162 protein-coding genes, 7 tRNA genes, 1 pseudogene and 1 riboswitch are annotated in these 177,953 nt (G+C 53.0%); of the genes and pseudogenes, 74 read left to right on the top strand and 96 right to left on the bottom strand.

What is annotated here, in order from left to right; genetic code table 11:
• Positions 1–140 precede the first annotated feature (140 nt).
• Entirely contained in the window at positions 141–617 is a 477-nt protein-coding gene (locus CWS43_RS12405) for a GyrI-like domain-containing protein (protein ID WP_101077243.1), read from the top strand.
• Here the strand turns inward: CWS43_RS12405 and deoR are convergent.
• Both deoR and CWS43_RS12415 read right to left on the bottom strand, forming a co-directional pair.
• Positions 607–1,386, bottom strand: coding sequence for a DNA-binding transcriptional repressor DeoR (gene deoR, locus CWS43_RS12410; RefSeq protein WP_101077244.1), 780 nt, complete (start codon positions 1,384–1,386; stop codon positions 607–609). The two genes, CWS43_RS12405 and deoR, sit on opposite strands and share 11 nt — an antisense overlap.
• Positions 1,387–1,468: 82 nt before the next feature.
• The gene (locus CWS43_RS12415) at positions 1,469–2,128 is read right to left on the bottom strand and encodes a metallophosphoesterase (protein ID WP_101077245.1); all 660 of its coding nucleotides are present in this window, start codon (positions 2,126–2,128) and stop codon (positions 1,469–1,471) included.
• Positions 2,129–2,424: 296 nt separating this feature from the next.
• On the opposite strand from CWS43_RS12415, the gene CWS43_RS12420 reads away from it, so the two are divergent.
• Positions 2,425–2,619, top strand: a complete 195-nt coding sequence (locus CWS43_RS12420; RefSeq protein ID WP_232776912.1) for a hypothetical protein — start codon at positions 2,425–2,427, stop codon at positions 2,617–2,619.
• Positions 2,620–2,951: 332 nt separating this feature from the next.
• On the opposite strand, the gene CWS43_RS12425 is transcribed toward CWS43_RS12420, so the two are convergent.
• The 7 genes from CWS43_RS12425 to uvrY form a co-directional block, all read right to left on the bottom strand.
• Positions 2,952–3,941, bottom strand: coding sequence for a class I SAM-dependent methyltransferase (locus CWS43_RS12425; protein WP_101077247.1), 990 nt, complete (start codon positions 3,939–3,941; stop codon positions 2,952–2,954).
• Positions 3,942–4,347: 406 nt separating this feature from the next.
• Positions 4,348–4,433, bottom strand: a tRNA-Leu gene (locus CWS43_RS12430).
• Between the two features lie 11 nt (positions 4,434–4,444).
• Positions 4,445–4,518, bottom strand: a tRNA-Cys gene (locus CWS43_RS12435).
• Between the two features lie 58 nt (positions 4,519–4,576).
• A tRNA-Gly gene (locus CWS43_RS12440) sits at positions 4,577–4,652 on the bottom strand.
• A 148-nt stretch (positions 4,653–4,800) separates the two neighbouring features.
• The gene (gene pgsA, locus CWS43_RS12445) at positions 4,801–5,349 is read right to left on the bottom strand and encodes a CDP-diacylglycerol--glycerol-3-phosphate 3-phosphatidyltransferase (protein WP_101077248.1); all 549 of its coding nucleotides are present in this window, start codon (positions 5,347–5,349) and stop codon (positions 4,801–4,803) included.
• A 56-nt stretch (positions 5,350–5,405) separates the two neighbouring features.
• On the bottom strand, positions 5,406–7,241 hold the full coding sequence (uvrC, locus tag CWS43_RS12450) for an excinuclease ABC subunit UvrC (protein WP_255414159.1): 1,836 nt from the start codon (positions 7,239–7,241) through the stop codon (positions 5,406–5,408).
• A complete protein-coding gene (gene uvrY / locus CWS43_RS12455; protein WP_101077249.1) occupies positions 7,234–7,890 on the bottom strand; it encodes a UvrY/SirA/GacA family response regulator transcription factor in 657 nt (218 codons plus the stop codon). Before uvrY ends, uvrC begins: the two co-directional genes overlap by 8 nt.
• Before the next feature lie 771 nt (positions 7,891–8,661).
• Between uvrY and CWS43_RS12460 the strand changes: the two genes are divergently transcribed.
• The 3 genes from CWS43_RS12460 (at position 8,662) to CWS43_RS12465 (ending at position 9,927) form a co-directional block, all read left to right on the top strand.
• Positions 8,662–8,886 carry a DUF2594 family protein gene (locus CWS43_RS12460; protein WP_015697982.1) on the top strand — a complete coding sequence of 75 codons (225 nt, stop codon included), beginning with the start codon at positions 8,662–8,664 and terminating at the stop codon, positions 8,884–8,886.
• Between the two features lie 105 nt (positions 8,887–8,991).
• Complete coding sequence (locus tag CWS43_RS27395; protein WP_198555824.1) at positions 8,992–9,165, top strand: hypothetical protein; 174 nt, start codon at positions 8,992–8,994, stop codon at positions 9,163–9,165.
• A gap of 3 nt (positions 9,166–9,168) precedes the next feature.
• Positions 9,169–9,927: a helix-turn-helix transcriptional regulator gene (locus CWS43_RS12465; RefSeq protein ID WP_101077250.1), complete on the top strand. Its 759-nt coding sequence runs from the start codon at positions 9,169–9,171 to the stop codon at positions 9,925–9,927.
• On the opposite strand, the gene leuA is transcribed toward CWS43_RS12465, so the two are convergent.
• Positions 9,914–11,584: a 2-isopropylmalate synthase gene (gene leuA / locus CWS43_RS12470; protein WP_101077251.1), complete on the bottom strand. Its 1,671-nt coding sequence runs from the start codon at positions 11,582–11,584 to the stop codon at positions 9,914–9,916. The two genes, CWS43_RS12465 and leuA, sit on opposite strands and share 14 nt — an antisense overlap.
• Positions 11,585–11,777: 193 nt before the next feature.
• On the opposite strand from leuA, the gene CWS43_RS12475 reads away from it, so the two are divergent.
• Positions 11,778–13,544, top strand: a complete 1,767-nt coding sequence (locus CWS43_RS12475) for an EAL domain-containing protein (protein WP_101077252.1) — start codon at positions 11,778–11,780, stop codon at positions 13,542–13,544.
• A gap of 57 nt (positions 13,545–13,601) precedes the next feature.
• On the opposite strand, the gene CWS43_RS12480 is transcribed toward CWS43_RS12475, so the two are convergent.
• Positions 13,602–14,018 carry a hypothetical protein gene (locus CWS43_RS12480; protein WP_101077253.1) on the bottom strand — a complete coding sequence of 139 codons (417 nt, stop codon included), beginning with the start codon at positions 14,016–14,018 and terminating at the stop codon, positions 13,602–13,604.
• An 813-nt stretch (positions 14,019–14,831) separates the two neighbouring features.
• On the opposite strand from CWS43_RS12480, the gene CWS43_RS12485 reads away from it, so the two are divergent.
• From CWS43_RS12485 to CWS43_RS12495, 3 genes are read left to right on the top strand one after another with little or no spacing between them, the layout of a single operon-like run.
• Entirely contained in the window at positions 14,832–15,782 is a 951-nt protein-coding gene (locus tag CWS43_RS12485; protein ID WP_198555825.1) for a glycosyltransferase family 2 protein, read from the top strand.
• The gene (locus tag CWS43_RS12490; RefSeq protein WP_101077254.1) at positions 15,782–16,120 is read left to right on the top strand and encodes a 4-amino-4-deoxy-L-arabinose-phospho-UDP flippase; all 339 of its coding nucleotides are present in this window, start codon (positions 15,782–15,784) and stop codon (positions 16,118–16,120) included. Before CWS43_RS12485 ends, CWS43_RS12490 begins: the two co-directional genes overlap by 1 nt.
• 45 nt (positions 16,121–16,165) lie before the next feature.
• Entirely contained in the window at positions 16,166–18,259 is a 2,094-nt protein-coding gene (locus tag CWS43_RS12495; RefSeq protein WP_101077255.1) for a glycosyltransferase family 39 protein, read from the top strand.
• A gap of 216 nt (positions 18,260–18,475) precedes the next feature.
• On the opposite strand, the gene CWS43_RS12500 is transcribed toward CWS43_RS12495, so the two are convergent.
• Positions 18,476–18,551, bottom strand: a tRNA-Lys gene (locus CWS43_RS12500).
• A gap of 370 nt (positions 18,552–18,921) precedes the next feature.
• On the opposite strand from CWS43_RS12500, the gene cycA reads away from it, so the two are divergent.
• Complete coding sequence (gene cycA, locus CWS43_RS12505) at positions 18,922–20,322, top strand: D-serine/D-alanine/glycine transporter (RefSeq protein WP_101077256.1); 1,401 nt, start codon at positions 18,922–18,924, stop codon at positions 20,320–20,322.
• A gap of 53 nt (positions 20,323–20,375) precedes the next feature.
• On the opposite strand, the gene CWS43_RS12510 is transcribed toward cycA, so the two are convergent.
• Together CWS43_RS12510 and rutR are read right to left on the bottom strand one after the other, a co-directional pair.
• A complete protein-coding gene (locus tag CWS43_RS12510) occupies positions 20,376–21,365 on the bottom strand; it encodes a metal-dependent hydrolase (protein ID WP_101077257.1) in 990 nt (329 codons plus the stop codon).
• 10 nt (positions 21,366–21,375) lie between these two features.
• A complete protein-coding gene (gene rutR, locus CWS43_RS12515) occupies positions 21,376–22,056 on the bottom strand; it encodes an HTH-type transcriptional regulator RutR (protein ID WP_198555832.1) in 681 nt (226 codons plus the stop codon).
• 407 nt (positions 22,057–22,463) lie between these two features.
• Between rutR and rutA the strand changes: the two genes are divergently transcribed.
• From rutA to CWS43_RS12585, 14 genes are all read left to right on the top strand, one after another.
• On the top strand, positions 22,464–23,555 hold the full coding sequence (rutA, locus tag CWS43_RS12520; protein ID WP_101077259.1) for a pyrimidine utilization protein A: 1,092 nt from the start codon (positions 22,464–22,466) through the stop codon (positions 23,553–23,555).
• Positions 23,555–24,304 carry a pyrimidine utilization protein B gene (gene rutB / locus CWS43_RS12525; RefSeq protein WP_101077260.1) on the top strand — a complete coding sequence of 250 codons (750 nt, stop codon included), beginning with the start codon at positions 23,555–23,557 and terminating at the stop codon, positions 24,302–24,304. The genes rutA and rutB overlap by 1 nt, the downstream gene beginning before the upstream one ends.
• Positions 24,305–24,330: 26 nt before the next feature.
• Positions 24,331–24,717: a pyrimidine utilization protein C gene (gene rutC / locus CWS43_RS12530; protein ID WP_101077261.1), complete on the top strand. Its 387-nt coding sequence runs from the start codon at positions 24,331–24,333 to the stop codon at positions 24,715–24,717.
• Between the two features lie 41 nt (positions 24,718–24,758).
• Complete coding sequence (gene rutD, locus CWS43_RS12535) at positions 24,759–25,598, top strand: pyrimidine utilization protein D (protein ID WP_101077262.1); 840 nt, start codon at positions 24,759–24,761, stop codon at positions 25,596–25,598.
• Positions 25,583–26,128 (top strand): NADH-dependent FMN reductase RutF, encoded by a 546-nt coding sequence (rutF, locus tag CWS43_RS12540; protein WP_101077263.1) that lies wholly within the window; start codon positions 25,583–25,585, stop codon positions 26,126–26,128. The genes rutD and rutF overlap by 16 nt, the downstream gene beginning before the upstream one ends.
• Positions 26,129–26,153: 25 nt before the next feature.
• A complete protein-coding gene (gene rutG, locus CWS43_RS12545) occupies positions 26,154–27,509 on the top strand; it encodes a pyrimidine utilization transport protein G (RefSeq protein WP_101077264.1) in 1,356 nt (451 codons plus the stop codon).
• A 252-nt stretch (positions 27,510–27,761) separates the two neighbouring features.
• Complete coding sequence (locus CWS43_RS12550) at positions 27,762–29,402, top strand: TIGR04028 family ABC transporter substrate-binding protein (protein ID WP_101077265.1); 1,641 nt, start codon at positions 27,762–27,764, stop codon at positions 29,400–29,402.
• 16 nt (positions 29,403–29,418) lie between these two features.
• Positions 29,419–30,378, top strand: coding sequence for an ABC transporter permease (locus tag CWS43_RS12555; RefSeq protein WP_101077266.1), 960 nt, complete (start codon positions 29,419–29,421; stop codon positions 30,376–30,378).
• Complete coding sequence (locus CWS43_RS12560; protein WP_101077267.1) at positions 30,375–31,238, top strand: ABC transporter permease; 864 nt, start codon at positions 30,375–30,377, stop codon at positions 31,236–31,238. Before CWS43_RS12555 ends, CWS43_RS12560 begins: the two co-directional genes overlap by 4 nt.
• Positions 31,235–32,854 carry an ABC transporter ATP-binding protein gene (locus CWS43_RS12565; RefSeq protein ID WP_101077268.1) on the top strand — a complete coding sequence of 540 codons (1,620 nt, stop codon included), beginning with the start codon at positions 31,235–31,237 and terminating at the stop codon, positions 32,852–32,854. Before CWS43_RS12560 ends, CWS43_RS12565 begins: the two co-directional genes overlap by 4 nt.
• 31 nt (positions 32,855–32,885) lie before the next feature.
• A complete protein-coding gene (locus CWS43_RS12570; RefSeq protein WP_101077269.1) occupies positions 32,886–33,962 on the top strand; it encodes a putative FMN-dependent luciferase-like monooxygenase in 1,077 nt (358 codons plus the stop codon).
• A complete protein-coding gene (locus CWS43_RS12575) occupies positions 33,959–35,068 on the top strand; it encodes an alkylhydroperoxidase domain protein (protein WP_101077270.1) in 1,110 nt (369 codons plus the stop codon). Before CWS43_RS12570 ends, CWS43_RS12575 begins: the two co-directional genes overlap by 4 nt.
• A 207-nt stretch (positions 35,069–35,275) precedes the next feature.
• Complete coding sequence (locus CWS43_RS12580; RefSeq protein ID WP_101077271.1) at positions 35,276–36,757, top strand: sugar ABC transporter ATP-binding protein; 1,482 nt, start codon at positions 35,276–35,278, stop codon at positions 36,755–36,757.
• Entirely contained in the window at positions 36,754–37,764 is a 1,011-nt protein-coding gene (locus CWS43_RS12585; RefSeq protein ID WP_101077272.1) for an ABC transporter permease, read from the top strand. Before CWS43_RS12580 ends, CWS43_RS12585 begins: the two co-directional genes overlap by 4 nt.
• Before the next feature lie 585 nt (positions 37,765–38,349).
• Here the strand turns inward: CWS43_RS12585 and CWS43_RS12590 are convergent.
• Positions 38,350–38,901, bottom strand: coding sequence for a GNAT family N-acetyltransferase (locus CWS43_RS12590; protein ID WP_101077273.1), 552 nt, complete (start codon positions 38,899–38,901; stop codon positions 38,350–38,352).
• A gap of 25 nt (positions 38,902–38,926) precedes the next feature.
• The gene (locus tag CWS43_RS12595) at positions 38,927–39,496 is read right to left on the bottom strand and encodes a helix-turn-helix domain-containing protein (RefSeq protein ID WP_101077274.1); all 570 of its coding nucleotides are present in this window, start codon (positions 39,494–39,496) and stop codon (positions 38,927–38,929) included.
• 180 nt (positions 39,497–39,676) lie between these two features.
• Here CWS43_RS12595 and CWS43_RS12600 point away from each other — a divergent pair, with 180 nt between their 5' ends.
• Genes CWS43_RS12600 through CWS43_RS12640 form a run of 9 tightly spaced genes read left to right on the top strand, consistent with a single transcriptional unit; the run spans position 39,677 to position 46,569 of the window.
• Positions 39,677–40,531, top strand: coding sequence for a MerR family transcriptional regulator (locus tag CWS43_RS12600; protein ID WP_101077275.1), 855 nt, complete (start codon positions 39,677–39,679; stop codon positions 40,529–40,531).
• On the top strand, positions 40,531–40,983 hold the full coding sequence (locus CWS43_RS12605; protein WP_101077276.1) for a nuclear transport factor 2 family protein: 453 nt from the start codon (positions 40,531–40,533) through the stop codon (positions 40,981–40,983). The genes CWS43_RS12600 and CWS43_RS12605 overlap by 1 nt, the downstream gene beginning before the upstream one ends.
• On the top strand, positions 40,983–41,699 hold the full coding sequence (locus tag CWS43_RS12610; RefSeq protein WP_101077277.1) for an SDR family NAD(P)-dependent oxidoreductase: 717 nt from the start codon (positions 40,983–40,985) through the stop codon (positions 41,697–41,699). Before CWS43_RS12605 ends, CWS43_RS12610 begins: the two co-directional genes overlap by 1 nt.
• A 1-nt stretch (position 41,700) precedes the next feature.
• Positions 41,701–43,044, top strand: a complete 1,344-nt coding sequence (locus CWS43_RS12615) for an NAD(P)/FAD-dependent oxidoreductase (RefSeq protein ID WP_101077278.1) — start codon at positions 41,701–41,703, stop codon at positions 43,042–43,044.
• A complete protein-coding gene (locus tag CWS43_RS12620) occupies positions 43,041–43,757 on the top strand; it encodes a DUF1365 domain-containing protein (RefSeq protein ID WP_101077279.1) in 717 nt (238 codons plus the stop codon). The genes CWS43_RS12615 and CWS43_RS12620 overlap by 4 nt, the downstream gene beginning before the upstream one ends.
• A 2-nt stretch (positions 43,758–43,759) precedes the next feature.
• Positions 43,760–44,992: a cyclopropane-fatty-acyl-phospholipid synthase family protein gene (locus tag CWS43_RS12625; RefSeq protein ID WP_101077280.1), complete on the top strand. Its 1,233-nt coding sequence runs from the start codon at positions 43,760–43,762 to the stop codon at positions 44,990–44,992.
• Positions 44,989–45,483 carry a DUF2878 domain-containing protein gene (locus CWS43_RS12630; protein ID WP_101077281.1) on the top strand — a complete coding sequence of 165 codons (495 nt, stop codon included), beginning with the start codon at positions 44,989–44,991 and terminating at the stop codon, positions 45,481–45,483. The genes CWS43_RS12625 and CWS43_RS12630 overlap by 4 nt, the downstream gene beginning before the upstream one ends.
• Positions 45,483–46,010 (top strand): hypothetical protein, encoded by a 528-nt coding sequence (locus CWS43_RS12635; RefSeq protein ID WP_101077282.1) that lies wholly within the window; start codon positions 45,483–45,485, stop codon positions 46,008–46,010. The genes CWS43_RS12630 and CWS43_RS12635 overlap by 1 nt, the downstream gene beginning before the upstream one ends.
• A 22-nt stretch (positions 46,011–46,032) precedes the next feature.
• A complete protein-coding gene (locus CWS43_RS12640; RefSeq protein WP_101077283.1) occupies positions 46,033–46,569 on the top strand; it encodes a DUF3833 domain-containing protein in 537 nt (178 codons plus the stop codon).
• A 4-nt stretch (positions 46,570–46,573) separates the two neighbouring features.
• Here CWS43_RS12640 and yedA read toward each other — a convergent pair whose 3' ends face one another.
• A complete protein-coding gene (gene yedA / locus CWS43_RS12645; RefSeq protein ID WP_101077284.1) occupies positions 46,574–47,491 on the bottom strand; it encodes a drug/metabolite exporter YedA in 918 nt (305 codons plus the stop codon).
• A 224-nt stretch (positions 47,492–47,715) separates the two neighbouring features.
• On the opposite strand from yedA, the pseudogene CWS43_RS27785 reads away from it, so the two are divergent.
• Positions 47,716–47,817: pseudogene (locus tag CWS43_RS27785) on the top strand (hypothetical protein); the annotation flags it as partial.
• A gap of 63 nt (positions 47,818–47,880) precedes the next feature.
• On the opposite strand, the gene CWS43_RS12650 reads toward CWS43_RS27785, so the two are convergent.
• Genes CWS43_RS12650 through CWS43_RS12665 form a run of 4 tightly spaced genes read right to left on the bottom strand, consistent with a single transcriptional unit; the run spans position 47,881 to position 51,757 of the window.
• Positions 47,881–48,651, bottom strand: a complete 771-nt coding sequence (locus CWS43_RS12650; RefSeq protein WP_101077285.1) for an ABC transporter permease — start codon at positions 48,649–48,651, stop codon at positions 47,881–47,883.
• Positions 48,648–49,592 (bottom strand): ABC transporter ATP-binding protein, encoded by a 945-nt coding sequence (locus CWS43_RS12655; RefSeq protein WP_101077286.1) that lies wholly within the window; start codon positions 49,590–49,592, stop codon positions 48,648–48,650. The genes CWS43_RS12650 and CWS43_RS12655 overlap by 4 nt, the downstream gene beginning before the upstream one ends.
• Positions 49,589–50,758 carry an ABC transporter permease gene (locus CWS43_RS12660; RefSeq protein WP_101077287.1) on the bottom strand — a complete coding sequence of 390 codons (1,170 nt, stop codon included), beginning with the start codon at positions 50,756–50,758 and terminating at the stop codon, positions 49,589–49,591. Before CWS43_RS12660 ends, CWS43_RS12655 begins: the two co-directional genes overlap by 4 nt.
• 60 nt (positions 50,759–50,818) lie before the next feature.
• The gene (locus CWS43_RS12665) at positions 50,819–51,757 is read right to left on the bottom strand and encodes an ABC transporter substrate-binding protein (protein WP_101077288.1); all 939 of its coding nucleotides are present in this window, start codon (positions 51,755–51,757) and stop codon (positions 50,819–50,821) included.
• Positions 51,758–51,995: 238 nt separating this feature from the next.
• Here CWS43_RS12665 and CWS43_RS12670 point away from each other — a divergent pair, with 238 nt between their 5' ends.
• Both CWS43_RS12670 and CWS43_RS12675 read left to right on the top strand, forming a co-directional pair.
• Positions 51,996–53,060 carry an NAD(P)-dependent alcohol dehydrogenase gene (locus CWS43_RS12670; protein WP_101077289.1) on the top strand — a complete coding sequence of 355 codons (1,065 nt, stop codon included), beginning with the start codon at positions 51,996–51,998 and terminating at the stop codon, positions 53,058–53,060.
• Between the two features lie 115 nt (positions 53,061–53,175).
• A complete protein-coding gene (locus CWS43_RS12675; RefSeq protein WP_101077406.1) occupies positions 53,176–54,681 on the top strand; it encodes an MFS transporter in 1,506 nt (501 codons plus the stop codon).
• Between the two features lie 704 nt (positions 54,682–55,385).
• On the opposite strand, the gene CWS43_RS12680 is transcribed toward CWS43_RS12675, so the two are convergent.
• Both CWS43_RS12680 and CWS43_RS12685 read right to left on the bottom strand, forming a co-directional pair.
• Complete coding sequence (locus tag CWS43_RS12680; protein ID WP_101077290.1) at positions 55,386–56,492, bottom strand: suppressor of fused domain protein; 1,107 nt, start codon at positions 56,490–56,492, stop codon at positions 55,386–55,388.
• Between the two features lie 156 nt (positions 56,493–56,648).
• Entirely contained in the window at positions 56,649–57,545 is an 897-nt protein-coding gene (locus CWS43_RS12685) for a LysR family transcriptional regulator (RefSeq protein WP_101077291.1), read from the bottom strand.
• A 346-nt stretch (positions 57,546–57,891) separates the two neighbouring features.
• Here CWS43_RS12685 and CWS43_RS12690 point away from each other — a divergent pair, with 346 nt between their 5' ends.
• The 3 genes from CWS43_RS12690 (at position 57,892) to abgT (ending at position 62,278) form a co-directional block, all read left to right on the top strand.
• Entirely contained in the window at positions 57,892–59,208 is a 1,317-nt protein-coding gene (locus CWS43_RS12690; RefSeq protein ID WP_101077292.1) for a M20 family metallo-hydrolase, read from the top strand.
• Positions 59,208–60,662: a M20 family metallopeptidase gene (locus CWS43_RS12695; RefSeq protein WP_101077293.1), complete on the top strand. Its 1,455-nt coding sequence runs from the start codon at positions 59,208–59,210 to the stop codon at positions 60,660–60,662. Before CWS43_RS12690 ends, CWS43_RS12695 begins: the two co-directional genes overlap by 1 nt.
• Before the next feature lie 92 nt (positions 60,663–60,754).
• The gene (gene abgT, locus CWS43_RS12700; RefSeq protein ID WP_101077294.1) at positions 60,755–62,278 is read left to right on the top strand and encodes a p-aminobenzoyl-glutamate transporter; all 1,524 of its coding nucleotides are present in this window, start codon (positions 60,755–60,757) and stop codon (positions 62,276–62,278) included.
• 2 nt (positions 62,279–62,280) lie between these two features.
• Here abgT and CWS43_RS12705 read toward each other — a convergent pair whose 3' ends face one another.
• Together CWS43_RS12705 and CWS43_RS12710 are read right to left on the bottom strand one after the other, a co-directional pair.
• A complete protein-coding gene (locus tag CWS43_RS12705) occupies positions 62,281–63,168 on the bottom strand; it encodes an oxygenase MpaB family protein (RefSeq protein WP_101077295.1) in 888 nt (295 codons plus the stop codon).
• A 3-nt stretch (positions 63,169–63,171) separates the two neighbouring features.
• Positions 63,172–63,831: a TetR/AcrR family transcriptional regulator gene (locus tag CWS43_RS12710; protein ID WP_101077296.1), complete on the bottom strand. Its 660-nt coding sequence runs from the start codon at positions 63,829–63,831 to the stop codon at positions 63,172–63,174.
• A 201-nt stretch (positions 63,832–64,032) separates the two neighbouring features.
• Between CWS43_RS12710 and CWS43_RS12715 the strand changes: the two genes are divergently transcribed.
• The 6 genes from CWS43_RS12715 (at position 64,033) to CWS43_RS12740 (ending at position 67,787) form a co-directional block, all read left to right on the top strand.
• Positions 64,033–64,290, top strand: a complete 258-nt coding sequence (locus CWS43_RS12715; RefSeq protein WP_101077297.1) for a hypothetical protein — start codon at positions 64,033–64,035, stop codon at positions 64,288–64,290.
• Positions 64,291–64,707: 417 nt separating this feature from the next.
• The gene (locus CWS43_RS12720; RefSeq protein ID WP_101077298.1) at positions 64,708–64,965 is read left to right on the top strand and encodes a YdgH/BhsA/McbA-like domain containing protein; all 258 of its coding nucleotides are present in this window, start codon (positions 64,708–64,710) and stop codon (positions 64,963–64,965) included.
• A 168-nt stretch (positions 64,966–65,133) separates the two neighbouring features.
• Entirely contained in the window at positions 65,134–65,391 is a 258-nt protein-coding gene (locus CWS43_RS12725; protein ID WP_013576350.1) for a YdgH/BhsA/McbA-like domain containing protein, read from the top strand.
• Positions 65,392–65,543: 152 nt separating this feature from the next.
• Positions 65,544–65,801: a DUF1471 domain-containing protein gene (locus CWS43_RS12730; RefSeq protein WP_101077407.1), complete on the top strand. Its 258-nt coding sequence runs from the start codon at positions 65,544–65,546 to the stop codon at positions 65,799–65,801.
• 233 nt (positions 65,802–66,034) lie between these two features.
• On the top strand, positions 66,035–67,246 hold the full coding sequence (locus CWS43_RS12735) for an MFS transporter (protein ID WP_101077299.1): 1,212 nt from the start codon (positions 66,035–66,037) through the stop codon (positions 67,244–67,246).
• 202 nt (positions 67,247–67,448) lie between these two features.
• Positions 67,449–67,787 (top strand): helix-turn-helix domain-containing protein, encoded by a 339-nt coding sequence (locus tag CWS43_RS12740; RefSeq protein ID WP_101077300.1) that lies wholly within the window; start codon positions 67,449–67,451, stop codon positions 67,785–67,787.
• 61 nt (positions 67,788–67,848) lie between these two features.
• Here CWS43_RS12740 and ddlA read toward each other — a convergent pair whose 3' ends face one another.
• Both ddlA and CWS43_RS12750 read right to left on the bottom strand, forming a co-directional pair.
• Positions 67,849–68,946: a D-alanine--D-alanine ligase gene (gene ddlA, locus CWS43_RS12745; protein ID WP_101077301.1), complete on the bottom strand. Its 1,098-nt coding sequence runs from the start codon at positions 68,944–68,946 to the stop codon at positions 67,849–67,851.
• Positions 68,947–68,998: 52 nt separating this feature from the next.
• Positions 68,999–69,328 (bottom strand): DHCW motif cupin fold protein, encoded by a 330-nt coding sequence (locus CWS43_RS12750; RefSeq protein ID WP_101077302.1) that lies wholly within the window; start codon positions 69,326–69,328, stop codon positions 68,999–69,001.
• 360 nt (positions 69,329–69,688) lie between these two features.
• Between CWS43_RS12750 and CWS43_RS12755 the strand changes: the two genes are divergently transcribed.
• A complete protein-coding gene (locus tag CWS43_RS12755; RefSeq protein ID WP_101077303.1) occupies positions 69,689–71,068 on the top strand; it encodes an NAD-dependent succinate-semialdehyde dehydrogenase in 1,380 nt (459 codons plus the stop codon).
• A 157-nt stretch (positions 71,069–71,225) separates the two neighbouring features.
• Positions 71,226–72,347 carry a cupin domain-containing protein gene (locus CWS43_RS12760; RefSeq protein ID WP_101077304.1) on the top strand — a complete coding sequence of 374 codons (1,122 nt, stop codon included), beginning with the start codon at positions 71,226–71,228 and terminating at the stop codon, positions 72,345–72,347.
• A 75-nt stretch (positions 72,348–72,422) separates the two neighbouring features.
• Here the strand turns inward: CWS43_RS12760 and phnE (CWS43_RS12765) are convergent, their stop codons facing one another.
• The 4 genes from phnE (CWS43_RS12765) to phnC form a co-directional block, all read right to left on the bottom strand.
• Positions 72,423–73,346 (bottom strand): phosphonate ABC transporter, permease protein PhnE, encoded by a 924-nt coding sequence (phnE, locus tag CWS43_RS12765; RefSeq protein ID WP_101077305.1) that lies wholly within the window; start codon positions 73,344–73,346, stop codon positions 72,423–72,425.
• A complete protein-coding gene (gene phnE / locus CWS43_RS12770; protein WP_101077306.1) occupies positions 73,346–74,209 on the bottom strand; it encodes a phosphonate ABC transporter, permease protein PhnE in 864 nt (287 codons plus the stop codon). The genes phnE (CWS43_RS12765) and phnE (CWS43_RS12770) overlap by 1 nt, the downstream gene beginning before the upstream one ends.
• Positions 74,210–74,273: 64 nt before the next feature.
• Complete coding sequence (phnD, locus tag CWS43_RS12775; RefSeq protein WP_101077307.1) at positions 74,274–75,206, bottom strand: phosphonate ABC transporter substrate-binding protein; 933 nt, start codon at positions 75,204–75,206, stop codon at positions 74,274–74,276.
• A 103-nt stretch (positions 75,207–75,309) separates the two neighbouring features.
• Complete coding sequence (gene phnC, locus CWS43_RS12780) at positions 75,310–76,143, bottom strand: phosphonate ABC transporter ATP-binding protein (protein WP_101077308.1); 834 nt, start codon at positions 76,141–76,143, stop codon at positions 75,310–75,312.
• Positions 76,144–76,349: 206 nt separating this feature from the next.
• Here phnC and dld point away from each other — a divergent pair, with 206 nt between their 5' ends.
• The gene (dld, locus tag CWS43_RS12785; protein WP_101077309.1) at positions 76,350–78,041 is read left to right on the top strand and encodes a D-lactate dehydrogenase; all 1,692 of its coding nucleotides are present in this window, start codon (positions 76,350–76,352) and stop codon (positions 78,039–78,041) included.
• 58 nt (positions 78,042–78,099) lie between these two features.
• Here the strand turns inward: dld and CWS43_RS12790 are convergent, their stop codons facing one another.
• From CWS43_RS12790 to CWS43_RS12810, 5 genes are all read right to left on the bottom strand, one after another.
• Positions 78,100–78,690 (bottom strand): Yip1 family protein, encoded by a 591-nt coding sequence (locus CWS43_RS12790; RefSeq protein WP_101077310.1) that lies wholly within the window; start codon positions 78,688–78,690, stop codon positions 78,100–78,102.
• 200 nt (positions 78,691–78,890) lie between these two features.
• The gene (locus CWS43_RS12795) at positions 78,891–79,547 is read right to left on the bottom strand and encodes a hypothetical protein (RefSeq protein ID WP_101077311.1); all 657 of its coding nucleotides are present in this window, start codon (positions 79,545–79,547) and stop codon (positions 78,891–78,893) included.
• A 228-nt stretch (positions 79,548–79,775) separates the two neighbouring features.
• Positions 79,776–81,083: a cytochrome c gene (locus tag CWS43_RS12800; protein WP_101077312.1), complete on the bottom strand. Its 1,308-nt coding sequence runs from the start codon at positions 81,081–81,083 to the stop codon at positions 79,776–79,778.
• Between the two features lie 2 nt (positions 81,084–81,085).
• Positions 81,086–82,858, bottom strand: a complete 1,773-nt coding sequence (locus CWS43_RS12805; protein WP_101077313.1) for a GMC family oxidoreductase — start codon at positions 82,856–82,858, stop codon at positions 81,086–81,088.
• Positions 82,859–82,913: 55 nt separating this feature from the next.
• Positions 82,914–83,633, bottom strand: a complete 720-nt coding sequence (locus tag CWS43_RS12810; protein ID WP_101077314.1) for a gluconate 2-dehydrogenase subunit 3 family protein — start codon at positions 83,631–83,633, stop codon at positions 82,914–82,916.
• A 266-nt stretch (positions 83,634–83,899) separates the two neighbouring features.
• Between CWS43_RS12810 and CWS43_RS12815 the strand changes: the two genes are divergently transcribed.
• Positions 83,900–84,532: an aspartate/glutamate racemase family protein gene (locus tag CWS43_RS12815; protein ID WP_101077315.1), complete on the top strand. Its 633-nt coding sequence runs from the start codon at positions 83,900–83,902 to the stop codon at positions 84,530–84,532.
• 296 nt (positions 84,533–84,828) lie between these two features.
• Here CWS43_RS12815 and pbpG read toward each other — a convergent pair whose 3' ends face one another.
• From pbpG to CWS43_RS12835, 4 genes are all read right to left on the bottom strand, one after another.
• Positions 84,829–85,767, bottom strand: coding sequence for a D-alanyl-D-alanine endopeptidase (gene pbpG, locus CWS43_RS12820; RefSeq protein ID WP_198555826.1), 939 nt, complete (start codon positions 85,765–85,767; stop codon positions 84,829–84,831).
• Between the two features lie 227 nt (positions 85,768–85,994).
• Positions 85,995–86,894 carry an MBL fold metallo-hydrolase gene (locus tag CWS43_RS12825; RefSeq protein WP_101077316.1) on the bottom strand — a complete coding sequence of 300 codons (900 nt, stop codon included), beginning with the start codon at positions 86,892–86,894 and terminating at the stop codon, positions 85,995–85,997.
• A 158-nt stretch (positions 86,895–87,052) separates the two neighbouring features.
• Positions 87,053–87,982, bottom strand: coding sequence for a tRNA dihydrouridine(16) synthase DusC (gene dusC, locus CWS43_RS12830; RefSeq protein WP_101077317.1), 930 nt, complete (start codon positions 87,980–87,982; stop codon positions 87,053–87,055).
• 58 nt (positions 87,983–88,040) lie between these two features.
• The gene (locus CWS43_RS12835; RefSeq protein WP_101077318.1) at positions 88,041–89,486 is read right to left on the bottom strand and encodes an MFS transporter; all 1,446 of its coding nucleotides are present in this window, start codon (positions 89,484–89,486) and stop codon (positions 88,041–88,043) included.
• Positions 89,487–89,606: 120 nt separating this feature from the next.
• Here CWS43_RS12835 and CWS43_RS12840 point away from each other — a divergent pair, with 120 nt between their 5' ends.
• The gene (locus tag CWS43_RS12840; protein WP_101077319.1) at positions 89,607–90,254 is read left to right on the top strand and encodes a metalloregulator ArsR/SmtB family transcription factor; all 648 of its coding nucleotides are present in this window, start codon (positions 89,607–89,609) and stop codon (positions 90,252–90,254) included.
• A gap of 60 nt (positions 90,255–90,314) precedes the next feature.
• Here the strand turns inward: CWS43_RS12840 and rhlE are convergent, their stop codons facing one another.
• Positions 90,315–91,718, bottom strand: a complete 1,404-nt coding sequence (gene rhlE, locus CWS43_RS12845; protein WP_101077320.1) for an ATP-dependent RNA helicase RhlE — start codon at positions 91,716–91,718, stop codon at positions 90,315–90,317.
• A 377-nt stretch (positions 91,719–92,095) separates the two neighbouring features.
• Here rhlE and mdtG point away from each other — a divergent pair, with 377 nt between their 5' ends.
• Positions 92,096–93,301, top strand: a complete 1,206-nt coding sequence (gene mdtG / locus CWS43_RS12850; RefSeq protein ID WP_101077321.1) for a multidrug efflux MFS transporter MdtG — start codon at positions 92,096–92,098, stop codon at positions 93,299–93,301.
• Between the two features lie 516 nt (positions 93,302–93,817).
• Here mdtG and CWS43_RS12855 read toward each other — a convergent pair.
• From CWS43_RS12855 to moaA, 6 genes are all read right to left on the bottom strand, one after another.
• The gene (locus CWS43_RS12855) at positions 93,818–94,528 is read right to left on the bottom strand and encodes a Bax inhibitor-1/YccA family protein (protein ID WP_101077322.1); all 711 of its coding nucleotides are present in this window, start codon (positions 94,526–94,528) and stop codon (positions 93,818–93,820) included.
• Between the two features lie 118 nt (positions 94,529–94,646).
• Entirely contained in the window at positions 94,647–95,099 is a 453-nt protein-coding gene (gene moaE, locus CWS43_RS12860; protein ID WP_101077323.1) for a molybdopterin synthase catalytic subunit MoaE, read from the bottom strand.
• A 1-nt stretch (position 95,100) separates the two neighbouring features.
• Positions 95,101–95,346 carry a molybdopterin synthase sulfur carrier subunit gene (gene moaD, locus CWS43_RS12865; protein ID WP_101077324.1) on the bottom strand — a complete coding sequence of 82 codons (246 nt, stop codon included), beginning with the start codon at positions 95,344–95,346 and terminating at the stop codon, positions 95,101–95,103.
• Complete coding sequence (gene moaC / locus CWS43_RS12870; protein ID WP_101077325.1) at positions 95,343–95,846, bottom strand: cyclic pyranopterin monophosphate synthase MoaC; 504 nt, start codon at positions 95,844–95,846, stop codon at positions 95,343–95,345. The genes moaD and moaC overlap by 4 nt, the downstream gene beginning before the upstream one ends.
• A 2-nt stretch (positions 95,847–95,848) precedes the next feature.
• Positions 95,849–96,361, bottom strand: coding sequence for a molybdenum cofactor biosynthesis protein B (moaB, locus tag CWS43_RS12875; RefSeq protein WP_101077326.1), 513 nt, complete (start codon positions 96,359–96,361; stop codon positions 95,849–95,851).
• Between the two features lie 31 nt (positions 96,362–96,392).
• Complete coding sequence (gene moaA, locus CWS43_RS12880) at positions 96,393–97,379, bottom strand: GTP 3',8-cyclase MoaA (protein ID WP_101077327.1); 987 nt, start codon at positions 97,377–97,379, stop codon at positions 96,393–96,395.
• Positions 97,369–97,526: riboswitch (molybdenum cofactor riboswitch) on the bottom strand. It overlaps the preceding gene by 11 nt.
• Before the next feature lie 274 nt (positions 97,527–97,800).
• Between moaA and yvcK the strand changes: the two genes are divergently transcribed.
• Positions 97,801–98,709: a uridine diphosphate-N-acetylglucosamine-binding protein YvcK gene (gene yvcK, locus CWS43_RS12885; protein ID WP_101077328.1), complete on the top strand. Its 909-nt coding sequence runs from the start codon at positions 97,801–97,803 to the stop codon at positions 98,707–98,709.
• 89 nt (positions 98,710–98,798) lie between these two features.
• Here yvcK and CWS43_RS12890 read toward each other — a convergent pair whose 3' ends face one another.
• The 3 genes from CWS43_RS12890 to uvrB form a co-directional block, all read right to left on the bottom strand.
• Positions 98,799–99,323: an isochorismatase family protein gene (locus tag CWS43_RS12890; protein ID WP_101077329.1), complete on the bottom strand. Its 525-nt coding sequence runs from the start codon at positions 99,321–99,323 to the stop codon at positions 98,799–98,801.
• Between the two features lie 87 nt (positions 99,324–99,410).
• Positions 99,411–99,779, bottom strand: coding sequence for a VF530 family DNA-binding protein (locus tag CWS43_RS12895; protein WP_101077330.1), 369 nt, complete (start codon positions 99,777–99,779; stop codon positions 99,411–99,413).
• A 52-nt stretch (positions 99,780–99,831) separates the two neighbouring features.
• Positions 99,832–101,838 carry an excinuclease ABC subunit UvrB gene (gene uvrB, locus CWS43_RS12900; RefSeq protein ID WP_101077331.1) on the bottom strand — a complete coding sequence of 669 codons (2,007 nt, stop codon included), beginning with the start codon at positions 101,836–101,838 and terminating at the stop codon, positions 99,832–99,834.
• Between the two features lie 1,153 nt (positions 101,839–102,991).
• On the opposite strand from uvrB, the gene CWS43_RS12905 reads away from it, so the two are divergent.
• Entirely contained in the window at positions 102,992–103,702 is a 711-nt protein-coding gene (locus CWS43_RS12905) for an ABC transporter ATP-binding protein (protein ID WP_101077332.1), read from the top strand.
• Positions 103,703–103,711: 9 nt separating this feature from the next.
• Here the strand turns inward: CWS43_RS12905 and bioD are convergent, their stop codons facing one another.
• From bioD to bioB, 4 genes are all read right to left on the bottom strand, one after another.
• Positions 103,712–104,398, bottom strand: a complete 687-nt coding sequence (gene bioD / locus CWS43_RS12910) for a dethiobiotin synthase (protein WP_101077333.1) — start codon at positions 104,396–104,398, stop codon at positions 103,712–103,714.
• Between the two features lie 187 nt (positions 104,399–104,585).
• Complete coding sequence (gene bioC, locus CWS43_RS12915) at positions 104,586–105,377, bottom strand: malonyl-ACP O-methyltransferase BioC (RefSeq protein ID WP_101077334.1); 792 nt, start codon at positions 105,375–105,377, stop codon at positions 104,586–104,588.
• On the bottom strand, positions 105,361–106,512 hold the full coding sequence (gene bioF / locus CWS43_RS12920; RefSeq protein ID WP_101077335.1) for an 8-amino-7-oxononanoate synthase: 1,152 nt from the start codon (positions 106,510–106,512) through the stop codon (positions 105,361–105,363). Before bioF ends, bioC begins: the two co-directional genes overlap by 17 nt.
• A 2-nt stretch (positions 106,513–106,514) precedes the next feature.
• The gene (gene bioB, locus CWS43_RS12925) at positions 106,515–107,552 is read right to left on the bottom strand and encodes a biotin synthase BioB (protein WP_101077336.1); all 1,038 of its coding nucleotides are present in this window, start codon (positions 107,550–107,552) and stop codon (positions 106,515–106,517) included.
• Positions 107,553–107,688: 136 nt separating this feature from the next.
• Between bioB and bioA the strand changes: the two genes are divergently transcribed.
• A complete protein-coding gene (bioA, locus tag CWS43_RS12930; protein WP_101077337.1) occupies positions 107,689–108,966 on the top strand; it encodes an adenosylmethionine--8-amino-7-oxononanoate transaminase in 1,278 nt (425 codons plus the stop codon).
• 14 nt (positions 108,967–108,980) lie between these two features.
• On the opposite strand, the gene CWS43_RS12935 is transcribed toward bioA, so the two are convergent.
• Positions 108,981–109,943 carry a LysR substrate-binding domain-containing protein gene (locus CWS43_RS12935; RefSeq protein ID WP_101077338.1) on the bottom strand — a complete coding sequence of 321 codons (963 nt, stop codon included), beginning with the start codon at positions 109,941–109,943 and terminating at the stop codon, positions 108,981–108,983.
• A gap of 157 nt (positions 109,944–110,100) precedes the next feature.
• Between CWS43_RS12935 and CWS43_RS12940 the strand changes: the two genes are divergently transcribed.
• A complete protein-coding gene (locus tag CWS43_RS12940) occupies positions 110,101–111,255 on the top strand; it encodes a methionine aminotransferase (protein ID WP_101077339.1) in 1,155 nt (384 codons plus the stop codon).
• Between the two features lie 35 nt (positions 111,256–111,290).
• Positions 111,291–112,070 (top strand): ABC transporter substrate-binding protein, encoded by a 780-nt coding sequence (locus CWS43_RS12945; RefSeq protein WP_101077340.1) that lies wholly within the window; start codon positions 111,291–111,293, stop codon positions 112,068–112,070.
• A gap of 60 nt (positions 112,071–112,130) precedes the next feature.
• Here the strand turns inward: CWS43_RS12945 and aphA are convergent, their stop codons facing one another.
• On the bottom strand, positions 112,131–112,844 hold the full coding sequence (aphA, locus tag CWS43_RS12950; RefSeq protein WP_101077409.1) for an acid phosphatase AphA: 714 nt from the start codon (positions 112,842–112,844) through the stop codon (positions 112,131–112,133).
• A gap of 270 nt (positions 112,845–113,114) precedes the next feature.
• On the opposite strand from aphA, the gene CWS43_RS12955 reads away from it, so the two are divergent.
• From CWS43_RS12955 to CWS43_RS12965, 3 genes are all read left to right on the top strand, one after another.
• Positions 113,115–114,152 carry an NADP-dependent oxidoreductase gene (locus CWS43_RS12955; RefSeq protein ID WP_101077341.1) on the top strand — a complete coding sequence of 346 codons (1,038 nt, stop codon included), beginning with the start codon at positions 113,115–113,117 and terminating at the stop codon, positions 114,150–114,152.
• 27 nt (positions 114,153–114,179) lie between these two features.
• The gene (locus tag CWS43_RS12960) at positions 114,180–114,875 is read left to right on the top strand and encodes a type 1 glutamine amidotransferase domain-containing protein (RefSeq protein ID WP_101077342.1); all 696 of its coding nucleotides are present in this window, start codon (positions 114,180–114,182) and stop codon (positions 114,873–114,875) included.
• A gap of 170 nt (positions 114,876–115,045) precedes the next feature.
• Positions 115,046–116,353, top strand: coding sequence for a putative acyl-CoA thioester hydrolase (locus CWS43_RS12965; RefSeq protein ID WP_101077343.1), 1,308 nt, complete (start codon positions 115,046–115,048; stop codon positions 116,351–116,353).
• 81 nt (positions 116,354–116,434) lie between these two features.
• Here the strand turns inward: CWS43_RS12965 and CWS43_RS12970 are convergent, their stop codons facing one another.
• Positions 116,435–117,937, bottom strand: a complete 1,503-nt coding sequence (locus tag CWS43_RS12970; RefSeq protein ID WP_101077344.1) for a methyl-accepting chemotaxis protein — start codon at positions 117,935–117,937, stop codon at positions 116,435–116,437.
• Between the two features lie 254 nt (positions 117,938–118,191).
• On the bottom strand, positions 118,192–119,190 hold the full coding sequence (gene pgl / locus CWS43_RS12975) for a 6-phosphogluconolactonase (protein WP_101077345.1): 999 nt from the start codon (positions 119,188–119,190) through the stop codon (positions 118,192–118,194).
• A 161-nt stretch (positions 119,191–119,351) separates the two neighbouring features.
• Here pgl and CWS43_RS12980 point away from each other — a divergent pair, with 161 nt between their 5' ends.
• On the top strand, positions 119,352–120,173 hold the full coding sequence (locus tag CWS43_RS12980; RefSeq protein WP_101077346.1) for a pyridoxal phosphatase: 822 nt from the start codon (positions 119,352–119,354) through the stop codon (positions 120,171–120,173).
• A 68-nt stretch (positions 120,174–120,241) separates the two neighbouring features.
• Here CWS43_RS12980 and CWS43_RS12985 read toward each other — a convergent pair whose 3' ends face one another.
• Positions 120,242–120,508: a helix-turn-helix transcriptional regulator gene (locus tag CWS43_RS12985; RefSeq protein WP_232776916.1), complete on the bottom strand. Its 267-nt coding sequence runs from the start codon at positions 120,506–120,508 to the stop codon at positions 120,242–120,244.
• A 126-nt stretch (positions 120,509–120,634) separates the two neighbouring features.
• Between CWS43_RS12985 and CWS43_RS12990 the strand changes: the two genes are divergently transcribed.
• Complete coding sequence (locus CWS43_RS12990) at positions 120,635–120,898, top strand: helix-turn-helix transcriptional regulator (RefSeq protein WP_101077348.1); 264 nt, start codon at positions 120,635–120,637, stop codon at positions 120,896–120,898.
• On the opposite strand, the gene modC is transcribed toward CWS43_RS12990, so the two are convergent.
• The 4 genes from modC to CWS43_RS13010 all read right to left on the bottom strand — a co-directional run bounded on the left by modC (position 120,895) and on the right by CWS43_RS13010 (position 123,997).
• Entirely contained in the window at positions 120,895–121,956 is a 1,062-nt protein-coding gene (gene modC / locus CWS43_RS12995; RefSeq protein WP_101077349.1) for a molybdenum ABC transporter ATP-binding protein ModC, read from the bottom strand. The two genes, CWS43_RS12990 and modC, sit on opposite strands and share 4 nt — an antisense overlap.
• Before the next feature lies 1 nt (position 121,957).
• Positions 121,958–122,647, bottom strand: coding sequence for a molybdate ABC transporter permease subunit (modB, locus tag CWS43_RS13000; RefSeq protein WP_101077350.1), 690 nt, complete (start codon positions 122,645–122,647; stop codon positions 121,958–121,960).
• Between the two features lie 232 nt (positions 122,648–122,879).
• Positions 122,880–123,653, bottom strand: a complete 774-nt coding sequence (gene modA, locus CWS43_RS13005; RefSeq protein WP_101077351.1) for a molybdate ABC transporter substrate-binding protein — start codon at positions 123,651–123,653, stop codon at positions 122,880–122,882.
• 188 nt (positions 123,654–123,841) lie between these two features.
• Complete coding sequence (locus CWS43_RS13010) at positions 123,842–123,997, bottom strand: AcrZ family multidrug efflux pump-associated protein (protein ID WP_101077352.1); 156 nt, start codon at positions 123,995–123,997, stop codon at positions 123,842–123,844.
• 189 nt (positions 123,998–124,186) lie between these two features.
• On the opposite strand from CWS43_RS13010, the gene modE reads away from it, so the two are divergent.
• Both modE and modF read left to right on the top strand, forming a co-directional pair.
• Positions 124,187–124,969: a molybdenum-dependent transcriptional regulator gene (gene modE, locus CWS43_RS13015; RefSeq protein ID WP_101077353.1), complete on the top strand. Its 783-nt coding sequence runs from the start codon at positions 124,187–124,189 to the stop codon at positions 124,967–124,969.
• Between the two features lie 129 nt (positions 124,970–125,098).
• The gene (gene modF / locus CWS43_RS13020) at positions 125,099–126,565 is read left to right on the top strand and encodes a molybdate ABC transporter ATP-binding protein ModF (protein WP_101077354.1); all 1,467 of its coding nucleotides are present in this window, start codon (positions 125,099–125,101) and stop codon (positions 126,563–126,565) included.
• Positions 126,566–126,598: 33 nt separating this feature from the next.
• Here the strand turns inward: modF and CWS43_RS13025 are convergent, their stop codons facing one another.
• A complete protein-coding gene (locus CWS43_RS13025; RefSeq protein WP_101077355.1) occupies positions 126,599–127,363 on the bottom strand; it encodes a hypothetical protein in 765 nt (254 codons plus the stop codon).
• 137 nt (positions 127,364–127,500) lie between these two features.
• On the opposite strand from CWS43_RS13025, the gene CWS43_RS13030 reads away from it, so the two are divergent.
• From CWS43_RS13030 to CWS43_RS13065, 8 genes are all read left to right on the top strand, one after another.
• Complete coding sequence (locus CWS43_RS13030; protein WP_101077356.1) at positions 127,501–128,406, top strand: LysR substrate-binding domain-containing protein; 906 nt, start codon at positions 127,501–127,503, stop codon at positions 128,404–128,406.
• A gap of 243 nt (positions 128,407–128,649) precedes the next feature.
• The gene (gene galE, locus CWS43_RS13035; RefSeq protein ID WP_101077357.1) at positions 128,650–129,666 is read left to right on the top strand and encodes a UDP-glucose 4-epimerase GalE; all 1,017 of its coding nucleotides are present in this window, start codon (positions 128,650–128,652) and stop codon (positions 129,664–129,666) included.
• 20 nt (positions 129,667–129,686) lie between these two features.
• Positions 129,687–130,736, top strand: a complete 1,050-nt coding sequence (gene galT, locus CWS43_RS13040; protein ID WP_101077358.1) for a galactose-1-phosphate uridylyltransferase — start codon at positions 129,687–129,689, stop codon at positions 130,734–130,736.
• Positions 130,736–131,884 (top strand): galactokinase, encoded by a 1,149-nt coding sequence (gene galK / locus CWS43_RS13045; RefSeq protein ID WP_101077359.1) that lies wholly within the window; start codon positions 130,736–130,738, stop codon positions 131,882–131,884. Before galT ends, galK begins: the two co-directional genes overlap by 1 nt.
• Positions 131,878–132,924: a galactose-1-epimerase gene (galM, locus tag CWS43_RS13050; protein ID WP_101077360.1), complete on the top strand. Its 1,047-nt coding sequence runs from the start codon at positions 131,878–131,880 to the stop codon at positions 132,922–132,924. The genes galK and galM overlap by 7 nt, the downstream gene beginning before the upstream one ends.
• Before the next feature lie 163 nt (positions 132,925–133,087).
• The gene (locus tag CWS43_RS13055; RefSeq protein ID WP_101077361.1) at positions 133,088–133,420 is read left to right on the top strand and encodes a PsiF family protein; all 333 of its coding nucleotides are present in this window, start codon (positions 133,088–133,090) and stop codon (positions 133,418–133,420) included.
• Between the two features lie 206 nt (positions 133,421–133,626).
• Positions 133,627–134,379 (top strand): 2,3-diphosphoglycerate-dependent phosphoglycerate mutase, encoded by a 753-nt coding sequence (gene gpmA / locus CWS43_RS13060; protein ID WP_101077362.1) that lies wholly within the window; start codon positions 133,627–133,629, stop codon positions 134,377–134,379.
• An 84-nt stretch (positions 134,380–134,463) separates the two neighbouring features.
• On the top strand, positions 134,464–134,934 hold the full coding sequence (locus CWS43_RS13065; protein WP_101077363.1) for a GNAT family N-acetyltransferase: 471 nt from the start codon (positions 134,464–134,466) through the stop codon (positions 134,932–134,934).
• Between the two features lie 66 nt (positions 134,935–135,000).
• Here the strand turns inward: CWS43_RS13065 and aroG are convergent, their stop codons facing one another.
• Positions 135,001–136,053: a 3-deoxy-7-phosphoheptulonate synthase AroG gene (gene aroG / locus CWS43_RS13070; RefSeq protein ID WP_101077364.1), complete on the bottom strand. Its 1,053-nt coding sequence runs from the start codon at positions 136,051–136,053 to the stop codon at positions 135,001–135,003.
• A 200-nt stretch (positions 136,054–136,253) separates the two neighbouring features.
• Between aroG and CWS43_RS13075 the strand changes: the two genes are divergently transcribed.
• Positions 136,254–136,583, top strand: a complete 330-nt coding sequence (locus CWS43_RS13075) for a protein YbgS (RefSeq protein ID WP_101077365.1) — start codon at positions 136,254–136,256, stop codon at positions 136,581–136,583.
• Between the two features lie 115 nt (positions 136,584–136,698).
• A complete protein-coding gene (zitB, locus tag CWS43_RS13080) occupies positions 136,699–137,664 on the top strand; it encodes a CDF family zinc transporter ZitB (protein ID WP_101077366.1) in 966 nt (321 codons plus the stop codon).
• A gap of 65 nt (positions 137,665–137,729) precedes the next feature.
• Here zitB and pnuC read toward each other — a convergent pair whose 3' ends face one another.
• From pnuC to sdhC, 24 genes are all read right to left on the bottom strand, one after another.
• Positions 137,730–138,452 carry a nicotinamide riboside transporter PnuC gene (gene pnuC, locus CWS43_RS13085; RefSeq protein WP_101077410.1) on the bottom strand — a complete coding sequence of 241 codons (723 nt, stop codon included), beginning with the start codon at positions 138,450–138,452 and terminating at the stop codon, positions 137,730–137,732.
• 42 nt (positions 138,453–138,494) lie between these two features.
• Positions 138,495–139,559, bottom strand: coding sequence for a quinolinate synthase NadA (nadA, locus tag CWS43_RS13090; RefSeq protein WP_101077367.1), 1,065 nt, complete (start codon positions 139,557–139,559; stop codon positions 138,495–138,497).
• A 305-nt stretch (positions 139,560–139,864) separates the two neighbouring features.
• A tRNA-Lys gene (locus CWS43_RS13095) sits at positions 139,865–139,940 on the bottom strand.
• A 46-nt stretch (positions 139,941–139,986) separates the two neighbouring features.
• A tRNA-Lys gene (locus CWS43_RS13100) sits at positions 139,987–140,062 on the bottom strand.
• Between the two features lie 85 nt (positions 140,063–140,147).
• A tRNA-Lys gene (locus CWS43_RS13105) sits at positions 140,148–140,223 on the bottom strand.
• 197 nt (positions 140,224–140,420) lie between these two features.
• A complete protein-coding gene (cpoB, locus tag CWS43_RS13110; RefSeq protein WP_101077368.1) occupies positions 140,421–141,215 on the bottom strand; it encodes a cell division protein CpoB in 795 nt (264 codons plus the stop codon).
• A 9-nt stretch (positions 141,216–141,224) separates the two neighbouring features.
• Positions 141,225–141,731: a peptidoglycan-associated lipoprotein Pal gene (pal, locus tag CWS43_RS13115; RefSeq protein ID WP_101077369.1), complete on the bottom strand. Its 507-nt coding sequence runs from the start codon at positions 141,729–141,731 to the stop codon at positions 141,225–141,227.
• Between the two features lie 47 nt (positions 141,732–141,778).
• The gene (gene tolB, locus CWS43_RS13120) at positions 141,779–143,071 is read right to left on the bottom strand and encodes a Tol-Pal system beta propeller repeat protein TolB (protein ID WP_101077370.1); all 1,293 of its coding nucleotides are present in this window, start codon (positions 143,069–143,071) and stop codon (positions 141,779–141,781) included.
• 130 nt (positions 143,072–143,201) lie between these two features.
• On the bottom strand, positions 143,202–144,434 hold the full coding sequence (tolA, locus tag CWS43_RS13125; protein WP_101077371.1) for a cell envelope integrity protein TolA: 1,233 nt from the start codon (positions 144,432–144,434) through the stop codon (positions 143,202–143,204).
• A gap of 114 nt (positions 144,435–144,548) precedes the next feature.
• Complete coding sequence (gene tolR / locus CWS43_RS13130) at positions 144,549–144,980, bottom strand: colicin uptake protein TolR (protein WP_101077372.1); 432 nt, start codon at positions 144,978–144,980, stop codon at positions 144,549–144,551.
• A gap of 11 nt (positions 144,981–144,991) precedes the next feature.
• Positions 144,992–145,681, bottom strand: a complete 690-nt coding sequence (gene tolQ / locus CWS43_RS13135; protein ID WP_013576430.1) for a Tol-Pal system protein TolQ — start codon at positions 145,679–145,681, stop codon at positions 144,992–144,994.
• A complete protein-coding gene (gene ybgC / locus CWS43_RS13140) occupies positions 145,678–146,082 on the bottom strand; it encodes a tol-pal system-associated acyl-CoA thioesterase (RefSeq protein ID WP_101077373.1) in 405 nt (134 codons plus the stop codon). Before ybgC ends, tolQ begins: the two co-directional genes overlap by 4 nt.
• Positions 146,083–146,233: 151 nt before the next feature.
• Positions 146,234–146,527, bottom strand: coding sequence for a cyd operon protein YbgE (ybgE, locus tag CWS43_RS13145; protein WP_101077374.1), 294 nt, complete (start codon positions 146,525–146,527; stop codon positions 146,234–146,236).
• Between the two features lie 2 nt (positions 146,528–146,529).
• A complete protein-coding gene (gene cydX / locus CWS43_RS13150) occupies positions 146,530–146,643 on the bottom strand; it encodes a cytochrome bd-I oxidase subunit CydX (protein ID WP_101077375.1) in 114 nt (37 codons plus the stop codon).
• Positions 146,644–146,653: 10 nt separating this feature from the next.
• Positions 146,654–147,793, bottom strand: coding sequence for a cytochrome d ubiquinol oxidase subunit II (gene cydB / locus CWS43_RS13155; protein ID WP_101077376.1), 1,140 nt, complete (start codon positions 147,791–147,793; stop codon positions 146,654–146,656).
• Positions 147,794–147,808: 15 nt separating this feature from the next.
• Complete coding sequence (gene cydA / locus CWS43_RS13160) at positions 147,809–149,377, bottom strand: cytochrome ubiquinol oxidase subunit I (RefSeq protein WP_101077377.1); 1,569 nt, start codon at positions 149,375–149,377, stop codon at positions 147,809–147,811.
• 724 nt (positions 149,378–150,101) lie between these two features.
• A complete protein-coding gene (gene sucD / locus CWS43_RS13165; RefSeq protein WP_101077378.1) occupies positions 150,102–150,974 on the bottom strand; it encodes a succinate--CoA ligase subunit alpha in 873 nt (290 codons plus the stop codon).
• On the bottom strand, positions 150,974–152,140 hold the full coding sequence (gene sucC / locus CWS43_RS13170) for an ADP-forming succinate--CoA ligase subunit beta (protein ID WP_101077379.1): 1,167 nt from the start codon (positions 152,138–152,140) through the stop codon (positions 150,974–150,976). The genes sucD and sucC overlap by 1 nt, the downstream gene beginning before the upstream one ends.
• Before the next feature lie 96 nt (positions 152,141–152,236).
• Positions 152,237–153,466: a 2-oxoglutarate dehydrogenase complex dihydrolipoyllysine-residue succinyltransferase gene (gene odhB / locus CWS43_RS13175; RefSeq protein WP_101077380.1), complete on the bottom strand. Its 1,230-nt coding sequence runs from the start codon at positions 153,464–153,466 to the stop codon at positions 152,237–152,239.
• Positions 153,467–153,511: 45 nt separating this feature from the next.
• The gene (gene sucA, locus CWS43_RS13180; protein WP_101077381.1) at positions 153,512–156,319 is read right to left on the bottom strand and encodes a 2-oxoglutarate dehydrogenase E1 component; all 2,808 of its coding nucleotides are present in this window, start codon (positions 156,317–156,319) and stop codon (positions 153,512–153,514) included.
• A gap of 392 nt (positions 156,320–156,711) precedes the next feature.
• Positions 156,712–157,428, bottom strand: a complete 717-nt coding sequence (locus tag CWS43_RS13185; RefSeq protein ID WP_101077382.1) for a succinate dehydrogenase iron-sulfur subunit — start codon at positions 157,426–157,428, stop codon at positions 156,712–156,714.
• A 19-nt stretch (positions 157,429–157,447) separates the two neighbouring features.
• Positions 157,448–159,214, bottom strand: a complete 1,767-nt coding sequence (sdhA, locus tag CWS43_RS13190; protein ID WP_101077383.1) for a succinate dehydrogenase flavoprotein subunit — start codon at positions 159,212–159,214, stop codon at positions 157,448–157,450.
• 3 nt (positions 159,215–159,217) lie between these two features.
• On the bottom strand, positions 159,218–159,565 hold the full coding sequence (gene sdhD, locus CWS43_RS13195) for a succinate dehydrogenase membrane anchor subunit (RefSeq protein ID WP_095921202.1): 348 nt from the start codon (positions 159,563–159,565) through the stop codon (positions 159,218–159,220).
• Entirely contained in the window at positions 159,559–159,948 is a 390-nt protein-coding gene (gene sdhC / locus CWS43_RS13200) for a succinate dehydrogenase cytochrome b556 subunit (protein WP_101077384.1), read from the bottom strand. Before sdhC ends, sdhD begins: the two co-directional genes overlap by 7 nt.
• Positions 159,949–160,910: 962 nt before the next feature.
• Here sdhC and CWS43_RS13210 point away from each other — a divergent pair.
• Positions 160,911–162,194, top strand: coding sequence for a citrate synthase (locus CWS43_RS13210; protein WP_101077386.1), 1,284 nt, complete (start codon positions 160,911–160,913; stop codon positions 162,192–162,194).
• A 61-nt stretch (positions 162,195–162,255) separates the two neighbouring features.
• Here CWS43_RS13210 and nei read toward each other — a convergent pair whose 3' ends face one another.
• From nei to CWS43_RS13245, 7 genes are all read right to left on the bottom strand, one after another.
• Positions 162,256–163,050, bottom strand: a complete 795-nt coding sequence (nei, locus tag CWS43_RS13215) for an endonuclease VIII (protein WP_101077387.1) — start codon at positions 163,048–163,050, stop codon at positions 162,256–162,258.
• The gene (gene pcp, locus CWS43_RS13220) at positions 163,050–163,700 is read right to left on the bottom strand and encodes a pyroglutamyl-peptidase I (RefSeq protein WP_101077388.1); all 651 of its coding nucleotides are present in this window, start codon (positions 163,698–163,700) and stop codon (positions 163,050–163,052) included. The genes nei and pcp overlap by 1 nt, the downstream gene beginning before the upstream one ends.
• Positions 163,701–163,878: 178 nt before the next feature.
• Positions 163,879–164,247: a DUF4279 domain-containing protein gene (locus CWS43_RS13225; RefSeq protein ID WP_101077389.1), complete on the bottom strand. Its 369-nt coding sequence runs from the start codon at positions 164,245–164,247 to the stop codon at positions 163,879–163,881.
• Positions 164,248–164,361: 114 nt separating this feature from the next.
• Positions 164,362–164,799, bottom strand: a complete 438-nt coding sequence (locus CWS43_RS13230; RefSeq protein ID WP_232776919.1) for a hypothetical protein — start codon at positions 164,797–164,799, stop codon at positions 164,362–164,364.
• A 44-nt stretch (positions 164,800–164,843) separates the two neighbouring features.
• Positions 164,844–175,445 carry a hemagglutinin repeat-containing protein gene (locus CWS43_RS13235; protein WP_101077391.1) on the bottom strand — a complete coding sequence of 3,534 codons (10,602 nt, stop codon included), beginning with the start codon at positions 175,443–175,445 and terminating at the stop codon, positions 164,844–164,846.
• A gap of 22 nt (positions 175,446–175,467) precedes the next feature.
• Positions 175,468–175,980 carry a toxin-activating lysine-acyltransferase gene (locus CWS43_RS13240; protein WP_101077392.1) on the bottom strand — a complete coding sequence of 171 codons (513 nt, stop codon included), beginning with the start codon at positions 175,978–175,980 and terminating at the stop codon, positions 175,468–175,470.
• Positions 175,981–175,993: 13 nt separating this feature from the next.
• Entirely contained in the window at positions 175,994–177,718 is a 1,725-nt protein-coding gene (locus CWS43_RS13245) for a ShlB/FhaC/HecB family hemolysin secretion/activation protein (RefSeq protein ID WP_232776922.1), read from the bottom strand.
• Between the last annotated feature and the right edge of the window lie 235 nt (positions 177,719–177,953).

Raw genomic sequence — 177,953 nt, forward strand, 5'->3', positions numbered from 1 at the left:
ATTCCATAATTTTATCACGACAACTGTTATAGCGCGTAGAGCAGTTTCTGTGAGTAAAACAGTGAACTGTTATAGTTTGGCATTTGTGTTTTCCCCAACATGGACCCCACTCACTGTATGTCAGATAAAAGGAGATCATCATGGCATTATCAATCGTTGAACGACCGGCTAAAAAGCTCGTGAGTTATCGGGTTATTGGCCCTTATCAGGAATCGATCCACAGTGGTTTTCAGCACCTGACGAAATGGGTCGTGCGACACCAGCAGCCACATAACGAGTGGCTTACGTGGTTTCACGATAACCCGGACACGACGCCCGCAGAGGCTTTACGTGCCGACCCTTCAGTTTGTGTGGCGGATAATTTTATTCTGGATGATGCTGAGGGATTAGCGTTACAGACTTTGCCCGGTGGCACTTATGCTGCTTACCACACGACCATTACTGACGGGAATTTTGAGAAAGCATGGCGTGATTTCTACGGGCAACTGCTGGCCAGTAAGGATTATCGTCCTGATGGCAAAGCCTGCTTTGAGCACTACCTGAGCGACGGCTCAAAAAACGGAATTTGGGAAGTCGTGCTTTATCAGTCGGTCGAGAAAATTCCGGCTATCCGCTGAAAGTCTCAGCCAGCAGCGAAATATCGGACTGCTTGCAGAAATCGAGATAAGCCTGTGGTGGCTCAGCATCGCTGACCACCACATTAAAGCGTGCAAGAGGAGCAATAGCTGCGAGCCTCACCTGATCAAACTTGCTACTGTCGGCGACCAGAATACTTTGCGTTGACCGCTCCATTGCCTGATGTTTCATCAACAGCTCATCAAAATTAAAACAGGTCGCGCCGTGCTCAATACTTACACCGGCGGCCGAGATAAATGCTTTAGCAGGCCGGATAAAATCGAGTTCACTGCTGCGCCCGATTGGCATAAAAATGCTGTTACTGGCCTTAAATGCCCCCCCGCATAAAATCACTTCGCAGTGAGGTTTTTCCTGTAAAGCCAGAAAAGTGTTCAGCGAATAACAAATAGCCGTAAATACGCGTGTTTCCGGAATACTTTCAATCACGTATGGCATCGTTGTGCCGCAATCGAAAAATACCGTATCGTTATCCTGTACCAGACTGGCCGCAAGTGATGCAAGACGCCGCTTCTCGGTGACCTGGCGCATTTTCTGTTCGCTGACAAAATAATGTGTTGCCGGGTTATTGCCAGGGTCCATCACAATGTAGCCACCCAGCAAAACAACCGGGGCAGGTTCTGAGCTGAGATCACGCCGGATAGTCATTTCGGAAACGCTAAGCAATAAAGCCGCTTCCTTCAGGTGGATTTTATCGGATTTTTTCAGTGCCAGCAGCAGGCGCTGGATCCTATCCTCACGCTTGTTTTCCATAATGTTATCTTATTCTCCCCGGTTCACAGCCGCTCACTATACCGTTGCCCGTCAGCCACCGCAAACCCGCGCTACACCGGTTTTACTGCAACTGTCGCAAGGTCAGATATCCCCCAAATACGGCACCGGTATCAATATAAAATTGATTGGAAAACTGCATCGCTGGCTCAACGGGTGTGTGGCCGAAATAAAACGCGTCAGCACCGGAAATGAGTTGATGACGGCCCGCCAGCGAAAAATTTACACGATCCCGGTTCCAGATAATTTCATAACCATCCAGCGGTTTACCGAACGCATAGTCATTGCTGGTGTAGTCCGCGTGCGCGATGACGATGAGTTTTCCTTCACAGGTCGCAAGTTCGATAACATGTGGCAATGAATCAGCCTGCCGGATCAGCGTGCGGGCCTTCTTCTGCGCCCGCTCTTCCAGCGAGTAATACCAGTCGCCGCCATTACGTAGCCAGCGGGAAACATTTTCCCCATTCACTGCATCAATCGCCATTTGTTCATGGTTGCCTCTGACGCAAGCGAACCAGGGCTCATTCATCAGCTGCAAGCATCCGACGCTGTCCGGGCCACGATCGGCCAGATCGCCAACAGACAAAAGCAGATCACGCTCCGGATCGAAAGCCGCTTTTTCAAGCTGTTCTCCAAGCAAACTCAGGCACCCGTGCAAATCACCGGCGAGATAAATGTGTCTGTAAGCTGAACCGTTAATACGCTGATACAAGGCAGAAGTCATTCGGACAGGGATCCGTGAGCAGGATGAATTTTTTAAGTGTAATGCATGAATGTGAAGAGAGCGGACAGAGTAAAGCAGGTTTGCACATTTCCCAGACCATCAGTAAGTTGTATGCCCTCTACACTGAGTTGGCGTTGAAATCCACTGATAATTAAATTACCGCTAAGCGACTGACGCCTTTTTGTGCTAGACTACTGCCCGCTCTAAGTAAAACCGGAGGTTTTATGAGTTCCCCTGTTGTAAGCGCTCAAGACGAGTGTCCGTTGTGTCAAAGCACGAATAAGACGTCGGTTAATATGTCGGCGAAAATTGTTACTGTGACCTGCACATCTTGTGGTCGTTACAGTATCTTCCGCAAAACCATGGAAGAGATCTCAATCGACAGGAAGAAACGTGTTGCTTTGCAGGCATTTTTCACCAGTCAGCCTAACTACCACCTGCCTTTATCTATCAGGGCACTGAGCAACATTGATTCACCGGGTGAATTCTGACCCTAAAAACGCCCCTCGGGGCTGTTTTAATTCTCTTTCCTGTTGTTCTCTGTACCTCATCAACTGCAAGACAGACCTTATACTCAGACGCTAACTGATGTGAAAGTGACGAATTCTGTTGTAAAAATATTAAGGCCACTACCGCTCGTGGCTTTTTTATTATGTTTAAGTTTTCATGAATTTCAGGCATAAAAAAACCACCCGAAGGTGGCTATAACGACGTTACTACTTTATTGCTTTTGATTATTCTGTGAATTTTCCCATGGTACCCGGGAAGACTATTACCAAAACATGCCCAAAAAATGGGCATGTTATCTTTCATATTTTAAAAACTAAAGGCGTACTTTTTCCACTAATAAAGTATTAGATGTAGCAGATGGGTAATGGGGCCCCATTTTATCATCCTCGTACATTTCAAGTACTCTGCCACCCTCTTCATTGATGATCTTTAGCAGGTCGCACTGCCGAATTGCATGCATTTCGTAAGATTGACTTGGATGAAGGTGTCCATCCTGCGCCGGAGATGAAATATATTCACTCGCGATAAATTTATATCCAGGAATGTATGTTGGGACCTGAAACAGAGCAATACCATTCAAATTTAAAGACTTAATAGCCCCACGTACTGCCGTACTAATTACAGGAGGTGGCGAATGCTGTAAAACTATAAGGGAAAATAGCAAATCACACTTAGGCAGATATGAATAATCTTCGACTTTGTTGAGAAGCTTGAAAGATGCATTTGTGATATTATTCGCATCAAAGTGAGATCTTGCTGCATCGATCATACTTTTTGAGATATCAACGCCAATTACTTTCGAAAATTTACGAGACAAATGGGAAGTAACGCGCCCAACCCCACAACCTAATTCAACTACCGTCTGTCCTTCTGGCAGTGTAATACCATTACGGATCAAAGTTTTCTCAATCAGATCTACATCACCTGATCCCGTCAGGTAGAAGTCATCTAAAGCTTCCTTACGGTTAGCACTTCGGTATTTTTCAAGGGATAACACAGCCCAGAGAGGATCCTTCTCTCCAAGTTCAGTCCACACGTTTTGGACTTTATTAAAAACCTTATCAAGAATTTCGCTATCTATATCGGAGTCTATTTCTGAAGTCATAAGAGGCTCGAGACCGGACATTGACGGGGTACTGCCCAGTTGTTCTCTTTCTCTGTATTCAGCAGAACGCAGAAAGACGCCTCTCATTTCTGAAACTGAATCTTGATCAAGCCATGCGCTGATTGCTTGTTCGTTCTCAGGCTCTCTATTCAAGAAAATCCTGTATGCCGAAATGACATCGGATCGAGTAATTTTCATTCTTTACGTTTCCCATTGATTTGGCTTTTCACCATCATTCTATGTTTTTTTCATACTGCCACCAACTCAAAATAGCTAATTGACACAAGGGATCATAAAGTTCCCCTCGATGAAGAGTCGTCAACTTCTTGGGATTGGCACTAAAGTAAACAGAGCTGGATTTTCGATGCGAATTTTTGCATCTGGCGCAAGAAAAACGGGGGATTTACCCTCCTGAAACGAAGTATACGCGGCGGTCGGAATAATAAAATCTCAAGCTGGATAGACGGGTAGCTAGCCTGCTCGTGACTTAAAAATATCAAACAACCAGAAATTTTCATGAATTTCAGGCATAAAAAAACCACCCGAAGGTGGCTATAACGACATTACTACTTTATTGCTTTTGATTATTCTTTGAATTTTCCCATGGTACCCGGGACGAGACTTGAACTCGTACAGCCATAAGCCGAGGGATTTTAAATCCCTTGTGTCTACCGATTCCACCACCCGGGCTCCGGGAAAATTGGAGGCGCGTTCCGGAGTCGAACCGGACTAGGCGGATTTGCAATCCGCTACATAACCGCTTTGTTAACGCGCCTTAAATCTTACTACTTGTCTTGCACTTAAACCAATTCTTGAACCAGTTTAAGAAAATTTGGAGCGGGAAACGAGACTCGAACTCGCGACCCCGACCTTGGCAAGGTCGTGCTCTACCAACTGAGCTATTCCCGCTTTAATCAGAACGTACTGATTTTTTTAGCTAATCTTCTGGCATAAGACTGTCTGCCTTCCGATGCGTTGCATTCTACTGACCTGACGGATTGAGTCAATAAAATTATCAGCTTCATGCGATCGTTTGACGTTTTTTACGTCAGTTTGATCAGGGTTCCAGCAAATCGTGACGCGCGGCGTTCAAATACTGGAACATCGACCAGAAAGTCAGCACCGCGGCGATATACAACGCCACCACGCCCACGCCCACAACAATCGCATCAGGCCGCCATAGCAACGCAACCAGCGATAACATTTGCGCAGTGGTCTTCACTTTACCAATCCATGAAACTGCAACGCTGCTTCGTTTACCAATTTCAGCCATCCATTCACGCAGCGCGGAAATGATAATCTCGCGGGCAATCATGGTCGCGGCAGGCAGCGTAATCCACCAGGAGTGGAAATACTCAGCAACCAGGACTAAAGCAATCGCAACCATCACTTTATCAGCCACCGGATCCAGGAACGCGCCGAAACGGGTAGTTTGCTTCAAACGCCGGGCCAGATAGCCATCAAACCAGTCAGTCGCTGCCGCAAAAACGAAAATAAGTGCGCAAGCCAACGGTGCCCACGGATAAGGCAGGTAAAAAGCCAGCACGAAAAACGGTATCAAAACAACGCGGAACAGGGTAAGGCACGTAGGTATATTAAATTGCATAGCGAAGGTAACTGTTTGTCCGGTGTGGATATTATGAGTATGTTGCTACAACGCCCTTAGTGTTTCAACGCATTATGAATCTTTTCTGCCAATGCGGTTGAAATACCCGGCACCTGTGCAATTTCCTCTACGCTGGCATTCAGTAACGGTTGAATGCCTCCCATGTATTTAAGTAAAACCTGACGCCGCTTCGGCCCAACGCCCTCAATTTCTTCCAGCGCACTGGTTGTGCGTACTTTAGCGCGTCTCTGACGATGACCGGTAATAGCATGATTATGTGAATCATCACGAATATGCTGAATAACGTGCAAGGCCGGAGAATCCGACGGCAGCGCAATGCCCTCACCTTCCGGGACAAAGAACAATGTTTCCAGCCCGGCTTTACGGTCAGCGCCTTTGGCGATACCGATCAGCAACGGTTTCGATTTATCCCACTCAACATTCAGCGAATGAAACACATCAAGCGCCATGCCGAGCTGGCCTTTACCACCATCGATAAAAATGACATCCGGGATTTTGTTCTCATCCAGGGCTTTGCCATAGCGACGTTGCAGCACCTGCGCCATGGCAGCATAGTCATCACCGGGTGTAATCCCCGTAATATTGTAACGGCGATACTCTGAACGCACAGGGCCGTTACCATCAAATACCACACAGGAGGCCACCGTTTGCTCGCCCATAGTATGGCTGATATCGAAGCATTCCATGCGGTTAATTTCCGCCAGATGGAGTGTTTTTGCCAGTTCAGCCAGCCGCTGATGGATAGTAGACTGCTGGGCCAGCTTGGTCGTCAGTGCCGTCGAAGCATTCGTGCGGGCCAGTTTCAGGTAGCGGGCACGGTCGCCGCGCGGCTTACTTTGGATTTGCACTTTACGTCCGGCCATTTCGCTGAGCGAATCTGACAACAATTCTTTTTCCGGCAGGTTGAAATCGAGCAGAATTTCGCCCGGTAGCGTGCGCTGCTGGCTGCCCTGCAAATAAAACTGGCCAACAAAAGTTTGCACGACTTCGCCCAGATCGGTGCCACCCGGCACTTTCGGATAGTAACTCCGGCTACCGAGAACTTTCCCCTGGCGGATAAACAGCACATGCAGGCAGGCCATCCCCGATTCGAAAGCGACCCCGATGACATCCAGATCTTCACTGTTGCCCGAAACAAACTGACGCTCGGTTACGCGACGAACCGCCTGAATCTGATCCCTGATGCGCCCTGCATCTTCAAAACGCAGTGCCTTGCTGGCTTCTTCCATTCGGTTAACCAGCTGTGTCACCACTTGCTGATCTTTACCCGCCAGGAACAGACGGACGTATTCCACCTGATCGTTATAATCTTCGTCGCTGACTAACCCTTTAACGCATGGCCCCAGACAACGGCCAATCTGATATTGCAAACAGGGCCGCGAACGGTTGCTGTAAACACTGTTTTCGCACTGGCGGATAGGGAAAAGTTTTTGCAACAGCGCTAAGGTTTCACGGACGGCATAAGAGTTTGGAAAGGGCCCGAAATATTCGCCCTTTGCATGCTTAGCGCCACGGTGTACAGAAATTCTCGGATGATTATCTGCACTGAGGAAAATCAGCGGATACGATTTATCATCGCGTAACAAAACGTTATAGCGCGGCTGATACAGCTTAATGTAGTTATGTTCAAGGAGCAGCGCTTCTGTTTCCGTATGAGTCACGGTGACATCAATTTGCGCGATATTCTTGACGAGTGTTTCAGTCTTGCGACTGGAAACCTGGACGCGAAAATAGCTTGAAAGACGTTTTTTAAGGTCTTTGGCTTTACCAACGTAGATTACGGTACCGCTGGCGTCATACATCCTGTAGACGCCCGGCTGGCTGGTGACCGTTTTCAGAAAGGCCTTGGGGTCGAAACGCTCATCACTCACTGCCTGATAAAGTCTCCGTATTGAGCAAACCATGTCGAATAGCCAGATGGGTTAACTCAACATCGCCGCTGATATTTAATTTACTAAACATCCTATAACGATAACTGTTAACGGTCTTAGGGCTCAAGCTCAGTTGTTCAGAAATTTCATTCACTTTTTGGCCCTTGGTGATCATCAGCATGATCTGTAACTCGCGCTCTGATAAAGAGTCAAAAGGTGTTTCGGATTGGGGTTCTATCTGGCTAAGCGCCATTTGCTGGGCAATATCAGAGGCGATATAACGCTGACCTGAATCCACCAGGCGAATAGCATTCACCACTTCCTGTGGTGCAGCGCCTTTGCTCAGGTAGCCGGAGGCCCCCGCCTGCATCACTTTCGCGGGCAACGGGTTCTCAGTATAAATCGTTAACATGATGATCTTGATATCAGGTGAGAAACGGACGATTTTTTTTGTCGCTTCAAGTCCGCCAATCCCCGGCATGTTCATATCCATCAGAACAATATCAACATCATTGGTACGACACCATTTGACGGCATCTTCACCGCATTGCGCCTCACCAACAACTTTGATGCCTTTGATATCTTCAAGAATGCGTCGTATCCCTGCGCGCACCAGTTCGTGGTCATCAACAAGAAGAACGCTAATCAAAGAGAATTCTCCAAAAAATAAGGGCAACACACCGTCAGGATCTTCAGAACTGCCTTACACAGAACATTAATATTGTGTTCCCGGGCAGCTTATAAATGAAGAGAAGGTGGCAATAAGAGGCCAGCATCAACAAACTTGCCCCCACTACCGCTTACCGGCAGTGTTTTTAAATCAGAAAGACACAGTTATTTATTATAGCCCGCGTATTTTACTCTATTTCGCCTTTCTGACCAAGGAATGTCTTCAAAAAACAACTTTGCTGAATGTAAATGAGAAGTGCCATCACCTGTATTAATAATTTATAAAAAATGCTTTTCTAATCAACATACAAGCGACAAATCCTGGCGGGCGCTTTACTCAGTAAAAAAATAACCACACGCATTTCCACACCCCGAAACTCTCTTTTAGCCGGGCTGGCTATTTAAGCATCACCCCCTGCTCTCCATATATCTATGATATACCCGATTATTATTTGCAATGGCACGAATTGCTGATGGTTTATATGAATATCTCTGCATATAAAGATGAAAGGTTTTCAACCGGTAATTAAGTTTAGTATTCTTTACCGCCCTGTCGTTCAGGCTATAAGATTAATCCGCTTCAATCTTTTGCGGCTGATAGGGGGAGGTTGCACTAAAACGTGCCAACTATGCTAAAATGCTGCCACTTTCCACCCCGGCTTGCGGGTGAGTTCACTTTTTGCCCCACCTTGTTTTATACCATCCAGAATTTGGAGTGCTGCCCGGCAGCCTGCCTGAGGAGATATCAATAATGAGTAATTGCGATTTTACAACTGAAGCAAACGTTGAAACACTGGCAACAGAAGTTGCCTGCCTTAAAGCCACGTTGACCCTGATCCTTAAGGCTATCGGCCAGGCCGATGCAGGCAAAGTCATGCTAAACATGGAGCGTTTTGTCGCTCAGATGGAAGACGAACAGCAGGCAGAAGTTTTCAAAAACTCCCTGCAACAAATCAAGTTCGCCTACCGTCAGTAAAGCTTTTGCGGAGTCTGTCGCACGACGGACTCTGTTCCTCCCCCAGGTTATCCCCGCTATTTCTGCTATAATCATGCACGGACTTCACTCTATGAGGAGATAAGCATGAGCGACGAAAAGAATAAAGAAAACAAAAGCAAAGCCGATGAGGTTCATGTCAGCGACGGGCTGGGAGAACTGCTCGAAGTTGCAGAGCAACTCACGAAAGAAGAAATTGAAAAAGCGGCAGAAGACGCGAAACAGGCTGTTGAAGACGCCAAAAAACAAAAACATCATTAATCAATGCATCACAACTTCCTTGCCCCGCATCAGACAATTGCGCCTCTGGCTATCGATTATCAACATGGTGACAGCGAACCGGCTCACAGCCATAACTGCTCACAGCTGATTCATACGTTATCCGGCATTGTTGAAGTACGGACCTCACTCGGCACCTGGATGGTTCCTCCCGGGCGCGGCGTGTGGTTGCCCGCGCATGTCGAACACAGCCTGCGTTTTATTGGGGGCGTCAAAGCGCGCACCTTATTTGTCGAGCCGCTGGCCAGAGCCGATTTACCGGCACAATGTCAGGTTGTTCAGATTTCTCCGCTGCTGCGCGAGCTGATTCTGACGTCGCTGACTATTCCGGCAGATTACCTGCCCGGCGGACGTGACGAGCGAATTATGGAATTGCTGCTCGACGAGTTACGGCTTTTGCCGACATTGCCCCTCTATCTGCCGGAACCCAAAGAGCCGGAATTGCTGGCGCTCAGCCAACAAATCCGTGCTGATCTCTGCGCATCGTGGGAGCTGGAAGACGTCGCACAGCGGCTCGATATCAGCAGCCGCACGCTGTCCCGTCGTTTTCAGCGCGAAACAGGACTACGTTTCAGCGACTGGGTGCGGCAGGCAAAATTACTCGAAGCGCTAAATCAGCTGGCCGCGGGTGTTTCAGTGATCGATGTGGCGCTGGCACTCGGCTATGAGAGCCCGAGTGCCTTCAGTGCAATGTTCCGGCGGACGCTGGGCGTATCGCCAAGTGAATATTTTAGTCAGCCATAATAGCGCTGGCGGCATTAAACAACGCCTGCAGCGACGCGCCGGACACATCGCTGTCAATACCTACGCCGTAGCAAATTTCACCAGACCGTTTCTGACAACTCAGGTAAGCCACGGCGCGGCTGTGGCTCTGATGCCCCAGCGTATGTTCGTGATAATCACCGATTTCCAGTTGCACATCATAATGGCGGCGCAACGCATCTGCCGCCCCGGATAACAAACCATTGCCACTGCCTGCGATTTGCTGCTCTTCGTTGCGATAGCGAATACGCGCGCTGAAGTGACAAACGTTCTGTTCATCGCTGCGAATCTCGTAACCCAGCAATTTCACCTGCGGCTGATCCGTCAGTCCGTAACGCTGGCGGAACAGCCGCCAGATATCACTGGTACTCATTTCCTTACCGTGGGTATCGGTTTCCCGCTGAACCGCTTTGCTGAAATCGATCTGCAAACCACGCGGCAATTTTAATCCATGATTTTGTTCCAGCAGCCATGCAGCGCCGCTTTTTCCCGACTGGCTGTTAACACGAATTACGGCTTCGTAGCTGCAACCTACATCGGCGGGATCCAACGGCAAATAAGGCACACGCCAGATGCCGTTGTCTGTGGTTTTCTGCGCGGCGAACCCTTTCTTAATGGCATCCTGATGGGAACCTGAAAACGCCGTAAAGACCAGTTCACCCGCATACGGATGACGCGGATGCACAGGTAACTGGTTACATTCCTCCACAGCCTCAACGATCGCCTGCAAATTGCTGAAATCCAGTTCAGGTGAAACCCCCTGCGTATAGAGATTCAGTGCCAGCGTCACGATATCGACGTTACCCGTTCGCTCACCGTTGCCAAACAGGCAGCCTTCCACACGGTCTGCACCGGCCAGCATCGCCAGTTCAGCACATGCCACCCCCGTTCCGCGATCATTGTGTGGATGCACGCTGATCGAAACCTGCTGACGACGGCTGAAATGACGGCAGAACCATTCAATCTGATCGGCATAAATATTCGGAGTACTGACTTCCACCGTCGCCGGTAAGTTGATGATCATCGGCCGTTCTGCCCCGGGTTGCCAGATATTGGCAACCGCCTCACAAACCTCAAGAGAAAATTCCAGTTCGGTGAAGCAAAAGGTTTCCGGAGAATACTCAAACGTCCATTCGGTCTGAGAGTACTGTTCGCATAACTGCCGGATCTGCTGAGCACCACGGACAGCCAGCTCTCGCGTCGCCGCCTGATCCTGATTAAAGACCACCTCACGAAACACCGGTGCGGTAGCGTTATATAAGTGCACGATAGCGCGCGGCACATCCTCCAGCGCTTCAAAAGTGCGGGCAATCAGATCAGGTCGTGACGGCGTCAGAACCTGAATCACCACATCGTCGGGGATCAGCTTGTCTTCAATCAGCCCGCGCACAAAATCAAAATCGGTTTGTGAAGCCGAGGGGAACGCGACCTCAATCTGTTTAAAACCACACCGCACCAGCAAATCAAAAAACTGGCGTTTGCGGGCATTATCCATCGGCTCAGCGAGCGCCTGATTGCCGTCACGCAAATCGCTTGAGCACCATTGTGGCGCGGTATTGAGCACGTTGCCCGGCCACTGGCGATCGGGTAAGTTCACCTGCGGAAAGGGGCGATATTTTTGCGACGGGTCGTTTAACATTCAATTCTCCTTGCGTGTCAGAGGCAGCAGTCATGCTTAATTAAACTTATAGTACGCAAACGATAACTTCCTGCGCCCGTCTAACTGACAGCCACCCTCGCAAAACGGACAAAAAGAAAATGATAAATGAATCAGAGTCACGCTATAGTGCATAACTAAACGCGTCCAGTTCGGCGATCAGAGGTCGTACAGAATGAAAAGGGTTCTGAATCCAAACGAAAATAAACGGCTTGCGGCGCTGCAAAAACTCAAGATTGCGGACAGCAATCCGGACGAAGTGCTTGATCTGGTTACACGCCTCACGCAGCAAATTTTTGATATTCCTATTTGCATCATTACTCTGGTTGACCAGCACCGACAGTGGTTTAAATCTAAAACCAACACAGCACTGCGCTATACCGCCCGCGATATCGCTTTTTGCGATTACACTATCCGCTCATCCTCCGTCATGGTGGTTAACGACGCCACTCTGGATCCCCGCTTCAACGAGAATCCGCTGGTGACGGCAGAAGAAGGGATGCGTTTCTATGCTGGCGCACCGCTTATCACCCGTGATGGTTTCGCAATCGGCAGCCTGTGTCTGGCGGATAAATATCCGCGCGATTTCTCCGCTCAGGAAATCGAAATGTTGTCCGACCTTGCGGCAATTGTCATTGATATCATTGAATCACGTAGCAGCATGAGCTTTACAGATATTGTCACGCGGTTGCCTAACCGCCAGCGTCTGATGGAAGATATCGCGCATTTGATAAAAGCGCCGGGCAACACGGCTTATATTCTTATCCTGATTGATACACTCGACACCCTCTATGCCTATGACATTGGCCGGGCGATTGGTATTCCGAAAGTCGAAAACATTCTCAAGGATATCGGTTCATTCCTGCGTAGCGAACTGAACGAGAATGACAAAGTTTACAGCCTGATGCTTGGCCGGTTTGCGCTGATCAAGTGCCTTAATGAACAGGAAGAGATTTTCACTCAGTTAGAAAATGCGGCGACGAAAATCCAGCAAAGCATCACCAGCGATATCCCGATCAATGTGCGGTTGCATGCCGGTTACACCGTGTTCTCTTCTACATCGGCTTGCGCAGAAAACATTATGCGCCAGGGGATGTCTTCGCTGCATGAAGCCATCAGCAACAACCGCCTTATCATGCCGTACCAGCAGGAATCTGATGTGATACAAGTGCGGGCTTTCAACCTGCTCAACGACCTCATGGCGACGGTTGCCTCGTGTGAAGATTTCCATCTGGTCTATCAGCCTAAAATTCGTCTGGCAGATAAAAAGTTCCAGGGTGTGGAAGCGTTGATCCGCTGGCAGCACCCGACGCTCGGCGTCATTTCACCGTCTGAATTTATCCCTCTGGCCGAAAAAACGCCGTTGATCACTCCGCTGACCAACTGGGTGATCACGCAGGCCGTCATGCAAATAGCGGAATGGCAAAAGCGCGGCGCACAGATCCAGGTGTCTATCAACCTGACCGCCAATAACCTGGTGGAACAAGATCTGGTTCATCGTATCCATACTGCGCTTATCCTGCACCAGGTGTCGCCATCGATGCTGGAAATAGAATGCCTCGAGACGCAGACGCTGGCCAATAATCCGCACGCCGTGGCTTCGCTGGATGCTTTACGCCAGATGGGGATCAGCATTGCGCTGGATGATTTTGGCTCGGGCTACAGCAACCTGAATTATTTGCAAAAAATACCGGCAGATACACTAAAACTGGATCAGTCTCTTATTCAGGGGATTAGCAACGACAGCAAGAGCAAAGTGATCGTGAAATCGATGATAGAAATGGCGCACGCGCTGAGTTACCAGGTCGTCGCCGAAGGCGTCGAGGACAATGACACTTTAATGTGCCTTGAAGAACTGCAGTGTGATTCCGTACAGGGGTTTTACTTCTCACGCCCGCTACATCACGATCAGATTCTGGAATGGTCAAAACCCTATACCTGATAACAGCGTTTTTTCTGGTGGCATAAAAAACCCGCATCTTTGCGGGTTTTTTGTTTGTTATTTGCTGCTGCCTTCCGGCCGGATGTTATACGTTCCGAAGAAGCTGCGGTCCGTAACCAGGCTGATATTCTTGCCGTTAGCATCCACCGTGATCGACCCCGTCGTTTTCGTCAGTGCACAGGCAATACGGACTTCAATCGTACGCATACCGTTTGGTACATTCAGATCGACATACTGGTTAAAATGCAGAGAAGCTACCGTCTGTCCGTCTAAAAACACCATCAGCGGGCAGGTTTTTTCAAACGGCACGATCGATGACTGTTCTAAGCGATGCACCCGGATATGCGTCTGCCCCGCTGGCGCAACGGCACTTGCGTTAGCAAAAGAGGATTTAACCTGGAGCGTCGGTTCATAAGGATTACTCGCACACCCGGCTAAAAGTAAAGCAGCCAAGGCCACCAGTGTTTTTTTCATCGTTATCTCCCTGAGTTTATGCACGAATGATAGCAGCGTGTGCGCCGTGGGCAACAAAAAAACCGGCGGAAGTAATGTTCTTCTGGAGCTGAACGGATAAAAATGGCCATGTGCAGCATAAGATCGAGTATTTCAGTACAACCTGGCTCTGATTGCAGAAAAAATATTCATTTGTGGGAAACTTTTAGTGCCATAACTAATTCTTTTGTTAATTCTTCAAAACTTTCGTTCGTTAGCTGCATGGTCGGGTCCTCTGCAGCAATTTTCACGAGGTGATTCGTATATGAGTGCGCTATCAAAGCTTTCCTTGTGTTTTCATCGTCCCAAATCTATATTTCTCAGTCAGCCTGAATCAGTTTATATACGCTACTTTGATGTTCTTATAAACAAGAGGCCAAAGATAACAAAATGCTGAACAACCGCAAAAGGCAGCGTGATTCAACATATTGATTTTTAGTCAAAAAAATTAAATTTAAGTATTGAGTGAGTAAAAATTTGAGTTTGTAAATCGTTAACTTACTTAGGGCAATGTGAGTTTTGCAAAACGATTTCACATAAATTTAAAGTTACTTGCGACAAGCATCTCACATCCGTATTGGAGATTTACGCAACTGGTTATAGGAATAGAGCAGAAAATGAACGATATCCCGACTATATGATTTGATATTAGCCCTTAACTGGTTAAGCAAAATCATTTATCATTACTACTGATTAGAACACTATCTCGAATCAAATTTTGGCTTGCTTGGCAGTATAATCTTCTACCATCGGCTGTAATTTATGGGTGCGTTGGATAATATGGAACATAATGCAATGAACATAGCTGTTGTTATACCTTCATACAAAGTCAAAAAGCACATATTAAATGTTATAGGAAAAATAGGCCCTGAGGTTAACAGAATCTATGTGATCGATGACTGCTGCCCTGATGGAAGCGGCGATTTTGTTAAAGAGAACTGCAGCGATGAGCGAGTGATCGTTATCAAACACGATATTAATCAGGGAGTTGGTGGGGCGGTAATGACTGGGTATTCCGCTGCCCTAGAAGATGGAGTCGATATCATTGTCAAAATTGATGGTGACGATCAAATGGACCCATCTTTAATCAAGACATTTGTGGCACCAATTCTTGCTGGCGATGCTGATTACACTAAGGGCAATCGATTTTTTAACCTTGATAATATCAACGTAATGCCTAAAATTAGGTTGTTTGGGAATGCTGTTCTCTCCTTTATGACTAAATTATCATCTGGGTATTGGGATCTTTTCGATCCGACAAATGGCTACACTGCTATTCACGCTGATGTAATCCGACATTTACCTATGAAGAAAATTTCTAAAAGATATTTTTTTGAATCCGATATTCTTTTTAGACTTAACACACTTAAAGCTGTAGTCGTCGACATTCCAATGGATGCAAAATATGATGATGAAGAAAGTAATTTGAAAATAAAATCAATTATTGGCGATTTTATTTTTAAACACTCTCGAAACTTATTCAAACGCATATTTTATAATTACTATCTTCGTGACATGTCACTAGCTTCTTTCGAGTTACCCATTGGCATTTTATTTTTAATATTTGGTTTTGTAACTGGAGCACTAAACTGGGCAAATGCTGTTCATTCAGGCACGCCAGCAACGCCTGGTACTGTAATGCTTTCAGGGTTACCCATTATTCTCGGATTGCAACTAATCTTAGCCTTCATAGGTCATGACATTAGCAACGTCCCAAGAAGAACATTTCATAATAGGTATAAATAATGTTTTATATTGTTGCATTTATATGTGTCCTTGGTATAGCTGTCGGGCAAATATTATTTAAACTAAGCGCTATAGAGTTGCATAAGACTGGTAGTGTCTTCGCGCAAACTACACTAATTATGATGGCCAGTGCTTTTGCACTTTATGGTTTTACGACACTGGCTTGGATATGGGTTCTTCAAAAAATAGATCTTGGGAAAGCATACCCATTAATGGCTTTTGCATTTGTTTTAGTTCCAATAGGAAGCTACTTTATCCTTGGTGAGAAATTTAATCAGCAATATTTCATAGGTGTTGCTCTTATTATTACAGGTATTATATTAGCAGTCAGATCATAGGGAAGCTTTGTAATTAGCTGACTAAATTTACACAAAGGTTTAATAATGAAATACATTTCATCTAAAATAAATACAAACAATTTTTTTATTTTAATAATATTATTGTCAGTTATTTTTTTAATTGCAAAAAATATGGGGTTATATCCAACTGTTTTTGCTGACGAATATACTTATAGTAAGTATTCAAGACTTCTTCCTTTAGGGGATTCTACACTCCCAAACTATCTCTTTTTGTCTATATATAGTGTCACAGATCTTTGTGGGGCTGGATTTTTGGAGTGTGCTCGATTACTAAACGTGCTTTTTTTTGTGTTAGCCTCACCGTTCATCTACCTTATTGGAAGAAAGTTCACGGGGCATAAGACATCATGTCTAATAGCCTTTCTATCTATGTTATCCCCAATAAATACATATACAGCATATTTCATGCCGGAGTCATTGTACTATTTATCCTTTTGGGTATTAACCTACTTAATATTAAATATAGAAAAAGAAAGCAGCTTGTCACACTGGCTTTTTATAGGGTTCGTTTTTGGTCTCAGCGCATTAATTAAACCTCACGCATTACTCTTGGCTCCAGCACTCGTTGTTTATTTTTTGATAATTCACATTCAAGATAAATGGCAGGGCAAGGAAACATCAAGTTATATTAATTACCTAGGGTTATTAACAGCTATCATAGCAACAAAAATAATAATTGGCTATATCTTAGCGGGTAAATCTGGCATAACCGTTTTTGGTTCTACATATACATCAATGGCTTCAGGAGCGGTTGATTCGGGTCATTACATTAAACTCATACAAGTAGCTTTGAGTAACCTGCAAGGTCACTTACTTTCATTATTACTTTTATTCTCAGTCCCAATATGTCATTTGATTTTTATTTCCCAACATTTTTTTAGACATGATGAAAATCAACGAAATGAAATAAAAATTTCGCTTTACACCTCTTTGGTTATAGCCTCTCTTTTGGTTGTAGTGACTCTTTTTACCGCATCTGTCTCTGGTTCAGGCCCGTATGAAACAATATCCAGACTACACATGCGCTATTACAATTTTGCTTTCCCGCTTTTTATTCTAGTAGTTGCTTCACAATTAAATTCACATGTGAACCTTACCTCTAAAAAATGGCGAGCTATAATCGGGCTTCCCATTCTTGTAGCGTTACTTTATGGTTTTTTTACAAAACTAGCCCCCTACGCCCCAAACTTCATTGATAGCCCAGAGATTAGAGGATTTGTTTTTAGCACGAATGCTTTTTATGTACTAAGTTTTATCTCTATGATTTCCCTTATGTTATGGATATATTCCATTAATATAGGCGCGAGATTTTTCCTGTATTTATTTTTGCCTCTTTCAATATTGGTTTCAACTTTTTTTGTAAATTACGATGTCAGAGGTCGTATTAACCCAACTGTATATGACAATGCGGGACTATTTGCAAAGCAATACTTCAAGAATATGGGTATGTCTGATGAAGATATTGTTTCTAAAGTTGCTATAATCGGCCAGGATTCTGCAGGCCTCTTTCGTGTATTGTTCCATATTGATAACTCAAAAATATCGATGGATGATTCAAAATCGACGATGATAGCAACGTCGGATGTTCCTAATTATGATCTATCGAAGCTACCTGCGAAGAAAGAATGGGCTTTGGTGATTGGAGATTATCCAAAATTCGAAGAATCGAGTACCCAAATATCAATGAATGGTTTCACATTGGTTAAGGCTGTACCTCCAATAGATTTTTCGAAAAATACTTGGCCGGGCGTAATCTCCAAGGCTTATGGCTTATCTTCAACGGAGGGATGGGGTACGTGGTCCGTGGGAAATGTTGTGAGATTTGAGTTTTCCACCCCCCTTCCACTTAAATTTAAACTTCGTCTTACTGCACATGCTTTCGGACCTAATATAGGGAAGGAATTCATTGCGATTGTTGGTGGAACGTCGGAAGAATTTAAACTAGGTGAAAATGATGAGGAAAAAATAATAGCATTCGATAATGAAACAAGAACTAATTCATTGCAGATCATTGTTCCTTTACCTTCCTCACCTAAAATATTTACTAAAGGTCTGAACGGAGATGAGAGGAATTTAGGTATTGGTTTAGTCCAGATGAAGATAGTACCTATGCAATAGCCATTAGCTTTCCCCAGGAGAATTAGGGTACAAAATTATTTTTTATTCCTTAGAGAAGTCCCAAATGCGGGGCTTCTTGCTATCTGTTTATAGAAATAAACAGATCTTTCGTGAGTTAATTACTCATAAACTCGTTGGTTTGGTCGCGTTACAGGGAGAAGGTCAGAATAATTCAAGGAAATAAAGAGAACTATAAGGCGTACTGATTTGTTTTGTTGGTGGGTCGTGGCGGGTTCGAACCGCCGACCAATTGATTAAGAGTCAACTGCTCTACCGACTGAGCTAACGACCCAACGGCACGGATTATTCTCTTCTCTCAGGATGATGTCAAACGCTTATCCATAATTTTTTTGCAGTCTTTCTCATAAATAATTGTGAAGCTCATCACAACGAAAAACGGTATTATTCCCCTCCTCTCTGAAGATATTTGGCTAATTAACACTCAGTTATCCATGATGTAAAAAATACGATACATTTTTCTCTTTGGCATTTTTCATGCCAGTTATAATAAATGCGTACTTAACATTACTATTACACCGTTCGCACCAATTGCCGTTCCAGTTGTGGCGATAAAAGAGCCACAGAGAGCTCAAATTATTGAAGTAAATGAATGCGATATGGCGGAGTTCATACGCAAAAGCAAAAACAGGAATCAATACAACATGCAAGAAGAGTCAAAAATCCTCACTCAGTCAGAGGAAGAGAACGCAGAAGGCTTGCGGCGAAACCTCTCTAACCGCCATATTCAGCTGATTGCTATCGGCGGCGCCATCGGTACCGGCCTGTTTATGGGCTCCGGAAAAACCATCAGTCTCGCCGGTCCTTCAATCATCTTCGTATATATGATCATCGGCTTTATGCTGTTTTTCGTGATGCGTGCGATGGGCGAACTGCTCCTTTCCAATCTTGAATACAAATCCTTCAGCGATTTCGCCGCCGACCTGCTCGGTCCGTGGGCCGGATATTTCACCGGCTGGACCTACTGGTTCTGCTGGGTCGTTACCGGCATTGCAGACGTCGTGGCCATCACCGCCTACGCACAGTTCTGGTTCCCCGGTCTTTCACAATGGATCGCCTCGCTGCTCTGCGTTCTGGTCCTCCTCAGCCTGAACCTTGCGACCGTCAAAATGTTCGGTGAGATGGAATTCTGGTTCGCGATGATCAAAATCGTCGCCATTGTCGGGCTGATTATTGCCGGGCTGGTGATGGTTCTGACGCATTTCCAGACCCCCACCGGTACCGTCGCTTCTTTCAGTAACCTGTGGAACGATGGCGGGTTCTTCCCGAAAGGCGTCAGCGGCTTCTTCGCCGGTTTCCAGATTGCGGTTTTCGCATTTGTCGGGATTGAGCTGGTGGGCACAACCGCTGCCGAAACTAAAGATCCGCAAAAATCGCTGCCACGCGCCATCAATGCAATCCCGCTGCGCATCATCATGTTCTACGTTTTCTCGCTGATCATGATTATGTCGGTCACACCGTGGAGCCACGTTGTTGCGGATAAAAGCCCGTTTGTTGAATTGTTCGTTCTGGCCGGTTTGCCGGCTGCGGCGAGCATCATCAACTTTGTCGTGCTGACCTCTGCCGCTTCTTCCGCCAACAGCGGCGTGTTCTCCACCAGCCGTATGCTGTTTGGTCTGGCTCAGGAAGGCAATGCGCCGAAAGCGTTCGGCAAACTCTCTTCCCGCGCCGTGCCGTCTAACGGGCTGACCTTCTCCTGCATCTGCCTGCTTGGCGGTGTGGTGCTGATTTACCTGATCCCGAACGTGGTGACGGTCTTCACGCTGGTCACCACCGTTTCTGCGATTCTGTTTATGTTCGTCTGGACCATCATCCTCTGCTCTTATCTGGTCTACCGTCGTAAACGCCCGCAACTGCACGAAGCGTCCATCTACAAAATGCCGCTCGGCAAAATCATGTGCTGGGTATGCATGGCGTTCTTCGCCTTCGTGCTGGTGCTGCTCACTTTGCAGGACGACACCCGTCAGGCGCTGATGGTGACGCCGCTCTGGTTCGTGATCCTCGGCATTGGCTACTGGCTGCGAAGCAGAAGCCGCCGCGCTTAACCGAGCCGGTAACAGCAGAAAGGAGCCTTTACGGCTCCTTTTTCTTGGGTGATTTACTCCACATCCAGCGCCTGTCTGAACTGTCGCCACATCTTCAGCGCAGACGGTCTGGCCGAGGCCACTTTGACCGGCAGCTCCGGGGGTTCTCCGGCTTTCATCTCACCGAGATCAAACACAAAGGTATAATCCGGTTCCTGGCCCATACGTAAATCGCTGACCAGAATGTGCCCGCCCTGCTCTTTCACACTGAAAAATCCGTGGCTGAACCACGCGACGCGGGCGAGAAACGCATTGTCTTTATGCGCTTCGTAGAGCGCTTCTCCGCGCGGATAAAAGCGGAAACGTATCGGGGAATCCGGGTGCAGCAGCGATGTAAAACCCTCGCCGTAGCTGTCTTTATTCATCACCACCACGCGCCACACCAGTGAGTTGAGTGGCGTCGGCGTTACCAGAACCTGCGTGCTTTCGATGTTCTGCCGCTGCAATTCTTCGCTGACGTGCACCGTCACCTGATGCTGCTCGATAACCGTGCAGACCAGATACAAACAGCTCACGCCGAGCAGCACGTTATTCCACACAATCCCGCGCTGTTGCTCACGGTACAGCGCCAGCCCGACGCCGATGATCAGCGGCAAGGTATACAACGGATCGACGATAAAAATGCTGCCGACTGCAAACGGATAGTGCGTAAAAGGGATGCCCAGCTGTGTGCCGTAAACCGTCATTAAGTCCAGCAGCGGATGCGTGATCAGCGCCAGCCAGACCGTGCCGCACCAGCGTCTGAAGTGTTGCCTGGCGCTGAAAATTTTCGCCATTATCCAGGCGAGCAGCGGCGAAACCAGCGTGAGATACAACAACGCGTGAGTCTCCGTGCGGTGCTGCGTCATATTGCTGATAGCGTCGCCGTGATCGTAAAAAACATCCAGATCCGGCAACGTTCCGCAGACCGCGCCCGCCAGCGCAGATTTCCACACTGGCGTCCGCTTGCCCATCACCGCGATACCGACGGCAGCGCCCAAGACTAATTGTGAAACCGAATCCATCCTGACCTCTTCAAGCCCGAAGCTGTATGCCTTCAGTAATAATGCGCTGCACGTTGCTCACGGTCAGTTCGAAAAACTCAGGATCGTTGAGCGTTTTGCCGGTGATGGCTTCCACCTGCACACCAAAATCGGCGTAATGCTGCGTCGTTGCCCACAGCATAAAAATCAGCTGCATCGGGTCAACCGGCGCAATCAGTTCATCTTTGATCCAGCCGCGGATCACATCCGATTTATCTTCCACCAGCGTTTTCAGGCTGCCGCCGAGTTCCTGTTTCAGCAGCGGCGCGCCCTGCACCATCTCCAGACAAAACAGTCGGGACGCCTGCGGGTGATCGCGGGAAACACAGAGTTTCAGGCGGATATATTCGCGTATCGCTTCCAGCGGATGCTGATCCCGTTGCAGCGCTTTCAGCGGTGCCAGCCAGATATCCAGCAGGCCTTTCAGCACGGCGATATACAGATCTTCTTTCGACGGGAAGTAATACAGCAGATTGGTTTTTGAGACATCGGCACGCTCAGCGACCTGATCCAGGCTGGTGCCGTGAATGCCGTACAGCGAGAAAAACTCCAGCGCAGCGGCCATGATATTGCCACGTTTGGCGGCGACCGCCCGCGAGCGGCGCGTCGGTGCTTTCACCCCGGTTTTGCGGGACTGACTGTCCCCGGCAGCGGGCTGAGGAGGTTCGACCAATGGCTTCACAAGGATTTCCTGAGACAAACAGCGAGGAGGAAATCATAGCAAATAGGGATAAACGCGACTATCGCTATAAGCCTGGCTAATTAGACAACAAACCAATAACCACAATGATTGTGTTATTTAACAAAAATGCACCATTTACGGACATTCCTGCCTGATTTATGTGCAGTTTGTTTTGACCAAATGGTCTGAAACAGACCGTTTGCTCCACCAAAAATCAAAACACATTTTTAACCTGTTGATAACCATCATGTTTAAAAAAGTGGCACTGCCCTTGCAATACTCACCCCGTTAGGAAATTTCAGCACGGTGCAATTCGGAACCCGCAGGACGCACTCAAGCCGCGCAGAGATTTTCGCAAGCCCTTGTATTGAAAAATGAATCTTCAACTGAGGTGAGCTATGAAAATCGGTGTCTTTATTCCTATCGGCAACAACGGCTGGTTAATTTCTGAAACCGCGCCACAGTACAAACCGACCTTTGAACTGAACAAAACCATCGTGCAGAAGGCGGAACACTATAATTTCGACTTCGCGCTCTCGATGATCAAACTGCGCGGCTTCGGCGGTAAAACCGAATTCTGGGAACACAACATGGAGTCGTTCACGCTGATGGCGGGCCTCGCCGCCGTGACCTCCCGCATCCAGCTCTACGCCACCGCCGCCACGCTGGTGATGCCGCCGGCGATTGTGGCGCGCATGGCCGCCACCATTGATTCCATCTCCAACGGACGTTTCGGCGTGAACGTCGTCACCGGCTGGCAGAAACCGGAATACGAACAAATGGGCATGTGGCCGGGCGATGACTATTTCAGCCGCCGTTATGACTATCTGACCGAATATGTCAGCGTCCTGCGCGACCTGTGGGGCACCGGCCACTGCACGCTCGACGGCGAATTCTTCAAGATGGACGACTGCCGCGTCAGCCCGCGCCCGCAGTCTGAAATGAAAGTGATCTGCGCCGGACAAAGCGACGCAGGCATGGCGTTCTCTGCTAAACACGCCGATTTCAACTTCTGCTTTGGCAAAGGCGTTAACACGCCGACCGCGTTTGCGCCGACCGCCGCGCGCATGAAAACGGCGGCGGAAGCCGAAGGCCGCGACGTCTCCTCTTACGTGCTCTTTATGGTTATTGCGGATGAAACCGACGCCGCCGCCCGCGCCAAATGGGAACTGTATAAAGAAGGCGCGGATGCTGACGCACTGGCGTGGCTCACCGACCAGAGCAGCAAAGATACCAAATCCGGTGCCGACACCAATGTCCGCCAGATGGCCGACCCCACGTCAGCGGTCAATATCAACATGGGCACGCTGGTCGGCTCCTACGCCAGCGTCGCCAGAATGCTTGATGAAATCGACAGCGTGCCCGGCGCAGGCGGCGTGCTGCTGACCTTCGACGATTTTGTGGAAGGCATCGAAAACTTTGGCCGTTTCATCCAGCCATTAATGAAAACCCGCCAGCACATCGCAACGCAGCAGAAAGAGGTGGCGTAATGAACATTGTTGAAAATCAGACCGTTGTCCGCCGTGAACCTGAGAACAGCGGTGAGGAAACCATTCTCACGGCCCGCCCGGAAGCCATTGCGTTTACGCCACAGCAGACGGCGCTGATTGTGGTGGATATGCAGAATGCGTACGCCTCGCAGGGTGGTTATCTGGATTTAGCCGGTTTTGACGTCTCCGCCACTGCGCCAGTGATCGCCAACATCAAAGTGGCGATTGCCGCCGCGCGCGCCGCAGGCATCAAAGTGATCTTCTTCCAGAATGGCTGGGACAATCAGTACGTTGAGGCCGGTGGCGCTGGCTCACCAAACTTCCACAAATCCAACGCGCTGAAAACCATGCGTAAACGCCCGGAGCTGATGGGTAAATTACTGGCAAAAGGCGACTGGGATTACGACCTGGTGGATGAACTCCGGCCACAGCCGGGCGACATCGTGCTGCCAAAATCGCGCTACAGCGGATTCTTCAACACCCAGCTCGACAGCCTGCTGCGCAGCTATGGCATTCACCATCTGGTGTTCACCGGCATCGCCACCAACGTGTGCGTGGAATCCACGCTGCGTGACGGTTTCTTCCTCGAATATTTCGGCGTGGTGCTTGAAGATGCCACCCATCAGGCTGGCCCGGAATTCGCGCAAAAAGCGGCGATTTATAACATCGAAACGTTCTTTGGCTGGGTCTCCAGCGTGCGCAATTTCTGCGACGCCGTGGGTTATGACGCTAAACAAAACGCCGCATAACGGCTTTGCTAAAAGGAAATTGAAATATGCCTAAAAGTGCCATTATTCCGGCTGGCAGCGGCGTTCCGCTGGCACCGTTTGTTCCGGGAACGCTGGCCGACGGCGTGGTCTACGTCTCCGGCACCCTCCCTTTTGATAAAGACAACAACGTCGTGCATCTGGGCGATGCCGCCGCGCAAACCCGCCATGTGCTGGAAACCATCAAAAGCGTGATTGAAACCGCGGGCGGCACAATGGATGACGTCACCATGAACTCGATTTTCATTACCGACTGGGCAAATTACGCCGCCGTGAATCAGGTTTACGCTGAGTATTTCCCCGGCGAAAAACCGGCGCGGTTCTGTATTCAGTGCGGGCTGGTCAAACCGGGCGCGCTGATTGAAATCGCCACCATCGCGCACATCGGCAAGTAAAGCGTCGGAACACATTGTCCTGAAAACCTTGAGGAAACATCATGTATTACAAGGTATTGGGTAAGAATAATGCAGACGCCGAAACCGTGGTGCTTTCCTCCGGCCTCGGCGGTTCAGGCAGTTTCTGGCAACCCCAGATGGCGATGCTGAGCGGGCATTTTCGCGTCATCATTTATGACCAGCACGGAACCGGCGTCAGTAAAGGCACGGTGCCCGCCGGTTACCGGATGGAAGATATGGCGGATGAGCTGGCCGGACTGCTCAACGGGCTGGATATCACCCGCTGCCATCTGGTGGGTCACGCGCTCGGCGGCATTATTGGCCTGCATCTGGCACTGCGTTATCCCGCGCTGCTGCAAAGCCTGGTGGTGATCAACGGCTGGGCGAAGCTCGACAACCAGACGCGCCGCTGTTTTGAAGTCCGCCAGAATTTACTGCTCAACAGCGGCCTCGATGCCTACGTGCAGGCGCAACCGCTGTTTCTGTATCCGGGCGACTGGCTGTCGGCCAACGACGCATTACTCCGGGAAGAGCGCCAGCATCAGGTGGCGCATTTTCAGGGAATGGAAAATCTGCTTCACCGTTTACAGGCGCTGATGAATTCCGACCTGACCCAAACGCTCGGACAGGTGATCGCACCCACGCTGGCGTTCAGCTGCAAAGATGATTTGCTGGTGCCGTGGATGCGCTCTGCCGATCTCGCCGGACGCCTGCCGAACGGCGAACACACACAAATGCTGTACGGCGGCCATGCCATGAGCGTGACCGACCCGGAAACGTTTAACCCGATTTTACTGGAATGGCTGCAACGGCATTCATCGCAAAAACCTGCCGCGCCTTCCCATCGCCTGCCCACGGAGACAACATGGCCGAAACATTAACCGCCACGCCGGCTTTACCGGCCATTGAAAAACAACCCGCCGTTGAAAAACAGGCGTTCCGCGATGCAATGGCTCATCTCGGTTCCGCCGTTAACATCATCACCACCGACGGTCCCGGCGGTCGCGCGGGTTTTACCGCATCCGCCGTGTGCAGTGTCACCGACTCGCCGCCAACCCTGCTCGTTTGCCTGAACCGCTCGGCGTCGGTGTATCCGGCCTTTACCGAAAATCAGGTGCTGTGCGTCAACACGCTCGCCGACTGCCATGAATCGCTGTCCAATTTATTCGGCGGAAAAACGCCGATGGAACAACGCTTTGAAGCCGCCGAATGGTCATCCCTTTCCACCGGTTCTCCCATTCTCAGCGATGCGCTGGTCTCGTTTGATTGCAAAATCACGCAAGTCACCCGCGTCGGCACCCACGATATTTTGTTTTGCGAAGCCGTTGCGATCACCCGCAACGACGAACGCCACGGACTGGTGTATTTCGACCGCCGCTATCACCCGCTGATGCGGCAGTCAGCCTGTTAACTCAACCTGATTAGGGAATTGCAGCATGGCAAATACCAATACCTCCTGGTTTCCAAAGTGGCGTAAAAGAGAAGGCAATCTGGATGGCGCCGTTATTGCGCCGGACGAGCGGCTGCCGTTAGGGCCGACGGTGATTATGGGTCTGCAACATACCGTCGCCATGTTCGGCGCGACGGTATTAATGCCGCTGCTGATGGGGTTTGACGCCAACATGGCGATCCTGATGTCCGGCATCGGCACCCTGCTGTTTTTCCTGGTGGTCGGCGGACGCGTGCCGAGTTATCTCGGGTCGAGCGCGGCATTTGTCGGGCTGGTAATTGCGGTGACCGGCTACAGCGGCCACGGCGCGAACCCGAATATCGGCGTCGCGCTCGGCGGGATTATTGCCTGCGGGGTCATTTATACGCTGATTGGTTTTGTGGTGATGGCCGTGGGTACGCGCTGGATTGAACGCCTGATGCCGCCGGTCGTAACCGGTGCGGTGGTGATGGCGATTGGTCTGAACCTCGCGCCGATTGCCATTAACAGCGTCTCGGCGTCGTCGTTTGACAGCTGGATGGCGGTGGTCACCGTGCTGTGTATTGGCTCGGTGGCCGTTTTCACCCGCGGGCTGGTGCAGCGTTTACTTCTGCTGCTCGGGCTGGTGGCGGCGTATCTGATTTATATGCTGGTCACAAACGTCATGGGGCTGGGCGCACCGGTGGATTTCACCGCCGTCGCGCAGGCGCCGTGGTTTGGTCTGCCGACCATCACCACGCCGGTGTTCAGCACCCATGCGATGCTGATGATTGCGCCGGTGGCCGTGATTCTGGTGGCGGAAAACCTCGGGCACATTAAAGCGGTCGCGGGTATGACCGGTAAAAACCTCGATCCGTACATGGGCCGCGCGTTTGTCGGCGACGGGCTGGCGACGTTGCTCTCGGCCTCTGCGGGCGGAACCGGTGTGACAACCTACGCGGAAAACATCGGCGTCATGGCGGTCACAAAAATTTATTCCACGCTGATTTTCGTCGCTGCTGCAATTGTTGCCATTGTGTTGGGCTTTTCGCCCAAATTTGGTGCACTGATCCACACCATTCCCGGTCCGGTATTGGGCGGTGCGTCGATTGTAGTGTTCGGATTGATTGCCGTAGCCGGTGCGCGCATCTGGGTACAAAACCAGGTGGATCTGGGTCTTAACGGAAATCTCATCATGGTTGCGGTCACGCTGGTACTGGGCGCAGGCAACTTTACCCTGAGCCTGGGCGGCTTCAGCATGGGCGGCATCGGCACGGCGACGTTTGGCGCAATTTTGCTGAACGCCTTCCTCAGCCGCAACAAACAGCTAAAAACGCAGCCGGAAATAAAAACTGGCACAGAAGCTGCATTAAAAGATCACTGACGACCTCAGTTTCTCCTTAGCTCATCATTTTTGATGATCGCCAGCGGTTATCCGGTCCACCCGTCCGGATTAGCCGCTGGTTTTTTTCTTTCTGCGCCTCACACATTCCCACATTGCAGCTAAGTAATGCGAAATTCCTTCGTTCACCTCCCCTTTAAATTGGTTTGTTATGGGTCCAGCACTTTCGTTCTAAAGCACGCCGGAAGTGATTCATCTGCCTGAATTAACCAAAAAAGAAGAAAGGGTCGCATTATGAAAAACATTCGCCGGATAAACGCGGTCACCCGCGCACTGGCTTTAGGGGCACTTCTCACCAGCACACTCAACGCCTTTGCCGCTGACGGCACGCCGGTTCAGGGTGGCACGCTGATTTATCTCGAACAACAGGCGCATACCAATTTATATCCTCCGGCGGGTGGCTTTTACCCGAACGGCGGCATCCTGAACCAGATCACCGACAAACTGACCTATCAGAACCCGCAGACGCTGGAAGTCGAGCCGTGGATTGCCGAGTCCTGGAGCTTTAACGCCGACAAAACCGAATACACTTTCAAACTGCGTCCGGGCGTGACCTTCTCCGACGGCACGCCGCTTGATGCCAACGCCGTGGCGAAGAACTTCGACACCTACGGGCTGGGCAATAAAGAACGCCATCTGCCAGTTTCCGAAGTGATTAATAACTACGACCACAGCGAAGTGGTTGACCCGCTGACCGTCAAATTCTACTTCAAAAAATCCTCGCCGGGCTTCCTGCAGGGCACGGCGACCATCGGCTCCGGGCTGGTGTCACTGAGCACGCTGGATCGCAATTTTGATGCGCTGGGCGATGCGACGCACATCATCGGTTCCGGCCCGTTCGTGGTCAGTAAAGAAACGCTCGGTCGTGAAGTCGATCTGACGGCGCGCAAAGATTACAACTGGGGGCCGAAAAACCTCAAACAGCAGGGCCGCGCCAATCTCGACGGCATCAAAGTGATCGTCACCGGTGAAGACAGCGTGCGTATCGGCGCGCTGCTGGCCGGTCAGGCCGATTTCATCCGTCAGGTTCAGGCGTATGACGAGAAACAGGCCAAAGACCAGAACTTCCCGATTTATGCCGCGCCGACCAAAGGCGTGAACGACAGCATTTCGTTCCGTCCGGACAACGCGCTGGTGTCTGATCTCAAAGTCCGTCAGGCGTTGCTGCACGCCACCAACAGCAAACAGGTGGTCGATACGCTGTTCTCGCCAAACTATCCGCAGGCCACCTCCGTCATTGCCAAAACTGCCGCCGGTTACGTGGATCTGAGCAACAAACTGACGTATGACCCGACACTGTCGAAAAAGCTGCTGGACGAAGCGGGCTGGAAACCGGGCCCGAACGGTCTGCGCCAGAAAGACGGCAAAACGCTGTCGCTGACCATTTATGAATCCCTGCCGCAGCCGCAGAACAAAGAAGTGTTGCAGCTGGTTTCGCAGCAGTGGAATCAGGTCGGCGCGAAGCTGAACATTCTGGCCGGTGACGCGGGCAGCCGCGTGGCGGACAACCTGGATCCGGAAAAAACGCCGGCGAACGTGGTTGAAGTCGGCCGCGCCGATCCGGACGTCATCAAAAGCTCCTTCTATCCGACCAACCGCGATGCGTTGCTGCAAAAAGGTGGCCTGAGCAGCAAGGTGAAAAGCTTCCGTGATGACAAACTGAATGACCTGCTGGTGGCGATTTCAGCCGAAGTGGATCCGAAAAAACGTCTGGCGCTGGCCGGTGACGTGCAGAACTACCTGCTCGATCAGGCTTACGTGATTCCGATTTTCGAAGAGCCACAGGTCTTTGCCGGTGCGCCTTATTTCAAAGGCGTGAGCTTTGAAGCTGTTGGCCGCCCGAGCTTCTACGGCGCATGGCTTGAAAAGCACTAACAGGCAGGAGTGAATCATGAACCGATACGTTAGCGGTCGTTTTGGGCAGGCTTTGCTGGTGTTGTGGGCGGCGTTTACCGTCTCCTTTATTCTCCTGCAAGTGCTGCCGGGCGATGCCATTCTGATTAAATTCCAGAACCCGGACATGGGGCTGAGCCCGGCGCAAATCGCCGATATGCGCGCGGCCTACGGCGCGGATGTGCCGCTGGTGCAGCAATATCTGCATACGCTGGGGAATTTCCTGCGCGGGGATCTGGGCTATTCGATTCAGGCTGGCGTACCGGTCACTGAATTACTCAGCAGCAACTTTCCGCCGACCTTGCGGCTGGCGCTGATGGGCTTCGCACTGGCCGCGGTGGTGGCTTTTGCGCTGGCGTTTATCTCCAGCCTGCTGCATTTCGGCTGGCTGAAAAACCTGTTGCAGTCGGTGCCGTCGCTGTTTATTTCGATTCCGACTTTCTGGCTCGGTATCGCGCTGATTCAGTTTTTCTCTTTCCATCTGCGCTGGATCCCGGTGATTAATCCGGGTGAATGGGTCGGGCTGATTTTGCCGGTGGTGACGCTGGCCGTGCCGATTTCCGCACCGCTGGCGCAGATCCTGATCCGCAGCATTGATCAGGTGCAGACCCAGCCGTTCGTCGCCGTCGCCCGCGCCAAAGGGGCCAGCCGCAGCGGCGTGCTATGGCGTCATGTGGCGCGTAATGCCCTGCTTCCGGTACTCACTATCGCCGGTTTGCTCTTTGGTGAACTGATTGCCGGGGCGCTGATCACCGAAACGGTGTTTGGCCTGAATGGCCTCGGGCAACTGACGCAGCAGGCGGTGAACAATCAGGACGTCGCGGTTTTACAGGCGATTGTGGTGATTTCCGCCGCCGCCTTCGTCGGCATCAACTTACTGGTCGATTTGCTTTATCCGCTGCTCGACCCGCGTCTTAAAGCTAACGCCTCGAAAAACTCAAAGGGAGCCACCGCATGAGCAGCTTACCGCTGGGTAAAAGCATTCTCTCTATACCCGCCACACAGCGTCGCCGCTGGAAAACACCCCGTCTGCAACCGGGATTAATTCTCGCGTGGCTGGTGATGGCAACCGTCATTTTGTGGGCCATTGCGCCAGGCATATTTACGGATTACAGCGGTACCGAAGGCATCGCGGGCGCACAACGTCTGGCCCCGCAGGCCGGTCACTGGCTGGGCACCGATCAGCTAGGCCGTGATGTTTACGCCCGTATCGTTTACGGCGCATCACACTCGCTGTCTGGTGCGCTGGTCGCCGTAGCGCTCGGGCTGGTGTTCGGCACCGCATTAGGGCTGGCCGCCGGTGCCAGCGGCGGCATTGTTGACGCGATTGTTATGCGCATCAACGACGTATTGCTGTCGATCCCCGGCCTGCTGTTGTCCCTGAGCGTCATCATTTTACTTGGCTTCGGCACGGTTCACGCGGCGATTGCCGTCGGTGTGACCTCTGTCGCCAACTTCGCCCGCCTCGCCCGCGCCGAAGTGGTGCTGGTACGCCACAGCGATTACGTCGAAGCCGCGTACGGCAGCGGAGGCACCTTCTTCTCGATCCTCTGGCGGCACATTCTGCCGAACTCGCTGACCTCGGTCATCGCCTTCTCGGCGTTGCAATTTGGCAGTGCGATTCTGGCGATTTCCACCCTGAGTTTCCTCGGTTACGGCACTCCGCCGCCGACGCCGGAATGGGGTTTGCTGATCGCCGAAGGCCGTAACTACATTTCAACCGCCTGGTGGCTGACCACCTTCCCCGGCGTCGTCGTGGTGCTGGTGGTGCTTTCCGCCAACCGCATCAGCCAGTCATTACGCAGGAGAACGCGATGAGCACACAGGCGACTTTGAATAACCACACCGCACCCGTTCTTGAGCTGGATAACCTGACGATTGCCTACGACGGTAAACCGGTGGTTCACAACGTCTCGTTTTCCATTAACGCCGGCGAAGTGCTGGCGCTGGTGGGCGAATCCGGTTCCGGTAAAACCACGACCGCGCAGTCGATCATCGGCCTGCTGGCGGAAAACGGTCATATTGAACAGGGCGAAATCCGCCTGAACGGCACCGACATCAGCCAGTGGTCGCAGCGCCGCCTTGATGCCCTGCGCGGCGCACGCATCAGCCTGATCCCGCAGGACCCGACCAGTTCGCTGGATCCGGTGAAAACTATCGGTTCACAGGTTGCCGAAATTCTGGATATCCACCAGCGCCTGCCGCGTGTTCAGCGCGACGCACGCGTGGTGGAACTGCTGACCCGCGTCGGCCTCACGCACCCGGAACAGCGCGCGAAACAGTATCCGCACGAACTTTCCGGCGGCATGAAACAGCGCGTGCTGATTGCCATTGCCATTGCGCTGCAACCGGCGCTGATCATCGCCGACGAACCGACCAGCGCGCTCGACGTCACGGTGCAAAAACGCATTCTGGATTTGATTGACGATTTGCGCCGCGAATCCGGCACCGCCGTTTTGCTGGTCACACACGATCTGGCGATTGCCGCCGAACGCGCCGACCGCCTGCTGGTGTTCCGCAACGGCAAAGTGCAGGAACAGGGCGTGACGGCGGAAGTCCTGAACGCGCCGAAAAGCGATTACACCCGCCAGCTGTTTGCCGACGTCCCGGCCCTTTCAGGCAATCACCGCACGCAAATTGCCGCCGTCGCCGAACCGGTGCTGGTGGTCGAAAATGTCACCCATGATTTCTCACTTGGCGGTAAACATCAGGCGGCATTCCGCGCCGTCGATAACGTCTCGTTCAGCATTCCGCGCGGCACCACACATTCTCTGGTCGGTGAATCCGGCTCGGGAAAAACCACGCTGGCGCGCATTCTGCTCGGTTTTCAGAAACCGGACAGCGGCCGCGTATTGATCGACGGCGAAGATATCACGCGCCTCAAAGGCGAAGCGCTGCGTCAGGTGCGCCGTAAAATTCAGCTGGTGTACCAGAACCCGTTCGCCTCGCTGGATCCGTCACAAACCTTGTTCAGCGTGATTGAAGAACCGCTGCTGAACTTCGAAAAAATTCCGTCAGCATTGCGCCGGGATCGGGTTCTGGATATCGCCCGCCGCGTGGCGCTGCCCGAAGAACTGCTGGGCCGCAAACCGCGTGAGCTTTCCGGCGGCCAGCGTCAGCGCGTGGCGATTGCCCGCGCGCTGATCCTCGAACCGAAAGTGCTGGTGCTCGACGAAGCAACTTCGGCGCTCGACGTCACCGTACAGGCGCAAATTCTGACCCTGCTCCGGCAGCTCCAGGATTCGCTCGGCCTGACCTATTTGTTTATCTCGCATGACCTGGCAACCGTCCGGCAAATCTCCCACAGCGTCTCGGTACTGAACCGCGGGCAACAGGTGGATTCCGGTAACGTGGAAGACGTGTTTTCACTGCCTTCCAGCGATTACACCCGCCAGCTGATTGATGCAATCCCCGGCCGCCACCGCGCCGCCTGATTCAACACATGAAAAAGAAAAGAGGGACATTATGAGCAATAAACGTCTTGGATTTTTTACCCGCCTTCTGGACAACACCAGCGCACAGGAACGTTACCGGCTGGCGACTGAGCAAATTATTCACGCCGAGCAACTGGGTTTTGACTCCGCATGGGTCGCGCAGCACCATTTCCACGAAGCGGAAGGCGGTTTGCCCGCACCGCTGGTTTTCCTTGCACAGGTCGCGGCGCACACCCGCTTTATCCGTCTCGGCACCGGCGTGATTACGCTGCCGATGGAAAATGCGCTGCGCGTGGCAGAAGACACCGCCGTGCTGGATTTGCTCTCCGGCGGACGTCTTGAAGTCGGGCTGGGCTCCGGCGGCACGCCTTCGTCATTCCTGCCGTTCGGCTTTGAAAGCAGTGAGCGCGGCGCGGTGTTTAGCCATAATCTGCAAACCCTGCTGACTGCCTGGCGCGGCGAACCGCTGGCGGGTACCGATAACCGGTTATATCCGGCGGCACCGCATCTGGAAAAACGCGTCTGGCAGGCCACATTCTCGGTTGACGGCGGCGCGCGTGCCGGGAAATCCGGCGACGGACTGATGCTTTCGCGCACCCAGCCACGCCCGGCTGATGCACCGGATTTGCGCCTCGACGAACTGCAAAACCCGATTATCGATGCCTATTTCGACGCGCTGCCGGAAGGCGTTGCGCCACGCATCATGGGCTCGCGCACGGCATTTGTGACGGAAAACGGCGACGAAGCCCGCGAACTGGCGCAAAAAGGTTTACGCCGTCAGGCCGAAAATTACCGCGCCAGCGGGCAAACGGTCAGAGGTGATACGCTCGATGATTATATTCGTACTTTCGACGTTCATCTTGGTACGGCGGCGCAGGTCACCGCCACGTTGCAGGCCGACACCGCGCTGGCCCGCGTCACCGATCTGGCGTTTCAGGTGCATTCCATTGACCCGCCGCATCCGTACATTTTGCGTTCCATTGAACTGATTGCGCGTCACGTTGCGCCCGCCCTCGGCTGGGTTCGCCGCACGCCGCAGCGCCATGTTTCCACTTCTTCCGCCGACCCTACGTTCTCAAAGGCTGCATCTACACAGGACAACTTATGACCACTTATTCGACTGACCTGCTGGAAAAACTGGCTGAAATTGCGCCGTCTTCTGAGCTGAAACAGGCTCGCGACACCCGCGATGCCGCGACCCGCCACGCGCAAGGCAGCTACGATGCGCTGTTTACCGAGCAGGACGGCGTGGATTTCACGCTGGCCGAGCGTCTGCGTTTGGCGCAAAACGTCGCGCGCTGGCACGGCGATTCGCAGCTCACCAATCACTATTCTGAGCGTTTGCAGGATTTGCCGGACATCGACGAAACCGCCCGCCTCGACGCCGCGCTGACCCACGGCGAACGCCTGAGCTTCAAACCCGCCAGCGCCACACCTGCACATTTGCAGGCACTGAAAAAAGCCGGCTGGTCGGCGGATGCCATCGTCACGATTTCGCAGCTGATTGCTTTCGTCAGTTTCCAGAGCCGCGCGCTGCGCAGCTACCGCCTGATTGGCGGCAAACCGGTGGAAAACGCCAGCAATAAACCGGTCGGCGCCGCGTTCTGGCGCACTGAACCGAATACCCACAGCGGCCGCGACGCGCCGCAGGCTTTCACGCAGGAAGAGCTTGGCTGGGAACCGTGGATCCCGTCCAAAAAGCTGGAGGAATTTGATGAAGCCCAGCAGGCGATTCTGGCGAAATTCGGCCATACCGATTCTGACTATTTCCGCCTGTTAGGCCGCAACCTGCCGGTGCTTGAGCAACGCACGCTGACCGACAAAGGCATTTTCTACACGTCCGGCGGCCTGCCGCGCAAAGAGCGCGAACTGGCGGCCACCGTGGCGAGCAAAATCAACGGCTGTATTTACTGTGCGTCGGTGCATTCGCGCAAAGCCAGCCAGCTTTCCAAACAAACTGAAGACGTCCAGCGGCTGATCGACACCCCGCCGGGCGGCATTCTCAGCAAGGAACAATCCCCGCGCTGGCAGGCTGAAATTGATTTCGCCGCCGCGCTCTCCGCTACGCCGCCGGTCGCCTCGCCGGAGCACATTAAGGCGTTGCGCGATCAGGGTTTAAACGAACTGGAAATCGTCGATCTGGCGCAGTCTGCGGCATTCTTCGCCTGGGCAAACCGCCTGATGTTAACGCTGGGAGAACCGTTCACTGACTGAAGCACTGATTAAGGTGAAGATAGCGGGCAGCGCGCCCACGGTCTTCACCTTAGATCTTTCCGTTCTCTCTTATAAATTTAATTTTGTTGCTTAAATCCCACGATATGTTAAAACTCTGCTACTGCAAGTAATGGACGGCTAAACGTCTAAATACCCATCCGTCTATTTAATAAGGCCGAACGCTCAGTGACCACCTCCCTCCTTGAGATGCGTAATATCTCGATTTCATTTGCCGGTTTCCCTGCCCTGCGCCAGGTGGATTTCACGCTGGAAGGCGGATCCGTCCATGCCTTAGTCGGGGCGAATGGCGCAGGGAAATCGACACTGATGGCCGTGCTTTCCGGCACGCATGACCACTACACCGGGCAAGTTATCCTCGACGGTGAAGCGGTAAATATCCGTCTGCCACACCACGCCCGCGACCACGGTATTCATCTGGTCCAGCAGGAAGTGGATGTCGCGCTGGTGCCCACGCTGAACGTTGCGGAAAACATCATGCTCGACCGGCTTTCCGAACCCGGTCATCTGCATAACTGGCCGCGTTTATACCGGCAGGCGCAGCTGCTGGTCGAACAGCTGGGCCTGAACATCAGCCTGAAAGCCCGTATCGAAAACTGCACGCTGGCCGAGAAACAGCTGATTTTGCTGGCGCGCGCGTTATCGCATAAATGCCGTTTCCTGATCCTTGATGAACCGACCGCCCCGCTCGATCAGGCTGAAAGCGCCCGTCTGTTTGCGCTGGTGCGCAAGCTGAAAGACGCGGGAATGGCGGTAGTTTTTATCTCTCACCGCATTCATGAACTGCGCGAAATCTGCGACCGCATGACGGTGCTGCGCGACGGCCGTCTGGTCAGCGATGACAGCATGGACGGCCTGAGCAACGAGCAGATTATCGAGAAAATGATCGGCCATCAGCTTGATGATATTTATCCGCCACGCCGTCCGCCGCACAGCGGAGAAACGTTGCTGCACATTCACGGCATGCACGACAAAGACAAACTGCGCGATATCTCGCTGCGTCTGCACCGGGGTGAAATCCTCGGGATTGCCGGGCTGGCGGGTGCCGGGAAAACCGAGCTGTGCAAAGCGTTGTTTGGTGCGACGCCAAGCCAGGTCGAAAGCGGTGAGCTGAACGGCAAACCGTGGAAGCCGAAAGAACCGCATCTTTCCGTGGAACAGGGTCTGGCGTTAGTGCCGGAAGAACGGCGCAAGGAAGGGATTTTCATTGATGAAAATATCCCGATGAACCTCAGCGTCACTGCCGACGATTCGTTTTCGCGCTGGAGTATTTTCAGCAAACGTCAGTCGCTGTCGTGGGCGAAGGACATTATCAGCCGCTTAGGTATTCGCGCTTCCGGGCCGATGCAGAAGCTGGCGAGGCTTTCCGGTGGTAACCAGCAAAAAGTGGCTATCGGAAAATGGCTGCGCAGTGAGAGTCAGGTGTTGATTTTCGACGAACCGACCAAAGGCGTAGACATCAAGGCCAAAACGGACGTGTTCAGGCTGATTGACGGCCTGGCGCAACAGGGAAAAGGCATTATTTATGCTTCCGGTGAGTTCGCCGAACTGGTCGGTTTATGCGACCGCATTCTGGTGTTGTGGGATGGCCGCATCGTGGCCGAACTGGACGCCGCAGACGTCGACGAAGAAACCTTATTAGTCTATTCAACCGGAGGAACCCCCGCGTGAGCAAAGCCGTGGTGAGTAAAGAAAACGTACCCGCAGCCAGCCAGCCCTGGCGTCATCAGTTGTTCGAATTTTTGTATAAATGGGGCATGTTGCTGACCGTTGTTTTGCTGATCGCCGGTTTTGGCGTGGCCTCGGACAACTTCCTCGAACCGTCGAACATCATTAATATTCTGCGTTCCATCGCCATCGTGACGGTGATTGCCATCGGCGTATCGATTTCACTTTCGGTCGGCGGTTTTGATTTATCGGTCGGCTCAACGGCGTCGCTCGCCAATGCGCTGGTGATTTCGATGTTCGTCTGGCACGGTTTCGGCACCACCGAAGCGATTCTGATCACGCTTGCGCTGTGTACGCTGGTTGGCCTGTTTAACGCCTTCCTGATTGTTATCCTGAAAATTCCCGACATGCTCGCCACCCTCGCCAGCCTGTTCGTCATTCAGGGCGCGGCGATGACTTACAGCTACGGCGGTTCGATCACGGAAAACATGTTACTGCCGAGCGGCGACATGGCCGAAGGCACCGTTCCGGCAGTGTTCAGCCTGCTGGGCCAGGTGCCGGTGATTGTTATCGTGATGGCGGTCGTCACCGTTGCGGTACAGCTGTTTATGTCCCTGACCAAGCATGGCCGCCGTATGTACGCCATCGGCGGCAACCCGCTGGCCGCACGCCTGGCGGGGATCCGCACCGCGCGTTACCGCGTGATTGCTTACGTGATTTCATCAGTTCTGGCAGGCGCAGGCGGCATTTTGCTGGCGTCGCGTATCGGGTCTTCGCAGGTGAACGCCGGTGGCGGTTATCTGATGGACGCCGTTGCCGCCGCCTATATCGGTTTTTCCCTCGCCGGTTCCGGCAAACCGAATGCGTTAGGGACGCTGCTCGGTGCAGTCATTCTGGGCGTTCTGTCGAACGGGCTGGTGATGTTGTCAGTACCGTATTATGCGATGGATATTATCAAGGGGTTGGTATTAGCGGTGGCGCTGGCGCTCACGTATATACAGAAGCGGTAGGACGCCTGAACGGGCTTTGCGTTTTTAAAAGAAAAGGATCGAGGAAGTTTCGGTTTTTCAATAGCAGTGATCACATGGCTTTTCACGCCGAAACCGACCAAGAGAGGGAAGTGCGTTCCCTCTCTTGGATCTCTCCTCGCTTTTTCAACAAGCGCTACCGCTGGATCGATGGACGTGTTCTGTTGCCTCGGCGAGTGGCGCGAAATCTTGCCGCTGCGCGGTTCCTTCTCTACGGGCTTCGAGCCTTGCGGTCTCGAACCCTCGGTCAGCAACATTTCTGAGCGCGCCAGCTTACCTTTCTTAAAGATAAAACCAGACCGTTTTTGAATTGAAAAAGCCATTGGCCGCTTTCAAAACGACGTCGAATGAACGGTGAGAAACAGCGAGAGTCTTTTCCGAGCAGGTTCGAACCTGAAATGAGAGTACCGCGCAGCGGCGGAGTTTGCGGCAATAACAAAAAGCCCCTGAAACATAGCCAGCCAGCGATAGCGCGCAGTGAAAGAGCCGGAGATTCTTAAGAGGCGCGGCGATAGGCGCCTCTTAAGGCCCGTTTGGGCGGCGAGCCCAAGGTTTTGACTTTGATTTTTAAAAAACCTCACTCCCCGCCAGCACCTTAAACATCACGCTCGTCGACTCCAGCACGCCTCCCGTCGACATCGCATACTGCGGAATAACCCCGCTCAGCGTAAACCCCTGATGCTCATATAAGGTCTGCGCCGGGCTGCCGGACACCGTATCGAGCACCAGCAGCGTTTTGCCCTCCTGGCGCGCCAGCACTTCCACCGCGTCCATCAGCTTTTTCGCCACGCCTTTACGGCGCCCTTGCGGATGCACCATCAGTTTCACCACGTCGCCGCGATGGATACCGTTGGCGGGCTGATCGACCACCAGCTGGACGGTGCCGATGATTTTCCCGGCTTCATGCGCCACCAGAAGACGTCTCTCGCCCCGCTCAAAAGCCGGTAAAAGCTTTTGCCAGAACGCCTGCGCCTGCACAAATCCGAACGGCAGGATAAAGCCGATGCTCGCGCCCAGCGCCACCGACTGCATCAGGGTATCGGCCAGCGCGTCCAGATCCGCCTCCGGCAATACTCCACCCTGCACTTCACTTATCACGACTTCACTGCTGTTTTGCATAAAGAAGAACCCTGTTCTGTCAGATTTAAGGACGTGAAATCACAATGACATAGCGGGCATCCGCCGGGCCGGGAACGTGGAATGACGAGGTGCCGTGAAGATGAAAACGCAGGCAATCTCCGGCCTCAAGCCGGTAAGTCCGCGAATCGAGCGTGAACTCCAGCACGCCTTCCAGCATCCAGATATGCTGCTCGAGGCCGTCAACCGGCGGGGAATCATACGAAATCGTGACACCGGCTTTTAACGTGCCGGAGATCAGTTCGGCGCGAAAACCCGGCGCGGGGGGTGAAACAGAACGACGCTCAAAACCGGTTTCGCGGTCATGCCATACGGGCTGCTGCCCGGCGCGGATAAGCTCCGGCGGGTTGTCTTCCAGCGCCATCAGCAGACGTGAGGTGGTCAGCCCATATGCCGCACTCAGTTTGCCCAGCAATGACGCCGTCGGGCTGGTTTCTGCCCGTTCCACCCTTGAAAGCGTAGCGCGGCTGATACCGGTAAGTTGCGCCAGCTGTTCCAGCGACCAGCCCTGGCCGACACGTAGTTCAGCCAGACGCTCTGCCAGGCGCAAATCGTGGCTCTCCTGCCCTTCTTCCATCTCTTAACCCTCACCCAAAAATCTCAATACAGGGAAAATATCTCTTATATGAGAATTGCGCAAGTTAAAATGATGTAATCAAAAAGCATTAGTTAAGTTGTACAAAAATAATAAAGTTGTACAGCTTTAAAATCAGGCGCTAGAGTTATCTTAAGCGGTATGAATATGATGGAATTCACTATGTCTCTTTACAGCATCGGCGAAGTCGCCCGTATTTGTGGTATCAACCCGGTCACCCTGCGCGCATGGCAGCGGCGATACGGCCTGCTGAAACCTCAGCGCACGGAAGGCGGCCATCGTCTGTTCAATGATGATGATCTCGATACCATCCGCACTATTCTGGGGTGGATCAATCGCGGTATTCCGGTCGGCCAGGTGAAATCCCTGCTCGAAGGTCAGGTGGAGGCGCTGCCGGGTGGCTGGTCGCAGTCAGAACACCGCCTGCTGATAGCGCTTCAGGATGGCCGCAGCCAGAAAGTGCGGCAGCTGATTATGGAGCTTGGCCGCGAATATCCGGCGGCTTCATTTGTTAATAACATGCTGCGCCCCTTGCGCGCACGCCTGAATGTCGGTGATACGCGGCTGATGATGCTGCGCAGCCAGCTCGATGGTCTGATTATCGAACACGCCGTGATGTGCATGAATGCCTCGCGCAAACACCCCGGTGCGCCAGCCACGCTGGTTGGCTGGGGGCATGTGGATACTACCGAACTTTGGCTGGAGGCCATCGTGCGCTGTGAAGAAGGGATGCAGGTTGAGATACTGCCGGTTCAGCTCGACGACCCTTATCTGGAAAATTTTCGCGATTCACAAATATTGCTGTGGGCGGAAGGCAGACTGACTCAAATTCAGCGCCAGCGCCTGCTCGGTTGGGTTGAACAAGGTATGTCGATTATTTTGCTGGGCAGCGCAGGAATTCTTCTCAATGCCACAGAAAATGACCTGAACGAAAACGACAATATTGAACCTGCCCGTGGTGAAGGTTCTCATGCTGTTATCAAAGCGGTCCCCGCGCGCAATGAAAGGAAAAAATAATGATTAAACATTTTCCTGAGCCTGCAATACCCGCTGATGCTCTGACGCGGGTTTGCGAATTTTACAGCCAGCTTGATATGGGGCGGTTAACACAGCTTTCCCGTATTTATCATCCCCATGTGGTCTTTATCGATCCCGTTTCTCACTACGATGGCGTTGATGCCCTTGAACGCTATTTCGAACAGTTACTCAGAAAGGTGAATTACTGCCGCTTCGAAATCCAGCCTCCGCTGGCGCAGGGTGATGAGGCATCGCTGTTCTGGCAGATGGAGTTTTCACATCCGGCGCTGAAAAAGGGTCAGGCCATGTTCCTTTCCGGTGCCAGCCATCTGCGCCTGACGGAAAATCGTATTATTTATCAGCGCGATTATTATGATCTGGGTGCCATGCTGTATGAACATGTGCCGCTGCTCGGTGGCGCTGTCCGCGCAGTGAAAGCCAGGCTGAAATAATGCGCCGCGTCCTGATTACCGGTGCCAGCTCAGGTATCGGAAAACAACTGGCTCAGGATTATGCCGCAGAAGGCTGGGAAGTCACCGCCTGCGCCCGCGATGGCGTAAAACTCGATGCGGTCGCGGCGACCAGCCCGCTGATCAGCCCGCTACTTTTTGATATCACGCATTTGCAGGAAACCCGCAGAGCCTTGCAGGGCAGGCAGGCCGATCTGGTGATCCTCTGCGCCGGTACCTGTGAGTATCTCGACGATGGTGTGGTCGAGGCCGAAAAAGTGGCACGGGTCATGAACACCAATTTTATCGGCCCGGTCAATTGCCTTGATGCTCTCCTGCCCGGTTTAGCGCCGGGCAGCCGCGTGGCGCTGGTCGGCTCCACCGCCTGTTTACTGCCGTTTTCCCGCAGTGAAGCCTACGGGGCGTCAAAAGCGGCGCTGGCGTTTTTCGCGCGTTCGCTGGCCGTTGACCTGACCCAACGTCAGATTTCCGTTTCGCTGATTCAGCCGGGTTTTGTCGATACTCCCCTGACATCCCGTAATGATTTTCCGATGCCCATGATGATTACCGTCGCACAGGCTTCGCAGTACATCCGTAAAAAACTGGCGAAGGGCACCAGTGAAATTGCGTTTCCACCTCTTTTTGCTTTTGTGCTTAAAGCAGCCTCGTTGCTGCCGGTGAGCCTGCAAAAATGGTTATGCCGAAAAATGGTGAGATAAGATGACAACAAAAGTGGCGATCGTGGGAAGTGGCATTTCAGGGCTGAGTTGTGCGTGGATGCTGGCGAAAAGCCAGGCGGACTGCGAGATAACGGTTTTTGAATCTGCAGCAACCTTAGGGGGGCATACCGCCACGCAGGATGTGATTTCAGACGGGAAAGAGTATGCCATCGATACCGGCTTTATTGTTTATAACTCGCGGACTTACCCGCATTTTATTGCCCTGCTGAAAGAGCTGGGTATTGAAGGACAGCCGACGGAAATGAGCTTTTCTGTGCGCAATCCGGCAAGCAAACTCGAATATAACGGGCATTCGCTTAACAGCCTGTTTGCCCAGCGAAGGAATCTGTTCCGGCCACGCTTCTGGCGCTTCATTCTTGAAATCCTGCGCTTTAACAAATTGTGTAAAGCGCGGCTGCAAAGCCCGCACAATGACGCAGATACGCTGGCCGATTTACTCGATCAAAACGGATTTACCCCTTTCTTTGCCCTGCACTATGTGCTGCCAATGGGGGCTGCGATATGGTCCTCATCGCTTGGCGATATGGCGAACTTTCCGCTGTCGATGTTTTTGCGCTTTTTTGATAACCACGGGTTGCTGGATATCGCCCACCGTCCGCAGTGGATGGTGGTTCCCGGCGGTTCGCGGGAATACATCCGCCGGATGCAGGAAAAACTCCCCGATCGCGTGAAACTGCTCACCAGCACGCCGGTCAGCCAGGTCACCCGCACGCCCTGCCACGTCACACTGCATTCACTGCGCGGCGAAGAACATTTTGATCAGGTCATATTTGCCTGCCATTCCGACCAGGCGCTGAGAATTTTGGGGGAAGATGCGACCCGCGATGAACGAAATATTCTGGGTGCGCTGCCTTATCAGGAAAATGACGTCATCCTGCATACCGACGTCCATCTGCTGCCACGGGAAAAACGCGCCTGGGCGAGCTGGAATTATCAGTTGCCGAACGCGCTCAGCCCGTCCGTGCGCGCCGATATGCGTGATAACAATCCGGCACACAACCGTCGCGCCAGCGTGACCTATAACATGAATATTTTACAGGGGCTGAAAGCCCCGCAGACATTCTGCGTGTCGCTTAATCCGCTGACGCCTGTTGATACCGGCAAAATCTTGTTCCGCACCACCTACATGCATCCGGTGCTGAATCAGGCCAGCCATCAGGCACAGCAGAAACGCTACCAGATTAACGGCCAGCGCAGCACCTGGTTTTGCGGCGCGTACTGGTATAACGGCTTTCATGAAGATGGCGTCAACAGCGCCCGAGACGTCGTGCAACAACTCGCGCCTCAGCTCGTCAGCGGGCAGGAAAAACAGGAGGCGTCATGAACAGCCAGCTGTATGTCGGCACGGTGAAACACCGCCGGTTTACGCCGGTTGAACACCGTTTTGATTACGATATTTTCATGCCACTGATTGATCTCGATGAGCTGGAACAACTGCCCGTTTTGGGCATTAAACTCGAAAAATTCTCTTCCGCCAGTTTCCGCCGCAAAGATTATCTTGGCGGCGGCGATATCAAAACCAAGGCACAGGACAGAATTGCCGAACTCACCGGTGAGCGCCCTGACGGGCGGGTGATGTTGCTGTGCCAGCTGTGTTATTTCGGCTGCTATTTCAATCCGGTCAACTTCTACTATCTTTATGATCAGACCGGAATTTTGCGCTGGATGCTGGCCGAGGTGCGTAACACGCCCTGGAACGAACGCCACACCTATGCCGTGCTTCCTGACGGCTCCCGGCCGGTCCCGAAAGCCTTTCATGTGTCGCCCTTTAATCCAATGGACATGGTTTACCACTGGCGGCTGACACCCCCGGGAAAACAGTTACACATCACTATCGAAAATCACCGCAAAGAACGGGAATTCGATGCTGCCCTTTCACTGACCGCCCGCCCGCTGACCCGCGAGGCGCTGCGTCAGCAATTGTGGCGGCTGCCCCTGATGACCGCAAAAACCGCGCTGACGATTTACTGGCAGGCGCTGAAACTGTGGTTGAAACGGGCCCCTGTTTATTCTCATCCTCCTGTTGATAAGGATTGATCATGAGCCAACCCGAAGTGCAGCTTGCCCGCGAAGAGGCGAATAACCGGCGCAGCAAGGCTGCGCGCGCACTGATTCTCGGCGTTTTAAAACAACTCTCTGGCGCAGGCCTGACCCTGCGGGAGCCGGGCGAAGACGCGGTCTTTTTTGGTGATACGACCGCGCCTTTGCAGGGTGAAATCGAAGTTCATCATTTGCGGGCATACCGGCGCGTATTGCTGGGGGGCAGTATCGCTGCGGGTGAGAGCTTTATTGACGGCGACTGGACAACGCCGAACCTGACCACGGTTTTGCAACTGCTGGCGGAGAACATGAAACTGGTGGATAAACTGGAAGCGCGTCTCAGCTGGCTCAGCACGCCGGCCAATAATCTGATCCACTTTTTCCGCCGTAACAGCCCGTCGCAGGCACGTAAAAATATCTCGGCACACTATGATCTCGGTAACGATTTTTATCAGGGTTTTCTCGATGAGAAGATGCTTTACTCCTCGGCCTGGTATCGCGACCCTCAGATGACGCTCGAACAGGCGCAGGAAGCCAAAATGCGCCGCCTGTGCGAACAATTGCAGCTCAATGCGGGCGATCATCTTCTGGAGATCGGCACCGGCTGGGGCGCGATGGCTGAGTTCGCTGCCCGCGAATATGGCTGTCAGGTGACCACCACCACGATTTCCCGCGAGCAATACCAGTTTGCCTGCCAGCGCATCGAAAAAGCCGGGCTGACCGATCGCGTAACGGTATTGTTCGAAGATTACCGGGCATTGCGGGGTCAGTTCGACAAAGTGGTGTCGATTGAAATGATCGAAGCGGTCGGCAAACGCTATCTCTCAACCTTTTTTAAACGCTGTAATGCCCTGCTGAAACCGCAGGGACGCCTGGCGATCCAGGCGATCACCATCGCCGACCAGCGTTATGCATCCTATAGCCGTAAAGTCGATTTCATTCAGCGTTACGTTTTCCCCGGTGGCTTTCTGCCCTCCATCACGGCCATGAATAACACCATGACCCGCTGCACCAATCTGGTGGTCCGCGACCTGTTTGATATTGGCACCGATTACGCACGCACGCTCCATGAATGGCGCGAGCGGGTATTGCGCTACTGGAATACCCAGACGGAAGGCCCGCAGGACGAGCATTTCCGACGTCTGTGGTTATTTTATCTGTGCTACTGCGAGGCCGGATTCCGCGCACGCACCATCAGCACCGTGCAGCTCATCGCCGAGCGACGCGGATGAAATCCTGGCGTTTCTGGCTGCTGACGCTGGGCTTTGATGCCTGGTGGACGCTGGCAGTCTGGGGACGTGACCGTTTTATCGTTTTTCTGCTGATCAGCAGTTTTCTGATGCTGGCGTTCACGCCTTCGCCCCGCCGTTTATGGGTGGCGGTCGCCTGCACGCTGGGCATCATGCTTGATTCGCTGTGGTGCATTTTCGGCCTGTTTGAATTTACGGGTTCGCAGGCCGTTCCGCCGTGGATGATGGCGCTCTGGCTGGGGTTCAGCGCGTGGTGGCTGTGGCTGCTTGGCGTAATACGCATCGCGTGGTACTGGCTGATCCCGCTCGGCGCGGTCAGCGGGCCGCTGGCGTATTTCTTCGGTATGCAGCTCGGCGCGATGCAACTGCTCGCTGCGCCGGTTTACGTCTGGCTGGCACTCGCCGCCGGATGGGCGGTTTTCCTGCCACTGGTGAGCCTGCCGGTATTGTTGCGTAACGCGCGGAGAACCTGATGAAACGTTTTTTACTGCTGGCAATACCGCTGATGCTTTCATTCCCTGCTATCGCCGCCACGCCGTGGGATCACTGGCGGCAGGTCGGACATGCCACGCTGAGCTGGGGGCCGTTTGACGTTTATGACTCACAACTGCTGACGCCGGAAGGTCACTACCAGGCGCAGAAATGGCCGCAGGCACTAGTGATCGACTATTTGCGCAGCATTGATCGCGAGGAGCTGACCAAAGCCACGGAAGAGCAATGGCAGGCACTCGGACTGCTGGAACAGGCACAGAAAAATGACTGGCTGAACAGCGTTGAAAAAACCTGGCCGGACGTCAGTAACGGCAGCGAAATCGTTTTTCTGGCCACTGAAAACGGCGGTCAGTTTTACAGCCGCGCGCCCAACAGCGTGCTGACCCAACCCATCGGCGAACCGTTCAGCACGGCGTTCCGTGACGCATTTCTGGACATCTGGCTTTCCCCCGCGACGCAATACCCTGATTTACGCAACAAGCTCATCGGCGTAATTGCGCCCGACTAACGTTTATCCGACCGGAGGTTTTATGACTGCCCTGCGCAAATTACTTTTACCCCTGCTGGCGGCCTGTGCGCTGATACTCACCAGTTGTAGTGCCGGTATCAAAGATTATGCGCAAGCGCAGCCAAAGCTGGATATTTTCACCTATTTTACCGGTGACAGCGTGGCTTACGGCATGGTGCAGGATTACAGCCATAAACAAACCCGGCGCTTTACCGCGAAAATTCATGGTGATGTGATCGCGGATACGCTGACGCTGCATGAGGATTTTGTCTATGACGACGGCGAGAAACAAACCCGCGTCTGGCGCATCCGCAAACTGGCTGACGGGGCTTATACCGGCACGGCGGGCGATATTATCGGCACCGCCACCGGACAATCAGCGGGGAATGCATTCAACTGGAAATACGTGATGGACGTGAAATCAGGCGGCAGCACGTACCGCCTGACCTTCGACGACTGGATCTACCAGCAGGACGAACAGCATCTGTTTAACGTCACGTCGCTGAGAAAATTCGGCATCGAAGTGGCGCGTGTGACGCTGTTCTTTGAGAAGAAGTGAGGGGTTAAATCTTCACTTCTTTAATCACCGTTTTACGGCGGCCAAAGACGAATTTACCCAACGTCACCAGCAGAACGGCGCAGAGGATCACGCCCAGCGCCACCCATTCGACCGGCGAAAGGGATTCGCCCGCGAAGCCGATGCCCAGCAAAACCGCGACAATCGGGTTCACATACGCATAGCTGGTCGCCACGGCCGGACGCACGGTTTTCAGCAGGAACATGTACGCGCTGATGGCGATCATCGAACCAAAAACCACCAGATAACCGAGTGCCATGAAGCCGCTCAGCGTCGGTGCCGCAGCCAGATGCTCACCGCTGATACGGCTGGCGACCAGCAATACCACACCCGCGATAATCATTTCCGCCGCCCCCGCCATCAGGCCGGTGGGCAGCGTCAGACGCGAGCTCCACACCGAACCGAACGCCCAGCTTAATGAGGCCAGTAAAATCAGCGCCGCGCCCCACGGATTACCTTCCAGATTGCTGCCGGTATTGAGCAGCACAATCCCGAATAAACCAATCGCCACGCCCGTCCACTCCAGACGGCTATTCGGCATCCCCCACAGGCGGCTGAAGCACAGCGTAAATAGCGGAACCGTCGCCACCATCACCGCCGCAATGCCCGACGGCACCTGCATATGTTCGGCAACCGTCACCAGACCGTTACCCACAGAGAGCAGCAAAATGCCCACCGCACCGGCCGCCATCCACTGTTTCAGCGTCGGCACTTTATGCCCGCGCAGCAGCAAAAACGTGAACATAATGCATCCGGCAACAAAGAAACGCAGCCCGGCCATCATCAGCGGCGGCCAGCTTTCCACGCCCACGCGGATCACGAAATAGGTAGAACCCCAGATAAAATACAGCGCAAACAGTGCTGCGATTAACGGCAGCAGGGAACGGGTCACAGAGGCAGTCATAGGAATAACTTATTAGCGTGATAATAAAGGCAAACAGTTAACGCTATTGGCCCGATTAACGGCAAGGGAATCTGTGCGATCGCGTCAAAATGTTGCTAAAAAGTTTCTGCATATGACAAAAAATGAGAGGCGCTGACGGTTAACGTAATTAGCGCATGAATAGTGTGTTGCAGGAGGAGGTAAACAATTTATAATTCGTCGTTCAAATTTCCGAGGTACTGCACATGAATTCGCTTGGCAAAAAATTATTTATCGCACTGTTCGGCCTGATGGCGATTGGCGCAATTGGTGGCGTGATGGTCGCGGGTTATGCGGTGGTGATTCAGGACGACGCCAAACCGGTCAGCGATAACGACGCCCCTTCCGTGGTTCCGGCGCCGTCTTCGACGTCAGCGCACTGATTTACTGCCAGACCGCTGCTGCCACCGTTGCAGCCAGCGGCTCCAGCGTTCAAACAGCATATCCACGCAAATCGCCAGCAGCGCGACAATCACCGCGCCCTGCAAAACATACGCCGTATTAAAACCGCTCAGGCCGATGATAATCGGCGACCCCAGGCTTGATGTCCCGACCGTTGACGCAATCGCCGCCGTCCCGATATTGATGATCACCGACGTGCGTATACCGGCAATGATCACCGGCGCGGCCAGCGGGATTTCGACTTTTCTCAGCATCTGCCAGCGGCTCATCCCGACGCCCTGCGCAATTTCCCGTGCCGACGCTGGCACCGATTCAATCCCGGCAATCGTTCCCTGCAAAATGGGCAGCAAACCGTAAAGCACCAGCGCGATAATCGCCGGTTTCTCGCTGAAGCCCATCACCGGTACCGCCACCGCCAGCACGGCGACCGGCGGAAAAGTCTGCCCCATCGCCACCAGCGTTTCGACCAGCGAGCGGAATTCCTTCCCCGCCGGGCGTGTCACCCCAACACCTGCCGCCACGCCAATCACCACCGCAATCAGGCTGGAAAAGCCGACCAGCAGCAAATGCGCTTCCACCAGCGAGGCGAAACTTTCCTGCTGATACACCGGCCTGCTGAGCGCGGGAAACATCCAGTGGAACAGGCCGCCGAGTGACGTCATCCCGAAAATCAGCGCCAGCAACAGCGCCAGAACCCAGATGAAAGGATCGGTGAGAATCCGCCGTAAGCCGTGTTTCATACGCCGTTCCCTGTGGTCGTCAGATCCGCAAAATGCAGCACGCCGACCGGCTGCCCCTGCTCATCCACCACCGGCAGTTGCTGAACCTGTTGCGCGACAAACTTTGACAGCGCCTGGCTCAGGCTCATCGACGCCACCAGCGGTTTTTCGTTACCGGCGTAATATTCACCCTGCCGCGTTCGCGAACCGACTTCCAGCAAGGACAGCAAACGGATGCCCATATCGCTGCCGCCAAAGAAATCACGCACGAACGGCGTCGCCGGTTTGGTCAGTAATTCCAGCGGTGTGCCCTGCTGCACCACCTGCCCGTCGTTGAGCAGCACGATGCGGTCGGCCAGCGCCAGCGCTTCGTCAATGTCGTGCGTCACCAGTACAATGGTGCGGTGCGAAAGTTTATGAATACGCGCCACTTCTTCCTGCAACGTCGCGCGCGTCACCGGATCGAGCGCGCCAAACGGTTCGTCCATCAGCAACACTTCCGGGTCAGACGCCAGCGCACGCGCCACGCCGACGCGTTGCTGTTGCCCGCCTGAAAGCTGGTGCGGATAACGCGTGCGGAACTGTTTCGGCTCCAGGCTCAGCAGCTCGAGCAATTCGGTCACGCGGTCGCGGATTTTGGCCTTCGGCCATTTCAGCAACTGCGGCACGGTGGCAATGTTCTCTTCAACCGTCCAGTGCGGGAAAAGCCCAATCGACTGAATGGCATACCCCATCCGGCGGCGTAAATCCTGTGCGCGGAATTTTTCAATCGGTTCACCGGCAAAGAGAATTTCGCCGCGATCGTGCTCTTCCAGACGGTTGATCATCTTCAGCGTGGTGGATTTCCCCGAGCCGGACGTGCCGATCAGCACGGTGAACTCGCCTTTGGCCATTTCCAGCGTCAGGTCACGCACGACCGCCTTGCCAGCAAAGTGTTTACTTACCTGCCTGAAATGAATCATCTGCGTGAAGTTTCCAATATTGAGACTGCGAATTTAAAGAGGCTGTCGACCACTACGGCCATCAGAACCGCCGGGATCACCCCGAGCAGCACCAGATCCAGCGCGCTGCTTAACAGGCCCTGGAACATAATCGCCCCCAGCCCGCCTGCGCCAATCAGTGCCGCGACCATCGCCATTCCGACGGTTTGCACCGCCACAATGCGGACGCCGGTGAGGATAACCGGCAGCGCGATCGGCATCTGAACGCGGAAAAAGACCTGCCCGCGGTTCATGCCCATGCCACGCGCAGACTCAATCACCGCCTCCGGTACGGAATCGAGCCCGGCAATCACGCCGCGCACCAGTGGCAACAGGGAATAAAGCACCAGCGCGATAATCGCCGGAGCCAGCCCGATACCGCTGATCCCATGTTCGGCCAGCCACGGCAGCGCTTTTGCCAGCCCGGCCAGCGGCGCAAGCAGCAGGCCAAACAGCGCAATCGACGGCACGGTCTGAATAATATTGAGCACCGACAGCACCGGCCCGCGCCAGCGCGCATTGCGGTGGCAGAGCAAACCGACCGGCAGGCCGATCAGCACCGCAGGCACCAGCGTGCCAAACAAAATCCCCAGATGCTGCCAGAGTGCGTCGTTAAAAACGTCCGAACGGTTGTCGTACTCTTTGAGCAGCGACAATTCGGAAAGCTGGCCGTAAAACAGCAGCAAAACCACCGGGATCAGCATCTGGATATTGAGCAAAATGCGCAGGGTGTGATTGCGGGTAAACCGGGAAATGGCGTCGGAGGCAATCAGCAGACACAGCGCCGCTGCCGCCCAGAAACCGCCGCCGAGCGAGGTGCGCGCAATGCTGTCTTCGTTGCCGCCGGTCAGTTGCACCGCGGTGTGTCCGGCCAGCCAGACCAGCGCCGCCAGCAGAATCTCTGCCAGCAACATCACCAGCAAATGGCTGCGGCCAAACAACGTAAGAAAAGCGCTCACCACCAGCAATATCACCGGCAGAAGCACTAAAAAGGTATAGCCGTGGAGCAGAGAGGCCAGCGAAATGCCCTGCCCCGACACCAGCCGGTTAGGCGCATGGCTGAGAAAGGCCAGACCGGAACCGGCCAGCAATAACAGGAAAACCAGCGTCAGCAATACGCGGTTTTTAACGGGTGAATGATGAGCCAAAACGTTACCTGATTTCAGTGAACACGGCCCGCAGGCCGCGTTCAGGGCGTCACTGCCCGATTATTTTTTAACGAAACCTTTGTCCTGCAAATACTTCGCCGCGACCTTCTTCGCATCCTGACCATCGACCGCAATTTTCGCGTTCAGCGTTTGCAGCGTTTTGGTATCGAGGGAAGCAAAGACCGGTTTCAGCAGTTCAGGAATGTTCGGATGCGCTTTCAGCGCGGCTTCGCGGATGATCGGCGCAGGCGCATAAATGGGCTGCACGCCTTTCGGATCTTCCAGCGTTTGCAGGCCGAGCGCGGCCACCGGGCCGTCGGTGCCATACGCCATCGCCGCGTTCACGCCGGACGTTTTTTCCGCCGCCGCTTTGATCGTCACCGCCGTATCACCGCCCGCCAGCGACAACAGTTGTTGCTGATTCAGCTTGAAGCCGTAGGCATTTTCAAACGCCGGTAACGCATCCGGACGCTCGATAAATTCTGCCGACGCCGCCAGTTTGAAATCCCCGCCGCTGCTGATAAATTTGCCCAAATCAGCCAGCGATTTCAGGTCATGCGCACTCGCCACATCCTGACGCACCGCAATAGTCCAGGTGTTATTCGCCGGAGACGGATCAAGCCAGACAATCTTGTTCTGGTCGTAATCGAGTTTTTTCACTTTATCGAAACCGGCCTGCGCATTTTTCCACGCCGGATCTTTTTCATCAGAGAAGAAGAACGCGCCATTACCGGTGTATTCCGGGTAAATATCGATTTCCCCGGCGGTGATCGCGCCCCGCACCACTTTGGTCGTACCCAGCTGCAATTTATTGGTGGTGTGAATGCCGTTGGCTTCCAGCACCTGAATAATGATGTTACCCAGCAAAGAACCTTCGGTATCGATTTTCGAGCCAACACGCACCGTATCGTCTGCCGCGTGCGCGGTGAAACTGAGCGCCGACAGCAGCGCCAGTGACGCTGCCGTGAATCCCCGTACTCGCCCTGTTTTTGCAGTCATGTTCTATCCTCTTATCGGGTTATGTCGATTTTTGGTCGCCCGGCGACTGTCCTTTCATTCCGCTTTCACCTGTGAAAACAGCGTGCTAACAAGAATAGTCCAATTTAGCGCAGGGGGATGGATGGTGAGCTATAAAAACAGGCAGCGGTACGGCTGTAAAATGCGTAAATGTTCGAAGCTTACCCGGTAAAACGCTGAGCCTGAACCTTCTGTTTTCCCTTTGATTAAGGAGAGCCAGATGTCCGTCCATATCCACAAACGGACCACACCGCGCATGATTAAAGCCGCCGTGGTCAGTGATAACCATCAGCTCAAATTTGAAAAGTTGCGCCTGAGCGCGCCGCGCCGTAATGAGGTGGGTGTCCGCATCGTTGCCTGCGGAATTTGCCACACCGATATCAGTTTTCTGTCGCCTGGCGCTGTTTTAGGCCACGAAGGCGCGGGGATTGTCGATCAGGTTGGCAGCGCGGTGACGGCGGTAAAACCGGGCGATCACGTTGTGCTGTCTTTTCAATCCTGCGGCCATTGCGACGCCTGTTCCGCGCATCGCCCGGCGGACTGCGAACATTTTTCTACGCTGAACTTTGGCTTTTCCCGTCTTGATGGCAGCAGCGCTTACCCTACGGGTATCAGCGGGCATTTTTTCGGGCAATCCTCATTTGCCAGTTACGCGCTGGTCACGGAACAAAATCTGGTGAAAGTCAGTAAATCGCTGCCACTGGCCACGCTGGCTCCGCTCGGCTGCGGCCTGCAAACCGGTGCGGGTACGGTAATGAATACGCTGAAAGTGAAAAAAGGCGATCGTCTGCTGGTCATTGGCACAGGTGCGGTAGGCATGGCGGCGGTGATGGCGGCGAAAATTGCCGGGGCAAAAGAGATTATCGCCCTCGATCAGCATCAGCACCGGCGGGATCTGGCGCTGGAACTGGGCGCGACAGAAACCATGAAAACCGGAAAGGAGCGTAGTCTGCGAGAAACGCTGGATTACGTTATCGATACGGCGGGCGTTTCCGCGCTGGATAAACTCGGGCAGGACGCGCTGAAAGACGGCGGCACAATGGTACGGCTGACCGGTGCGGGCGGGGCAACGCTTTCGCGCGGGAGGAAAATACTCAGCGTGATCCAGGGCGACTCCGTGGCACAGGCGTTCATCCCAAAGATGATTACACTCTGGCAGGCCGGGCAATTTCCTTTCGACCGTCTGCTGCATTTTTACGACTTTCAGGATATCCGTCAGGCCATTGACGACGCCGCCTGCGGCAAGGTGATGAAGGCCGTCTTGCGCTGGTCAGCAGCGGCTTAGATCACTTTGTTTTAACTTATAGCCATTTATTTTCACCTAACGTTGAATCAGGACTTGTGACCGGCATCACCTCGCCTCTATGCTGGTTTTTTTGTCAAAAAGCGTAAACACAATAATGTCTGATTCAATTGCGGCCTCTCCCGCCGCCTCTTCAGGGGATTACAGCGCAGATTCTGCGTCTGACAAGCCGGTGGTGATTCGTTCCGCTGCCGATATTACTCAGTTAGTGAACCGTGGCGCTGCGAAAATCAGCGACGCGCGCATCGTGATTGCTATCGCACTGGGCGGCGTTTTCCTCGACGCTTACGACCTCGGCGCGCTGGCCTTCGGGATGAAAGATATCACCCGCCAGTTCGGTCTGACGCCTTCCGGCGCGGGCTTTGTGGCTTCTGCGATCACCTTCGGGGCGATTGTCGGCGCGCTTTTTGGCGGCTATCTGACCGACAAAATTGGCCGTTACCGCGTCTTTATGGCCGACATGTTCTTCTTCGTCATTGCCGCACTGGCCTGTGCTTTTGCGCCAAACGAATGGGTGCTCGGTGGTTCGCGCTTTGTGATGGGCCTCGGCGTCGGGATCGATTTACCGGTCGCGATGGCATTTCTGGCGGAATTCTCCAGGCTTCAGGGGCGCGGCAATAAGGCCTCGCGCGTGGCGATGTGGTGCCCGACGTGGTACGCCGCCATCAGCGTTTCCTACCTGCTGGTTCTGCTGCTTTACGCGGTATTGCCCGCAACGCACACCGACTGGCTGTGGCGTTTAATCCTCGGTTTTGGCGCGGTTCCGGCCATTCTGATTATTGCCATCCGTCACCGTTATATGAATGAATCACCGGTCTGGGCAGCGAATCAGGGCGACCTGCAAAGTGCAGCGGCTATCCTGCGTAAATCCTACAATATCAATGCGGTGGTCGCGGATGACGCAGACAAAACACCGCAGGTGAAGGTGCGTAAAGCCGCCTGGCGCAACTACGGCACGCTGTTGCAGGGCGTTTACCTGCGCCGCACCGTGCTGGCTACGGTGACCGCCGTTGCATCATCATTTGCCTACAACGCTGTGGCGTTCGGTCTGCCGGTCATTCTTTCGAGCTTCCTGCAACAATCGATGATCAGTACCATTTTGTTCTCGCTCGGCCTGAACCTGTGCTTCGCGTTTGTCGGCGGCCTGATTGCCGTGCGCTATGTGTCTAAATTTGGCGCATGGAAAATGACTTATGCCGGTTACGCCTGTCAGCTCGTTGCGATGATCGGCCTTGCGCTGGTTGGCCGTCCGGCTGACGGTGGTGAAGCGGCGATTTCCATCGCGATGCTGGCATTGTTCCTGTTCGGTCAGGGCTTCGGCCCGGGTTCGCACACCATGACATTTGCCTCGCTGAGCTACCCGACGTCGCTGCGCGGCATGGGTGTCGGTTTCAACCAGACGCTGATGCGCGGAAGCTCAACGGTTTCCCTGTTCCTGTTCCCAGTGCTTTCCGCCGCGTTAGGTACAGGCGTGTTTTGGGTGATCGCGTTAGCGCCGCTGGCAGGGCTTATCGTGCTGACGGCGGTACGGTGGGAGCCATCGGGGTATGACGTGGACGCTGAGGATTTTCAGCAGGAAATTAAACCGGAGGCAGCGGTTTAATCGCTGCTCATTGCGCCGGGTTTCGCCCGGAGACGTCTAAAGAATAGACCGAGAAAATTTCGGTTTTTCATGAGTAGTGCCCACTCAGCGGCTGACGCCTAAACCGCCAAAGAGGGAGGAAAGCGCCTCCCTCTTTGATCTCCCACGCTTTTTCCAACACGCGCTGTCGCTGGGTCGATGGACATATTCTGTCACTCCGGCGTGTGGCGCGAAATCTTGCCGCTGCGCGGTTCCTTCATTTCGGTCTTCGAGCCATAGGTCTCGAAACTCTCATTCAGCAAAATTTCTGAGCGCGCCAGATTACGTTTTTAAAAGATAAACGACGCTCTGTTTTTGAATTTAGATAAGCTATTGGCCGCTTTCAAAAATCACGCCGGAGGGAGAGGTGGAAAACCGCGTATCTTTTCGCGCGGTTTGTAACCCGAGTGAAGGGAACCGCGCAGCGGCGGGATTTTGCGGCACTAGCCGGAGTTGCTGAAACATAGCCAGCGAGCGGTAGCGCTGGTTGTAAAAGCGGGGAGAGATCCAAGAGAGGGAACGCACTTCCCTCTCTTGGTCGGTTTCGACGCCAGCCGCTGAGCGATCACTGCAAGTGAGAAACCGAAATATTCTCGATCCCTTTAAGCCAGTTTGGGCGGCGAGCCCAAGTTTTTGACCTAAGCCCAGGCTGCAAACGAAAAACCACCCCGAAGCCTGGTCTGGCTTCAGATCACCGCGCTTCTCGGCGCAAACACAAACCCGATTCCATTCTCGATCATCGCCCCGACCAGCTCAAATCCGCCATTCGGTTTCCCTTTTGCGTATTCCAGTTCACTGGTAAATATCGGGCTGACCCAGAACTGATTCACCGGATCGCCGTAAATCTCTGGCAGGTCCATTTTATCAGCCGGGCCGCACAGGGCGGAGGAAATGACGTGGCCTTCGAAGCCCAACGGTGCCATCGGGGACATCAGCGTGTGGCCTTCGCCGAGCCAGCTGAGCGTGGTCCACGGGATTTGCGCATAACCGGACAGCGCGCTCGCCATTTGCACGGCGTTTTCTTCGGTGACGTATTCTTTCCCGACGGAAAATGCCAGTTCAATGCGGCGGTGCTTTTCGGCTTCATCGTTGAAAATGATGTCGATTTGCGGCATCGGGCGGATGCTCATACCGACGGTGAAGAAGTAATAATTCTCTTCGTCTTCATGCTGGGAAATCGCCATCGGAGGCCAGCTGCCCTGGTTAATCAGGTAATATTTCAGCGAAGGGCCAAAACGATCTTCGTAGGATTCGAGCAGTTTGCGCTGGATTTTCGGCCACGGATTGCTGAATTCATTTTGCCAGTCACGCCAGAATAAACGGGTCTTTTCCGCCAGCTCGCACTGCGTATTCGTCGAGGCGGAACCGAGCGGGAAAGTCAGCGGGTTCTGCGCGATGCATCCGGCGGAATAACACACCGAGTGATCGATATACAAACTCCAGCCGGGTATCACCGCCAGCAGCAACCCCTGATACCACAACGCCGCGCCGTCATCGCTTTCGTTCCACAGGATCTGAATCTGCGACGGATCCAGCGGCGCTTCGCCTTCCAGGTTGCGGCAATAAGGCGCAGCCAGCAGTGGCGCGATGCCCTGTTCGGTGGCGGCGGTGTCATCGTGTAAAGGCGCTGGCACCAGATTACGCACCCAGCAGGCACGCATTTTCGGAAAGCGGTCACGCAGATCTTCGCGGGCGAAAATGTAGAAATACACCACGCGGTTGTCCTGTTCGACCAGCGCGGTCAGGGTTTGTTTGTCGTTACTGACTTCAGCAACAATGTCGGACTGGCGCATATGACCTCGGCAATATTAGGAAGCTTATTATTCCCTGTGATGGTCAGTGTAGAACGGATAAGCCAGCCCGATAACGGGCAATATTCCCAAAAATCCCCGATAAATCATCAAAACACGCGCTTTTTACGCGAATGCGGTTTGTTACCGCTGTTCTTATTACCGGCAATAAAGCCGGAACAGTTGCGCCAGATGAGCCGCCATCGGCGTCAGCGTGGTATCACGTCGCTGAATGAGATAGAACGTCGCGGTCGGCAGCGGCAGATCCAGATCGAGCGCCACCAGGCTCTGGCCGATTACCGGATCGTTAATCACATCTACGGATAACACGCTGAGGAAATCGGTTTTGGCAATCAGGCTGGTGCAGGACATAAACGTCTCGCAAATCACGCTGATATTCGGCTCGGCGTCCATCTCGCTGAACACTTCGCTGAGCAGTTTGTAATAGCTTCCGCGCGGCGTCGGCATGGTCCAGTCGCAGTGAAGCAAGTCTTTCATCGAACGCGCGTTTTGCATCGGATGTCCGCGTCTGGCAACTACGCGGTACTCTTTATCCATCAGCTTTTCATATAACAGTTCGTTATCAAAGGGACCCTGATAATAGGTGTTTACGGTGAAATCCAGCTCGCCCTGGCGCAGTTCGGGGATCATCGACACCAGCTGGCCTTCAGCGATACGCACTTTCACATTAGGGAATTCCCGGTGAAAACGGTCGATCACTTCCGGCATGATGGTGCGCGCAATGCTGGCACCGACGCCGATATTCACCCTGCCGCTGGTGCCGCCGAGGCGCTGAGCGATGTCTTCCTGCGCCACGCGCAGCTCTTCCAGAATCAGGCTCGCGCGTTTAAAAAACGCATCACCACAATCGGTTAGCGTTACACCCTGACGGCGGCGGACAAATAATCTCGCGCCCAGCCCTTCTTCCAGCTCTTTAATCGATTTGGTCAGCGCAGGCTGGGAAAGATTGAGCAAACGGCTGGCGGCGCGAATACTGCCCTGCCGCGCCACGGACACAAACGCCCGCAACTGATGCATTTTTATTTGTGATGGCATGAAATTCTTTGATAACCCCTGATTATCACTAAGAAGATTTTGGCATCTTATATGCCCTGATCGCTTTGTGTACATTGAAAAACACATAAGGCAGACGTTCGTCATAAAACGCTGACCGATACGACGGCAAAAATGCCGCGATGCAGTCTCTTCCGCCGGGCCTTTCCCTGCGGATTTTTCCTCCAAACGGCAACAAATTACGGGTTACTGGTTTGCGCTTCGCGCCCGCCGGTCTGGGTTTGTTGTGCCAGTTTTCGTGCTCCGGCGCGCACTCCCCCCAAACAAGAATTCCTCCTTTCTGCTTTTGGCAGAAAGCCTGCATGTCTGTAAAAAAAGAGAGTCCGTGATGGTTAATGAGATTTCTGAACACGTTGAACAGCTGTTCCCTGCCCTGCAAACACAACGTCGTGACCTGCACAAATACGCCGAATCCGGCTGGCTGGAATTCCGCACGTCCACGCTGGTGGCCGACCGGCTGGAGAAACTCGGGTACGCACTGAAACTGGGCAAAGACGTCATCGACGCGGATTCGCGCATGGGTTTGCCTTCTGCCGCCGTACTGGCCGAGCACGAGCAACGCGCGCTGGAACAGGGCGCAATTGCCCGCTGGATGCCACATTTTTCCGGCGGTTTCACCGGCATTGTTGCCACGCTGGAAACCGGACGCCCCGGTCCTGTGATGGGGTTTCGCGTCGACATGGATGCGCTGGATCTCAATGAAGTGCTCGACGAGGCGCACCGCCCGTTCCGCGAAGGGTTTGCTTCCGCTAATAACGGCATGATGCACGCCTGCGGCCACGACGGGCACACCACGATCGGTTTAGGGCTGGCGGAAGTGCTGATGCAGGCGCGCGATAAGCTTTGCGGCACGATAAAACTGATTTTCCAGCCCGCGGAAGAAGGCACGCGCGGCGCGAAATCCATGGTCGCGGCGGGCGTGGTCGATGACGTCGATTACTTCACCGCCGTCCATATCGGCACCGGCGTTCCGGCCAATCATATTGTCTGCGGCAACGACACGTTCATGGCAACTACCAAGCTCGACGTGCGCTTCACCGGCGTGGCATCGCATGCCGGTGGCAAACCGGAAGAAGGCCGCAACGCGCTGCTGGCGGCGGCGCAGGCCACGCTCGGTTTACACGCCATTCCCCGCCACAGCGGCGGCAGTTCACGGGTCAACGTCGGCGTATTGCAGGCAGGCACCGGCCGCAACGTAGTCGCCTCTTCCGCCATGATGAAAGTTGAAACGCGCGGTTCTACCAATGAGGTCAACGAATTCATTTATCAGCAGGCGCTGAAAGTGATTTCCGGCGCGGCCGAAATGCATCAGGTGAAATTCGACATCAAACTGATGGGCGCGGCGCAAAGCAGCAAACCGACGGCTGCGTGGGTCAATTACATCCATCAGCAGGCAGAAAAACTGGGTGAATTTGAAGAGATTATTGACCGTCAGGAAGGCGCGGCGGGTTCTGAAGACGCCACGTACATGATGGAACGTGTGAAAGCGCGCGGCGGCGAAGCCTCTTACGTGATTTTCGGCACTGACCTGAGCGCAGGGCATCACAACGAGCTGTTTGATTTCGATGAAAAAGTGATGATGCAGGGCATCAAAACGCTGGCCGCACTGGCGCTGAATATCGCTGAATTCAAAGGGGAAAACTGATGGCTGCGCAGCAAAGCATTGTCAATTTCATCAATGATTTTATCGATAACCAGCAACCGGCGCTGGCGGAAATCAGCGACGCCATCTGGGATCATCCGGAAACCCGCTTCACCGAAGCGTTCTCTTCAGCATTGCTGGCCGACAAGCTGGAAGCCAGCGGATTTTCGGTTGAGCGCGGCGTCGGTGGCATGGAAACGGCGTTCATCGCCAGCTTCGGCAGTGGCAAACCGGTGATCGCCCTGCTCGGCGAATTCGACGCACTGGCCGGGCTGAGCCAGAAAGCCGGATACGACACCGCGCAACCGCTGATCGAAAACGGTAACGGCCACGGCTGCGGGCATAATTTGCTCGGGACAGCGGCGCTCGGTGGCGCGCTGGCAGTAAAAGCCTGGATGGAGCGCGAAAATATTCAGGGCACGGTGCGGTTTTACGGCTGTCCGGGCGAAGAAGGCGGTTCAGGCAAAACATTTATGGCCCGCGAAGGCCTGTTTGATGATGTCGATGCCGCGCTGACGTGGCATCCGGAAACCTACAGCGGCATGTTCAGCAACCAGACGCTGGCCAATATTCAGGCGTCGTTCAGCTTTAAAGGCGTGTCCTCACACGCCGCCGCTGCGCCACATCTGGGCCGCAGCGCGCTGGACGCCGTGACGCTGATGAACACCGGTTCCAACTTCCTGCGCGAGCACATTATTCAGGAAGCACGCCTGCATTACGCCATCACTAACGCGGGCGGGATCTCGCCGAACGTGGTGCAGGCCGATGCGGAAGTGTTGTATCTGGTGCGCGCGCCGCAGATGGATCAGGCGAAGGGGATTTTCGACCGCGTGGTAGATATCGCCAAAGGCGCTGCGCTGATGACCGGCACCACGATGTCGATGCGTTTTGACAAAGCCTGTTCCAATTACGTGCCGAACCGCACGCTGGAAAACGCGATGTATCAGTACGTTAAGGCGTTTGGTGCGCCGCAGTACACGGCCGAAGAACAGGCGTTTGCGGCGTCAATTCACGCCACGCTGACAGAACAGGATATCGATAACAATCTGCTGAATATCTCCCGCACCAGCGGCGAGGAAGGGATGGCATTCGCCGAAACGCTGCGCACATCCCCCCTGACCGACGCCGTTGCGCCTTATGCACCCAACAACAATATTCTCTACGGCTCAACCGACGTCGGTGATGTCAGCTGGCTGGTGCCGACCGCGCAGTGCTTCAGCCCGTGCTTTGCGGTTGGTTCGCCGTTGCACACCTGGCAAATCGTGTCGCAGGGGCGCACATCCATTGCGCACAAAGGCATGTGCCTGGCGGCAAAAGTGATGTCCTCCACGGCCATCGAACTGTTCACGCAACCTGATTTGCTCGCGGCGTGCCAGAAAGAACGTGACGCCCTGCGCGAACGTCGTCCGTATCACTGCCCTATTCCGGCGGGCGTAAAACCTTCGCCACTGAAATAAATCACGACGAGTACACCGCCCGCTCATGCCCCGTTCCGGCAGAGACGGGCGGCATAAATATAAAAAAATCAAACACGACAGAGGGTTAAGAGATGAGTATTGAAGCACAAGACTCCGGCCAGAGCCCGGGAGGTTTTCTCCAGTGGGTAGAACGTGTAGGTAATAAAATTCCCAATCCGTTTTTGCTATTTGTTTATCTGATTGCCATTCTGATGGTCGCCAGCGCAGTGATTTCCTGGCTGAATATTACGGCGGTAAATCCGAGTAACGGCGAAGTTATTCACGTTAAAAATTTGCTGAGCGTGGAAGGCATCCAGTGGATTTTGCCGAACGTGATTAAGAATTTCAGCGGATTCACCCCGCTCGGCTCCATTCTGGCGCTGGTGATCGGCGCGGGTCTGGCGGAGCGAGTCGGGCTGTTGCAAAGCCTGATGTATAAAATGGCGTCGAAAGTGAACGCCCGTTACGCCAGCTATATGGTGATTTTTATTGCCTTCTTCAGCCATATTTCGTCCGACGCCGCGCTGGTGGTGATGCCGCCTCTGGGCGCGCTGATTTTCCTGGCGGTCGGGCGTCATCCGGTAGCCGGTTTGCTGGCGGCGATTGCCGGTGTAGGCTGCGGCTTTACGGCAAATCTGCTGATTGTGACCACGGACGTGCTGCTTTCCGGGCTGAGTACCGAGGCGGCAAAAGCGATTAATCCTGCGGTTCAGGTCAGCGTTATCGATAACTGGTATTTCATGGCCGCGTCAGTGATTTTACTGACGATTGTCGGGGCCATTCTGACCGACAAATTTGTCGAACCGCGTCTGCCGGTTTATCGCGGCGAACGTAACGAAGAGATGAAGAAGCTGACGCCGGAACAGAACCGCGGCCTGATGGCGAGCGGGATTGCGGCGCTGGTGTTCATCGGGCTGGTCGCGCTGCTGGTGGTCCCGGAAGCCGCGCCGCTGCGTAATCCGAAAACCGGCGGCATCATCCCTTCTCCGTTTATTCAGGGCATCGTGCCACTGATCATTTTGTTCTTCTTCGTGATTTCGGTGCCTTACGGCATGGTGACGAAGCAAATCCGCAGCGCCAGCGATGTGCCGGATCTGCTGGTTGATCCGATGAAGTCTATGGCCGGTTTTATCGTGATGGTGTTCCCGCTCTCCCAGTTTGTGGCGTTTTTCAACTGGAGCAATATGGGGAAATTTATGGCGATCGGGCTGACGGACGTGCTGGAAAATCTCGGCATGACCGGTATTCCGGCGTTCCTCGGGCTGATTTTTCTGTCGGCGTTGCTGTGTATGTTTATCGCCAGCGGCTCGGCAATCTGGTCGATTCTGGCACCGATTTTCGTACCGATGTTTATGCTGCTGGGGTTCCATCCGGCATTTGCGCAGATCGTGTTCCGCGTTGCTGATTCCTCAGTGATCCCGCTGGCACCGATGTCGCCGTTTGTACCGCTGTTCCTCGGATTCCTCCAGCGGTACAACAAAGAGGCGAAACTTGGCACCTATTATTCGCTGGTGCTGCCGTACCCGATTGTGTTTTTCGTGGTGTGGCTGCTGATGCTGGTCGGCTGGTATCTGCTGGGTTTACCGATCGGACCGGGCGTTTATCCGCATTTATAAGTTCAGGAAGGTAAGCGGCCCATGCGGCGCATCGCGCGATGCCATGAGCCGTTTCTTACCGCCCAGCGCAGAATACCGGCGATGCGGCGGGTGCCAAAACGAATCGTTTTGCGCTTAACCGGGGAAAGGGAAATCCCCAGTTGTTCCGCCGCCCAGCCGGGCAAAAGCTCGATACCGGCCTGAATCATCAGGCTGCCGACCGGTTTAGCCAGACGGCTTGGCGCTGGCGCATTACGCAACAACCGCACAACTTCCCGCGTTCTTTCATCGCAGCGCAACTGAGGCCGCATGACCTGCAAATAGGCTTCTACTGCCGCAACGCTGTCAGGCACGTTCACCGCCCCGAGGCTTTCTGCCACGCGGGCAAATTCCTGATAATAGCGGTCCTGTTCGGCTGAAGTGAGTGAGGGATTACGGTAACGCAGATGAGATTGCAGGAAGCTGTACGCTTCCGCGACGTGTACCCAGACCAGTAAATCCGGGTCGCTGGCGGCGTAAGGCGTACCGTACGCATCAGTACCCGTGACGCGCAGATGAATGGATTTTACTTTTTCGATTAACGCCGTGGCATCACGGGTCGGGGCAAATGTCGTCCCGGAAATAAACTGACTGGTGCGGCGCAGGCGGCCGAGCATGTCTTCGCGAAATGAGGAGTGATCCCAGACACCGGCGAGCGCCAGCGGATGAAGCATTTGCAGCAGCAAGGCACTGACACCGCCGCAAAGCATCGAAGAAAAGTCTCCGTGAATTCGCCAGGTTACGCTTTCAGGGCCAAACAGCCCCGGATCGCCCGCGGGATTTTCGAAGTCTATACCGCCTAACGCCAGGCCCGAAATACTCAGCACCTGGCGTTCTATTCTCTTTCTTAACAACTGACAAAAACCTGACATCCGTTAGTGCGCAGCAGTGATTTGCACGGTGTTTTTTGTCAGTTCCGGCCACAGATTCATGACCACGTCGATGAGACGATTAAGCTCAGCCGCCGTTGCGCCATCGCGCGCCTGGACAGAAAAACCCTGAATGGTACAGGCGAGGTATTTCGCCAGCAGGGCACTGTCAGTAACAACAGGCAGGCTGTCACTTTGTTTCTGTTTCTCGAAATATTCAAACAATGTCCGTTCCTGCGACAGATGGTGCTCACGCAGCATTTCGGCAATATCCGCAGAAGATGAAGACATCCCGGACGATGCGCTGATCATGAAGCAACCACTCGGCGTATCGCAGTCAGTAAACAGGTTAGCGATGGCACGCAAATACTGGTCAATCGCCTGCTCAACGGACAAATCAGGTCTGCTCAGCAGACAGCGTCCTTTTTCGTAGAAATTTTTAACGTAGTGTTCAACGGCTGCGCGGAAAAGCCCTTCTTTATTACCAAATTCGGCATATAAAGTTGGCGCTTTTGCACCGGTTGCTTCGACCAAATCGGCTAATGAAGTGGCCTCGTAACCATGGCGCCAGAATAAATTCAGGGCCTTGCTCAGAGCAGTTCCACGATCGAACTGTTTTGGGCGACCGCGACTTTTCCGGACCAAAGCCGTCTGTTCAGTGCTCATACACCCTCCTTCCATCACCATTGTGATTATGGTTATAAAATTGTTTTTAGAAATAACTTAACGATCATTATTAAAAATAGTTGCGCATAAGTCCAGCGGAGTTTATCATTTAATTATCGAGCGATAAGTAAATCACTCACACCCGCAAAGCTGCACAGCTATAAGCGCTTTTTAAAAGCAAAATACCCAGGACGAAACATCATGAGTAACTTCAAAATCCTTCTTGCAGTTCTGGCATTAACCGCTGTACCGGTTGCCAATGTTGCCGCACAGCAGGTTATCATGATGCCAGTACAGAGTCAGGAAGTCGCGATGGTCAATGTGACCGGTGACAGTAACTTCTGTAACCCGGGCACCTGTACGAACAAAAAAATCGTGCAGGGCCGTATCTCTACTTCTCCGACTCAGCCACCTGCACCGATGACTTCAGGTCATAAACCGGCTTCTATTTACTATTAAGGAAACCGGTCACTGACGACAAGACGTCAGGTCAGGAATAACGATAAGGCGGCATTTGCTGCCTTATCTTTTTCTCAGCCGACCCTAGTTTTAACATCCTCTCCCGCCGGAACCAACCATTAACTTAGCGATCATTAAAGATTCATTCAGCACAATATTGGATAAGCCCGAACTCTATCCGTCAGGCGAATCATTCTAAAAACATAAATTTAACAAAACAAAAACAACAATGCGTTTTGATGTGATGCTCGTCACAGCACAATAAGTTAACGCTCATTAAAAAAAACATCTTGCACAAACTCTCAACACCCTTTACCATTTACTTATCGAACGTTAAGTAATAAACAACGTTGACCGAATAACGGGGCTGTCGAAAACGCCACCCCAGACAAAAATTAACGAACAGGACTACAAATCATGAAAACTATCGCAATGACTATCGCTGCTCTGACACTGGCTACCGCTTCTTTCTCTACCCTGGCCGCGACTGAAGTTCAGTCTGCTCCAGCGGGTGAACAAACTATCGGTACTATCAGCGCTTCTTCAAATGGTGACCTGAGCACCCTTCAGTCAAAACTGAATGCGAAAGCCACTGAAGCCGGTGCAACGTCATACCGCATCATCGGGGCTTCTGGTGAAAACCACATGTACGGTACAGCTGAGCTTTACAAATAAGCACAGAAACGTTCGTTAGCAGATTGTTCCGCACAATAAGTTAACGATTAATAAATAAATAAGTTGCACAGAATGTGATCAAGGTCTAAGATTTAATTATCGACTGTTAAGAAATAACGTCGGACCTAAAAATCACCTGCTGATAAACAGACAATAAGGAAGACCATCATGAAAAACATCACTATGACATTAGCTGCAATCGCGCTCGCTACCGCTTCATTCTCAACTCTGGCAGCCACCGAAGTTCAGTCCGCGCCAGAAGGTCAACAGGCAATCGGCGTTGTAAGTGCTTCTTCAAGCAATGATTTATCGAGCCTGCAGAATAAACTGAACGCAAAAGCGAACGAAGCTGGCGCAAGCTCATACCGCATCATCGGGGCTTCTGGTGAAAACCACCTGTACGGTACGGCTGAGCTGTATAAATAAGCACGAAGTACGTTTTGATTACGGGTAAAACAGCATTTAGTTAACGATTAATAAGCTAGATGTTGTATCGGACAGATGACAGCTTTGCACATTAAATGAACGTTGATGACAACGCCTGGCAAAGCTCAAATAAACGAATTGAGGAAAATATCATGAAAAATATCACTATGACTCTCGCTGCCATCGCACTGGCAACCGCTTCTTTCTCTACTCTGGCTGCGACTGAAGTTCAGTCTGCACCAGCGGGTCAGCAAGCCATCGGTGTTGTCAGCGCATCTTCTGCCGGCGACCTGTCAGGTCTGCAATCAGAACTGAGTGCAAAAGCAGCTCAGGCAGGTGCATCGTCTTACCGTATCATCGGTGCCTCTGGTGACAACCATCTGTACGGCACAGCTGAAATTTACAAATAAGAGTCCTCAGCAGTAAGCAGAAGAGGCGGCGTTTGCCGCCTTTTTCGTGTCTGCGATTTATGAATTTTTGAATTGACCATGCAACCCCTTCTCTTTGTGCTACATTTTTATTCTCTTTCCGAAAAAGTGCGCATTCCCAATGTAATGAACGTCCATCACTGACAGTTTTTCCTTCTCTGCATTACCTTCAGGTAATACGGAGATTTCTGTTATTTCTGATGAGAATACCGTTCATGAATTCCTTATTAATGGCGCTGATACGCGCACTCCGTAACCATCGCTGGCTGCGGCTTTTAGGCTGCGCCTTCATTTTATCTTCTCTGGGAAACGGCCTGACGCAAGTGGTCGTTTTTGGCCAACTCCTGCGCTGGCACGCCTCCCCGGCGACACTTACGCTGGCCTATATTCTTGCAATGCTTCCGGGATTTTTGGGCAGTTTCTGGGGCGAACGCCTTTGCAGAAAAATTCCACCCGTCAGGGTGCTGATTCTTTCTGAAATACTCGGATTTCTGGCGCTGATTTTCCCGCTCTACGGTTTACTCTCACACAACATTCCGGCGTTACTGGCAGTGCAGTCAGCCGAAGCACTGTTTACGGGAATGAGCTATCCGGCGCTGACACTTTTATTTAAGCGCGGGCTGGGCAACGAAGAACTGCCCGCCGCAACGGCGATGGAAACATTGATCTTTGCATCTCAGGTTTTGCTCGGCACGGGTGTCGGTATTTTGTTGTTCGATGTTTTTTCGCCCTCCTCACTTCTGGCTTTGGACGGACTAAGTTTTGCCGCTTCAGCCGGTTTGCTGCTGAGAACTCAGGCACTGTTTCACAACCTGCATCAACATGAATCTGCGCCGTCAGCGGCGGAACTTCCGGCGAAATGGCGGAACTTTTCTCCGTTACAAAAGCGCAGCGTATTACTGCTGCCTGCTCTTGCTGCAGTAGGTTCCCCAGCGATGGCATTACTGCCTGCACTGGCACAGCAAATCAGGCCGGATAAAACCACCGGGCTGGCGCTACCGCTTTTATTTGCCCGGAGTCTCGGGCAACTTTGCGGCCCTTTGCTTCTCAGCGTCGAAAAATTGCAAAGTTATTCATCAGGCAACCGCCGCTTGCTGTTCTGCCTGATGCTTTTTCTCACGGGGTATTTTCTTTTACCCCACTTTTCCGCATGGACAGCGGGTGCGCTCCTGTTAATTTTCGGTGCGCACCTGTCTTCAAACATTGTCTTTGCTTTGGGGACTTACGGCATACTGCGGCATTTTCCCGGTGAACACGTTGCGGGTGCCAGTGCGATGGCGTGGCGGAGGCAAATTATCGTCGCAACTATCGTGACCGGTATCGCGGGTTTGCTCGCCCAAAATATGGGGGCAGTGCATGCGCTTTATACCGTTTCACTCTTCACTCTGGCTGGCGTCGCCATTTTATTCTGGCGTTATCAGGTGTAATTAAAAGCCAAAAGCAGGGATTTCTCCCTGCTTTTCCTCCCACAATCCAGTCAAAACACTTTTATTCCGGCGCGCCTCGCAAACATTTCAACGAACTGATTTTTTAAATATGGCTTCCCGTATAAAAGCGTTGGTATGAGGAACGATTAGGTATAAAATTTTATACAAACAGAAATCATCACAGGGCGTCACCGGAGAGAAAATGAAAGAATACATTGATGTAGCCTCACGGCATATCACCCCGGCCGGAGGGAATGTTTTTGCCGACCTGGGGTTTAATGAAGATGAAGCACAGGCTTTACATACCGAATCACAGCAAAAAATTGCACAGACGATTGCGCTTAAAGAACAGCTAATGGCGGAGATAGCAAGCTGGATCGCCCTTCAGAATCTGCGTCAGAGCGATGCTGCAAAAGTTTTGCAAGTCTCACGCCCGCGGGTTTCCGACGTCGTAAACAAGAAAACGGATAAATTCACGCTGGATGCGCTGGTGATGATGCTCGGCCTGACCGGCAAGCAGGTTAAACTGGTTGTCGAATAAGTTTTTAAATGCAAAAAGCAGGGATTTCTCCCTGCTTCTCTTTTACAGCACATCTTACAAATCAGTTCGCTGAGCTTTTGAGCTGGTTATCCTGCTCGTGTTGCTCCAGCGCCAGTTCGATCAGACGCGTGATCAGATCACTGTAATTTAAACCGCTGGCCGCCCACAGTTTGGGGTACATGCTGATGTTGGTAAAGCCAGGCAGCGTGTTGATTTCATTGATAACGACGTCGCCCTGATCGGTCAGGAAGACATCAACGCGCGCCATGCCCCGGCATTCCAGCACCTGAAATGCCTGCAATGCGATGGCACGGATGCGGTCATGGGTTTCCTGCGGCAAATCGGCGGGAACGGCAACCGATGCGCCGGCTTCATTAATGTACTTGGTATCGTAGGAATAAAACTCGTCGTGCAGGATCACTTCGCCGCATACGCTGGCCTGCGGGTAATCGTTGCCAAGTACCGCGCATTCGATTTCTCGGCCTTTAATCGCGGACTCCACCAGCACTTTGTGGTCAAAGCTGAACGCTGTTTCCAGCGCATTCAGGAAACCGGCTTCGTCACTCACTTTGCTGACACCGACAGAAGAACCCTGATTGGCAGGCTTAATAAACAGCGGTAATCCGAGCTGCTCAGAGACTTTGGTAAATGTATATTTCTGGCGATTTGCACGGGTCAGGGTGACAAATGGCGCGACGGACAAACCGGCATCCCGCAACAGACGCTTGGTGACATCTTTATCCATGCTGACAGCCGATCCCAATACGCCGGAACCGGCGAACGCAATGTTTGCCATGCGCAGCAAACCCTGCAATGAGCCATCTTCGCCCAGCGTTCCATGAACAATCGGGAATACCACGTCAACCTGCGACAATGCGCTGGCACTGTGCATTTCAATCAGCTGGTTTTCAGTTTGCCCCGGAATGAGCGCGACCTGATTATTCGAGCGGTTCAGGGCAATCAGTGACGGATTTTCAGCATTGATCAGGTAATTGCTGGCATCGTTAATATGCCACTCGCCTTTCTTATCGATGCCCAGCAACGTCACGTCAAAACGTTCTTTATCAATGGCATCCACAATATTTTTTGCCGATTGTAATGACACTTCGTGCTCAGCCGATTTGCCGCCAAAAATGATGCCTACCCGTAATTTACTCACCTGCTGCTCCTTGTCGCCAGCCTCACGCTGGCGGCGATTTCTCTGTGTACGACTAATCAACGACAAACAATTTAGCCCCGACCGGGGTTGAGGAACGGTGCGCTTCCGCGTTATCCGCCACCTGATAACTCATGCCCGGCGAGAGGGTAAAGGTGCGGCCATCTTCCAGGCGTGTATGCAATTCCCCTTCCAGGCAAAACAGCACATGCCCTTTACTGCACCAGTGATCGGCTTCGTATCCTGCGGAATATTCAACGACCCGCACGCGGATATCGCCAAACTTCTGTGTGCGCCACAGCGCCATCCCGACATCGCCGGGGTGTTGGGTTGGCGTCACGTCGTTCCAGTCGGTCGTGCAAAAAGGGATCGCATCAAGCTTCATGAGTTTCTCAATGTCGGAAATGGAAGGAAAGCCAGCATAAAAGTGGGCGGTAAATTTATCAATCGCTTGCTGAAAACAATTCGAAAGTCCTTTCGCCGCAAAGTTAGGTAAAGCCGATAGTTCTTAAAGACAGGCCGCAGCCCGCGGATGGCAGGGCCTGTGCGCAAGCCGCTAAAAAGCCCGAACCGCATGTGTTGCATGAGATGTCTGTGAGACAGGGTTCACGTTTTATCGACTATGCTTAGTGGCAGTGTCACGGAACAAGCGTTAAGAAGCAGACCCGAGGCAGTAAATCGAACGCACCTCAATTCCAACGCGCTGATGACATTATCCGGCGCGCCACAAAACAAGGAGCAACAGATGCCCTATCAGACGATCAATCCTTTCAATAACAAGCTCATCAAAGAATACCCGACGCACAACGACAAGCAGGTTGAAGAGGCGCTGTCTACCGCGCATGCCCTGTATAAATCCGACTGGGCGCAGGGGGATATCAAACAGCGGGTCAAAGTGCTGCATAAATTGTCCGAGCTGATGGCTTCGCGGGTCGATGAACTGGCAGAAGTGGTCAGCGTGGAGATGGGGAAACTGATTGGCCAGAGCCGTGGCGAAGTACAAATTTGCGCGGATATTGCGAAATTCTACGCGGAAAACGCAGAGGAATTTCTCAAACCTGTGCCGTATAAATCTGACCTCGGCGAAGCCTGGGTCGAGCATCACCCGATTGGCGTGATCATGGCGGTCGAGCCGTGGAACTTCCCGTTCTATCAGCTGATGCGCGTGCTTGCGCCGAATCTCGCGTCCGGTAACAGCGTGCTGGTAAAACACGCCAGCATCGTGCCGCACTGCGCAGAAACTTTTGAGAAACTGGTTTCTGAAGCAGGTGCGCCAAAAGGTGCCTATACCAATCTGTTTATTTCGCAGGATCAGGTCGCATCAATCATTGATGACGATCGCGTGCAAGGCGTCGCACTGACCGGTTCGGAAAAAGCCGGGGCGATTGTGGCGGCGCGTGCAGCCGGTAAACTGAAAAAATCCACGCTCGAACTGGGCGGGAATGATGTTTTCGCGGTGCTGGATGATGCCGATATTGATCACGCCGCCAAAGCCGGTGCTCAGGCGCGTGTTTCCAACGCCGGGCAGGTTTGTACCGCCGCCAAGCGCTTTATCATTCATGAAAAAGTGGCCGATGAATTCCTGAAAAAATTCACTGAACACTTTAAGGCACTGAAAATCGGCGACCCGCTGGATAAATCCACCACGCTGGGGCCGTTGTCTTCAGCCGACGCGGTGAAAACGCTGAGCAAGCAGGTAGACGATGCCGTGAAGCACGGCGCGAAACTGCATTTCGGTGGCAAGAAAGTGACGGGGAATCCGGGCAACTTCTTCGAGCCAACGATCCTCACGCACATCACGCGTGATAATCCGGCTTACTTCGAAGAGTTTTTCGGCCCGGTCGCGCAGGTTTATATCGTCAAAAACGACGAGGAACTGGTGAAACTGGCCAACGACTCGCACTACGGTCTGGGCGGTTCGGTATTCACGACCGATCTCAACCGTGCCCGTAAGCTGGCGAGCCAGATTGAAACCGGGATGGTATACGTAAACTCACCGACGGATACCGCCGCCGAGCTGCCTTTCGGGGGGGTAAAACGCTCCGGTTTTGGCCGCGAGCTGTCTGATCTGGGAATTAAAGAGTTTGTGAACCAAAAACTGGTGGTGCTTGCCGCCAAGTCTTAATACCTGTTTGCACTTCCCCGTAACACTTCCCTCTCCGCCCGGAGAGGGAAATTCCCTCCCTCCGCCGGTCTTTTGTGATCCCTTGATTAATGACAAAGCGGCATACCCGCCAGCCTCTCTATAATCAGGCCCGTTTGTCTTCCCACTGGTAAATCACATGGCGTATGAACTCAATCTGGACTGGCCGGAATTTTTAGAAAAATACTGGCAAAAACAACCTGTTGTATTAAAAAAAGCGTTTACAAACTTTGTCGATCCGATCACGCCCGATGAATTAGCTGGCCTTGCGATGGAACCTGAAGTGGACAGCCGTCTGGTGAGCCATAAAAATGGGGAATGGCAGGCAAGCAACGGGCCGTTTGAGCATTTTGACGGGCTGGGTGAAACCGGCTGGTCACTGCTGGCGCAGGCAGTGAACCACTGGCATCTGCCTGCGGCGGAACTGGTTCGTCCGTTCCGCGTGCTGCCAGACTGGCGTCTGGATGACCTGATGATCTCCTATTCTGTGCCCGGCGGCGGCGTTGGCCCGCATATCGATCAGTACGACGTGTTTATCATTCAGGGAATGGGCAGCCGTCGCTGGCGCGTGGGCGATGCCTTGCCGATGCGCCAGTTCTGCCCGCATCCGGCGTTGCTGCATGTCGATCCGTTTACGCCGATCATCGATGAAGATCTCGAGCCGGGCGATATTCTGTATATTCCGCCGGGCTTCCCGCACGACGGCTTTACCCATGAAACGGCCCTCAACTATTCCGTCGGTTTCCGTGGCCCGAATACCCGCGACTTTATCAGCAGCTTTGCCGATTACGCGCTGGAAAATGATTTAGGCGGCGACCACTACAGCGACCCGGATTTAACGCTGCGCGATCATGTCGGAAAAGTAGAAGAATACGAGCTGGATCGCGTGCGCAATATGATGCATGACCTGATCAATCAGCCGGAAGCGTTCAGACAGTGGTTCGGACGTTTTGCGACAACGCCACGCCATGAGCTGGATATCTCCCCCGCCGAACCGCCGTATGAAACCCACGAAATCGTCGATGCGCTGATGCAGGGCGACAGCCTGACCCGGCTGAGCGGTCTGCGCGTGCTCAACGTCGGCGAGCGTTTCTTCGTCAACAGCGAAGCGCTGGAAACCGATCAACATCAGGCGGCGGATGCGCTTTGCCGTTTCATGCTGATCGGTAAAAAAGAGCTGGGCGATGCGCTGCAGGATCCGGCGTTCATGGCCGTGTTCACCGATCTGGTGAATCAGGGTTACTGGTACTTCGACGAGTAATATTTCTGTTGCCCGTTTATGACAAAAGGCGGCATCCGGTGGATGCCGCCTTTTTAGTTTTAAGACCGGTTCGGATCAGGGTTTATACAATTCGACCGGCGGCTTCATTTTCCGCTCTTCCGGCACAAACAGATCAATCTCTTCACCCAGAATGTATTTGGCACGCAGCATCGCTGAAATCTTATCCATAATCATGACGATAGCGACCAGGATCAGCGTAATAAACATCACGACATCCCAGTTCCACAACCGCATGTTTTCCGCATAAACCAGACCGATACCACCCGCGCCCACAAAACCGAGAACGGCGGCTGAACGGGTGTTGGACTCAATCTGATACAGCGACAGCGCCAGGAATGTCGGGAAGGATTGCGTGAAAATGCCAAAGCGGTGCGTCTGTAGCGGAGATGCACCCAGCGCCCGCAGGCCGCGGCTGGGTGAGCGTTCCACGGCTTCGTGGCCTTCGGCATAAAGCTTGCCGAGTAAGCCTAAATCCTGCATCACAATTGCCAGCACGCCGGCCAGCGGCCCCATGCCGACAGCACGGACAAAAATCAGCCCCCAGATCGCCATATCCAGGCCGCGAAGCACGTCCAGAATGCGGCGGACCACCAGTGAAACCGGCCGGAGAACCGGCGTAGACATCACATTTCGTGCCGCAAGGAAAGACAGCGGCAGTGCGAGGAAAGAGGCGGTGACCGTCCCGGCGAACACAATCGCCAGCGTGATCGCAATCTGCGAGAAGTAGTACATAAACGGCCATTCGGAAACGTTGTGCCACACGAACATACGCAGGAAATAACGCCCGACTTCGCGGGTACCGCGCACCACTTCACTCCACGGAATACCGAAATAGCTGAAGAAATAGACGTAATACAACACAATCACGACCGCCAAAATTGCCAGATAACGCAGGTAACGGCGTTGTGCGGAAAACAGGTGAGCGTGCTGCTGTTTCAGGTCAGCAATAACATGAGGTTCAAGCGCGTCAGTTAACATCAGAAAGTGCCCTCCACCACGCGTTTGCGTAATTTACCTGAAATAAAATCCATTACTGATACCACCAGAATAATCAGCAGCAGCGTCATGCTGACCTGGTCATAGCGGTCGAGCTTGATGGACGTCATCAGCTCCTGACCAATCCCGCCCGCGCCCACCAGGCCGAGGATGGTTGACTGGCGAAAATTAATTTCCAGACGCATAAAACTGTAGGATAAAAAGATAGGTTTAACCTGTGGCCACATGGCGAAACGCATGCGCTGCAAGCGCCCCGCTCCGCAGGCTCTCAGGCCGCGCACCGGTTTGTCCGACGCGGTTTCAATAGATTCGTAGAACAATTTTGTCAGGCTGCCGACGGTGTGTAAGGTCAGCGCGATAAAGCCCGGAATAGCCCCGACGCCAAAGGCCATTACGCACATCACGGCCCAGGCCAGTTCAGGCATGGTTCGCAGGAAGGCCACAAACGTGCGGATACTGAATTTCACCCATTTTGGGGAATCCGTATTGCTGGCGGCGAGAAATGCCAGAACAACGGCCAGCGCGGTAGACAAAATCGTTGAAGACAATGCCAGCTGAATAGTTTCCCAAATCAGCGGTAACTGAATATTAAGACGGTATCCCCAGTAAGCCAGAGAACCTTCGGTATGTCCGTCTGCGAATAATAATGACCAGTGCAAAACCGGCACCGTCTGACCGATATAATCAAAGAAGCTGGGGGCGGAAACAATAATAGTTTTCAGATTAAGTTCGGAAACATTGCCAGACCATAAATATAACAGCAGCATCAGCCCTGACCAGACCAGCGCCTCGCGCTTTTGCTTACCACGTATATTCTGGTAATAACGATTGAAGTCTTTATTCAAAATAATATTTCCGGTTTACATAGAGTTTTTATTCCTCCCCGCCAAGGGGGAGGAAATCAGGATATTAACGAGTACCCTTTGTCAGTTCACGCTTCATATCAATAATCTGCTGATATTCCGCCAGAGACGTTTCGCCGATATGTTGTTTGCCGCCAACGGCTTTCACGAAGCAGGCATGATCATCTTTATCCAGTTTCTTAATGGCTGAAACCAGTTTCGCTTTAAATGCCGGTGGCAAATCGCTGCGAACCAAAATCGGGCCGTTAGGAATTAACGGAGATTCCCAGATAATGCGGATTTTCTTCATCAGATCCGGATGGTCCATGCGGATCATGCGGTTGAACGCGCCGGAGGTATAGCCGGTTTCGCGATCGCCAATCATGGAAGCCCAGGTCACCGCGCCTTCAAACTGGCCATTCAGCACGCCGAGGATATCCTGCTCGTGGCCGCCGGAGAAGGTGACGCTGGAGAAGAAGTTGTTGTATTTGTTATCCGTCGTACCGCCAAACTCTTTCTTGAAAGTCTGGTTCGGGATCAGGTAACCGGAAGTGGAATCCGGATCAGCAAAGCCAAATGATTTGCCTTTCAGGTCAGACAGTTTCTGGTACGGGCTGTCAGCTTTTACCACAACAACGGAGTGATAACCGCGGGATTTGTCAGTGTCATCAATAACGATGCCCACCAGATCCACCGCTTTCGGGTTATTAATATAAACAGACGCGAAAGATGAAGGTGACATGCTTAATACCATGTCGACTTTCTTACCTAATAACCCCTGAATAACACCTGAGTAATCGGATGAATTACGCAGTTTGGTATCCACATTTAATTCTTTATCGAAGAAATCTTTTACACATTGATTATCGCCGATTTGCTGAGTAGCATTCTGTCCACCCAAAATACCTAAATTCAATTCTTTCGGAGCATCTTCTGCCATGCTGTGCATCGCGGTAAGGGAACCTGCAACGAAGACTGCCAGACGTAATAACTTCTTCATTTAGTAATAACCTTGTGTAGATTGAGGGAAAGTAGAAAAAGCACTGCCAAAGGTTTTAATCGCTGTTAACAACAACTGTTATTTATTACTGCATTAAATATCGTTACTCATTTGCCTCGTGATCTTCGCCATATAACTGCTGCAAGATCCCGTCGGTTAACTGGTCCGGATGTCCGTCAAAGATAATCTGCCCTTTCGCAATACCAATTACGCGGGTGCAGTAATCTTTCACCAGCTCAACGGAGTGCAGGTTGACCATCACCGCGATGTTCTCTTCGCTGACCTTTTTCAGGGCATTCATGATGCGCAGGGTATTTTTAGGATCCAGTGAGGCAACCGGTTCATCGGCCAGCAAAATTTTCGGGTTCTGCATCAGTGCACGACAAATCGCCACGCGCTGCATCTGACCACCGGAAAGGTTTTCAGCGCGTTGCAACGCATGCGGCAACATGTGCAGCCATTCGAGCAACGAAATCGCCCGTGCGCGGTCTTCATCGTCGAACTGATTGAAGAAGGATTTAAACGTTGAAGTATGGCTGAGACGGCCAAGTAATACGTTAGTCAGCACATCCAGACGCGGTACCAGGCAGAAATCCTGGAAAATCATGCCGCAACCCGAACGCCAGCGACGCAGCGCTTTACCCGTCAACCCGGCCAGTTGCTGCTGCTCACCATTTTCGTAATGACACACAACGCTGCCGTCGGTTAACGGGATCGTGCCGTTAAGCACGTGCAACAGCGTTGACTTCCCCGCACCGGAGCGGCCAATGACCGCTACAAATTCACCGGCATGGAGATCAAAATTAATATCGTTCAGGACCCGCTGACCTGATTTATACGATTTTACCAGGCCTTTAACGTCCAGAACTTTGTTCAAATGCTGTGGCCCGGTCTGAGGATATTCAGCCTGTGCCAGCTTAAGTTGAGCCTGCGCCATGATGCTGTCTCTCGGTTGCTTTCGTTATCTGGCGTTCATTAAGCGCGAGTTTTATGACACATCAATGACGATTTAATGGACAGCGCATGACAAAAATGCAACAGATTAAGTTAAATTACCTAACGTATATCCCGTGTGATGTTCATCTTTTGAAGTATCATTTAAGTCTATGATTGAAAGGCATCACTTCATAAAAGGAAGATGAAATGGATAATCAGTCACTCATCACCACGCTGAAAGAAATCGCCGGAAGCCGCCACGTCCTCACCGGCGACAGCAATACCGAGCGCTACCGAAAGGGGTTTCGCTCCGGTGGCGGAAAAGCGCTGGCGGTGGTATTCCCGCAGACATTGCTTCAACAATGGCAATTGCTTAAAGCCTGCATCGAGGCCGACAAAATTGTCATCATGCAGGCCGCCAATACGGGGCTGACAGAAGGTTCAACGCCGAGCGGTGACGATTACGACCGCGACATCGTCATTTTCAGCACGCTGAAACTCGACCAGATCCAGCTGCTCGACGGCGGCCATCAGGTGATCGGCTTTCCCGGCAGCACACTCTACAAGCTGGAAAAAATTCTCAAGCCGTATAACCGCGAACCACATTCCGTTATCGGGTCATCCTGCATTGGTGCCTCCGTGGTCGGCGGAGTTTGCAACAACTCCGGCGGTTCACTGGTGAAACGCGGACCGGCTTATACGGAAATGGCGCTGTATGCGCAGATTGATGCGCAGGGAGAACTCCGGCTGATAAACCATCTGGGGATCAATCTGGGTGAGACGCCGGAAGAGATCCTGACACGGCTGGAAAAAGGCGATTATCTCGAAGCCGATATCCTGCATGACCAGCGGCTGGCTTCCGACCATGATTACGCAACGCGCGTCCGCGAAGTGGATGCCGATACGCCATCGCGCTTTAACGCCGATGAACGTCGCTTATTTGAAGCCTCTGGCTGTGCCGGGAAGCTGGCCGTTTTCGCCGTCCGCCTCGATACTTTTCCGGCAGAAACTCAGCAGCAGGTTTTCTATATCGGTACGAACGACACGGCGGTGCTGACGGAATTACGCCGCCAGATCCTGCGTGATTTCACCAATCTGCCGGTGGCGGGTGAATATATGCACCGTGATATTTTCGATATCACTGAAGTGTACGGCAAAGATACGTTCCTGATGATCGACAAACTCGGCACGGACAAAATGCCGGATATGTTTACCGCCAAAGGAAAGTTTGACGCGCACGCCAGCAAGGTGCCTTTTCTGCCGAAGCACTTCAGCGACCGCGTGATGCAGTGCCTGAGTAAAGCGCTGCCGGGCCATTTACCGCCGCGCATGAAGCAGTATCGCGACCGGTTTGAGCATCACTTATTGCTGAAAATGTCAGGCCAGGGAATAGAGGAAGCCAGAACGTTTCTGACCCGTTTCTTCAGCGATAATCAGGGCGATTTCTTTATCTGTTCAGCAGATGAAGGCAAAAAAGCCTTTCTGCACCGCTTCGCTGCGGCGGGCGCGGCCATTCGTTATCACGCTGTGCATGAGAAAGAAGTGGAAGATATTCTGGCACTGGATATTGCCTTGCGCCGCAACGATCGTGACTGGTTTGAAACGCTGCCTGCGGATATTGATAGTCAGCTGATAGCAAAACTCTATTACGGCCACTTTATGTGCCACGTTTTCCATCAGGATTACATTGTCAAAAAAGGTGTGAACAGCAAAGCGCTAAAACATCGCATGCTTGAACTTCTGGATGCCAAAGGTGCTGAATATCCGGCTGAGCACAACGTCGGGCATCTGTATATTGCAAAACCGCATATGAAGGAATTTTACCGGCAGGCAGACCCGACCAACAGTTTCAACCCGGGGATCGGTAAAACCACCAAGCTGAAACACTGGCAGGAATAACGCTGTGAAGAGTTTCAAACGCCCTCCCCTTTTCAGGGGAGGGTGCACTAATCAATGATTAAAAAAGCTGCGTTCCATAGCCCCACATGATAACCGTCAACGCCAAAAGAAGCTCAAGGACCAGAACTCCCATCGCCAGCGTCGAGCTGGAGAACAGGAAGCCCTCGCGATGGTCAATGTTGAGGAAGTTTGGAATACCGAGATACAACAGATATCCGCTGTAGCAAAGGCCAATCAGCCCGACAAACAGGCATAACCAGACCATCGGGTAGAGCGCAACAATCCCGCTGAGGAACATCGGCGTGGCAACGTAACCGGCAAACACAATACAACTGTTGAGTGTCGGGCGGCTGTCATAACGACGCGCCATCCAGTAGATAATCCGCCCCATCAGGGCAACAGCGGCGAGCATCAGAACATAGAAGATGACAGCGATATAGGACGCGGTGAACATGGAAACCATCAGCTTCTGGCCGTCACCGAAATTCCAGCCCAGCTGCGTTGTGCCGATAAAGGAACAGACAACCGGGATCAGCGCCATCAGAAAAACATGGTGGGAATACACATGTGAAACGGTTTCCCGTTCACGCTGGATTTGCTGCAATTCGGGACCTGGATGCGATAACAGTCCCCAGACATGATTACCCATGAAACACCCCCTTGTGCGCCGAAAGCCGCCAGCGGCGTACGATGATAAACCTTCGGGAATGCCCGTTTGATAAAGGTTACAAGGGCAAGGAGAAGGTGGCAGCCTGTTTATATTATAGCCGTTATTAAGCGGTTTGCTGGCAGTACAACATCTCCTTTTATGGGAGATGTTGATGCCGGAGAACGGGATTCACGAAAGGGTCAGTGGATATAGCGGGCAGCGGTAAACACCACACCAGCCAGTGCTACCATCATGCCCATGATCCAATGGGTCTGTTTTGTAATATAGATGTGGAACATATCTTTGGTCATGTAATTCGACTGAATAACGGCCAGCTGCGACTCCACGGAATTAAATCGAGCATCCATTTTATCGAAACGCAGATCCATCTTGTCAAAGCGCAGATCCATCTTGTCAAAGCGCTCATCTACCAGTTCAAATTTCTTATCAATAAGCACAAGGCGATCGTCAATTCGCACCAGATGCTCGTCGATCCTGACCAGATGCTTATCGATGCGAACAATACTTTCCTCCGTTTTCCCCACGCGAACGCCGATATCCGTCACCGCATCGGTGAGCGTGACCATCTGGTGTTCGAGTTTTCCGACACGAAGATTGGTGTCCGTAACCACCTCTGTAAGCTGAACAACTTGCTGTTCAACCTTTCCCACCCGTAAACTCAGGCCCGCGATTTCCTCACCGTTTTTGATTCCCTGCTTTTCGATACTGTTAATCTGGCTTTGCATTAACGCTTCCATAATCCATTCTCCCTTAAAGTCTTCCGGCACCGTCAGGGCACCGGGAAGATAGAGCATCGGGTTGACTGGCCAGCAATCTGGCATCCTGAGCTGAAACATGATGTGTTGTCCCTCACGTAAGCTAATCCTTGTTCAGATATCCTTAATCTGCGGGCAGTCTGCACTGTATAAATAAACACCTCAAATCAATTTCTTTCTCGTTCAAAGCGTGATTATTTATGTATCTATGACTCATGAAATTGCATTGATAAATTGAATAAATACCAAATAAAAGAGCCGCTTACGCGGCTCCGTTACTGTAGCTAGTGAAAGACGTTATCTGTTTTATCAGGGTGCCGGATTATGCAATGCAGCAGCTCCGTCCTGCGTTTTTCTGGCTTTCGCCACGTCGTCTTTACTGACCGCTGGCGCCTGATTTCCCCACGCATTACGGATGTAAGTACTGACATCGGCCATTTGCTGATCCGTCATTTTCCAGCCAAACTCCGGCATATCCGCGCTGGTCGGATTGCTGAGCGTCGCCGCACCCTGCGCACCGTTCATCAGCACATGCAGAATATTCGTCGGCTGGCTGGCCTGAACGCCGTTGTTGCCTTTCAGCGCGGGCACCATATTGCGCACGCCTTCACCGGAATTCTGATGACAAGCCGCACAGTTATCGGCATACAGCGCTTTGCCATTTGCCATGGCTGAATTTGCTGCCAGCGGTGCAGACTCATCTTTGCTGCCCGGTAAGCTTTTCAGGTAAACCGCAATGGCATGAAGATCGGCATCCGACAGGTGTTGCAGCGAGTTCGTTACGGCTTCTGCCATCGGGCCGGAGGCCACGGTACGGGCGTTTGCGCCGGTTTTCAGGTACTGAACAATTTCATCGTTGCTCCAGTCACCCAGCCCCTGACGGACATTCCCGGTGATTTCCGGCGCAAACCAGCCCTGAAGTTCTCCGCCCTGCAAATGCACACCAAAGTTATCGCCGCCCAGCGGATTTTTCGCCGTATGGCACGACGTGCAGTGCCCCAGCCCTTCCACCAGATACGCGCCGCGGTTCCATTCCGCTGACTTTGCCGGATCGGCCTTAAACGGGGCGGTATCAAGGAACAACAGGTTCCAGCCAAACATCATCAGGCGGATGTTATACGGGAACGGCAAATCGGTTTTCGGCCCGTCGTAATGCACCGCAGGCACGGTATTCAGGTACGCTTTGATGTCTTTCAGATCCTGATCGCTGACCTTCGCATAAACGTTATAAGGCATCGCCGGATAGAGATTCTCCCCGTTGATCCCCTTGCCGTTTCGCACCGCATTAATGAACTGCTGATCGGTCCAGCCGCCAATACCGGTCTCTTTATCCGGCGTGATATTGGTAGCGTAAATCGTGCCAAACGGCGTGTTCAGGCCATAGCCTCCGGCAAACGGTTTTCCGCCCCCCGGCGCGGTATGACAGGCCACGCAGTCCCCCGCCAGCGCCAGATATTTACCGCGTTCAATGGCCGTTTTGCCGGCCATTGCCGCCGCTGCGGGTGCCTGGAATTCACCGGACTGGCTGGCGTTATGCCAGGTTTTAAAACCGACGAATCCCAGACCACCAATGACAACCACGCCTGCAATAATCACTAATGTCTTTTTCACGCTCATGCTTAAACCCTCACCAGCGGACCAGGGGATTTCAGATACTGGGTTTTAATCGCTTCTGCCGCCCATAAGGTCAGCGCGCCCACCGTGCCGGTCGGGTTATAACCGCCGTTATTGGCAAACGCCGATGCGCCACAAACAAAGACGTTATGCACATCCCAGCTTTGCAGATAGCGGTTCACCGCGCTGGTTTTCGGGTTGTCGCCCATGCAGGCGCCGCCCGTGGTGTGGGAGGAGAGGTTGTCCATTGGCGAGAACGGTTTAGCCGTCGGTTCCTGACGCACGACAGTTTTTGCCCCCATCGCATGCGCGATTTCAACCGAGCGGTCAGCCATGAATTTCGCCGAGCGTTTGTCGTTTTCGATCCAGTCAAATGTCACGCGCAGCAGCGGCTGGCCGTGGCGGTCTTTGTATTCCGGATCAAGATCGAGGAACACGTCGCGGTGCGGATAGCTGTTGCCCATACAATAGATATTGTTGTAGTTCTGGTAGCTGTGTTTGACTGCTTTTTTCCAGTCAGCGCCCCAGCGCGGTGTGCCCGGCGGTACATTGTTGGAATAACCGATCGGACGTCCGTTAGTGGAATGCACCAGCGCCACGCCGCCGCCGATAAAGTCATGACCGGTGTGATCAAAGTTATCGCCGTTGAAATCATCAATGGCCTGTGACAGCGCACCTGCGCCGATGAACGGGTTCATCATTTCGTCTTCGAAGAAGAAACCTGCGCCGGAAATGGTCTGGTACGCATAGTTACGCCCGACCACGCCTTTACCGGTTTTATGGTCGTAAGGCTGGCCGATGCCGGAAAGCAGCATCAGGCGGACGTTATCCATCTGGTACGCAGAAATCACCACGATATCCGCCGGTTGCTCCCACACCACGCCGTCGCTGCCAATGAACGTCACGCCGGTGGCGGTTTTGCCGTCAGGCGCTTTGTTGACGCGGAGCACTTCAGATTCGGTGATCACCGTAAAATTAGGGCGCTGCATCACCGCAGGTAAAATGCAGGCATTCGGGCTGCTCTTCGACCAGTTGCCGCAGCCGAAAAACTCGCAGTAACCGCAGTATGTGCACGGCGCCATGTTGACGCCCAGCGGGTTGGTATATGCACCGGAGGTGTTGCCGGCAGGCACGGCAAACGGGTGATAGCCCATCTCGCGCGTGGCTTTGTCGAAAATCATCGACAGCTGGGTACGTTTAAGCGGCGGCAGCGGATAATCCCGGCTGCGCGGGCCTTCGAAGACGTTACCGCCTTCAATTTTTTCGCCTTTGATGTTACCGGCTTTCCCGGACGTCCCGGCGTAACGTTCAAATTTATCGTAGAACGGTTCAACGTCGTCAAACGTCACACCCCAGTCCTGAACCTGCATTCCTTCGAGGAATTTGTTTTTACCGTAGCGCTCAACCGTCTGGCTGTAGCTCTGGAAATCATATGGCAGGAAGCGCCAGGTCATGCCGTTCCAGTGCGTGCCCGCCCCGCCAACGTTCATTCCGAACTGATAAGTATTAAACTCGCGCAGTGGCAGCGCCTGCTGGATCGGGTTATTACGGAAGGTCAGGGTTTCTACCGCCGTGGGCTGCATAATCGCGCGACGGCTGACGAAGCGCAGTTCGTCGGTATCAATGGTGGTCGGGAAATCATTGCTGGTATCGCGCCATGAACCGCGTTCAATGGCCACGACATTCAGCCCGGCCAGGGTCAGTTCATTGGCCATCAGCGAACCGGCCCATCCGAGGCCGACGATGACGGCATCGACCTTCTCTCTTTTGTTGCTCATACGACATGTACTCCTGAAAATACCAAATAAATCAATGCAGTCCGTTAAACGGTTTTTATGATTTTTCGTATTGGGTCAGCATGCTGACGGGTTCGATATGTAAATCTTCGCCGCGTCTGTCGATGACATCACGGAAGTCATAACGCGCGCCGGGGAAACCCACCATTTTCCAGCCCGCCATATCCTTATTACCGCCGTAAAGCGGGTCGGAAAAGAAGCCTTCGCGCATGTTCTGCACCAGCATATTGAAGAACAGCTGGCCGTTGACCCCATCAAGCGGGATCTCGCCCGACTCCACGCGGCGCAGCAAATCGTCCTGCTGCTCACCGGTAAGTTCGGTAAAACCCTTGCCCGCATTGCGCGCTTTTGACACGCTGTTCAGCGCAGCCAGCCCTAACCGGTAGCGTTCGGCTGGCGTATCTTTATATTGCGGCCCGGCCTGCGGTAAGCCGTCCTGGATCACCGGCCCCAGGCGGTAAGTCGTGACAGCTTTGCCGTAATCACCACTCAGCTGGCGGTCCAGGAATACGGCACAACCGGCCTCTTTCCCACCGATGCTCAGCTCGTCGGCCGGTATGATCCGGTCGGCCAGTGTTTCTATCAGGCTGACTTCTTCAGAGGAGAAGAATGCCCACTCACCGGCAACCACGGGTTTCGGCGGACGAACCGAATGGATAATCCACGGCATACCGCCGGAGAAAATTTTGGCTTTAACCTTTAAGGCGGTACTGAATAACAGCACCGCCATCGAGGTCAGAAAGTGTCTGCGTTTCACGATATCTCTCCTGTTTACGCACATTGGAAGATGACTTACCCACATCAGACATGGGTTTATATTTGTGACGGAGATTATACGAAGATGTTAGATGAAAGTAAGATATTTCGAACCAATAGGTTCATATTTTAACTAATTAAAATCAACAGCTTAATTATTCTGCATTGAGTTAGTACACTAATTAACAAATTCTTACAGGCAAAAAAGCCTCCACGGGAAGGCCAAAAATCGTTAACGTAGAGCTATCACACTTTCCGGAGACGTCCATGCGCATCACCTGTTTACACACGGCAGACAGCAACATCGCGGTTTTTGAAAATGCAGCACAGGAGCTGGGGCTGAGTCACCATGTGTTTCGCCATATTTCCCGCCCCGATTTACTGGCCGCCGCAGAACACGCTGGCGGGCTGACGCCTGAAATCCTTGAAGAAACAGCGCAGATATTATTGGCGCTGAGTCAGGACAGCGATCGCGTTTTACTTACCTGTTCAACGCTGGGCGCAGCCGCTGCGGCCGCCGCTGAAAATACGCAGGTGCCGGTTTTGCGCGTTGATCAGGCGCTGGCCGAAGCCGCGATGAAAACAGCCGGAAAAGTGGTGGTGTTATGTGCGGTGGAAACCACGCTCGGCCCGACCGGGCAACTGTTCCGACAGGCGGAAAAGCACCCCGACGCTACGCTGGAAATGCGTCTGGTAGCGGGAGCCTGGGGCAAGTTTAAGCAGGGAGATCTAGCAGGATATTTGCAGACGGTCGCCGCAGCGGCAGACGCGGCATACATTGAAGGCGCAGGTGCGGTGGTGCTGGCTCAGGCATCGATGACCGGCGCGGCACAACTGACGCAAATGGGCAAACCCCTGACCAGCCCGGAATGTGGTCTGAGAGCGATCGTCGCCGTTTAAGCCTGGCAAAAATACGCAAATGGCAGGATTGGCTATACTGAAAGTGGAATAATCATTGGCTTAGCCAACTTAGCTGATGACGACAAAAGGGTGTGATAAGGAGAAAACATGAAAATTATTCTGTGGATCATCGCCATCATCTTTATCGTCGGCTTACTGACCCTGACCGGGGTGTTTAAACTGATATTCTGAAAACGTCAGTCTCTGCATAAAACAAAAGTCCGGCACCAGCGCCGGACTTTTTAGTTTTAACAACTTGAATACTCTAAATAATTCGTGTTGCAGGATGGCGATATTTAATCATCGGCTTCTTCTACCGATGGCTGTGTTTTCTGCTGCTCTTTCTGCTTGCGGTAGTTCTTCGCTATCTGCGGAACAGGCACGGTTTTACCGGTTTCCATCCAGGTGCGCAGACGGTTCGCATCCGCAAAGGCGGTAAATTTCCCGAACGCATCCATCACCACCAGCGTCACCGGTTTGCCGTTAATGGTGGTGCGCATCGCCAGACAATGACCGGCAACGTCGGTATAACCGGTTTTGGTCAGCTGAATGCTCCACGACGGATTCATGATCAGATGGTTAGTATTGCGGAACGGCAGTGCGTAGGCCGGATGGCTGAACACCGCCGTTTTCTCAGCTGTTGTACTGAGCTGGTCGATCAGCGGATAACGCTGGGAAGCCAGCAACAGCCGTGTTAAATCACGCGCGGTGGAAACGTTACGCGGCGAAAGCCCGGTCGGTTCAACGTAATGGGTATGCGTCATGCCGAGAGATTTCGCTTTGGCATTCATCGCATTGATAAACGCCGCATAACCGCCGGGATAATGCGCTGCCAGACTGGCCGCTGCGCGGTTCTCTGAGGACATCAGCGCCAGTTGGATCATCTGACGGCGGGTAATCTCACTGTTAAGTTTCACGCGGGAGAAAACACCGCGCATTTCAGGTGTGTTGCTGATATCAACGTTGATCACTTCATCCAGCGGCAGATTCGCATCCAGCGTCACCATCGCGGTCATCAGTTTGGTCAGGGAGGCAATCGGCCTCACCTCATCCGGATTTCGGGAATAAATCACTTCGTGGCTTTTCAGATCCACGACCATCGCGCTGCCGGAAGCAATTTGAACAATGGGGGCGACAGCCTGCTCGTGCTTTGCAGCGAAGGCGGCAGGTGCAGACAACATGCCTGTATTTAAGGCTAATAAGCTCAGAACCAGAAGACGGATTTTCACATGCATTGCTCTGTATTTAAGAAAGTTGTCATAAAGTTATGTCGGAACAGCGGGCGGAATTATAAGTGAGGTGAATAGTCTTAGCACCCGCAATTTTCAAATCTATTTGTCACAAAGTCTGTCACAAGCACCCGCAAACCGTGGAGTGGCGAGTAAGTGAACACTTGCGTAAGATTGCCCCGAAATTCAGCAGTTCCCCTGCACAGAGCTTTACAATACCCGCGGCGACATGATCAGGAAACAGCGATCCAACGGTATCCTTCACCTGACCGCACGACCCGCCCGATCCCCGGAAAAGCGATATGTGCCGCACCCACCAGATAGCCTTCCCGCGCTGTCTCGGCAAGCACCGTTTCCCGTGTCCGGATAGCCTGATTTTGGTCAATATCAAATTGGATGGCCACATGAGGCTCCTGCATCTGCACCGGTTCGGCGTGAATAATATCGCCCCAGAACAGCACTTTATCCGCACCGCTTTCCAGCAAATACACCACGCTGCCCGGCGTATGGCCCGGAGCAGGCAATGCCCGGATAAGCGGATGAACCTGTGCCGGGAGATCAAATGTCTGCAACTGTCCGGCAGCCCGAACCCGTTCCATAACCTGCTGAGCATTGTGAAATGAACGGTGGCGGCTTTCCGGTATATCATCAAAATTGTCACGGTCTAGCCAGTATCTGGCATCTTCCTGAGACACTTTCACCTGTGCATTGGGGAAGACCGGCGTACCGTTCAGCGTAAGGCCGCCAAAATGGTCGCTGTGAATATGCGTCAGCAGAACCAGGTCAATACTTTCCGGCGGGTATCCTGCGGCGCGCAGGTTGTCCTGTAAATGACCGCCCGTGTACCCGGGCAACTGCCCTGCACCGGTATCAATCAATATTCGCTGTTCCCCGGTATCCACAACAAAGGCATTCACTGACACATCCGTTTCAGGGGTCATCGCGGCCAGTGCCATGCGCTGCGCGACTTTTTCCGGGGAGATATTTGTCAGCAATTTATCCAGCGGCATTTTTAACGCGCCGTCAGAAATGGCCGTTATCGTGGCATCTCCTGCGGTTAACCGGTAATAACCGGGTGCCTGCAAGCCTGAGATCTGCGGCACTGAACCCGTCACGTCAGAAGGATGATTCATTTTTATGCTCCGGAAGGTGATGATTTGTCAGACGATTGCCATGAGTAATACTGCAAGTCAGCACATCATTCAAATCAATTGGCATGCTGCGGGCAATAAAAAAGGACGCTTAAAAGCGTCCCTCATCTTTCACATAGCGCATTCGTCACGAAATGACCTCACCGGTTAATGCGTCCGGCGATTTCCTTCGACGTCTTCAGCACGCGCACTTCAGTAAATAACTCTGTCGCCTCTTCGTACTCTTTGCGCAAATAACTCAGCCACTGTTTGATACGCGCCACGTGATACAAACCGGTATCGCCCTGCTTTTCCAGACGGGTGTATTTCTGCAACAGCGTCATCACATCCGCCCACGGCATGCGCGGTTCGTTGTATTTCACCACGCGGCTCAGATTAGGGATATTCAGCGCGCCGCGTCCGATCATGACCGCATCGCAACCGGTGGTTTCCATGCAGGCCTGACCGCTGGCGTAATCCCAGATTTCACCGTTGGCAATCACCGGAATGCTCAGCCGCTGGCGGATTTCGCCAATCGCCTGCCAGTTAATCCGCTCAGGTTTGTAACCGTCTTCTTTGGTGCGCCCGTGTACGGTGAGTTCTGTCGCGCCCGCCTGCTGTACGGCGTCTGCGATTTCAAAACTGCGCTCCAGAGAATCCCAGCCCAGGCGTACTTTTACCGTCACCGGTAAATGCGCAGGCACCGCGGCTCGCATAGCTTTAGCGCCCTGATAAATCAGCTCAGGGTCTTTGAGCAGCGTGGCGCCCCCGCCGCTGCCGTTAACCATTTTCGACGGACAGCCGCAGTTGAGATCGACGCCATAAGAGCCCAGCTCAGTGGCGCGGGCGGCGTTTTCGGCCAGCCATTCGGGATACTGACCGAGAAGCTGTACACGAACCCGCGTGCCGGAAGGCGTGCGGCTGTCGTGTTCTAATTCCGGGCACAGGCGGTGGAAGACTTTGACGGGAAGCAGCTGATCCACCACACGCACAAACTCAGTGATGCACAAATCGTAGTCGTTCACTTCGGTGAGAAGTTCACGAACCAGGGGATCAAGCACACCTTCCATCGGAGCCAGTAATACGCGCATCGCAGTTCAACCCTTAAAAATGACGCGCAAGATTACCGCAAGGCCCGCCTGCGGGCAATTATCCCTGTGACAAATCGGTGCTTAACGTTTCATTCACGCCCGCATTTCTTTGCCGCGCCCTCACGGAACGCAGGGCAATCCACACCGCCAGAAACGCCGGGACAGCAAACAACATGAACATCCAGAACGCGGCATTGGCAGCGCCCGCATCGCCCTGATTCACGCCGGAGAAGTTAGCCACCGTTCCGGCCAGTGCCGCCCCCAGCGCAGCAGCGAAAGACTGCACGACGGTGATCGACGCACCGGCTTTTTCGCGATCTTCCTCCGGTGCCTGTTGCAGCACGCGGGTCAGCAGATGCGGCCAGCCCAGCCCGATGCCAAAACCGGCCAGCGTCAGCCCGAGCACCACGCCGCTGATATTCAGCCACGGCATTCCGAAAGCCACTGGCACGGTGAACAGCAATAATAGCAAGCCGACAGCCAGAATCAGCGGGCCGGAAACAATCGCATTATCTGCACGGCGCCCCGTCCAGCCTGAGCTGGCGACTTCACTTAACGTCCAGCCCGCAGCCGCGGCAGCAGTAATATATCCGGCCGCCAGCGGCGTCTGTCCGTGCAAATGTTGCAGCAGATAAGGCACAAACAGCTCGCAGCCCAGGCCGATAATTAGCAACGACATCACCAAATACAGGCCATAAAGCGGCGATGAACGGCGCAGCGCGTTACGCGGCAGGAGCCTGACGTCGGCGGTAAATTCCCGATGACGCAGAATAAGCATCATCACCACTGCAATCACAAATCCCAGCAGGTTCACCAGGCCGTGGGAAGACAAACTTCCAGCTGAAACCACCAGCACCGCGCCGGTCAGCAGCGCCAGTTGCATCAGCGGCAACGGTTCTTCCGGCTGTTTCTCCCGCTGAGATTTAGGCAGGATCCGCCAGACCCACAAGCCAAATAATGACGTGACCGGCAGAAGCAGACCGAACGCCCAGCGCCAAGCGTGCAGCTCTGCAAAAATGCCGCCGACCGCCGGGCCGACCAGCGTCGCAATCCCCCACATCGCGGAGATCAGCGCCATCGCGCGGGGCCAGAGAGATTCTTTAAACAAAAGATTTATCATCGCGTAAGACAGCGCGAACAGGAAACCGCCGCCCAGCCCCTGCAATCCCCGCCCGACCAGCAGCACCGGCATACTCGGCGCAACGGTACAAAGCGCAGCACCGGCGATGAAAATCCCGGTCGCCATAAGATAACTGCCGCGCGGTCCGGCAGTTCGCATCAGCCGGGCAGAAAGCGCCGAGCCAAGAATCGAGCAGACGACGTAAAGCGTGGTGTTCCACGCGTACCACGCCAGCCCGCCGATATCCTGCACAACGGATGGCAAAATCGTAATCACGATGTAGCTGTTGGTGGCGTATAGCGCGACCCCGGCACTCAGGGTAATGGCGCTGCCCCGGTTTTCCGCACTGAATAAATCCTTCCAGCCGCTCTGACTTTCCGACATTTCTCTTCGTCCCTTTGGTTTATGTTTTCCGCACATTGAAGCACGTTGTGATTATGGTATGATTAAAACAAGAAATCACTTGGAATATGTTTTACATAATCTAGAACCCGGCGAGGCGATATGTCAAGCAACGACTTGGAAAATAAAAATGACGTCCGGCAAAGCGTCGCTGAGCGCTTAATGACGCTGCTGAAAACCCGCGGGGAAATGCAGGCCAGCGATGCGGGTCATCTGCTGGGCACAACCGGCGAAGCGGCGCGGCAGCAATTTGTGAAGCTGGCAAAAGACGGTCTGGTGGAAGCGAAAGCCGTGTCACAGGGCGTCGGGCGTCCGGCGCAATACTGGCAACTGACCGCCAAAGGGCATGCGCACTTCCCCGACGCGCACGCCGATCTGACCGTACAACTTCTTCAGCTTATCCGCACGTCGCTGGGCGAATCCGCGCTGGATCAGCTGATTACATCGCGTGAAAGCCAGACGCTGGATAATTACCGGCAGGCGATGAAAGGCGCGAATTCGCTGGAAGAAAGGCTGCAACGGCTGACGGCAATCCGCACCCGCGAAGGGTATATGGCGGACTGGACATTGCAGGAAGACGGCAGTTATCTGTTTGTCGAAAATCATTGCCCGATTTGCGCCGCCGCAACGACCTGTCAGGGTTTTTGCCGCGCCGAGCGCGATGTCTTCCGTGATGTGCTGGAGGCGAACGTTGAACGCACTGAGCATATTTTGCAGGGTGCGCGCCGCTGTGCGTATGTGATCCGTTAGCCGGATTTAGGCGAAAAAAAACCGCCGGTTAAGGCGGTTTGATTGCAAAGTAAGCGAAACTTATTTGTTGCCGCTACCCGCATTACCGGTGCGACGCTGGCCTGCATGTGCAGGACGCGAACGTGCCGGACGGTTTTCGCCGGAACCACGGTTTTCAGACGTGCCGCCGTTGCCGGAACGCTGACCGTTACCGCCCTGACGCGGAGCACCTGAACGTGGAGCACCAGAGCGCGGTGCACCCGGACGCTGGCCCTGACGTGGCGCGCCACGACCGCCGCCGCCATTGCCCTGACGACCATTGATGATCGGCTCAGCTTTGATGCTCGGGTCTGGCTCGTAACCTTCCAGCGCGATACGCGGGATTTCACGTTTCAGCAGACGCTCGATGTCACGCAGCAGTTTGTGTTCATCCACGCACACCAGAGAAATCGCTTCACCGGTGGCTTCTGCACGACCGGTACGGCCGATACGGTGAACGTAATCTTCCGGTACGTTTGGCAGTTCATAGTTCACAACGTGTGGCAGCTGATCGATATCCAGACCGCGCGCGGCGATGTCGGTGGCGACCAGAACACGGATTGAACCGGCTTTGAAATCGGCCAGTGCGCGGGTACGCGCGCCCTGACTTTTGTTGCCGTGAATTGCTGCAGCAGTAATGCCGTCTTTGTTCAGCTGTTCAGCAAGATGGTTCGCACCATGCTTGGTACGGTTGAAGACCAGCACCTGTTTCCAGTCGCCTTCACCGATCATCTGAGACAGCAATTCTCTTTTACGTTTCTTATCAACAAAGTGAACGCTTTGTTCAATTTGTGCAGAAGCGGTGTTGCGACGGGCCACTTCAACAGAAGCAGGATTGGTCAGCAACTTGCTCGCCAGACCTTTGATCTCATCAGAGAACGTCGCGGAGAACAGCAGGTTCTGACGCTTGGCAGGCAGTTTCGCCAGCACGCGACGGATATCATGGATGAAGCCCATATCCAGCATGCGGTCAGCTTCATCAAGCACCAGAATTTCAACCTGAGATAAATCAACAGCACGCTGATGTTCCAGATCCAGCAAACGACCCGGCGTTGCGATCAGAACATCCACGCCACCGCGCAGTTTCATCATCTGCGGGTTAATGCTCACACCACCAAATACGACCAGCGAACGCAGGGTCAGGTATTTGCTGTAAGCCTGCACGTTTTCGCCAATCTGCGCCGCCAGCTCACGGGTTGGGGTCAGGATCAGCGCACGAACCGGGCGACGTCCTTTGAATTGCGCGTTGGTATGGCTGAGCATATTGAGCAGCGGCAGGGTAAAACCAGCGGTTTTACCGGTACCGGTCTGCGCACTCGCCATCAGGTCACGACCTTCCAGCACGACAGGAATAGCCTGACGCTGAATAGGCGTAGGTTCGCGATAGCCCTGTTCTTCAACAGCACGCAAAATTTCGGCACTTAAGCCGAGGGAATCAAATGACATATAAGGAAAAGCTCCAGTCCACTCTAACCCGAACGGGGTTCGGTGCAGTTTCAAGAATGGATGATCAGACGAGGCAAATGAGGCATTACCACGAGGATTCGGCACAAACTGCAGTGCGCCAGTTGTGCCGATACTAGCACAGAACGCCGTGACGCGCGAAGTTATCTGCTTACGTCCTGTAACCGGGCATGACAAATGCAAACTTCAGTGACGATTTTTGGCGGCATAATCTGCGGCGATAATCCGAAACTTTGACACAGGATAATCAATTATAAACCGGATGAACGGCTTCCCACTTTTTGCGTCCCAATCCCTGAATTAGCTTGCTATGCTTCTTCCACTTCACTCTTTTGTCCATAAGGCTACACCGCTGCAACATGGAAACCTGGAAAATAAATTTAATCTCCGTCTGGCTTGGGTGCTTTTTCACCGGCATGGCGATGAGTCAGATCCTGCCTTTTTTACCGCTTTACATCGAACAGCTGGGTGTTACGTCTCATGAATCCCTGAGTTTGTGGTCAGGGCTGGTGTTCAGCGGGACTTTCCTGGTTTCCGCCATTGTCGCGCCGTTGTGGGGCAGCCTGGCTGACCGTAAGGGACGCAAACTCATGCTGTTGCGCGCCGCACTGGGCATGGCGATTGTCATGATGTTGCAGGGTTTTGCGACCAACGTCTGGCAGCTTTTCATTCTGCGCACGCTGATGGGTTTAACGTCCGGCTACATTCCGAACGCGATGGCGCTGGTGGCCTCGCAGGTGCCGCGCGATAAAAGCGGCTGGGCGCTGGGGACGCTGTCCACCGGTCAGGTTTCAGGTGTCATCATCGGCCCGCTGTTAGGCGGTTTTATGGCTGACCATCTCGGCCTGCGCACCGTGTTTTTCGTCACCAGCGGCATGTTGTTTATCAGTTTCCTGATCACCCTTTTCCTGATCAAAGAGCGCGTGGTGCCGGTCACTAAAGCCAACCGCCTGAGCGGTAAAGCGGTGTTTACCACGCTGCCTTATCCGTGGCTGATTGTCAGTTTGTTTGTCACAACCATGATGATTCAGCTGGCGAACGGTTCTATCAGCCCGATCCTGACGCTGTTTATCCGTGAGCTTTCGTCCGATACCAGCAATATCGCGTTTATCAGTGGCGTGATTGCCGCCGTGCCCGGCGTGTCGGCATTACTGGCGGCACCCAAACTGGGTAAACTCGGCGACCGCATCGGCGCGCACCGGATACTCATCGCCGCGCTGGTCTTTTGCTTCCTGCTGTTCTGCCTGATGTCGCTGATTAATACACCGACCCAGCTGGGTATTCTTCGATTCATGCTTGGCTTTGGGGATGGCGCACTGATGCCTGCAGTACAGGCGTTATTGGTTAAATACAGCAGTGATCAGGTGACTGGCCGGATATTTGGTTATAACCAGTCGTTTATGTACCTCGGGAATGTCGTCGGGCCGCTGATAGGTTCCAGCGCTTCCGCGCTGTTCGGATTCCGTTGGGTATTTATCGTGACCGCGATTCTGGTGCTGTTTAACACCGTGCAGGTGTGGTGGAGTTTCCGGCAGGTGCCGACGGGGAGAGTGAGGATTCCGTGATCGCGGAGCCGGCGCGGGTTGGAGCCATTTGAAGCTTCGTTCAGCAGAATGTTTGATCCGCGCCAGATTACATTCTTAAAAGATAAACGCCGCTCTGTTTTTGAATTTAGATAAGCTATTGGCCGCTTTCAAAAATCGCGCCGTATGGAGAGGTGGAAAACCGCGTATCTTTTCGCGCGGTTTGTAACCCGACGGGAGGGAACCGCGCAGCGGCGGGGTTTTGCGGCACTAGCAGGAATTGCTGAAACATAGCCAGCGAGCGGTAGCGCGCAGTTAAAAAGACGCGAGAGATCCAAGAGAGGCCCGTCCTGGCCTCTTTTGGTCGGTTTCGGCGCTGCGAGTCAAGCGATCACCGCCATTGAAAAACCGAAATTTACTCGGTCTTCGTTAAGCCAAGGCGCAGCCTGAAAAACCGAAACTTCCTCAAGCTGCTTTAAGAAGCCGTCTATGCCCGGCACTGGCATAAAAAAAGGGCGCTTTTCAGCGCCCTCTCAAAAAGTTTGAAATCAAAAACAATTACCGGCGGTTACCGAAAATCCGTAACAACATCAGGAACAGGTTGATGAAATCAAGATACAGCGTCAGCGCGCCGACAATAGAGTATTTGCGGAAGTTATCACGATCATTCTCAGACAACTGCGCACCCATGTTTTTCAGCTTCTGGGTATCGTAGGCAGTCAGGCCGACGAAGATCAGTACGCCTGCATAGGAAATGATGTTCGCAAGACCCGAGCTTTTCAGCCACATGTTAACCAGCGATGCCAGAACCAGACCAATCAGCGCCATGAACAACATGCTGCCGATGCCGGTTAAATCACGCTTAGTCACGTAACCGTAAACGCTCATCGCACCAAACATGCCCGCGGCCACGATGAATGTCCCGAAAATGGAATCACCGGTGTAGACGAGGAAAATACTGGAAAGCGTCAGCCCCGTCAGGGCGGAATACAGCATGAACAGGCCGGTGGCGACCGTCCCGCTCAGGCGGTTGACCATGCCGGAAATCACAAAAACCAGCGCCAGCTGGGCGATGATCAAACCAAAGAAAGTAATCTGGCTGGAAAAAACAAAACTCATGATTTTTTCCGAGCCGGAAGCATACCAGGCAACAAATGCCGTCAGCAGCAAGCCACAGAACATCCAGCCATACACTTGCGCCATGTACGCCTGAATGCCCGTATTTGCGCGTTCAACAATTGAACCGTTACTACGTGGATATCGATCCATGATGATTACCCTTTTGCATGGAGGACAATAATGAGGCCAAAATGGCCTCCCGATTTTTTAAAGCGTATCACAGTTGGCGAGAAAAGCATGGAGGGAGTCAGTGCGGTTGAGCCACTATTTACCAGCGAGCCGCCGCGACTTTATCGCTGTCACGGGCATCAACCCAGCGGTCGCCCTCTTGTGTCGCCTCGCGCTTCCAGAACGGTGCGCGCGTTTTCAGCTGATCCATAATAAATTCATTGGCTTCGAACGCCATTCCACGGTGAGCGCTGGTGACGCCGACAAACACAATTTCATCGCCCGGATACATCGGCCCGACGCGGTGATAAACAGAAACACTTTGCAAAGGCCAGCGTGCGCGCGCCTGTTCAACAATCTCCGCCAACGCTTTTTCGGTCATGCCCGGATAGTGCTCCAGCGTCAGCGCCGTGACGTGGCTGCCCAGATTGTGATTGCGCACTTTGCCGGTGAAGGTCACCACCGCGCCGTCTGCGTCCGATTGCGCCAGCCAGTCGTACTCTTCACCCACGCTGAACGGGGCGGCATCGACAATGATTTTTGTCCTGTCCATCTCAGCCCCCGGTCACTGGCGGAAAGAAGGCCACTTCATCACCCGCAGCCAGCGGATGTGCCATCGTGGTCAGCGTCTGATTGACCGCCACCAGCAATTTGCCGGATTCCAGCGCCAGCGCCCAGCGGTCGCCGCGTCCTGTCAGGGAATTACGCAAATCTTCCACAGTGGAAAAATCAGCCGGCAATTGCAGGCTGGACGTCCCGGTTAACTCGCGAACCTGGGCGAAGAATAAAATGTCGATCATATTTCCACCTTACCTTCAGCCTGGCTTTCCGCCTTAAAGTCGCCGGATTTACCGCCGCTTTTTTCCAGCAAGCGGATCGGGCCGATCACCATATCTTTCTGAACGGCTTTACACATGTCGTAGATGGTCAGCGCGGCGACGGAAGCCGCAGTCAGCGCTTCCATTTCCACGCCGGTTTTGCCGCTCAGCCGGCAACGGGATTCAATACGAACGCGGTTATGTTCCGGCTGTGCTTCCAGATTAACTTCCACTTTGGTCAGCAACAGCGGATGACACAGCGGGATCAGATCCCAGGTTTTCTTGGCAGCCTGGATACCGGCGATGCGTGCGGTAGCAAACACATCCCCTTTGTGATGATTGCCGTTGATGATCATCGCCAGCGTTTCTACCGCCATCTCAACAAAGGCTTCGGCGCGGGCTTCACGAACCGTTTCGGCTTTGCCGGAAACGTCCACCATGTGGGCATCACCGGACGCATTAATGTGGGTTAATTCAGACATGCTTATTTCTTCAAATGTGGGGTGAAATTGCACGGCCCCTGACGGGCGTCGAGCTGCGCTTCAATGATATTCTCCCAGGCGGTCTGGCAGGCGCGGGTTGATCCCGGCATGGCAAAAATCACCGTCTGATTGGCAATACCGCCGATGGCGCGTGACTGAATGGTCGAGGTGCCGATATCTTCGAAAGACACCATGCGGAACAGCTCGCCGAAACCTTCAATTTCACGGTCAAATAACGGCTTCAGGGCTTCCGGCGTGTTATTCCCGGCATTAAAACCGGTACCGCCGTTGATCAAAATGGCCTGAATTTTTTCATCTGCAATCCACGCAGAAACCACGGCGCGAATGCTGTAAATGCTCTCTTTAACAATTTGCTGTGCCACGACGTGGTGGCCGCCTTCGGTTACGGCTTCTTTCAGGTAATGGCCGGAGGTGTCTTCCGCGTCGGTGCGGCGGTCAGAAACCGTCATGATCGCGACAGATAAAGGCAAAAATTCTTTGCTGGCTTTGCTCATCAGTTTGCTCCTTAAACGATTAATGCCGGACTCAGCCGCCGATAAACGACAGGTTCTGGGTAATTCCGGTATTGCCTTCATGCAGGAAGTGCGTTTGTTTTTTACGGCTGAGACCACCCTGGATCCTGTCCATCAAATCGTCCTGCTGAAGGTCGTCGGCCAGTAAATCGCGCAGAGGAATGCCCTGCTCGCCGAACAGACACAAATGCAGATTGCCGATCGCAGACACGCGCAGGCGGTTGCAGCTGACACAAAAGTCTTTTTCATACGGCATGATCAGGCCGATCTCGCCCAGATAATCCGGGTGGCTGAACACCTGCGCCGGGCCATCGCTGCGTGAGCGGATCTGCAACTGCCAGCCCTGACGGACAAGCTGCTCGCGCAGGACTTCGCCGGAAACATGATGTTTGCGGAACAGATCGCCGCCGTCGCCGGTTTCCATCAGTTCGATGAAACGCAGCTGAACCGGACGGGTCTTAATCCAGTCGAGGAAGGTGTTGAGGCTGGCATGATTCACATCGCGCATCAGCACGGTATTGACTTTGACCTTGCTGAAACCGGCGTCAAACGCAGCGTCAATTCCGGCCATCACCTCGCGGAATTTATCCTGCCCGGTGATGGCGTGAAACTGGCGGGCATCAAGGCTGTCGACGCTGACGTTAATGTTTGTCAGCCCGGCATCGCGCCATTTGCTGATATCACGCGCCATGCGGTAACCGTTGGTGGTCACGGCCAGCGTTTTAATCGAGGGGTTTTCGCGTACCGCCGCAATGATTTCGCAGAAATCGCGGCGCAACGACGGTTCACCACCGGTCAGACGCACCTTTTCCGTTCCCAAATTGGCGAACGCGCGACTGACCCGACGGATTTCATCGAGCGAAAGAAAGCTTTTATTGCTGTGGCCATGCGGCTTGTAACCGTCCGGCAGACAATAGGTGCAACGAAAATTGCACACATCAGTGATCGACAGCCGCAAGTAATAAAACTTGCGGGCAAAAGCATCAGTAAGTTGAAGCACCTAAACACCTTTCCAAATACGGGAGATGCGGGCATTTCTGCCATGCACCCTGGTGACTGATTGTCACGGCCAGAGCTCCATATTGTTTCTGTGGGAACAACGTCAGAAAGGCAACTTAGGAACAAAGGCTAGGAGTTGATTCAACACGTTCAGTGCAGAACGATGAAGAATTCGGGTAACGGAGGATATTCTAACGCCGCAAAGTCTGGAACGCCAAGGTGGTTTTTCGTTATGCATTTTGATATATAACGATTTTTCGCGACAAAAGAGAGCATTTTCAAGGATAAAAGCGCTTGGTTTTGAATACTCTGAGAGTCACTCCGCAGTACTGCGAAGTGATAACATCCTGTTGCAAAATTAGGTAAAATCCCCCGCAAGAAATCTCATCATTCCACTTTTCACCCGCCTTAAAGGGGCCGATATGCGTAACAGAACATTAGCTGACCTTGACCGGGTGGTAGCACTGGGCGGAGGGCACGGGCTTGGCCGCGTGATGTCTTCCCTTTCTTCGCTGGGCCCGCGGCTGACCGGCATCGTAACCACAACGGATAACGGTGGTTCGACTGGCCGCATCCGCCGTTCGGTGGGCGGCATCGCCTGGGGCGATATGCGCAACTGCCTCAACCAGCTGATTACCGAGCCAAGCCTGGCTTCTGCCATGTTCGAATACCGCTTCAGCGGCCAGGGCGAACTGGATGGCCACAATCTGGGTAACCTGATGCTGCGCGCGCTGGATCACCTGACCGTTCGCCCTCTGGAAGCGATTAACCTGGTGCGCAGCCTGCTGAAAGTGGATGCCGAACTGATCCCGATGTCCGAACAACCTGTGGATTTGGCGGCCATTGACGCCAATGGCGAAAAGGTTCATGGCGAGGTGAATGTCGACAAGCTGACGCAAATCCCCCGTGAATTGTTGCTGGAACCAAAGGTTCCGGCCACACGCGAAGCGTTGCACGCCATTGCCGAAGCGAATCTTATCCTGATTGGCCCCGGCAGTTTCTTTACCAGCCTGATGCCGCTGTTGCTGATGGAAGATCTCACCACCGCCCTGCGCCGCAGCCGTGCGCATATCGTGTATATCGGGAATCTGGGGAAAGAGCTGAGCGTTGCCGCAGCATCCCTGACGCTTGACGACAAACTGGGCATGATCGAAAAACGCATTGGTCGTCGCGCTGACGCCGCGATTGTCGGGCCGAAAGCCACACTGGGCGAGAGCGCCAAAGCGCATTTGATTATTCAAAGCCCGCTGGAAGCCAGCGATATTCCGTATCGCCATGACCGAGATATGTTGAGGATGGCGGTGGAAGAAGCACTGCAAAAGATGCACTGAGTGCTGAGAAAATGATTCTGAAAATATAAAGACAAAGGCCGCGCAATGCGGCCTTTGTCATTCACACCGTTTCACAAAGCTGCCTGGAATTATGCCCAGCCGGCCAGGATTTCAGCGGTGGTTTTCACCGTCACCGGATTTCCCGGCACGGATAATTCGCGCCAGACTTCGTTGTGCTGGCCGATTAACTGCTGAGCCGTGGCGTAGGTTCTGTCGCCGGTAGTGTGCGCGTCGGAGGCCACGGTCACTACATAACCTTTGCTGGCGGCGATTTTAATGGTGGTATCCACGCAGTAATCCGTGGCGCATCCGCACACCGTAAAGCCGGTCGCATTGAGATCTTTCAGCACTTCATCAAGACGCGTGCGGTAGAAAGAATCACAGGCGGTTTTGGTGACGGAAACAGAACCCGCCGGCTGATGAAGCTCCGGCAAAACCTGCCAGAGTTCGCTGCCTTCGGTCATTTCACCTTCGGCGTGCTGGATAAATATGATGTGCCCAGCCCGGTCAATCAGCTGGTTAATTAACGCGGTGCGCCCGCTGCGGTCATAACGTGGCGATGCGAACACTCCGTTTTGCATATCCACCACAATAAGTACATTTTGCCCTGTCACATTTTTCTCCGCGCAATAAAAAAGCCCCGCTTCACTTTACAGATCGTGGGGCTTTTTCACAGTTCAAAAAACCGGTGGAAACGGCTGTTATTTTTTGGTCAGCGGGTGATTGTTCCACGGGCTGTCAGCGGCAGGTTTCGCGGTGCTGACTTTGGGTTTCTGCGGTTTTTCAGCGGATAACGGCGTGCGGCGTTTGCTGCGCGTCATATCAGGGCGCAAATGGCCTTCAATAAAATCCAGATACAGCGTTTCCACTTCCTTGCGCGCCCAGGGCGTGCGGCGCAGGAATTTCAGGCTGGATTTGATGCTCGGGTCACTTTTAAAGCAGTTAATATTGACCTGCGAGGCCAGTGCGGGCCAGCCAAAATTATCCACCAGCGTTGTCAGCAGTTTTTCCAGCGTGACGCCGTGCAGCGGATCTTTCGCCGCACCGGGATTTTGTGGTGTATCAGTCATTGGCTCGCTTTTCCTTATCAATTTTCAGGCCGCGCACTTTAGCATTTTTCCCTTACGAAAGAGCAATAAACTGCTCGCGCAGGGCGTGGAGTTCGTCGCGGGTATTGGCCGCTTCTTCGAATTCCAGGTTCTGGGCATGCGCATACATCTTGCTTTCCAGCTCCTTAATGCGCTGTTCCAGCGCTTTAGGCGTAAGCGATTTGTAGGTTTGCGCCGCTTCGGCATCGCGCCTGTCTTTGTTCTTTTTGGTCTTCGGCTGGCCCAGTTGCAGGATGTCGGAAATCTTCTTGTTCAGCCCCATCGGCGTAATGCCGTTTTCCAGGTTGTAAGCTTCCTGTTTCGCCCGGCGACGCTCCGTTTCCCCGATCGCTTTAGCCATCGAATTCGTGATTCTGTCGCCGTAAAGAATGGCTTTACCGTTGAGGTTACGCGCCGCACGGCCAATGGTCTGGATGAGCGAACGCTCAGAACGCAGGAAGCCCTCTTTGTCGGCATCCAGGATCGCCACCAGAGAAACCTCCGGCATATCCAGCCCTTCCCTGAGCAAGTTGATGCCCACCAGCACGTCGAATTCACCGAGACGCAAATCGCGGATGATTTCCACACGCTCGACGGTATCGATATCAGAGTGCAGGTAACGCACCTTCTCGCCGTGTTCTTCCAGATACTCGGTCAAATCCTCGGCCATGCGTTTGGTCAGCGTGGTGACCAGCACACGCTCATTGATGGCCACACGTTTGCGGATTTCCGACAGCAGATCGTCGACCTGCGTGGTCACCGGACGCACTTCAATAATCGGATCCAGCAAGCCGGTCGGACGCACCACCTGATCCACCACGTCGCCGCCGGATTTATCCAGCTCGTAAGCTCCGGGCGTGGCGGAAACATAAATCGTCTGCGGCGCCAGCGCTTCAAATTCCTCAAAGCGCATCGGGCGGTTATCCAGCGCCGATGGCAGGCGGAAACCGTATTCCACCAGCGTTTCTTTACGCGAGCGGTCGCCTTTGTACATCCCGCCGATTTGCGGAATGGTGACGTGGGATTCATCGACAATCAGCAAACCGTCGGCAGGCAGATAGTCAAACAGCGTCGGCGGCGGCTCGCCCGGACCGCGTCCGGAGAGATACCGCGAATAGTTTTCGATGCCCGAGCAATAACCCAGCTCATTCATCATTTCGAGATCAAACTGCGTGCGCTGGCTGAGGCGCTGTTCTTCGAGCAGTTTGTTATTGTCCAGCAGCACTTTACGGCGCTCGGCCAGATCGACTTTGATCTCTTCCATCGCCTGCAAAATACGTTCTCGTGGGGTGACATAGTGCGTTTTCGGGTAAATCGTGAAACGCGGGATTTCGTGCTGCACCTGACCGGTCAGCGGATCAAACAGGGAAAGCCGTTCGACTTCCTGATCGAAAAGCTCAATGCGCAGCGCAAGGTCATCCGATTCCGCCGGAAAGACGTCGATCACTTCGCCGCGCACGCGGAAAGTACTGCGCTGGAAAACCTGATCGTTGCGGGCATATTGCAGCTCGGCCAGACGACGCACGATCGCGCGCTGATCGATAATCATCCCTTTGGTCAGATGCAGCATCATTTTCAGATACAGATCCGGGTCGCCCAGACCGTAGATCGCCGAGACGGATGCCACCACGATGACGTCGCGGCGCTCAAGCAGCGCTTTGGTCGCGGAAAGGCGCATCTGTTCGATGTGTTCGTTCACCGAGGAGTCTTTTTCGATAAACGTGTCTGAACTCGGGACGTACGCTTCGGGCTGATAATAATCGTAGTAAGAAACAAAATATTCGACAGCGTTCTCAGGGAAGAACTCTTTCATTTCGCCGTATAGCTGTGCCGCGAGAGTTTTGTTCGGCGCAAGCACCATCGTCGGGCGGTTCAGATCAGCAATCACATTCGCGACGGTAAAGGTCTTACCGGAACCGGTCACACCGAGCAACGTCTGGTGCGCCAGCCCGTTCTCCAGCCCTTCTTCCAGACGGCGTATTGCCTCAGGCTGATCGCCTGACGGCTTAAATTCGGAATGCAGTTTGAACTCTTTACTCATGACGGGCTACCTGGCTGAAATGGAAACGCATAAGACCGTGCGCTGAACCTGCGAACAGTTTGCGGAAAAATAGTATGAAAGACTTCGCAAATTTTGCCAGCCTTGATTTTCCCCTGCTCATAGTACTGTATATAAAAACAGCTTCCAACCGATAAAAACCCCCGCTGATTTAAGAGGTTGCTACAACTGCACTTTTTTAGGTTATTGCGAATGATAATTCTCACCATCAGAAGACATTTATCCCCCGATTTTCTCCACCTGTCATTTTCTGACCACAGCTTGACGAAGACTGACACAACTATGACGAACGAATTACGGTGATATTGCTTTTAACTAACTCATTGATTAAAAACAATATCATTAAAAAGCTGCGAATACGGGCAAACCGAGCGGAACCCGCGCCCTGACTCGTCTGTAGCAACTTTTCTTACTCTCATACACAAGGTTATCCACAGGAATAGTGGATAAGTCCCAGCACGCCACGTGCTACGGGAGTTGGTAAAAAACCACATTTTGCCTCTTCAGCGTCTGAAAGGTCTTTTTTAGTTATTTTTTATCTTTTTTATCTCCTTATTTATACCTATTTTGCCTAGATTTCCGCGCGGATGTTCCTTGCAAAAACCAAAAGTGCATCTCATCAGGATTTTTTAGCTTCTGATCGCCACTTTACCTGCACCAAAATCAGAGAGCGCAGCACTGGCAAAGTGCAGATCTCCTCTTCCCGCGTCCGGCAGGCTGTCACAAAACCTCAACAACTCTAATGAATAATCCTAAATCGCCATGCGCCCCGCTGTTAACACCTCCGTAACTTCTCTTTTCCTGTGCAATTTTTCAAACTTGGCCTGAGAGTTGCAGTGTCACTGTAGGAAGTGCTTCCTGTAGCCGGAACCGCTTTTTAAACTTAAACGCGAAATCTGATGATTACGCTGTTTTCGGGTATGCAGATCCATTTTTAGTGCAAAGAAAAAGCCGTTAACCCCATTTATCACTGGTTAATGACTCTTTATCTGTAATTGATGCTGTCAGGTTGACCATCAACATTTGGAATTAAATCCTGTGTTGTGGCATTTACAGCGGAACATAAATGTCAGAAAGATGACAGTGGCCGTCAAAGTGAAGTTCAGCGGAAAACTCCGTGTGGGAGGGAGGTCTGATGTTAAGTGTAAAATCAGTTAATCAGTATTATGGGCAAAAACATATTCTGTGGGATATCAATCTCGAACTGTACCGCGGTCAATGTACCTGCCTGATCGGGCGTAACGGCGTGGGGAAAACCACGCTGGTGAACTGCATTATGGGCCATCTTCCGGTGAAAAGTGGTGCCATTTCCTGGCAATCTCGTGATGAAGAACCCCAAAGTCTGTTAAATCTGCCGGTAGAAAGCCGTGCGCAAATTGGTATCGGCTATGTCCCGCAGGGGCGGCAGATTTTTTCGCAGATGAGTGTCGATGAAAACCTGCAAATCGCTATGATGGCCAGCCGGAATAAGACCCGCCGGGTGCCTGAGCAGGTGTACGACCTGTTTCCGACATTAAAGGAGATGGGGGCGCGTAAAGCGGGTGAACTGGATGAGAGCCAGCAGCAGCAACTGGCCATCAGCCGTGCGCTGGTTCAGGAGCCAGAACTGCTGATCCTCGACGAGCCGACCGAACACACCAGCGCGTCGATGGCAGCCAATATGGGCAATATCATTCATCGCCTGAACCGCGATCTTGGTCTGACGCTGCTTCTGGTTGGGCATAAATTGCCGTTTATCCGCAGCGTCGCTGACCGGTTTTGTCTGGTAGACGGTGGTCGCAACGTGGCACAGGGAACACTGGCGCAGCTCGACGAGACACTGGTCAAAAACTATCTGACGGTCTGACGCCGTGCTTCATTCAGCGCAAGGAAGCAGGCGTTCGAGATCCAGATATTGCCCCAGATTCACATCCAGACCGACGCTCAGGTACGGGATCTCGCCCAGTAACGGCGCAGGCAGCATACGCGTGAGCGTCGCCATGTATGCCTGATGATGCTTCCCCGTTTCCTGCACGTCATTGGCAATCCAGCCCGCCAGATGCAAACCGCTTTGCGCGATGGCCTGCGCCGTCAGCACGGCGTGATTGATGCAGCCCAGCCGCATTCCCACCACTAACACCACGGGTAGTTGCTCGGCAATCACCCAGTCCGCAAACGTATAATCTGCGGTCAGCGGCGTATACCACCCCCCCGCCCCTTCCACCACTACCCAGTCGGCCAGCGGTTCGAGATGACGCAATCCGGCGGATAATACCTGCGGATCTATCGGGCGATTTTCCAGCTCGCTGACGATATGCGGCGATGTCGGTTCAATAAACGTACACGGATTCACTTCGTCATAACGCAGCCCGACGGTGCTGTAAGCCTGAAGCGCCAGCGCGTCACTGTTGCGCGGCCCTTCTGCCGTCATTTCACTGCCTGAAGCGACGGGTTTGTACCCTGCGGTTTTGTGCCCGGCGCGTGCTGCCGCCTGCAAAAATGCGGTGGTCGCGACGGTTTTGCCGACTTCGGTATCGGTGCCGGTAATAAAGTATTTTTTCATTTGAAGCCTGGTTTTGGTTTAGATAACCACACCCGTGCTGAGATTTGGCCTGCTCCTCCCCCTGCGAAGGGGGAGGCCGGGAGGGGGTTTTACAAACGACTACGTGCCTGCCATTAATACCCCACCCCAACCCTCCCCTTCGCAGGGGGAGAGCTGATCGTGCCTGCTTCAACCGGGGAGGAGTAAATCAGCGGGGAATGAGTTCTTCCACCTGCAAAATGCCGTAGACCAGCCGGTAGTTCAGCGGCAGAACGCCGTCGCGGCGGATGTAATGTTTTTCCAGCAATTGCAGACGCTCACGCCCGCCCAGCCCGCCGAGGCGGCCATTTTTGATGTGCGTTGCGCCGATGCCTTTGAGCGAGCGCATCAGCGACATCACGTCAGGGAATTCGGCGACGTGATCGCTGAAGGTCACTTCATGACGGTACGGCGCGCAGGCTTCGGCAATTTTGTCGGGCGTCAGGAACTGATTAACGTGGCGACGGCCATCGACTTTCATCCACGCGGCGGCCAGCTCATTGAGCGAACCTTCGGCCAGCGTGGAGAACATCACCAGCCCGCCGTTGCGGGTGACGCGGTGCATTTCTTCCAGCGCACGCGGCAGCGCGTTACACCACTGCACCGCAAGATTGCTGAAACAGATATCAACCGAATTATCGGCAAACGGTAAACGCTCGATATCCCCCGGCACATATTGATCGGCGGAATCCAGCTCGCGGGCACGGCTCAGCATGCCTTCGGAGAGATCCAGCGCAATCACGTTTTTACCCTGAGCACGCCAGTGACGGCTGAAATAGCCGGTTCCGCATCCCGCATCAAGGACGGTCTGGCCTGCGTCTTTCAGATACGGAGCCGCCAGTGCGAGCAACTCTTCACCCACATCCCGCTGCAATTGTGCGGCGTTTTCATAACTGACGGCGGCGCGGCTGAACGCGTCGGCCACCGCTTGTTTGTTCACTAATTCAGTAACTGCACCCATGAAGGGACTCCAGCAAAAAATCGATATCTTCCGGCCTGTGTGCCGCTGTCAGCGTAAGACGCAGCCGCGCGCTGCCCGGCGGCACTGTCGGCGGACGGATGGCGCTGACCCACAACCCGCGTTCGCGCAATGCCGACGCCAGATCCAAAGCAGACTGATTTTCGCCCACAATCACCGGCTGGATAGCCGTTTGTGAGCCGGTCAGCCGGTAAGGCAATCCGGTGGCACCAGCGCGGAAACGGGCAATATTGGCCGCCAGTTTATCACGCAGATCGTCACCTTGCTGAATCCGTACCAGCGCAGCCTGTAACGCGCAAACCTGCGCCGCAGGCATCGCCGTGCTGTAAATCAGATGACGCGCGAACTGTAACAGGTAATCCGCGGTGGCATCATCACACAGCACCGCCGCACCACTGCACCCGAAAGCTTTACCGAATGTGACCACCAGAAGCTCAGGCCGCACACCCTGCTGCCAGCAACTGCCGCGCCCTTCTTCACCCAGGACACCCACGCCGTGCGCGTCGTCCACCATCAGCCAGCTTTCGTGCGATTGCGCCAAACGATGCAGTTGCGCCAGCGGTGCAGCGTCGCCGTCCATACTGAACACGCCTTCGGTCACCACCAGCGTTTCACCGTCCACCGGTTTTTCCAGCAAGCGTTGCAGGGAATCGGGCTGATTGTGATGAAAGCGCCGCAGCTGCGAAGGCGCATGGGCAGCGGCTTCCAGCAAAGAAGCGTGGCTGAGTTTATCCGCCAGCACGCGATCGTCGCCCTGCATCAGCGCGGCAAGAATGGCCTGATTGGCCGCAAAGCCGGAGATAAACAGCAGCGCGCGCGGATAGCCCTGCCACTGCGCCAGCTGCTGTTCAAATTCGGCGTGCACCACGCTGTAGCCGGTGACGTGACCGGAACCGCCGCTGCCGACGCCGTATTTTTCTGCACCCTTCTGCCACGCGGCAATGACTCCGGCGTCCTGGCTCAGGCCGAGATAATCGTTACCGGAAAAATTCAGATACCGTTTGTCACCCTGTGTCAGAAAACGCGCGCTGCCGCCGTTGTTCGGCTGACGCACACGAAAAGCCGCCGCTTCTTTGCGGGCGGCAACGGAATCGTTAATCCGCGTTTGCCAGCTCATGATCAGACGGCGGCGTTGTAGAACTGTGCGGTATCGGCATGAACCAGCTGTTCGGCCAGCGCGGCCTGTTGCTGGTTATCGCCCATTTCTGTTTCGAATACCTGCGGGTTCAGCCCCAGTTTGCCGAACAGAATGAGATCTTTATCTTCCGCCGGGTTCGGCGTGGTCAGCAGCTTACAGCCGTAGAAAATGGAGTTGGCACCGGCCATAAAGCACATCGCCTGCGTCTGTTCGCTCATCTGTTCGCGACCGGCAGAAAGGCGGACATACGACTCCGGCATCATAATGCGCGCCACGGCAATAGTGCGGATGAAATCAAACGGATCGACGTCGTCGTTATCGGCCAGCGGCGTGCCTTTGACTTTCACCAGCATGTTGATCGGCACGCTTTCCGGCGGCACCGGCAGGTTCGCCAGCTGCATCAGCAGCCCGGCACGGTCTTTGACGGTTTCACCCAAACCGACAATCCCGCCGGAGCAGACTTTAATGCCCGCGCCGCGCACTTCCGACAACGTATCCAGACGTTCCTGATAGCTGCGGGTGGTGATGATGCTGCCGTAAAATTCCGGCGAGGTATCCAGATTGTGGTTGTAGAAATCCAGACCGGCATGCGCCAGACGCTGCGCCTGGGTGGTGTTCAGCGTGCCGAGCGTCATGCAGGTTTCCATCCCCAGTTCTTTCACGCCCTGCACCATTTGCTCGAGGTACGGCATGTCACGGTCGTGCGGGTTTTTCCACGCGGCGCCCATGCAGAAACGGGTCGAACCGGCGGCTTTCGCCTGACGGGCGGATTCAAGTACCTGCTCGACTTCCATCAGACGCTCAGATTCCAGCCCGGTTTTGTAACGGGAACTCTGCGGGCAGTATTTACAGTCTTCCGGGCAGGCACCGGTTTTGATCGACAACAGCGTACTGACCTGAACCTGACGCGGATCGAAGTGCTGACGGTGAACCTGCTGGGCTTCAAACATCAGCTCAAGGAAAGGTTTGGAAAACAGTGCCTGAGTTTTTTCAAGCGTCCATTGGGTGCGGGTAGTCATGCGACAACTCCAAAATAAATGTTTCGTGAACGTTTTTATGGTCGGTATACTGTCAACCATTCTCGATTCGTTTTAGTTTACGGTCAATGAGAATTACATTTTTTAGTTTACAACTTACCGCCCGCAGGAATCCTTTATGAGCCCCGCCGATATCGAATTCGACCAGCGCCACATCTGGCATCCGTACACATCCATGACCAAACCGCTGCCCGCGTATCCGGTGGAATCGGCATCCGGCGTGCTTTTACATCTGGCCGACGGACGTGAGCTGGTGGACGGCATGTCGTCCTGGTGGGCGGCGATCCACGGCTATAACCACCCGCAGCTGAATCAGGCCACGGTTGAGCAAATTGGCAAAATGTCACACGTCATGTTTGGCGGCATCACGCATCCTTCAGCCATCGCGCTGTCGCGCCGTCTGGTGGAAATGACGCCCGCCGGGCTGGAATGCGTGTTTCTGGCGGATTCAGGTTCGGTCGCGGTGGAAGTGGCGCTGAAAATGGCGATGCAATACTGGCAGGCGCGCGGCGAGAAACGTCAGACGCTGCTGACGCTGCGCAACGGCTATCACGGCGATACCTTCGGTGCGATGTCGGTCTGCGATCCGCAAAATTCGATGCACAGTTTGTATCAGGGATATCTGCCGCAGCATCTGTTTGCCGACGCGCCGCAGAGCCGTTTTGACGGCGAATGGGACGAAGCGGATATTGCGCCTTTCGCCAAAATGCTCGATGAAAACCACAGCAAAATTGCCGCGGTGATTTTAGAGCCGGTGGTTCAGGGCGCGGGCGGAATGCGGATTTACCATCCGTTGTATCTAAAACGGGTGCGTAAATTATGCGATCAATACGGCGTGCTGCTGATTGCCGATGAGATTGCCACCGGTTTTGGCCGTACCGGCAAGCTGTTTGCCTGTGACCATGCGAAAATTTCGCCAGATATTCTCTGCCTCGGCAAAGCGCTGACCGGCGGCTATATGACGCTTTCCGCCACGCTGACCACGCGACATGTCGCGGAAGTGATCAGCAACGGCGAAGCGGGTTGTTTCATGCACGGCCCGACGTTTATGGGCAATCCGCTGGCCTGCGCGGTCGCCAATGCCAGCCTGCGCTTATTGTCGGAAAACCGCTGGCAGGCGCAGGTGCTGAATATCGAGAAGCAGCTGAAAAATGAATTACTGCCGCTGGCTGAACATCCGGCAGTGGCCGATGTGCGGGTGCTCGGCGCGATTGGCGTGGTGGAAATGCACCAGCCGGTCAACATGGCGCAACTGCAAAAACATTTCGTGGAACAGGGCGTGTGGATCCGTCCGTTCGGCAAGCTGATTTACCTGATGCCGCCGTACATCATCACGCCGCAAGAACTCCGTAAACTGACCGGTGCCATTGCCAGCGCCCTCGGCGCACTCTATTGATCATACGGTATTGATCAAACGGCGCTGACCAGCCGGTGCGATGTTGATAACAGCGCGCTCAGCTTTTCCCGGCTGAGACGCGCCTGTTCATTGAGAAAATCAATCGCCACTTTCAGCGCGGGCGTCGGGTTTTCCGGATACAACAACGTATAAGACGCACCGCTTGCCACGCAAAGCGGGAACGGCGCAATCACCCTGCCCGCCTGCAAATCATCTTCGATTAACGTCAGATCGCCGATCGCCACGCCATAACCCTGAAGTGCAGAGTTAATCGCCAGATCCAGCGTGTCGAAATGCTGTGATTTCTCCGACGGCAGCCCCTGCACGCCCTCTTCCCGCAGCCACAAAAGCCAGTCGCGACGGTCGCGGGTCGGGTGCAGCAGCGTTTTATCCGCCAGGTCGGCAACCGCAGTTTTCCCTTTATGGCGGGGCAAAAAATCCGGCGTACAGACCGGCGTCAGCACTTCGTCAAACAGATGATGCGCCCGGCGCTGCGATTCCGGTGGCCGCCCGAAAATCACGGCGGCATCAAAATGCTCATTGCTGAAATCCACGCCGTGCGCAATCGAGGCCGTCAGTTCGATGCGCATATCAGGCCGGTCGTTTTGCAGCTGGATCACGCGTGGTAATAACCAGCGCATCGAACAGGTCGGGCATTTGATCCGCAGCGTGTCCGGGTGTGAACCGACGCGTTTCAGCGCATCCCCCATCAGCGACAGCGCCTGCTGCACGGGCGGTAATAGCTGCGCACCGCGCGGGGTCAGCGTCAGACCGCGGGCCTGACGTAAAAACAACGGATACCCCAGCGATGTTTCCAGCCCGGTTATCTGGCGGCTGACCGCGCCCTGCGTAATGTGCAGTAACGTGGCGGCATGCGTCAGATTCAGGGTTTGTGCGACGACAGCAAAGGTTTTGAGCACGTTGAGCGACGGTAAATTCAGTGCATTCAGATACGACAGTTCAGGCGAAAGAGCCACGGTGCCCCCGGTAAATTCAGCATTTAGCCATGACGGCTGATCATAGCGAGTATGACAAATTTTCCATTGTCGGCACAGGCGAACTGCTGCTTAATCGTTAAACACCCGTTTTAACCTTCTCATGGCCGCCCGGCCTGTTTCCTTTGGGGAAAATGCTATGAAAAGCGCAATGTCGCCGCAGTCTAAATTACCGGACGTCGGCACCACTATTTTCACCGTGATCGGCCAGCTCAGCGCCGAGCACAATGCCCTGAACTTATCGCAGGGCGCACCGAATTTCTCCTGCCAGCCTGCGCTTATCGACAGCGTCGCCAAAGCCATGCGCGACGGTCATAACCAGTACGCACCGATGAGCGGCGTGGCCGCGCTGCGCCATGCGCTTTCCGCCAAAGTCGAAGCACTTTACGGCTGCCATTATGACGCTGACAGCGAAGTTACCGTGATTGCCAGCGCCAGCGAAGGCTTGTATTCCGCCATCAGCGCGCTGGTGCATCCGGGCGATGAAGTCATTTATTTCGAACCGTCGTTTGACAGCTACGCGCCGATTGTCCGCTTACAGGGCGCTAAACCGGTGGCGATCGGCCTGTCGATGGAAGATTTCAGCATCGACTGGGATCAGGTTGCGAGCGCCATCAACAGCCGCACGCGCATGATCATCATCAACAGCCCGCACAACCCGACCGGCGCGATTTTCACTGATTTCGACATCGAACGTCTGACGGCGCTGACCAAAGACACTGACATCGTGATTTTGTCGGACGAAGTTTACGAGCACGTAGTTTTCGACGGCGAGCGCCACGAAAGCATGGCCTGCCATCCGCAGCTGGCCGAGCGCAGCGTCATTGTGTCATCGTTCGGCAAGACCTATCACGTCACCGGCTGGCGCGTGGGCTACTGCCTGGCACCGGCGGAACTGATGGACGAAATCCGCAAAGTGCATCAGTTTATGGTGTTCTCCGCCGACACGCCGATGCAGGTTGCCTTTGCCGAAGCGCTGGCCGATCCGCAAAGCTATCTCGGTCTGGCGGATTTTTATCAGAAAAAACGCGATTTGCTGGCGGAAGCGCTGAGCGAATCCCGCTTTGAATTACTCCCAAGCCGTGGCAGTTTCTTTATGCTGGCGAGTTTTAGTCATTTCAGCCCGCTGACCGACGATGAATTTGTGCTGAGCCTGATTCGGGATCACCAGATTGCCACCATCCCGCTGTCGGCCTTTTACAGTAATAACAAACCCACCGGGCTTATCCGCCTGAGCTTTGCCAAAGATAACGACACGCTGTACGAAGGCGCACGCCGTCTGTGCCGCGTCTGAGCCTACTTTCTGATACCGCAGGGGAATTGTGAATAATGAAAAAATTGAAAATCGCATTGCTGTTAGGTTGCGCCGTGGCGTCTTTTTCTGCGCTGGCGGACGGTTCCACGCTGAAATTCGGTCTGGAAGCGCAGTATCCGCCGTTTGAATCCAAAAGCGCCACCGGCGAATTGCAGGGCTTTGATATTGATTTGGGTAATGCCGTTTGCGCCGCGGCCAGCGTGAAATGCGAATGGTACGACACCTCTTTCGATGGCCTGATTGCCGCCCTTCAGGCGCGTAAATTTGATGCGATTAACTCCGCCATGAACGTGACGGAAAAACGTCGTCAGGCGATTGATTTCACGAATGTGATTTACCGCGTACCGACGAAGCTGATTGCCAAAAAAGATTCCGGCCTGCTGCCGACCGTTGATGCGCTGAAAGGTAAACATATCGGTGTGTTGCAGGGCTCGATTCAGGAAAGTTACGCGCAGGCGCACTGGGCACCGAAAGGCGTGGATATCGTTTCTTACCAGGATCAGAACCAGGTGTATCTGGACCTGTCCTCAGGGCGTCTGGACGGCACGTTAGTGCTGGCTCCGGCAGGCCAGAGCGGATTCCTGTCACGTCCTGATGGCAAGGATTACGGCTTTGTCGGCGACGCCGTACGCGACGATAAAATCCTCGGCAGCGGCATTGCATTCGGCCTGCGCAAAGGTGATACCGCGCTGAAAGAAAAACTTGATACCGCGATCGCCAAAGTGCAGAACGACGGCGTAGTGAAGACACTGTCGAAGAAATACTTCGGCGATATTGATGTGAGTGTGAAGTAATTTTTTTCTGCGCCTCACCTGTATTCTGGTGAGGCGCAAATCCTGCCACTGCTTTTCTTATCAGTACTCAGAATTCACAATCACTTCTTCGCCAAAGATGCCGGCCTGCGGTAACGGTTTATAGCTGGAGTTTGACGCACGTAATACGCGGATACCGCGCGCACCGGCGGCCTGTGCGGCGGTGATGTCGTTGTCCGAATCCCCGTAGAAAATCTTCATCTGCTTATCTTTCAGCCACTGCGTTTTGGTGTTCTGCCCGGCTTTGTCACCGGCAAAAATCACCGGATTGACTTTGTCTTGCGGGATCTGGAAATCGTTCTGCAAGGTTTTGGTGACGGTTTCGGTTTTGGTTTCACTGCGCCCGGTAACGAAATAAATGCTGTCGCCGCGTTTGAGGTGCATGGCAATCAGGCTTTTCGCCACGTCTTTCGGCATGCTGAACTCGTCCCAGCCGTTATTCATTTTTTCCCAGAATTTCGGGTTTTTCAGATAGTCCTGTTTGCCCGGAGAAAATTCCAGCTGGCCACGGTAAAAGCCCGGCGAGGAAAACAACACCGTGTCATCAATATCAAACCCCACCGCCAGCGGCGGACGGCCTTGCAGACTGTTTTCAATTTGCGCGACAGAAACCCAGTGAACCGGCGACTGTTGGGCGAGTTGTGCAACGTTAACGCCCGGATACAGCGGCGCGGGCGCAGCGTCTTTTGCCGTCGCCGTTTGGCCAAGGCTGAGCAGCAGGAAAACGGCACTGAGTGCCAGAGGTGTTTTACGCATCGGGATACCTTTTTTATGCTTATTAATCTGAAAGATAAAACGGAGCAAGTGGTCAAAAACCTTACCGAACATACCTGCGCACTTCACAGACTTAAAGGGATTTCTCGGACAAAGTCATAGGAAAAGATGATGGTCACAGTTTGGGGATAAAACGCATGACTCATAAGAACATGGCATAAACCGCTTCATGCGAAAACAACTTCGCGTCCTATACTTATTCCCAATTACGTCGACTTTTAACTCTCTTATATGAAACGGGAAGGTATTGGTATGTCTCAATCTCAGTCTGAAAACCGCCGCATCGTGCTGGCATCCCGCCCTCATGGTAAACCTGTTGATGAAAATTTCCGTCTGGAAAAGGCACCATTACCTCAGGCGAAAGACGGGCAGCTATTGTTGCGTACTGTCTGGCTGTCGCTCGACCCTTATATGCGTGGCCGCATGAGCGACGCACCTTCTTATGCAGCACCGGTACAAATCGGGGAAGTGATGACCGGCGGCGCCGTTTCCCGCGTGGTGGAGTCCCACAGCCCGGAGTTCAGCGCGGGTGATTTAGTGGTGGGCAGCACCGGCTGGCAGGATTACGCCGTCGCCGATGCCAAAGCCGTCAAAAAACTCGAAGGCGCAGCGTTGAAAAAACCTTCTCTGGCGCTCGGTGTTTTAGGCATGCCGGGCTTCACTGCTTTTATGGGATTACTGGATATCGGAGAACCGAAGCCTGGTGAAACGCTGGTCGTGGCCGCCGCTACCGGGCCGGTGGGTTCGCTGGTCGGGCAGATCGGTAAAATCAAAGGTTGCCGCGTTATCGGCATTGCCGGTGGCGAAGAGAAATGCCGTTATGCCGTTGAACATTTCGGCTTCGATGAATGTCTTGATCACCGGGCACCGGACCTGGATCAACGCCTCAAAGCCGCCTGCCCTGAGGGCATTGATATTTATTTCGAAAACGTCGGCGGCGCAGTGTTTGACGCGGTTCTGCCGCTGCTCAATACCAAAGCACGTATTCCGGTGTGTGGTTTGGTTTCTCAATACAACGCCACGGGCCTGAAAGAAGGTCAGGATCGCCTGTCATTACTGACCAGCACCATTTTGAGAAAGCGCATGCGCGTGCAGGGCTTTATTATTTTTGATGATTACGGCCATCGCTACCCTGAATTTTCGAAACAGATGGGCGAATGGTTTGAAGCCGGAAAAGTGAAGTTCCGTGAAGATATCGTTGAAGGGCTGGAGCATGCACCGCAGGCGTTCTTTGGTCTGCTTGAGGGGAAAAACTTTGGCAAACTGGTCGTTCGTGTCGGGCAGGATTAACACCTGACTGCGTCCACAGGAGGTAACATGAAATTACTGATTGTATTGACATCACACGATAAGCTCGGCAACACCGGCAAGAAAACCGGTTTCTGGCTGGAAGAGTTCACCGCGCCCTACTATGAATTTCTGGATGCCGGCGTTGAAATAACGCTGGCTTCGCCACAAGGCGGGCAGCCGCCGCTGGATCCGAAAAGTGATGAGCCGGATGCACAGACTGAAACCACGGAGCGTTTTCGCGGCGATAAGGTGGCGCAGAAAGCACTGGCGAATACGGTGAAACTTGCCGAAGTGAATGCCAGCGACTTCGACGCTATTTTCTATCCCGGCGGCCATGGCCCGCTGTGGGATCTGGCAGAAGATGCGCATTCGGTCGCGCTGATCCAGGCATTCTGGGCTGCGGGCAAACCGGTTTCTGCGGTCTGCCATGCGCCAGGTGTTCTGCGTCACGTGCTGGTGGAAGACGGCACGCCGCTGGTGAAAGATAAGCGCGTGACCGGTTTTAGTAACAGTGAGGAAGATGCCGTTGGCCTGACCGACATCGTGCCTTTCCTGGTAGAAGATGAACTGAAGAAAAACGGCGGCGATTACAGTAAGGCGGCAGACTGGCGTCCGTACGTTGTCACCGATGGCAAACTGATTACAGGCCAGAACCCGGCATCGTCCAAAGCCGTCGCGCAGGCATTGCTGAAATTGTCCGGCGGCGCAGATATCAGCAAGTGATCTGACTACGCTTGCGGCAAAGCATCACTGGCAGTGATATACAGCTGATTCCTGTGGTATAACAGGCGCAGAATAGGTGGTCAGTTTTGCTGGCCACCGTTTTTTTATTGCGGCATTTGCCGCAACATTGAAAAAAAAGAATAACCTTCTTCATCAAGGAGTCTGTCACAGTGAAAATTTCCACCCTGTCGCGCGCGTGCGCTATGTTGTCTGCCAGCCTGATCCTGGCGGCATGTAGCAGCAGCCACGAAGGCTTATCCAGCCAGGTTGCCCCAGGCACCGCGTCACTGCCCGTATTATCTGCGGACGAAGCGGCCAACTTTACAGCGAAAAACTATCTGGCCTTTGGCGGCCCTTCTTTGCAGGTTCAGCAGCAGGGCTGGTTCCCTAAACTGGCAAGCACTGATGCCGCAAAATCCAGCTTCGTGGTTGGCCCGCAGTCAGGTACTGATGGCGCGGCTTACGCTAACGTACAGCAGGCAGTGAATGCCGCGCTGGCCGTCCGTAACCACGGCGAACGTATCTTCATTAAAATCCTGCCGGGCACTTACAACGGCGCGGTATACATCCCGGCTGGCGCACCACCGATCACACTGTTCGGCGCAGGCAACAGCGCGTCTGATGTCACCCTGACGCAAACCCTGGAAGCCTCTGCTACGCCAGCAGCTTACCGTTCAACCGTCAGCCCTAACGGCCAGTTCCTGCCGGGCGATCGTGCATATTATATGTTCCAGAACTGCGCGACCCAGACGACTGAAACGATCGGCACGGGCTGCACGGCAACCGTCTGGTCACAAAGTAATGGCCTGCAGTTGCAGAACCTGACGATCGGCAATTCTCTGCTCGATACCGTGGATGCGGGTGAGCACCCGGCGGTCGCATTACGCACCGACGGTGATAACGTCATTCTGGATAACGTGCGCCTGATTGGCCGCCAGAATACCTTCATGGTGAACACCGCCAATATCCACAACCAGACAGATAACACCCGTTACAGTCGTGCTTATGTGCATAACAGCCTGATTGTCGGCGACGTGGATTACGTATTTGGCCGCGCGAATGCGGTATTCGACCACGTCGAATTCCACACAGTCAGCAGCCGTGGTGTGAAACAGGCGTCAATCTTCGCACCGAACACACCGGCGAATGCACCTTACGGCTTCCTGGTTATCGACAGTAACCTGACCGGTGACCGTGGTTTCGAACAAGCTGCAAAAGCGAAAATGGGCCGTTCATGGGATGAAGGCGCGGAAAACGGCTACGTTGCTGGCACAACGCCAAACAGCCAGCTCGTTATTCGTGACAGCCATTTCGACAATAGCTATGACCAGATGAATCCGTGGGGCGCTTCCGTCTTCTCAGGCCAGCCTTTCGCAGGTAATGTGCCGAAAGACCAGAAACAGTCGCGCAACCTTAACGATCTGAATTTCAATCGTCTGTGGCAGTACAACAACGTGCTGACTCAGCCAGCGAAATAATATCGTCCCAAGAAAGCAGAAAGCCGCCGGAAGCAACTCCGGCGGCTTTTTTTTAGCGCAATTTCAGGCAACTTATCTTCTTTAGTGGGTGAGACGGAACACTGACACCGTCCGTTCCAGATTCACTGCCTGCTCGTCGAGTGAAGCCGCAGCGCTGGCTGACTGCTGCACCAGTGCCGAGTTTTGCTGCGTGACAGTATCCATTTCTGCAACTGCCAGCGCTATCTGGCTGATCCCCCGGCTTTGCTCATCAGATGCAGAAGCAATTTCATGAATGATCTGCGTCACATGGCGAACAGAACCGACGATCTCTTCCATCGTGTCACCCGCTCTGGCAACCAGCTGCGAGCCGTTATTGACGTTAATCACCGATTTATCGATAAGCCCTTCAATTTCTTTTGCAGCCTGCCCGCTGCGCTGCGCCAGACTCCGCACTTCGCTGGCAACCACGGCAAAACCACGGCCCTGCTCACCGGCCCGTGCCGCTTCAACAGCGGCATTTAACGCCAGAATATTCGTCTGGAAAGCGATGCTGTTAATGACTGTCGTGATTTCCGAGATTTGTTTCGAGCTGACGGCAATTTCTTTCATGACCCCCACGACATCGGTGACCAGCTTACCGCCCCTTGCCGCAGTAGTCGCAGCATCAGACGCCAGCTGGCTGGCCTGAGTCGCATTGTCGGCGTTTTGTTTCACTGTCGATGTCAGTTGTTCCATGCTCGCGGCGGTTTGCCCCAACGCGGCAGCCTGTTCTTCAGTTCTCGCTGACAAATCAATATTGCCTGCGGCAATCTCACTGGACGCACGCGTCACTTGCGTCACGCCTTCACGAATATCACCAATAATGCCATGCAGGTTCTGGTTCATGGTTTCAATCGCGCGGCTCAGTTGACCGACTTCATCAAAACTGTGGCTGGCAGCGTGAATGGAAAGATCACCGGCCGCAATGCGTTCTGCGGTTTGCAATGTGCGGCGTAACGGTAAGGTCAGCTGGCGGGTAATTCGCCATGAAATCAAAATACTGACGATGACGGTAGCGACAATAATCGCAATCATCTGCCGGATAGTCTGACTGACTTCTTCATGCAAGTTCGTCATTTCATGATCCAGCAATGTGTTCGACGCCGAGGTCAGCGCCAGGCCTGCTTCTGCCAGCTGTGCTGTAATTTGTGCCGGATCACTGCCTGCAGGAGGATTGAGCGTTTGTTGCCAGCTTTCCCGGTAACGACGGATATTCTCCGGCATGGTTTCCACCAGACGCTGATCTTCAGTGTCCCACGAATAGGCTGCGACCTCGGCCTGCCGGGCTTCCAGTTTATCCAGCGCCTGACGGTTTTCTTCAACAAATTTGGGGTCTTTGGTCGCCATGTAGGAAAGTCGGGAAAATTTGGCACCACTCAGCAGGTCATTTACTGTTTTGAGCAACGTAGCTTTTTCTGCCCGCTGATTGATGCTGGTCAGATGATAAATACCGGACACAGCGATAAAGGATCCCAGCAGCAACACCAGTGCAAAGCTTGCACCGAGTTTGTTGGCGATTGTGGCGTGACGAACCCGGCCACCGATCCCTGAAAGTACATTCATTTTCTTCTCCCTGATGACTAAAAGGACTTATTCCGCAGCGGCATAACCACCGAAGAATGAGTGAATAACGGGAGAGTTATCGACCAGCACGAGTCAACATTTAGAGGGAAGTTAAAATATTTCTTAACAATGGCACAAAAGAGAGAGGGAACAAAAAAGCCCCTGATTACAGGGGCTTGATCATTATTTCAATGCGGTATTATTGATCAATTCAAAATAAAACATTAGCGAAAATAATCAATAAACCTGCGTAATTAATGAATATCCAGAATGCTTACCCACATCGGGCCTTTGCCCACGGTGTAGGTTTTCAGCGTGGTCAGATGGCCGTTCTGCTGATCAATTTTCGCTACTTCAATAGCATCCGATTTTTGGCCGGCGGTGATCACATACTGGCCGGAGTGATCGATATTGAAACCACGAGGCTGAGCCTGAGTAGCATGATGCCCGACCAGCTCCAGCACGCTGCCGTCTGCAGATACGCGCAGCACAGAAATCAGGCTGGCAGTGCGGTCAGAGGCGTAGAGGAATTTCCCATCCGGCGTAATGTGTAAATCTGCCGCCCAGCAGGTACCCGCGAAATCAGCAGGCAGAATACCCAGCGTCTGCACCTGACGGTATTCGCCGGTACTGACGTCTTTCTGGTACACATCCACACTGCTGTTAAGCTCATTTACACAGTAGGCAAAATGATGATTCGGGTGGAATGCCATATGACGCGGGCCTGCGCCGGCAGCTGTTTTCAGCTCTGACCCGGCATGCGGCGTCGCTTCCCCCTTCGCACTGAAATCAAACTGGCGGATACGGTCTTCTTTCAGCGCCGGGATCATCAGCAGCTGGTTGGTCGGGTCGATATTGGCAGAATGCGGTGCCTGTATGTTTTCCAGGACCTGCACAGGTGCCAGCGCGTGACCTTTTTCATCCAGCGGATGGATACTGACGTTGTTAAAACTGTAAGACGCTGAGAAAACAAAACGCCCCTGAAGGTCAATGCCCAGATGTGTCGGGCTGCCCGGCAAAGGAGCCATCGCCGCTTCTTCCAGCTTCCCTTCACTATCAATGCGGTAAGTCAGCACGCCAAACTCCGGACGCACACCGACATACAGGCGATGACCGTCCGGATGGATGACCATCGGCTGGACCTGTCCGGGGACTTCCACTGTTTGCAGCAGGCTCAGGTCACCCGTGTCCGCCAGACGAAAAACGTGAATTTGCTGGCTCTCAGGGCTGGCAACGTAGACAACTTGCTTCATGACATCTCCTTATTAAAACTGAATGAGTCGTTATGTTTTTAAAAGCGTAGCTCAGATTAACATGATAACCCAGCGGGCTAGCAGTACCGGATACAGAGTTTAATTAGCAGGCTTAACACGGTAACATGGCGATAATTTCTTCACTTTACGATGGACTGCCCATGACTTATCGCATTATTGCGCTCGATCTCGACGGTACTCTGCTCGACCGTCAAAAACGTATCCTCCCTGAATCTCTCGCCGCGTTAGCCGATGCCCGCGCTCAGGGAATCAAAATAGTGGTCGTCACAGGCCGTCATCATGTGGCCATCCACCCGTTTTATCAGGCATTACAGCTCGATACACCGGCTATCTGCTGCAATGGCACTTATTTGTATGATTATCAGGCACGTAAGGTGATGACCTCTGACCCGCTCGACAGCGTGAAAGCGAAGAAAGTGATCGATTTGCTGGATTATCACGGTATTCACGGCCTGCTGTATGTCGATGATGCCATGCTGTATCAGCAGCCCAGCGGTCACGTCACCCGTTCTATTGCCTGGGGTCAGAGCCTGCCGGAACATCAGCGCCCAAATATCGTCCAGGTGAACAGCCTGCGTGAAGCCGCTGACGAGGCGCAATCCATCTGGAAATTCGCCACCTCACATCAGGATCTCGACGCCCTGCACACCTTCGCTGCACAGGTTGAAAACGATCTCGGTCTGGCCTGCGAATGGTCATGGCATGACCAGGTTGACGTTGCCAAAGGGGGGAATAGCAAAGGGCGTCGTCTGCAGGAATGGGTGGAATCCCAGGGTATGAGCATGCAGGATGTTGTGGCTTTCGGGGATAACTATAATGACCTGAGTATGCTGGAAAACGTCGGGCTGGGCGTGGCGATGGGCAATGCGGCCGACGCTATCAAAGAACGTGCGGCGCTGGTCATTGGCGACAATGAAACACCGGGAATTGCAGACGTTATTCGCAGCAAAGTTCTGAACTGACCTTCCGCGGCATACGCCTTCCTTTATCAGGATGGAAGGCGTTATACATCAATCGCCTCAGCGAGTTTTCATTCTGTTTTTTTCTTTTTCTGTCTTATGGTCCGTAAAATCAACTGACGATTTTCGTCAAAATATCGGCTGGGCCAGATCGCCGAAGGATGCAAACCCAGTGCACTGGCAATGATCATTTCGCCTTTAGCCCACGGGCGTGCCAGCGCATTTGCCAGCGTTGACGACCCCAGACCTGCTTCACGGGATACGGCTGCCAGCGTCGTCTTTCTCTTGCGCAGCCCGGCAATGATATCCGCCGGATGCCAGTCAGTTTCCTTTTTCATTATCCTTCCTTTGGTGTGCATAAAGTTGAACTACACTTTCCTTTTACGATGTCCAGTAACTCTAAACAACAATTATGTTAAGTGATGCTAAACATAACGTCAATACTGTTTTCATGGTTATTGAAGATGATCCCATATCGACTGAAATATGCACGAACCAAAGCTAAACTGACACAGGAAAAACTGGGAGTTCTGGCTGGAATTGACGAGAGCACCGCGCGTTCACGCGTCTCGCAATATGAAAGCGGCACATACAGCCCGAACTTCGACACCATGTGCCATTTCGCCCGCGTACTGAATGTGCCGGAATGCTATTTCTACATCATTGATGACGAGTTTGCAGAACAGGTACTGGCACTTTACGAAGCCTTCAAAACGCCTAAAGATTAGCGGTTTACAGAGACACTTTTGATCTGCGCATACAACCATTGCCCGGCGCGAACCATCAGTTCATCGCGTGCCCAGGGCGTGATACGCGCCCAGATAATGTGATCCGCCATCGCCAGCTTCACCTCTACCTGATTACCGACATCCAGACATTCCAGCACTTTGGCGGGTAAAATGTTGCGAATGCTGCTGTTATTGGCGGTCGGTTGCAGAACCAGCGAAACGTCGGTGGAATTCACGCGGATGCGCAGCGCTGTGCCGGGTGCTTCATCCACTTTACTGATCCACAAACGTTGATCGCCAATGGCCAGCGCGGTCATTTCATAACGTGGATGGTGTTCCAGTACGCTGACATTCAGCACGCTGCTTTGTTCTTCTTTAGGCAGCCACGGACGCATGACGTTGCTCGCCCACACTTCCTCCAGCGCGCCCATCGCCAGCACTTTCCCCGCATCCAGCACCAGCACTTTTTCCGCCAGACGCAGAATCTCATCCAGGCTGTGCGTCACATACAAAATCGGAATGCTGACTTCCTGCGCCAGACGCTCCAGATACGGCATTAACTCGCGTTTACGCGGAATATCCAGCGCGGCCAGCGGTTCATCCATCAGTAAAATTTCAGGCGCAGTCAGCAGCGCACGGCCAATCGCCACGCGCTGTTTTTCGCCACCCGATAACGTGAGCGGGAAACGATCAAGCAAAGGCCCGATCCCCAGCAGACGAACAATAGCGTCGAACTGACCACGCATCGCCGGGGCCATGCCATATTGCAAATTACCTTTTACCCGATAATGCGGAAACAGGCGGGCATCCTGAAACACATAGCCGACACGGCGCTTTTCCGGTGGCAGAAATATATTATTTTGGGTGTCTGATAAGATACGTCCATTTAGCGTAATGCGGCCAGAGTCCGGTTTCGTCAGCCCACCAATCGCGTTAATCAGTGACGTTTTTCCTGCACCAGACAGACCAAAGATTGCCGTGATCCCCTGCGCAGGTAATGTCTGCGCCACCTCTAAATCGAGAGTCCCCAGTTTTTGACTGAAATCGAGTTCAAGCATTTCAGCCTCCCAGCCGGATACGGCTGCGTTTCGCCAGCCAGTCAGAAATCAATAACGCTGCCAGAGACAGCAAAATAGCCAGCACGCAAAGCCGTGCTGCGGCACCTTCTGCGCCCGGAGTTTCAATCAGGGTATACATCGCCAGCGGGATGGTGCGGGTTTCGCCCGGAATGTTCGACACAAAAGTAATCGTTGCGCCAAACTCGCCCAGAGAGCGGGCAAACGACAGCACGATACCGACAATCACACCCGGAACCGACAGCGGTAAGGTGATCGTAAAAAAGACCCGCCACGGCGAAGCGCCCAGCGTACGGGCAGCGAGTTCAAGTTTGGGATCAACGGTCTCCAGCGACTGGCGTATCGCCCTCACCATCAGCGGGAATGCCACAACGGCAGACGCCAGCACGGCACCGTGCCAGCTAAAACTGAAACTGAAGCCGAACCAGTTATAGAGCCACTGCCCGACAACGCCGCGTCGCCCCATGACCACCAGCAGCAAATAGCCTATCACCACTGGCGGCAGCACCAGAGGTAAATGGATAATGCTGTCAAGCAGGGATTTGCCGGGAAAACGGCAGCGGACCAGGATCCACGCCATCAGAATACCAAGCGGCAGACTGCAAACTACGGCCAGGCTCGATACTTTCAGACTAAGAAATACCGCCTGCCACTCATATTCACTCAACATCATGTCGGCTCGTTAATCCTGAAGTAAATGTGCAGCTAAAGATAAAATATCGGCAAAAAAGGTAAAGCCTTTAATCAGCAGCGAGGAGCGCCCCGAGATTGGGTATTCAGAGCATTTTGCATGTGGCACCAGCGATATCACGAAAGTGATCAGCGCTTTAGTATGACATCACAACGTGGGGCAAATATGAAGCCATCCCCGGAGGGATGGCTTTGAGATTTCGGCGATAAACGGATTAACCGCGCGGTGTGAAACCGTATTTCTTGAAGATTTCAGCAGCCGCAGGCGTTTTCAGATAATCATAAAAACCACTCACGGTCGCATTTTCATGGCCTTTAACAATCGCCATCGGATACTCAACCGGTTTGTGGCTCGATGCAGGGAAAATACCCACCACTTTCACTTTTTTGCTGGCAACTGCGTCAGAGCCATAAACGATCCCAATCGGGGATTCTTCACGTTCGACCAGAGCCATCGCCGCGCGAACGTCACTTGCACGCGCCAGTTTAGGCTCCAGCGTGGTCCAGGCTCCGAGTTTTTGCAGGGCCTCTTTGGCATAAATACCCGCCGGGACATGATCCGGATCGCCCACCGCCAGACGGCTGTCGCCGATAAGCTGAGTCCACTGCGTTTTTTCAGAGATATCCACTTTGTCGATTTTACTGCTGGTCGCCGCAATCAGTACCAGTTCATTACCCAGCAAAGTGTAACGCGTATTATCTACCATCTGCTGTTTGCTGATGGCGTAATCCATCCACTGCTGATCGGCAGAAATGAACATATCGGCAGGCGCGCCCTGCTCAATCTGGCGAGCCAGCGTGGATGAGGAAGCGAAAGACGAGACAACCTGAACGCCTTTTTCTTTCTGATAGTCAGATGCGATTTCCTGTAATGCGTTAGTGAGTGACGCCGCGGCAAAAACCGTGATTTTTTCTGCTGCCTGCGCCTGAGTACCCACACCTGCAATCAAAACAGTTGCTGTCAGTACTTTGCCCCATGAGTAATTCATTGGTTCTCCTCGCCAGTTAGGTATTGTGTTCGTTATGTATAAAACAATACAGCGTAAGGAAAAGCCTTGTCACCAGATTTATTTAGCAGGCGTTTGAAGAACTTGAGTTTATTGATCTGTCGCCAGAAAATCGGCTGAAAAAAGAAAACCCGGCACGGGGCCGGGTTCTGAAAGCAGGCATCTCATTTTCAGTAATGAGGTGTATTACGGGACTCTTTAGAATGACCCACTTTGGAAATAACGTTGAACACTTCGCCCAGCCCCCAGATCAGGCCCAGGATCACAGCGATGAAGATCGGTACCATGATGGCAGCGAAAATCAAACTTTCTAATAGCTCTAACATGATAGCCTCACTTGACTGGCTTAACCGCTCTAAAGCGATGTTGGACTTCACACCTGAAGTCAAAACGTAAAATCAAACTGTTGTGGATAATAACAGCACGGGACTGTAATTACTTTAGCATTTAGCCAACTTGCCTGCCTGCAGGTTTAACGGCGACAATGAAGGAATGATTCTAATAAGGAAGCTGCAATGCAAGCCGAAATTCTCTTAACCCTGAAGCTCCAGCAACGTTTGTTCGCCGACCCGCGCCGTATCGAATTACTGCGACAAGTGCGCCACACCGGCTCCATCAGCCAGGGGGCGAAGCTCGCTAATATCAGCTATAAAAGCGCCTGGGATGCGATTAATGAAATGAACCAGCTTGCCGACCAGACGCTGGTAGAGCGCAGTACCGGGGGCAAAGGCGGCGGTGGCGCTGTGCTGACGCCGTATGGCGAGCGCCTGATCCAGCTTTATGAATTGCTGGCTCAAATTCAGCAAAAAGCCTTTGATGTACTGAAGGAAGACTCCCTGCCACTTGATAGTTTGCTGGCGGCTATTTCACGCTTTTCACTGCAAACCAGCGCCCGTAATCAGTTTTTTGGAAATGTGGTTGAACGGGGTCAGAGCAGCGTTCAGCAGCATATCGACATCATGCTGGCCGACGGTAAAACGCAAATCCGTGCCGCGATTACGGAGCAAAGTGCCGATCGTCTGGCACTGGCACCGGGGAAAGAGGTGCTGGTATTGATCAAGGCACCGTGGATAACCCTGGGTTTCAGCGCCGAAAACACGCACAACGCCCTGCAAGGTGAAGTCACCAGTATCCAGCGTGGTAAAAGTAACAGTGAAGTGCTGATGAGATTGCTGAGCAGCGAAACGCTGTGCGCGACGGTTCCCAACAGCGACATCGACAACCTGGCGCTGAAAATGGGCCAGATGGTCTTTGCACAGTTTGATGATGACAAAGTCATCATCGCCACCTTATGTTAAAAAAATATTCTTAATCAATATCTTGCAGAATAAGCGTTTTCATTTTGCAGAATTGTCAATTGACTTGAGAGAGTGCAACGCTTATCCCTTAATTTATCAATCAAAAGATAAATTCAAAGGGATAGCAGAATGTCGTTGCATATCTCGCAAGGCGTTTTTCGCCTCAGCGATACCCGAACCCTCGCACTTTCCGATCTCAGTATTCATCCGTCCGACAGCTGGGCATTCGTCGGTTCGAATGGCAGCGGTAAATCCGCACTGGCACGAGCTCTGGCAGGTGATCTAACGCTGCTAAAAGGCACGCGCGAAAACAGTTTTCCGCACATCGTTCGCCTTTCATTCGAGCAACTCCAGAAGCTGGTCGCGGATGAATGGCAGCGCAATAACACCGATTTACTGAGTGAAGGGGAAGACGATACCGGCCGGACGACGGCAGAAATCATTCAGGATGCAGTACGCGATCCCGCCCGTTGCGCCGCCCTTGCCGCACAGTTTGGGCTCGAAAAATTACTCGATCGCCGGTTTAAATATTTATCCACCGGCGAAACCCGCAAAACGCTGTTATGTCAGGCGCTGATGCAAAAACCTGATTTACTGGTGCTTGACGAACCCTTCGACGGGCTCGACGTCAATGCCCGCGCGCAGCTGGCGCAGTTGCTGGAAAGCCTTTCCGGCGAAGGCCAGACGATGGTCCTCGTGCTTAACCGCTTCGATGATATTCCGTCATTTGTGCAAAACGTCGGCGTTCTGGCAGATTGTACGCTGGCCTCCGTTGGCCCGCGTGAGCAGGTGATGGCCGATGCGCTGGTCGCACAGCTGGCGCACAGCGAAAGCCTGAACGGTATGGCCGTGCCGGAAGCAGAAGATCCAACGATGCGCGTTACGCCGCCACAGGATTCCCCGCTGATCGTCCTGCGCGATGGCGTGGTGCAATACAACGATAAACCGATCCTGCACAATTTAAGCTGGCAGGTCGATCACGGTCAGCACTGGCAGATCACCGGGCAGAATGGCGCGGGGAAATCGACGCTGCTCAGCCTGATCACCGGCGACCACGCGCAGGGCTACAGTAACGATCTGACGCTGTTTGGCCGCCGGCGCGGCAGCGGCGAAACCATCTGGGACATCAAGCGTCATATCGGTTATGTCAGCAGCAGCCTGCATCTGGATTACCGCGTCAGTACCAGCGTCCGCAACGTGATCACCTCCGGATTCTTCGATTCGATTGGCATTTATCAGGCGGTTTCTGACCGTCAGAGATTTCTCACTAACCAGTGGCTGGAATTGCTCGGCCTCGGCGGCAATGCCGGTGATACACCGTTCCACAGCCTGTCGTGGGGACAACAGCGTCTGGCACTGATTGCCCGTGCGCTGGTGAAACATCCGGCGCTGCTGATCCTCGACGAGCCGTTGCAGGGGTTGGATCCGATTAACCGCCAGCTGGTGCGCCGTTTCGTCGATATTCTGATTGGTGAAGGCGACACACAATTGCTGTTTGTTTCGCATCACGCGGAAGATGCGCCGGAGTGCATTACGCACCGTCTGGGTTTTGTCCCTGAAGGCGATATCTACCGTTATCAGATTGACGCACTCTGATTCTTGCCCCGCTTCCGGTCGGCTGATGGCGGTTTACGCTTCCGCCATCAGCGCCACCACCATGCCTGCCAGGGCAAAAATCCCCAGCAGCGTGAACCCGTTTTCCAGCCCCAGGTAACCGGAGTAAATCGTCACTATCATTGTCAGCAGCGCCAGTGAAACCACGGTGCTGGCGATGAGCGCCACGCCGTTGAGCCACCTTCCCTGCGCTGCAATCACCTGTAACCTGACCTTTCTGGCGTGATTCACCATCCCGAGCCCGAGGCCGCTGATGACCATCGCGGGCACCGGCGCCAGCCAGAATGCACAGCCTTCCTGCATGGCTGCAATAATACCGGTTCCGGCAGCGGCCAGCGTAAAGCCCAAAAGCAGACGTTTATCATGGGTGAGTGCAACCTGAAGCTTTTCACCCAGCGCATGGCCCGCCCGGACCATCAGCAAAATCAGGGCAAAGCTCAGGAGGATTTGCAGCAAACCGAACCCGTAACTGTTTTTCAGCAGCAACGCCAGCAGGAAGAAAGCCGGTACGCAAAGGGCGGCAAAGAAAACGCTGGTCCAGAGACTGATCTGTAATTCGGTGCAAACCCGCAGGGGCTGCGGTAAAAGCGGGTGCGGGTTGTAGCGTTCGCTGATCATAAACAACATGAAGAAAATAGCCGCCGCGCCCGCTAAGCCGTGCGTGAGCGGCGTCTCCAGCCCCTGATGCGCCACCCCCAACAGCGTGAGGCTCAGTGACAGTATAAATAAAACGCCGAGTGAAAATGCCAGCGCAGGCACCCGGAAATTAATGGCAGACATACAGAACTCCTTGATCGAAACCTTGTGATATCAGGATGAACATTATTCATCCTTATCATGTTGATAAAGGAGCTTACACCGCTTATTTTAGGAGACTCAAAGTCATAGATTTCAGCCACGAATGAAAATAACTCATCATGAAAAAAATCCGCTTGCCACCTCTGGGTTCACTGAGAGCGTTCGACGCGGTGGCGCAACAGGCCAGCTTTAAACGCGCTGCCGAAGAAATCGGCGTGACGGCCACGGCCATCAGCCACCAGATCCGTGTTCTGGAAGAGGCGCTGGGCACCGCCGTTTTTGAACGCAACGCCCGTGAGGTAAAACTGACCGCCGCCGGGCATATTTTGCAGCAGGCGACGCGTCAGGCTTTTGCCGGTTTGCAGGCTGCCGTGGAGGAAATTCATCACGCCGGATTACCGCCTGCGCTGACGCTGACCACCACCTCGAATTTTCTGACGCACTGGCTGGTTCCGCGTCTGGCGGATTTAAAGCAGGCGGCACCATCGATGGATTTACGGCTGCACACCGGCATTGAGCTGGTGGATTTAACGCGTAATACCGTGGATGTGGCGATCCGTTACAGCGAGGCCGCCGATGAATCGCTGGATCCCACATTGCTGTATCGCGACACGTTTATCCTGGTCGCCAGCCCGGCGCTGGCGTTGAAAACTCTGGCAGACCTGACGGGCGTGACGCTGTTTCATGTTGAAAATCGTCACATCCCCCTCCCTTCGCCGGACTGGGAAAACTGGCGGGCGCACTTCGGCCCGAGTGACCTCAACACCGACAACGGGTTGCGTTTTACCGACGAAACTCACGCAATTCAGGCTGCCATTGCCGGGCAAGGCGTGGCGATTGTCAGCAGTTTGCTGGCCCGGGATTTCATTGAAAAAGGCATCCTCACCGTTCCTTTCCCGCATCATCTTCCCGGTGCAAATTATTATCTGGTGACCACCAAAGAGAAAAGCGGGCGTGACGATATTGTGATTCTGCGTCACTGGTTGCTGGATAAAATGTCGGCGTTTCCTTCGGCTGTAGTCTGAAAAATACGGCGAAAACCTGCTGCGGATAAATCACACCATAAAATGTAAGCGATTACACTAAGCGATATTTCTGGGTTCCGGCGGACTGAAGCAGATTTTCCGCACCGCCTGGGGCACCTGTCTGGCCGTATTAAAAGGTGATAAACTGTTTGTGTAAGCGATTCCATTTTATTGGGGATGGATCACCTTTTTCAGCCTTGCAGCGTGTTATCGTTGCATCATGATAATCATCGAGGAGCGATTATGTACGTCTTAGTCACAGGTGGTAGCGGTTACATTGGTAGCCATACATGCGTGCAACTGATTGATGCGGGCTATACGCCAATCATTCTGGATAACCTTCACAATAGTAAAGTCAGCGTTCTGGAGCGTATCAATACGCTGACCGGCAAAACACCGCTGTTCTATGAAGGTGATATCCGCGACCGCGCACTCCTCGATAAGATCTTCAGCGAACACCCCATTCACTCCGTCATTCATTTCGCGGGCTGGAAAGCCGTTGGGGAATCTGTCGCCAAACCGCTGGCGTATTACGACAACAATGTCTCCGGCACGCTGGTGCTGATTGAAGCAATGCGCGCCGCGGGCGTTAAAGACCTGATTTTCAGTTCGTCTGCCACGGTGTATGGCGATCAGCCAAAAACGCCGTATGTCGAAGATTTCCCGACCGGTAACCCTTCCAGCCCTTATGGCCGCAGCAAACTGATGGTCGAGCAAATTCTCGAAGACGTGCAACGTGCAGAACCGGAGTGGAGCATTACCCTGCTGCGCTATTTCAACCCGGTTGGTGCGCATCCGTCGGGTCTGATGGGTGAGGATCCGCAGGGCGTGCCCAATAACCTGATGCCGTTTATTGCTCAGGTGGCCGTGGGTCGCCGCGAATCTGTGGCGGTATTCGGTAACGATTATCCGACGCCTGACGGCACCGGCGTTCGCGATTACATCCACGTAGTCGATCTGGCCGACGGCCATATCGCCGCAATGAAAACCCTGCACAACAAAGCGGGCGTACACATTTACAACCTCGGCGCAGGGTTCGGCCAGAGCGTTCTGGAAGTGATTGAAGCCTTCAGCAAAGCCTGTGGCAAACCGGTGAACTATAAGTTTGCCCCACGACGTGAAGGCGACCTGCCTGCGTACTGGGCTGACCCGTCAAAAGCGGCCAAAGAGCTCAACTGGAAAGTGACACGCACGCTGGAAGACATGGCTAATGACACCTGGCTGTGGCAATCGAAAAACCCGCAAGGCTACCCGGATTAAGGGAGGATTAAGGAAAGTTTATGACGACGTTTAACCCGATTGATCACCCACATCGCCGCTACAATCCGCTGACCGATCAGTGGATTTTAGTGAGCCCGCACCGGGCCAAGCGGCCGTGGCAGGGCCAGCAGGAAGCCGTTTCGCAGGAGGTTTTGCCTTCGCACGATCCGGATTGTTTCCTCTGCCCGGGCAATACCCGCGTAACCGGCGATGTGAACCCGAAATACACCGGCACTTTCGTGTTCACCAACGATTACGCGGCGCTGATGCCGGACACGCCGTTTGCGCCGGAAAACGATGACCCGCTGATGCGGGTTCAGAGCGCACGCGGCACCAGCCGGGTTATCTGTTTCTCGCCGGATCACAGCAAAACGCTGCCGCAGCTTTCCGTAGAAGCCCTGACGGAAATCGTCAAAACCTGGCAGGAGCAAAGCGCGGATTTAGGGAAAACCTATCCGTGGGTGCAGGTTTTTGAGAATAAAGGCGCGGCAATGGGATGCTCTAACCCGCATCCGCATGGCCAGATTTGGGCGAACAGTTTCCTGCCTAATGAAGCCGAGCGCGAAGACCGTCTGCAACGCACTTATCTCGACGAGCAGGGTTCGCCAATGCTGGTGGATTACGTGCAGCGCGAGCTGGCCGACGGCAGCCGAACGGTGGTTGAAACTGAACACTGGCTGGCGGTAGTGCCTTACTGGGCGGCGTGGCCGTTCGAAACGCTGCTGCTGCCAAAAGTTCACGTTAAGCGCATTACCGGGCTGACCGATGCTCAGCGCAGTGATTTAGCGCTGGCGCTGAAAAAGCTGACCAGCCGCTATGACAATCTGTTCCAGTGCTCTTTCCCGTATTCCATGGGCTGGCACGGCGCGCCGTTTACCGAAGGCGACCACGAGCACTGGCAGTTGCATGCGCATTTCTACCCGCCGTTGCTGCGTTCGGCCACGGTTCGCAAATTTATGGTCGGCTACGAAATGCTGGCTGAGACCCAACGCGACCTGACGGCGGAACAAGCTGCCGAGCGGCTGCGGGCGGTGAGTGATATCCACTATCGTGAAGCCGGAGAACAATAATGAAATTGAAAACCAAAACCCTGGAAATCTTTGCCGATAAATTCGGCTACCCAGCCACGATCACCATCAAAGCGCCGGGTCGCGTTAACCTGATTGGTGAACATACTGATTACAACGACGGTTTCGTATTGCCCTGCGCCATCGATTATGAAACGGTGATCGCCTGCGCACAGCGCAATGACCGTGTGATCCGCGTGATCGCCGCCGATTACGATAATGACGAAGATACCTTCTCTCTCGACGAGCCGATTCTGCACAGCGATGCGCATCCGTGGGCTAACTACGTGCGTGGCGTGGTGAAACATCTGATGCTGCGTAACAAAGATTTCTCCGGCGCAGATATGGTCATCAGCGGCAATGTGCCTCAGGGCGCAGGGCTGAGCTCCTCTGCATCTCTGGAAGTGGCCGTCGGTCAGGCGCTGAAATCTCTTTATGATTTACCGCTGGACGGCGTAGCGCTGGCGCTGAACGGCCAGGAAGCAGAAAACCAGTTCGTCGGTTGTAACTGCGGGATTATGGATCAGCTGATTTCTGCCCTCGGTAAAGAAAACCACTCACTTTTGATCGACTGCCGTTCGCTGGAAACCCGCGCGGTGTCGATGCCGGAAAACGCGGCGGTGGTCATCATCAATTCCAACGTGAAACGCGGTCTGGTTGACAGTGAATACAACGCGCGTCGCGAACAGTGTGAAGTAGCCGCGCGCTTCTTCGGCGTGAAAGCGTTGCGCGACGTAGACCCTGCCCTGTTCTTCTCCATTCAGGACGAGCTGGACCCGGTGGTTGCACGCCGTGCGCGTCACGTAATCACTGAAAACGATCGTACTCTGGCAGCGGCTGACGCTCTGGCCAGTGGCGACCTGAAACGCATGGGCGAACTGATGGCGGAATCTCACGCTTCCATGCGCGATGATTTTGAAATCACCGTTCCGCAAATCGACAAACTGGTCGAAATCGTCAAAGAAGTGATTGGCGATAAAGGTGGCGTGCGCATGACCGGCGGCGGCTTCGGCGGCTGTATCGTGGCACTCGTACCAACAGAAATAGTGGAAAAAGTCCGTCACGCCGTTGAGCAGCAATACCACGCCTACAGCGGCCTGAAAGAAACCTTCTACGTTTGCACCGCTTCTCAGGGGGCTGGCATATGTTAAAACCTGAAAACACACAGCTGGCGCCCGATGGCCAGCCGTTTGAACAGGTGACGCTACAGAATGCGGCGGGCGCAACCGCCACATTCATGGACTGGGGCGCGACCTGGTTATCCTTCACCCTGCCGCTGGCAGACGGCCCGAGCCGCGAACTGCTGCTCGGCTGTCAGACACCGCATGACTATATGAATCAAAGCGCCTATCTGGGCGCGACCGTCGGGCGCTACGCCAACCGCATTGCCCGCTCGCAGTTTGAGATTGAGGGTAAATTGCATAGAGTCGTCGCCAATCAGGGCGTACATCAGTTGCACGGCGGGCCGGAAGGCTTCCATGCGCGCCGCTGGAAAACTCTTGAACAGGCCGCGCAAAAGGTGACGTTCGGGCTGTTTTCTGCCGACGGCGATCAGGGCTATCCGGGCAATATGACGGCGAAAGTGCATTATCAGCTGACCGACGATAACCGTCTGGAGATTCGCTACGAAGCGACGGTGGATAAGCTGTGCCCCGTCAATCTGACCAATCACGCTTATTTCAATCTCGACGGCGAAGGCACTGATGCGCGCCAACATAAACTGCAACTGTTTGCTGACCGTTTCCTGCCGGTCGACAGCGACGGGATCCCGTGCGCCGATCCGACACCCGTTGAAAACACCGGCATGAACTTCAATGCGCCAAAAACGCTGGCTAAGGATTTCCTCAGCGATCGCGATCAGCAGCGAGTGAAAGGATATGACCACGCGTATCTGCTGAACCGCACCTGCAATGCCGGCACTAATCCAGCCGCACATTTGTGGTCAGCCGATGGCAAAGTGAAAATGACGATGTTCACATCAGCACCGGCTGTGCAGCTTTATAGTGGCAACTTCCTCGGTGGTACGCCAAACCGCAGCGGCGGCGAATATGCCAGTTACAGCGGCGTTGCGCTGGAAAGCGAATTCCTGCCGGACAGCCCGAACCACGCAACCTGGCCGCAGCCGAGCTGCTGGATAAAACCGGGCCAGACATACAAATCCGTCACGACGTACCAGTTCTTCGCACTGTAATTCCCCGGACAGGGTCGCCCGATCCTGTCCCTCTTTCTTTCTGACTTCTGCAAATTTGTGACTTACTGCGCATCTGTATCTGCACTTTTTCAGCTAAAGACTTCACCCGCATCTACGCTTAGAAGGTGTCCTGCATAAAAGGACGTTCAATAAGGAGTTTGTTATGCGTTTACCCGTTGTGTTATCCCTGCTGGCAACTTTGTGTGCGGCGGGTTCTGCACTGGCCGCTGACCCCGTAAAAGTCCCTTCTGCCGCCCAAACCGCGCAACGTCAAAAAATGACCGACTGTAATCAGCAGGCCACCACACAATCGCTTAAAGGCGATGAGCGCAAAAAATTCATGAGCAATTGCCTGAAAGCCGAGGCCAAAACTGACGATAAAATGAATCCTCAGCAGAGGAAGATGAAAGCCTGTAATGCGGACGCCGCGAAACAAGAACTCAAAGGTGATGCCCGTAAGACCTTCATGAGCACCTGCCTGAAGAAAACCAGCTAGAAACGCTTTTCTTTTGCACAAAACGCGCGGTTCAGACGCCCGTCTGCGCGTTTTGTTTTACATCCCCGCAGCAAATTCGTTATGTTTACTCTCAAACGGTATTACAAGACGGTTTTCAGCGTACATACAGATTGCTGTCAGTGATACCAAGCCCCTATAATGATAATTGTTATCATTGAAAATTCAGTTAACTGAGGAGTTTAGCTATGGCTGTAACCAAACTGGTGCTGGTACGTCACGGTGAAAGTGAGTGGAACAAAGAAAACCGTTTTACCGGCTGGCATGATGTTGAACTGTCCGATAAGGGCCGTACTGAAGCAAAAGCTGCGGGTCAACTGCTGAAAGACGAAGGCTTCCAATTTGACTTCGCTTACACCTCCGTGCTGAAACGTGCCATCCATACCCTGTGGAGCGTTTTGGACGAACTGAACCAGCCGTGGCTGCCGGTTGAGAAATCCTGGAAACTGAACGAACGTCATTACGGCGCGTTGCAGGGCCTGGATAAAGCAGAAACCGCACAGAAATACGGTGATGAGCAAGTTAAACAATGGCGTCGTGGCTTCGCCGTGACTCCACCAGAATTAGATCGTGCAGACGAACGCTTCCCGGGCCATGATCCGCGTTATGCAAAATTGACCGCAGCGGAACTGCCAACAACCGAAAGCCTGGCGCTGACCATCGAACGCGTTATCCCTTACTGGACTGACGTTATCAAACCACGCATCGCAAGCGGCGAACGCGTGATCATCGCAGCACACGGCAACTCATTGCGTGCACTGGTTAAATATCTGGATAACCTGAGCGAAGACGAAATTCTGGAATTGAATATCCCAACGGGTGTTCCACTGGTTTACGAATTCGACGAAAACTACAACCCAATCAAACGTTACTACCTGGGTAACGCCGACGAAATCGCAGCGAAAGCAGCGGCCGTGGCAAACCAGGGTAAAGCGAAGTAATTGGCGTTTTCTGAGTAAACTCAGAAAATGTGAGAAGGCATGCGTAAGCATGCCTTTTTTGCAGGTTTCAGTAAGGAGAGTTCGATGTCCGTCAGACGCGCATCACCGCATGAAGCCGAGCAGCTGTGGGAAATAAGGAACCTGGCTATCCGCCACGGATGCAAACAGACTTACGCAGAATCAATCCTGACGGCATGGACACCCGATCAGATGCCCGCAGGATTTCCGAACGCGATTACCCATAATCCTTTTTTTGTTGCCGATGCGCATGATGGTTTTCCGGTCGCCACAGGATTTCTTGATGTTGAGAATGGAAGCGTTGAAGCCATTTTCACGCGTCCCGGATTCGAAGGGAAAGGGCTCGCCACGCAAATTCTCAATGCGATAAAAGCGGAAGCAAAAAAACTGGGTTTTTCTGCCCTGACGCTGTCGTCCACGCCCAATGCTTTTGAATTTTACAAACGAAACGGATTCAGTCTGATAAAGGAAAGTATTTATCGCTCGGAAATGGCGAATGCCAGCCTGCGTTGCATGGATATGCGTTGTGAATTGTGAACTACATATTCTGGCTAAAAAAAAGCCCCGCATAAACGGGGCTCAGTTCAGCTTTGCTGTGACAGATTAGCCGCGACGTGCTTTAACTGCGTTTGCAAGATTGCGCAGCAGCACTTCGGTATCTTCCCAGCCGATGCACGCATCGGTCACGCTCTGGCCGTAAACCAGCGGCTCACCGCTGTCGAGGCTCTGGTTACCTTCAACCAGATGGCTTTCAACCATCACGCCCATAATCGCCTGTTCGCCACCGGCAACCTGACCGCAAACGTCTTCACAGACTTCCATCTGCTTTTTGAATTGCTTGCTGCTGTTAGCATGGCTGAAGTCGATCATGATACGGGCTGGCAAGCCGCCTTTTTTTAGGCCTTCTTTCACTTCCGATACATCCTGAGCGCTATAGTTTGGCTTTTTACCGCCGCGCAGGATGATATGACAGTCGTTGTTTCCGCTGGTGTTAACGATAGCGGAATGACCCCATTTGGTGACAGACAGGAAGCAGTGCGGCGCACCGGCTGCGTTAATCGCGTCGATCGCCACTTTGATGGTGCCGTCTGTGCCGTTTTTGAAACCCACCGGGCAGGATAAACCGGAGGAAAGCTCACGGTGAACCTGAGATTCTGTAGTACGTGCGCCAATCGCGCCCCAGCTCATTAAATCCGCCAGATATTGTGGCGTGATCATGTCCAGGAATTCACCTGCCGCAGGCAGGCCAGTATCATTAATATCAAGTAACAATTTGCGCGCGATGCGCAGACCGTCGTTAATTTGGTAGCTGTTGTTCATATGCGGGTCGTTGATCAGCCCTTTCCAGCCGACCGTCGTACGCGGTTTTTCGAAGTAAACGCGCATGACCACTTCCAGCTCGCCCTGCAACTCTTCACGCATTTTCAGCAGACGTGCTGCGTATTCTTTCGCGGCTTTAGGATCGTTGATCGAGCAAGGTCCGATGACAACCAGAAGGCGATCGTCGTTGCCTTTCAGGATCTTATGAATGGCATTGCGTGCATGAGACACCGTCTTTGCCGCTTTGTCAGTGGCGGGAAACTTTTCCAGCAGCGCTACAGGTGGCAAAAGTTCCTTAATTTCTTTGATGCGTAAATCGTCGTTTTGATAATTCATAACTGTTCCATTCGGATGTTCATAAGTGACAAAGCGAAACGCTGACCGCGTTCAATCTAGCGGTATTGGGTTCTGGTGTAAATCTACTTTTACACTTCCGAATAGTCTCATTTTGATTTAAGACATGAATTGATTAGCTAGGCTTTTACATGACACACGAAAAACAACCACGGACCTCACTGAACAATGGAGATGACATTATGAAAAAGCTCGCAATCATGTTACTGAGCGCATCGATGGCGTTGACGACCGGCGCGGCCTACGCTGCCGGTGAATCCACGGCCAGTGATAACAATGGCCAGGCGAATCAGTCCAACTCCCCGGGTTCGATTCAAAAAATCGCCCCTAAAAGCGTGAGCAACGATCAGATTAACAATACCGACAAGCCGGTTAATGAAGTGAATACCAAAACCGATTCCACGAAACACCATATGAGCAAAACCAAAGAGCACAAGAAAACCATGTGCAAAGATGGTCGATGCCCGAATCAGACGCCGGGGACAACCCAGTCCAAAGATACCGCTAACTAGCCTCTCTGAACGGCATACCCGGAGGGACCTCCGTTCCTCCAAACTCCCTTTCTTGCAACAGGTTATGATTAGGTTATTGTATTGATCTCTGTTCATCCCTTTTGTGAATAATTATATGTCTTCCTCTTTATTACCTCAGGATAAGAATGGCCGGCGGCTGTTACTGGCGTTTCTGGTTACCGTGATTTTCATGGTTGCGGAAGTGATTGGCGGCCTCATCTCCGGTTCGCTGGCCTTGCTCGCCGACGCCGGACACATGCTGACCGACGCAGCAGCCTTGCTGGTCGCCCTGCTTGCCGTACGCTTCGCGAAACGCAAACCTAACGCCCGGCACACTTTTGGTTATTTACGCCTGACCACGATGGCCGCTTTTGTGAATGCGGCTGCACTGCTAGTGATCGTTGTACTGATTGTGTGGGAGGCCATCGCCCGTTTCTTCAGCCCTCAGCCTGTCATGGGCACAACTATGCTGGTGATTGCGATTGCGGGGCTCTTCGCCAATATTCTTGCGTTCTGGTTGCTGCATCAGGGTGAAGAGAAAGCCAATATCAATGTGCGTGCTGCGGCGCTTCATGTCTTAGGTGATTTGCTGGGTTCTATCGGTGCCGTGGCTGCGGCACTGATCATCATGTACACCGGCTGGACGCCTATCGACCCGATTCTGTCGGTGCTGGTTTCCTGCTTAGTACTCAACAATGCGTGGCGGCTGATGCGTGAGAGCTTCCATGAATTGCTTGAAGGGACGCCGCAGGAAATTGATATTGATAAACTGCGCAAAGATTTGTCGATGAGCATTCCCGAAGTACGTAACGTCCATCACGTTCACGTCTGGCAGATTGGTGAACAGCGTCTGATGACGCTGCATGTACAGGTCGTTCCGCCCCATGATCATGACGCCCTGCTTGACCGTATCCAGCGTCATTTACTCGACAAGTGCCGTATCGGCCATGCCACCATTCAGATGGAGTACGGACGCTGTGAAACCCCGGACTGTGAGATCAACGAAGCTCCGGCTGCTGTGACTGGCCACGATCATCATGGGCACGATCACCACGGACATAGCCACGCTCATCATCACTGATCTTGTCGTTCAGAGCCTCAATGCAAAACGCCTCTGAAATAGAGGCGTTTTTTATGGGGAGCAGATCAGGCTTTCTGCAACGGCCGCGAACCGTTTTGCCGGGCACTTTTGATCCACAGCCAGGAGCCATTGAGGGCAATCAGCGTCAACAGCACATATTCCAGCGCCATCGCATAAACGCCCTGATAAGCAAAAATGGCCACACTGATGACATCAATCACCACCCACAGCAGCCAGTTTTCAACGTATTTGCGCGTCATCAGCAGCATCGCGATAATCGACAGCACCATCATGGATGAATCCCAGAACGGGAACGCATCAGGCTGTAGCTCCGGCATGTTGACGTTCAGCCCCAGCGCCTGCATCACATTCACCGCCACCAGCGTGAGCGCGGCAAATACGCGGTCAATATTGAAAGTCATCAGCGCAATACCTGCCACGCAGATAACGCCCCACAGCAGCGCTTTGCCGCGCGGCAACCAGCGGATCTGCAATTCTGCCTGCTGATCTGCTGTCTGGCGGCTCCAGGCATACCAGCCATAAATATTGGCGGCGAAGAAAAACACCTGAAGCAGCAAGCTGGCATACAGCTGGATCTGGAAGAAGATAATCGCAAACAACGTCACGTTGACCAGGCCGAACGGATAGTTGATCAGTTTTTCTTTGCTGGCATACCAGATGCAAAGCAAACCAAAAACAGTCCCGACGGCTTCTATCCACGACAGATCATATCCTCCTTTCCCAAGAGGAATATGAACCAGAATATTGCTGGTACTGAAAAAATCCATCATCACATCCTTTCCTTTTTGTGGCGGGTACGGGGTTCAGTGTTACAGCGCTTTAGTCTGGGCTTTCAGTTTAAGTTGTGCCGCGAAATCCAGCATACGATTCAGCGGGATCAGTGATTTCACACGCAGCGCTTCGTCCACTTCAATTGCATGTTCTGCTCCGCCATGTTCCAGCCCCTCTGCAATCGCCTTCAGGCCGTTCATCGCCATCCACGGGCAGTGTGCGCAGGTGCGACAACTGGCGCCTTCGCCTGCTGTCGGCGCTTCGAACAATTCTTTATCCGGGCACGCCTGTTGCATTTTGTAAAAAATACCGCGATCCGTAGCCACAATAAGCTGTTTTTGCGGCAGGGTTTTCGCGGCCTGAATCAGCTGGCTGGTTGAACCGACGGCATCAGCCATATCCACGATCGCCTGAGGGGACTCAGGATGCACCAGTATGGCCGCATCAGGGTACAAACCTTTCATCCGGGTCAGCGCCTGGGTTTTAAACTCGTCATGGACGATACAGGCACCCTGCCAGCAGAGTACATCCGCCCCCGTCTGCTTACGCACGTAATTTCCCAAATGACGATCCGGAGCCCAGATGATTTTTTCACCCAAACTGTCAAGATGTTCAATCAATTCTACCGCAATGCTTGAAGTGACGACCCAGTCAGCGCGCGCTTTTACCGCCGCCGAGGTATTAGCGTAGACCACCACGGTGCGATCGGGGTGGCTGTCGCAGAAATCCGAGAATTCCTGTTCCGGGCAACCTAAGTCCAGAGAGCACTCCGCGTTGAGTGTCGGCATCAGAACCGTTTTTTCAGGGCTGAGGATTTTGGCCGTTTCCCCCATAAACCGGACACCCGCCACCAGCAGCGTTGACGCCGGATGCTGGCTGCCGAAACGGGCCATCTCCAGTGAATCCGCAACGATACCGCCGGTCTCTTCTGCCAGCGCCTGGATTTCAGGATCAGTGTAATAATGCGCGACCATCACGGCATCGCGCTCTTTCAGCAGTTTCTTAATCTTCTCTTTATAGAAGGTCTTTTCGTCTGCATTCAGAACTGCGGGTTTAGGCGGGAAAGGATATACCGTCGCATTCAGATCTAATGTTTCGCTCATACTCTTCATCTCATTCAGTCAGGCACTGCGCCGGAAGCCACAGCCGGTTTAACAGATTAAACCACTGGTTTTGTATGCTAAACAAAATACCGTAAAAAACGAGGTAAGTCGTCCAAATTTTGTTCTTAAGGCTTTAAATGTTTACTGGACTTAAAATAGAGGCGTTTTGGGATTCTGCGGATAGGGAAGATTAAGATGACGTGAGAAATACAGAGGCGTGAATGCGAAAAAAGCGCCTAAAGGCGCTTTTTTTCTGAATTTGATGAAGTAGACATCTTTGCAATTTAGATGGCTCACTTTAAAAGTGGTGGGCCGTGCTGGATTCGAACCAGCGACCAATTGATTAAAAGTCAACTGCTCTACCAACTGAGCTAACGGCCCATCTAAATGCTTTGTACTACTTATTCAGGACTTACCACTTAAAGAGTGGTGGGCCGTGCTGGATTCGAACCAGCGACCAATTGATTAAAAGTCAACTGCTCTACCAACTGAGCTAACGGCCCTTCCTGAATACTTCTGACTGCCTTTGTGTCTTGCAGTTGGTGTGCAAGCCACTTGCCTGTTTGTTTAGATGATCCACTGTAAAAGTGGTGGGCCGTGCTGGATTCGAACCAGCGACCAATTGATTAAAAGTCAACTGCTCTACCAACTGAGCTAACGGCCCTTCTAAACCTACTGCAAATTGCCTAAATCTCTGACAGCGTTAGCCGTTTGGAGTTGTCTGGGCAACGGCGGCATATATTACTTATTTAACTTTTCTGTGCAACTTTAATTTTCACAAAGATGCTCAACTGCTGGTCTTTCACACACCCAAGCCCAGAAAATGCACGATATGTACATTTTCCGGTCCTGAATGAAGAACTACTTTGCAGATAAACGTTTTTGAGCTTGTTTTGCCGCATCGGTATTTGGGTATTGTTTCACGACCTGCGCGAAGACGGCTTTGGCTTTATCAGCCTGGCCTTTCTCTTGCATGATCACCCCAACCTTGTACATAGCGTCAGAACTTTTTGGGGACTTAGGATAGTTTTTGACCACAACTGCAAAATAATACGCAGCGTCGTCTTTATTACCCTTGTTGTAATACAACTGTCCTAACCAGTAGTTCGCGTTAGGCTGATAAGTTGAATCAGGGTATTTTTTGACGAAACTTTGAAAGGCAGCGATCGCCTCATCATATTGTTTCTTTTCCAGCGCCAGCGAAACAGCAGCGTTATAGTCGCTGTTCACATCGCCTGTGCTTGCAGGAGCTTGTGCAGCACCTGCGTCAGGCGTTGCGGCCGCAGCATTACCAGACACGTCACCTGTGGCTGCTGCCGCCCCCGTACTGGCGGCTCCGGCATTGCCCTGGCTTAAGCTGTCTAATTGATTAAAAATCTGCTTCTGGCGATCAGCAAGCTGGCTCAACTGATATTGGTTCTCCTGGATTTGGCCACGGAGAGTATCCATATCACGCTGGGTATCAGAAAGCTGTTGCTGGAGTTGAGTTAATAGCTGGCTATGAGCGTTAGAAATACGCTCCAGAGAGGTGACCCGATCTTCAATCGAGCCTGAGCCGACATCACTGATTGGCGCTTGGGCAGTAGCGGCCCATGGGACCGCTACGCCAACCAGTAACGACAGACTCAACAGGTGAGTTCTGAAGTTACTGCTCATGCGACTCTCTTAGTATACCAGTACGGCACGACGGTTTTTAGCGTAAGCCGCTTCGTCATGGCCCAGTACAGCTGGTTTTTCTTTACCGTAAGAAACGATAGAGATTTGGTCAGCAGAAACGCCTTTACCTTGCAGGTACATTTTAACAGCAGTAGCACGACGTTCGCCCAGGGCGATGTTGTACTCTGGAGTACCACGTTCGTCAGCATGACCTTCAACAGTCACTTTGTAAGACGGGTTGCTACGCAGGAAAGCTGCGTGCGCGTCTAACATCTGAGCGAACTCGGAAGACACATCGTATTTGTCCAGGCCAAAGTAAACGATGTTGTTTTTCTGCAGCTCTTGCATCTGCAGACGCGCTTGCGCATCTGAAGACATGTTAGCGTTTTCAGTGCCAGCGCCAGAATTCAGACCCATACCAGATTGGTCATTTGCGTTTTTGTGAGAACTACAAGCAGCGACTGCCAGTACAGGCAATGCCAGCATCAGCCCTTTCAGCACTTTATTCAGTTGCATCTATTCGATCCTTTTATAATTTTTTGCCATACATAGTTGTATATGCATCACAGATACGGCGACCAGGCAGGAAATTTGACCTGTCCATCAGTTGCCGGAAGACGCGCTTTGAAACGCCCATCAGTCGATACCAGCTGCAATACGGAACCCAGCCCTTGAGAGGAACTGTAAATTACCATAGTGCCGTTAGGTGCGAGGCTAGGCGTTTCATCCAGGAACGTGTCCGTCAATGTTTGAACGGCTCCCGTTGCCAGATCTTGTTTAGCGATGTGCTGTGTACCGCTGGCGCTGCTCACCATGACCAGGAACTTACCATCTGCACTTACGTCAGAGTCCTGATTCTGCGAGCCTTCCCAGGTCAGACGCTGAGGCGCACCGCCATTAATGCTTACTTTATAAACCTGTGGACGACCGCCCTGATCCGACGTGAAGGCCAGATTCTGGCTGTCCGGGAACCAGGTTGGTTCAGTATTATTACTGCGTCCATCAGTCACCTGACTGATTTGACCTGATCCCAGGTTCATCACGTACAGGTTCAGGCTACCGCCTTTAGAAAGGGCGAATGCCAGTTTGGAACCATCCGGAGAGAAAGCCGGCGCACCGTTGTGACGAGGGAATGATGCGATCTGTTTGATTGCACCATTGGCCAGTGTCTGAACAACCAATGCTGAACGACCGCTTTCAAAAGTAACATACGCCAGCTTGCTACCATCCGGAGACCAGGCCGGAGACATCAAAGGCTCTGGTGAGCGGTGAACAACGAACTGGTTGTAACCATCGTAATCCGCTACGCGCAGTTCATACGGGAATTTACCACCGTTAGTTTGCACGATATAAGCGATACGGGTACGGAATGCGCCTTTAACACCGGTCAGTTTTTCGAAAACTTCATCACTCGCAGTATGGGCAGAATAACGTAACCACTGTTTGGTCACTTTATACTGGTTTTGTGCCAGCACGGTGCCCGGAGCACCAGAGGTATCAACCAACTGGTACGACACCACATAGCTGCCATCGCCTGCAGGCTGAACCTGACCGATCACAACAGCATCGATACCCAGAGCGGTCCAGGCAGCAGGTGTGACTTCTGCGGCAGAGGTTGGCTGCTGTGGCATGCGTGATGCATCGATCGGATTAAATTTGCCGCTGTTACGTAAGTCAGCCGCAACAATACCGCCCACATCTTCAGGTGGGGTACCCGGACCCGCCCATTTGAATGGCACAACGCCAATCGGGCGAGCAGAATCTACCCCTTGGGTAATTTCAATGCGAACTTCTGCATGTACTACAGATGCCCACATCATCAAAAGGCCGAACGCTACTCGAAATGCCTGCTTCATTGTATCTCCCTTATCTGGACGTATCTGCCCGCGATAATTTAGCAGAATTTTAACAAACCAACGCATACAAAACTAGAATTACACCCTGCAAACTATCGTAAAATTCTGAAAAGAAGTTATTTTCATCTTTCTACGGTTTAAAATCTAACGGAGCATTTTTAAACACTTCATAAACTGCATCAGAAGGCGGTTTCGGGAACTTAGCCTGTCGGGCCGCAGCAAGCGCTGCCTGACAAAGAGCCGGATCGCCTCCCTCGGCCGTTACACTATTCAAAGAACCATCTGGTGCCATTTTAACGCGCAACGTACAGGTTTTACCGGCATAGGATGAGGCATCATAGAACCGGCTCTCAATGGCGGCCTTAATCTGGCTACCATAGTTAGCAATATCAGCACCGGATGCACCCGCCTTTTTCTGAGTTCCTTTGCCAGCCGGAGCAGAAGCTCCACCACCCGTTGAACCTTTCGGCGCATTTTTAGAATCGGCCAACCCGTCAAATAAATTATTTGCGTCAGCCGCTTCCTTGGCAGCCGCAGCCGCAGCCGCTTTTTTATCTGCAGCCGCTTTCTTCGCAGCAGCGGCAGCTTCAGCTTTCTTCTCAGCAGCAGCGGCGGCTTTAGCATCGGCTGCTGCTTTTGCATCCGCGTCAGCCTGCGCCTTCGCATCAGCAGCCGCCTGAGCTTTAGCCTCTGCGGCTGCTTGTTTTTTGGCTTCTGCAGCGGCTTCTTTCTTCGCGTCAGCTTCAGCTTGTTTTTTCGCAGCCGCAGCTGCCGCCGCGGCTTCAGCGTCAGCCTGTTTTTTGGCATCAGCCGCCGCTTTCTTCTGCGCATCGGCCTGTGCTTTAGCGGCTTCTTTTGCTGCATCAGCTTTCGCCTGAGCGGCAGCTTTAGCCGCTTCGGCCTTCGCTTGTGCAGCAGCAGCTTCTGCCTGTTTCTGTTGTTCTTTCGCCTGCTCTGCGGCCTGTTCTGCCTGTTTCTGCTGCTGAGCCTGTTCCTGAGCTTGCTGCTTCGCAGCATCCTGCGCCTGCAGACGCTCTTTTTCGAGCTCTTTCAGGCGCTGTTGTTCTGCGGCCTGTTTCTGCTGAAGTTCTTCAGCCTGTTGCTCTGATTTTTTCTGACGCGCTTGTGCAGCACGTTGGGAATCAGCCTGTTGCTGCTGCTGACGGTTGTATTGATCGACTACAGCACTTGGATCAACCATTACGGCAGAGATATCACTGCCACCACCGCCGCCGCTCATGCTGGTATCTTCGTCCAGCGATCCCCAAATCAACAGGGCTATAATGATGATATGCAGAACGACCGAAACAATAACGGCGCGTTTGAGCTTATCGTTTTGTTCAGTTGCAGTTGCCTTTACCAAAATAGATTTCCCAAGACAGGATTACTAAAAACCCGGTTCCTGCAGCGCCTGTCGTACTCTTTTAACAAGCCAGGGAGTGCCGGGTTTCAAATAAGTGTTACAAATTACCTATCCTCAGATAGGTTGTGTCATCAATCCGACAGACTTCACGCCAGCCTGATGCAGCATATTCAGCGCCTTAATGATTTCATCATAAGGTACGTCTTTAGCGCCACCGATCAGGAATACTGTCTTCGGATTGGCCTGAATGCGGCTGGTCGCTTCTGCGACAACCTGCTGTTCCGGCAACTGTTCCATGCGCTGATGGTCAACCACAATCGTGTACTGACCTACGCCAGAAACTTCCACAATCACTGGCGGGTTATCATCGCTGGACACCGTTTTTGAATCCGTCGCATCAGGCAAATCGACTTCTACACTCTGAGTAATGATGGGCGCGGTTGCCATGAAAATCAGCAACAGAACCAGCAATACGTCCAGAAGTGGAACGATGTTGATTTCCGACTTACCTTCGCGGCGGTTACGACGACCTCGTGAACGAGCCATACTCTCCCCCTTTAATTACTGCTGGTTTCGCGAGAGAAAGCCTGACGGTGCAGGATAGCCGTGAATTCTTCCATGAAGTTATCGTAGTTTTGCTCGAGCTTATTCACGCGCTGGTTCAGGCGGTTGTACGCCATAACAGCAGGAATAGCGGCGAACAGACCAATCGCGGTCGCGATCAGTGCTTCTGCGATACCTGGCGCAACCATTTGCAAGGTAGCCTGTTTCACAGAACCCAAACCGATAAAGGCATGCATAATCCCCCAGACCGTACCGAACAGGCCGATATATGGACTGATGGAACCCACGGTGCCGAGAAAAGGAATGTGTGTTTCAAGCGATTCGAGTTCACGATTAAAGGAAATGCGCATCGCACGGGATGAGCCTTCAATCACGGCTTCCGGCGCGTGGCTGTTGGCACGATGGAGGCGTGCGAATTCTTTAAAACCAGAATGGAAGATTTGCTCTGCCCCGCTCAGGGTTTCGCGACGGCCCTGGCTTTCCTGATACAAACGGGAAAGCTCAATACCGGACCAGAATTTATCTTCGAACGCTTCTGCCTCGCGGGTAGCGGCATTCAGCACCTTCGTGCGTTGAATGATGATCGCCCAGGACGCGATAGAGAAACACACCAGGACAAGCATAATCAGCTTGACCAGAATGCTGGCCTTCAAAAATAAATCAAGAATGTTCATGTCAGTCACTGCTTAAACTCCGCGACAATAGACTTAGGAAGCGCTCGGGGCTTCATTTGGTGTGGATCAATGCATGCAATTAACACTTCTGCAGAACTCAGAAGGTTTCCATGCGAATCAAGAATTCGTTGTGCAAAAGTAAGAGAAGCTCCGCGAATGGACGTAATCTCACTCTGAACATCCAGCAAATCATCTAAGCGAGCTGGTGCAAAGTATTCGACCGTCATGCGGCGGACAGCAAAAGCGACGTGTTCTCCCAGCAACTGTTGCTGGTGAAAATTGCGTTGGCGCAACATCTCTGTGCGAGCCCTTTCATAAAAGGCGACGTATCGGGCATGGTAGACCACGCCTCCCGCGTCTGTGTCTTCGTAATAGACACGAACCGGCCATCGGAACAACGAATTACTCACTCTACATCCCGTAATGCAATTTGACGGCACTACTATACGCAAGTGAATTGGGGTTGGGAATGGGTAGAAATGCTGGAATGAAAATAATTATGGGCCAGAACGGCCCATAGGAAAATTACTGTAAATTTGTGTGTTTTTAAGGCGATAAAAGTCAGCTAAAAAAGTAAAACAGCCCGGCGGCCAGCGCAATCATCGCCAGTAACGGTGAAAAAAATGATTTCCACACCGAATTTTTCGGACGGAAGCCCAGACCATGAATAACACCGCTACACACAGCCCATATCAGAATGAGCCCATGCCACACTTCCAGCTGGCTGGTCGACGAGGCAAACATCCCCGGCTTCCAGAAAACACACCCGGCCAGCACCAGCGACATCACAAGGGAAAGGGCCCGCAAGGGGCCCTTGTCTGTGACGGCGTAAACTTTATCCGCAATCACACTCATCGTTACTTCTCTTCTTTAGCCGCTTTGTTGGCTTCGCTGTGCTCAAGCGCCAGCGCGGTCATGATACCAAATGAGCAAGCCAGCAAGGTGCCGAGGATCCAGGCAAAATACCACATGGTGTTCTCCTTAATACAGCGAATGCTTGTTGTTCTCGATGTACGTTTTATCGAGGCGACCGAACATCTTGTAATACGCCCATGAGGTGTAAATCAGGATGATTGGTACAAAGATGCACGCCACAACGGTCATCACTCTCAACGTCAGTAAGGTAGACGTTGCATCCCACATGGTCAGGCTGACGTTTGGATCAGTGATTGACGGCATGACGAACGGGAACATAGTGATACCGGCAGTCAGGATCACACAGGCGATAGTCAGTGAGTTACTGACGAAAGCCAGCGCCGCTTTATTCATACTAGAGAACAGGATTGTCAGCAGCGGCAAGATCACACCCAGCGCAGGGATCGCCCACAAAGCAGGGATCTTATTGAAGTTAGCCAGCCATGCGCCCGCTTCATGAGAAACCGTTTTATGTAGCGGATTTGACGGGCCTGCGTGCTCCAGTACGGAAGTCACGGTGAAACCATCAATGCCTTTAACAACCCAGATACCCGCCAGCAGGAAGCAGACCATCATGATCAGCGCAGAAATCTGCGATGCCTTGCGGGTACGCAGGTGCAGTTCACCGACTGTACGCATTTGCAGGTAGGTTGCGCCCTGGGTAATCAGCATAGTCAGGCTGACCAGACCCGCCAGAATACCAAACGGGTTCAGCAACTGAATCAGGTTACCGGTGTAGAACAGGCGCAGGTCGGTATCAATGTGGAACGGCACGCCCTGTAACAGGTTACCGAAGGCCACACCAAAGACCAGAGATGGCACGAAGCTACCAATGAAGATGCCCCAGTCCCACATTCCACGCCAGCGCGCATTGTCCAGTTTTGAACGGTAGTCAAAGCCCAGCGGACGGAAGAATAATGCGCATAGCACCAGAACCATTGCCGCATAAAAACCTGAGAATGCCGCGGCATAAACCATCGGCCAGGCAGCAAATAACGCGCCGCCTGCGGTGATCAGCCAGACCTGGTTACCGTCCCAGTGCGGGGCGATCGCATTGATCATGATCCGGCGGTCGGTATCGGTTTTACCGATGATCCGCACCAGAATCCCCACACCCATATCAAATCCATCAGTGACTGCGAAGCCGATAAACAGCACGCCAATCAGCGCCCACCAGATGAACCGTAAACTTTCATAATCGAACATAGTCGGACTCCCTAATTACTGAGCTTGCTGAAGCGGAGCTGAAGGTTGTTCAAAATGATAGCGACCTGTTTTCAGGCTACTTGGCCCCAGGCGCACATATTTGAACATCAGGAACATCTCAGCGACCAGGAACAGGGTATACAAGCCGCAGATCAGGATCATTGACGACAGCACATCACCGACGGTCAATGAAGAGTGCGCAATGGCCGTAGGTAAGATTTCACCAATCGCCCAAGGCTGACGACCATACTCTGCAACAAACCAGCCAGATTCAACCGCAATCCACGGCAATGGCAAACCAAACAGCACGGCGCGATGCAGCCAGCGTTTTTCGCCAATTTTACCGCGAACAACCGCGAAGAATGACAGACCAATCAGAAGCAGCATCAGGATGCCGCAGGCAACCATGATACGGAACGCGAAGTACAGAGGCAGAACGCGCGGAATAGAATCTTTCGTCGCCTTCTGGATTTGTGCGTCAGTCGCATCGGTCACTTTGTCGGTATAGCGTTTCAGCAATAACCCGTATCCCAGGTCTTGCTTGGTTTTTTCAAAGTCACTGCGCACGGTCGGGTCGGTGTTACCTGAACGTAATTCTTGCAGCAGGTTGTACGCTTTCATCCCGTTACGGATACGCACTTCATGTTGCGTCATCAGGTCTTTCAGACCGGTTACCGGCGTATCCACAGAACGCGTAGCAATCAGGCCGAGCAGGTAAGGAATTTGAATGGAGTATTCATTTTCCATTTTGTCCTGATTTGGCAAGCCGAACAGCGTGAAGCTGGCCGGTGCAGGTTGGGTATCCCACTCTGCTTCAATTGCCGCCAGTTTAGTTTTCTGTACGTCACCCATTTCGTAACCGGATTCATCACCCAGCACGATAACAGACAGTACAGCCGCCAGACCAAAGCTTGCCGCGATAGCAAAAGAGCGCTTCGCAAAGCCCACATCGCGGCCTTTGAGCAGGTAGTATGAGCTGATAGCCAGAACGAACATCGCACCTGTCACATAGCCGGATGCAACGGTGTGTACGAATTTAACCTGCGCAACCGGGTTCAGAACCAGCTCGGAGAAGCTGATCATTTCCATACGCATGGTTTCGTAGTTGAAGGTAGAAGCAATCGGGTTTTGCATCCATCCGTTCGCCACCAGGATCCACAAGGCAGACAAGTTTGAGCCGAGGGCAACAAACCAGGTTACCGCCATGTGCTGAACTTTAGACAGGCGATCCCAACCGAAGAAGAAGAGGCCGACTAATGTTGATTCCAGGAAGAACGCCATCAAACCTTCAATCGCCAGAGGCGCACCGAAGATATCACCGACGTAATGTGAGAAATATGACCAGTTAGTCCCGAACTGGAATTCCATGGTTAACCCGGTAGCAACACCAATGGCAAAGTTAATTGCAAAAAGTTTGCCCCAGAATTTGGTCATATCTTTATAGATTTGTTTGCCGGAAAGCACATACACCGTTTCCATAATTGCCAGTAAAAACGCCATACCCAGCGTTAATGGGACAAATAGGAAATGGTACGTGGCTGTTAAGGCAAACTGTAAACGCGACAGTTCAACGATATCAAACATCTTGACCCCTTGCTCCTCGGAGGAAGACCCCAAATTGCGATCTTTGACGAACCGGTTGCCGGAACGCCTCATGACTACCAGTATTCAAATGTGTGTAGAACAGAAATGTCCGTGTTCAGTCAGAGTGAGACAGATCGCAAACATCCTGATGCCCGAAGAAGACACAGCCAGTGAGCCTTATTAAGGGCAGCGCGGGCGGGCGAAATCACGGGAAAAGTAAACATGCAAAAAACTGATGTTACAGAACCATTATGTTACGCCACTAATTCCACACAATAAATAGGTTTTTTAGTGACACAAAGCGGATTTCTGTATGCAGGTCAATTTCATGGCAAAACAGCCAAAATTACCGTAATTGATCTGACGCAATTTAAGCCTATCTCCTTGTTTATTTCTATAATATCCACGTCAATTTCTAAAAAAATATTCCAGAATGTTAACCTATGGTTTCATTGAGATTTAATGATGACAATATTGTTAATTATTTGTATTTTTATGGTTGGCATTAATAGCCGCAATGCTACCTTTCAAACCCTAAGTATTAACGTTTTATTTTCAATGAACCAATCGTGCTTTGTTAATAAATATAGCTCAAATAATAGATTGTTAAATATTTTGGATAAAATAAAAAAGGCCACCCTAAGGTGACCAACATGTCGAATCTTTTTCTTATATAAACCGGCTTAAATCGCACCGGAAATTGTTCCGGCGCGACCCGTCATATTTATTGCGGCAGAACCGATTTCACTGCTTCACCGATATCGGCCAGGCTGCGAACGGTCTTGACGCCGGCCGCTTCCAGCGCAGCAAACTTCTCGTCCGCCGTGCCTTTACCACCGGCAATGATGGCACCCGCGTGGCCCATACGTTTGCCTTTTGGCGCTGTCACACCGGCGATATAGCCAACAACTGGTTTGGTCACGTGTGCTTTGATGTAAGCCGCTGCTTCCTCTTCCGCGTTACCACCGATTTCACCGATCATCACGATCACTTCGGTCTGCGGATCTTCCTGGAACAGCTTAAGGATATCGATGAAGTTAGAGCCCGGGATCGGGTCACCGCCGATACCGACACAGGTAGACTGGCCGTAGCCGTAATCTGTGGTCTGTTTAACCGCTTCATACGTCAGCGTACCCGAGCGGGAAACGATGCCCACTTTACCCGGCAGGTGAATGTGGCCCGGCATGATACCGATTTTGCATTCACCCGGGGTGATCACGCCCGGGCAGTTTGGCCCGATCATAACCGCATCGCTCTGATCCAGTTTCACTTTAACCACCAGCATATCCAGCGTCGGGATGCCTTCAGTGATACAGATGATCAGTTTGATACCCGCATCCAGCGCTTCCAGAATGGAATCTTTACAGAATGGCGCGGGAACATAAATGACAGACGCAGTCGCGCCGGTAGTCTCAACCGCTTCGCGAACGGTATTGAACACTGGCAGACCGAGATGTTCGGTGCCGCCTTTGCCTGGCGTTACGCCGCCAACCATTTTTGTGCCGTAGGCGATGGCTTGTTCGGAGTGGAAAGTCCCCTGGCTACCGGTGAAGCCCTGGCAGATAACTTTGGTGTTCTTGTTGATTAAAATCGACATTATTTCCCCTCCACTGCCGCGACAACTTGTTGAGCCGCATTCGTCAGGCTGGTCGCTGCAATGATGTTCAAACCGCTGTCTGCCAGTTTTTTGGCACCCAGCTCGGCATTGTTACCCTCAAGACGCACCACAACCGGCACGCTGACGCCCACTTCTTCCACCGCACCGATGATACCGTCGGCGATCAGATCGCAACGAACGATACCGCCGAAGATGTTTACGAAGACGGCTTTCACTTTCTCATCGGACAGGATGATTTTGAAGGCTTCTGTTACGCGTTCTTTGGTCGCACCGCCGCCAACATCCAGGAAGTTAGCCGGTTCGCCACCGTGCAGTTTCACGATGTCCATGGTACCCATGGCCAGACCGGCACCGTTCACCATGCAACCGATGTTGCCGTCGAGCGCAACGTAGTTCAGTTCCCACTGCGCTGCCTGAGATTCACGGGCATCTTCCTGGCTGTAATCGCGCATTTCACGCAATTCTGGCTGACGGAATAATGCGTTGCCGTCTGCGCCCAGTTTGCCGTCGAGGCAGATCAGGTCGCCTGCGGTAGTCACCACCAGCGGGTTAATTTCGATCAGCGCCAGATCGCGCTCAAGGAAGATGTTGGCCAGACCCATGAAGATCTTGGTGAACTGCTGAACCTGCTTACCGGTCAGACCCAATTTGAATGCCAGCTCGCGGCCCTGATAAGGCTGCGGGCCCGCCAGCGGATCCAGTGCAACTTTGTGGATCAGGTGTGGCGTTTCTTCAGCCACTTTCTCGATTTCCACGCCGCCTTCAGTAGACGCCATGAACACCACGCGGCGTGAGCTGCGGTCTACCACAGCGCCGAGGTACAATTCTTTGTCGATGTCTGTCGCGGATTCAACCAGGATCTGGTTAACCGGCTGACCCAGTGCGTCAGTCTGGTAAGTCACCAGACGTTTACCCAGCCAGTGTTCAGCGAAAGCACGAATTTCTTCTTTGCTTTTCACGACTTTCACGCCGCCCGCTTTACCGCGGCCACCGGCATGAACCTGACATTTTACCACCCACGGACCGGCACCGATTTTCGATGCAGCCTCTTCCGCTTCACGCGGCGTGGAACAGGCGAAGCCCGTTGGTGCTGGCAGGCCGTAGCGCAGGAACAGCTGTTTCGCCTGATACTCGTGTAAATTCATGATGTTCTATCCATTCTTTAGTAGGAAGGCTTATCAGGGCACAGCAGGCTGTGCCACAGATTTTTACGATCTCTATTTCTTTCGTTCCGCCGGGGACTAAACGTCCAGCAGCAGACGAGCCGGATCTTCCAGCATTTCTTTAATGGTCACCAGGAAGCCGACAGATTCGCGGCCATCAACCAGACGGTGATCGTAGGACAGTGCCAGATACATCATTGGCAAGATCACAACCTGACCGTTTACCGCCATCGGACGATCTTTAATGGCATGCATGCCCAGAATCGCACTCTGTGGTGGGTTGATAATCGGGGTCGACATCAGTGAACCGAAGACGCCGCCGTTGGTCACAGTAAAGTTACCGCCGGTCAGTTCTTCCACTTTCAGTTTGCCGTCACGGCCTTTGATCGCCAGCTCTTTGATTTGCTTTTCGATGTCAGCCATGCCCAGCGTATCCACATCGCGCAGAACCGGCGTTACCAGGCCACGAGGCGTAGAAACGGCGATGCTCACGTCGAAGTAGTTGTGGTAAACCACATCTTCGCCATCAATAGAAGCGTTCACTTCCGGGTAACGTTTCAGCGCTTCAACCACGGCTTTCAGATAGAAAGACATGAAGCCCAGGCGTACACCGTGACGTTTTTCGAAACCATCACCGTACTGCTTACGCAGATCCATGATTGGCTTCATGTTGATTTCGTTGAAGGTTGTCAGCATTGCGGTGCTGTTTTTCGCTTCAAGCAGACGCTCAGCAACACGCTTACGCAGACGGGTCATCGGCACGCGTTTTTCGCTGCGTGAACCCAGAGCCGGTGCAGCGCTGGTAGCGGCAGGAGCCGCTGCGGGTGCAGCCGCAGGTTTCGCGTCTTTGGCTTTCGCCAGGTGTTGCTCGACATCTTCACGGGTCAGACGACCACCGACACCGCTGCCTTTGATCGCGTTAGCATCCAGAGAATGCTCGGCAATCAGACGGCGGATTGCCGGGCTGAGTGCATCGTTGCTTTCTTCTTCCAGAGCGGCGGTATGGCGTGCAGCAGGAGTCGCTTCTTTATCGGAGCTTTTCTCAGTGCTTGGCTTGCCGGAGCTGTTACCCGGACGAATGCGCGCCAGAATCTGACGGGAAATGACCGTTGCGCCTTCATCTTCGATAATGCTGTCCAGAATACCGGCTTCACTTGCCGGCACTTCCAGAACCACTTTATCGGTTTCAATTTCTACCAGTACATCGTCACGCTCAACGCTGTCGCCCGGTTTTTTATGCCAGGTTGCAACCGTCGCATCTGCCACGGATTCAGGAAGGTCAGGGACCAGAATATCTACGCTACTCATTATAAATCCTTCTTATGTTCCATAGTGTTAACTCACGCCAACGCGTTATTTAACGTTCAGCGCATCGTTAACCAGATCTTGCTGTTGCTTCTGGTGAACGGACATGTAACCCACTGCCGGAGAAGCAGAGGCCGGACGTCCTGCGTAACGTAAAGAAGCCCCGAAAGGAATCACTTCACGGAAGTTGTGCTGGCTGCAATACCACGCGCCCTGGTTCAGCGGCTCTTCCTGACACCAGACGAAATCATGAACGTGTGAGAATTTCTCAAGCACTTCCTGAATCGCTTTGTGCGGGAACGGATACAGCTGTTCGATACGAACGATAGCCACGTCGGTTTGCTCGTTTTTGCGACGTTGTTCCAGCAGGTCGTAATACACCTTGCCTGAGCACATCACCACGCGCTTAACCTGTTTTGGATCCAGTTCGTCTACTTCACCAATCGCTGGCAGGAAGCTGCCGTTAGCCAGTTCATCGAGCGTAGAAACCGCCAGAGGATGACGCAACAGAGACTTCGGTGACATCACGATCAGCGGGCGACGCATACCACGCAGCGCCTGACGACGGATCATGTGGTAAACCTGTGCCGGGGTCGACGGGATACAAACCTGCATGTTTTGCTCAGCGCAAAGTTGCAGATAACGTTCCAGACGCGCGGAGGAGTGCTCCGGCCCCTGCCCTTCGTAACCGTGCGGCAGCAACATCACCAGACCACACATGCGGCCCCATTTCTGTTCGCCGGAGCTGATGAACTGGTCGATAACCACCTGCGCACCGTTGGCGAAATCGCCGAACTGTGCTTCCCAGATAGTCAGCGTACGCGGCTCAGCCGTGGCATAACCGTATTCAAACGCCAGCACCGCTTCTTCGGAAAGCACGGAATCCCAGACGTTGAATTCGCCCTGGCTGTTGTGAATATTCGCCAGCGGCACATACACGGAACCGTTTTTCTGGTTGTGGATCACAGCGTGGCGATGGAAGAACGTGCCGCGACCGGTGTCTTCACCGGAAAGACGGATCGGAATACCTTCGTCTACCAGCGTAGCGTACGCCAGATTTTCTGCGCCGCCCCAGTCGAATTTCTTATTACCTTCGGCCATTTCGTTACGGTCGCCGTAAATCTTGGCAACGCGTGACTGCATTTCGATAGCATCAGGCACATGGCTGACGCGGCGCGCCAGTTCCTGCAAGCGTTTCAGCTCAACCTTGTTCGGATAAGCTTCATCCCACTCGTGGTTCAGGTACGGTGACCAGGTAAAAGTGTGCATGTCATTCTGACGCCACTCTTCCACCACACACTCGCCCGCATCCAGCGCATCACGATACAAATTGACCATTTCCGTGGCATCTTCGAGACTGGCCACGTTTTGCTCGGTCAGAATGTCAGCATAGATTTTACGCGGCGTCGGGTGTTTCTTGATCTTGTGGTACATCAGTGGCTGGGTTGCGCTCGGTTCGTCGGCCTCGTTATGGCCGTGGCGACGGTAGCAAACCAGATCGATCATGACGTCACGTTTAAAGGTGTTACGGAAATCCAATGCCAGGCGGGTCACGAACGCGACCGCTTCAGGGTCATCGGCATTGACGTGGAAAATCGGTGCCTGCACCATTTTCGCAATATCGGTACAGTAATCGGTAGAACGCGCATCTTTCGGATTCGAGGTGGTGAAGCCCACCTGGTTATTGATGACGATACGCACGGTACCGCCCACTTCATAACCGCGTGCCAGCGACATGTTCAGGGTTTCCTGAACCACACCCTGACCGGTAATTGCCGCATCACCATGAATGGTGATTGGCAGAACCATGTTGCTGCGTGCTTCGTCCAGACGGTCACGACGGGCACGAACAGAACCGATAACCACCGGGCTGACGATTTCCAGGTGCGACGGGTTAAACGCCAGCGCCAGGTGAACCATACCGCCTTCGGTTTCCACATCAGACGAATAGCCCATGTGGTATTTCACGTCACCGGTACCCAGGTGTTCTTTATGTTTGCCGGAGAACTCATCGAACAGGTCCTGAGGTTTTTTCCCCAGCACGTTGATCAGCACGTTCAGACGGCCACGGTGCGCCATACCCAGCACCACTTCGCGCGTTCCATTTTTGCCTGCATGACGGATCATGTCTTTCAGCATCGGAACCAGCGCATCGCCACCTTCGAGGGAGAAGCGTTTTGCGCCCGGGAATTTCGCGCCCAGATAACGTTCCAGACCTTCTGCGGCGGTCAGTTCTTTCAGGAACGTTTTCTTCTCGTCATTGCTGAATTTCGCACGACCGGCTACCGATTCAATACGCTGTTGGATCCAGCGTTTTTCTTCGGTGTTGGTGATGTGCATATATTCCGCCCCAATGGAGCCGCAATAGGTTTGCTTCAGGGCTTTATACAGCTCGCCGAGCTGCATGGTTTCCCTGCCAATGGCAAAAGAACCGACGTTGAAGGTTTCCTGGAAATCAGCCTGCGTCAGATGATGGAATGCAGGGTCCAGATCAGGCACATCGTCCAGTTTCCACAGGCCGAGGGGATCAAGGTTTGCATTCTGGTGACCACGGAAGCGGAAGGCGTTGATTAACTGCAGCACCTTAACTTGCTTGGCATCCGTATCAGGATCGCTGATGGAGGAATTGTAACGTGACGCATCTTTCGCCAGACGGCGGAAGTAGTCGCGAGTTTGTGAATGGAGTTGCTCTGGTTTGACACCCACTGTTGGTAGCTGTTTAAAAATCGAACGCCAGCTATCGTCAACGGAACCAGGATCGGTTAAGTAGTCTTCATAGAGTTGCTCTATGTAAGACTGGTTTGCACCCGCCAGATAGGAGGAATCCAGCCAGGCCTTCATTGCGCCGTTCTGCATCGTGATCCCTTAAGCTTTGAAGCTTTAGTTTTCGCCGTGGTTAATAATATTGACCGTGATACACCGCGGTAAAACGGTTTTCCATACTAAAACAGTTCGTTGGTTGAGCGTTTGGCTCTTCAAGGAACCTTCAGAAATCCGCCTGGTGCGTGACTGATTTTTGAAGTTGCCCTGCTTTTTTCCCCTTTTTTCCATGCCCCTTATTTTTACCCGGCTATCTTACTCCTGTCAGGCGCAACTTTGTTGCACTTGTTGCTACTTTGTTATTAAAAAATTACTTATTTGCTATCAACGCCTCAGTTACGGCATTTGTAACTAAAGAAAGCAAAGCCTGCGGGTGAGTAAATAACAGCGGGAACCTGAGTTCCCGCTGATGGCATGACCTTCTGAACTCAGGCGCCCCGCTGTAGCAGCATCGATTTGATGTGCCCGATAGCTTTCGTCGGGTTCAAACCTTTAGGACACACACTCACACAGTTCATGATGCTGTGGCAGCGGAATACGCTGAAAGCATCGTTCAGATCGTCGAGTCGCGATTGGGTTTCGGTATCGCGGCTGTCGATAAGGAAACGGTAAGCGGCCAGAAGACCTGCCGGACCGACAAATTTGTCCGGGTTCCACCAGAAAGACGGGCAGGACGTCGAACAACAGGCGCAGAGAATACATTCGTACAATCCGTCCAGTTTTTCACGCTCATCCGGCATCTGTAAATGTTCCCGCGCCGGAGGATTTTTCCCATCATTCAACAGGTAAGGCTTAATCTTCTCATACTGCTTATAGAATTGCCCCATGTCCACAACAAGGTCACGCACAACGGGTAATCCCGGCAACGGGCGGATAACAATTTTCTTGCTGCCGTGACGTAACGTTGAAACCGGGGTGATGCACGCCAGACCGTTTTTACCATTCATGTTAACGCCGTCGGAACCACACACACCTTCACGGCATGAGCGGCGGAACGCCAGCGTAGGATCCTGTTCTTTCAGCAAAATCAGCGCGTCGAGCAACATCATGTCGCGCCCTTCTTTGGCTTCCAGCACGTAATCCTTCATGTACGGTACGTCGTCAACGTCCGGGTTGTAGCGATAAATCGAAAATTCGAGTTTCATAATCTGTCTCCGCTCCGCCCTAGTAAGTACGCGCTTTCGGCGGGAAGGCCGCGCGAAGCTTAGGCTGCATGTTTACCTCACGGCGGGTCATGCTTTCTGTTTCCGGCTGATACAGCGTGTGGCACAGCCAGTTCGCATCGTCACGTTCCGGGAAGTCGAAGCGGCTGTGTGCGCCACGGCTTTCGGTACGGTAGTTTGCGGAGACGGCAGTAGAAAACGCAGTTTCCATCAGATTATCCAGCTCCAGACACTCGACGCGCTGGGTGTTGAATTCTGAGGAGGTATCATCCAGACGCGCGGTTTTCAGACGTTCGCGGATCACTTTCAGTTCTTCCAGACCTTTCGCCATCGCATCACCTTCGCGGAAGACCGAGAAGTTATTCTGCATGCACGATTGCAGGTCTTTACGGATCGCCACCGGATCCTCGCCGGAACGGGTATTGTTCCAGCGGCTCAGGCGTTCAAGAGACACATCAATGTCATCCTGTGACGCATCGCGGCTGTCACCCTGCTCGGCAATAGATTCCTGCAAATGCATGCCGGCTGCGCGGCCAAATACCACCAGGTCCAGCAGTGAGTTACCGCCGAGACGGTTTGCGCCGTGAACGGAAACGCAGGCAATTTCGCCGACCGCGAACAGACCCGGGATCACTTCATCCTGACCCTGTGCGTTTACACGCAGCGCCTGACCGGTCACTTTGGTCGGAATGCCGCCCATCATATAGTGACAAGTTGGGATAACAGGGATCGGCTCTTTGACCGGATCGACGTGCGCAAAGGTACGCGACAATTCCAGAATACCCGGCAGGCGGGATTCCAGAACGTCTTTACCCAGATGATCGAGTTTCAGTTTGGCGTGCGGGCCCCACGGACCTTCGCAGCCACGGCCTTCACGGATTTCAATCATGATGGAACGCGCCACCACGTCACGACCTGCCAGGTCTTTGGCATTTGGCGCATAACGTTCCATGAAACGCTCGCCATCTTTATTCAGCAGATAGCCACCTTCACCACGGCAGCCTTCTGTCACCAGGACGCCCGCACCGGCAATACCGGTCGGGTGGAACTGCCACATTTCCATATCCTGCACCGGCACACCGGCGCGCAGTGCCATACCCACGCCGTCGCCGGTATTAATGTGTGCATTGGTGGTGGACTGATAAATACGGCCTGCGCCGCCGGTTGCCAGCACGGTCGCTTTGGCTTTGAAGTACACCACTTCACCGGTTTCGATACAGATTGCCGTACAGCCGACGATCGCGCCGTCCTGATTCTTCACTAAATCCAGTGAATACCATTCGGAGAAAATCGTTGTACCGTTTTTGAGGTTTTGTTGATAGAGCGTATGTAACAGTGCATGACCGGTACGGTCGGCTGCTGCTGCCGTACGTGCCGCCTGCTCGCCGCCGAAGTTCTTCGACTGACCACCAAACGGACGCTGGTAAATACGGCCGTCATCAAGACGGGAGAAAGGCAATCCCATGTGTTCGAGTTCCAGAATCGCTTCCGGCCCGGTTTTACACATATATTCAATGGCGTCCTGATCACCGATGTAGTCGGAACCTTTTACGGTGTCGTACATATGCCATTCCCAGTCATCCTCATGCGTGTTACCCAGCGCAACGGTAATACCGCCCTGAGCAGACACCGTATGGGAGCGGGTCGGGAAGACTTTGGAAATCAGGGCGCAGGACAGGCCCTGTTGTGAAATCTGTAACGCGGCACGCATACCGGCGCCACCTGCACCGATAACGACAGCATCAAACTCTCTGACTGGCAGATTCATTTACTACGCTCCCCAAACAACAATTGTTCCGTAAAGTAGGTAAACCACTAACGTGACGACGATGGCCAGTTGCAGCACCAGTCGGACAGCTACCGGTTTGACATAGTCCGTTAACACCTGCCACATGCCGATCCACGCATGAATCAAAATCGACAGCAATGCCAGCAGTGTGAATACTTTCGTGATGGAGGAAGAGAAGAAGCCATGCCAGACATCAAAAGTCAGTTCCTGAGCCAGAACCACAAAGCCCAGAATATAAAGGATGTACAAGGTGAGGATGATCGCGGAAGCACGCAGTAACAGCCAGTCGTGCACACCATTGCGTCCCAATGCAGAAACGTTGCTTACCATACGAGGACTCCAGCCAGAATTGACAGCACGACGGTCAGACCGATTGCCACCTGGGCAGAACGGGTACCGGCAGCCAAACTCTCTTCGATATAGCCAAAATCCATCAGCAAGTGGCGAATGCCACCGCAGACGTGATAGGCCAGCGCAGTGAGTATTCCCCAAAAGATGAATTTGACGAAGAAGCTATTCATGATGGCAGCAGCTTGTGCAAACCCTTCAGGAGAAGAGAGAGACAGGCCTAACAGCCAGAGGAGGATACCGACGGCGACGAAGGTAATTACGCCAGAGACTCGGTGTAAGATGGACGCTATCGCAGTAACAGGAAACCGGATCGTTTGCAGATCCAGATTGACAGGTCTTTGTTTTTTCACGGTTTTGCCCACACAGCTCTTATTATTTTACTTCCTCCGGCCCGGAGCAGTATGTCAGACAGCATCTATCCTTCGTTCTTTGCGCTGCTGGTGCGTTGGCTGCGTTTACTCACCCTAATCACTGACTGGAGTCAGCTCATAGGACTCGTTCGCTTGCCGCCTTCCCGCAACGCAAATTACTTGGATATATCAGAGCTAAAAGCTCAACTTCTCCCGCGCTCAAACAACGACATCCGATGTGCTTAAACGGCGCGATAGTCAATTTTCAAAGCCATTCGTGTTACGGCCAGGCGGCAAGTTTGTGAAGCCCCGGGAGCTTACATAAGTAAGTGACTGGGGTGAACAAATGCAGCCAACAACGCCGTGGCGCGAAGGGCGAAGAAAATGATGCTGGGTGCTCCTACTTCGGATTGTCCGGAGACCTTGTAGGAGTATAGGTTGATCACATTCTTATTACAATTGCCCTACAAATGCTTTATTCACATTTCTTTTAAACAGTGAGTTAGCTCTCATTTTCCATAAAAGACACAAAATAAATTATCGAGTTTGACATTTGATCAACATTTCCATTACAAATGAACTATCCCTATAGGACTGTGATACTGAGCACATGCCGGCTTACGCCACACGCACCAAAATGGTGAAAGTTTCTGAAGAATCAGCGGATCACACAATCGTAATACGGGGTCTTCCCTGACGGCCCAAGTTATGCAAAAGTGGTGATTGTGTAAATCCTCAACCTCTTCACAGGTACTGAGCGACAGAACAGTTATGATTTACCGAATCGTTAACAACGATGAAACGCCGCTTGTTTGTCACAGAGCAGTCTGAGACTGCAATTCGACTGAGCTCTACGTTCCCTCCCCATCCGATCGCAGAGTAAGGCTGATAATAATAATGACCTTACAAGGCGTCGCTTCCAGGCATTTCTGTTGTTACTGATTTTTAAAAATAAGGCGCTAAGGAGACTGTAAATGGCTGATAAGAAAGCGACACTTACCCTACAAGGTCACGACCCGATCGAACTAAACGTGCTTTCCGGCACGCTGGGCCAGGATGAAATAGACATTCGCCCGTTAGGTTCGAAAGGCCTTTTTACCTATGACCCCGGTTTTACGTCTACGGCATCCTGTGAATCTAAAATCACCTTCATCGACGGTGACGAAGGGATTCTGCTGCATCGCGGCTTCCCTATCGACCAGTTGGCTCAGGAATCCACGTTCCTGGAAGTCAGTTATCTGCTGCTGTACGGAGAAGCTCCGACGCAGGCTCAGTACGAAGATTTCAAAACCAATGTGACACGCCACACGATGGTGCATGAGCAGATCACCCGTCTGTTCCACGGTTTCCGTCGTGATTCACACCCGATGGCAGTGCTGTGCGGCGTGACCGGCGCACTGGCTGCGTTTTATCACGACTCCATTGATGTTGAAATTGAACGTCATCGTGAAATTGCGGCATACCGCCTGATTTCAAAAATGCCGACTGTGGCAGCAATGTGTTACAAATATTCGATCGGTCAGCCCTTTGTGTACCCGCGCAACAACCTGTCTTATGCCGGTAACTTCCTGCACATGATGTTCTCGACGCCGTGCGAAGAATACGTCGTGAACCCGGTACTGGAACGCGCAATGGATCGTATTTTAATCCTGCATGCTGATCACGAACAAAACGCCTCAACCTCCACGGTGCGCACGGCCGGTTCGAGCGGCGCTAACCCGTTTGCCTGTATCGCGGCAGGTATTGCGTCCCTGTGGGGGCCGGCGCACGGTGGTGCGAACGAAGCCTGTCTGCGTATGCTGGAAGAAATCAACACCGTTGAGCACATCCCTGAATTCATCAAACGTGCGAAAGATAAGAATGATTCGTTCCGTCTGATGGGCTTCGGTCACCGCGTATATAAAAATTACGATCCGCGTGCCACCGTAATGCGTGAGACCTGCCATGAAGTTCTCAATGAGCTGAATATGAAAGACGATCTGCTGGAAGTTGCCATGCAGCTTGAACATATCGCGCTCAATGACCCGTATTTCATCGAGAAGAAACTGTACCCGAACGTTGACTTCTACTCAGGTATCATACTGAAAGCGATGGGCATTCCTTCTTCGATGTTTACCGTTATCTTCGCGATGGCGCGTACCGTGGGCTGGATTGCTCACTGGAACGAAATGCATCAGGAAGGGATCAAAATCGCCCGTCCGCGCCAGTTGTATACCGGCTACGACAAACGCGATTTTCATTCTCAGCTGAAAAAATAAGTTTTTGATTACGCTGACAAGAAAGGCTCCCCCGGGAGCCTTTCTCATTTCAACGCTTTCGTTAAACCTGACACACCGGACACCAGAAAAATGGCCGTGATGATACGCTGCCTCTCTCAATCGGATCGCCGCAACGCTCGCAGGGTTTCCCCGTCCGCCCGAAAACTTTAAAATGAAACAGCGCACCGTGATGCACATTTTCATCCATTGTACCGCGCGTGGCGTAGGACAAACGCGCGACAGACAAACAGGCGTCGGCCAGTGCATCCAGCTCTGCGTCATTCAGTTCATTCGGTTTATGGTCGGGCAGCAATTTTGCCAGCCACAAAATTTCCGCACGCAGATAATTTCCCAATCCGGCCAGAAATGCCTGATCAAGCAACATCCCGCCGAGCTGACGGTTGCGGAATTTCGGCGAAAGTAACCGCTCACGAACCTGCGCGACGGTCAGCGTTTCATCCAGCACGTCCGGCCCGATACGTTGCAGGAACGGATGATTTTCAATTTCCGCCGTATCGTAAATGCCGATCTCAGACGCGCTGTACAGCAAGATAGCCGCGTCCGTGGTTTCGAGTTTTACCCGGAGTGAACGTTTGGTTTCCTTCGGCGTTTCACCGGCCTGAATAACCCGCCAGACGCCATAAAGCTGGTTGTGGCTGTAGAGCGTCAGGCCGTTGGAAAAGTGCGTGAGCAACGCTTTTCCACGCGTTTCAATGGCGGTGACCTTCGTACCACGTAAAGCAGACTGGTATGGTTTCAGATTGGGAAAAGCAAACCAGACATCCGTAAGCGGTTTATTAACAACCGCGGCGGCCAGCAAATCGGCAGCGCGGCGAATTTCAGGACCTTCAGGCATCAGTGAGTCGCACCCTCGGCAATCCGCAAATCCTGCTCGGTATGCAGCGCGATAGCAATTGTCAGCTCAAGCGCATTCAGCACCGTGTGAACCGACATACTCGGCGCGCCCGGATGACGCGCAGCCTGCTCCGGCAGATATGGAATATGGATAAAACCGCCCTTCACCACTTTGCACGATGGCTGGGCAAGACGATGCAGCAGGCCATACATAATGTGGTTACACACATACGTGCCCGCCGTTTGCGAGACAGAAGCCGGAATACCGGATTCGCGTAACCCGTTCACAATGGTTTTGATCGGCAAGGTGGAGAAATACGCGGCAGGGCCGTCGGCGACAATCGTCTCATCCACCGGCTGATTGTTTTCGTTATCAGGGATACGCGCATCGTTGATGTTTATCGCCACGCGTTCGATGCTGAAATCACTGCGACCGCCCGCCTGCCCGACACAAATCACCATTTCCGGCAGGACTTCATCAATAGCGACATTCAGCGCGTTGATAGCTTTGCCAAACACGCACGGCAACTGGCGAACCACAATCTTCGCACCGGACAACTCCAGATCGCCCAACTGCTTCACCACTTCCCAGGACGGATTAATTTTTTCACCATCAAACGGCTCGATACCGGTGACTAAGACTTTACGCATGATAGATCCTTTTTGTAGGGCAACCTTTCAATCTCTAACTGTCGCTGGTTCAAAAGGTTCGATCAAGGCACTTTTGCAATTCTGGTCATTTGGGAGGGTAATGAAAGGTGCAAACTGCATCCGCGGAGTCAAAATATGTAACTTAACTATAACTATATAAATCAATCGAACTTTCTGCTCAAATGCTCCCTAAGAAACGATTTGTTTCGGACGTCCAATAAATAGCAGGCCCCTCCCCCCCTCTTATTTCAATTAGCAGGGATAATATAAAAGTAGTGTTATGTTTTTTCTTTATCTCGTTCAGAGCATCAACTTTATTGAATAATAAAAACAATATTTTTCTAGTTTGTTCGTCGATATCATAAGACTCTTCCTTCTCTGTAAATACTGACCAACACGTCTCAGTACCAGGTCTTTTCCTCGTTCCACACATTGAACCTTTCAGATTAACTTCCATAGGTTCTATACCCAAAAACTTGGTGATTCCACTGGGATCAAACACATCCCCGCAAATGGAAAACTCTGCTTTTACTGTTGTTTTATTCATATAATCTCTTTTCATTAAATGAATCAACAACAAGCACCAACAAAACACAATTAATTTTATCAATATGGCTCAAATCCAACCTCAACTCTAATTGAGGTTGGATTTACGGAAAAGTTAGATTGAAATAGCCATTTCGAGTGCAATTTTAGAATAGTTAACCCCCCCATCCAAAGCCGGTTGTTGTTTTAATTCATCAAGTGCATAAACAATATCAATCTTGCAACCAATTTTAAACAACTGGACATCAGATTTATTATTTGTATAAATGCCAATGGTGGATTTAGAACCATCTTCCAAGACTACATCAATAGTGTTGTTCAGTCCTGATTCACTTTGCCCTGAGCAATAAGCTCGAGAGATTTCGCCTGAAATATGCAACAAAGGCATTTTCTTTTGATTGATGCTAGCCCACCATTTTTGTGACCCAAACAGCCCCAGAGAACCTTTAAGCCCCAATCGAGGTTTTAAAGCATTAAGCGTGAGCGCCTGTGCCAAAACAATTTGCTCGGGGTCTATTTTTAACGCCTCAGTTAACTGATAGACCAGTTTCATAGAAGTTCCTTCTTGTTCCAGACTTAGTAACATTTATCACCCCATTAATGAATTTTGTTAAATTGTATAATATTACTATTGAATATGTCCAATGCACTTCCCTGTCCCAACTGGGTTGACATTTGCCCCCCTTCAATTTTAAAACGTGCATTTGTTTGGTTCCATTTCCCTGTTTGCGTTGATAAGTTTGGTAACTGAACTGATGCCGGTTTATTAGCTGCAATACCAATTTCCTGAAGCATTGCAGACGTACTTGGAGCAAGAGTAAATTTAACAGCTATTCCATCATATTTTGATGAATAGGATAAAACAGGTGAAATAGATGTTTCTCCTGTAGCTGGTAATACCCCTGTTCTTTGTAACATTTCAAAATGTTCTTCCGACATTGAGCGATAATAAATTTCATTACCAAAAGCATCCCTCTGTTGCACTGGGGACAGCGGATTATTTGATTTCGATACTGGAACACCTATTTCAGATTCAGACGCGACTCCCCCTTTAAGTCCATACACGGCACCGCCTATTGCGGCCGCGCCATGAATAAATGTCATTCCATCATATAATGCTTCGGCTTCTTCAAGACTGAGATCGTAGCTACTGGCCATTGCTTGAATAGTGCTATCCCTTACAGCCTTCGCATCAGCCGTAGCATATTGCCACATTAGGCTATCGACTTTTTCAGCCCCCTCGCCATATACCGCTTCGAGCGTGCTGAATCCTGTGCCATAAATAATCTCATCGTAACTTTTACCTGCTGCGACAAGATCCTGGCGCATCGCCTGACATCCTGCCGATGAGAGGGTTTGGCAAGCTTGCTCCAGAGCAGCATCAAGTGCCTTATCCTTCGCATTCAGTTCTGTTATCAATTTCTCTGCTTGCTCTTTTTTCTCACCTTCAAGATACGGTAATGACCACTTCGCATCCTGACGAGCTTTCTCGTCATCAGCATGAAGATAATTATTCTCTACCGTCACCTTCCCTGCCTGTGCCGCGGCAATGGCATCGCTACTGCTGTCGCCTATCAATCCACCGGCCAACCCTGCGGCTAACGTGGCCAGCGCAGAGACAGTTTGTTTCTCTGTTTCACTCAGTTCACTGACCGGTTTTCCGTAGGCTTCTACTGCAATCATGCCCAACAGTTCACCCGTCACCGCACCACCCGCGCCGACCAATGCATTGTTGCCCTGCGCAGCTGCGATCGCGGCATTCACCGCAGCGTGCGCCAGTGCTCGTGCCGCCAGATCGTCGGTGCTGTCGGCGATCATTTTCGCAATATAAGGCGCCGCGCCGTTTGCGACCGCAGCAGTCAGGTCACCGCCAGCCAGACCCTGAATCGCTGCCGTCGCGGCCTGTATTCCACGCTGGACTGAACCGCCGGTCCCGAAACCTGAATCGGTAAATGCCTGGTTATACGCCGTTTCATAAATCTGGCTGTTAATGTCATCGGCCGTTGGCGTTTTTCCTGGATGGTCCTCCGTCCATTGCCCCTCCGCTTTTGCACGGTCGGCATCCGTGACGTTATTCATCTTATCTTTTGCCACATTGGTTGCCGCTATCGCCCCTTCGGTCCGCGCGATATCAGCCACCTGATTGCCGATCTCTGCAATCAGTTGCACTTCCTGTAGCCGCTGCTGCTCTTTCTCTTTATCAAAGATCGGCGAAAGACTCTGGTTAGCATGCTCTGCGTCGCGGCTCAGATCGTCGACGTTCTGCGTCTGGTTGCCTTGATCACGGATAACGATAGTGCCGTCAGAAATTGCCGCATGTGTGGTGCTGTCTGCATGGCCATCATTGCCGCCATTTGCCAGCAGGTTGCTTGCCATGTTGCCGATAAACTGATCACCGGCGCTACCGCCGCCTGTGCTAATCCCGATCCCCTGATGTTCTGTCTCAAAATCAGCTTTGTTCTGGATATCACTGAACTCGAGCGTGCCGGTATCCAGCCGGTTTTTATCCGCTTGCGCCGTGCTCGCTATCACCGCGCCGTCCAGCTGCGTGTGATTGCCTACTGTGATATCAAAACCACCTTTGCCTGCAAACATCCCGGTCTGATCAGTCACAGAATCGTAATTGCTATACATCTGATCCTTGCTCAGGCTGATACTTCCCGAGCCGCCACCAAAGCTGATGCTACCGCCAGCACTGGCACTTTTCTGTTCGGACTCGTAGTGGTCGCTGTCCTGCTCGCTGATAAGCGTCAGGTCACGCCCGATATCTGCTTTGATGCTTTCACCGCTGACCTGCGCGCCGATGAGATTGGTATCACGTCCGCTGATCAGCGTAACGCCGCCACCGGCATCAAGCGTCGTTTCGCTGTGCGTGGTTCCGTTGCCGCTTTCGCTCCCGCTGGATTTGTTGCCGCTGGCAGAAATACTGATCCCCCATCCGCCCTGACCGACACCAATACCCACGCCGAAAGTTCCGCCCTGACTTTCATTCTCGCCCGTCGTCAGTTGCGTATTCAGCCCGGATATCAGATTAATGTCGCGGTTGGCGTCAAGCGTCAGGTCCTTACCGGTCTGTATCTGACTTCCCTGCACGGTGATATCACCCGAACTGCCTTTTATTCCGTCTCCGAAGGCGGTGATATTCAGATTATCACCCGCCATCAGCGTACTGCCCTGAGAGGTATGCTGTTCGCTGTACTGGCTCGAAGATGATGACTGGCTGCCGTAGGAAAGGCTTATGCCGATGGCATTGTTGTTAGCCGGATCATTGCCCTGCGCCTCGGAAAGGCGTCCGGCTTGTACCGCCCCGGCACCGCTGAGCACTGCCTGAACGCCTTCGAGCGCGGCCAGACGGCCGCTGTCCGCGTCCTTCGCCTGCTGTACAGTTTCAACCGCACCGCTCGCCGCACTGCCGACTGAACCCGACAAGGCCAGCGTCAGCCCGGAAGTCTGTTGCTCCATTTTGTGCGTCTGGCTGTTTTGCTCTTCTGCGGCCATAATGCTGACATTTTTGCCAGAGAGCGCCATATCTTGCCCGGCAATCAGATCAGAACCGACAACCGACAGATTATTGCCTGCACCCAGCGTGACATCACCTCCGACGCTGCCCACCGTACTGCCAAAGTTTGTCAGGCTTTGTGCATCATCGGTGGTTTTAAGGCTCTGTGTTCCATAGCTGATGCCAATACCGCCGCTGCCGCTGAAGCCCGATTTTTTCTCCAGTGATTCGTGGCTTTCGGTGCTGCGCTCCGTAGCACCGGTGATGGTTAAATCATTACCTGCCAGCAGGGCAACGTCATTTTCACCGACCACGCTGCTACCCTGCACAAGTAAATTATTCCCCGCGATCATCGTGATGCTGTCACCGCTCAGGTTGCTGCTCTGCGCCGTGGTGATATCGAACTGGTCGCGGGTAGTGGTTGTGGTTTTGGATAAGAATCCGCTGCCGGTTGTCTGATGGCGTTCATCGAGATCGTGTTGACTCTCGCCACTGACGATGCTCATGTCGTTGCCAGCGAACAGCTTCAACTCATCTCCCGCTGCAATCGTTGCCGCCCGCGCGTTCAGGTCATTCCCTGCACTCAGAATTACCGCACCATTGCCGATGATTTCGCTGCCAACGTCCTGACGATCCCCCTGATTCAGGCTGTTGTTTTTATTCCAGATGAGACTGTCACGGCTGCCTGTGGTAACGGTGTTCAGCGTAAGATCGCGTCCGGCGACAAGCTGAGTGATACTATTTTCGCCGCTGTTGACGATCTGCGCCGCAGTGACGTTAAGATCACGCCCGGCTTGCAATACCAGCAATCCATCGTTGCCCTGCACATATAATCCGGCAACCCGGTCCAGCGTAGTGCGTTCGAAACTGTTTATTCCATTCGTGCTCTGCGCCGTACGTGTGGAACTACTGATATTGATGTCACGCCCGGCGCTGGCGAACAGGGAATCCTGCGCCATGACGGTGCCGCCGAAATTGTTGATATCAGTGCGCGCCTGCAGGCTGATATCTGCACCCTGAATTCGCCCGCCCTGATTGGTGATATTGTCCGCGCTGAGCTGGACCACTTCGCGACCCGCGATGGTCCCTGAATTAAGCAAGTCGCCGTCGAGTTTAAGGCTGACGTTGTTCCCCGCCAGCAAAGCGCCGGAACCGTTCACATCGCCGGGTTTTACCCGCGCATAAACCTGGGGTACCAACACCTGCTGGACGGAGCCATCGGGCAGCGTGACATTCTGGGCTACCAGCCACACCATATCACTGGTCAGCAGGCTCATTTGTTCCGGCGTCAGCGCAACGCCGAGCCGCAGATTGTATTGCTGCGCAAAGGTGATCCCGGCATCCATCAGCCCTTTAAACTGCTCTTCGTCATTGCTGTAGCCCTCGAGGTAACGCTGGCCGCTTAGCGCCACCACTTGCTCACGCACCAGTCGCTGCTCGTAGAATCCGTCCCCCAGGCGTTTAAACATATCCTCCGGCTGCTGCACTTTAGGCAACAGTACGTTGAGCATATAGTCGCTGCCCATAAAAGGTTTTTGCTGAGTAAAACGAGGATCAGTCTCCACCAGATAATGGCTTCCGGCCTCCGGGTGTGTGACGAATAAACTGTTATCCGGCAGGTTGGTATTGACGCCGACCATGCGAATGACATTCTGCACAGCTTCACCTTGCTGTGGATTCACATTGGCCCTGACATCGAATACCTGCCCCGGATTCAGGACTACTGGCTGTACAATACTCACGTCGCCCGGCGTAATGCTGGAGATTGCGGTACTATTGGCCGTGAATGCTGCAACCACATCACTGCCGTCTACGGTATTGCTCACGCTGCCGCTGTAACCTAAAGCGGCATGCGCCTGGGCCGTGGTGCCATTCGCAATAACCAGCGTGTTCCCCGTCACTTTCCCGTGATCCACCAACGTACCCGGCTTTATCGCGATGGTTTGGATGACCGCTGGCGGCGTATAAGGGGTGTTGTCACTCTTCTGGCTATCCCTGCCCTTATTTCTTTTACGGTAATAATGGATAGCAGTACCGATATCAGTGGTCAGATGCTCGCCTGCAACTTCGACGTTATCCACTTTCTTCGCCGTGATCGCTAACGTTCCCCCGGCGATAATCTGGCTTTTATCGTTGAGCAACTGATCGGCGTTAATGATTAAGTTACCGCCAGCGATAATCTGGGCCGGATCGCTGGTAAGAATTTGTGTTTCCTGTTCAGTACGGGTGAAATCAAATTCGGTGTAATCATCATCCGCAGACTCTGGCGTATGCAGGAAATTCACCTCTGAATTGGTGATTTGAATTTCATCTTCCTGCCAGCGGGTATCGAACCCTTTTAGCTGGTATTCCTTCATTTCCTCAACCGAAAGCGTGACCAGTTCAGTGCTGAAATGCTCATTAATGTTGTTGATCTTTCCTGCCGATATCCACATTGAATCGGCTGATTCGATGGTAGCACTGCGGTTATTGACGGTTGTTGCACGCCCCGTAGCCTGATGGGTAGCATCCAGCGTACCGCCAATCGACAAAGTCCCGCCGCTGTAGATCAGTGCGTGATCCCGGTTGTTAAGCGTTTGCACGCCGATCTCAACCTGCTCACGCCCGGCCAGGACTGCCGCCTTCCCATTTTGGGCAAGGTTGTTGAAGGTAACGGCCTGCACACTGACGGCATCGCCATAAATTCTTCCGGTTCCGATGTTATTCAGCGTCCCGGCCTGAAGACGGGTATGAACACCGTCGATCAAACCGTAGTTGGTCAGGGTTTGGGTAACCGTCAGCCAGTCTTGCCCGGCGTTGAACTCGCCTTCCAGGGTATTCGTCAGATTGGTAGCGTGCAGATCGAGCTTTTGTCCGGCGAGGAATTCACCGCTGTTGGTGACATCCCCCGACGTCGTAAACGTGAGATTACCGTTGGCAATCACCTCGCCGCTGTTGGTGAAATTACGGACACTGGTAATATTAAAATCGTTAAGGGAAAGCAGTTGCCCGTCACCACCCAGCGTATCCGCATGGATATCCAGAAGATTACCGGCTTGCACGATGCCATGTGTATTGACCAGATTCAGCGATAATCCCTGCAATTGCAGGGTGTCGCCTGCGCTGAGTAGCCCATCACGGTTATCGAGCTTTGCCGCATTTGTGATACTAAGTTGTTTGTCGGCAAGAATACTGCCGTGCTGATTGTCCAGGGTGCCGGTATTGAGCGAGACGGATTGCCCTTCTATGCCGAGATTATTGTCTTGCGTTGAATTATTGATCAGCGCCAGCGCATCGAGCGTCAGGTTGGCACCACTTCGGATAAGCCCGCGGGTGTTATCGATAATGTCTTGTGCGCTTTCCAGTAGCAGATCGCCAACTGCCTGAATTTGCCCTTGCTGATTGTTCACCGCCGCCGAGTACAGCGCCATCTGATGTTCACTGATAATCCGGCCAGCGGCGCTGTTATCGACATCAGTCACATTCAGAACCATGTCGCCCTTCGCGCCGAATGTTCCCGATTTATTATTAAGGGAACCGCCGCTGAGCTGGAAACTATTCAGGCTGTAGAGGGTACCATCCTGGTTATTCACTGCGCCTTGTTGCGCATTCCACTGGAAATCACCGCCAGATTGTACCAGCCCGTTATTGTTATTCAGACCGAAAGTACGGGCATTTAGCGCTTGCTGCGCCACTAAAATTCCGGACTGATTGTTGAGGATGGTGCTGTCAAGCTCGAGTGAAGCTCCGGCAATCACCACGCCGGCACTGTTATCAAACCCACCGCTTTTAATGGTCATCGCGGCCTGACTGGTGATCCCTCCCGCGTCGCCACTGTTATGGTTGCTCAGAGTGTCGCCTGAGAGTGCCAGCGTGTCGCCGCTTTGAATCAGCCCCCCGTCGTCATTATTGATTACCGCACCGCTAAGCCCCAATGACTTCTGTGCAGCAACCTGACCGCCACGATTATCAAGCAAGGTAAACTCAAAGGCGGCGTCCGCAGCGCTGTAGAGGGCACCGGTACTGTTAAGAACATCTCCGCTGAACAAACGCAAAGATCCCTCTGAACCGACAAATCCATCATTGCGGTTATCCAGTTGTCTGCCTTGGGTATTCAGCGTGATATTCCCGAGTGCCTGAATAATCCCGCCCTGATTATTCAGTGCCAGCGTGGTTGCACTCAGATCCTGATAAGAAAGCACTGTCCCCTGGAAGTTATTCAGGGAATCACTGCCCAGCGTCAGCCCGGCAGCGCTGGCAATCAGCCCTTTTTGGTTATCAAGCGCCGCACTGTGAATACGTAATTCACCCTGGCTGTTGATTTCTCCGCCGTCGTTATTACTCAGTGCATTCCCCTGAGTATCAACGACCATATTGCCTGCCGATTGGAGTAAACCGCCCGCATTGTTAAGCGTCTGGCTGTTCAGGGTAAACTGGTTCCAGGACACCAACTGCCCGCCGCGGTTATCAACACTACCGGTGCTTAAAACGGCATTCCCCATGCTGACAAGCACGCCAGATACGTTATCCAATGCATCACTAAATAATGTCAGTGCCCCTTCGCTGAAAATGCCACCCATTTCGCCGCTGTTACGGTTACTTAGCCGCTGCCCGTGGGTATCAATCAACATGTCACCGGTTGACTGTAGAAGACCGGCTTCGTTATTCAGTACCTGCGAACTCAGCGTCAGGCTCTGCAAAGCAATCAGTTGGCCGCCCTGGTTATTCAAATCTCCGGTTTGCAGATAAGCATTTTTACCCACCAACAAGCCTTGCTGATTATCCATTCCTCCGCTGCTGATGTTCAGTGCGCCGCCACTGAGAATACCACCGGTTTCCCCGCTGTTACGGTTGCTGAGGGTCTGATCGTGAGTATTGATATCCATATCGCCGGGGGATTGCAGCAACCCTTCGTCATTATTGATGAAACCGCTGTTAATTCGCAGCCGCTCAGATGCAGCAATTACCCCGCGCGTGTTATTAAGCGCAAACGCACTGAGTCCAATCGAGACATTCCCCCCCACCAGTTGCCCGGTCTGATTATTGAGCCCGGCACTGATCAGATCTAACCCGTTTGTTGCTTCAATCAGCCCCTCGCTATTATCGATCGCCTCTGAGGTATGCAGTCGTGCATCTCCCCCCACCGCCGAAATCCAACCCTGATGATTGGACAATAAACTCGCCTCCAGCGTCAGGTTTTGGCTGGCGGCCAGCTCGCCTTGCTGATTGTTTACTTCCCCGGAAACGGACAGCGTCAGGCTTCCTTCGCTGGCCGCAATAACACTGCCATTTTGGTTATCCAGCGCGGCGGCGCGTATATGCAGCCCGCCGTTTGCGGCCAAGATCCCTCCCTGGTTATCAATTCTCTGATGAACGGTTACGGTCATCTCACCGCTACCGTTCTGAATCATCTGCCCGCCGCGATGCGATAAGTTTTCAGAGTCCAGGGTAATTTTTTGTGCGGAAGTTGTTGCACCATCCAGCACAAAATCTCCGCCCTGCAGGTCAAGCCGGCCATTGGATAACAGCTGGCCGCCGTCTGCCCGCAGTGTTTGTGCTTGCAGGTGGAAGTCGCCACTTCCGGCGTGGATGATTTGCCCTTGCTGGTTATTAATTAATGCTGAGCGCAACGTCAGGTTTTCACCGTTGCTGGCAATACGCCCTGAGGTATTATTGATTTGCCCTGCATGCTCGAGCAACAAAGCGTCGTTGCCAAACTGGAGAATGTCGCCGCTTTGATTTGACAGATTAAAAGCTGAAAGGGAAAGCGAATTGGCGCTCAGCGTACCACCGTCGTTATCCAGCGTTGTTGCGGTCAGGGCAGTCAGATTGTTCTGGGCGAAAACCTGCGCATTTTGGGTCAGTAAATTAGCGGTTTGCGCATCAACGGTGATATTTAGCGCCTGAGTCTGGCTCCCGCTGAGATCAATACCTAGCCCGTGGGCAGTAAAATCCCCCGCAGCAAGGTTTTGGCCTTGTGCCAGCAATTCTCCGGTAGTGGTAAGACGTAAATCGCCGCTATTCCCCAGAGAACCATCGGCTAAGACCCCGGCCGCCAGCTGACTTCCCTGAGTGCTATGCAGGCTGGCAGACTGCAATTGTAAATGGCCTGCGGCGGCCTGCGATCCGCTGTTGAAAATATCTCCGGCACTGGTCAGGCTGGCGTTATTATGCGACAGCAAGGTACCGCTGTTCCTGATGTCAGTACTGCTGACAAGCTGCGCGTCGCCTTGGCTGAAAATAACGCCGCTATTGTTCAGGCTGCCTGCCGCCTCAATATGGATATCATTCAGCGTGTACAGCGTACCGCTGCTATTAAATTCTGCGCCGCTGGTCAGTACGCCTGAACTTTGTGAAGAGAAAGTGCCGTTATTGCGAATCCCCTTTTTCGCGCTGACGGAGAGTTTCCCTTGGCTGCTGATGACCTCCCCATCGTTCTCAACCCGCCCGTCAGCGGTCACCGTAACATTTTGAGTTTGTGCGCCGAGCGTTCCGCTGTTTTTAACATCGTTTGTGCTGGTAACCCGTATTTGCGTCCTGGCAATCAGCGTGCCGCTGTTATTCACCTCCCCCTGACTTGCAAGCTGAAGGTTATCCTGCGAGGCCACCGTGCCGCCGTTGCCGATCTCCCCTCCACTTTTCAGTTGCATCTCATTTTGCGAAGAAAGTGTTCCGGTATTACTGATCCCCTGGTTTGAGATCAGGGTCAGTTCCCGGCTGCTGTCGATACTGCCGCTGTTTTCGATACGGCCATCCGCGGTAACAACGACTGTGCCGGCCACCGAACCGATATTCCCGTCATTGCGCACCCCGACGCCATGTTCAGTGCCAACCAGCCGGATTTTATTGGCGTACATTCCACCCAGGTGCGCGACATCCACGGCGACCTGCGGGCGGGTGCTGCTTTCCTCACTTTGCTTTTCAATTTTCTGATGAGTGATATCAACTTTATTACGCCCGGTCGTGACGTTGAGTTCGTTAGCCCAAATCCCGGCATTGATCTTTGTCGTTCGGGCAATAATGTCCGTGTAATCCTGCCGCGAACTGTCCATACCCGCGCCATTAACAGTCACTTCGCCACGCTCGACGCTATATCCCGTCAGCGATCCTTTATTGATCAGCACCTGGCCCGTCGTCAGCGTCGTCCAGTTGGCGTTGATAAAACCGCAACCACTACACGTAATGCCCGAAGGGTTCGCGATAACTACCTGTGCTTTCTGCCCGGCGACTTCGATGATGCCACTGAGCTGGCTTGGGTTTCGGGAGTTCACCTCATTTAAGATGATTTTCGCTTCCCCTTTAGCCAGCCACGGATTGGCCTCTACCCATCCCCCGGTGGCTGTCTGGATCTGCTTGTGCGAGTTATTCAGAATGGCGCCTTTCTGGTCAACATCGAACTGGCTGTAAACATTGCGTGATACGCCCGCCGCACTTGGCGTCTGAATATTGACCTGAGGCGTGCCGTTGCTGCTGGTCATTACCGTAGGCTGCTGATTTTTGGGTGCCCCCTCGTCCGCAATAATTTGCGCCTGTGCCGGGTACACGGCCCCAAGCGCAAACATCAGGCTGAGTTTCAGGGCAGACAGTTTTCCAATGCGCTGACGGTGAGTATGACCAATACCAGAAGAAGGTGAACCGTGTGCAGCACGGGCAATATCAGCGACGACCATCAGCATGCCGCGTGCCTGGTTGAACACGATACGGTATAGATTCTTATTCATGCGATATCCCTATTTTATGAATTTATTCAGCGATGGGATGGCGTAGCCACCACTCGCGGGCAGTTGACGCGCTGACCTTCGCGCCCTTCCAGTTGATAACTCTCAACCCACGCGTGGCACCGTGCTGATAAAGCGAACGCACGCAGGCATCGGGGAAAACGTGACGACGGACTAAGTGATACATTTGGCGGGTATCACCAAACGGGGCAATCCAGTCGCCAAACCACATGCGGTCACCGCTATTCCAATCCTCAGCGGGAAAATTGGCGACCGAACGGGTCAGATAGCGTCGTTCCGCATCTTCATCCAGCCATGCCCAGCTCAAAAAAAAGACAGGGTTTTCCTGGCGTGAAACCAGAACGTATTGCTGACTTTTGATGACGGGTAATAGCTGCGTTTGTAAATGATGAACGGGTAAGTCGCGGTGCATCGGCGAGTGCATCCACAACCAGACGGAGGCACCAAACACCTCGGCTTCACTTTCTTCGCCACCAAAAATCAGCGGTGATTTAATTTCAAATTCATCTATTCTCATTACCGGTACCCTCTCAGTACTGCCAGTTCAGATTGAATCCAAACGTTGCAGGATCGGTCTGGAATCCTTCTGGTTTGGAGAAAGGAACACCGGCAAAAAAGTCGTATCCGATGTGGAATGCGTTCCCACGAAGACCGGCGACGCCACCAGCCAGATGTTTGCCGACCAATAAATCGCTGCCGTGCCCGCCCACCTCGCCGTAATCGGCACCGAGATAGAGCTCAATGCCCCCCACCGGGGTATACCAGCCCATGTCATTACGCACATACCAGCCACGGTCAGCGCTCAGCGTGCGCTGACCGTCAAAGCCGCGCACCGTCCAGCGGCCACCGAGAGAGAATTGATCCTGAGGCGTCAGCGGCGTATTGCTGAACTGGCGCTGATATTGCGTGCTAAAATGCAGGTTCTGATTTAACAACGTGAAAGGCAGCTCAATCTGAACGTTTGCCTGGAGAATTTTACTGAGGGCAGTCGCGTCGCCGAAGCTCTCCTCCGGCGCATTCATCGCACCAAACCAACGCGTACCCCGCTGATAGCTGATCCCTGAATCGAGCGTCGCCTGTGCGATCGAGTGACGGTGCTGCAGGCCCAGTTTCCAGGCGGAGGTACGGCGTCGCTGAACTTCAACTTCAGTATCATCGATGTAGTTTTTAGAACCCCGGGTCAGCACGTCGTAAGTCAGCGTGGTTTTGCTTAACCCGCTGCGCTGAATAACGTGGCTAAGCTGGAAATCGAGATTGTCGCTTTTTCCGCTGTAGCGGTAATCGCTGTTTAAGCCCGCGACATTTTGGTGATAGTCGTAGCTGCTGAACGTCACGCCCGTCGTCCAGTATCCGAACGGCACGGAGTAGTGCGCGGTGACGTTGCTGGAACCCTTATCACCGGGTGCAAGTACGCTGCCGGAACCTGAAATGTAGAACAGATCGCTGAGCGAGAAAGGGTTATCGACCGAAAGTGTCAGACCGCCCTGATAGCGCCCGGTGCTGTCGGTACCGGAATCGTCCAGCGAGGCCGCCAGCCGCCAGTGCCTGAGTTGCTGCCAGTTCAGCGCGATATCACTTTCCCCCGGCCGTTGTGTCGGAACAATCTCCATGCTGGCCTGCACGGTCGGCAACCTTTGCAGGTTCTCTAAGCCCTGTTCGATATCACGCAGATCCAGCACATTGCCGTGATGGGGAGGAAAGGCACTGTAAAGACGGAGGTAGTGGCCGCTGTCAGGTGTCAGTTTCACCTCCCCGACTTTCCCGGTCACCACAGTCAGTTGAAGCGTTCCTTTCGTCAGGTCCTGCGCAGGCGCCAGTACGCGGGTCGTCACATATCCGCTGTCTACAAGACGGTTTTGCAGCGCCCCCATTAGCAGATTTATGCCCTGCCCGCCCAGACAGCGCCCCTGCGCCCGGGCAGCAATATGCTGGAGCGGAAGCCAGTGCGGCAGCGCGTCTGCTCCGGTCAGCACAACATGACTGATCGGGAAACACGGGGTTTCAATCGGGAAATCCAGAGATCCTGAACGAATTTTTGCGGATTGTAGCCGCACATCCGGCACCGGCGGTGTCAGCTCCTGTTCAATCGCTTTCTGGCGTTCTTGCTGAAGAATAAGCTGACGATCGTTTTCCGTTGCCGCAAAAACTTGCGAATAAAAAAGTAGAGAAGGAAATATTAATATCCCAAATAAAACATGGCTGTTTGATGCATTTTTTTTATGTAAAAAGCGGGCATAATCCATTATATGTTTCATTCCAAAATAATCGTCTGCAAAAAAAACCTCTGCCACGGGAAAAAGATTTATTAAAAACATAAAAATACTGCCTCGGTTAAATTAATTAACCCATTCATACAGTTAGAATTATATATTTTATATCATCTCGCGACCGGGTCAGTTCCTGACGGAATCATATTTGAATACAGACGAGTGTTATATGTTTGATTTATCTTTTTTTCAATTTTTTAGAGATTTATTTACCATTAATAAC

It is taken from the genome of Rahnella sp. AA (assembly GCF_002834385.1).
Lineage (GTDB): Bacteria > Pseudomonadota > Gammaproteobacteria > Enterobacterales > Enterobacteriaceae > Rahnella.

Bases quoted from the DNA above. Each gene is read 5' to 3' on its own strand.
- CWS43_RS12405 (WP_101077243.1), top strand. From the start codon at position 141: ATGGCATTATCAATCGTTGAACGACCGGCTAAAAAGCTCGTGAGTTAT.
- deoR (WP_101077244.1), bottom strand. From the start codon at position 1,386: ATGGAAAACAAGCGTGAGGATAGGATCCAGCGCCTGCTGCTGGCACTG.
- CWS43_RS12415 (WP_101077245.1), bottom strand. From the start codon at position 2,128: ATGACTTCTGCCTTGTATCAGCGTATTAACGGTTCAGCTTACAGACAC.
- CWS43_RS12420 (WP_232776912.1), top strand. From the start codon at position 2,425: ATGTCGGCGAAAATTGTTACTGTGACCTGCACATCTTGTGGTCGTTAC.
- CWS43_RS12425 (WP_101077247.1), bottom strand. From the start codon at position 3,941: ATGAAAATTACTCGATCCGATGTCATTTCGGCATACAGGATTTTCTTG.
- pgsA (WP_101077248.1), bottom strand. From the start codon at position 5,349: ATGCAATTTAATATACCTACGTGCCTTACCCTGTTCCGCGTTGTTTTG.
- CWS43_RS12460 (WP_015697982.1), top strand. From the start codon at position 8,662: ATGAGTAATTGCGATTTTACAACTGAAGCAAACGTTGAAACACTGGCA.
- CWS43_RS27395 (WP_198555824.1), top strand. From the start codon at position 8,992: ATGAGCGACGAAAAGAATAAAGAAAACAAAAGCAAAGCCGATGAGGTT.
- CWS43_RS12465 (WP_101077250.1), top strand. From the start codon at position 9,169: ATGCATCACAACTTCCTTGCCCCGCATCAGACAATTGCGCCTCTGGCT.
- leuA (WP_101077251.1), bottom strand. From the start codon at position 11,584: ATGTTAAACGACCCGTCGCAAAAATATCGCCCCTTTCCGCAGGTGAAC.
- CWS43_RS12475 (WP_101077252.1), top strand. From the start codon at position 11,778: ATGAAAAGGGTTCTGAATCCAAACGAAAATAAACGGCTTGCGGCGCTG.
- CWS43_RS12480 (WP_101077253.1), bottom strand. From the start codon at position 14,018: ATGAAAAAAACACTGGTGGCCTTGGCTGCTTTACTTTTAGCCGGGTGT.
- CWS43_RS12485 (WP_198555825.1), top strand. From the start codon at position 14,832: ATGAACATAGCTGTTGTTATACCTTCATACAAAGTCAAAAAGCACATA.
- CWS43_RS12490 (WP_101077254.1), top strand. From the start codon at position 15,782: ATGTTTTATATTGTTGCATTTATATGTGTCCTTGGTATAGCTGTCGGG.
- CWS43_RS12495 (WP_101077255.1), top strand. From the start codon at position 16,166: ATGAAATACATTTCATCTAAAATAAATACAAACAATTTTTTTATTTTA.
- cycA (WP_101077256.1), top strand. From the start codon at position 18,922: ATGCAAGAAGAGTCAAAAATCCTCACTCAGTCAGAGGAAGAGAACGCA.
- CWS43_RS12510 (WP_101077257.1), bottom strand. From the start codon at position 21,365: ATGGATTCGGTTTCACAATTAGTCTTGGGCGCTGCCGTCGGTATCGCG.
- rutA (WP_101077259.1), top strand. From the start codon at position 22,464: ATGAAAATCGGTGTCTTTATTCCTATCGGCAACAACGGCTGGTTAATT.
- rutB (WP_101077260.1), top strand. From the start codon at position 23,555: ATGAACATTGTTGAAAATCAGACCGTTGTCCGCCGTGAACCTGAGAAC.
- rutC (WP_101077261.1), top strand. From the start codon at position 24,331: ATGCCTAAAAGTGCCATTATTCCGGCTGGCAGCGGCGTTCCGCTGGCA.
- rutD (WP_101077262.1), top strand. From the start codon at position 24,759: ATGTATTACAAGGTATTGGGTAAGAATAATGCAGACGCCGAAACCGTG.
- rutF (WP_101077263.1), top strand. From the start codon at position 25,583: ATGGCCGAAACATTAACCGCCACGCCGGCTTTACCGGCCATTGAAAAA.
- rutG (WP_101077264.1), top strand. From the start codon at position 26,154: ATGGCAAATACCAATACCTCCTGGTTTCCAAAGTGGCGTAAAAGAGAA.
- CWS43_RS12550 (WP_101077265.1), top strand. From the start codon at position 27,762: ATGAAAAACATTCGCCGGATAAACGCGGTCACCCGCGCACTGGCTTTA.
- CWS43_RS12555 (WP_101077266.1), top strand. From the start codon at position 29,419: ATGAACCGATACGTTAGCGGTCGTTTTGGGCAGGCTTTGCTGGTGTTG.
- CWS43_RS12560 (WP_101077267.1), top strand. From the start codon at position 30,375: ATGAGCAGCTTACCGCTGGGTAAAAGCATTCTCTCTATACCCGCCACA.
- CWS43_RS12565 (WP_101077268.1), top strand. From the start codon at position 31,235: ATGAGCACACAGGCGACTTTGAATAACCACACCGCACCCGTTCTTGAG.
- CWS43_RS12570 (WP_101077269.1), top strand. From the start codon at position 32,886: ATGAGCAATAAACGTCTTGGATTTTTTACCCGCCTTCTGGACAACACC.
- CWS43_RS12575 (WP_101077270.1), top strand. From the start codon at position 33,959: ATGACCACTTATTCGACTGACCTGCTGGAAAAACTGGCTGAAATTGCG.
- CWS43_RS12580 (WP_101077271.1), top strand. From the start codon at position 35,276: ATGCGTAATATCTCGATTTCATTTGCCGGTTTCCCTGCCCTGCGCCAG.
- CWS43_RS12590 (WP_101077273.1), bottom strand. From the start codon at position 38,901: ATGCAAAACAGCAGTGAAGTCGTGATAAGTGAAGTGCAGGGTGGAGTA.
- CWS43_RS12595 (WP_101077274.1), bottom strand. From the start codon at position 39,496: ATGGAAGAAGGGCAGGAGAGCCACGATTTGCGCCTGGCAGAGCGTCTG.
- CWS43_RS12600 (WP_101077275.1), top strand. From the start codon at position 39,677: ATGTCTCTTTACAGCATCGGCGAAGTCGCCCGTATTTGTGGTATCAAC.
- CWS43_RS12605 (WP_101077276.1), top strand. From the start codon at position 40,531: ATGATTAAACATTTTCCTGAGCCTGCAATACCCGCTGATGCTCTGACG.
- CWS43_RS12610 (WP_101077277.1), top strand. From the start codon at position 40,983: ATGCGCCGCGTCCTGATTACCGGTGCCAGCTCAGGTATCGGAAAACAA.
- CWS43_RS12615 (WP_101077278.1), top strand. From the start codon at position 41,701: ATGACAACAAAAGTGGCGATCGTGGGAAGTGGCATTTCAGGGCTGAGT.
- CWS43_RS12620 (WP_101077279.1), top strand. From the start codon at position 43,041: ATGAACAGCCAGCTGTATGTCGGCACGGTGAAACACCGCCGGTTTACG.
- CWS43_RS12625 (WP_101077280.1), top strand. From the start codon at position 43,760: ATGAGCCAACCCGAAGTGCAGCTTGCCCGCGAAGAGGCGAATAACCGG.
- CWS43_RS12630 (WP_101077281.1), top strand. From the start codon at position 44,989: ATGAAATCCTGGCGTTTCTGGCTGCTGACGCTGGGCTTTGATGCCTGG.
- CWS43_RS12635 (WP_101077282.1), top strand. From the start codon at position 45,483: ATGAAACGTTTTTTACTGCTGGCAATACCGCTGATGCTTTCATTCCCT.
- CWS43_RS12640 (WP_101077283.1), top strand. From the start codon at position 46,033: ATGACTGCCCTGCGCAAATTACTTTTACCCCTGCTGGCGGCCTGTGCG.
- yedA (WP_101077284.1), bottom strand. From the start codon at position 47,491: ATGACTGCCTCTGTGACCCGTTCCCTGCTGCCGTTAATCGCAGCACTG.
- CWS43_RS12650 (WP_101077285.1), bottom strand. From the start codon at position 48,651: ATGAAACACGGCTTACGGCGGATTCTCACCGATCCTTTCATCTGGGTT.
- CWS43_RS12655 (WP_101077286.1), bottom strand. From the start codon at position 49,592: ATGATTCATTTCAGGCAGGTAAGTAAACACTTTGCTGGCAAGGCGGTC.
- CWS43_RS12665 (WP_101077288.1), bottom strand. From the start codon at position 51,757: ATGACTGCAAAAACAGGGCGAGTACGGGGATTCACGGCAGCGTCACTG.
- CWS43_RS12670 (WP_101077289.1), top strand. From the start codon at position 51,996: ATGTCCGTCCATATCCACAAACGGACCACACCGCGCATGATTAAAGCC.
- CWS43_RS12675 (WP_101077406.1), top strand. From the start codon at position 53,176: ATGTCTGATTCAATTGCGGCCTCTCCCGCCGCCTCTTCAGGGGATTAC.
- CWS43_RS12680 (WP_101077290.1), bottom strand. From the start codon at position 56,492: ATGCGCCAGTCCGACATTGTTGCTGAAGTCAGTAACGACAAACAAACC.
- CWS43_RS12685 (WP_101077291.1), bottom strand. From the start codon at position 57,545: ATGCCATCACAAATAAAAATGCATCAGTTGCGGGCGTTTGTGTCCGTG.
- CWS43_RS12690 (WP_101077292.1), top strand. From the start codon at position 57,892: ATGGTTAATGAGATTTCTGAACACGTTGAACAGCTGTTCCCTGCCCTG.
- CWS43_RS12695 (WP_101077293.1), top strand. From the start codon at position 59,208: ATGGCTGCGCAGCAAAGCATTGTCAATTTCATCAATGATTTTATCGAT.
- abgT (WP_101077294.1), top strand. From the start codon at position 60,755: ATGAGTATTGAAGCACAAGACTCCGGCCAGAGCCCGGGAGGTTTTCTC.
- CWS43_RS12705 (WP_101077295.1), bottom strand. From the start codon at position 63,168: ATGTCAGGTTTTTGTCAGTTGTTAAGAAAGAGAATAGAACGCCAGGTG.
- CWS43_RS12710 (WP_101077296.1), bottom strand. From the start codon at position 63,831: ATGAGCACTGAACAGACGGCTTTGGTCCGGAAAAGTCGCGGTCGCCCA.
- CWS43_RS12715 (WP_101077297.1), top strand. From the start codon at position 64,033: ATGAGTAACTTCAAAATCCTTCTTGCAGTTCTGGCATTAACCGCTGTA.
- CWS43_RS12720 (WP_101077298.1), top strand. From the start codon at position 64,708: ATGAAAACTATCGCAATGACTATCGCTGCTCTGACACTGGCTACCGCT.
- CWS43_RS12725 (WP_013576350.1), top strand. From the start codon at position 65,134: ATGAAAAACATCACTATGACATTAGCTGCAATCGCGCTCGCTACCGCT.
- CWS43_RS12730 (WP_101077407.1), top strand. From the start codon at position 65,544: ATGAAAAATATCACTATGACTCTCGCTGCCATCGCACTGGCAACCGCT.
- CWS43_RS12735 (WP_101077299.1), top strand. From the start codon at position 66,035: ATGAATTCCTTATTAATGGCGCTGATACGCGCACTCCGTAACCATCGC.
- CWS43_RS12740 (WP_101077300.1), top strand. From the start codon at position 67,449: ATGAAAGAATACATTGATGTAGCCTCACGGCATATCACCCCGGCCGGA.
- CWS43_RS12750 (WP_101077302.1), bottom strand. From the start codon at position 69,328: ATGAAGCTTGATGCGATCCCTTTTTGCACGACCGACTGGAACGACGTG.
- CWS43_RS12755 (WP_101077303.1), top strand. From the start codon at position 69,689: ATGCCCTATCAGACGATCAATCCTTTCAATAACAAGCTCATCAAAGAA.
- CWS43_RS12760 (WP_101077304.1), top strand. From the start codon at position 71,226: ATGGCGTATGAACTCAATCTGGACTGGCCGGAATTTTTAGAAAAATAC.
- phnE (WP_101077305.1), bottom strand. From the start codon at position 73,346: ATGTTAACTGACGCGCTTGAACCTCATGTTATTGCTGACCTGAAACAG.
- phnD (WP_101077307.1), bottom strand. From the start codon at position 75,206: ATGAAGAAGTTATTACGTCTGGCAGTCTTCGTTGCAGGTTCCCTTACC.
- phnC (WP_101077308.1), bottom strand. From the start codon at position 76,143: ATGGCGCAGGCTCAACTTAAGCTGGCACAGGCTGAATATCCTCAGACC.
- dld (WP_101077309.1), top strand. From the start codon at position 76,350: ATGGATAATCAGTCACTCATCACCACGCTGAAAGAAATCGCCGGAAGC.
- CWS43_RS12790 (WP_101077310.1), bottom strand. From the start codon at position 78,690: ATGGGTAATCATGTCTGGGGACTGTTATCGCATCCAGGTCCCGAATTG.
- CWS43_RS12795 (WP_101077311.1), bottom strand. From the start codon at position 79,547: ATGTTTCAGCTCAGGATGCCAGATTGCTGGCCAGTCAACCCGATGCTC.
- CWS43_RS12800 (WP_101077312.1), bottom strand. From the start codon at position 81,083: ATGAGCGTGAAAAAGACATTAGTGATTATTGCAGGCGTGGTTGTCATT.
- CWS43_RS12805 (WP_101077313.1), bottom strand. From the start codon at position 82,858: ATGAGCAACAAAAGAGAGAAGGTCGATGCCGTCATCGTCGGCCTCGGA.
- CWS43_RS12815 (WP_101077315.1), top strand. From the start codon at position 83,900: ATGCGCATCACCTGTTTACACACGGCAGACAGCAACATCGCGGTTTTT.
- pbpG (WP_198555826.1), bottom strand. From the start codon at position 85,767: ATGCATGTGAAAATCCGTCTTCTGGTTCTGAGCTTATTAGCCTTAAAT.
- CWS43_RS12825 (WP_101077316.1), bottom strand. From the start codon at position 86,894: ATGAATCATCCTTCTGACGTGACGGGTTCAGTGCCGCAGATCTCAGGC.
- dusC (WP_101077317.1), bottom strand. From the start codon at position 87,982: ATGCGCGTATTACTGGCTCCGATGGAAGGTGTGCTTGATCCCCTGGTT.
- CWS43_RS12835 (WP_101077318.1), bottom strand. From the start codon at position 89,486: ATGTCGGAAAGTCAGAGCGGCTGGAAGGATTTATTCAGTGCGGAAAAC.
- CWS43_RS12840 (WP_101077319.1), top strand. From the start codon at position 89,607: ATGTCAAGCAACGACTTGGAAAATAAAAATGACGTCCGGCAAAGCGTC.
- rhlE (WP_101077320.1), bottom strand. From the start codon at position 91,718: ATGTCATTTGATTCCCTCGGCTTAAGTGCCGAAATTTTGCGTGCTGTT.
- mdtG (WP_101077321.1), top strand. From the start codon at position 92,096: ATGGAAACCTGGAAAATAAATTTAATCTCCGTCTGGCTTGGGTGCTTT.
- CWS43_RS12855 (WP_101077322.1), bottom strand. From the start codon at position 94,528: ATGGATCGATATCCACGTAGTAACGGTTCAATTGTTGAACGCGCAAAT.
- moaE (WP_101077323.1), bottom strand. From the start codon at position 95,099: ATGGACAGGACAAAAATCATTGTCGATGCCGCCCCGTTCAGCGTGGGT.
- moaD (WP_101077324.1), bottom strand. From the start codon at position 95,346: ATGATCGACATTTTATTCTTCGCCCAGGTTCGCGAGTTAACCGGGACG.
- moaC (WP_101077325.1), bottom strand. From the start codon at position 95,846: ATGTCTGAATTAACCCACATTAATGCGTCCGGTGATGCCCACATGGTG.
- moaB (WP_101077326.1), bottom strand. From the start codon at position 96,361: ATGAGCAAAGCCAGCAAAGAATTTTTGCCTTTATCTGTCGCGATCATG.
- yvcK (WP_101077328.1), top strand. From the start codon at position 97,801: ATGCGTAACAGAACATTAGCTGACCTTGACCGGGTGGTAGCACTGGGC.
- CWS43_RS12895 (WP_101077330.1), bottom strand. From the start codon at position 99,779: ATGACTGATACACCACAAAATCCCGGTGCGGCGAAAGATCCGCTGCAC.
- uvrB (WP_101077331.1), bottom strand. From the start codon at position 101,838: ATGAGTAAAGAGTTCAAACTGCATTCCGAATTTAAGCCGTCAGGCGAT.
- CWS43_RS12905 (WP_101077332.1), top strand. From the start codon at position 102,992: ATGTTAAGTGTAAAATCAGTTAATCAGTATTATGGGCAAAAACATATT.
- bioD (WP_101077333.1), bottom strand. From the start codon at position 104,398: ATGAAAAAATACTTTATTACCGGCACCGATACCGAAGTCGGCAAAACC.
- bioC (WP_101077334.1), bottom strand. From the start codon at position 105,377: ATGGGTGCAGTTACTGAATTAGTGAACAAACAAGCGGTGGCCGACGCG.
- bioF (WP_101077335.1), bottom strand. From the start codon at position 106,512: ATGAGCTGGCAAACGCGGATTAACGATTCCGTTGCCGCCCGCAAAGAA.
- bioB (WP_101077336.1), bottom strand. From the start codon at position 107,552: ATGACTACCCGCACCCAATGGACGCTTGAAAAAACTCAGGCACTGTTT.
- bioA (WP_101077337.1), top strand. From the start codon at position 107,689: ATGAGCCCCGCCGATATCGAATTCGACCAGCGCCACATCTGGCATCCG.
- CWS43_RS12940 (WP_101077339.1), top strand. From the start codon at position 110,101: ATGAAAAGCGCAATGTCGCCGCAGTCTAAATTACCGGACGTCGGCACC.
- CWS43_RS12945 (WP_101077340.1), top strand. From the start codon at position 111,291: ATGAAAAAATTGAAAATCGCATTGCTGTTAGGTTGCGCCGTGGCGTCT.
- aphA (WP_101077409.1), bottom strand. From the start codon at position 112,844: ATGCGTAAAACACCTCTGGCACTCAGTGCCGTTTTCCTGCTGCTCAGC.
- CWS43_RS12955 (WP_101077341.1), top strand. From the start codon at position 113,115: ATGTCTCAATCTCAGTCTGAAAACCGCCGCATCGTGCTGGCATCCCGC.
- CWS43_RS12960 (WP_101077342.1), top strand. From the start codon at position 114,180: ATGAAATTACTGATTGTATTGACATCACACGATAAGCTCGGCAACACC.
- CWS43_RS12970 (WP_101077344.1), bottom strand. From the start codon at position 117,937: ATGAATGTACTTTCAGGGATCGGTGGCCGGGTTCGTCACGCCACAATC.
- pgl (WP_101077345.1), bottom strand. From the start codon at position 119,190: ATGAAGCAAGTTGTCTACGTTGCCAGCCCTGAGAGCCAGCAAATTCAC.
- CWS43_RS12980 (WP_101077346.1), top strand. From the start codon at position 119,352: ATGACTTATCGCATTATTGCGCTCGATCTCGACGGTACTCTGCTCGAC.
- CWS43_RS12985 (WP_232776916.1), bottom strand. From the start codon at position 120,508: ATGAAAAAGGAAACTGACTGGCATCCGGCGGATATCATTGCCGGGCTG.
- CWS43_RS12990 (WP_101077348.1), top strand. From the start codon at position 120,635: ATGATCCCATATCGACTGAAATATGCACGAACCAAAGCTAAACTGACA.
- modC (WP_101077349.1), bottom strand. From the start codon at position 121,956: ATGCTTGAACTCGATTTCAGTCAAAAACTGGGGACTCTCGATTTAGAG.
- modB (WP_101077350.1), bottom strand. From the start codon at position 122,647: ATGATGTTGAGTGAATATGAGTGGCAGGCGGTATTTCTTAGTCTGAAA.
- modA (WP_101077351.1), bottom strand. From the start codon at position 123,653: ATGAATTACTCATGGGGCAAAGTACTGACAGCAACTGTTTTGATTGCA.
- CWS43_RS13010 (WP_101077352.1), bottom strand. From the start codon at position 123,997: ATGTTAGAGCTATTAGAAAGTTTGATTTTCGCTGCCATCATGGTACCG.
- modE (WP_101077353.1), top strand. From the start codon at position 124,187: ATGCAAGCCGAAATTCTCTTAACCCTGAAGCTCCAGCAACGTTTGTTC.
- modF (WP_101077354.1), top strand. From the start codon at position 125,099: ATGTCGTTGCATATCTCGCAAGGCGTTTTTCGCCTCAGCGATACCCGA.
- CWS43_RS13025 (WP_101077355.1), bottom strand. From the start codon at position 127,363: ATGTCTGCCATTAATTTCCGGGTGCCTGCGCTGGCATTTTCACTCGGC.
- CWS43_RS13030 (WP_101077356.1), top strand. From the start codon at position 127,501: ATGAAAAAAATCCGCTTGCCACCTCTGGGTTCACTGAGAGCGTTCGAC.
- galE (WP_101077357.1), top strand. From the start codon at position 128,650: ATGTACGTCTTAGTCACAGGTGGTAGCGGTTACATTGGTAGCCATACA.
- galT (WP_101077358.1), top strand. From the start codon at position 129,687: ATGACGACGTTTAACCCGATTGATCACCCACATCGCCGCTACAATCCG.
- galK (WP_101077359.1), top strand. From the start codon at position 130,736: ATGAAATTGAAAACCAAAACCCTGGAAATCTTTGCCGATAAATTCGGC.
- galM (WP_101077360.1), top strand. From the start codon at position 131,878: ATGTTAAAACCTGAAAACACACAGCTGGCGCCCGATGGCCAGCCGTTT.
- CWS43_RS13055 (WP_101077361.1), top strand. From the start codon at position 133,088: ATGCGTTTACCCGTTGTGTTATCCCTGCTGGCAACTTTGTGTGCGGCG.
- gpmA (WP_101077362.1), top strand. From the start codon at position 133,627: ATGGCTGTAACCAAACTGGTGCTGGTACGTCACGGTGAAAGTGAGTGG.
- CWS43_RS13065 (WP_101077363.1), top strand. From the start codon at position 134,464: ATGTCCGTCAGACGCGCATCACCGCATGAAGCCGAGCAGCTGTGGGAA.
- aroG (WP_101077364.1), bottom strand. From the start codon at position 136,053: ATGAATTATCAAAACGACGATTTACGCATCAAAGAAATTAAGGAACTT.
- CWS43_RS13075 (WP_101077365.1), top strand. From the start codon at position 136,254: ATGAAAAAGCTCGCAATCATGTTACTGAGCGCATCGATGGCGTTGACG.
- zitB (WP_101077366.1), top strand. From the start codon at position 136,699: ATGTCTTCCTCTTTATTACCTCAGGATAAGAATGGCCGGCGGCTGTTA.
- pnuC (WP_101077410.1), bottom strand. From the start codon at position 138,452: ATGGATTTTTTCAGTACCAGCAATATTCTGGTTCATATTCCTCTTGGG.
- nadA (WP_101077367.1), bottom strand. From the start codon at position 139,559: ATGAGCGAAACATTAGATCTGAATGCGACGGTATATCCTTTCCCGCCT.
- cpoB (WP_101077368.1), bottom strand. From the start codon at position 141,215: ATGAGCAGTAACTTCAGAACTCACCTGTTGAGTCTGTCGTTACTGGTT.
- pal (WP_101077369.1), bottom strand. From the start codon at position 141,731: ATGCAACTGAATAAAGTGCTGAAAGGGCTGATGCTGGCATTGCCTGTA.
- tolB (WP_101077370.1), bottom strand. From the start codon at position 143,071: ATGAAGCAGGCATTTCGAGTAGCGTTCGGCCTTTTGATGATGTGGGCA.
- tolR (WP_101077372.1), bottom strand. From the start codon at position 144,980: ATGGCTCGTTCACGAGGTCGTCGTAACCGCCGCGAAGGTAAGTCGGAA.
- ybgE (WP_101077374.1), bottom strand. From the start codon at position 146,527: ATGAGTGTGATTGCGGATAAAGTTTACGCCGTCACAGACAAGGGCCCC.
- cydX (WP_101077375.1), bottom strand. From the start codon at position 146,643: ATGTGGTATTTTGCCTGGATCCTCGGCACCTTGCTGGCTTGCTCATTT.
- cydB (WP_101077376.1), bottom strand. From the start codon at position 147,793: ATGTTCGATTATGAAAGTTTACGGTTCATCTGGTGGGCGCTGATTGGC.
- cydA (WP_101077377.1), bottom strand. From the start codon at position 149,377: ATGTTTGATATCGTTGAACTGTCGCGTTTACAGTTTGCCTTAACAGCC.
- sucD (WP_101077378.1), bottom strand. From the start codon at position 150,974: ATGTCGATTTTAATCAACAAGAACACCAAAGTTATCTGCCAGGGCTTC.
- sucC (WP_101077379.1), bottom strand. From the start codon at position 152,140: ATGAATTTACACGAGTATCAGGCGAAACAGCTGTTCCTGCGCTACGGC.
- odhB (WP_101077380.1), bottom strand. From the start codon at position 153,466: ATGAGTAGCGTAGATATTCTGGTCCCTGACCTTCCTGAATCCGTGGCA.
- sucA (WP_101077381.1), bottom strand. From the start codon at position 156,319: ATGCAGAACGGCGCAATGAAGGCCTGGCTGGATTCCTCCTATCTGGCG.
- CWS43_RS13185 (WP_101077382.1), bottom strand. From the start codon at position 157,428: ATGAAACTCGAATTTTCGATTTATCGCTACAACCCGGACGTTGACGAC.
- sdhA (WP_101077383.1), bottom strand. From the start codon at position 159,214: ATGAATCTGCCAGTCAGAGAGTTTGATGCTGTCGTTATCGGTGCAGGT.
- sdhD (WP_095921202.1), bottom strand. From the start codon at position 159,565: ATGGTAAGCAACGTTTCTGCATTGGGACGCAATGGTGTGCACGACTGG.
- CWS43_RS13210 (WP_101077386.1), top strand. From the start codon at position 160,911: ATGGCTGATAAGAAAGCGACACTTACCCTACAAGGTCACGACCCGATC.
- nei (WP_101077387.1), bottom strand. From the start codon at position 163,050: ATGCCTGAAGGTCCTGAAATTCGCCGCGCTGCCGATTTGCTGGCCGCC.
- pcp (WP_101077388.1), bottom strand. From the start codon at position 163,700: ATGCGTAAAGTCTTAGTCACCGGTATCGAGCCGTTTGATGGTGAAAAA.
- CWS43_RS13225 (WP_101077389.1), bottom strand. From the start codon at position 164,247: ATGAATAAAACAACAGTAAAAGCAGAGTTTTCCATTTGCGGGGATGTG.
- CWS43_RS13230 (WP_232776919.1), bottom strand. From the start codon at position 164,799: ATGAAACTGGTCTATCAGTTAACTGAGGCGTTAAAAATAGACCCCGAG.
- CWS43_RS13235 (WP_101077391.1), bottom strand. From the start codon at position 175,445: ATGAATAAGAATCTATACCGTATCGTGTTCAACCAGGCACGCGGCATG.
- CWS43_RS13240 (WP_101077392.1), bottom strand. From the start codon at position 175,980: ATGAGAATAGATGAATTTGAAATTAAATCACCGCTGATTTTTGGTGGC.
- CWS43_RS13245 (WP_232776922.1), bottom strand. From the start codon at position 177,718: ATGAAACATATAATGGATTATGCCCGCTTTTTACATAAAAAAAATGCA.